The following is a 229411-nucleotide window of genomic DNA, read 5'->3' as shown; positions in this document are numbered from 1 at the left end:
AAGCTGCAGAACGTCGACCTGGTCCTGACCGACCAGAACATGCCGAAGATGGACGGCCTCACGCTGATCAAGTCGCTGCGCGGCCTGCCCGGCTACCAGAAGACCCCGATCCTGATGCTGACCACGGAGTCGTCCGACGAGATGAAGCAGAAGGGCCGCGCGGCCGGCGCCAACGGCTGGCTGGTCAAGCCGTTCGACCCGCAGCGCCTGATCGAGGTGGTCAAGAAAGTCATCGGTTGATGCCGGCCGCGCGCCCGCACTGAACGGATATTCATCATGACCATCGACATCAGCCAGTTTTACCAAGTCTTTTTCGACGAAGCCGAAGAGCTGCTCGCCGAAATGGAACGTTTGCTGCTGGCCGTCGACATCGCCGCGCCGGACCCGGAGGACTTGAATGCCGTCTTCCGCACCGCGCACTCGGTCAAGGGCGGCGCATCGACCTTCGGCCTGAACGACATGAGCGAGGTGACGCACGTCCTCGAGTCGCTGCTGGACCGCATCCGCAAGGGAGAGATGCGCCTGACGGCGCAGCACCTGGACGCCTTCCTGGCGGCCAAGGACATCCTCAAGATGCAGCTCGACGGCCACCGCAACGGGGCCGACGTCGACCAGGAAGCCGTCGCCAACGTGCGCATGATGCTGCACGACCTGTCCGAAGGCGTCATCGTCGCCGCCCACCAGCCCACCGTGCCGTCCTTCCTGCATGCGGAGCAGAAGCAGGAAGTCAGCGAAGGCGCGCACCGCTACAAGATCGAATTGCCGGACCTGGCCAAGCGCGACATCGACGCGCTGGTCGACGAACTGGGCCTGCTGGGCCGCGTGTCCGTGGTGCCGCTCGAAGGCGGACGCACGGCGCTGATCATCATGACGCACGAGAGCCTGGACGACATCGTCGCCATCTGCTCCTTCGTGCTGGACCCGGAAGACCTGAAGATCTTCGAGGCGCCGCCGCTCACGCCCGAGCAGCGCGCCAAGGAAACGGCCGAACGCGCCCGCATCGAGGAACAGCAGGGCTACGGCTTCTTCGACCCGGCCGACGACGCGCCGGCCGGCGCCGCCCCGTCCGAGGACGAACTGGGCTACGGCTTCTTCCAGCCGATCGAGCAGATCCGGCGCGAAGCGGGCATCGTCGCCGAGCAGCCGGAGGCGCACGAGCCGGCGGCCCGCGCCGAACCGCAGGAAGCGCAGGAGCCCGCCGCGGCCGAGAAGAAGGCGGCCAAGAAGGCCGCCGACGCCGCCCATGCGCACGCCGAATCGAGCTCGATCCGCGTGTCGATCGAGAAGGTCGACCAGCTGATCAACCTGGTCGGCGAACTGGTGATCACGCAGGCCATGATCGAGCAGCGCAGCACCGACCTCGATCCGATGCTGCACCAGCGCCTGCTGCAATCGGTGTCCCAGCTCACGCGCAACACGCGCGACCTGCAGGAAGCCGTGATGTCGATCCGCATGATGCCGATGGACTTCGTGTTCTCGCGCTTCCCGCGCATGGTGCGCGACCTGGCCGGCAAGCTCGGCAAGAAGGTCGACTTCATCACCAACGGCGCCGCCACCGAACTGGATAAAGGCCTGATCGAACGCATCGTCGATCCGCTCACCCACCTGGTGCGCAATTCGATCGACCACGGCATCGAGCTGCCGGCCGCGCGCGTCGCCGCCGGCAAGACCGAGGCGGGGCGCCTGTTCCTGTCCGCGGCCCACCAGGGCGGCAATATCGTGATCGAGGTGGCCGACGACGGCGGCGGCCTGAATCGCGAGCGCATCCTGGCCAAGGCGAAGGAAAACGGCCTGGCCGTGTCCGACGACATGGCGGACGCCGACGTCTGGCAGCTGATCTTCGCGCCGGGTTTCTCGACGGCGGACATCGTCACCGACGTGTCCGGCCGCGGCGTGGGCATGGACGTGGTCAAGCGCAACATCACGGCGCTGGGCGGCAGCATCGACATCCGGTCGGCGCGCGGCTTCGGCACCACGATCCTGATCTCGCTGCCGCTGACGCTGGCGATCCTGGACGGCATGTCGATCCGCTGCGGCGAGGAGGTCTACATCCTGCCGCTGGGCTTCGTCGTCGAGTCGCTGCAGCCGGCACGGGCCGACGTCAAGGAAGTCGCGGGCCAGGGCCGCGTGGTCAAGGTGCGCGGCGAATACCTGCCCCTGATCCCGCTGTACCAGATGTTCAACATCGAACCGCGCATCACCGACCCGTGCGAAGGCATCCTGGTGATCCTCGAGACCGAAGGTCGCAAGGCCGCGCTGTTCGTCGACGAACTGGTCGGCCAGCAGCAGGTCGTCGTCAAGAACCTGGAAGCGAACTACCGCAAGGTCGCCGGGATCTCGGGCGCCACCATCCTCGGCGACGGCGGCGTGTCGCTGATCCTCGACGTCGCCGCGCTGCTGCGCTCCTCGCGCCAGCTGGCGGACGACGCCGTCATTTCCTGAAACGCCAACAACCATACCGACTAGGAACAACGACATGTCCAACGATACCAACAACACCCACGACGGCAGCGGCAGCGAATACCTGGCCTTCACCCTCGGCTCCGAGGAATACGGCATCGACATCCTGAAAGTGCAGGAAATTCGCGGCTACGAAGCGGTGACCCGCATCGCCAACGCGCCCGAGTTCATCAAGGGCGTGATCAACCTGCGCGGCATCATCATCCCGGTGGTCGACATGCGCATCAAGTTCCAGCTCGGCACGCCGACCTACGACCAGTTCACCGTCGTGATCATCCTGAACATCGGCGGGCGTATCATGGGCATGGTGGTGGACAGCGTGTCCGACGTGACCACCTTGACGCCGGACCAGATCAAGCCGGCGCCGGAAATGGGCACCGCCTTCAACGCCGAATACCTGATGGGCCTCGGCACCGTCGACGAGCGCATGCTGATCCTGATCGACATCGATCGCCTGATGTCGTCCAGCGAAATGGGCCTCATCGACCGCATGGCGGCATAAGGCAGGCGGCAGCGCCAGGGACGCAAGCGCGCCCGCGCAGCGGGCCGCAGACCCAGACAACCTTAGGAAACAGACGTGGCGCTCACGAGCAAACAGCAGAACAAGCAGGAAACGGGCAAGGAATTCGAGTTCCACCGCAGCGACTTCGAACGCGTGCGGGGCCTGATCTACAAGCGCGCCGGCATCTCGCTGGCCGACAGCAAGCAGGAAATGGTCTACAGCCGCCTGGCGCGCCGCCTGCGCGCCACCGGCATCGCCTCGTTCGCGACCTATCTCGACGACCTCGAGGCGAACCGCATGCCGGACGAATGGGAATCCTTCGTCAACGCGCTGACCACGAACCTGACGTCGTTCTTCCGCGAAGCCCATCACTTCCCGCTGCTGGCGGAGCACGCGCTGAAGGTCAAGCGCCAGACCGGCCAGCCGCTCACCGTGTGGTGTTCGGCCGCGTCCACCGGCGAGGAGCCGTATTCGATCGCGATCACGCTGTGCGAGGCGTTCAACAGCCTCACGCCGCCCGTGAACATCGTCGCCACCGACATCGACACCAACGTGCTGGCCACGGCCAGCGCCGGCGTGTACCCGAAGGAGCGCGTCGACAAGCTCGAGGCCGACCGCCTGCGCCGCTTCTTCCTGAAAGGGCGGGGTGCCCAGGAGGGCCTGGTGCGCGTGCGCCCGGAGCTGCGCCAGCTGATCACGTTCCGCCAGTTGAACCTGCTGTCCGACGACTGGCCGGTGCGCGGCCCGTTCGATGCGATCTTCTGCCGCAACGTGATGATTTATTTCGACAAGGCCACGCAGCGCAAGATCCTGTCCCGCTTCGTGCCCCTGATGAAGCCCGATGCCCTGCTGTTCGCGGGACACTCGGAAAACTTCCTGTACGTCTCCGACTCGCTGCGCCTGCGCGGCAAGACGGTCTATGAACTGGGCTGAGCGGAGCCTGACCATGCAAAGCAACAGTCAGTTCGCCACCAATATCTACTACGACCGCACCTTCGACACCGAGGCGGCCAAGATCCTGCCGGGGGAGTACTACTACACCTCGAAGGAGATGCTGATCGTGACCGTGCTCGGTTCCTGCGTCTCGGCCTGCATCCGCGACCGCGTCAAGGGCCTGGGCGGCATGAACCACTTCATGCTGCCGGACGGCGGCGACCCGGGCAACCCGGTCTCGGCCTCGATGCGCTACGGGACGTACGCGATGGAAGTCCTGATCAACGACTTGCTCAAGGCCGGCGCTCGCCGCGAGCACCTGGAAGCGAAGGTGTTCGGCGGCGGCGCCGTGCTGCGCGGCTTCTCGGCCATGAACGTGGGCGAGCGCAATGCCGCCTTCGTGCAGCAATTCCTCAAGACGGAACGGATCCCGATCCTGGCCGAGGACCTGAACGACATCTATCCGCGCAAGGTGTATTTCTTCCCGCGCACGGGCAAGGTGCTCGTCAAGAAGCTGATGCAGACCCATAACGAGACGCTGGCCAAGCGCGAACTCGACTATGCCAGCCGCCTCAAGGTCGCGCCCGTCGGCGGCGCCGTCGACCTGTTCTGACAAGAAAGACAAAGACCATGACAGCCAACAAGATCAAAGTCGTCATCGTCGACGACTCCGCGCTGATCCGCAGCGTGATGTCCGAGATCGTCAATTCCCAGCCCGACATGGAAGTGGCCGGCGTCGCGCCCGACCCGCTGGTGGCGCGCGACCTGATCAAGAAGGTCAACCCCGACGTCCTCACGCTGGACGTCGAGATGCCGAAGATGGACGGCCTGGACTTCCTGGAAAAACTGATGCGCCTGCGCCCGATGCCGGTGCTGATGGTGTCCTCGCTGACCGAACGCGGTTCCGAGATCACCATGCGCGCCCTCGAACTGGGCGCCGTCGATTTCGTCACCAAGCCGAAGATCTCGATCCAGGCCGGCATGCGCGAGTACACCGAATTGATCACCGATAAAATCCGCGCCGCCGCGCGCGCCCGCGTCAAGGCGCGCACGCTGCATGCGCCCACCCCCGGCACCCAGCTGCCGCAGCTGCGCAGCCCCCTGACCTCGTCGGAAAAGCTGATCATCATCGGCGCCTCCACCGGCGGCACCGAGGCGATCCGCGAATTCCTGATGCAGATGCCGTCCGACTGCCCGGGCATCCTGATCGCCCAGCACATGCCGGAAGGCTTCACGACCTCGTTCGCGCGCCGCCTCGACTCGCTGTGCAAGATCAGCGTGAGCGAAGCCCAGGGCAACGAACGCGTGCTGCCCGGCCACGCCTATATCGCGCCCGGCCACTCGCACCTGCTGCTCAAGCGCTCGGGCGCCAACTACATGACGCACATCGAGCAGACCGATCCCGTCAACCGCCACCGTCCGTCGGTCGACGTGTTGTTCCGTTCCGCCGCACAAGCCGCCGGCAAGAATGCGGTCGGTGTTATCCTGACCGGGATGGGCAAGGACGGCGCGCAAGGCATGCTGGAAATGAAAAATGCGGGCGCCTACAATTTCGCCCAGGACGAAGCGTCGAGTGTCGTGTTCGGCATGCCGCGCGAAGCGATCGCCATCGGCGCCGCCCACGAAGTGGCCGGCTTGACGGCGTTGCCGGGCCTGGTGCTGGGGCACCTGGCGGCGCATGGAGGACGGGCGTTGCGCGTTTGATCCGGGTAATAGGCTTTTACGGTGGTTTTATCGCCGTAGAGCAACAAAAATGCTATGCTTAGGCCTGTTTGCGCAGTGCCGAATTCAACCAACATAAATAGATTTAGAGAATCAACGGAGTATTTCATGGCTGATCCAAAGATGCGTTTTTTAGTTGTTGACGATTTCTCGACGATGCGACGCATCGTGCGGAATCTGTTGAAGGAACTGGGTTATGCCAACGTCGACGAAGCCGAAGACGGCGTCATGGCACTGGCCAAGCTGCGCAGCGAACAATTCGACTTCGTCGTGTCGGACTGGAACATGCCGAACATGGACGGCCTGACCATGCTGCAGAACATCCGTGCCGATCCCGCGCTGGCCAAGCTGCCGGTGCTGATGGTCACCGCGGAAGCCAAGAAGGAAAACATCATCGCGGCCGCGCAGGCCGGCGCCAACGGCTACGTGGTCAAGCCGTTCACCGCCGCCACCCTGGACGAAAAGCTGAACAAGATTTTCGAAAAGATGGAAAAGGCCTGAGATGACGGAGCACATCGCCGATCCGGCCTCGCATGACGAGGTGCTGAGCCGGATCGGGCACATGACCCGCGCACTGCACGAGAACCTGCGCGGACTGGGCCTGGACAAGCTGATCGAAAAGGCCGCCAGCGACATCCCCGACGCGCGCGACCGCCTCGACTACGTGGCGCGGCTGTCGGAAGACGCGGCCAAGAAGGTGCTGGATGCGACCGATGCCGCCGGCCCCCTGCAGGACCGCATCGACGGCGACGCCGCCGAGCTGTCGAGCGCGTGGAAGGCCATGCTGGCGACGACCGGCGATGCCGCCCAGGGCGACGGCGCCTGGCGCGCGCTGGCCGAGCGCACCATCGCCAGCCTGGAAGCGTCGCGCGTGTCCGCCGGCGCCACCAAGGGCCACCTGATGGACATCATGATGGCACAGGATTTCCAGGACTTGACGGGGCAGGTGATCAAGCGCATCACGGGCATCGCCCAGAACCTGGAAAAGCAGCTCGTGCAGGTGCTCGTCGATTTCGCGCCGGAAGAAATCAAGCGCGAGCTCGACAACGGCTTGTTGAATGGCCCGCAGATCAATCCTGAGGGCAAGAGCGACGTCGTCGCCGACCAGGGACAGGTCGATGACCTGCTCGACAGCCTCGGCTTCTGACCTCGGCTTCATGCGGCGGCTACGGCCGCCCGTTGGTTTCATCCGGTGCCCAGCTCATGCATCAGTCTAATTTCATCGTCCGCGAACCGCTGCTCGACCCGAAGCAGCGCGTGATCGGTTACGAGCTCTGCTGGCAGCAGCAGGACGGCAAGGTCGTCGGCGATGCCGACCTCGAGTCCCTGCTGGGCTTCGTCGCCCGCCACCTGGTCGACGATGCGCAGGGTTGGCTGCTGCGCGACAAGCTGCTGTTCCTCGACGCCGTCCCGGCAATGTTTTCCCTCGATGCCTTGCACGCGTTGCCGCCGGAGCGCACCGTGCTGTCGATCCGCCTGCGCGACCTGGTCGACACCGACCACCGCAGCGCCGCCCAGGCCCTGCGCGCCGGCGGCGTCGGCATCTCGCTGCGCGACGCCGACCTGAACATCCTCGGCCGCAACCTGTCGGCCATCGCTTCCTTCGCCGAAGTGCGTTTCACGGGGGCCGACGTCGCCACCCAGGCGCGCAGCTACGCGGCCGTCAAGAGCGCATCGCTGCGCATGGTGGGCCGCCCCGTCGCCACCTGGGCCGATTTCGACGCCTGCGCCGCCCTCGGGCTGGACGCCTTCGTCGGCAAGCTGCACCTGACCCCGCGCGACGGCAATCCCGTCAAGGGCATGAGTCCGGGCCAGGCCATCGTCCTGCAGCTGATGCAGATGGTGCAGACCAACGAGGACGTGCCCAAGATCGAGGCCGTGCTCAAGCGCGACCCCGCGCTCATCTACAAGCTGCTGCGCTTCATCAATTCGGCCGGCTTCGGCGCGGGCCGCGAAGTGCAGTCGCTGCGCCAGGCCATCGCCATGCTCGGCTACGCGCCCCTGTACCGCTGGCTGGTGCTGCTGCTGGCTACCGCCGGCAGCGGCTACTCCCCGGTGCTGATGGAAACGGCCGTCGTGCGCGCGCGCCTGTGCGAGCTGCTGGGCCAGAAATTCCTGCCGAAGGGAGAGGGCGAATACCTGTTCGTGGCGGGCATGTTCTCGCTGCTGGACCGCCTGCTGGGCCTGCCCATGCAGCAGGTGCTGGACACGATCCAGCTGCCCGACACCGTGGTCCAGGCGCTGACGCAGCGGGAAGGGCCCTACGGCCCCTACCTGGCGCTGTCCGAGGCGTGCGAACTCAGCTCGACCCTGTGCGCCTCGATGGCGTCGGCGCTCGACATCAGCCCGCTGGACGTGAACAAGGCGCACTTGTCGGCGCTGGCGTGGGCGCAGAATGTGACGGCGTAAGTCAGCACGTCGTCCCTGCGCAGGCAGGGACCCAATTTCTCCGGCGCAGCAGCAACGCATGCAAGATTAGGCCCCTGCCTGCGCAGGGGCGACGTGGTTCAATGCAGCGTCGACGCATAAAAAAATGGCCCCAGCGGGCCATTTTTCGTTACCGCTTCCAGACGCTCAGCGCCGCTGCGCCCGGTCCACCGCGCGGTCCAGGTGCTGGCGCATCTGCATCGAGATGTTCGAGATGCGGCATCCCACCTGCACCTGCTGGCCCAGCAGGAAGGTGCGGAAGGGCCGCAGCAGGCGCACTTCCAGGTCGGCATGGACGACGAGCGACGGTCCCAGTTCCAGTTCCACGCCCTGCAGGCGCTTGCCGACGTACAGTTCGTGCGCCTGGTCGGGCGTCGCGCGCAGGCCCACGCCGCCGCGCGAGAAATCGTACAGCGGCATTTCGAACACCCGGTTCAGCAGGACGAAGCGGGCACTGTGCGTGCCGCCGACGGGGGAGTCCAGGCGCGTCTCGGCACGCCGGTTCAGCACCCGGCAGGACGCCGGCAGGGGCAGCGAGGCCAGCCTCGCTTCGCCCGGCACGATGGCCTGGTCCAGATCGATGTCGAACTGGATCTTGGCATTGCCGCCCATGGCAGCCACGAGCGTGGTCCGTCCCGCCGGCAGGGTAGCGTGTTCGGCCAGTTCGAGCGTGAAACCGCGTCCATCGGCGTCGACGGCGTCGATGCGCGCCATCGCGAGCACGTCGTCCGGCAGGTAGACGGTGACCGCGTCGCCGCTGGTCGCCAGCGTGGACAGGGCATCGCCGATATCGAACGGATCGCGCATCTCGTGGGCGACCGTGCTCAGGGTGATGCGTTCGACCGCATCCGACGGTTTGGGCGGACCTTTGCGCATGTGGGCGACGGCAAAATCAGTCAAGGCGCTGCTCCTTTTTACGGGGTTGGGTAAAAAGCGAAAGCTCGAAGCAATATACTTGATAAATTTTACAGCATAATTGCATGCGCGCAATTCTCTTAGATCTCAAGATTATCGATCAGTCGCGTCGCGCCCAGCTTGGCGGCCGCCAGCACGACCAACGGTGCGCCGGCCGCGCGTTCCTCGGCGTTCGGCGCCTGCAGGTTCATGCGCTTGCGGATCGAGACATAGTCCGGCTTCCAGCCATGGCCGGCCAGACGCGCCATCGCGTCGCGCTCCAGCGCCGCCAGGTCCGGGTGGCCGGCGCGGGTCTGCTCGGCCACGTACTGCAGCGTCTGGACCAGGAACGGCGCCTCGGCGCGCTCTTCCGCGGACAGGTAGCCGTTGCGCGAGGACAGGGCGAGGCCATCGTCGGCGCGGAAGGTCTCGGCGCCGATGATCTCGGTCGGCATGGCGAACTGGCGCGCCATGTTACGGATGATCATCAGCTGCTGGTAATCCTTCTTGCCGAACACGGCCACGCGCGGCTGTACGCAGGAAAACAGCTTGGTGACGACGGTGCATACGCCATTGAAGAAGCCGGGGCGGAATTCGCCTTCCAGGATATTGCCCAGGTCGTCAGGCGGCTGCACGCGGTATTCCTGCGGTTCCGGATACAAATCCTTTTCGGTCGGCGCGAACAGCACGTAGACGCCTTCCTTTTCCAGCTTCTCGACGTCGGCCTGGAAGGTGCGCGGGTATTTGTCGAAGTCTTCGTTCGGGCCGAATTGCAGGCGGTTGACGAAGATCGAGGCGACCACCGGGTCGCCGTGCTTGCGCGCCAGGCGCATCAGCGACAGGTGGCCTTCGTGCAGGTTGCCCATGGTCGGCACGAAGGCGGTGCGCAATTGTCCGCGCAGCTGGTCGCGCAGTTCGTCGATGGTGGAGATGATTTTCATGATGTGTCTGTGTAGAGGCGTGCGGCCGGCGCGAATCCCTGCGTCCGTCAGGCGGGGGAATAGGCGAGCCGTACATAGATCGGCGCGAACGGTTCGGCCTGGGTAATTTCGATCAGGGTTTCCTTGGCCAGCTCGAGCATGGCCACGAAGTGCACGACGACGACGGGGACGGTCGCCTGGCCGTCGAACAGTTCCGAGAATTCGACGAAGCGCGCCCCCTGCAGCGTGCGCAGGATCGCCGACATGTGCTCGCGCACCGACAGTTCCTCGCGCCCGATCTTGTGGTGCTGGGTCAGCTTGGCGCGGCGCAGCACGTCCATCCAGGCGCGCTGCAGGTCGTGCGCGTCGACGTCCGGCCAGACCGGGGCCAGGCCCTGTTCGACGGGCAGCGACGGGCGCTGGAAATCGCGGCCTTCCTGGGGCAGGGCGCCCAGCTGCTGGGCCGCCAGCTTGATCTGTTCGTAGTCGAGCAGGCGCCGCACCAGTTCCGCGCGCGGATCGTCCGCTTCCTCGATCAGCGCATCCTGGCGTTTCGGCAGCAGCATGCGCGATTTGATTTCGATCAGCATCGCCGCCATCAACAGGTATTCCGCCGCCAGCTCGAGGTTGTGCTTGCGGATCTGTTCGACGTATTCCAGGTATTGCAGCGTCACCTGGGCCATCGGGATGTCGAGGATGTTGAAGTTCTGCTTGCGGATCAGGTACAGCAGCAGGTCGAGCGGGCCTTCGAACGCATCGAGGAAGACCTCGAGGGCGTCGGGTGGGATGTACAGGTCGGTGGGCAGGCGCAGCAGGGGCTCGCCGTACAGGCGGGCGATGGCGTCGACGGGGTCCGGCGCGTCCGCGCCGGCGCCGGCTTGCACAGGCAGGCCGGCGTCTTGCGGGTCCAGTCCCCCGGGGGACTCGGCGCGCCCGTCGGGCGTCGCCTGCGAAGGCACCATCGTCGCCGGCCTATGGGGTCAGGTGGTCAGACCTTGGTCTGGTACGGGTAAGCCTGCTGGCGCAGGCGCGATTCGGCGATGCGACGCTGCTCGTCGAGCGAGGTCGGTGCCTTGTCCCACAGCAGGGCGCGGCCGGCTTGCTGGCGCTCTTCCATGCCCGGGGTCTTTTCCTTCAATTCCTTGATGAACTTGGTGTGCTCGGATTCGTACATCGATTGTTTCTTGAACATGGCTCTCTCAGGCGGGTTCGAACAACGGCGGTGATGGAACACCGCCGCTTCATGCAAAGACGAAATAATACTGCTGCTTAGGCGTTTTTGTGCAGCTCGATGAGCTGGCGCGCGATGATGTCGTGGTTGAGCCACAGCACCGGGGCGATTTTCTCGGCGGCGCCGTGGAACATCAGCGGACCGGCGCTTTCCAGTACCAGGGCCGACAGGTGGTCGGTGATCAGGTCTTTCTTGTCCTTGTGCAGCGAGGTGATCTCTTCCGACGTGCCGATCATCAGGTCGGCCAGTTCCGGCGTATTGTCCATCGGCCAGGCTTCGTAGTTGCGGAAGCCGGCGCTGGTCGGGGTCTGCAGATAGGTTTCCAGCTTGTCCAGGATCGACTGCAGCGACACGCCGTCGTTCAGCAGCGCCTGGCAGGCGTCCCACTGCTGCTGGGCCCACGCATTGCCGTTGCCGCCTTCCTTCTTGAGGGCGGCCAGCAGCGGGAACAGCGACAGTTCCACGCCGACGAAGATGTCGGACGAATTGGTGCGGATTTCCGGGCAGTTGAACACGGTCGCGGCGACGCCCCCGTTCCAGGCGGCGGTGGCGATCGATTCCAGGCGCATCTTGGCGTAGCCCTGGGTGTAGTTGGTGTAGGTCTGCCACTGGTAGTCGCCGCCGATCAGCACCTCGGTGCCGTGGTAGCCGTAGGCCGTGTAGCGCACCTGGCCGCCCTTGGACTCGACGCGCGAGCGGATGCCGGCCGACGCATCGATCAGGTACTTGAGCGTGTTGGCCGTGACTTCGTCGAAGTTCATCAGGATCAGCTTGCCCAGGTCGCTGTCGAGCAGCGCGCGCGAGGACATGAAGCGCTCGCCGCGGCCCTTGTAGATGCGGTTGGCGATGGCCAGGAAGGCCTTGATCTTCGGAATGCCGCCGGCCATCGTGTGGGCGAAGAAGACGTTGGCGCCGTCCGGCACCAGCTTGTCGATCTCGGCCATCGCCTGGCGCGCCGACGCGGTGAAGCGGGCCACGCCGGCCTGGCGGCAGGCCTCGATCTTGGTCCAGTCCAGCTTGTCTTCCTGCCAGCTCTTGAGGGTGATCCCGGACAGCATCTCGGTCGGGTTCTGTTCGCCTTCCGGCGCATCCATGTCGAAGCCGGCCATCAGCGGGATGTTGACGATGCGGCCGCCCAGCTTGGCTTCGGCTTCCGCATGCTCTTCCGCGGTGAGGGCACGGAGGGTGCCGTCGTCGTTGCGGCGGCCGACCGTGATGCCGACGATCGTCATGCCGGCCGCGCGGGCCTCGTCGATCAGGCCGTTCACGTAGCCGCGGCCGAACAGTTCGCCGAACAGGACGAACACGTCGCCTTGGCGGAACAGGTTCGCGTGGGGGATGTGTCGAAGGGCTTGGTATTCGGTCATATTATTATCTACCACTCAAAAGTAAAAGGACCGGACGCCGGGCGTCCTGATAGTGAAAAACAGCGCATTATACTGCCACCGGCGGGAGGAAATTGGTAGTATTCTGGCAAGGACCGGCAATTCGACCGGTCTTTCAGCTTTCCTCAACCCTTACCTCCAGGTGATCCATGAAAGCCGTTCTTCCTTGCTCCGTTCTTGCCGCTGCGATCGTTCTTGCCGGTTGCGCCACCGCGCCCGCGCCGACTTCCGAGCCGGCCCCGGCCGCGGCGCAGGGCGTCCAGCCGCTGGCCCGGGACGACACCATCACCGGCAGCCGGATCCCCGCGCGCAAGACGGAGAAGATGGTCAGCGCCGTCGGCGCCAAGGACTACAAGGAAAACAGCCAGGCCATCATGGCGCCGCTGCGCGCGCAGTGACGCGCGCAGCGGGCGCCGGCGATCCCGCTCAGCGGATGCGCATGCCCGGCTGGGCGCCCGATACCGGCTCCAGCAGGTACAGGCCCGGATGCGTCTTCTCGTCCTTGGCCGACGCGCACAGCACCATGCCTTCGGACACGCCGAACTTCATCTTGCGCGGTGCCAAATTGGCGACCATGACGGTCAGCTTGCCGATCAATTGTTCAGGCTGGTAAGCCGACTTGATGCCCGAGAACACGTTGCGGGTTCGGCCTTCGCCCGCGTCCAGCGTCAGGCGCAGCAGCTTGCTGGAGCCTTCGACGTGTTCGCAGTTGACGATCTTCGCCACGCGCAGGTCGATCCTGGTGAAGTCGTCGATCGAGATTTCCGGCGCGAGTTCCTCGATGTCGGACGCGTCGCCGGACGGGGCCGCCGGCGCCGGCGCCGCTGCGGCTGCCGCGATCTGGGCCGGCTTGTCGAACAGATCGTCGATCATCCTGGCGTCGACGCGCTGCATCAGGTGGCTGTAGGCGCCGATGGTACGGCCCAGCATGCCGGCGTGGACGCGCTCGCCCTTCGTGTCTTCCCACGAGTAGGCGGCGTCGCCGAGGAATTCGCGCACGCGCGCGGCCACGTGCGGCAGCACCGGCGACAGCATCACGGTCAGCTGGCGGAACAGGATCAGCGCCGTGGTGCAGACCTCGTGCAGCTCGGCCGTCTTCGTCTCGTCCTTGGCCAGCAGCCAGGGCTTGTTCTCGTCGACGTAGCGGTTGGCGACGTCGGCGACTTCCATGATCTCGCGCAGCGCGCGGCCGAACTCGCGCGCCTCGTAGCTGGCGGCGATCGCGGCCTGGCGCTCGCCCTGTTCGCCGTTCAGGGCGCGGGCGATCCATTCCCGGGCCGTCGCCGACAGCGCTGGCGCCAGCTTGCCGTCGAATTTCTTGGCGATGAAGCCGGCGCAGCGGCTGGCGATGTTCACGTACTTGCCGATCAGGTCGCTGTTCACGCGGGCGACGAAATCCTCGCCTGTGAAGTCCAGGTCCTCGACCTTGCTGTTGAGCTTGAAGGCCAGGTAGTAGCGCAGCCATTCCGGGTTCATGCCCAGTTCCAGGTAGCGCAGCGGCGAGATGCCGGTGCCGCGCGACTTCGACATCTTTTCGTTATTCACGGTCAGGTGGCCATGGACATTGACCTTCAGCTTGTCGATGACGGGGTGGCCGGAGAATTCCAGCATCGCCGGCCAGAACAGCAGGTGGAAGGACACGATGTCCTTGCCGATGAAGTGCACCTGTTCCGTCGACGGATCGTTCAGGAAGGCGTCGTAGTCGAGGCCTTTCTTTTCGAAGTAATTCTTGAGGCTGGCCAGGTAGCCGACCGGCGCGTCCAGCCAGACATAGAAGAACTTGCCCGGGGCATCCGGGATCGGGATGCCGAAGTAGGGCGCGTCGCGCGAGATGTCCCAGTCGGCCAGCTTTTCGCCGTTCTCGCCCAGCCATTCCGAGACCTTGTTCACCATTTCCGGCTGCAGGCGGCCCGGGGTGTTCAGCCACTCCTTCAGGAACTGGAAGCAGCGCGGGTCGGACAGCTTGAAGAAATACTGTTCCGACGGCTTCAGGATCGGGGTCGAACCGGTGAAGACCGAGTACGGGTTGATCAGTTCGGTCGGCTGGTAGGCGGCGCCGCAGACTTCGCAATTGTCGCCATACTGGTCCTTCGAATGGCACACCGGGCACTCGCCCTTGATGTTGCGGTCGGCCAGGAACATGCCCTTGGCCGTGTCGTAGAAGCGGTCGACGGTCTTGGTATAGATGAGGCCGGCGTCGCGCAGGCGGCGGTAGATGCCCTGCGACAGGTCGACGTTTTCCGGCGAGTCGGTCGAGTACCAGTTGTCGAAGGCAATGTGGAAGCCGTCCAGGTACTGGGCGCGGCCGGCGGCGATCTTGGCCACGAATTCCTGCGGCGTGACGCCTTCCTTCTCGGCGGCGATCATGATCGGCGTGCCGTGGGTGTCGTCGGCGCCGACGAAGTGCACGACGCGCGGCTGGCCGTTTTCTTCCTGCATTCGCTGGTAGCGGACCCAGATGTCGGCCTGGATGTATTCCATCATGTGGCCGATGTGGAAGGCAGCGTTGGCGTAGGGCAGGGCGGTGGTGACGAACAGCTGGCGTGTCATGGTCGGAAAAGGACATTCATGGATGAAAAAAAGCATTTTACCAGCGGATGACCCTGAACGCGCAGGGGCTAATCGGGCGATTCGGCAGTTCCGCCCGAGTCAATACGCCATTTTGCGCTAAACTTGCGCATTACCTTCGGAGAACCCCATGAGCATCACGCAAGAAGGCGTCAAGGCCGCGCTGGCCGCTGTCGTCGATCCCAATACCAATAAAGATTTCGTTTCTTCCAAAGCGGTCAAGAACATCCAGATCGACGGCGACAACGTCGCCCTCGACATCGAGCTCGGCTACCCGGCCAAGAGCCAGGCCGGCGCGATCCGCAACGCCGTCGTGGACGCCCTGCGCGGTGCCGGCGCGGGCAACGTCAGCGTCAACGTCGTCACGAAAGTGCTGTCGCACGCCGTGCAGCGTGGCCTGAAGGTCATGCCGAACGTGAAGAACATCATCGCCGTCGCTTCCGGCAAGGGTGGCGTCGGCAAGTCGACGACGGCCGTCAACCTGGCCCTGGCGCTGGCCGCCGAGGGCGCTTCCGTCGGCCTGCTGGACGCCGACATCTACGGTCCGTCGCAGCCGATGATGCTGGGCGTCTCCGGCCGCCCCGTCAGCCTGGACAACAAGAGCATGGAGCCGCTGCAGGGCCACGGCGTGCAGGTGTCGTCGATCGGCTTCCTGATCGATCCGGACGAGCCGATGGTCTGGCGCGGCCCGATGGTCGTCCAGGCGCTGCACCAGCTGCTGGAACAGACCAACTGGAAGAACCTCGACTACCTCGTCGTCGACATGCCGCCGGGCACCGGCGACATCCAGCTGACGCTGGCCCAGAAAGTGCCGGTCACGGGCGCCGTGATCGTCACCACCCCGCAGGACATCGCCCTGCTGGACGCGCGCAAGGGCGTCAAGATGTTCGAGAAGGTCGGCATCCCGATCCTGGGCGTGGTGGAAAACATGAGCACCCACGTCTGCTCGAACTGCGGCCATGTCGAGGAAATCTTCGGCGCCGGCGGCGGCGAGAAGATGAGCGCCGACTTCAAGCTGGAATTCCTGGGCAAGCTGCCGCTGCAGCTGTCGATCCGCGAACAGACCGATTCCGGCATGCCGACCGTGGTCGCCGAGCCGGACGGCAAGGTCGCCGGCATCTACAAGGAGATCGCGCGCAAGGTCGCGATCAAGGTGGCGGAGCAGGCCAAGGACATGACGGCCAAGTTCCCGACCATCGTCGTGAAGAACGACTAAATCCGCGTTGCCACACCGTCGTCCCTGCGCAGGCAGGGACCCAAGTTCTGCTTGCATTCCGAATACGCTTGCAATATTGGGTCCCTGCCTGCGCAGGGACGACGTTTTGCGTAGACATCATGCGTATCGCCGACATCCGCGCCCGCCTGCATGCCCTCGGCGCCCAGCCCCTGCACGCCGACCGCGTGCTGCGCGACTGGGTGCGCGTCATGGACCACGACCGCGGCCGGCGCCGCCCGGACGACTTTTTGCCGAAGCCCGTGCGCCAGGCGCTGCCCGGGCTCGACGCGGAACTCGACGCCCTCGCGCGCGTCGTCAGCGAGCATCCGGCCGAAGACGGCTCGGCGCGCCTGCTGGTCGGGCTGGCCGACGGCCAGGCGGTGGAATCGGTGCTGCTGCCGCGCGACGGCGTATGCGTGTCGAGCCAGGTCGGCTGCGCGGTCGGCTGCACCTTCTGCATGACGGGGCGCGATGGCCTGCTGCGCCAGGTCACGAGCGGCGAAATCGTCGCCCAGGTGGTGCTGGCGCGCCGGCGCCGGCCCGTCCGCAAGGTCGTCTTCATGGGCATGGGCGAGCCGGCCCACAATCTCGACAACGTGCTGGAAGCGATCGAGCTGCTGGGCACCGAGGGCGACATCCCCCACAAGAACCTCGTGTTGTCGACGGTGGGCGATGCGCGCGTGTTCGCGCGCCTGCCGCAGGGCCGCGTGAAGCCGGCGCTGGCGCTGTCGCTGCATACGACGAAACCGGCGCTGCGCGCGCAGCTGCTGCCGCGCGCCCCGCGCCTGGACCCGGCCGCGCTGGTCGGGGAGGGCGAGCGCTATGCGCGCCTGACCGGCTACCCGATCCAGTACCAGTGGACCTTGCTGGACGGCGTCAACGACGGCCAGGACGAACTTGACGCCATCGTCGACCTCCTGCGCGGCAAGTACGCCGTGCTGAACATGATTCCCTATAACTTCAATCCCGGGCTGCCGTTCCGCCGTCCGGACTGGGAACGGGCACGCGCGATCGCCGCGCACCTGTCGGGGCGGCGCATCCTCACCAAGCTGCGCGATTCGGCCGGCCAGGATGTCGACGGCGGCTGCGGCCAGCTGCGGGCGAGGGCGCAGCCGGTCGTCCTGCATCCGCGATCGACGTAAGGCGCGGCGCCCCGCGCTACGATAGCGGCAGCGTGTCGACGCGTTCGAGCGACGCGCTCGACATCGTCCAGTCGTTGACCACCAGCTCCAGGCGGTCCACGCGCATCGTCCCGAGCGGGGCATCGCGCAGCAGCGCCAGTTCCTCCGAGAAGCGGGCCGGGTCGCGCAGCGGCCGCACGAAGCGCAGCAGCGTCGCGTGCGCGGTCACCAGGCGGTAGCGCTCGTCCAGCAAGGCGTCCAGTCCCCGTTTCCGCAGTTGCGCGCGCAGCCGCGCGCGCAGCAGTTCCGGCTGCGGTCCCTGCGGGAATCCGCGCGCCAGCACGGCGCCGCGCGACAGCGCGATGCCGGCGAACGCCACCTCGAAGGCCTCGACGCCGGCCACCGCGGCGCGTACGGCGGCGCGGTAATCCGCCAGGCGCGCCAGCGCGGGCGTCGCGTCGCCGGCGACCGTGAACAGCGACAGGACGGTCATGTGCATGTCCGGCGGCGGCTGGCGGTACTGGCCCGGCTCGAGCGCGGACAGGCGATCGAGCAGGGTATCGAAGCGTGCGCACGCCTCGGGCCCGGGACGCGCGATGACGGTCAGGCCGCGGCGCGGGTCGGGACCGGCGGCCAGGCGCGTGTCGCAGTCGATGTCGCCGGCGGCGACCGCGGCGAAGGCGCGGTCCCACATGGTGTCGTAGTGAAGGGCCAGCTCAGGCGGCGGGGGCGGTGTCGTCATGCGCATATTGTCGCGCAAACGGACGCGCCATGACGCGGTCGCGGCCGCCGCGCTTGGCCTCGTACATCAACTCGTCCGCGACGGCGATCAGGGCGTGCGGCGCGAGTGCCTGGCCGCCGGCGAAATCGATGCCCGTCACGCCGAAGCTGGCGGTGGTCGAGAGCGGGGTGCCGCCGGCATCCACGCGCAGGACGGCGAAGGCGGCGCGCACCCGTTCGGCGAGCAGGGCGGCGCCGTCCAGGCGCGTCTCGGGCAGGATGACGAGGAATTCCTCGCCGCCGTAGCGCACCACCGTGTCCACCGATTCGCGCGTCATCGATTGCAGCAGCGCGGCGAAGGCGCGCAGCAATTCGTCGCCGGCCTGGTGGCCGTGGTGTCGTTGATGGCCTTGAAGCCGTCCAGGTCGCACATGATCAAGGACAGGCTGAGGCGGTAGCGGCGCGCCCGCGCGATCTCGCCGTCGAGCAGGGCGGCGTTCAGGTGGCGCCGGTTGTAGCAGCCGGTCAGCGGGTCGCGGATCGACAGGTTCGTCAGCACCTGCTGGGCACGGTACTGCTTGCGCCACAGGCGCGAATAGCGGTTGCCGGCCAGCGCGCCGAACACGTTCGCAAACAGGATCAGCATCGTCATCGACGCCAGGTGGCGCGTGGTCTCGGCGTGCTGGACCCAGGACAGCAGCGTGAACGCGAGGCTGCCCCCGGCGGCGATCGCCAGCGCGTACAGCGAGCGGTTGGGAATGAAGATATGGATGACGAGGACGATGAGCACGATCGACATCGCATGCATCAGCACGTCCGCGGGCCGGTGCCAGGTGACCACCAAAAAGCTGGCCAGCCAGTAGGTCGTGAAGATGCCGGCGGCGCGGTAGGCGGCGCGCACCGGGTCGGCGGCGCGGCGCACGTGGCGCCACAGCGTGAATGCCAGCGCCGGCGTGAACAGGCGCGCCAGCATCGGCCCGACGGCGGCCGGCAAGCCCAGCACGACGATGTCGTTGATGCCGAACATCAGGTAGAACAGTGAGCACAGCAGCAGGGCGCGGCGCAGGTAGCGCAGGATCGTGCCGGATTGGTCGTGGAGGAAACCTGCCTCCATCGATGGGCTGGAAAATTCCCCGCGCAGGCGCGTGATGGCAGCAGTGCTCGGGTCGGTGGGCATGGCGGAAAAGGTGGAAAAATGCCGAAACAAGCGCAAGACTCTAGCGAGATTTGTGGTTTCTGTAAAGAAATAACTCAAATTCGGCGATCTGCCCCGGATACCGCAGTCCGGCACGAGCCTGTAAAATAGGCATGGTCCAGACACCGGGATGTCCGGCCAGGCGCAGCGCGCGCCGCGCTGCCTGCCGGCCGCCGTGTCCCCCAACTACAACAACAGGCGCGCCTGCGCTCCGACCAATCCAGCCCTGTGCAGCAGGGCTTTTATCGTTTCTTTTCCGACCATGACCGTCCGTACCCGTTTCGCCCCCAGCCCCACCGGCTATCTCCACCTCGGCGGCGCCCGCACCGCGCTGTATTCGTGGGCCTATGCCCGCCACTTCGGCGGCACCTTCGTGCTGCGCATCGAAGACACCGACCTGGAGCGCTCGACCCCGGAAGCCGTGCAGGCGATCCTGGACGGCATGCAGTGGCTGGGCCTGGCCCACGACGAAGGCCCGTTCTACCAGATGCAGCGCATGGACCGCTACCGCGAAGTCATCAAGGGCATGCTCGAGGCCGGCACGGCCTACCTGTGCTACTGCTCGCCGGAAGAAGTGGAAGCGATGCGCGAGCGCATGCGCGCCGCCGGCGAAAAGCCGCGCTACGACGGCACCTGGCGTCCGGAGCCGGGCAAGACGCTGCCCGAGGTGCCGGCCGGCGTGAAGCCGGTGGTGCGCTTCAAGAATCCGCTCGACGGCGAAGTCACCTGGCACGACGTCGTCAAGGGCCCGATCACCATCGCCAACAAGGAGCTGGACGACCTCGTGATCGCGCGTCCGGACGGCACGCCGACCTATAACTTCTGCGTGGCCGTGGACGACTGGGACATGAAGATCACCCACGTGCTGCGCGGCGACGACCACGTCAATAACACCCCGCGCCAGATCAATATCCTGCGCGCGCTGGGCGCCGAGCTGCCGCAGTACGGCCACCTGCCGATGATCCTGGGCCCGGACGGCCAGAAGCTGTCGAAGCGCCACGGCGCCGTCAGCGTGATGCAGTATCCGGAGCAGGGCTACCTGCCGGAAGCGATGCTGAACTACCTGGCGCGCCTGGGCTGGAGCCACGGCGACGACGAGATCTTCTCGATGGAGCAGTTCACCGAATGGTTCAACTTGGAGCACCTGACCGCGTCGGCCGCGCAATTCAATCCGGAAAAGCTGGCGTGGCTGAACAACCACTACATCAAGCTGGCCGACAACGAGCGCCTGGCCGGCCTGGCCCGCCCGATCCTGGAGCGCGAAGGCGCCGACTTCGACGGCGCGCCGCCGCTGGCCGCCGTGCTGGGCCTCATGAAGGAGCGCACCAATACCATCAACGAGCTGGCCGATGCCGCCATGCTGTTCTTCCGCGCGCCGCAACCCGATGCGGCCCTGCTCGAACAGCACCTGACGGACGCCGTGCGCCCGGCGCTGGCCCAGTTCGCCGAGCGCCTGGCGACGGTCGAGTGGAGCAAGCCGGCGCTGTCGGCCATGATGAAGGAAGTGCTGGCGGCCAACGGCCTCAAGATGCCGCAGCTGGCCATGCCGCTGCGCCTGCTGCTCACGGGCCAGCTGCAGACGCCGGCCATCGACGCCGTGCTGGAATTGTTCGGCCGCGACGTCGTGCTGGCGCGCGTGCAGAAGGGCTTGTAATTCCCGCTGGGCAGGGGATGCGGACGATGCCTTTTGGGTATTTGCGAAATGCAAGGTCGTCCGCTATAATGCTCGCACTTCAGCACTGCNATTGTTCGGCCGCGACGTCGTGCTGGCGCGCGTGCAGAAGGGCTTGTAATTCCCGCTGGGCAGGGGATGCGGACGATGCCTTTTGGGTATTTGCGAAATGCAAGGTCGTCCGCTATAATGCTCGCACTTCAGCACTGCGGGGGTATAGCTCAGCTGGGAGAGCGCTTGCATGGCATGCAAGAGGTCAGCGGTTCGATCCCGCTTACCTCCACCAAGTCCTGAAGAGTAGTGGCAGTGAGCAGTAAATGAGCAGCAAATAGTACGGTCCGAGTCCCCATCGTCTAGAGGCCTAGGACATCACCCTTTCACGGTGAGTACCGGGGTTCGAATCCCCGTGGGGACGCCAGGTTGTACGGCAGCGTTGAAAAACGGCGCTGTGAGAAGTAAAGGCAGTATGTTATAGTGTTGTTTTCCCGTAGGGGGTATAGCTCAGCTGGGAGAGCGCTTGCATGGCATGCAAGAGGTCAGCGGTTCGATCCCGCTTACCTCCACCAGTTTGTAAGTCGGGGCTCGGCGCCAGCGGTATGGCGGCGCGTGCTCCCGATGACAGTAGTCCTCGGTCCCCATCGTCTAGAGGCCTAGGACATCACCCTTTCACGGTGAGTACCGGGGTTCGAATCCCCGTGGGGACGCCAGGTTGTACGGCAGCGTTGAAAAACGGCGCTGTGAGAAGTAAAGGCAGTATGTTATAGTGTTGTTTTCCCGTAGGGGGTATAGCTCAGCTGGGAGAGCGCTTGCATGGCATGCAAGAGGTCAGCGGTTCGATCCCGCTTACCTCCACCACGTAGGAAAAACAACAGTAACATGATGCAGTCCAGGGTCCCCATCGTCTAGAGGCCTAGGACATCACCCTTTCACGGTGAGTACCGGGGTTCGAATCCCCGTGGGGACGCCAAGAATTCGTAGTAAGGTTGTGCAAGGAGCCGCCTTGAGCGGCTTTTTTATTGAGTGCGGGCGGTTGTTTCCAGTAGCCCGCGCCAACAGCAGTAGCAATGGGGGTATAGCTCAGCTGGGAGAGCGCTTGCATGGCATGCAAGAGGTCAGCGGTTCGATCCCGCTTACCTCCACCAGTTTGTAAGTCGGGGCTCGGCGCCAGCGGTATGGCGGCGCGTGCTCCCGATGACAGTAGTCCGCGGTCCCCATCGTCTAGAGGCCTAGGACATCACCCTTTCACGGTGAGTACCGGGGTTCGAATCCCCGTGGGGACGCCAAAACACCACGGCGAGGCATCGGCGCCGTGTTTTTTGATGTAAGCTGCCGCTTAGTTTTAGGTCCCCATCGTCTAGAGGCCTAGGACATCACCCTTTCACGGTGAGTACCGGGGTTCGAATCCCCGTGGGGACGCCAAAACAACACGGCGAGGCATCGGCGCCGTGTTTTTTGATGTAAGATGCCGCTTAGTTTTAGGTCCCCATCGTCTAGAGGCCTAGGACATCACCCTTTCCCGGTGAGTACCGGGGTTCGTATCCCCGTGGGGACGCCAAAACACCACGGCGAGGCATCGGCGCCGTGTTTTTTGATGTAAGATGCCGCTTAGTTTTCGGTCCCCAGCGTCTAGAGGCCTAGGACATCACCCTTTCACGGAGAGTACCGGGGTTCGAATCCCCGTGGGGACGCCAGGATTTTTCGGCACGCAGCAGCAGGCGTGCCGCAGCAGCGACAGGTAGTAAAGCAGCAGCACAGTTTTAGGTCCCCATCGTCTAGAGGCCTAGGACATCACCCTTTCACGGTGAGTACCGGGGTTCGAATCCCCGTGGGGACGCCAGTATAAAGCCGGAGCAGACCAACGCGCATGCGCGGAAAGGTGCTCCGGCTTTTCTTTTGTCGCTGGTGCGGCGGCATCCGCTACAATGCGCTCCGCCTTCCGCTCCTCCTGGTTTCTCGTTTTCGTTTCGATTATGTCCCAGCACGATTCATTCCCCGCCACGCTCGCCATTTTCTGCAAGGTGGTCGACAACTATGGCGACATCGGCATCTGCTGGCGCCTGGCGCGCCAGCTGCGCGGCGAACATCGTATCGCCGTGACGCTGTGGGTCGACGACCTCGCCAGTTTCCGGCGCATCTGGCCGGCGGTCGCCGTCGACGCCGACGCGCAGACGGTGGAGGGCGTGCTGGTGCGCCACTGGCGCGGCCAGGACGGCGAAGTCGGCCCGGGCGAGGTGGCCGACATCGTGATCGAATTCTTCGGCGTCGACCTGCCGCCCGGTTATATCGCCGCGATGGCGCAGTGCACGCCGCGGCCCATCTGGATCAACTACGAGGGCTTGAGCGCCGAGGAATGGGTCGAAGGCTGCCATGCGCTGCCCTCCATGCATCCGCGCCTGCCCCTGACCAAGCATTTCTTCTTCCCCGGATTTACGGAAAAGACGGGCGGCCTGCTGCGCGAGCGGGACCTGCTGGCCGAGCGCGACGCCTTCCAGGCCGACCCGGGAGCGCAGGCCGCCTTCCTGGCGGGACTGGGCGTGACGGGGGAAGAGGTGGCCGCCTTCAAGACCAGCCTGTTCTGCTATCCGGACGCGCCGGTCGCGCCCCTGTTCGCGGCGTGGCGCACGGGCGGGCGCGATGTCACGTGCCTGGTGCCGGAAGGCGTGGCGCGCGAGCAGGTGCAGGATTTTCTCGGCGCGGAAGCGGTGGCCGGCGCCCATGCCACGCGCGGGCGCTTGACCGTGCGCGTGATCCCGTTCATGTCCCAGCGCGACTACGACCGCCTGCTGTGGGCCTGCGACTTCAACTTCGTGCGCGGCGAGGATTCCTGGGTGCGTGCGCAATGGGCCGGCCGGCCGTTCGTCTGGCACATCTACCGGCAGGACGGAAACTTGCATCATGTTAAACTTCGCGCGTTCCTGCAGAAGTACGCGCCGGGCCTGACGGGCTTGAACGAATTCTCCCTGCGCTGGAACGGCGCACGGGACCCCCACATGGACGAACACGCCGATTGGGCGCAATCCTGGTCGTCCCTGCAAGCCGATTTGCCAGGCATTTCACAGCGCAACGCCGCATGGCAGGCGCAGATGTTGGCAAACGGCGACTTGGTGAGCAACCTGTTGAATTTCGCCCGGTCGCTGCGATAGGCGGCGGCCAGGGAACATGGTATAGTGCTCGATTACTGCAACTCTCATTTGATCCAGACATTCCTATGAAACCCGCAAAAGAAATCCGTGTCGGCAATATCATCATGGTCGATGCCAAGCCGTTCATCGTGCTGCGCTCCGACGTCAACGGCTCGAGCCGCACGGGCTTCACCTACAAGTGGAAGATGAAGAATCTTCTGACCAACGCACCGCTGGAGAACGTGTTCCGCGGCGACGACAAGTTCGACGTCGTCGTCCTGGACAAGAAGCCGGTGACCTACTCGTACTTCGCCGATCCGCTGTACGTCTTCATGGATGAAGAATACAACCAGTACGAGATCGAAGAAGAAAACATGGGCGATGCCATCAACTACCTGAAAGACGGTATGGAATGCGAAGCCGTGTTCTACGACGGCAAGGCCATCTCGGTCGAACTGCCGATCACCATCGCACGCCAGGTCATCTATACCGAGCCGGCCGTCAAGGGCAACACCTCGGGCAACGTGATGAAGGAAGCCCGTCTGGAAAACGCCATCGAGGCGAAGCAGTTCACCATCCAGGTGCCGCTGTTCGTCAACCAGGACGACGTCATCGAGATCGACACCCGTACCGCCGAGTACAAGAAAGTCGTCCGCAACTAAGCTGACGCACTTCGAGAAAAACGCCGTCTCCGGACGGCGTTTTTTTTCGTCCGTCGGTTCGACACGTCGGCATGTCACATGGACAAGATCGATGCTATGCTAGCCCCATTATTTTTCTGGAGCAATGCATGGACCGCAGGGATTTCGTTCGACTCGGATTGGCAGCCGGCGCCGTGGCCGGTACGGCAGGCGCGGCGCGGGCGGCACAGGCTGCGGCGGGCAACGACGCCATCCTCGAAGCGGGCGCGCAGGAGCAGGGCGCGCAGATGCAGGCCGGCAAGCTGACGGCCGTGTCCCTGGCCGAGCGCTATCTCGCCCGCATCGCCGCCATCGACAAGGCCGGCCCGCGCATCAATGCCGTCATCGAACTGAATCCCGACGCGCTGCGCATCGCCGCCGAGCTGGACGCCGAGCGCAAGGCCGGGAAGGTGCGCGGCCCGCTGCACGGCATTCCCGTGCTGTTGAAGGACAATATCGCGACCGGCGACAAGATGAGCACCAGCGCCGGCTCGCTGGCGCTGGACGGCGTGCGCGCCAGCCGCGACGCCTTCGTCGCCGCGCGCCTGCGCGACGCGGGCGCCGTCATCCTCGGCAAGACCAATCTGTCGGAATGGGCGAACATGCGCTCGACGCATTCGGTCAGCGGCTGGAGCGGCCGCGGCGGCCTGACCCGCAATCCCCATGCGCTGGACCGCAATACCAGCGGTTCCAGCTCGGGCTCCGGCGCGGCGATGGCCGCCAGCCTGGCGACGCTGGCGGTGGGCACGGAGACCGACGGCTCCATCGTCTCGCCCGCGTCCACCTGCGGCATCGTCGGCATCAAGCCGACGCTGGGGCTGGTCAGCCGCAGCGGCATCATCCCGATCGCCCACTCGCAGGACACGGCCGGCCCCATGACGCGCAGCGTCGCCGATGCCGCGCTGCTGCTGGCCGCGCTCGCCGGCACCGACCCCCAGGACCCGGCCACCAAGGGCATCCAGGGCCGGCCGGACGACTACGTCGCCGCGCTGCGCCCGGACGGCCTGAAGGGCAAGCGCCTGGGCGTGGCGCGCAACTTCTTCGGCAGCAGCACGGCCGTCGACGCCGTCATCGAGAAAGAGCTGGCCGTGCTGAAGGCCCAGGGCGCCATCCTGGTCGACGTCGAGGTGCCGAACGTCGACAAGTACAACGACAGCGAGCTGGAAGTCCTGCTGGCCGAGTTTCGTCCCGACCTGGAGGCCTACCTGGCCGCCTACGCGCCGCATGCGTCCATCAAGACGATGGCCGACCTGATCGCGTTCAACGACAGGAACGCGGCGCGCGAGCTGCAGTTCTTCGGCCAGGAACACCTGGTCGCGGCCCAGGCCAAGCGGGGCCTGAACGACAAGGCCTACCGCGCCGCGCTGGCCAACAACCACCGCTACGCCCGCGACGAAGGCATCGACACGGTCATGGCCGAACGCCAGCTGGATGCCCTGGTCGCGCCGACCGGCGGCCTGGCCTGGCTGACCGATTTCATCAACGGCGACCACTACGGCGGCAGCTTCTCGTCGCCGGCGGCCGTGGCCGGCTATCCGCACGTGACGGTGCCGGCCGGGCAGGCGCACGGCCTGCCGGTCGGCATCTCCTTCGTGGGGACGGCGTGGTCGGACGCGGCGCTGATCGGCATGGCGTATGCGTACGAACAGGCCAGCAAGAGGAGGAAGGCGCCGGCGTTCGCGGCGTCGGTGAACCTCAAGGCATGACGCCTGCGCAGGGGTGACATGCCGACAGGGTTATCGTTGCGGCTTCGTCTTCGTCCCCACCCACGCGAACGCGCACGCGGCCGCCGCCGCCGCGCTCGCCGCGCATACGGCAAGCGCCACGTGGAACGGTCCTAGCAGCGCCTTGCCCTGCGCCGTCAGCACCAGCCCCAGCAAGGCCGTGGCGATCAGCCCGCCCGCGCGCGCGACGGCGCTGTTGAAGCCCGACGCCACGCCCGTATGGCTGCCGTCGACCGAGGACAGCACGGCCGTCGTCAGCGGCGAGGCCACGCAGGCCATCCCCACCGCGATCACGAGGATCGCCGGCAGCACCGTGGATGCATAGGAGCCGGCGCCGATGCGCATTGCCAGCAGGAAGCCGCCGGCCACGATCAGGGAGCCCGTCGCGAGCGGCAGGCGCGAGCCGATATTGCCGGCCACCCGGCCCATCAGCGGCGAGCCGATCGCCATCACGACGGGGAAGGGCAGCAGCGCGGCGCCGGCCTGCTTGGCCGAATAGCCGAGCGCCTCGATCAGGATGTAGGGCACCAGCAGCAGCAGCGCGCCGAGGGCGCCGTACAGCAGGAAGGTCATCAGGTTCAGGCCCGGGAAGCCGCGCGAGGCGAACAGCGCGACGGGCAGCATGGCGCGTTCGCCGGCGCGCCGCTCGACGGCCAGGAACGCCAGCAGGATCGCGGCGCCGGCCAGCATCGCCAGCCCGGACGCCAGGTCGACCCGCTTGTCGGCGGACGCCGCGGCCAGGCCCCAGGTCAGGGCGCCCAGGCCGAGGCTGGCCAGCAGCGCCCCGGGCGCGTCGAGCGCGGCGCGCTTGCCGCCCGCCGGCGCGGCCACGTAGCGCCAGCCCATGAACAGGGCGAGCGCCGCGATCGGCAGGTTGAGATAGAAGATGGCGCGCCAGCCCACGGCGTCGATCAGCCAGCCGCCCAGCAAGGGACCGATGGCGCCGGCGGCGGCGCCGGCCGCGGCCCAGATGCCGATCGCCCGTCCGCGCGCCTTGCCCGTGAAGGTGGCGCCGAGGATGGCCAGGCTGTTGGGCAGCACCAGCGCGGCGCCGAGGCCCTGCAGCACCCGTCCCGCCACGAGCAGCCCGAGCCCGGGCGCCAGCGCGCACAGCAGCGAGGCGAGGGCGAACACGGCGATGCCCGCCAGCAGGATGCGGCGCCGTCCGAAGCGGTCGCCGGCGGCCCCGCCCAGCAGCAGCAGGGCGGACAGCGGCAGCAGGTAGCCGTTGATCACCCAGGACAGGCCGGCGCCGCCCCCGCTCCCGATCAATTCGCGGCCGATGGCGGGCAGGCCCACATTGACGACGGAACCGTCGATGAAGGCAAGGCTGGTCGCGAGGATCGAGGTGGCGAGCACCAGCCGCGGATGGGCGCTGCGTTCGCCGGGCGGGGCGCCGGCTTCGCGCTCGGCCAGCGGGCGGTCGCAGTCGGTGGGGACGCTGCTCATCGCATGCCCGCGCCGTCAGCGCCTGGCGGCCTGCTTGGCCCGGGTGAACACGGGGCCCCACAGGGGGTGGCCATGTTCGCCCGGCGCCAGGTCGAAGGACGGGTCGAGGCGCAGCGCCTTGTCGAAGGCCTGGCGGCACTGGGCCGGGCGCGAGGTCACGCAGTAGCTGAACGCCGTGTACTTCAGTGCCGTCAGCCTGGTCGCGAGCGGACCGTTGTTGAGGTCGCGCGCGCCGAGCCGCTTGATCGCGCCGTCGTAGTCGCCGTCGTTGTAGAGGCGGATGCCTTCCTGCAGGCCGGCCGATTCCTTCGGCGGCGCATCGTCGCGGTCGCGCTGGCGCTCCCTCGGCCGCGCCGGCGCATCCCGTCCCGAGATGTCGCGCTCCACCACGGACGCTTTCGGATGGGCGCCGTTGCGGGCAGGCTTCTTGTCGAAGGCGGAAAATTCGGCGCAGCCGCCCAGCAGCAGCGTGGCGCCGAGGGCGAATGCGGTCAGGTGGGCGCGCCGGATGGTCATCGGTCTCCTTGGGGTGGGGGCGTCCTCGTGTCCTCGGCGAAGTCGACGGCGATCGTGCCGTCGCCCTCGGCCGTGTCGACGGTCAGTTCGCGGTCGTGGAAGTTGGGGTTGCTCACGCGTACGCTGTGCTTGCCGGGCGCCAGGTCGAGGCGCTTGATGGGCGGGCTGACGCCGCGGTCGACGCCGTCCACGTAGACCACGCCCCAGGGCTGGATCAGCAGCTTGTAGGCGGCGCCGCCGGCCGCGCCGGTGCCGCCCTGGCGGTGACCCGGATTGGCGGTGAAGCCCGGCGCGGGCGCGGCGCCCGGCGCGATGCCGGCCGCGGGTGTCTGTTGCACGGGCGCCGCGGGAGACGATGCCGGGAGGGCTGCCGGGGTGTCGGCCGGCGCGGGCGGCGCGGCCGGCGGGGCTGCGGCGGCGCCGGCGGGGGCATCGCCCGTCTGCGGCAGCGTCAGCACGATGTGGTCGAACGAGCCGGAATCGCGCAGCTCCGCCACCAGCGCCAGGACCAGCGCGACGAGCACGGCGGCGACGCCGGCCGCGAGGGCCCAGCGCTGCCAGCGGGAGAGGCCCGCGCCGCGGCGCGGCCGGCCGGGCGCGATCATCGCGGCGAGCGCGGCATCGGGCAAGGACGAGGAAATGCCGGGCAAGGGCGTGGATGCGACGGCGGCCGTTGCCGATGGATGGACGAGGCCCGCCGGTGGCAGGTCTGGCGCGGGGACGGATGCTTGCGGCATCGGCGCGTCGGGACCGTCGGTGGCGGCGGGTCTATCGGGCACGAGCGGAACATCGGGCACGAGCGGAACATCGGGCACGACCGGCACATCGGGCGCGGCGGGAATGGAGTCGGCGGGCATGGCCGCGACCCTGGCCTTCACGGGCGGCCCCAGCGGCACGATGCCCAGCAGCGCGCGCAATGCCTCGATCGTCCGGGGGCGGGCGGCGGGGTCGGGCGCCATGCAGCGGTCGACGGCCGTCTTCAGCGAGGCGCTGTAGCCGTCCAGGTCCGCACGTCCGTCCAGCGGGCCCAGCGGCGCGAGCTCGCGCGTGACGGCGTAGTGCACCACGCCCGCCAGCGCCGCCAGGTCGTCCGCCAGATTGCCTTCGGCGGCCGCGTCCGCGGTGGGGACCAGCAGGGGCTCGCCGTTGTCGTGGAAGACGATGGTGTCGGGCGTGATGGGGCGGTGGGGCATGCGCATCGCGTACTGCAGCTCGAGGGACTGCAGTACCTGGCGGAAGATCTTGCGGCACCAGACCTCGTTGACCTGGTCGGGACTGTACTCGACGATGTCCCGGACCGTACGGCCTTCGATGTGCTGGTGTTCGGCTCCGATGGTGGATAGGCTGGTCATTTTGTTAATCCTTGCCAAAATGATGCCAGATTTGCGGCTTCGGCGTGTGCCGTCCGCTCAACCGTGCGCGGCTGTTACAAACACCGCACAAGGTATACCTATCATGTCTCGCGCATTCACGTCTCAATAAAGCGCATCTTGAAGTTGCGTCCCTTGATCGTGCCGAAGTCCACGCCCAGCGGATTGCCGTTGTTCAGGCGGTCGAAGGCGTCCTGGGCCACGCGGCGGTCCAGCGCCACGTAGCTGACGAATTCGAAGATATTGATCTTGCCGACTTGTTCCTTCACGAGGCCGGCGTCGCCCGTCAGCGCGCCCAGCAGGTCGCCGGGACGCAGCTTGTCCTTCTTGCCGCCGGCGATGCACAGCGTCATCATCGGCGCCGGATCGGCGGCGCCGTCGCCGTCGTCCAGGTCCGCCAGCGTGCACCAGTCCGCCTCGATGCCCTGCATCTCCTCGATCAGGCGCACGAAGCGCTTCTCGTTGGGCGCGGCCAGCGTCACCGCCAGGCCCGTCTCGCCGGCGCGTCCCGTGCGGCCCACGCGGTGCACGTGCACTTCCGGATCCTTGGACACGTCGACGTTGATCACCAGCTCCAGGCCGGCCACGTCGATGCCGCGCGCGGCCACGTCGGTCGCGACCAGCACGGTGCAGCTGCGGTTGGCGAACAGCACCAGGGTCTCGTCGCGGTCGCGCTGTTCCATTTCGCCGTACAGCGCGCGCGCCGTGAAGCCCTGGGCGCGCAGCGCCTCGGCCAGTTCGCGGCAGCGCGCCTTGGTATTGCAGAAGGCGATCGCCGATTGCGGCTCGTAGTGGCGCAGCACGCGCGCGACGGCGTCTTCGCGCCCGTCGAAGCCGATCTCGACGAAGCTCTGGTCGATCTGGTTCGGCGCGTGCTGGGTCTCGACGGCCACTTCTTCCGGATCGGCCAGGAACTGTTCGGTGGCCTGGCGGATGTCGTCCGGATAGGTCGCGGAGAACAGCAGCGTCTGGCGGTGCTTCGGGCATTCACGCACGATGGCGGCGATCTCGTCGTAGAAGCCCATGTCGGTCATGCGGTCCGCCTCGTCCAGCACCAGCGTGCGCAGGCGCGCCAGGTCGAGCGTCTTGCGCTGCAGGTGGTCGCGGATGCGGCCCGGCGTGCCGACGACGATATGGGCGCCGAATTCCAGGCTGGCGATTTGCGGGCGCATCGAGATGCCGCCCGTTAGCGTGACGATCTTGACGTTGCCGATGCCGCGCGCCAGGCGGCGCAGCTCGCCCGCGACCTGGTCGGCCAGTTCGCGCGTGGGGCACAGGACCATGCCCTGGACGTCGAACAGCGCCGGGTTCAGGCGCAGCAGCATGCCGATGCCGAAGGCGGCGGTCTTGCCGCTGCCGGTCTTGGCCTGGGCGATCAGGTCGCGGCCCTGCAGGGCCAGCGGCAGGGTGGCCGCCTGCACGGGCGTCATCTGCTTGTAGCCCAGCTGGTCGAGGTTGGCGAGGAAGGGAGCGGCCAGCTGCAGGCTGGCGAAGGAGGTATCGGACATGGTCGGGGACGGCAAAGCCGCGCGGGCGCGGCACGAAAAAAACGCCGTCTTCGAGACAGCGCGACGAGTGATGCGAGGTAGTGTACGGCAGGCGCAGCCGGCTCGCTCAATCCGGCTGCCAGACCGGCAAGCCGGTCAGGTCGAGATTGGGATCGCGCTTCCAGACGGGCAGGCCGGTCGCATCCGTTTCTTCCAGCAGGGCCAGCTGTTCCTGCTTCAGGGCCACGCGGCGCGGGCGCGGACCGCGCTTCGCTTCCTGCGCAGGAGCGGGGACAACGGCATCGGTCGGCGCGGCAGGCTCGAAGCCCGGCAAGTCGAATGTCGCGTTGTCTTTCTTGTCTCTCATGCGCGGTAACACTGGATGCTGAAGCCACCTGAAGCCACGAAAGCCGGGCCCAGAAAACAAAAGCCCGGCTGCGAGAGTCGGGCTTCTGTAAGTATTTGGTTGCGGGGACAGGATTTGAACCTGTGACCTTCGGGTTATGAGCCCGACGAGCTGCCAGACTGCTCCACCCCGCGTCTGAGAACGTCATTGTATCCTAGACGCCGCCAAAGCGCAAACCGGAATTGCCGATGAGCTATTTCGCTTTCAAACGCCACAGCGATGTCACTTCGCGCATGCGCGCCTGGGCGAGCGGGTCGTCCGGGTCGCTGGCCTTCGGATGCGTGGGGCGGATGTCGTGGCGGCCGGCGACGGCCAGGCCCGCATCGTTGATCCAGCTCAGCAATTGCTCGCGCGAGCGCAGGCCCAGGTGCTCGGCCAGGTCGGAGACGATCAGCCAGCCTTCGCCGCCGTCCAGCAGGTGGTCCTTCAATCCCGCCAGGAAACCCTTGAGCATGCGGCTGTCCGGATCGTAGACGGCATATTCGATCGCCGAGCTGGGCTTGCCCGGCAGCCAGGGCGGATTGCAGACGACGAGGTTGGCGCGCCCTTGCGGGAACAGGTCCGCCTTCACCGGCTCGACTTGGGAGGACAAGCCCAGGCGGTCGATGTTGGCGCGGGCGCAGCCGAGCGCGCGCTCGTCCATGTCGGTGGCCAGCACGCCCTGCAGGCCGCGCCGCGCCAGCACGGCCGACAGCACGCCGGTGCCGGTGCCGATGTCGAACGCCATGGCGGCGCCCGGGGGCAGCGGCACCTGGGCCACGAGCTCGACGTATTCGCCGCGCACGGGCGAGAACACGCCGTACCAGGGGTGGATGCGCTCGTCCAATGCGGGGATGAACACGCCCTTTCGGCGCCACTCGTGGGCGCCGATCACGCCCAGCAGTTCGCGCAGCGACGCGACATACGGTTCATCGGCCGGGCCGTACGCTTCCATGCAGGCTTCGCGCACGTCCGGCGCGCGCCGCAGCGGGATGCCGTGGTCGGCCTCGAAGGGGATCAGGAGCATGGCCAGCGTGCGGGCGCGCTGCAGTTGCGCGAGGCGGTGGCGGTGGAACAGTTCGGTGGGCGTCGGCGCCGCCTTGGCGGCCTTCGCCTTCGCGGCCCGTTTGTTGCGCTCGCTCTTGCCGTCGACGCGGCGCACCAGCGCCTGCAGCAGCTGGCGCGCGTTCTGGAAGTCGCCGCGCCACAGCAGGGCGGTGCCGTCCAGCGCAAGGCGCCAGGCGGTGTCGGCGTTCATGGTGTCGTCGGCCAGCACGACCTTCTTCGGCGCCGGCCAGCCGCTTTCCGAGCGCCAGCGCGCCGAGCGTTCCTCGCCGTGTTCGATCCAGTGGATGCGCGCCGCGCCGTCAGGGGTGTTCATCGGGGCGATCAATGGTGGTGGTGCCAGTGCAGCTCGTTCGACTCGACGAAGGATTTCACCGCCTCGGCATTGCCGACGGCGTGGCGCTTGATCTCGCCGCAGTCGCAGATGCCCTGGTAGGGCGTGATGTGCGAGCAGGCCGAGGTTTGCTGGAGGAAGACCTTGACCGGCTTGGTGCACTTTGCGCACTTGAAGGTCAGGATACGGGCGGGTTTGGACATGGTAATCAACGCTGAAAATGAGTCACGTCGTCCCTGAGCAGGCAGGGACCCAATGCTGTGTGCGTTACGGCTGCGCTCGAGAAATTGGGTCCCTGCCTGCGCAGGGACGACGGCGGGAGGCGCATTTTAGCACCGCTTACTGCACGCCTCATTGCACCGTGATTGCGCTGCTGCCCCCGCCCGACGGCCGCACCAGCACCTTGGTCGCGATCCGCTCCGTCATCTCCTGCACGTGCGAGATCACGCCGACCTTGCGGCCCAGCGACTGCAACGCGTCCAGCGCGTCCATCGCCACGCCCAGCGTGTCGCTGTCGAGGCTGCCGAAGCCCTCGTCGATGAACAGCGATTCGACCTTGACCCGGTTCGAGGACAGCGAGGCCAGGCCCAGCGCCAGCGCCAGCGACACGAGGAAGCTCTCGCCGCCGGACAGCGAATTCACCGAGCGCACTTCGCCGCCCATGTCCTGGTCGCGCACCATCAGCGCCAGCGAGGGGCCGGACTGGCTGACGACCCGCTCCAGGCGGTAGCGCCGCGCCAGCTGGGCCAGGTGGGCGTTGGCGTAGCCGAGCAGGACGTCCAGCGTGAACTGCTGGGCGTAATTGCGGAACTTCTTGCCGTCGGCCGAACCGATCAGCTCCGCCAGCTTGGCCCAGCGGTCCTCGACGGCACGCTGTTGCTCGATCCCCGCCATCATCGCGCTGGCCCGCTCGCGCCGGCCGTCGTCCTCGCGGATGCGCACGGCCAGCGCCGCCGCCGTCTCGTGCACGCTATTCCGCGCGGCCTGCACGGTGCGCAGCAGCGCGGCGACGGCTTCCGCGTCTTGCGTATTCGCTTCTTGCGCCTTCGCTTCCTGCGCCGCCGCTTCCTGGCCGGGCGCCTCCGGCGGCAAGCCTTCCTGGTGCTGCATGCGCTGGGCGCGCCGTTCGGCCAGCACGGCGCCGGCCTGGCGCGCGCCCGCTTCCAGTTCCTGCAGGGCGGCGCGTTCCTGGGCGATCCAGCCCGCGCCCACCTGCAGCAGGGCGGCCAGCTGGGTCTCGTTCTCGACGGGTTCGAGGTGCGGTCCACCGCCGTCGAAGTCCTGTATCCAGGCCGCCAGGCGTTCCCCGGCATCGGCCAGTTCGCCCTGCAGGTCGGCGATGCGGCTCGTCGCCTGTGCCTGGGCGGCGCGCACGCGCGCTTCCTGTTGGGCCGCGTTCAGGCTCGCCGCCTGGCAGGCGTTCACGCCTTCGCGCGCGGCCTGCACGGCGGCGGCCAGCGCTTCCTCCACGGCGCCCACGGGCCGGCCCTCGAACAGCTGCGTGCGCTGGGCGCGGCGCGCCGCGAGGTCGCCATCGACCCGTTCGAATTCCGCGCCCGCCTCCTGCAGGCGGCGCGCGCCCGCATCGCAGCGGCTCGCCAGCGCCGCATGTTCGGCTTCCAGCGCGCCGATGGCGCCGGCCAGGCGCGCCTGGCGCTCGGCCCGTTCGCCGAAGGCGCGCGCTTCCTCGGCGCGGGCGGCGCGCCAGCCGGCCGGGTCGCGTTGCCACTGCGCCTGCCAGCCGTCGCCGATGGCGTCGGACAGCACCGGGTCCAGTTCCGCCAGCACGTCGGCCAGCGCGGCCGCGGCGGCGTCGCGGCGCGCGGCCAGCGCGGCGATGTCGGCGTCCATTTTCGCCAGCTGTCCCTGCGCGGCCTGGGCGGCATCGAGCAGGCGCGCATGTTCGCAGTTGGCGGCATCCCAGGCTTGCTGGGCGGCGTCGCGCGCCAGCACGGCGCGGCGCAAGTCGCCGTCGCGGCCGTCGAGCGCTTCGAGGTCGGCGCGCAGCGCGTCCATCTGCGCGGCGAACCAGCCGGCGCGCGCATCGCCCTCGGGCGCCTGGGCCGTGAGCGGGCTCTCGGCCCATTCGGCATCCAGCTCGGCCAGCAGCGTCGCCAGGCCGGCGCGTTCGCGCGCCAGCGCGGCCAGGCGTTCGCCGGCCGCGTCGAACGCGGCGCGCTGGTCGGCCTGCAGGTTCAGGTTGTCGCGCTGGGCGCGGCGCTGCCCGGCCAGTTCCCCGGCCAGGTTTTCCAGCACCGCATGCAGGCGGTCGTCCTGGTGGCGGTACGGGTGCTCCTCGCCGCCGCACACGGGGCAGGGCTCGCCGTCGACGAGCCGCGCGCGCAGCTTCTCGACGCCGTCCGCGCACGCCAGTTCCGCGTTCTTGAGCATGCGCTCGGCCTGGGCCACGGTGGCGTCGAGGGCGATGCCGGCGGCGCGCGCCGCTTCCAGGCCCCGCGCCGCATCGCCGCGCAGCCTGTCGTGCTGCGCGGCCTGCGTGTCCAGTTCGTCCAGGCGCGCGCGGCTCGTGGCCAGCGCCTGCCAGGTCTTGTCGAGCGAGGACAGTTGTGCTCGCCGCGCTTCCAGCGCGCGCCGTTCGGCCAGCAGCGCGTCGCCGTCGACGCCTTCCAGCACCCGGGCCGTCTCGCGCCGCGCCTCGTCGCGCATCTCCAGCAGTTCGATCGACGCGGACAAGGCGGTGGCCGTGCGCTGGGCCGCCGTGGCGGCTTGCCCGGCGCCGGCCTGCGCCTCGGCCAGCGCGGCGGCCGCCTGCGCATCCTGGCGCGCGGCCTGGGCGGCGTGCTGCAGGCGCTGGTCCCAGCGCGCCCACTGCGCCGCCAACGCCTGCAGGCGGCCCTGCGCGGCGAGCCAGTCGCCGGTCTCCCGCAGCGCGCGGCGGCAGCCATTCAGCTCGGCCGTCTTGGCGTGCAGGGCGGTGCGCGCCTGCGCGTCGTCGGCCTGGGCGGCGGCCAGCGACTGGCGCGCCGTGGCATGGGCCGGGGCCAGCGCCGTCAACGCGGCGTCGAGGGCCTTGGCTTCGTCCAGCAGGGGCTTGGCGGCGATCTGCGCGTCCTCGGCCGCCTCCAGCTTGCGCTCGGCGTCCATCAGGCCGCGCGCGGCCGCCTGCTGGGCGTCCAGGGCGCGGGCCAGCTCGTGTTCGGAGGAACCCAGCACGGCCTGGGCCTGGCGCTGCTCGTTGGCCAGGCGCGTGAGGTCGCCCACCAGCGCGCGCGCCGGCTGCACGGCGTCCAGCGTCGCCAGGCGCCGGCGGCGGTCCGCGGCCTCGTCGATCCGGGCGCCGGCGGCGGCCAGCGCCCCCTCGGCCTGCGCTTCGGCCGCGCGCAGGCGTTCCAGCTCCTGGTGCCAGCGCAGCCGGCGCTCCAGCGCGTCGCGGCGCGCGTCGGCGTCGCGCAGCTGCGCCTGGGCCGCCGCGTGGTCTTCGTCCAGCTGGCTGCGCTCGGCGGGGGCGAGCGGCGCCTGGTCGTGCAGGCGCGCCGTCAGGCGGCGCAGCGCCTCCTGCTCCTGGCGCCAGCGCTCGAAGGCGCGGCGCGAGATGTCGCTGTAGACGGCGCTGCCCGTCAGCGTTTCCAGTAGCTCGCCGCGCTCGTTCTCGTCGGTGCGCAGGAAGGCCGAGAATTCGTTCTGCGCCAGCAGCACGGAACGGGTGAACTGCTCGAACGACAGGCCGATGCGGCGCTCGATCTCGCCCAGCACCTCGGTCTTCGTACCGCCAAGCGCCAGCAGGCCGGGCAGCGTGTGCAGGCTCATGGTCGACGGCTGCAGCGCGCCCGAGGCGCGGTTGCGCGAGCGGCGCACGCTCCAGCGCGCGCGGTAGCGCTGGCCGTCGTTGCCGATGAAGTCGACTTCCGCGAACGCGTCCGCGCTGCCGCGCCGCAGCAGCGTGCGGCGGTCGGCCACGGACAGCGTTTCCTCGCCGACGTCGGGCAGGTAGTTGCCCACGCGCGGCCCCTTGATCAGGCGCGGCGTGGCGTCGTACAGCGCCAGGCACAAGGCGTCGAGCAGAGTGCTCTTACCCGCGCCGGTCGGTCCGCTGATGGCGAACAGGCCGCTCGAGGCCAGCGGTTCCGCCTCGAAGTCGACCTCGAAGTCGCCCGCCAGCGAGGCCAGGTTCTTGCCGCCGATGCGGAGGATCTTCATGCAGCCTCCTTGCCGTCCGCCTTGCCGTCTTCAGGCAGGAGCAGCTCCGCGAACGCTGCCAGCTGGTCGTCCGGCGCATCCTCGCCGAAGCGCTGCTGCCACAGGCGGCGGAAGATGTCGTCCGGCTGCAGCTGCGCCAGCTGGTCCAGGCTCAGCGCCGGCTCGATGCCGGCGCTGGTGACGACGCGGCGGGTCGGCTCGATCTTCGCCAGGCGCACGGGCTTGCCTTCCAGCGCCGCCTCGACCTGGGCGCGCAGGCCCGGTTCCGGACCGTCCAGCAGCACCCGTACTTCGAGGTAGGGCCAGGCATGCGGCGGCGCGTCGGGCAGGTCCAGGCCCACCAGCTCGGCGATCACTTCCTTCAACGGCGCCGGCTTGGCCGGCACGCGCAGCAGCTCGACGGCGCGCGGCACGAACAGCGGCTCGATGGCGCCGGCCCGGGCGCCGTCCAGGTCGATGCGCAGCACCTGGTGCCGGTAGCCGACCTCGGAAAACGACAGCGGCAGCGGGCTGCCGGAATAGCGCAGGTGTTCCTGCTTGCCGACGCGCTGCGCCAGGTGCAGGTGGCCCAGCGCGGCATAGGCGGTATCGGCATCGAACATCGACGCCGGCAGCGCCTCGGTGCCGCCGATGACGATGCGGCGCTCGGAATCCGGCGACGCGTCGCCGCCGACCATGTGGCAATGACCCATCGCGACGATCGCCTCGCCGTTCGTCGCGCGTTCCTTCGCCAGCGCGTGGGCCTGGCGGTAGAGCAGGGCGATGCCGGCCAGGTAGGCGTCGAAGGCGTCGGCCTGCCCGTCCTCCTCACCGTCGACGGCTTCGCGCACGATGCGCGGCACGTCGCCCGGGCGCAGGAAGGGCACGGCCACGCACCAGGCCCGCACCGTGCCGTCCTTGCCAGTCAGCGGCACCAGCAGGCGTTCCAGGTCGATCTCGCCGTCCGGCCCGCGCACGACGTTGCCGACCACGCGCGTGCCGTGCGCTTCCAGCAGCGGCCCCGGGGCTTCCAGGCGGCCGGCGGAATCGTGGTTGCCGGCGATGACGACGATGTCGAGTTGCGGCGCGCGCGCGCGGGCCTGCTGCAGGAAACGGTAGAGCTGGCGCTGCGAGGCCGCCGACGGATTCGCATTGTCGAACACGTCGCCCGCGATCAGGAGGGCGTCGATCTGCTGTTCCACGAGGGTGTCGAGCAGCCAGTCGAGGAAGCGCTGGTGTTCGTAGGTCCGGTCGAAATTGTGCAGGGTCTGGCCGAGGTGCCAGTCGGAGGTGTGCAGCAGCCGCATGGGTTTGATTGGATACAACGGAAGGGGTGGCTAAGTAGTCGTCCAGAAATAAATGTGAGTTTTGGCGAACAGAACCGGATGCGATGCAAGGCGGGGACCGCGCCGCAGTGCGAGCACTGCAAGTGGGAGCCAACGCAGCAGCGCGCCGGTTCTGGAGGCCAAAAACACATTTATTTCTGGATGAGTACTTAGTATAGGCGAGAGCGCGCCGGCCTGTAAAAGTTCTTGGACGTGGCGGGCAATCATGTCGTTCCGTCATTAGAATGATGGCATGACCGATCTCATCCTATCCCCGGCGGGCGCCCGCGCCCTGCACCTCGCCGCGCAAGGCATGCTGCAAGCGCGCCGCGCCCGCGCGACGAAAGACGACGTGCTGGCCGCGATCCGGCGCATGGGCGTCCTGCAGATCGACACCATCAGCGTCGTCGCGCGCAGCCCCTACCTGGTGCTGTGGAGCCGCCTGGGCGATTATGACCCGTGCTGGCTGGATGATCTGCTGGCCGAGGGTCGGCTGTTCGAGTACTGGGCCCACGAAGCCTGCTTCATTCCCATCGAGGACTATGGCCTGTACCGCCACCGCATGATCGATCCCGGCTCGCTCGGCTGGAAGTACGCGGGCGCCTGGATGCTCGAGCACCCGGACGAGGTCGAGCGGGTGCTGGAACACATCCGCGAGCACGGCCCGGCGCGCTCGGCCGACTTCGAGCGCAGCGACGGCCAGGCCGGCGGCTGGTGGCAATGGAAGCCGGAAAAGCGCGCCCTGGAGGTGCTGTTCACGGCCGGCGTGCTGATGATCGCGCGGCGCCACAACTTCCACCGCGTCTACGACCTGGCCGAACGCGTGCTGCCCGGCTGGGACGACGCGGCCATGCCCTCGCTGGCGGACACGCGGCGCAGCTTCGTCCTGCGCGCCGCCAGGGCGCTGGGCGTGGCGAAGGCGGCCTGGATTCCCGACTACCACCGCACGCGGCCGCCGCATGTCCGCCTGGACGCGCTGGCCGACGAAGGCTTGCTGCTGCGCGCCCGCGTCGACGGCTGGAAGGAACCCGTGTTCGTCCATCCCGACCATGCCGCGCTGCTCGAGCAGGCCGCCGCCGGCAAGCTCGCGCCGACCGCGACCAGCGTGCTGTCGCCGTTCGACCCCATCGTCTGGGACCGGCGCCGCGCGCAGGAACTGTTCGGCTTCGACTACCGCCTGGAATGCTATACGCCGGCAGACAAGCGCCGCTACGGCTACTTCTGCCTGCCGCTGCTGCGCAAGGGCCGGCTGGTCGGGAGGATCGACGCCAAGGCGCACCGCAAGGCCGGTGTGTTCGAAGTGAAGTCGCTGGCGCTGGAGCCGGGCGTGCGCATCGGGGAAGGCCTGCTGCGCGACCTGGCCACGGCCATCCTGCGCTGCGCGCGCTGGCACGGCTGCGCGCAGGTGACGCTGGCGCACGCGGCACCGGACGGGGTGGCGGCGCCGCTGCGGGCAAGCTTCGACGCGGCGGGCGGGCCGCCATGAAATTCGATATCTACGGCCGCTTCCAGGTCGAGGTGGAGCGCGAGCACGACGTCTGGCGTGTCTATCGCCGGGACGCCGGCAAGCGGGTGCGCCTGGAGGAGCTGGTAATTCCCGCGCACCTGGCCGACGATGAGATCATCGTCTACCTGGACGATATCTTTCACGAGCTGGCGCGTCCGGGACGGGAGATCGTGCACATGCGGGCCCAGGCCGGGGACGAGCCTTCGCCGTGAGGCTTCTCCAGCTCAGCCGCCGGCCAGCCTGACGGTCAGCGGCTGGCCGGCCCGCAATCCCGACGATGCCGCGTCCGGCTGCGCCTCGACGAGGAACACGGGGCCGGGGCGGTCCGGTTCCGGCCGGTGGGCGACGAAGCTGACCCGGGCCGGCAGGCCGTCGCCGCAGCCGTCGCAGGCCAGCACGACGGCACGGCCCGGCGCCAGCGCGTCCAGGCGCTCGCGCGGCACGTAGAAACGGGCGCGCAGCTGGCGCTGGGCGAGCAGGCTCAGCACGGGCTGGGCGGCGGCCACCGTGTCGCCGGCGCGCACCATCACCTCGGCCACCTCGACGTCGTCCGGCGCCGTGCGCACTTCCTGGCCGGCGAGGGCGAACAGGGGCGCCCCGGCGGCCACGCGCTCCCCGCGCTGGACGTAGACGCGCTCGACGCGGCCGGCCTCGACGCTGGCGAAGGGCACCGCCTCCGCCTCCGCATAGGCGGCATACCCGTCGGCCGGTCCGGGGCGCGGGCTGCAGGCGGCCAGCAGCAGGGTAGGCAGAAGCAGGAGGGCGGTGGCAGACGTGCGTTTCATCGAGACGGCGGAGGCGGGCAGGGACCGGAACGCGCCACATTAGCACGGGGGATCCCTCTGCTGGCCATCCGTTACGGTTTGTTATAGATCAAACGACGCCCGCCCTGCCTCCTTACACTAAAACCTTTCGGGCCGACGACAACGACATATTCCCGCAGGCCTGGCCATCAACCTTCCCGTCCAGGTTTCCGTGCCGCATTATTCGCGGCCGGGATCCGATATGGCGAAAAGACTCGTGGAGACCGAATGCTGACGTCGACTTACACCCTCGTTGCCTTGTCCGTCGAGCAAACGACGGCACGTAGCGCACTGCAATCGCTGCTGGACGACCTGTATGCGTTGCCCGGCGATTTCGCCACCCTGGCCGCCGGCCGGGCTGCCCAGCTGTGCGGCGCGTTACGCCGCATCTACGACGATTGCCACTGGCGCAAGCTGGACAAATTCCTCGTACCGGCGCTGCGGCGCTGCACCGAAGCGGCCGACGGCCTGCTGCGCGAACTCGAGCAATTGAGCATGCACGCGGCCGAGGCGATGGCCGCGGCCGAGGCCTGCATCGGCGCCGGCGGGCGGGCGGTCCAGCGCGCCCCGTTCCAGGCCGCCGTGGAGCGCTGCGTGGCGGCCCTGCGCCACCGCCTGGAACGCGAAGAGCATGAATTGTTCCCGCTGGCGCGCAGCCGGGTCGGGCGCGATGCCTGGTTCGCCATCGCCAACCAGATGCTGGCCCACGACGCCTATGCCCAGGAACGGCGCACGGCGCCGCGCCAGCGGCGTTCCGCCATCGATCCGCCCGGCGCGGCGATGATCGGGCGCATGGCGGAGGAGCGGCGGCTCGAGCACCGGGAGGAGCGCCGCCAGTCGGTCCTGCTCATGCATTGATGATCGCGCCGGCGTCCCGGGCAAGCGGGCCGGTCGCACGCGCCAGTCCGGCGGCGCGAAGCCATCAGGGTTCTTTGTTATGATGGCGATTTTGGAAGTGCGATTTCATCATGTTCGAGTTCCTATTCAAGCGGCCGAATGGTGGCAAACCCGGCGGCAAACCCGGAGACAAGTCCGGCGACAAGCCGGCCGGGCAGGAGCGCGGAGCGCCGGCCGCGGGCGCACCGGCCGCCGGGAAATCGGCCGCGCCTGCCAAAACGCCTGCCGCGGGGCCGGACGGGGCGCACGCGTCCCAGCGCGCCCTGCAAGCCGAGCGATTGAGCCGGATCGGCGGCGACGAGGCCGCCGCGGTGGAATTCATCCTGCAATGCGAATTTTCCGAACTGCGGCTCGCCGCCGCCGAATTCGTCCATAGTCCGGCCCTGGTCGAGCGCGTCCATACGGCGATGCGCAATACCGACCGCCGCGTCGCCAAGCTGATGCAGGGGCGCCTCGATGCCCACCGCCACCGCCAGGCCGAGCACCGCCGCGGCGAAGCCGCGCTCGAGCATGCCCGCGCGCTGCAGGCCGATGCACTGCTGACCCCGAACCACGTGGCCGAACTGGACCGCGAATGGTCCGTCATTTCCGCGCCCGAGCTGCAGGACGATTTCCAGGCCGTGCGCGCCGCGCTGGCCGCGCGCCTGGAAGCGCAGGTGCAGCTGCAGCGCGCCATGATCGACCGCCTGGCCGCATTGCGCCGCCTGGGCGCGGAGAACCTGCCCGCCGCCGAGCTGGCCGGCCGCATCGAGGTGCTGGCCCAGGAGCAGGCGCTGGCGCTGCAGGCGCCCGAGCATGCCTCGCTGCCGCGTGGCCTGGTGACGGAATTCGGCGTGGAGCAGCAGAAGCTGCTGGCCAGCCTGCAGGCGCTGGAAGCGGGACAGGCCGCCGCCGCGGCGCGCGCCGCCTTCCTCGACGCCCAGGGCGCCAGGCCCGTGGCCGAGTTGAACGCGGATGCCCTGCGGCGCGAATGGAAGGCGTTGCCGGCGTTGGCGCAGGACGAGCAGGGCGCCGAATTGCAGCGCCGTTTCGATGCGCTGCTGGCGTCGCTGCCGCAGCCGGAAGGCCGCAAGCCGAAGGAGCCGCGCGAGCACAAGCCGGCGAAGGATGCGGCCCAAGCGGCGGCGGCCGGCCAGGAACGCATCAAGCCGCGCGGCGCCGACCAGCACTTCATCGACACGATGGAGGCGATGGAAGCCGCGTTGCAACAGGGATCGCTGGGCACGGCCGCCGAGCTGGACAAGACCCTGAAGGAAGCGAAGGACAAGGGCATGCGCCTGACGCCCGCGCAATCGGACCGCCTGGCCCACGTGCGCGCCGAACTGAAGCGCCTGTCCGACTGGGCGCGCTGGGGCGGCAACGTCTCGCGCGAGGAACTCATCAAGAGCGTCGAGGCGCTGCCCACGCAGAACCTGGCGATGGCCGAGCTGGCCAAGAAGGTCGGCAGCATGCGCGACCGCTGGAAGGCCCTCGACAGCCTGTCCGGCGCCGCGCCGAAAAGCCTGTGGGAGCGCTTCGACGCCGCCTGCACGGCCGCCTATGCGCCGGCCGCCGCCCACTTCCGCCACCTGGCCGACGAGCGCCACGCGAACGCGGCGCGCGGCCGGGCGCTGGTCGATGAAGCGAATGCCGAGGTCGCCCGCCTGCAGGAAGGCGGCACCGACTGGAAGCACCTGGCGAGCGCGGTTCAGCGCCTGCGCCTGGCGTGGAGCCACCTGGGCGCCATCGACCGCAAGGAAAAGAAGCGCCTGGACGGCCTGTTCTCCGAGGCCCTGAACGTGCTGCAGGCGCCGCTGGAAGCGCAGCGCAAGGACGAGATGGGGGAACGCGAGCGCATCATCGAGGAAGCGGCCGCGATCGACCCGCACGATCGCCACGCGCTGGACGCCATGCGCGCGCTGCAGGCGCGCTGGCAGGAGCATGCGCGTGCGCTGCCGCTGGAGCGCAAGGCCGAGCAGGCGCTGTGGCAGCGCTTCCGTGCCGTCTGCGACGACGTGTTCCAGCGCCGCAAGGAAAGCATGCACGAAGCCGACATCGAGCGCCGCGCCCACGAAGCCGCCAAGGAAGCGATCAGCGCGCGCCTGGAAGCGGCCGCCGCCGACGTCACCCCGGCCACGGCCGGCAAGCTGCTGCGCGATGCCCAGGCCGAATGGCAGGCGATCGGCCCGGTGCCGCGCGCCCACGAAGCGCGCGTCGAGAAGCGCTACCACGCGGCCGTGGCCGCCGTGCAGCACGGGCTGGACCAGGCGCGCCGCGCCGCCGGCGTGGCCCAGGCGGGCAAGCTGCGTGACAAGCTGCGCCTCGTGCAGGAGCTCGAGCAGGCCGTCGCGTCCGGCAGCGCCCCTGCGGAAGGCCAGGACTGGGAAGGGCGCTGGCGCGCCTTGCCGGCCCTGGACGCGGCGCTGGATGCCGCGCTGCGCACCCGTTTCGACGCCGCGCTGCGCGCGCTGGACGGCGATGCGGCGGCGCGCGGCGCCCACGCGGACCTGCTGGCCCGCAACCGCGAGACGCTGCTGCACGACCTGCTGCGCCTGGAGATCGGCGCCGGCATCGACAGCGGCCCGGAATTCGCGCGCGAGCGCCTCAAGCTGCAGGTCGAGGTGCTGCAATCCTCGCTGGGCGGGGGCAATGGCGCCGCCAACGGACAGCGTGGCGGCAAGGGGGCGGGCAAGGACGGCGATGCCGCCGCCCGCCTGCGCGCGCTGTATGCGTTGCCGGCCCTGATGGACGCGCGCACGGCATCGCGCATCGACCAGTTGTCGGTGCGCCTGGCAAAGGAGATGGCATGATCGAAGTAAGGGTGCAGGCCGAGGATTTCGACCTGGGCGCCGAAATCGCGCGCCTGCGCGCGGGCGACCCGCGCATCGGCGCGGTGGTGAGTTTCGTCGGCACGGTGCGCGACATGAACGACGGCGACCAGGTCGCCGAGCTGGAGCTGGAACACTATCCCGGCATGACCGAGCGCTCGCTCGAGGACATCGTCGAGCAGGCGCGCGCGCGCTGGCCGCTGTACGGCGCGCTCGTCATCCACCGCATCGGGCCGATGGCGCCGCTGGACCAGATCGTGCTGGTGGCCTGCAGCGCGGCGCACCGCGGCGAAGCCTTCGCCGCCTGCGAGTTCATCATGGACTACCTCAAGACCGACGCCCCGTTCTGGAAGAAGGAACAGACCCCGAACGGCGCGCGCTGGGTCGACGCCCGCGTCACCGACGACGCGGCCAAGGCCAAGTGGGCGCGTTGAATTGGGTAGCGCGCTGAATTCGCCCCTCGCCTGGCTCGTGGTAGGCGTGGGTGCCGCCCTGGGCGCCTGGCTGCGCTGGGCGCTGTCCGTGCTGTTCGCCCAGTTGCACCCTTTTATCCAGCTCGGCACGCTGACCGTCAATCTCGCCGGCGGCTACCTGATCGGTCTCGCGCTCGGCTTCTTCGGCGACCACGCGGCGCTGAATCCGGCCTGGCGCCTGTTCGCCATCACCGGTTTCCTGGGCGGGCTGACCACGTTTTCCAGCTTTTCCGGCGAGGCGATGGTGCTGCTCCAGCGTGGCGAGTACGGCTGGGCGCTGGCGCACTCCGGCCTGCACCTGGTCGGCTCGATCGCGTTCTGCATCGCGGGTTTCGCTACCTGGCGTGCCATGGCCTGATACTGGCGTGCCCTTCGCTTGCGCGCAAGGCGCGGCTATTGCAATCTGGCAAAGTCTAATTTTCTTTGACCGGAGAACCGCATGAACCAGCACACTGTCACCCGCCCCAGCGCCGCTTTCGTCGGCGCGTCCTGGGCATCCATGATCGCCGGCGTGGCCGCCTTCCTGATCGGCTTGTGGAACGCCCAGATGCAGCTCAACGAAAAGGGTTACTACCTGACGATTCTGCTGTATGGCTGCTTTGCCGCGGTGTCGCTGCAGAAGACCCTGCGCGACCGCGCCGAGGGCCAGGCGGTCACGGGCATGTACCTGAACCTGTGCTGGGTATCGCTGGCGGCGTCCGTGCTCCTGCTGGCCGTGGGACTCTGGAATGCGGCGTTGCTGCCGAGCGAAAAAGGCTTCTACGGCATGTCCTTCGTATTGACGCTGTTCGCCATCGTCGCCGTCCAGAAGAACGTGCGCGACCTGGCCGCCATTGCTGGCCGGGCGCCGCTTGCGCCCCAGGCTTGATCCGCAGGGCGCGGCAACGCGCCAGGGCCTGACCGTCCGGATCAGGCCGTTTCCGGCGTGTGGTTTGTCTTTGTGACCTGTCCAAACGGCGCGTTCGCGCGCCGCCATCGGCGCGTATGATGGTCTGCGTTCATGGGGATGCCACCTGTATGCGAGCCGGCAGCGACACTTTGCTCATGGCAATTTCGTATCTTGAAAAGCCGATACGTCATCCTTAGATTGGTTCCATCCTGAATACCAACCTAACAAGCTAGGGGCAAACATATGCGGCAAGACAAATTGACGACCAAGCTCCAGGAAGCGCTCTCGGATGCCCAGAGCCTGGCCGTCGGCAATGAAAACCAGTACATCGAACCTGTCCACCTGCTCGGCGCGCTGCTGAACCAGGACGACGGGGGCGCCCGCTCGCTGCTGCAGCGGGCCGGCGTGAACGTCGGCGGCCTGCAGAATGCGCTGAAAAGCGCGTTCGAGCGCCTGCCGAAAGTCTCCGGCAACGGCGGCGACGTGCAGGTCGGACGCGAACTCGTCTCCCTGCTGAACCTGGCCGACCGCGAGTCGCAGAAGCGCGGCGACCAGTTCCTGTCCAGCGAGATGGTGCTGCTGGCGCTGACCGAGGACAAGTCGGACGCGGGCCGCCTGGCGCGCGAACACGGCCTCGCCCGCAAATCGCTGGAATCGGCCATCTCGGCCGTGCGCGGCGGCGAGTCCGTGAATTCCCAGGATGCCGAAGGCCAGCGCGAGGCGCTGAAGAAATACACGCTCGACCTGACGGAGCGTGCCCGCCAGGGCAAGCTCGACCCCGTGATCGGCCGCGACGACGAGATCCGCCGCGCGATCCAGGTGCTGCAGCGCCGCAGCAAGAACAATCCCGTGCTGATCGGCGAACCGGGCGTGGGCAAGACGGCCATCGTCGAAGGCCTGGCCCAGCGCATCGTCAACAACGAGGTGCCGGACTCCCTGAAGGGCAAGCGCGTGCTGTCGCTCGACATGGCGGCCCTGCTGGCCGGCGCCAAGTTCCGCGGCGAGTTCGAGGAACGCCTGAAATCCGTGCTGAAGGAACTGGCGCAGGACGAAGGCCAGACCATCGTCTTCATCGACGAGATCCACACGATGGTCGGCGCCGGCAAGGCCGAAGGCGCGATGGACGCGGGCAATATGCTGAAACCGGCGCTGGCGCGCGGCGAGCTGCACTGCGTCGGCGCGACCACGCTGGACGAGTACCGCAAGTACGTGGAGAAGGATGCCGCGCTGGAGCGCCGCTTCCAGAAGATCCTCGTCGACGAGCCGAGCGTGGAGGCGACCATCGCCATCCTGCGCGGCCTGCAGGAAAAGTACGAGCTGCACCACAAGGTCGAGATCACCGACCCCGCGATCATCGCCGCGGCCGAGCTCTCGCACCGCTACATCACGGACCGCTTCCTGCCGGACAAGGCGATCGACCTGATCGACGAGGCCGCGGCCAAGATCAAGATCGAGATCGACTCCAAGCCGGAAGTGATGGACCGCCTGGACCGCCGCCTGATCCAGCTGAAGATCGAGCGCGAAGCCGTCAAGAAGGAAACCGACGAAGCCTCGCAGCGTCGACTGGAGCTGATCAACGAGGAGATCGCGCGCCTGGAACGCGAGTACAACGACTACGAGGAAATCCTCAAGGCCGAGAAGGCGGGCGTGCAGGGCACGACCCACATCAAGGAAGAGATCGAGCGCATCCGCCTGCAGATGGACGAGGCCAAGCGCCAGAGCAACTGGCAGCGTGTCTCGGAGCTGCAGTACGGCCGCCTGCCGGAGCTGGAAAAGCAGTTGAAGGACGCCGAGGAAGCGACCACGGCCGAGCAGACGGGCGGCAAGCCGCGCCTGCTGCGCACCCAGGTCGGCGCCGAGGAGATCGCGGAAGTGGTGTCGCGGGCGACCGGCATTCCGGTGGCGCGCATGATGCAGGGCGAGCGCGACAAGCTGCTGCACATCGAGGAGAAGCTGCATGAGCGCGTGGTGGGCCAGGACGAGGCGATCGTCGCCGTGTCCGACGCGATTCGCCGTTCGCGCGCCGGCCTGTCCGACCCGAACCGTCCGTACGGCTCCTTCATGTTCCTGGGCCCGACGGGCGTGGGCAAGACCGAGCTGTGCAAGGCGCTGGCGAACTTCCTGTTCGATACGGAGGAATCCCTGATCCGCATCGACATGAGCGAGTTCATGGAAAAGCATTCCGTGGCCCGCCTGATCGGTGCGCCGCCGGGCTATGTCGGCTACGAGGAGGGCGGCTACCTGACGGAAGCCGTGCGCCGCAAGCCGTACAGCGTGATCCTGCTCGACGAGATCGAGAAGGCGCACCCGGACGTGTTCAACGTGCTGCTGCAGGTGCTGGACGACGGCCGCATGACGGATGGCCAGGGCCGCACGGTCGACTTCAAGAACACCGTGATCGTCATGACCTCGAACCTGGGTTCGCACAAGATCCAGTCGATGGACAGCGACGAGCCGGAAGTCGTCAAGCTGGCCGTGATGGCCGAGGTGCGCGGCCACTTCCGCCCCGAGTTCATCAACCGGATCGACGAGATCGTCGTGTTCCACGCGCTCGACGAGAAGAACATCGGCTCGATCGCCAAGATCCAGCTGCGCGGCCTGGAGCAGCGCCTGGAGAAGATGGAGATGCACCTGGAGCTGTCCGACGCCGCGCTGCAGAAGATCGCGGAAGCGGGCTTCGACCCGGTGTACGGCGCCCGTCCGCTCAAGCGCGCGATCCAGCAGCAGATCGAGAATCCGCTGTCGAAGGAAATCCTGGCGGGCCGCTTCGGACCCAAGGACACGATCCGCGTCGATACGCGGGGCGGGCAGCTGGTGTTCGAAGGGGAGACGGCTGCGGTCGACCTGGCGAAGTGATGTAGTAGACGTCGTCCCCGCGCAGGCGTGATAGTGCCGGGGGCACTATCACGCCTGCGCGGGGACGACGGTTTTTCTTGCATTGGCAAGATTACGTGTTTAATATCTATCCCGCTGTCTCCCGACAGCCGTAAGCGTTTACGTCAACCAACGCCCATTGGACCATGCCGCGCGTGCGGGCGAGTCCGGGGGCGCTTGCGTTTCCGAACCGCTTGCATCGTGTGACATGGCTCCAGTTTCAACTTCTTGGAGCTTCAGTAAATGTCTTCCGTCAATCACACGATGAAACTCAATCACATCAGCTTTCCTTCGCTCGACGTCGCGGCCACGGCCGGCTTCTTCGAACGCCATCTCGGCTGCACTGTCACGCCCTTCGATACCAGCGCCGTCGTCAAGCGCCACGACTTCGATATCGTGATCGAGGATGCGACGGGCCGTGCCGTCGACTGGCCGCACAATTTCCACATCGGCTTCGAATTGCCGACGGCTGGTGACGTCGCGCGCCTGTACGCGGAGTTCAAGGAAGCAGGGGTGAGGATGCGTACGGGACTGATCAAGGCGGTGCGCGGTTCGCGCTTCTTTTGCGAGATTCCCGGCGGCGTGCTCGTCGAGATCAATACGCGCGAGGACGCGGCCGAGCAGTACCGCGCGTCATTTGGACTGGCGCCGGCGGCGTGACGTCCTGGCGCCGATGCCGAGCAAGCCCAGGCCGCCGCACAGCATCGCATAGGTCTGTGGTTCCGGCACGGAGCCGATGCCGGCCGGCTTGCCGCCGACGCCGGCACGGACCGGCGCGGCGGCCGGGGAGGGCGTCGCCGCGGCGCGCGTATCGGCGGCGGCGACCATGCCGGACGTGCCGGCCTGGTCCTGTTCGACGCACGGCCCGTCCGGGCAGGCATCGTGGGTGTCGCCGGCCTGTGCGAGCAGGGGCTCGCCGGATGCCGGTACCAGCGCATCGCTAAATGCGGTGCCGCGGGCGGGGGCCAGCTCGACGGCGCCCTCCTGCGGCGTCGCGGCAAACGCGCCGGTGCCGGCCGCCATCAGGATGGCCAGCAGTACTGCCTTCGGTCCCGCGTTCCGTATGACATGGGGCGGATGGCTCATGGGAATCTCCTGAACGGATGGGTCCGGCCCCTCGCGTCCTGCGAGCGGGCCGGCTTTGAAACGGATGAGTCATGCACGCTCAGCCTAAGGCGCTTTGCTGCACTGCTTCTGTTAAATGGCTAACACAGCATCCGTAACAGTCGTGTTACACCCGCTTGCCACTCGTTCGGCCATCGCCGCAGCGCAGCATGCATTCCCACCAAGTTTTTTCGTATCGTGAAAAGCGGTTCACAGATGTGGAAAGCACTGTGGCGGACATCGGCGGCGTTTTCCCATTTGAAGAAACCCGATGCCGCATCATGAAATTGTAATCACAAGTGATTGATTATTCAGGGAATAAAAATACTCCTGTGTCTTATATAAGAGTGTGGTGCACGCTTGCGAAAGGCCTAAGATGTTCTCAACAGCCGCTTTCTATTCACCACCTTTCAACCATTATCGGGAGAACACCATGGCAACTCGTGAACAGCAAATCGCCGCCCTGCAGCAAGCCTGGAACAATGAACCGCGCTGGCAGGGCGTGGTCCGCAACTACACGGCCGAGGACGTCGTGCGCCTGCGCGGTTCGGTCCAGATCGAACACACGCTGGCGCGCCGCGGCGCCGAGAAACTGTGGGACCTCGTCAATAGCGAACCCTATGTGAATGCGCTGGGTGCGCTGACGGGCAACCAGGCGATGCAGCAGGTGAAAGCCGGCCTGAAGGCCATCTACCTGTCCGGCTGGCAGGTGGCGGGCGACGCCAACCTGGCCGGCGAGATGTATCCGGACCAGTCGCTGTATCCGGCCAATTCGGTGCCCATGGTCGTCAAGCGCATCAACAATACCTTCCAGCGTGCCGACCAGATCCAGTGGTCCGAAGGCAAGGACGACATCGATTACTTCGCTCCGATCGTGGCCGATGCCGAAGCGGGCTTCGGCGGCGTGCTGAACGCCTACGAGCTGATGAAGTCGATGATCGAGGCGGGCGCGGCCGGCGTCCACTTCGAGGACCAGCTGGCATCCGTCAAGAAATGCGGCCACATGGGTGGCAAGGTGCTGGTGCCGACGCGCGAGGCGGTCGAGAAGCTGACGGCGGCGCGCCTGGCGGCCGACGTGATGGGCACGCCCACGCTCGTCATCGCCCGCACGGATGCCGAGGCGGCGGATTTGCTGACCTCGGACGTCGACGCCAACGACAAGCCGTTCTGCACGGGCGAGCGTACGGTGGAAGGCTTCTTCCGCGTCAAGCCGGGCATCGAGCAGGCGATTTCCCGCGGACTGGCGTATGCGCCATATGCCGACCTCGTGTGGTGCGAGACGGGCAAGCCGGACCTGGCCTTCGCCAAGCGCTTCGCCGAGGCGATCCACGACAAGTTCCCGGGCAAGATGCTGGCGTATAACTGCTCGCCCTCGTTCAACTGGAAGAAGAACCTGGACGATGCCACCATCGCCAAGTTCCAGCGGGAGCTGGGCGCGATGGGCTACAAATTCCAGTTCATCACGCTGGCCGGCTTCCATGCGCTGAACTACAGCATGTTCAACCTGGCCCACGGTTATGCGCGCACCGGCATGTCGGCCTTCGTCGAGATGCAGGAAGCGGAATTCGCCGCCGCCGACAAGGGCTTCACGGCCGTCAAGCACCAGCGCGAAGTGGGTACGGGCTACTTCGATGCCGTCACCCAGGCGATCCAGCAGGGCCAGAGCTCGACCACGGCGCTGCACGGCTCGACCGAGGACGAGCAGTTCTTCGACGAGAAGAAGGTCGCCTGAAGAAGGTCGAATCGGCTTCCTCCGGGCCGTCGCGAGACGGCCGGCCGCGGCGCCCGCGAGTGCGCCGCGGCTTTTTTATTGCCGGGGAATTCGTCGAAGGGCCTGTCTTGATGGGATAATTGCGGTTTCGCCGCCCCATGTTCTACCCCGGGACGGCATGCGATCACGATTGGAATCCCTATGTTCAGCTACCGCCACGCCTTCCACGCGGGTAACCACGCCGATGTCCTGAAGCACTTTATTCAGGTTCAGTTGCATCAATACATGAACCAGAAGGATGCGGCCTACACCTATATCGACACCCATTCCGGCGTCGGCGTGTATGCGCTGGACAGCGCCCAGGCCGTCAAGAGCGGGGAGTCCGAAGGCGGCATCGCGCGCCTGTGGGAGCGCGACGACCTGCCGCCGGCGCTGGCCGAATACGTCGAGCTGGTGCGCAAGATGAACCCCGCTGGCCGCCTGCGCTTTTATCCGGGCTCGCCCTACGTGGCCGAGCAGGTGGCGCGCGCCCAGGACCGCCTGCGCCTGTTCGAACTGCACCCCGCCGACATCCGCCTGCTGGCCGAGAATTTCCGCAAGCTGGAAGCGCACAAGGCCGAGCAGGGCGAGCGGCCGCGCGGCAAGCGCGTCATCGTCGAGTACGCGGACGGCTTCCAGAGCCTGAAGGCGCTGCTGCCGCCGCCGTCGCGCCGCGCGCTGGTGCTGGTCGACCCGCCGTACGAGGTCAAGCTGGACTACAAGCACGTGCGCGATGCGCTGGAAGACGCGCTGGGCCGCTTCCCGTCGGGCATGTACGCGGTCTGGTATCCGGTGCTGCAGCGCATGGAATCGCGCCAGTTCCCCGACCGCCTGAAGCGGCTGCCGGCCAAGGAGTGGCTGCACGTGACGCTGACCGTGTCCACGCCGGGCCCGGACGGCACCGGCATGCACAGCAGCGGCATGTTCATCCTGAACCCGCCCTACACGCTGGAAGCGGCGCTGCGCGAGACGCTGCCCTACCTGGTGAAGGTGCTGGGCACGGACAAGGGCGCGACCTTCCGCATCGAGACGGGCACCCAGGTGACGGGCGCCATGCCGGGCCTGGCCGGCGCCGAACGCAGCGGCGGCCGCCAGCCGGTCGGCAATGCGCGCCGCGCCAGTCCGCTGTCGGGCAAGGGCAGCCTGCGCCTGCCGGGCCAGGCCTTCGGCGACGGCCCGCGCGGCCGCGCGGCGGAAGGGCAGGAGGGGCAGGATCGGAAGGCCGAGGCGCCGCGCCGGGCCGGCCAGCGTCCGGCGGCGGATGCGCGGCCGGGCCAGGGAAGCACGGGAAAGGCTGGCGCGGGGCAGGGACGTCCGGGCCAGGCACGCCCGGGTCAGGCACGCAGCGGCGAAGCACGCTCCGGTCAGGCGCGCGAGAGCGAAGGCCGCCCGGCGTCGGCGCCGTCTGGAGCACGCCCGGGAGTGCGCCTGGCGGCAACGGGTGAGGCGCCGCGCCGTCCGGCCAAGCGCAATGGCCCGGGCCGTCCTTGAGCGGGACGGCGCCGCCCGATATCGTTGTTCACGTAGCCGGAACGGGTGCGCTGAAACGATTTGATACGATGTCGAAATGTAAAGACTGCCCGTCTGTAGTATAGTCAGCCCCGAGTTCCGGCGAGTCCGGACCGGGCGCGCATGGTGCGTGCCACGTCATTCCAGGAGTTTTGCATGCATGCGGTAGCAACGGCAGTCTCGTCCATGCCGTCCGATGAATTTTTTCTGGCGCGTCAGCCGATACTCGGGCGCGACCAGAAGCTGGTGGCGTTCGAGCTATTGTTCCGCGCCGCCCCGGAGCACGAGGACGCGCAACTGACCGATTATGCCGCTGCCACCGCCGCCGTGATTTCCCACGCCTCGCAGCTGGGCATGAAACAGGTGGTCGGAGAGCAGGTTGCCTTCGTCAATGTCGACGAAGTGGTGTTGATGAGCGACTTCGTTCGATTCTTGCCTCCCAATAAGGTCATCCTCGAAATCCTCGAAACCGTGCGTCCCACCGAAGGTGTGCTGGCGCGCGTCAAGGAATTGAAAGAGCTCGGTTTCAAATTCGCACTCGACGATGTTATAGGCCATTCCGAGCTGGTTAGCAAGCTGATCGATTTCGTCGACGTGATCAAGGTGGACCTGCAGGGCGTCAGCCAGGACGAGCTGGCCGCGCTGGCGCGCTCGCTGCGCAGTCCCGGCCGCAAGCTGCTGGCCGAGAAGGTCGAGACGGTCGAGGAATTCCAGCTGTGCCTGGAACTCGGCTTCGAATATTTCCAGGGATACTATTTCGCCCGCCCCGCCATCCTGTCGGGCAAGAAGATCACCCCCTCCGAGATGGTGCTGCTGCGCATGATCGAGCTGATCAATGCGAATGCCGGCAACGACGCGATCGAGGAAGCCGTCAAGCGCGACCCGCTGCTGAGCCTGAACCTGCTGCGCCTCGTCAACAGCCATCTCGGCGGCAGCGGCGGCCGCATCGAATCGATCTCGCAGGCGCTCGAGCAGCTCGGCCGCAGCCAGCTGCAGCGCTGGATCCAGATCCTGCTGTACAGCGGTCCGGACGGCAACGTCGAGCTGAATTCGCCGCTGCTGCAGCTGGCGACGACGCGCGGCCGCCTGCTCGAACTGATGACGCTGACGCTGCGCCCGGGCGACACGGCCGGCGCCAATGCCGCGTTCACGGTCGGCATCATGTCGCTGATGGATGCGCTGTTCTCGCTGCCGATGGAAGAGATTTTGGCGCGCGTCGACGTCTCCCCCGAAGTGCGCGCCGCCCTCCTGCACCGCGAGGGCGACTACGGCGCGATGCTGGGCGTGGCCGAGGAACTCGAAGGCGCCCAATGCAACCGCGCCCTCGCGGCGGCGCTGGACCGCCTGGGCCTGTCGGCCAAGCAGATCCGCGAAATCGAACTGGCCGCCTTCGGCTGGGTGCGCGAGCTAGGCGAAGAAATCCGCTGATTCCCACCCCGAAAATTCGGGGTCAGAGCACATTAAGCTGCAAATTCGGGGTCAGAGCACATTTTGTGGCAATTGACCCCTGTCTCTTTCCAAAAACCGGGCTCTGACCCCGGCTCTGACCCCGGTTTTATTTTTCTCTAAGCGACGAGCTCGGCCGCGCTGGGAGTGGGTTGGATCAATTGATCAAAAAAGTGCTCTGACCCCGAATTTGGTGAAAAATGTGCTCTGACCCCGAATTTATTGGGCCAGGAACAGGAAGACGGTCGGTTTCTTGTGGAAGTCCGGGGCCTTGCCGGCTGCGAGCTGTGCTTTCCACTTGGCAGCCGTCAGCGTGCGTACGGATTCGGTCGGCAGCGACAGGTCCGTCGCGACGCAGACCAGGGTGCCGGGCTGGCAGGCGGCGACGATGGCTTCCAGCATCGCGCCGTTGCGGTAGGGCGTTTCGATCAGCAATTGCGTCTGCTTTTCGCTGCGCGAGCGCTGCTCCAGCTGGACGATGCGCTTGCTGCGCTGGGCCGCATCGGTCGGCAGGTAGCCGTTGAAGGCGAAGCTCTGGCCGTTCAGGCCGCTTGCCATGACGGCCAGCAGCAGCGACGACGGTCCCACGAGGGGGCGTACGGCGATGCCGTGCTGGTGGGCCAGGCGTACCAGGTCGGCGCCCGGATCGGCCACGGCCGGCACGCCCGCCTCCGAGACCAGGCCGGCGTCGCGGCCTTCGAGCAGCGGCGCCAGCAGGGCAGTCAATGCCTGCGCCGGGGTGTTCACGTTCAGTTCGGCGATCTGGATTTCCTGCAGCGGCTTGGCGAGCGGATGGCCGATGCCGACCAGTTTCAGGAAGGCGCGCGCCGTCTTGGCGTTTTCGGCGACGAAGTAATCGAGCTTGCTGGCGATGTCCTGCACCTGTTCGGGCAGGATGTGCGACAGCGCGTGCGGGGTCGCTTCGGTCGGGCCGAGCGTGTTCGGGATCAGGTAGAGGGTACCGGGCATGTAAGTAAACAATCAATCGGCGAAAAAGGCCACGCCGGCGCGGCGCAGCATGCCCGTCAGGGCGATCAGGGGCAGGCCGGTGAGGGCCGTCGGGTCGCTGCTGTCGATGCGTTCGAGCAAGGCGATGCCGAGGCCTTCGTTCTTGGCGCTGCCGGCGCAGTCGTAGGGTTGTTCGATGCGCAGATAGGCATCCAGTTCGGCGTCCGGCAAGTCGCGGAAGTCGACGAAGACCTGGACGTTGTCGAGCTCGAAGGTATCGGTGCGGCCGTCCCACAGGCACAGGGCGGTATGGAACACGACGCGGCGGCCGCGCATTGTTTGCAGTTGCGCCAGGGCGCGCGCATGGTCGCCGGGCTTGCCGATCTGCGCGCCGTCCAGCGTGGCGACCTGGTCCGAACCGATCACGAGCGCGCCCGGGTGCAGGCGGGCGATGGCGTGCGCCTTGTCGCGCGCCAGGCGCAGGGCCGTCGCCTCGGGCGCTTCGCCGGGCAGCGGCGTCTCGTCGACGTGCGGGGCGATCGCTTCGAAGGGCAGGCGCAGGCGGCCCAGCAATTCGCGCCGGTAAGCCGAGCTGGAAGCAAGAATCAGGCGCAAAGATGTGCCAGGCTGCGCGGAACTTGGTATGATGTCGGCCTGTCCAATATTCATAAGCAAAACAGATAGATAGCTGCAAAATGAGCAGCACGTTGGGCAGCTCGATGGGCGTCAGCCACGTTCGTGGATGGGAAGCCCGAAAAAAGCACGGATTCTTTGACTGCCCGGGGATAAGCCTGTTATTATCGCAGGTTTTCCGGGGAAGTTTTTCCAAATGAGCGCTTTTGTCATCGACGCCTTCGAGTTTTGCCGGAACAATGGCCGTCGTGAAGGTGTCACGCCGGTCGCGGAAATGCCCCGCCTGGCAGCCGATTGCGCGGATGCGTCCGGCACGATTTCCTGGTCCATCCAGGGCGGCCAGACCCGCCAGGGATATCCGATGATGACGCTGTCCGTCTCCGGGACCGTGCAGCTGGTATGCCAGCGCTGCCTGCAGCCGTTCGGCCACGAGCTCGATTCGTCGACCGTGCTGGTGCTGGGCAAGGACGACGAGGAAGCGGACGAGATCGAGGAAATCCTCGACGACGAGAGCATCGACGTGATCGTCGGCACCCATGCCATGGACATCCGCGAATTGCTGGAAGATGAAGCCCTGCTGGCGCTGCCGCAGGCACCGAAACACGAGGTGTGCCCCGATACCACGCTGGTGGACTCCGTGAAGTCCGAGAAGGTATCGCCGTTCGCGGCACTGAAGAGCCTCAAGTCAGAATAAGCAGTAGATAGGATTTGCAAGGTGGGCGCCGTAACGCCTGTCTTGCATCAACGACGTGTCAAACGCGTGCAACTCGAGTATGAAGGCTGCGTTCAACATGTCGGCAATAACGGCAATAGGTTATTGCCGCTGGGATACTCGATGCGCATGTCATTGCAAGTCGAATGTGTTAGAATTTTAGAACTTATGTTTAGGAGTCATCATGGCAGTTCAACAGAATAAGAAGTCCCCGTCGAAGCGCGGCATGCACCGTTCGCACGATTTCCTGACCGCCCCGAACCTGGCAGTCGAGCCGACCACCGGCGAAACCCACCTGCGTCACCACATCAGCCCGAACGGCTTCTACCGTGGTCGCAAAGTGCTCAAGACCAAGAACGACGAGTAATCGACGTCTTGCGTTTTGTTCCATGAAAGCGGTGCAACGTATGTCAATGCGTGGCGCCGCTTTTTATTTGGCATTTCCCGTGCCGCAGGCGTGCATGACGCCGCGCGCACCGTCATTTTCCATTCCGCCTACCCGGCCCGGCTCCTTGCCGCGCGCCGCGGATACGCTACCGCCGGCCGACCGTGAGCCCGCGGTTCATTCCGACAAATGACAATTAAAATTTCCATCGACTGCATGGGCGGCGACCATGGTCCCTCTGTGACCATTCCGGCAGCCCTGGCATTCCTCAAGCACGAACCCGAGGCCGAACTGATCCTCGTGGGCCTGGAAGACCAGGTCCGTGCTGAACTCAAGAAACATCACGCGGCCGACAATCCGCGCCTGTCCGTCAAGCACGCATCCGACGTGGTGGCCATGGACGATCCCGTCGAAGTGGCGCTGCGCCGCAAGAAGGATTCGTCGATGCGCGTGGCGATCGAACTCGTCAAGGAAGGCGGCGCCGACGTCTGCGTCTCGGCCGGCAATACCGGCGCCCTGATGGCGATCTCGCGCTACGTGCTCAAGACCATGGCCGACGTCGACCGTCCCGCCATCTGCTCGATCCTGCCGAACCAGAAGGGCGGTCCGACCTATATGCTCGACCTGGGCGCGAACGTCGACTGCGAGCCGCACCACCTGCACCAGTTCGCCATCATGGGCGCCGTGCTGTTCGAGGCGATGGAACATCGCCGTCCCAGCATCGGCCTGCTCAACGTCGGCACCGAGGAAATCAAGGGTACCGAAGTCATCAAGGCGACGGCCAACCTGCTGCGCGAAGACCATGCGCGCGGCGTGCTGAATTTCCACGGCAACGTCGAAGGCAACGATATCTTCAAGGGCACCGTCGACGTGGTCGTGTGCGACGGCTTCGTGGGCAACGTCACGCTCAAGGCCATCGAGGGCCTGTCGCGCTTCTTCAAGGCGACGCTGCTGGAAACGACGATGTCCAAGCTGGGCGCGCTGCTGGCCCGTAAATCGCTCAAGAAATTGAATCCGGAAAGCTATAACGGCGCCGGCCTGTTGGGCCTGAAGGGCCTGGTCTTCAAGAGCCATGGCGGCGCCAATGCGTATGCGTACGAATGGGCGATCCGCCGCGCTTTCGATGCGGCGAAATATAATGTGCAAGAGCAACTGTCGCACTTGATTGCGGAAATGCTCCCCAGTACACCTGACACGGAAGCGCCAGGCTCAACCATCAAGCAGGGTTAAGCAATGACTTTGTACAGCAAAATTATCGGCACCGGCAGCTACCTGCCCGCCAAGCGCGTCACCAACCACGACCTGGCGGCCGAGCTCGCCGCCAAGGGCATCGAGACCTCGGACGAGTGGATCGTGACCCGCAGCGGCATCTCCGCGCGCCATTACGCGGCGGCGGACGAGAACGCCTCCGACCTGGCCGTCAACGCGGCCCGCAAGGCGCTCGAGGCGGCGAACCTGGCGCCGGAACAGATCGACATGGTGATCGTCGCCACGGCGAGCCCGGACTTCTTCGGCAGCTTCCCCAGCACCGCCTGCATCGTGCAGAACAAGCTGGGCATGCGCAACGGCAGCGCCGCCTTCGACATCGGCGCCGTCTGCAGCGGCTTCGTCTACGCCATGTCGACCGCCGATGCCTTCATCAAGGCCGGCAACGCGAAAAACGTGCTGGTGATCGGCACCGAGGTGTTCTCGCGCATCCTCGACTTCAACGACCGCAGCACCTGCGTGCTGTTCGGCGACGGCGCCGGCGCCATCGTCCTGACCGCCTCGCAGGAACCGGGCGTGCTGGCCACCAAGCTGCACGCGGACGGCAGCCATGGAGACATCCTGTGCGGCCCGGCGAATCCTTCGCACGCCGCGCTGTCGAGCCAGAAATTCCTGTACATGGACGGCCCCGCCGTGTTCAAGCTGGCCGTGTCCGTGCTGGAAAAAGTGGCCAATGAGGCGCTCGACGCGGCCGGCATGCCGGCGTCCGAGATCGACTGGCTGATCCCGCACCAGGCCAACCTGCGCATCATGAGCGGCACGGCGAAAAAGCTCGGCTTGCCGCTCGAGAAGATGGTCGTGACCGTCGACGAGCACGGCAATACCTCGGCCGCCTCGATCCCGTTGGCGCTGGACGTCGCGGTGCGCGACGGCCGCATCCAGCCGGGCCAGAATGTCATGATGGAAGGCGTGGGCGGCGGTTTCACCTGGGGCGCCGTCCTCGTGCGTATGTAATAAAAGAAAGATCCTGATATGAGCAAATTCGCATTCCTCTTCACTGGCCAGGGCGCGCAATCCGTCGGCATGCTGAACGGCTTCGCCGGCAACTCCGTCGTCGAGCAGACCGTCGCCGAGGCATCGGACGCCCTGGGCCTGGACATCGGCAAGATGATCGCCGAAGGCCCGAAGGAAGCGCTGGACCTGACCACGAACACCCAGCCCGTGATGCTGACCGCTGCCGTGGCCGTGTACCGCGCCTGGATCGCCGCCGGCGGTCCCAAGCCGGCCGTCGTCGCCGGCCACAGCCTCGGCGAGTACTCGGCCCTGGTGGCCGCGGGCGTGATCGACTTCAAGGACGCCGTGCCGCTGGTGCGCTTCCGCGCGCAATCGATGCAGGATGCCGTGCCCGTGGGGCAGGGCGGCATGGCCGTGATCCTGGGCCTGCCGGCCGAGGACGTGAAGGCCGTGTGCGCCGAGGCAGCCCAGGGTGACGTTGTCGAAGCCGTCAACTTCAACGAACCGACCCAGATCGTCATCGCCGGCCATACCGCCGCCGTCGAGCGCGCCTGCGAGATCGCCAAGGCCAAGGGCGCCAAGCGCGCCATGAAGCTGGCCGTGTCGGCCCCGTTCCATTCGTCGCTGCTCAAGCCCGCGTCGGACCGCCTGCGCGACTATATGGCCGACCTGACCTTCCGTGCGCCGCAGATCGACTTGATCAACAACGTCGACGTGGCTATCCTGAACGATCCGGCCGCGATCAAGGACGCGCTGGTGCGCCAGGCTGCCGGTCCGGTCCGCTGGGTCGAGACCATGCAGAAAATGGCGGCGGACGGCGTGACCTCGGTCATCGAATGCGCGCCGAGCAAGACGCTGATCGGCATGGCCAAGCGTATCGATCCGGTGCTGGTCGGCGAGGCGCTGGTCGACCAGGCCGCGCTGGAGCGCTTGCTGGCCACGGTCCAGGCTTGAGCGTAGGGTGGGCACCACGTGCCCACCATCTGTATGCGGCACGTCGGTGCCTGGTGGGCACGGGGTGCCCACCCTACCAAGAATAGAAGAAGGAACAGCATGAACCTGCAAAACCAAGTTGCCCTCGTCACCGGCGCCTCGCGCGGCATCGGCAAGGCCATCGCCCTTGAACTGGCCCGCCAGGGCGCCAAGGTGGTCGGCACCGCCACCACCGAAAGCGGCGCCGCCGCCATCGGTGAATACCTCGCCGAGTTCGGCGGCAAGGGCATGGTGCTGAATGTCACCGACGCGGCCCAGTGCGCGTCGGTCATCGACGCCATCACCAAGGACGTCGGCACCATCGGCATCCTCGTCAACAATGCCGGCATCACCCAGGACCAGCTGGCGATGCGCATGAAGGACGAGGAGTGGGACAACGTGATCGCCACCAACCTGACCGCCGTCGGCCGCCTGTCGCGCGCCGTGCTGCGCGGCATGATGAAGGCCAAGGCCGGCCGCATCATCAACATCACCTCGGTGGTCGGCGCGGCCGGCAACCCGGGCCAGATGAACTATGCCGCCGCCAAGGCCGGCGTGGCCGGCATGACCCGCGCGCTGGCGCGCGAGATCGGCAGCCGCAACATCACCGTCAACTGCGTGGCGCCGGGCTTCATCGACACCGACATGACCAAGGCGCTGGGCGAAGGCCAGCACGAGGCGCTGCTGACGCAGATCCCGCTGGGCCGCCTGGGCCAGCCGGAAGACATCGCCCACGCCGTCGCCTTCCTGGCGGGCCCGCAAGCCGCCTATATCACGGGCAGCGAGCTGCACGTCAACGGCGGCATGTACATGAACTAAAAAGAGGCTGGAAGGAGCGACTTTGCCGGTGGCGGTTGGCTCCTTTCAAGTACAATTCTCAGCAGTTGGCAGTAGTTTCAAACGATTTAGCGTCAGACGCTGAAAATAGTTTTTCAACGCGCAAACCCTGATAAAATGCGCGCACTTTCCGCAACACATACCTAATGGAGCCATAACATGTCGGATATCGAACAACGCGTTAAAAAAATCGTCGCTGAGCAACTGGGTGTTGCCGAAGCTGACATCAAAATCGATTCCTCGTTCGTTGACGACCTCGGCGCAGACTCCCTGGACACCGTTGAACTGGTGATGGCACTGGAAGACGAATTCGAAATGGAGATCCCGGACGAGCAAGCCGAGAAGATCACCACCGTTCGTCAGGCCATCGAGTACGCCCAGGCGCACGTCAAGGCCTAAGCATTCAGGACTTCAGGAGAAACGCTTGAGTTCACGCAACCGTCGTGTCGTCGTTACCGGCCTGGGTTGCATCTCCCCGATCGGCAATACCATTGCCGACGCGTGGGAAGCAGCACTGGCGGGCAAGTCGGGCATTGCCAACATTACCAAGTTCGACGCATCGTCGTTTTCGACCCGTTTCGCGGGCGAAGTGAAGAACTTCAACGTCGAGGAATACCTGCCCGGCAAGGAAGGCCGCCACATGGATACGTTCATCCATTTCGGCATGGCCGCGGGTATCCAGGCGTTGCAGGATTCCGGCCTCGTCGTCACCGAGGAAAATGCCGACCGCATCGGCGTGATGGTGGGCTCGGGCATCGGCGGACTGCCGATGATCGAAGACACCAAGGCGGAGTACGACAGCCGCGGCCCGCGCCGCATCTCGCCGTTCTTCGTCCCGGCCTCGATCATCAACATGATCTCGGGTGACCTGTCGATCAAGTTCGGCCTGCGCGGCCCGAACCTGGCGATCGTCACCGCCTGCACCACCGGCCTGCATTGCATCGGTTCGGCTGCGCGCCTGATCGAATACGGCGACGCCGACGTGATGATCGCCGGCGGCGCGGAATCGACCGTGTCGCCGCTGGGCCTGGGCGGCTTCGCCTCGGCGCGCGCGCTGTCGGCCCGCAACGACGATCCGTCGACCGCTTCGCGTCCGTGGGACCGCGACCGCGACGGCTTCGTGCTGGGCGAGGGTGCCGGCGTCATGGTGCTCGAGGAATACGAACACGCCAAGGCGCGCGGCGCCAAGATCTATGCGGAAGTCGTCGGCTTCGGCATGAGCGCGGACGCCAACCACATCACCGCACCGCTCGAAGACGGCAGCGGCGCCTCGCGCTGCATGGTCTCGGCCATGCAATACGCCGGCATCAACCCCGACCAGGTACAGTACGTGAACGCGCACGGCACCTCGACCCCGGTGGGCGACGTGGCGGAAGTGAAAGGCATCAAGCGCACCTTCGGCGACCACGCGAAGCACATCGTCGTCAACTCGACCAAGTCGATGACCGGCCACCTGCTGGGCGGCGCGGGCGGCCTGGAATCGGTGTTCACCGTGCTGGCGATCCACAACCAGGTCTCGCCGCCGACGATCAACATCTTCAACCAGGATCCCGAGTGCGACCTGGACTTCTGCGCCAACACGGCGCGTGACATGAAGATCGATTACGCGGTGAAGAACTCGTTCGGCTTCGGCGGTACCAACGGTACCCTGGTGTTCGCGAAAATCTAAGTTTCGACCCTCAGAGTCGAACTTATTGGCGCCCATTCCTGTCAAAGGGAATGGGCGTTTGTCTTTTCAAGCCTCTTTCGGGGTTCCGCTACGTGCCCCCCGCTTCCACCAACCCGGTACACCCATGTCGATCGCCGTTTCCGCGCTCGTCAGGCCTTCGCGCGCCTTCCGCCTCGTGCTCGCGGGCGCCGGCCTGGCCCAGCTGGCCGCCGCCTGCACGGTGGCGCACGCGAGCGCGCAGGTGCGCGCCGCGCCCGTCCTCGCGGCTGCGCTGCTGCTCGCCGCGGCGGTCCTGCTGGCGGCCGCCGCCCGCCGTCCTAAGACGCACCGGATTGATATTTCTGGAACCGGCGAACTACGCGTGACGGTACAACAGGTGCTGCATGCGCCGTCATGTAACGACACCCCGGCAGCCCGTCTGCTGCCCGGCTCGGTCGTGTGGCCGCTGCTGATGCTGCTGCGCTGGCGCGTGCCGGCGCCGGGTGCCCGGCCGCGCACGCATGTGCTGCACATCTGGCGCGATGCCGTCGATGGCGAGACCTGGCGCGCGCTCGCGGTGGCGCTGGCGGCCGCCGGACGGTGCGCGGAGACGGAATACGAAACACCACGATGAACTTATTGCAGCGGACTATCTTTCTTAACAAGAGCGCTTGACCAACGCCCCGGGGCAAGGCCCATCGTCGAGGACGGCACGCCGGTCCGGAACGACGATGTAATGCCGCCGTGGGGAGGCCGTCAAGCGCGCCAGGACGCCGCAGCCAACGGGGCAATGTTCAGTGACGACCGAACGCGAGTGTGATCAACTGCTGGTTGAGCGCGTCCAGGCTGGCGATCGCCGGGCGTTCGACCTGCTGGTGGCGAAATACCAGCGCCGCCTGATGCGGCTGGTATCGCGCCTCGTGCACGATCCTGCCGAGGCGGAAGACGTGGTGCAGGAGACCTTCATCAAGGCCTTCCGCGCACTGCGGCACTTCCGTGGCGACTCGGCGTTCTACACCTGGTTGTATCGTATCGGTATCAACACGGCAAAAAACTTTCTCGTCACCCAAGGCAGGCGGGCTCCGACCTCGACCGAAGCCGACGCCGAACGTGCCGAAGGATTTGACGACGCGGACAGTCTGCGCGACATTAATACGCCAGAGTCCGTTTTAGCCAGCAAGCAGATCGCCTACACCGTGAATGCCGCGATGGAGGCGCTACCGCTGGAGTTGAGGACAGCAATTGTCTTGCGTGAAATTGAAGGCTTAAGCTACGAGGAAATCTCCGAAGTGATGGCGTGTCCAATCGGTACGGTGCGAAGCAGGATATTCCGGGCGCGCGAAGTCATTGCCGACAAGTTGAGGCCCTTGCTCGACATCTCGGCTGACAAACGTCGGTAGGAGCCTCGAGAGAGGCTCCAAGTAGCGATGATCGATACTGCAGACAAAGGGGAGCGCCCGACACGGACCTGCATCGTGCAGCCGCCAGCCGGCAGCGGCTTTCCGAAGGATCACCACCGACGAGCATACCGATGGACACGAACAAGAAAAACCGCGAACTCATCTCCGCCCTGATGGACGGGGCGCTGCCCGAGGCCGACATCGAACTGGCGATGGCCGCGCTGGGCACGCCGGCCGGCGACGCGGCCTGGCGGCGCAACCACCTGATCGGCGACGCCTTGCGCGAATACGGCGGCCCCGAGTTGTCGCCCGGCTTTGCCGCCCGGCTGGCCGCGCGCCTGGCCGAGGAAGCGCTGCCGGGCAAGCGCAACGGCGCCGTGGACGAAACGGCTGCCAGCGCCGCCGTCGCGGCCGGACCGCGCTAGGCACTGTCCGCCACCCGGCCGCGGTCGCGCCGCCCCCGTTGCGCCTCCTCCGCTGCGTCCTCGTCCGTGCCCGTTCCGGACCGGCGCGTGCGCTGCCGGGCGCCAGGCGCGCGCCCGATCGTTCACCATGCGCTGTCGTTCCCCCTTCGTCTCTTGCCGTGCCGGGCCGCAATCCGGTCTGTTTTCCTCCGCGCCGTGCCAACGCGACAATATTGGCTTTTTGTCTTACCATTGGGGCACCAAGCCCTTCACCTGATGAGATTATGACAAGCAAAATTCGTAGCGCGATCCTGTCGGCACTCATGGTTGCCGGCGCAACGTCGATGGTTTTCCCGGCCCAGGCGGCCGCACCCGTGGCCACGGCGACGGTGGCCGGCCTGCCGGACTTCGCGGACATGGTCGACAAGGTCGGCCCCGCCGTCGTGAACATCCGCACCACCGAGGTCGTGCGCCTGGGCGAGGACGGCGCCGGCGGCATGGGCGGCGACGAGGAGATGCAGGAATTCCTGCGCCGCTTCTTCGGCGGCCAGATGGCCCCGCGCGGACGGCGCGGCGCGCCGCAGCAGCAACCGGAAGAGCGCGAAGTGCAGCGCGGCGTCGGCTCCGGCTTCATCATTTCCGACGACGGCTACGTGCTGACCAATGCCCACGTGGTCGAGGGCGCCGACGAAGTCATCGTCACGCTGACCGACCGCCGCGAATTCAAGGCCAAGGTGCTGGGCGCCGACCGCCGCACGGACGTCGCACTGCTGAAGGTCGACGCCCGCAACCTGCCCAGCGTGCGCATCGGCGACTCCGACCGCATCCGCGCCGGCGAATGGGTGATCGCGATCGGCTCGCCGTTCAACCTGGAGAACACGGTCACGGCCGGCATCATCTCGGCCAAGTCGCGCGATACCGGCGAGTACCTGCCGCTGATCCAGAGCGACGTGGCGGTGAACCCGGGTAACTCGGGCGGTCCGCTGATCAATATGCGCGGCGAAGTCATCGGCATCAACTCCCAGATCGCCACGCTGTCCGGCGCCTACAACGGCATCTCGTTCGCCGTGCCGATCGACGAAGTGATGCGCGTGTCGGACCAGATCAAGAAGACCGGCAAGGTCACGCGCGGCCGCATGGGCGTGCAGATCAGCGAAGTCACGCGCGACGTCGCCGAGGCGCTGGGCCTGGGCAAGGCGCGCGGCGCCGAGGTCGCGATGGTCGAGCCGGGCGGCCCGGCCGAGAAGGCCGGCGTCAAGGTCGGCGACGTGATCCTGAAGTTCAACGGCAAGGACATCGAGAAGAGCACCGACCTGCCGCGCCAGGTGGGCGGCACCCCGGTCGGCACCCGCGCCACCATCACCGTGTGGCGCCGCGGCGCCCAGGTCGAGCTGCCCGTGACCATCGAGGAATTGAAGGAAGAGCAGCCCGAAAAAGGCAATGCCGCCAAGCAGAAGAAGCAGGCGCCGGAACAGGCGCCGAACGCGCTGGGCCTGCAGGTCTCCGACTTGTCGGCCGTGCAGAAGCGCGAGCTCAAGGTCGAGGGCGGCGTGCTGGTCGAGGTCGTCGGCGGAAGGGCGGCAACGGCCGGCATCCGCTCGGGTGACCTGATCCTGCAGATCAACAATGCCCCGGTCACGTCCGCGGCGCAGTTCAACGGCCTGGTCGGCAAGCTCGATCCGAAGAAATCCGTGGCATTGCTGGTGCGCCGCGGTCCGGCGTCGCAATATATTGTGATCAAGCCGCGTCCGTGACCATTCGCTTGACCTTGTTCTCGCGCAGCTACTGCCACCTGTGCGAGGACATGGCCGCCGCCGTGCGCGCCTTCATGGCGCGCGCCGGCGTCGGCTACCAGCTGGACATCGTCGACGTGGACGCCGACCCGGCCCTCGTCGCCCGCTACGACGAACTGGTGCCGGTGCTGGCGGCGGGCGCCGACCAGGTCGAACTGTGCCACTACTTCCTCGACGAGACGGCGCTGGCCGCCCACCTGTCGCATGCGATGGCCGGCGCGTCGAACGGCCCACGACCGGCTTCCTGACCGGCAGCCTTGCGCGCGCCGGATGATTCCATCACGCGGCCGCGCGCGCCAGAGCCTCGTTGGCCGCCATCACGGCCGGCGTGTCCAGGCCCAGCATGCGCTCCATGAAAGCGCGCTTGGCGTTGCTCCGCGGACTGGCCCAGAAGCTGTCCAGCCAGGCCCGCGGCTCGCCGTCCAGGTCGATGCGCAGGACGTGCGGGCGACCCAGCATTTCGACGTGGACGTAGGTGGCGAAGCATTCGGCGAAGTCGTCGTAGGGATTCGTGGCGCCGTACAGGCTGGCGAAATCGGCCAGCTCCAGGCCGGCATAGGCGGTGACGATGGCGTCGCCGTGCAGCTGCCGCTTGCCGTAGAAGTCGACGGCGTCGCGCAGCGCGAAATCGGAACGTTGCTGCGGCACGAAACGGCCGAAGGCATCCGTCGTCCAGCTCAGCGCCAGGTAGGAGAACTCCCAGCAGAAATGCGTGTCCGGCATGGCCTCCCACCAGCGCGGCAGGAAGTTGCCGTCGGCCGTCAGCACGTGGCCGAACTCGTGCAGCAGGAGGAATTGCAGGGCATTCGCGCGGGTGTCGTCCCGCGGCGCGGCGATCGTCGTGTCGAGCGCGAACCCGCGGCCGCGCGCGAAGGGCAGGTTGTCCTTCCAGGTGGCCCAGGAATTGGCCGTGTGGCCCGCCATCAGCTCGACGTCCAGCAGCACGACGCAGCCGAGGATGCGGCCGTCGGCGGCATCGACGACGATGTCGGTGGCGCCCGACGAGCCCAGGCCCCGGCCCAGGCAGACGCCCAGCAGCAGCGGCGACACCAGGCCCAGCACGCCGGCGGGCAGGCCGCGCAGCGCCTGCGCGATGTCCGCATGCAGGCCGGCATCGGCGTGGACGGCTTCCGGCACCGCGTCCAGGCCCGTGGCCTCGTTCACCTGCAGCACGAAGTCGCGCACCTCGGCCGGCAGCGGCAGGATGCGGGCGTGGAGCGGGTGCTGGTACAGGTCGGTCCAGGCTTGCGGGTCGCGGGTCAGGATCATGGCGGAGTCGGAGCGTCAAAGGCGGCGATACCTTCTTAACGGCTGAGCTCGAAAATACTTGACGGTAGGCAATTGCGAGAATGGACGGCGCGGTGGCCCCCGGCGCGGCTGTTGACGATGTTGCATGCCGTCTCTCGCGGAAACCGGGCTTTCTAACCCGAAATCCGGTAAAATGCGCGATTGGGAGCGATTTCGACTGCCGCCGGCGCGGGACCGGCCAATCCGATTCGCTCGACAAGGCGCTCGCCTGGGCCCGCATGGTCCCGCCGGAGCGCTTTTTTCGTATTCCGCCGGCGCGCCGACTTCGGCGCCGCCGGCCAGGGCCGCGTGCCGCTCTTTTTGGTTTTGAGTTTTGAATGAAAAACATACGTAACTTTTCCATCATCGCCCACATCGACCACGGCAAATCGACGCTGGCCGACCGCATCATCCAGCTGTGCGGCGGCCTGTCGGAACGTGAGATGGACGCGCAGGTGCTCGACTCGATGGACCTGGAGCGCGAGCGCGGCATCACCATCAAGGCCCAGACCGCGGCGCTGCAGTACAAGGCGCGCGACGGCCAGACCTATAACCTGAACCTGATCGATACCCCGGGCCACGTCGACTTCAGCTATGAAGTGTCGCGCTCGCTGTCCGCCTGCGAAGGCGCGCTGCTGGTCGTCGACGCGTCGCAGGGCGTGGAAGCGCAGACGGTCGCCAACTGCTACACGGCGCTGGACCTCGGCGTGGAAGTGGTGCCGATCCTGAACAAGATCGACCTGCCGCACGCCGACCCGGACAACGCCAAGAAGGAAATCGAGGACGTGATCGGCATCGACGCGTCCGACGCCACCGTGTGCTCGGCCAAGACGGGCCTGGGCGTGGAAGACGTGCTCGAGACGCTGATCGCCAAGGTCCCGCCGCCGCAGGGCGACCCGGACGCGCCGCTGCAGGCGCTGATCGTCGACTCCTGGTACGACCCCTACGTCGGCGTCGTGATGCTGGTGCGCGTGGTCAACGGCACGCTGCGTCCGAAGGACAAGATCCTCCTGATGGCGACCGAATCGGTGAACCTGGTCGAGCAGATCGGCATCTTCACGCCGCGCTCCGTCTCGCTGCCGGAGCTGTCGGCCGGCCAGGTGGGCTTCATCATCGCCGGCATCAAGGAACTGACCGCCGCCAAGGTGGGCGATACCGTCACGCTGGCCAGCCGTCCGGCGCCGGCGCCGCTGCCGGGCTTCAAGGAAGTCCAGCCGCAGGTGTTCGCCGGCCTGTTCCCGGTGGAAGCGAACCAGTACGACGCGCTGCGCGACTCGCTGGAAAAGCTGAAGCTGAACGACGCGGCCCTGATGTACGAGCCGGAAGTGTCGCAGGCGCTGGGCTTCGGCTTCCGCTGCGGCTTCCTGGGCCTGCTGCACATGGAAATCGTGCAGGAGCGCCTGGAGCGCGAATTCGACATGGACCTGATCACGACGGCGCCGACCGTGGTGTACGAGGTCGAGATGCGCGACGGCTCGATGGTGCGCGTCGACAATCCGTCGAAGATGCCGGAACCGTCCAAGATCAACGAAGTGCGCGAGCCGATCGTCAACGTCAACTTGTACATGCCGCAGGAATACGTGGGCGCCGTGATGACGCTGTGTAACAGCAAGCGCGGCGTGCAGCTCGACATGAGCTACCACGGCCGCCAGGTCAAGCTGCAATACGAGATCCCGATGGCCGAGATCGTGCTGGACTTCTTCGACCGCCTGAAGTCGACCTCGCGCGGCTACGCGTCGATGGATTACGAGTTCAAGGAAAACCGCGCCGCCGACGTCGTCAAGGTCGACATGCTGATCAACAGCGAGAAGGTCGACGCGCTGGCGATCATCGTGCACCGCGCCAACGCCGCCTACCGCGGGCGCCAGGTGGCGGCCAAGATGCGCGAACTGATCCCGCGCCAGATGTTCGACGTGGCGATCCAGGCCGCCATCGGCGCCACCATCATCTCGCGCGAGAACGTCAAGGCGATGCGCAAGAACGTGCTGGCCAAGTGCTACGGCGGCGACATCACCCGTAAGAAGAAACTGCTCGAGAAACAGAAGGCGGGCAAGAAGCGCATGAAGCAAGTGGGCTCGGTGGAGATTCCGCAAGAAGCCTTCCTGGCCATCCTCCAAGTGGAAGAGAAATGAATTTGCAACTGATCCTCGGGAACTTTGCCCTGATTCTGTTTGTCGCGATGGTGGTCACGGGCGTCATCTGGTGCCTGGACGTGTTCGTGCTGTCCAAGCAGCGCCGCGTGCGCGCCGACAAGGCCCTGGCCGAGTACGACGCCCGCTATGCCAAGCTGACGGCCGACGGCATCAAGGCCGACAGCAACACGGGCAGCCGCGCGGCATTGGAAGCGTCGATCCTGCGCCAGCCGACCTGGGTCGAGTACTCGGGCAGCTTCTTCCCCGTGATCGCCCTGGTGTTCTTCCTGCGCTCCTTCCTGTTCGAGCCGTTCAAGATCCCATCCTCGTCGATGGTGCCGACCCTGCTGGTGGGCGACCTGATCCTCGTGAACAAGTTCGACTACGGGATCCGCCTGCCGGTGATCAATAAAAAGATCATCGAGGTCGGCAATCCGCAGCGCGGCGACGTCATGGTGTTCAAGTACCCGAAGGACATGAGCCAGGACTACATCAAGCGCGTGATCGGCGTGCCGGGTGATAAAATCACCTACGAGAACAAGCGCCTGACCGTCAACGGCCAGCCGGTCGAGTACACGCCGCTCGACGACTACCTCGACGACGAGCGTCCGGTGTATCACAAGCAATACTTGGAAAAGCTGCAGAACGCGCCGCACCGCATCCTGAACATGGACGGTGCCCGCCCGATCAACCTGGCTGCCGTGGAGGAATTCCCCCATCACGAGAATTGCACCTACTCCTACGATAAATTTACTTGTGTCGTGCCGGAGGGTAATTACTTCATGATGGGCGACAACCGCGACAATAGCGCAGACAGCCGTTACTGGGGCTTCGTCCCGGACCAGAACATCGTCGGCAAGGCCGTGTTCGTCTGGATGAACTTCGGCGACCTGAAGCGCATCGGCGGTATCCACTAAAAGGACCGGGGCGATGGGCGCGGCGGGAAAACATGGCGGTATGCATGGCGGTATCGTGCGCCGGCCAGGCAGGGAGGGCGGGGTATCGCTGTCCGGCCTGGTCGTCGTGCTGGCGGTGCTGGGGGCGATCGCGCTGGTGGTCATCAAGACCGTGCCGGCCTTCATCGAATACCGCGCCGTGAAGAACGCGATCGTGGCGGCCAAGGCGGCCGGCGGCACCGTCCGCGAGATACAGCAGGCGTTCGACCGCAACGCCGGCGTCAACGACATTAGTGCGGTCCAGGGACGCGACCTGGTGATCACCCGCGACGGCAACGACGTGCAGGTCAGCTTCGCCTACGAGAAGCGGGTGCCGCTGACGGGCAACGTCAGCCTGCTGTTCGATTTTTCCGGCACCACCGACCCGAGCGGCGTGGTGGCGGCGGAAGAGGCTGGCCGCGCCCAGTAATTCAGCCGGACGAGAGGCGGACCATTGCGTAGTCCGGCTCGGCGCCGGCCCAACAGATTGGTACGACAATGAATCTTCAGTTATTGCAAACTCGCCTAGGTTACACGTTCCGGGATCCCGGCCTGCTGCAGCAGGCGCTGACCCACCGTAGCCACAGCAGCGTGCATAACGAGCGCCTGGAATTCCTCGGCGATTCGATCCTGAACTGCGTCGTCGCCTCGATCCTGTACGAACGCTTCGACCACCTGGCCGAGGGCGACCTGTCGCGCCTGCGCGCCAACCTGGTCAAGCAGCAGACGCTGTACGAGATCGCCCAGAAGCTGGAACTGTCGCACTTCCTGCGCCTGGGCGAGGGCGAGCTGAAATCGGGCGGCTTCCGCCGCCCGTCGATCCTGGCGGACACGCTGGAAGCCCTGCTGGGCGCGATCTTCCTCGACAGCGGCTTCGAGGCGGCGCGCGCCACCATCCGCGCCTTCTACATCCCGCTGCTCGATTCGGTCGACCCGCGCACGCTGGGCAAGGATGCCAAGACCCTGTTGCAGGAATTCCTGCAAAGCAAAAAAATCTCGCTGCCGACGTATAACGTCGTCGCCACGCACGGCGCCGCCCACAGCCAGGAATTCGAGATCGAGTGCCTGGTGCCCAAGCTGGGCATCCAGGTGTTCGGCCGCGGCGGCAGCCGCCGCGCCGGCGAGCAGGCGGCGGCGCGCCTGGCGCTGGAAGTGGCCGAGCAGGCCATGCAGAAAAGCCCGTCGGCGGCGCGCAAGTCGCGTCCGCGCGCGGCCCAGCTGAAACTGGCCGGCATCGCCACCGACCAGAGCGACGAGCCCGTCGCCGGCGAATTGACCTTGCAGTCGGCACCCGCGCCGGCCAAGCAGCGCCCGCACCGCGAATAAGCGCGGCGGGCACCACCGTATCCGGGCCGCGCGAGCGGCCGCACCATTTTCCGGGCCAGCCGGAGCAGGAACCACTATGAACATGGACAGCAACCCCGTCGACGCCCCCGCAGCAGGCATGACTCCGGATAATTTTCGCTGCGGCTATATCGCAATCGTGGGCCGTCCCAACGTCGGCAAGTCGACGCTGATGAACGTGCTGATCGGGGCCAAGGTCTCGATCACCTCGCGCAAGGCGCAGACGACGCGCCACCGCATCACGGGCATCCAGACGCGCGACGACGCCCAGTTCATCTACGTCGACACGCCAGGCTTCCAGACCCGCCACGCGAACGCGCTGAACAAGACGCTGAACAAGACCGTGTCGAACACGCTGACGGCGTCCGACGTGATCCTGTTCCTCGTCGAGGCGGGCACGTTCGGCCCGGCGGACCAGCAAGTGCTGGACCTGCTGCCGACCAATGTTCCGGTGATCCTGGTCATCAATAAATCGGACCGCATGAAGGACAAGGCCGAGCTGATGCCGTTCGCCGCCAGGATCGCAGCGCTGCGCGACTTCACGGCCGTGGTGCCGGTGTCGGCCAAGCACCGCTTCCAGGTCGATGCGCTGGAAGGCGAGATCCGGCGCCACCTGCCGGAAAACCCGCCGATCTTCGGGCCGGACGACATCACCGACCGTAGCGAGAAATTCCTTGCCGCCGAGATCGTGCGCGAAAAAGTGTTCCGCCTGCTGGGCGACGAGCTGCCGTACACGAGCACGGTGCTGATCGAGCAATTCCAGCAGGAAGGCAATCTGCGCCGCATCTTCGCCGCCATCCTGGTCGAGCGCGACACGCACAAGGCCATGATCATCGGTAACAAGGGCGCCCGCCTGAAAGAGATTTCGACGCAATCGCGCATCGACATGGAAAAGCTGTTCGACGGGCCCGTGTACCTGGAAATCTGGGTCAAGGTGAAGTCGGGCTGGGCGGATAACGAGGCGGGGCTGCGGGCGTACGGCTACGAATAAAAGTACCAGCTTGCACGTCGTCCCCGCGCAGGCGGGGACCCAATTTCTTCAAACGAATCCGGTAAGCACGCGTTACGACTGCGGATGGGAAATTGGGTCCCTGCCTGCGCAGGGACGACGGCTACACAGCATCCTCCCCACCCGGGTTATCATTGCGCATGCCCAGCCGCGACGACGACATCATCGACCACGACCAGGAAGGCCCCGCCGCCTCCACGACCGCCGCCAAGCGGCGCGCGCCCGTGCGCGATACCCGCGTCAACGGCCAGCCGGCGTTCGTGCTGCACAGCTACCCGTACAAGGAAACCAGCCTCATCGTCGACATGTTCACGCGCGACTTCGGGCGGATCGGCGTGGTGGCCAAGGGGGCCAAGCGGCCGCTGTCGAAGCTGCGCGGCGTGCTGCAGACCTTCCAGCCGCTGTCGATCTCGTTCTCTGGCAAGTCCGAGCTGCGCACGCTGATCGATGCCGAATGGGTCGGCGGCATGCTGCCGATCGAAAAGACCGCGCTGCTGTGCGGCTTCTACCTGAACGAGCTGCTGGTGAAACTGCTGGCGCGCGACGACCCGCACCCGGCCCTGTTCCAGCACTACATCTCGACGCTGAACGAACTCGCGCACGGGGAACCGGCGCAGATCGCCTTGCGAAAATTCGAACGGGCCCTACTTAAGGAGACCGGGGTCGCGGCGGACCTGACGCGCTGCAGCACGACCCGCGCACCGGTCGAGGCGGGCAGCCTGTACGTCGTCGACCCGGAGCGCGGCGCGCGCACGGCCGGCGCCGTCGAGTCCTGGCCCATCGTCGCGGGACAGACGCTGATCGACATGGAGCGCGAGGCCTACGACGATCCGCTGACGCAGGCCCAGAGCAAGCAGCTGATGCGCTTCCTGCTGGCCTACCACCTCGGCGGCGCGCCGCTGAACACGCGCCAGATCCTGATCGACCTGATGCAGCTTTGACAGCAACTGCCAGTTTTTTACGAAAGCCTAGCCACCATGAGCTTCCTGCAACCCGCCGGCCCCGTCATCGACCTGGGCGTGAACATCGACCACATCGCCACCGTGCGCAACGCGCGCGGCACCACCTACCCGGACCCGCTGCGCGCCGCGCTGCTGGCCGAGCAGGCCGGCGCCGACCTGATCACGCTGCACCTGCGCGAGGACCGCCGCCACATCAAGGACGCCGACGTCATCGCGCTGCGCCCGCAACTGGTCACCCGCATGAACCTGGAAGCGGCCGTGACGCAGGAGATGATCGACTTCGCCTGCACCGTGAAGCCGCAGGACGTGTGCCTGGTGCCGGAACGGCGCGAGGAAGTCACGACCGAGGGCGGCCTGGACGTGATCCGCTACCAGAAGGAAGTGGAGGCCGCGATCCGCCAGCTGCAGGGCGAGGGCATCCGCGTCTCGCTGTTCATCGACGCCGACGAGGCGCAGATCGCCTGCGCCGCCGCCGTCGGCGCGCCCGTGATCGAGCTGCACACGGGCCGCTACGCCGAGGCCGAGCACAAGGACGAGGTGGCGCGCGAACTGGAGCGCATCCAGCTGGGCGTGCGCGCCGGCGTCAAGCACGGACTGCGCGTGAACGCGGGCCACGGCCTGCACTACACGAACGTGCAGCCGATCGCCGCCATCCCCGAGATCCACGAGCTGAACATCGGCCACGCGATCGTGGCGCACGCGCTGTTCGTGGGCTGGGAACACGCGATCCGCGAGATGAAGGCGATCATGGTCGATGCGCGCCTGGGTATTTCGCTGGGCAATCCGCAGGCGGAAACCTGATGATGATCTACGGGATCGGTACCGACATCGTCCAGATCTCGCGCGTGAAGGCGGCGCTGGAGCGCAACGGCGAGCGCTTCGCCGAACGGATCCTCGGCCCCGAGGAGCTCGTCAAATACCATGCCCGCCGCGCCAAGCACGAGGTGCGCGGGCTGCGTTTCCTGGCCACGCGGTTCTCGGCCAAGGAAGCGTTCTCGAAAGCCATCGGCCTGGGCATGCGCATGCCCATGACGTGGCGCTCGGCCCAGATGCTCAACGCCCCGAGCGGCAAGCCGATCATCCAATGCAGTGGGGCGCTCGACGAATTCATGCGGACGCACCGCCTGAGCGCGCAGGTGACGATCAGCGACGAAGCCGACTACGGCGTCGCCTTCGTCATCGTGACCCAAGCGCCGGAGGGCACGTCCGCGCCTTGATTGGTAAGCGGAAGTGACAAAATTAGTAATCGCCGTTGCGGTAGCAGTAGCGAAGCAGCAGAAATGCAAGACCCCTGCCGCCAGGCCGCCGGTGCTTCGGGCCCGGCCCGACGCCTGGCAGGCATTGAAAGAGGAATTGATTGCCACGATGACGAAGGATGCGGAATCTCCCGTGCGACCCAGCGAGGAAGCGCGCGAACAGGTGCTGGCGACGGTCGCCAGGCTGCCCGACCTGCCTGGCGTGTACCGCTATTTCGACGGCGAGGACAAGGTCCTGTACGTCGGCAAGGCGCGCAACCTCAAGAAGCGCGTGTCGAGCTATTTCCAGAAGACGCTGTCGAGCCCGCGCATCGCCATGATGGTGAGCCAGATCGCGCGCCTGGAAACGACGGTCACGCACAGCGAGGCCGAGGCGCTGATCCTGGAAAACAACCTGATCAAGACGCTCAAGCCGCGCTACAACATCCTGTTCCGCGACGATAAGTCGTACCCGTACCTGAAGCTGTCCAGCGGCGACTATCCGCGCATGGCCTACTACCGCGGCGCGCTGGACAAGAAGAGCCAGTACTTCGGGCCGTTCCCGAGCGCCTGGGCCGTCAAGGAATCGATCCAGCTGCTGCAGAAGGTGTTCATGCTGCGCACCTGCGAGGACAGCGTCTTCGCCAACCGCACGCGCCCCTGCCTGTTGCACCAGATCGGCCGCTGCAGCGGCCCCTGCGTGGACCTCGTGGCCAAGGAAGACTACAAGCGCGACGTCGACAATGCCGCGAAATTCCTGCGCGGCCGCCAGAGCGAGGTGCTGGAAGAGCTGCAGGCCAAGATGGTGGGCTATGCCGAGAACCTGATGTTCGAGCAGGCCGCCGCCGTGCGCAACCAGATCCAGGCGCTGTCGCGCGTGCTGCACCAGCAGAGCATGGAGACGACGTCCGATGCCGACGTCGACGTCATCGCCGTGGTGGTGCAGGGCGGCCGCGCCTGCGTCAACCTGGCGATGGTGCGCGGCGGGCGCCACCTGGGCGACCGCGCCTACTTCCCCAGCCATGTGGCCGAGGCGATCGGCGAGACGCTGGAAGACACGCCGATCGAAGTCGACGTGCTGGCCGCTTTCCTGGCCCAGCACTACGCCGATAAATTCGTGCCGGGCACGCTGATCCTGAATATCGAATTCGACCAGCCCGAGCTGATGGTGGCGCTGACCGAGCAATGCGGCCACCGCATCAACCTCGTGTTCCAGCCCCAGGGCCAGCGCCGCCAGTGGCTGGAGCTGGCGCAGAAGGGCGCCGAGATCTCGCTGGCGCGCCTGCTGTCCGAACAGGGCTCGCAGCAATCGCGCACGCGCGCGCTGGCCGAGGTGCTGGGCCTGGACAGCGAGGACCTGGAGACGCTGCGCATCGAATGCTTCGACATCAGCCACACGGCCGGCGAAGCGACGCAGGCGTCGTGCGTCGTGTTCCACCACCACCAGATGCAGAACGGCGAATACCGCCGCTACAACATCAACGACATCACGCCGGGCGACGACTACGCCGCCATGCGCCAGGTGCTGATGCGCCGCTACGAGAAGGTGGCGAACGGCGAAGGCGTGATGCCCGACATCGCCCTGATCGACGGCGGCAAGGGCCAGGTGGAGATGGCGCGCCAGGTGTTCACGGAACTGGGCCTGGACGTCTCCAACATCGTCGGCGTGGCGAAGGGGGAGGGCCGCCGCGTGGGCCTGGAGACCCTGATCTTCGCCGACGGCCGCGAGCCCCAGGAACTGGGCAAGGAATCGGCCGCGCTGATGCTGGTGGCGATGATCCGCGACGAGGCCCACCGCTTCGCCATCACGGGCATGCGCGCCAAGCGCGCCAAGGCCCGCCAGGCCTCGCGCCTGGAAGAGATCGAAGGCATCGGCGCCAAGCGCCGCCAGAAGCTGCTGGCGCGCTTCGGCGGCCTGCGCGGCGTGATCGATGCCAGCGTCGAGGACCTGATGTCGGTGGAGGGCATCTCGAGCACGCTGGCGGAAGAGATCTATCGCCAGCTGCACTGAGCGTTGCTTCCGCGTCGCCCCTGCGGGGCGACGGCGTTTTACCTTCATATGTACGAGGCGCATGCACACACCCGCACCGCTGAGCTCAACTGGTTTAAAAGGCAAGAGCCATGTAGACTAGCGGCGCGCGGTAGGCGCGCACGCAAGCTTCACGGGCCACTTGTCAGGCCCGCCGTTCTCGAGTTGCTCATGCCCTTCAATATTCCGATTTTCCTCACTTGGCTGCGGGTCGCGCTGATTCCGCTGGTCGTCGGTGTGTATTACCTTCCCGACCACTGGCTGCACACGGCCGACCGCAACCTGGCCGCCACGCTGGTCTTCATCGTCGCCGCCGTCACCGACTGGTTCGACGGCTACCTGGCGCGGCGCTGGAATCAGACCTCGGCCTTCGGCGCCTTCCTCGACCCCGTCGCGGACAAGCTGATGGTCGCCGGTGCGCTGCTGGTGCTGGTCCAGCTCGGCAGGGTGAACGCGGTCATTGCCTTCATCATCATCGGCCGCGAGATCACCATCTCGGCGCTGCGTGAATGGATGGCCGAGATCGGCGCGCGCAAGTCGGTGGCGGTGAGCTCGCTCGGCAAGATCAAGACGGCCGCCCAGATGATCGCGATCCCGCTGCTGCTGTTCCACGACCCCCTGTTCGCCGGCTTCGACACCCACCTGGCGGGCGAACTGCTGCTGTGGATCGCGGGCGTGCTGACGGTCTGGTCGATGCTGTATTACCTGCGCAAGGCCTGGCCGCTCATCAAGGAGAAGTCGGGCGTCATGGATTGATGACAAGTCATCCTTGACACATAGCTCAGCATCTCTATAATGCCTGCCTGTTGCGAGACATTGCAGCAAACGAACCGAAGCGGGAGTAGCTCAGTTGGTAGAGCGCAACCTTGCCAAGGTTGAGGTCGAGAGTTCGAGACTCTTCTCCCGCTCCAGCGTTTGCAGGCGGTACGGAACAAAAAGGTTGTCTTGGAAAGTAGTAAAAAATCTGAGATAATCGATAGTCCTAGCGACGCGGGAGTAGCTCAGTTGGTAGAGCGCAACCTTGCCAAGGTTGAGCTCGAGAGTTCGAGACTCTTCTCCCGCTCCAGCGTTTGCAGGCGGTACGGAACAAAAAGGTTGTCTTGGAAAGTAGTAAATAATCTGAGATAATCGATAGTCCTAGCGACGCGGGAGTAGCTCAGTTGGTAGAGCGCAACCTAGCCAAGGTTGAGGTCGAGAGTTCGAGACTCTTCTCCCGCTCCAAGCATCGCAAGATGTGCTAGGCGACATAGTAAGACTCCAATGCGGGAGTAGCTCAGTTGGTAGAGCGCAACCTTGCCAAGGTTGAGGTCGAGATTTCGAGACTCTTCTCCCGCTCCAGTGTATTGCGATGTGAATGGTAGTGCTCCTAAGCGGGAGTAGCTCAGTGGGTAGAGCGCAACCTTGCCAAGGTTGAGGTCGAGAGTTCGAGACTCGTCTCCCGCTCCAAGCATCGCAAGATGTGCTAGGCGACATAGTAAGACTCCAATGCGGGAGTAGCTCAGTTGGTAGAGCGCAACCTTGCGAAGGTTGAGGTCGAGAGTTCGAGACTCTTCTCCCGCTCCAGTGTTTTGCGATGTGAATGGTAGTGCTCCTAAGCGGGAGTAGCTCAGTTGGTAGAGCGCAACCTTGCCAAGGGTGAGGTCGAGAGTTCGAGACTCTTCTCCCGCTCCAGTGTATTGCGATGTGAATGGTAGTGCTCCTAAGCGGGAGTAGCTCAGTGGGTAGAGCGCAACCTTGCCAAGGGTGAGGTCGAGAGTTCGAGACTCTTCTCCCGCTCCAGTGTATTGCGATGTGAATGGTAGTGCTCCTAAGCGGGAGTAGCTCAGTGGGTAGAGCGCAACCTTGCGAAGGTTGAGGTCGAGAGTTCGAGACTCTTCTCCCGCTCCAGAAGGCAGTATCGTTTTAGCAGTAATGTAGTTGGCAGTCACTCCACGCGGGAGTAGCTCAGTTGGTAGAGCGCAACCTTGCCAAGGTTGAGGTCGAGAGTTCGAGACTCTTCTCCCGCTCCAGATTTCAGGGAAGCACCTTCCCGTGCCGATGTGGTCCGATAACCCGCCACGTCAGCATCGTCAGACACCTCGGGCGAGGTAGCAAAGCGGTTATGCAGCGGCCTGCAAAGCCGTCTAGACGGGTTCGACTCCCGTCCTCGCCTCCAGATTCTCCCAGTAGGACAGCGTTTCACTCCCGGTTCAGCCCGATTGGGCACCACATCGAATTTGTGGTGCACCACATGCATTAGCGGCCTACAGGTCGTCAACGTCTATCCGTCCGATGTCATTAGGTCGACCCGGATCAAATGGCCCCGCATTCATCAGGCATACGATGCGCGGACCATGGCTACCATCATAAAGCGCCCGTACGGGTATCAGCTTCGCGTCACGCACAAGCTCCTTCCCAAAGCCCTCTGGGCAACCTTCGACACCCGCGAGGCTGCCGAGCAATACGGTCGGCAACTCGAAGGGTTGCTGGCACAAGGCATCGTGCCGGCGGCATTGCTCGAACGCGACCAGCCCCGCAACGAGATCTGGACAGTGCAGCGCTGCATCGCCGAATACCTACGCCATAATCCGGTGCCGCTGTCGGAGCAAAAACTCCTTAACGCTGTCATGCCGAGCGTGGAGAAGCTCAGCACGGGCTCCCTGAATTACGCGTGGGCCGAAGAGTGGATCCGCGACATGAAGCAAAAAAGCCATCTGGCCCCTGGGACCATCCGTCACCGGCATGGCGCCCTGGCGCGCTGCTTCGACTGGATGCTGCGCAAGCACCCCGAGATCATGGCGCAGAACCCGTTGCGCCTGCTGAAGCGTGGCTTCGCAACCTATACCGAAACTGATGCCGGCATGCTTGCGAAGCGAGGTCTCAAGCCGCGTATCGACGAGGAGCGGGATCGCCGACTTCTGCCCGACGAGGAGCGCCGTATCCGCAAGCAATTGCAGGGAAGGGCGGATGAGCTGCTCCTGTTCGAGTTGGCTTTGCAGACGGCCATGCGCTTGCGCGAGTGCTATACGCTGTCCATCACGCAGGTCGACCTGGACAAGCGGACCATATTCCTGGAGCGTACGAAGAATGGATCGTCTCGGCAGGTGCCGCTACCTACGCCCATCACATATCTGCTTTCGGTGTATATGAAGAATCACAAGACGGCGATCAGCGCGCGGCATGGCCGACTCCTACCTTTCTGGTCGGGAGATGATTCAGGCGAGGCGCTTAACAACACTACCGCGAGCCTATCAGCGAGGTTCGCGCGTATCTTTATGTTGGCGGGGTCTGAAGACTTGCACTTCCACGACCTTCGCCACGAGGCGACCTGTCGACTTTATGAAAAGACTAAGCTGTCCGACGTTCTGATTGCGAAGATCACAGGGCATAAGGATATCCGTGTGGCCTGCTGCCGATTCCACAGACACCAAGTTAAGGTGGAAAATGGGAGTCAGGAGGAATCAATGGCAGCAAGAAGGCAGTTCAGCCGCGAGGTTAAGCTTGAGGCGGTGAAGTTGGTTGATGAGCGCGGCGTCTCACTACGCCAAGCGGCCCAGGATCTGGATGTGCACGAGAATGTGTTGCGCAAGTGGGTACGCGAGCATCGCGAGCAGCCTGAGGAAGCATTTCCGGGCAACGGCAAGATGACGTTGTAGGAGGCCGAGATAGCACGGCTGCGTAAGGAAGTCGCCAAGCTCAAGATGGAGCGCGACATCTTGAAAAAAGCCGCGGCCTACTTCGCGAAGGAGTCGATTTGAAGTTCGGCTTCGTTGCGAAGCACCGAGGAGTCTGGCCGGTCAATTTGATGTGCGAGGCGCTCGGTGTCTCGAGGGGCGGTTTCTATGCTTGGCTGACTCGTCCGCCAAGCGATCGTAGCAGAAAAGACGAGATGCTCACTGCGCAGGTAAGGCAAAGCTTCCTGCGCAGTGACCGTACCTATGGAGCCCGGCGGGTGTGGCACGACGTTCTTGAGCAAGGACTGTCATGTGGCCTGCACCGTATCGAACGTCTGATGCGTGAGCAGGCCTTGCGCGCTCGTCCTCGACGCCGAGGTTTGCCCAGTGATCTCGGAGCACGTAGCACTGCGGCAGAGAACGTGCTCGATCGGCAGTTCCGGGCCGAGGCGCCCAATCAGAAATGGGTGGCCGACTTCACTTATATCTGGACTGCCGAAGGGTGGCTGTACGTCGCGGCTGTGCTGGACCTGTATTCGCGCCGTATCGTTGGCTGGTCAATGCAGGACAGCATGACTTCGCAGTTGGTTGTCGACGCGTTGATGATGGGTGTCTGGCGTCGAGGTAAGCCGACAGCCTTGCTACATCATTCGGACCAGGGCAGCCAATACACCAGCGAGCATTTCCAGCAACTGCTCAAGGAACAGGGCATTACCTGCAGCATGAGCCGGGCCGGCGAAGTCTGGGACAACTCGGCAATGGAAAGCTTCTTCAGCTCTCTCAAGACTGAACGCATGGCACGCAAGGTGTACCGAACACGCGCCTAGGCCCGCTCAGACGTGTTCGATTACATTGAGCGCTTCTATGATCCTACGCGACGTCATTCGAGGCTGGGATATGTCAGCCCGGTGCAGTTTGAAGAAGCTAGAAAAGCTTTAAAGCGGTGTCATCCGAATCGGCAGCAGGCCAGTCTCGTAAAAGCCGAGTATCCTGATCGCGATGGAATCACAGCGAATATTGCGCTTAGCTCGGACAAAAATTGGCTGGTCTATGAACTCGATATTTGGAACGTCGACCTCTCTCCATTCCAAAAATACTTAAATTTTGAACGTGTGACGATCAAAACGCTGCGTGGAGATTCCTATATGAGCACAAGGACCGTTGCCTCCGCAAGACGTGTCGAGCGCTGCTCAAGTATGCATAAGAGAACTCGGCATAGAGGGCTGTATTCTGAGACCAAGGAATTTATGCTACGATACGGTGTTGAGTCACAAGTTTGAATTTAGTTGAAACTATCACTGAGACTTAAGTCAATATGCTTACTCCGAAAATATTAATGGTGAAGTTGGCTCTGCTTATGTTGTCATACCTATCTCGTTACTCGCAGCAACGGTTTCTTTTGTGTCGAAGTTTGTAGTGCATGCAACATAATTTAAATGTCACGCAAGGAATGGATTTATAACTATGCGTTCATCAATAATTATTGATCGTCGCTTGAGCAATATTGGATTAAATTTTCTTATTTCCGCTTCTTCTACAAATGAAAAAGACTACGTTGGCAAAATTAGTGTTGTCGGGTTGCATTGCACTTCTGGTCGTCGGTTTTCTTTCTTTTCCAGATTCACCGATTAAACCATGTGGGAATTTAAACGGAACGCAGTTTTGTGGCCGTTACGGCGCTCCACACTCAATTGATGATTACGAGAATTTCAAGCTCTGGGAAAGATTGTTATTTATAACTTGGCCGTTCGGCCTTTTTTCAGCATATTATCTTAAAAAGAACAGCTAATTTTCAAAAAGCTTGATACTTAATAAAATTCAGACCGATCTTCTATATACCTGTAAATCAGACGTCTGGAAGGAAATCTGTCTCCAAATTTGGTTTTGACGCAACATCCCTTATGGCTGGTCGAAGATCCTCAAAGGAAATACTAAATAACTGGTAGATGTGTCGATGCTGGTAGGCCGGAATGCCGGTAGCAAAGTTCCTTTTTTTTTGCGAACTCGAACATGTTCGCCCCTCTTCTTTCAATGCACGAAAAGCTTGAAGCGCGAAAATCATTATATCGTCATTGCTTCTAGTTCAGCGTTCGCGGTATCGAAATTTCGGTGCATACTTAATGAACGGCCACGTCAGGTAGATAAGATTTTTAACTAGATACTTTTGTGATCGATATTTTGACTGATCAATCAGCCTCGGCAGTCGCACGAGGAAACGCACTTTGCATTTACTTTTTTTGGAACTTGCCGGTGAGTTCTATAACATGTGTGTTGTCTTTTTGAATCTGACGTGTCAATGCTCTTTCAGATCGGATAATGTAAGGGCTGCAGCCGCTTCCAGGATAGTTTGATTGAATTTTTCTTTCAACATATAGGGTATTGCCTCTCATGAGATAGATGCTACTAAATTTAGTAAACTCAGATTTGTAGATATGATTGTTAGGGGCCGACTTAACATTTACGCCGGCAGGTAGTTTCAATGTGAAACGTTCGCGATAATTTTGTGAGATGCATCTTGCGCCTGTTTTATCATCTAGGAAATTGTCGATAAATTCAATTGGAGATGAAGGAAGTTTGAGTAAGGGAGAAAATCTTAATGAGAGTGAAGTCTTCTCGTTCCATATGATGTTGGCGCTTAGTTTTAGCTCAGCAGTAGAGTTCTTGTCGTTAAACTGGAATTCGGATTTAGGACTGATAAAGCCGTGCCTTTTCAAGTTATTGTTTAGTATAGAATTTGGCAATGACGAACTGAGTGCTTGCGAAAACGCCTTTGGAAAATAACGATCGTTTGCTCTACCTATATACTCGATTGTGCCATCTATATTTTCATTCCTAAGTTGTATCTGGCATCAACCGTTGTTGGACTCTGCTCTTGCGAAGGTAATGTGACCATGACGGCTCGAGGTGATGCGAGCAAAGCTATTGAACCTTGAATATTTTGAACTAGGCAATCTTTATCTATTGAATTTGTCATATCGTAAAACTTATGGAATTTCGGTATGTATAGAATAACATGGTCAAAAGCTTGCCAAACCGGAGTTATAGGCGGATTCTGTTGTGATCTATTCAAGAGTACCGGATATGCCTCGATGCGAAAAAATCTCAACAAAGCAATCGCCAAATTTACGTGATCCTTGCAATCGCCGTTTTTTCTAAGCAATGTTTCACTTGGTGATTGGGGATGGATATTGTTGAACAGCGGTGACGCGGTAGCGTAACCTATGTTTTTACCAATCCATTGCAGAACAGCGAAAGCTTTAGCTTCTGGTGACTTGTCCTTTAAATCAAGTGCAGTGCCGATTTTAGCGGCCTGATCCCCGACTCGAGCATTTTCAAAATACATGCCGTAATATTTTGAACCAAGTTGCTCGTAACTCTTCAGCGCCGTTATATACAGGTAACCTTGCTCTGCATTTATATTTTCCGCTCCAGTTCGCTTAAGCGCCTGAAAATGCTCAATAATTCTATCGCTTATTTTTTTCTCGGAGTGCTAATCAGTAAGTTTGTCTCAAATTTTAGTTCAAGCGAAGCGGGATAGACCACGTTAACTTCTATGGGATTATCCTTCATGTCGCTATCGAACTTATAAACCAGTGAGGGTGATTTGGGTACTATTGCTTGGTAGTAAATTCGCAATTTATATTTGATTTCATCTCCAACCGCTATGTCGCGGAAAACTATGGATAATCCTTGATCAGTGTCATGCAAGATTTCCGCCTTTTTGTTCGCCTCTAATTTATTTTTGTAGGAGGCTTGCACAACTTCGAAATGTAAAATATTGTTTGTCTTTTTTAGATTTATAGACCTACGCATTGCAATTGCTGACTGGGACAAGATTTTAGCCTCTACATCAATGGTCTCGCTGTAATTTCCATTTCTGTCAAATTCGACTAATATTTCATTTTTCTTAATTGAGATATCCTTACCATGACTTTCTGGAAAAATACATAGTAAGGTTATGAAGATTGCGAAATATTTGTAAATTTTCATACAATTAGAACAGGCCCTCGCGGGCCTGTGTTTATATACTCCAGGTCAACGTTAGACTTGTTCGATAGACTCGGATATCATTCGGTGTTCGATCGGATAGGGCGTCATTCCGGTCTGTTTGTCGAACCAGTCGCGTGCGCCTATCATCAAATCTAAGAACTGCTCGTCGCTGTGACCAGCGACTGGTTCAGTAATGTTCACGGTATAACCTACACCGGCTCCGGAGAGACCAATATAAGGAGCATTGGTTCCACCAAGTGCAGCTGAATCACCAATGCCAAGTTGTACGCCCGTTCCTACTGGTACTGCGACAGTGGCTCCAAGCCCAGCAAGATATGTAGTGGTTGGAACTCCTTCAGGCGTAAGGCCTGCGCCTAGCGACAGACCTGCAGGACCCGCTGTAATTCCCACGTACAAGTTGCCTTGAAAATCAGCCGTCAACGAAAAACCTACCCAGTTTTGAGCTCCGATAGTGACATACCCGCGATCGCTCATCGTGGCGAGCGCTGAGTCAATTGCGTGGCCAACTTCGCTAATTACATCGTCGGCGTACGAAGAGATCTTTTCCCAAAGCGTCATCCTGGTTGCGGTAATTTCTACGACCTGCGGATTCCCGTTTTCGTTATAAGTGATATTGCTGCTGACTGAATAGTCTGTCCAAGAAGACCAACCAGAGCTTGACGTACCCCAATCATCATACCCCCAGCCGAAGTCAGGATCGCCCCAGTTACCACCTTGGTCATCTGGATATTCCTCCCCCCATCCCATCGTAGTCATTACCGGGTCATTAACATTTACATTCGTGTCAATCATTGGTGTATGTTCGTAAAACAAGATCTTTCTCCCTTTATTTGGCCAAATTAACGGTCGGCCATTCTCCGCTTTCCACTGCATTCCATCTACACATCCAATTTCCTGAGGAATATATCTGCAGCAATTATTTGTATATTTCTCCCTCATTTCCTTCTAGTTCGAAAATTGCATCATTTTAATTATTCAATATGCATAAGCGCGCTTAAAAAAAGAGATACTCTTTCGTCGCCCGAAAACCTGATTTTTTATTAATGCATCATTGTATTGATGGTGAGATGGCCCTCACTCTCAACATTGTGAATAACAAGAGTCATCTGTTAAGCATAACGGAAAATATGTCATGAAATATATCATAATGTCACAGTTTCTAGTTATTTTGATTACTCTAGGTACTTTTGAGCATGACTATTAGTAGTCCGGGTGCGTTTTTTACGTCTATGACCGACTGAATGCCAACATCATTACAATGGAAATTTCAAGGTGTTTTGGGAATTGGTATCAAAAGTTTTTCAACTTATGGGCAGTGATGCAACGGACTGATACAACCTTTTTGTCTGCACATCGAACTGGACGAAGAACCAACTTAGTTAGGATCGCGCGCTGTATGGATACTACATATTACTGAGACCCGGTATGCCTGCGATCTGAAGCTGCAGACAATGCCGGTCGAATGGCAGTATGCTAAGGCAAAGGCTGGCATGAGGTTGCCAAAAAGCTGCCCAAATTTGCAGCTTGGAAGTTTGAGGACTATCAGCCGTACTGTAATAAACTATACTGAAGCAATGTCTGCTTAGGGTCGCTTGCTGCCCGTCGTGACAGTCCGCGACTTTTCCTCAACAGCAACCTGCTATGCTGTTCCGACGGGCTGGGTTCGGCCAAAAGGGAGGTCCAGAAGCCATACTGCCTATGAAAAACATCAGCGACTCAGACTTCGACCAAACGATAACCTTGAGAGAGGCATACCAACTCCTGGAAGCGTTTATTCTTCAGTACAACGCGCGAGGCGAGCGTTCTACTGCTGATCTTGCTGTCGACGTAGCTGTCTGTCCTGATGGACACACATCCGATCCCGCGCAGTTGGACGTTTCCTAAGTACAGCTGCGGCTCTGCAAAAACGGCAGTAGACGCCAACAGTGGTGTTAAAGGGCGAGGTTAAAAACGAGCGCCCGCTTTGGGTCGCTAGCAGTCTCAGAGTTAGGGTAGGGTGCATTCAGCCAAGGAGGGGCGGGGTGCGTTCATGCGAACTGATGTGGTGTTAAAGTGTGGTTTTAAGCTAACTCATTGATTCTTGGAAGCTAAAACGGCCTGCAAAGCCGTCTAGACGGGTTCGACTCCCGTCCTCGCCTCCACTCTTATCTGCATCTCACTTCTGTCTCTTGGGCTAACCCAGGGGAATACGTCTTTTTCCTTGCGGGTCCCGGCAGCTTCATTCCGAGGCGTCGTCATGCTCTTATGCTTTGGGGATTGTGCGACGCTACGCGACGTCAGATGTGCGATTCCATTCAGTACCCTCAGTGTCCCGTGCAGCACCAGCGTGGACGGCACGATGGTGACATCCAGGCGAAATGTGGAGATTGACTTTGCCTGCATCCTTGATTTATATCATGTTGTAAAGAACTTCAAACAAGGAGACATGCGGATGACCTTCACCTATCGAGCGCGCACAGCCGGCCTGTTGGCCATGCTGCTGTGTTCCATCGGTGCTCGAGCACAAACCACACCAGAGGAGACCGAAGTCTGGACTCCGGAACCGAGGCGTGTGACCCCGGCCACGGCCATGCACGCGCCGTCGGATGCGGTGGTCCTGTTCGACGGCGCCAACCTGAACGAGTGGGTGTCGACCGCCGCGCCCGACAAGCCCGCCCCCTGGACCGTCGCCAACGGCGTCTTCACCGTTCGCCCTGGCAGCGGCAACATCCAGACCCGCCGGCAGTTCGGCGATTACCAGCTGCACCTGGAATGGCGCATCCCGGCCGACATCAAGGGCGCGGGCCAGGACCGCGGCAACAGCGGTTTGTTCCTTGCCTCCACGGGAGCGGGCGACCGCGGCTACGAACTCCAGATCCTGGACTGCGTGAACAACAAGACCTACGTGAACGGACAGGCGGCCAGCATCTACAAGCAGTCGATCCCGCTGGCGAACGCGTGCGCGGGCGCCGGGGAATGGCAGACGTATGACGTGATCTGGACGGCGCCGCGCTTTGCCAACGACGGCTCGCTGGCGTCACCTGCGTACGTGACGGCGCTGCATAACGGCGTGCTGGTACAGAATCACGTGGCACTGCGCGGGGAGACCGCGTACATCGGCAAGCCGTCGTACACGAAGCACGGGCGTGCGCCCATCAAGCTGCAGGACCACCGGCATCTGGTCAGCTTCAGGAATGCGTGGGTGCGGGAGCTGGAAACGGCCAACCAGTAGCGCATCCGGGCAGGGTAGCGCGGCCATCGGACGTCGTGCGCGTGCAGGCGTCGACGCGGCGGTTCCGACGCCGCGGTTCCGACGCTGTAGTGTCGTCAACCCGCCAGCTTCATGTTCACCGGATCCCATAACACGATCTTCTGCTCGAACAGGCTCTTGTTCGATGCCAGCCCCGCGGCGGCCGCGCGGAAACCGAAAGCCGCATCCTCCTTCACCTTGCCGCCGGTGCGGATCGCATTGTAGAAATTGGCGTGGTGGTCGAAATGGTCGCTGTAGCCGGCAGGCGCCTTCCATTCCGAACGGCTGGTCTCGTTCTTCGATGTCTGGCCGGCGTAGTGCTGCTCGTACCAGGCCTTGAAGTCGTCCTGGTTCTGCTTGTCGAAGGTGTTGTAGCTGTCCCAGCTGCCAAAGCCCGGCGCCTGCGCCATCTTGCTGCGCAGGACCTCCACTGAATTGCCGCGCACGATCATCTTTCCCTCGGTGCCGACGAGCGCGATCTGTTCGCCGCCACCGCCGCCATCGATGAAATTCACGCGCACCTGCAGGTTGAACGGGCCGGATTTATCGGTCGCCGGATAGTCGTAAACGCCGGCCATCACGTCGGGCACGTCGCGTTCATCCTTCCAGTAGCGCGTGCCGCCGGACGTGTAGATGCGCGTCGGGCCGAGCGAGCCGGTAATCAGGTGCAGGCCCGAGAACAGGTGCACGAAGAGGTCACCGGCGATGCCGGTGCCGTAATCCTGGTAGTTCCGCCAGTGGAAAAAGCGCTCGGCGTCGAATGCGCGGCGCGGCGCGTCGCCGAGGAAGCGATTCCAATCGATCGTCTGCGGTGACGCGTCGCGCGGAATCGAGTATTGCCAGGCGCCGTTTGCCGATTGGCGGTCCCAGAATGCTTCCGCCATCACCAGCTGGCCGATGGCACCCGCCTCGTACAATTCCTTCGCTTTCAGATAGGTGGCCGAGCTGACGCGCTGGCTGCCGACCTGGCAGACGGCGCCCGTCTGTTGTTGGGCCGCGACCATCGGCAAGCCTTCTTCCAGCCGGTGCACCATCGGCTTCTCGCAATACACGGCCTTGCCCTTCTTCATGGCTGCGATGGCGATTTTGTCGTGCCAATGGTCGGTCGTCGAAATGATGACGGCATCGATCGATTTGTCGTCGAGGATGTCTTCGAAGTGCGGGGTCGTCACCAGGTCGTTGCCGTAGACTTCCTTCGCGCGTTTCAGGCGCCCCGTGTAGAGGTCGCAGGCCGCGACCAGTTTCACGCCGGGCACCTTGACCGTCGTGCCGCAATTATTGAAACCCATGATGCCCATGCCGATTGCGGCGACCTGGATCCGGTCGTTCGCGGAGCGATGTTGCGCGAGCGTGGCATAAGGCAGGGCGGACGCCAGCAGGGCGCCGCCCGCCTGTCCGAGGAATCGTCTGCGGGAATAGGTCCTGGTCTCGCTGCTCATGTGTCTCCTCGCGTTATCGTCGTGGCAGGCTGGGGACATTCTAGCGCCGGGCGACGCGCCAACATGTCAGGAAATCGGATGAGTTTGTAATGAAATCGGCAAGCGGCATTCACATTGCCGAATTCCTTCTACGAATGCCTCTTGACCCCGGACGCGACATGCCGGACGATTTTCTGGCTTTTCATAACAACTGAACATCACCACGGAGACGCAATGCCAACACCCCTTTCCGCGCTCGTCGCGACCGGCGCACTGCTGGTCGCCGGATTGGCCTCGGCCGAATCCATCGGCCAGTTCGCCGCCCACCAGGACATCGGCGCCGTCAAGCGCACCGGCGCCGTCAGCTACGACGACAAGCTCCAGCAATACCGCATCAGCGCGTCCGGCAAGAACACCTGGTTCGCCGACGACCAAATGCATTACGCGTACAACCAGATGCAGGGCGACTTCATCGTGACCGCGCGCGTCGCGTTCGAGGGCAAGGGCGCAGACCCGCACCGCAAGATCGGCTGGGACGTGCGCGCCAACCTGTCGAATAGCGCGGCGCACGTGGTGGCGGCCGTCCACGGCGACGGCCTCACGTCGCTGCAGTTCCGGGAAAAGGACGGCGCCGACACGGAGGAATACCGCATGGGCATCGTCGCGCCGGACGTCATCCAGCTGGAGCGCCGCGGCGACGTTTTCATCATGAGTGCTGCGCGTTTCGGCGAACCGTTCCAGGTGACCAGCGTGTCGCACCTGAAGTTCGGCGACAAGGTCTACGTGGGCCTGGCCGTCACCGCGCACAATCCCGACGCCTACGAGACCGTCACCGCTTCGAACGTGCGCATCGTCGTGCCGGCCTGGAAGGGCCTCGTGCCATACCGCGACTATCTCGGCAGCGATATCGAGATCATGGACATGGACACGCACAATCGCCGCATCGTGCTCCGCTCGCCGGATTCGCTGCAGGCGCCGAACTGGACGCGCGACGGCCGTGCCCTCATCTACAATGCGAAGGGACTCATGCACCGCTTCGATATCGCGAGCGGCAAGACGTCCGCCATCAAGACCGGCAGCGCCACCAACAACAACAACGACCACGTGCTGTCCTGGAGCGGCAGGCTGCTCGGCCTGTCCAGCCACGTGAAGCGCCCGGACGGCAGCAATTATTCGACGATCTACACGGTGCCGATCGAAGGCAGTGACGGGGCGACGCTGATCACCGATACCGACCAGGGCCACTCCTACCTGCACGGCTTCACGCCCGACGACACCCGCATGATCTTCACCGGCCAACGCGACCCGGCCATGCGCGCGAACCAGCCGAAGGTGCTGAACCTGTACACGATCGACATCGCGACGAAAAAGGAAACCCAGCTCACGAAGACGCAGGCACTGGACGACGGCGCCGAATACAGCCCGGACGGCAAGAGCATCTATTTCAATTCGAATCGCACCGGGCTGATGCAGCTATGGCGCATGTCCGCGGATGGCAAGAACCCCGTCCAGCTGACCTTCGACCGGTACAACAACTGGTTCCCGCACGTGTCGCCGGACGGGAAGAAGATCGTGTTCATCACCTTCATGGACGATGTCGACCCCTACGACCACCCGTTCTACCGCCATGTCTACCTGCGCGAGATGCCGGTCGAAGGTGGCGAGCCGAGGGTAATCGCCTACCTGTACGGGGGACAGGGCAGTTTCAACGTGCCGAGCTGGTCGCCGGATGGGAAGCGGATTGCGTTTGTGAGCAATACGAAGCAGTGAGCAGGTGACAGAAGTGCGTGCCCCGAGTCGATATTCCACCGGACTCGGGCCGCCGGGCTTCGATTTGATGCGGTGCCATGGCCGCGTGGTTGAAGCAATGTCGCTTTCGCGACATGCTTTGCTGCGGGGATGCGGGACCTGAGATCGGGTTCGAGGCCAGCGCCAGTTCCGATGACCGTTTCGGTCGCTTAAGAGGCCTAACAAAACCTCCATGGCTGCGTTGCATCGTCTCGCCGTACTCGCCTCCACCATATCTGCAGATCGGTGCGCCAAGCGCTGATCTGCGCCTGCAGCGACTCGCTTCCCTTTGTATTCAGCTTGTTATTCACGTAACACCTTTGTACGCTTGGTGGATATGTGGTATCAGCCAGGATCGCCGTTGCGCGATGGCCGGCGAATATAGCCATCGAAGAAGTACTCTTCCGAACGAGGTGAGGGTGTCCAGCATATCAATCGAGGTGAACGGCGTTGGCATCGCCACGATCAGCCTTGCGGGAATGGATGTTGTGGATGTGTCCGTATTCGGCGGACTCGATCGCGAACAAAAGGCGATGTTGAGCGCAATGGGCGGGAACTATTCCGAGGGCGGTTGCGGACATCTGATCTGGATTGCCGAACGTGGTTTGCTGCCGGGCGAACTGTTAAGCGTGCGCTTGAACGAAACATGCGGCATCGCTACCCCAGGTAAAACGATTGCCGAGCTTTACCCTGAAGCAGAAGCATCGACCAGGTCCGACTTCTCGGTCAGCGCTGACATGGCGGCGGAGATACGTGCTCGCCCGCGATTGCACGAAGGATTTAAGGTTCAGGTCGAAACGTCACGAGCCCAACAAGCATGCGCAAGGAGCGACGAGCTGAACACATGTTTTACCTTTGGCATATTGTGGGACCGGTTTCGACCGGATCAGCTATGCGTACGGTTGGCAAGCTACTGTCTCGACGATGTCGTCGCCAGAACGGGTGGTAACCCACATCTGGAAACCACACTGTCCATGGGAGACAGCGTTTCGTTCTCGGTTTTGGAATAAGCTTCGTTGGGGAGTCCGTCGAAGGCGGCATCCATCGAATGACTGAAAGCGGCCGGAGGGGCTACTCCCCCCAGGCGCCAGCGTACTCGAGGTGGATAATGGGGTAAGGCCGACCTTGCCCGTCAAGCGGAGAACGATCTGTGCGCTTGAAGCCCATCTTTTCGTAGAAGCCCAGTGCTTGCGCGTTTTGCTCGTTGACGTCGGTTGTCATGTGCGAGTGCAGCGCAAGGCCGTGACGTACGAGTGCGGCGCCAACGCCCATGGCGCGATAAGCGGGGTCAACGAACAAGGCTTCCATATGCCCGTTGTCGATGAACATGAACGCCAATGGGTAATCATTGGCATCCACAGCGAACCAGAGTGGAACGTCGGGCAGAAAGTCGCGCACCATCTCATCGATCGCTTGACGATCCTCGGGGGCGAGAAAGTGATGAGTAGCGTCCACCGCACGGCGCCAGATGTCGACGGCACGTTTGCCCTCGCCTGGATAAGAAGCTCGGATAGCGATCATGTTGATTGTAATGGACAGGGACAGCGCGTCAGGCGGCATCGACGTTCGGGAACGCCGGCACCGCCGCGTTCATACTAACCCATCATCAACCCGCCGATCATCATAATCTCCCTGCGCCCGTTCCATGGCCCCGCCATGCTGCCTGGCCCAGCCCACCAGCGCCACGAACGGATCCTGCAAGGTCCGCCCCAGCGGCGTGATCGCATACTCGACCGCCACGGGCGACGAGGCGATCACGCGGCGGCTGACGAGGCCGTTGCGCTCGAGCCGGCGCAACGCCTCAGTCAGCGCCTTGTGCGTGATCGGATCGAGCCTGCGCTTGATGGCGTTGAAGCGAGAGGGTTCCGTGCACAGCACGGTCAGGATCAAGACCGACCATTTGTTCGCCACCTGTTCCAGGATGGGGCGCGTGCTGTTGATCTCCGCGAGCAGGGCTGCGATATCGGTCGCCATGTGGTTTCCTTTCGTATATCTAATCTAGATCTGGTGCGTAATTGACACCAAATATACAAAATGTATCATCTGGCGTCCATCCTTTATTCTGGAGCAGCCATGTTGAAACTTGAAGGAAAGACCGCCCTGGTGACTGGCGGCGGCAGCGGTATCGGGCTCGCGGTCGCACGTCGCTTCGCGCAGGAAGGCGCCCATGTGTTCATCACCGGCCGGCGCGAAGCGCAGCTGGCCGAGGCGGTTGCGCATATCGGCGGCCGGGTCGAGGCGATCGCCGGCGACCTCACCGACGCCAGCGACCGCACCCGCCTGTTCGAGACCATTCGAGCCAGGGCAAGCCGCCTCGACATCCTCGTGAACTCCTCGGGCGTGGCCGAGCACGCGAGCCTGGAAGAGACCACGGAGGAGCATGTCGACCGCGCCTTCGGCCTGAACGTGCGCGCGATGGTGTTCACGGTGCAGCACGCGGTCCGGCACATGGGCGAGGGCGGCGCCATCGTCCTGATCGGCTCGATCGCGGGCGGCATGGCCAATCCCGGCTACGGCAGCTATTCCGCCAGCAAGGCCGCGGTACGCGCATATGCACGCACATGGAACGCCGAGCTGGCGCCGCGCGGCATCCGGGTCAACACGCTGAGTCCCGGACCCACCGATACGCCGATGTTCGACCAGGCCAGCGACGAGGTCAGGCAGGCGCTGAGCGCGCGGATACCGGCCAGGCGCCTGGGCAATCCCGACGAAGTGGCGGCGGCGGCCTTGTTCCTTGCCTCGGACGAAAGCAGGTACGTCAGTGGCGCCGAACTGGTCATCGATGGCGGCATGTCGGCATGAGACGTGAGATGCATCCGTTGCTGCGGGGAGCCGCGCACCTCTGCATGGATCGATAGCGTCAGGAATCTTCCTGGCCGTCCATGCCCATGATCTGGTTGCCCATGCGCCGCCCCCAATCCGTCATGGTGCGGCCGCCGCGTAATTGCAGCACTTCCCATGTACGCAGCCGCTGTTCGATCGGCAGGTCGATACGCTGGAGGGACTGCGCCAGCGCGAGTGCGTTGGCGGCGGCCTTGGCGGCCCCGCCGGCGGTGTGCGGGCGCGGCACGAACGCGGCGTCGCCCAGCAGCACGATGCGGCCGAACGCCATGCGCGGGACCGCGAGGTCGAGGATCGCCTGGATGAACGGCTCGGCCGTGCGGTGGACGAGGGCGCGGAACGGCGGCGCCAGCATGGCGTCGGCATCGGCGCGCAACAGCGCCGCCGGGGCGTCCGGCAGCGCGCCTGGCGGCAGGGAGAATGCATGCGGCTTGCCGTCGCGGTCCGTCAGCAAGGCGGGCAGCCGGCCCTCGTCGACCTTGCGGAACCAGACCCAGTTCCAGCGCCGCCGGCCAGGCGCGGTGTCGCCATCCTGGCCGGGCACGCTGTATTCCAGCAGCATATGGCCGGCGCCATGCTGGAACGCGAAGACGCCGTCCAGCAGCGCGCGGTCGCGCGGATCGAGCGCTTCCTCGGGCACCAGGCCGCGCCACGCCACGTAGCCGGCGTAGGAAGGATGGAAGTCGGGCAGCAGTTGGGCCCGCACCGTCGAACGGGCACCGTCGGCGCCGACGAGGAGGTCGCCGGTTTCGACGCGGCCGCTGGCGAAGTGGGCGCGCACCTGGCCTCCCGCCTGTTCCATCCGTACCAGCGTTTCGCCGGCATGGACACATTCGTCCGGCACGGCGTCGCGCATGACGCCGTACAGCATGTTCCACGAGGTCTGCGTCTGCGGCTGCCAGCCGCGTTGCACGACGTTGCCCATGGGGTCCAGGAAGATGCGGTCGCCCGATTCCACGCCAAGCGTGTCCGGAAGCCGCAGGCCGGCGAAGTGGAACGCGTGCAGCACGTCGGGTTGCAGCACCAGGCCGCCGCCACGGCTGTCCAGCGCATGCGGGGAGCGTTCGAACACGTCGACGCGCCAGCCGATGGCCCGCAGCGTCGTGGCGGCCAGCAGTCCACCGAGGGAACCGCCGATGATCAGGGCGCGCGGCGCCAGGTTGTCGTTCATGCTGTGCTCCCGAGGAAGAAGCGGCGCGTGGCGGCTGCCCGCGCCGTCGTGCCGGCTCAAGCCGCCTTGCCTGCCGTTTGCGGACGGCCGAACAGTTCGCCCAGCCAGACCAGCAGGGCCGCGGCGGGGAAGGCCATGCCGGTGAACAGCGCGGCGGTCCAGCCGTAGTGGGCATAGACCCAGGCGCCCGCTGCCGAGCCCAGTGCGCCGCCGGCGAAGAACAGCGCGAAGTAGATGCCGTTCAGGCGGCTGCGCACTTCCGCGCCCAGGCTGAAGATGGCGCGCTGGCCCAGCACCAGGTTCGCGGCGACGGCCATGTCCAGGATGATCGAGGCGACGGCGAGCACGCCGATGGCGAGCGGGCGCGAATCCGGCTGGTACAGCGGCAGCGCGAATCCGACGATGCCGAGGATGAGGCTTGCGGCGGTCGCCGGCAGCGTATGGCCGGCGTCGGCCAGGCGTCCCGCCACCGGCGAAGCGACGGCGCCGGCCATGCCGACCAGGGCGAAGATGGCGACGCCCGTCTGCGACAGGTGGAATTGCGGGCCTTCGAGGGCCATCGGCGCGACGGTCCAGAACAGGCTGAAGCAGCCGAACAGGCCGGCATGGTAGGCGGCGCGGCGGCGCAGCACGGGCGTCGTCGCCAGCAGATGCCACAGGGAGCCGATCAGCTGGCCGTACGACAGCTTGTGCGTCGGCACGCGCTGCGGCAGTTTGCTGCGCAGGACGAATGCCAGCACCAGGACGGCCACGGCTGCGGCGCCGAACACGGCGTGCCAACTGGCGTGGTCGGCGATCAGGCTGGCGGCGGGGCGGGCCAGCATGATCCCCAGCAGCAGGCCGCTGACGACCTTGCCCACGGCCTGGCCGCGCGTTTCCTCGCGCGAGAGGTGGGCCGCGAACGGCACCAGGATTTGCGCAGCCACCGAACCCAGGCCGATCCCCAGCGACGCGGCCAGGAACAGCCAGGCGTTGGTACTGACGGCCGCGGCGGCCAGGGCCGCGGCGGTGGCGAGAAGGGCCGTGAAGACGAGCTTGCGGTTTTCCAGCAGGTCGCCGAGCGGCACGATGAACAGCAGACCGAGTGCATACCCGATCTGGGTCAGCGTGACGATCAGGCCGGCCGCTTGCGTGGACAGGCCGGTGGCGGCGCTGATCGGGCCGACCAGCGTCTGGGCATAGTAGAGGTTGGCGACGATCAGGCCGGCCGAGACGGCAAGCAGGCGGACCATGCCCGGCGAAATGTCCGGGGCGTGTGTGGCAGGGGTGTGCATATGGTGTTCCTCGATGAATGGGGTGTTCCGTGCAAATCGGATCCACGCTCGCGGCCACTGTCGAATCATTCTTGCGGCCGGTAGCGATTCGATGGGCAAATTGTAGTCCTGTTGATCGCGTGAATTCATTGCACTCAGCGCAAAGCTGTTCCCCAAGCGAAAAAGATTATCGATCGATAATTAAGGCCTATAGTGAGACGTAGTCATCCGCGCGTTGAGCGCTGCATCTTGCTTGCCACACCGCTGTTCGCTGCACCCGTTGTTTCCACTGCGCCGATCGATACGACGGCGGATCCTTGCGTCACGCTGGCCCCACGGGCCGTCTGACGCGCAATGACGAGAGGTATTGATGAGGCGCGAAACAAACGACGAATCCAGGATCGGTCGACAGGACGTCGGAGAATGGCTGGGCTGGACGGTCCTCGTTGCAGCCGTCGGGCTGCTGTGCGCAGGCCTGATCTGGTCGCAGCGCAAGGACGCGATGCGCGAGGAAGAGCAGCGCATGACCGGGCAGACGAACGTCATCGGCCACAATCTGGTGCGCCAGCTGGGCGCCGTACGCAGCGTGCTCGGCGACGTGCGCGCCACCATCCTGCAGCGCGACGACGGCTGCGCGACCGCCTGCCAGCATGCGGCGATGCATGCACTGCGCGGCGCGATGCCCGGCGTACGCGTCCTGATGCTGGTGGAGCGTGGCGGGCAGGTCGTGTTCGCCGATGCGGAGCCCGGCGAACCCGCGCAGGCGAGCCGCGGCTTTCTCGCGGACCTTCATCGCGCCGTCTCGCCCGACATCATGTACCTGTCGGCGTCGATCGAGCCTGGCCATCCGGGCATCGAGGTGCGTGCCGCCTTGCCGCTGGCTGCCCATGGCGCTGGGCGCGGCCAGGTGCTGGTCGCCATCCTCGACCCGCAGTACTTCGACGTTGCCATGCGCTCGGCCTTGTATGCTTCCGACATGACGAGCGCGGTCACCAGCGACGACGGCACGCGGCTGCTGTTCGTGCCGTACGACCGCCAATTGCCCGTATACGATGCGCCCGGGCACACGGCGTTCTATGTCCGTCATCTGCGCAGCGGCGCATCCAGCACGGTCATGCAGGGTCCGCTCGGCAAGGGAGGCGAGCTGCGGCTGGTGGCCCAGCGCACCGTCGACGCCGGCGGGCTCCGGCTCGACCGGACGCTGGTCGTCAGCGTCAGCCGCAGCATGGCCGCCGTACGCGCACCATGGCGGCGTTCCTTGTGGATGTGCGGCGCGGCCTGGATCGTACTGGTATCGGCAGGAAGCATCGCGCTATACCTGCGCCAGCGGCGCCGTCGCTGGCTCCGCGCCATCAGCCAGCAGCAGGAAGCCGAACGGATCGCGGGAGCCGAACGGATCGAGCTCGCCCTGGATGGGGCCAAGCTGGGCGTGTGGGAACTGTGCCTGCAGACCGACCGGGTGCAACTCGACGTGCACGGCCTTGCCATGCTCGGCTACACCGCTTCCGACCAGGCGCCGATGGATGGCCGCTGGCTCGACCAGGTTCATCCGGAAGACCGGCCCGGCGTCGAGCGGGCGCGTCGCAGGGCCGCTTGCCAGGGGGGCGTCTACGACGTGGAATACCGCATGCGGCACCACGGCGGCCACTGGATCTGGCTGCTCAGCCGCGGCAAGGTCGTCGCGCGCGACGGCGCCGGCGCCGCCAGCCGGCTGGCGGGCACGCATATGGATATCGGCGCACGCAAGCAGGCGGAAGCCGAGATCGTGCGGCTCGCGTTCTATGACGGCCTCACCGGCCTGCCCAACCGCCGCCTGCTATTGGACCGGATCGCGCAGGCCCTGGCCAAGAGCGATCGCGCCCGGACCTTCGGCGCCGTGCTGTTCCTCGACCTCGACAACTTCAAGAGCTTGAACGATACGCTTGGCCATCAAGCGGGCGACAGTCTGCTCAAGCGGGTGGCCATGCGCCTGCAGGACGCAACGCGCGATACCGACACCGTGGCGCGCCTGGGCGGCGACGAATTCGTCGTGCTGCTCGAGGGACTGGGGAGCTCCGCCGGAGAAGCGGCGCGGCATGCGCAGCGGGTCGCGGACAAGATCCTGCATGCGCTGGGACTGCCGCACACGATCGGCGGACACGACATCCGCAGCACGCCGAGCGTGGGCATCGCCATGTTCGGTGCCGGCACGCATTCGGTCGACGACTTGATCAAGCAGGCCGACATGGCCATGTACGAAGCCAAGGCAGCGGGCCGCAACGCGGCGCGCCTGTTCGACCCCGCCATGCAGGTCGCGGCCGACCAGGGCGTCGTCCTCGAGGCCGGCCTGCGCCATGCCCTTGCCGCGCGCCAGTTCGTCCTGTACTACCAGCCCGTGTTCGACCAGGATGGCGGGATGGTCGGCGCGGAAGCGCTGGTACGCTGGCAGCGGCCGGGCAAGGGCATCGTCGGACCCGCCGAATTCATCTGCCAGGCCGAGAAATCCGACCTGATCGTCGAGATCGGCGACTGGGTTCTGGAGGCGGCGTGCCGCCAGCTGGCGGCCTGGCAAAGCGACGCGGCAACGCGCACGTTGACGGTGGCCGTCAACATCAGCGCGCGCCAGGCGCGCCGGCCCGACTTCGTGGAGCGGGTGCTGGCGGTCCTGTCCGCCGCGGGCGCCGATCCGCGCCTGCTGAAACTGGAGCTGACCGAAAGCATGCTGCTCGCGGACGTCGACGACATCGCCGCGAAGATGCGCCGGTTGAAGGCCCAGGGCATCGGCCTGGCGCTGGACGATTTCGGAACAGGATATTCGTCGCTGAGCTACCTGGCGCGCCTGCCGCTCACCCAGCTCAAGATCGACCGCTCGTTCGTGCGCGACATGCTCGTGACGCCGAACGCGGCAACGATCGTGCAGACCATCGTCACGCTTGCGCGCCAGCTGCAGCTCGACGTCGTGGCCGAAGGCGTGGAGAACGAACAGCAGCGCGCCGCGCTGATCGAGCGCGGATGCACCAGTTTCCAGGGCTTCCTGTTCGCGGCACCCGGTCCGGTCGAGGCGCTGCGCCGCTGGCATCCGCAAGCCGTCGCGCTCGCGGAACATTAAATGCCGCGCGGCAGCTCCGGATCAGGTGGATTCCGCCGCGGCGGGTGAAATCATCCCGTGACTGATGCCCAGTGCCACGGCATGTGCGCGGTTGCTTGCGCCAAGCTTGTCGAGCACGGCGCCGAGGTGGGACTTGACGGTGGTCTCGCCGATGCAGAGCAGGTCGCCGATGGCGCGATTCGACCGGCCGCGGGCGACTTCGCGCAGCACGTCGAGTTCGCGCATCGACAAGGTGCGCGGATCGCCGGTCGGGGTTGCGTCGCGCAGGGCATCCCCCAACGGATCGACGCCCGCATGGACGTCGCGAATCGCGGCGGCCAGCTTCGGGCCGTCGGCGGTCTTCAGCAGGTAGGCGGCGGCACCGGCGCCATGGGCGACGCGCATGCGCACCGTGCCGCCGCTGTCGGCCAGCACCACGACGCGGGCATCGGCCTGGACGCGCCGTATGGCATGGAGTTCGCCGAAGCCGTCGGCGCCCGCTACCCGGGGCGCCAGTATGGATACGTCGGGCCGGTGCGCGTCGAAGCAAGCGACGGCGCCGGCGCCGCCGTCCGAGACGGCGACGATGTCGAAGCCGCCTTGCGCGGCCAGGCAGTGCGCGACGCCGACCCGCATCAGCGGGTGGTCGTCCGCGATCGCGACGCGGATCCGGCAGGCGCCGGCATCCACGCGTTCAAGCATCCTGCTGCAGCAGCGGCAGGTCGTGGCGGCGCTGTCCCGTCACCTGCGCCAGGGCGTTGGCCAGGGCCGCCGCCATCGGGCCCTGCGCCGCTTCCGCGACGCCGAGGAAGGGCGCGCCGGGCTGGTCGAGCAGCGCTACCTCGATCCGCTCCGGCACGCCGGAAAAGCGCAGGATCGGATAGCTGCTCCAGTCGAAGCTGGCGATGCCGCCGGGACCGTAGCGCAACTGCTCCTGCAGGGTCCAGCTGGCCGACTGGATGATCGCGCCTTCCAGCTGGTTGCGCGCGCCGTCCGGATTGACGACCTGGCCGCAGTCGGCGGCGCAGGCCACGCGCAGGATACGCACGCGGTTCAGGTCCGGCTCGAACGCCAGTTCCACCGCGATGGCGACATGGGCCATGAGGTTCTTGTACTGCGCGAACCCGAAGCCCTGGCCGCGGCCGCGCGGCAGCCGCACGCCCGCCTTCCAGCCGAACATGGCGGCCGCGCGTGCCACCACGGCCTGGGCACGCGGCTGGCTGCGCAGGTGGTCGAGACGGAAGCGTACCGGATCGGCGCCGGCGACCGACGCCAGCTGGTCCATCGTGCTTTCGATTGCGGTGACGTTCAGGTGGGCGCCGAGCGAACGCATGGCCGAGGTGCGCAGCGGCGTCACCGGCAGGAAATGGTTGACGACGCGGGCGTTCGGGATATCGTAGAGCGGAAGCGCATTGCGGTCGCCACCGCCTTCCGGCTGCGGCATCGGCAGGGAAGGGCTCGGTTGGAACGGCTTGGCCAGCAGCTGCGCCGGCACCAGCTTGCCGGCGTTGCCGGGACGTTCGTTGTGCGAGCCGCTCCACAGTTCGTAGTGCCAGCGCTCGATGCGCCCGTCCGCGCCGAGTCCCGCGCTGACCGTCGATACCATGGCCGGCGCATACGGTTCCCACAGGTTTTCCTGGTCGCGCATCAGCTGTACCCGCACCGGCGTCCCCGGCACGGCGCGTGCCAGCAGCGCCGCATCGGCGGCGACGTCGTCGGCGCCGTTCTGCCCATAGCAGCCGGAACCCTCGGTATGGATGCAGCGTACGTGCTCCAGCGGCATGCCGACCAGTTCGGCGAGCGCGGCGCGCAGCGGATACACGCCTTGCGTATGCGTCCAGACGGTCAGCACGCCGTCCCGCAGCAGGCCAACCGCGCACGACGGACCGATCGAACCGTGCAGCACATACTGCTTGGTGTAGCGGGCGGTGACTTCGGAGCGGGCGGCGTTGGGGGCATCGGGGCCACGGCCCCGGTCGAGGACGACGATATCCTGGGACGGCAGGGACTGCAGCGTGGCATGGATGGCGCCCGGGTGCGGCAAGGCATGGCCGCCCTCCCAGCGGGCGCCCGCGGCCAGGGCGTTCATGGCGCTCACGGCCGGCCATTCGTCGTCCGCCAGGACCGCGAGATAGCTGCCGTCGCGGACCACCTGGCGCACGCCGGCCATGCGGCGCACCGCGGCCAGGTCGGCCTGGACGAGGCGCGCGCCGGGGCGCGGCGGACGCACGACGCGTGCGTGCAGCATGCCGGGCAGGCGCATGTCCTGCACGTAGGCGGCGCCTCCGGTCACCTTGGCCGGGATGTCGACCCGCGGCACGGGCTTGCCGATCAGCCGATAGGCGGCGGGGTCGCGCAAGGGCGAATGCTCGGTGGCCTGGCGGTGCAGGCCGGCGCCATCCAGGCCGGCCAGCGCCTGGCCGTAGTGCATCGTGCGCCCGTCCGGGGCGACGAGGCGGCCGCGCCGCAGGGTCACGCGCTCGGCCTGTTCACGCCATTGGGCGGCGGCGCCCTGGCGCAGCAGGGCCGCGACCTGGGCCGACGCGTGCAGCAGCGCCGCGCCGCTGTCGGCGATCGTATGGCTGCCCGCCGTGAAGCCTTCGTTGGGCGTCAGCGCCGTGTCGCCGCCGATGTAGCGGATGTCGGCCGGATCGAGCTCGAGCTGTTCGAGCGCGATCTGGATCAGTGCGGTCCGCACGCCCGTGCCGAGTTCGACCTTGCCGCTGCAGACGGTCACCTTGCCGTCGCGGTCCACGCGGATCCACGCATCGAGCAGCGGCGTGCGTTTCAGGCTGCCGGCCAGGCGCGGATTGGCGACCCCGGGCACGCCCATCGCGTTGAACTCGGCGCGGGCGGCGGCGGGCAGCAGGGAGAAGCTCAGGACCAGGGCGCCGCGCCTGAGCAGCGCGCGGCGCTGCGGATCCGGGGCGCTCATGCCGCGCCTCCAGCGACGTCCTGGATGGCGGCAAGGATGCGGTGGTGGGTCCCGCAACGGCAAAGATTGGGTTCCATGTGCGCGCGAATCTGCTGTTCGGTGGGGTGCGGATGCCGGTCCAGCAGCGCCTGGGCGCGCGTGATCATGCCCGCGATGCAGTAGCCGCACTGGGCCGCCTGGTGGCGGATGAACGCGGCTTGGAGCTTGCCGGGCCGGTCCGCGGTGCCCAGGCCCTCGACGGTGCGCACGCCGCGGCCTTCGAGGGCGGCCAACGGCGTCAGGCAGGAAAACGCGGGTTCGCCGTCGAGGATGACGGTGCAGGCGCCGCACTGGCCCATGCCGCAGCCGTATTTGGCGCCGTTCAGGTGCAGTTCGTTGCGCAGCACGTACAGCAGCGGCGTGGCGGGATCGGCGCGCAGCGCGTGCGTCTTGCCGTTGATGGTGACCTTGGTCGTCATGGTTGGGACTCCTTGCGCAGCTTGGCGCTGGTTGCGGCGACATCGCGCCAGGCGGGTTCGGCGGCGAGGCCGGTACGGACGTAGGCGGCCAGCTGGGCGACCTGCTCGTCGGTCAGCGTGGACGCGAACGGCGGCATGTAGACGGCGGACTGCGGCGCCCACGGTATGCCGTGCAGCACCGTCTGCACGAAATTGTCCGGCCGGTCGCCCAGGACGGCGCTGCTGCGCGCCAGGCCGGCACGGCCGTCGATGCGCATCATCGGTGCGGGTGCGGCGTGGCAGCCGGCGCAGGCGGCGGCGAACAGGTGTGCGGCCTGCGGATCGGGCGCGATGGCGGCGACGTCGCGGACCGGTGCCGCCGCCGGGCCGGCTGCAGAGGGCGCCTGGATCGACATCAGGTAGGCCACGATGGCCTCGACGTCCTCGCGCGGGACGGCGGCCAGGCGCTCGGCCACCGGGCGCATCGGACCCTTGGCGGCGCCGTGCGCGCGCGATAGTCCGCCGCGCAGGTAGTCGATTAGTTCGTCGTGGCGCCACGGCGCGGCGCCCTGCGCCAGCGTCGTCAGCGCGGGCGCATCCCAGCCGTCGATGCTCCCGCCCTGGAACGCCGGACGCCGTTCGCCACCCATGACGTTCAAGCCGCTGTGGCAGGACGCGCAATGGCCGAGCGTATCGACCAGGTAGCGTCCGCGTGCCACCGGCGCGGCTTGCGCGGACGGGACGTCGGCGGGGTCGGGGCCGGGGCGCAGGTACAGCAGGTTCCAGAACGCCAGCAGCGGGCGGAAGTTGAGCGGGAACACGAGTTCGTTGGGCGGCTGCGCCGTATGGACCGGCGCTCGCGACATCAGGTAGCCGTAGGCCAGATCGATGTCCTCGTCCGACATGCGGGTGTAATGGATGTACGGGAAGGCGGGATAGAGCAGGTGGCCGTCGCGCGCCACGCCTTCGCGCAGCGCGCGCCGGAACGCTTCGGCGGACCAGCGGCCAATGCCGGTGTCCGGGTCCGGCGTGATATTGGTGCTGTAGATGGTGCCGAACGGGGTCTTGAGGCCGAGCCCGCCGGCGTAGGCCGCGCCGTCCTTCGCGGTATGGCAGACCATGCAGTCGCCGAGCGCGACGATGCGCGCACCGGCCGCGAGGCGGGCCGGCGCAGGCATCGTCGCGCTCGCGGAGACGTCGGCGAGCGGTGCGATGGGCGCACGATGCGCCAGGGCATACAGCCCGCCCAGCGCGAGGACCAGCGCAGCGGCGGCTGCGCCGGCAAGGGGGCGAATCTTCATCTTGTTCCTATGCGAGTAAAAATACGTCGAGCGTGTACGGCGGCGTCAGGCAAGCGCCGTCAGCGCCGGGGTGTTCCTGGCCGTCCGTGCGGCCTGCTGCGCCGGGCTGCCCGCGGCGCCATCGCGCCGCCCGAGGCGGAAGCTGCCGACGAGCGCCGTCATGGCCGTCGCCTGGTCGTGCAGGCTGCCCGCGGCGGCGGCGGCTTCCTCGACCAGGGCGGCGTTCTGCTGCGTCACCGCGTCCATCTCCGTGATGGCGATGTTGACGTGGCCAATGCCGGTGCGCTGTTCGGCCGACGCCTCGGTAATCGCGGCCATCATGGTCGTCATGCGCGCCACGCTGTCGACAACCTCGCCCATCGTGATGCCCGCGCGCTCGACCATCTCGCTGCCCGTGCCGATGTTGCGCACGCTGTCGTCGATCAGCACCTTGATTTCCTTCGCCGCCGCCGCGCTGCGTTGCGCCAGGTTGCGCACCTCGGACGCGACCACCGCGAAGCCGCGGCCCTGGTCGCCGGCGCGCGCGGCTTCGACGGCGGCGTTCAGCGCCAGGATGTTGGTCTGGAAGGCGATGCCCTCGATGACGCCGATGATCGCTTCGATCCGGCCGGCGCTGCCGTTGATGGCCGCCATGGTGTCCACCACTTGCGCCACGGCGGCGCCGCCGCGCTGTGCGATGCCGGAAGCGGAAGCGGCCAGGGTGTTGGCGTGCCGGGCATGCTCGGCGTTGTTGGCGACGGCCTCGGTCAGCTGTTCCATCGAGGCGGCGGTCTCTTCCAGCGAGCTGGCCTGCGACTCGGTGCGGTTGGACAGGTCGATGTTGCCGGAGGCGATCTGCGACGATGCGGCCGCGATGGCCTCGGCGCTGGTCCGGATCGCGCCGATCATGCCGGCCAGGTTCTCCTGCATGGTCTTCATCGCATACAGCAGGCTGGAACGGTCGGCCGCGTCGGTGGACACGGTCATGCCGAGGTCCTTGGACGCGATCTTCATCGCCACCTCGACGGCATATTCGGGACTGCCGCCGAGGGTGCGGTGCAGGCTGCGGTTGATGCCGACGACGATGGCCGCGAGCAGCACGCAGACGGCGCCGGCCACCAGCGCGGCGGTGCCCAGCGAATCGTAGAACGCGGCATTGATGTCGTCGACGTAGACGCCGGTCACCAGCACCCAGCCCCACGGCTTGTAGCTGACGATGCGCGCCAGCTTGGCCGAGGTGCCGGAATGGCCGGGGCGTTGCCACAGGTAGGACAGGAAGCCTTCGCCGGCCGGCGAGGAGGCCAGGGCGGCGATCTCGCGGAACACGTACACGCCGTCGGGGTTGCGGAACCCGCTCATGTCCTTGCCGTCGTTGGCGGGGTTGCCGGGATTCTGGATGGCGTGCCCCTGCAGGTCCATCAGCGCCACGTAGCCGTCCTCGCCGTAGCGCAGGTTCTTCAGCACGGCCTTGGCCTGCGCCTGCGCTTGCGCGTCGGTGAGCCGGCCCGCGGCCGCGTCGGCGGCAAAGCCCTGGACGGCCGACAGGGCGACCTTGCTCACGTCCGCCAGGTCGGCGCGACGCTCGCTGAAGCGCAGGTCGCGTGCCTCCAATACCTGGAAGACCGATACCGCGCACAGGCAGGCCAGGCTGGCGACCAGCGGCAGCCACAGTTTTTGTCGAAACGTGAAGCGTCCCATTGTGGGTCCCTTATTGATCGTTTGATAGAATATATGACATGCATCAATAAAGAAAATAGTGATTCACGCCAACAAAAAGCAAGAATAAATGATCGATCGATTACTAACAAGAGGCGGATGCGCGAATTCGCATCCTCGCCACAGTCAGGCGGCGGACGCCAGTTCGTCGTAGTCCAGGTAGCCGCGCGCGCCGCCGCCGTAGAACGTGAACGGGTCCGGCTCGTTGTACGGGCCACCCTGGCGGATGCGTTCCACCAGGTCGGGATTCGCGATGAAGCGGCGGCCGAACGACACCATGTCGGCCATGCCGGACGCCACCAGGGCATTGGCGCTGTCCGGATCGAGGCCGCCGTTGGCGATGATGGCGCCCCGGAAGTTGGGCCGCAGGATCGCGAGGATGCGTTCCATGTCGGGCGCGCCGCCCCAGGCATTGGTGTCGGCGGCATGGATGTAGGCGATGCCCGCCGCGCTCAGGAGGCGCGCCACGTAGGTGTAGGTTTCCTCGGTCGCCGGGTCGATGGCGTTGTTGTAGGCGGCGAACGGGGAGATGCGCACCCCGACCCGGTCGGCCGGGACCTCTTCCAGCACCGCGCGCAGCAGCAGGTCGAGGAAGCGCACGCGGTTCAGCAGGCTGCCGCCGAACAGGTCGGTGCGGCGGTTCGTATGCGGGGACAGGAATTGCTGCGGCAGGTAGCCGTTGCCCGCGTGGATCTCGACGCCGTCGGCACCGGCGCGGATGGCGTTGCGCGCGGCCGCGCGGAATTCTTCGATGGCGAAATGGATCTCGTTGATGTTCATTTCACGCGCGGGCGATGCCGCGATGCGCGTGTAGAAACCGTTCTCCAGCGCACCGTACGCCTGCAGCAGGTGCAGGTCGTCGTTGACGGCGGACGGCGCCAGCGGCTCGCGGCCGTCCAGCAGCGCATACGAGCTGGCGCGGCCGCTATGCCACAGCTGGATGAACAGGTTGCCGCCTTTTGCATGCACGGATTCGGCCACGCGGGTCCAACCCAGCACCTGCGCCTGGTTGTAGATGCCCGGAGCCAGTTCGAACGCGGCCGAGTTGCGCGACACGTTGGTGGCTTCGCTGACGATCAGGCCCGCGGACGCGCGTTGCGCGTAATAGGCCGCGTTGGCGCTGGTAGGGACGCCGTCGTGGCCGGAACGCGCGCGCGTCACCGGCGCCATTGCGATGCGGTTCGGCAGGACCAGGGGGCCGAGGTGTAAGGGAGCGAGAAGGTTGTTCATGAGAGACTCCAGTGGAAGAGGCGTTCACTGTAACTGCCGGCCGCGCCGCCGATAAGCGGGCCGCAGCCGACAACACTATTGCGCCTGGAGCAAAGATGAGCCGGGTCAGACGGCGCAATAACGCGCCTGGATGTCCGCGTCCGCCAGCATGGCGTCGGCGCGGCCGCTATGGACGATGGCGCCTTGGTCGAGGATGTAGGCGCGGTCGGAGATGCCCAGCGCCGTCTCCACGCTCTGCTCCACCAGCAGGATCGTCTTGCCGTCGCGCTTGAGCTGCGCGAACAGCGCGAACATCTCGTCGACCAGCACCGGCATGATCCCTTCCGACGGCTCGTCGAGGAGGATCATGGCGGGATCGGAGGCGAGCGCGCGGGCGATCGCCAGCATCTGCTGTTCGCCGCCGGACATGGTCACGGCTTCCTGTCGCAGCCTTTCCTTCAGGCGCGGGAAGGTGGCGGCGATGCGTTCGACGATGTCGCGTTCCTGTTTCATCTTCCCGGACGCGACGATCCCCAGGCGCAGGTTCTCCAGCACGGTCAAGCCGGGCACGATGCGCCGCTCCTCCGGCACGTAGGCCAGGCCCAGGCCGGAACGCGCGTGGGCCGGCAGGGACAGCAGGTCGTGCGCCTCGAACGCGACCGTGCCGCGGGTCTTCTTCAGCAGGCCCATGACGCTCTTGAGCAGCGTGGTCTTGCCGGCGCCGTTGCGGCCGAGCAGCGCGACGACTTCGCCGCGGGCGACGTGGAGGGAGACATCCTGCAGGATGTGGCTGTTGCCGTACCAGGCATTCAATTTGTCGATCTCGAGCATGACGTCCTCAATGTTTGCCAAGGTAGACGCGCCTGACGTCGTCGTTGGCGCGGATGTCGGCGGGCGTGCCAGTGGCCAGCAGCTCCCCGTGGTGCAGGACGACGATGTGGTCGCTGATCCCCATCACCATCTTCATCTTGTGCTCGACCAGCACGACGGTGCGCTGTGCCGCCAGGCGCTGGATCAGGTCCATCATCTTGACGGTTTCCTCCGGACTCATGCCGGCGGTCGGCTCGTCCATCAGCAGCAGCTTCGGGTCGGCCGCCAGGGCGATGGCGATCTCCAACGCGCGCTGCTGGCCGTGCGCCAGCTCGCGGGCAGGGCGGGCGGCATGCTGGCCGATGCCGACCGCCTGCAACAGCGCGTGCGCGCGCGGCGCCAGGTCGAGCGTGTCGCGGCGGCGCCAGAAGTTCATGCGCGCCACGCCGGCCTGCAGCGCGATGCGCACGTTGTCGAGCGTGCTGAAGGCCGGGAACACGTTCGTGGTCTGGAACGACTTGGCCACCCCGAGGCCGGCGAAGCGGTGCTGGCGCAGGCCCGACACGTCGACGCCGTCGAACACCACGCGGCCCGACGAGGGCGCGAAGCTGCCCGACAGGACGTTGAAGAAGGTGCTCTTGCCGGCGCCATTGGGCCCGATGATGGACGTCAGCTTGCCGCGCTCGAACGCGACCGATATCTCGTTCAAGGCGGTGAACTTGCCGAAGCGGCGCGTCAGGCGCTCGGTGCGCAGGATGATGTCAGCGGCCATGGGTCTTCTCCAGGATCGTGCCCCATACTCCCTTGGGGAAGAACAGCACGAAGAACATGAATACGGCGCCAACGTACAGCTGCCAGTGCTCGGTCCATAGCGAGAACGTGTCCTGGATCAGCAGGAACAGCGCGGCCCCGACGAACGGCCCGAAGAACGTCCCCATGCCGCCCAGCAGGCAGATCATGACGACGAGGCCGGACGTTTCGTAATGCAGGCTTTCGATCGCGACGCTGGACAGGTGGATCGCGTCGAGCGCGCCCGCCAGTCCGCACACGGCGCCGGACAGCACGAAGGCCAGCAGCTTGGTATGCTCGACGTTGAAGCCGCAGGCGCGGGCGCGGGCCTCGTTTTCCCGGATCGCTTCGACGGCGCCGCCGAATGGCGACTCGAGCACCCGCGACAAGGCCAGCAGCGCCGCGGCGACCACGGCCAGGAAGGCCAGGTATTTGGCGGTGGGGTCGAGCAGGTCGATGCGCAGGCCGGCCAGGCGGACCTGCGCGACGTTGACGCCGCGCAGGCCGTTCTCCCCGCCGGAGCGGGGAAACTGGTAGACGAGGAAATACACGCATTGCGACAGCGCCAGCGTCACCATGGCGAAATAGATGCCGCGCGTGCGGATCGCCAGCAGCCCCATCGCCAGCGCCAGGATGGCGGCGGCCAGCACCGCCGCCGGCAGCGCGATCCACCACGGCAAGGCTGCCTGGGCGATCAGGATCCCGGCGCAGTAGGCGCCGATGCCGAACAATGCCGCATGGCCGAACGACAGCATCCCCATGTAGCCGAACACGAGGTTGAAGCCGACGCCGAACAGGCCGTAGATCAGGATGTTGACGGCGACCGATCCGTTCGGGACCAGCCAGGGCAGGGCCAGCAGCACCAGCACGCTGGCAAGTACACGGTGGGCGCGGATGCGATCGAAAAAAGGGCGCGTCGTGCCGACGCGTTGCAGGATATCGGTATGCACGTTCATGGCATTCCTCTCAATGCGCCAGGCCGGGACGGCCGAACAGGCCTTGCGGACGCACCAGCAAAACCACGGCCATGATGACGAACATCGACACCTTGGCCGCCTCCGGCACGAACAGCACGGCCAGGCTTTCCACGATACCGATCAGGATGCCGGCCACGACGGCGCCGACCAGCGAGCCCATGCCGCCGACGACGGTCACCACGAAGGCAACGGTCAGGACCGAGCCGCCCATCTCGGGACTGATCCCCTGGATCGGCGCGGCCAGGAAGCCCGCCAGTCCGGCGACGCCGGTGCCGAGGCCGAACACGATCAGCCAGACGCGGGCCACGTCGATGCCGAGGATCCTGACGATCTGCGGGTCGCGCGCGCCGGCCCGCACGATCAGTCCGAACGAGGTCTTTTCGATGAACAGCCACAGGCCGGTCAGCACCAGCGCCGTGGCGCCGATGACGAACAGCCGGTACAGCGGAAACTGGCCGACCAGGATGTTGGCCGAACCCTCCAGCAGTTCCGGGCCGTCGACCGGCATTCCCTGTTTTCCGAACCCGATGCGCACGGCTTCGATCATCACGTAGGCAAGACCGAAGGTCAGCAGCAGGGGGTAGTCGATGCCGCGCCCGTACAGGGGCCGCACGAGCGTGCGTTCGACCAGCATGCCGAAGGCGCCGACGACGAGGGGGGCCAGCACGAGGCACAGCCAGAAGTTCGGCATTACCCGGTACAAGGCGTAGCCGGCATAGGCGCCGACCATGAAGAAGGCGCCGTGCGCGAAGTTCACGACGGTGAGCATGCCGAAGATCAGCGACAGGCCGACCGCGAGCAGTACGTAGACCGCGCCCAGCGCGAGTCCGGTAAACAGCTGGAGTCCGACCAGCTGGGGAGTAATGCCATCCATGATGCCTCCTGCGGTAAAGGTGGAAGGCCGGACGGGCCATGGCCGGCCGGTCCGGTTGCGTTCAGGGTGCCGGCTTGTGGCCCAGTTCGGCGCAGCTGCGCAGCGCCCAGGTGGATGCGGGCGCGACATGCAGCACGGAGAACAGGTCGGGCGAGCCGGAAGGCGCCGCCTTCGACTGCAGCACCAGTACCGACTGGACCGACTGGTGGTCGCAGGCACGGTAGGACTGGATGCCTTTGTAGGTGTCGTAGCGCAGCGCGACCAGCGCGTCGACGACTTTTTCCGCATCGCTGCTGCCCGCCGCCTTGACCGCCAGCAGCAGCGACTTGACGGCGGAATAGGCCATCGTGCCGTAGTCGGAGGGAACGGCGCCGCCGTAGGCCTTGCGGTAGCGGTCGTTGAGTGCCCGCGCTGCCGGCGTGGTCGCCTCGATTCCCCAGTAATACGAGCTGCCGCCGATGACGCCGTCATAGACGCGCGCGCCGGCTGCGACGCGGGACGTGTAGGTCAGCACCGGCGTCACGAATTTCATATTGCTCTTCATGCCGAATTCGGCCGCCTGCTTGATCGAAATCTGGTTGTCGCGGCCGAAGTTGTTGAAGACGAGGACATCGGGGTGCATCGCCATCAGGCGCGGCAGGAACGGCGAATAATCGGTGGCTCCAAGCGGATGGCGGATTTCGCCCACGACCTGCGCGCCGACTTCCTTGGCCACCCGCGTGAAACCGCGCGTCATTTCCTGGCCGTAGGCATAGTCGGCCGTGAGGAAGGCGATGCGCATGCCCTTCCTGAATGCGTAGTGTCCGACGGCCTGCGTCGTCATGTGCGGATTCAGCGATTCGTGGAACGTGTAGCGCGAGAAGTCGGCCGCCTCGTTGATCGCATCCGACTGGCTGATCGAGATGTACGGCACGCGGCGCTGCCGGATCACGTTGTTGACGGCCAGCTGGGTGGCCGCCGACAGGCTGCCGACGATGAAGTCGGCATGGTCCTTGTCGATCAGCTCGAGCGCGCGCGTCGCCGCTTCCGCCGGGTTGAGCCGGTCGTCCCTTACCAGGAGCTCGGCCTTGCGGCCGGCCAGTCCGCCGGCGTCGTTGAATTCCTGGATCGCGAGTGTCGCGTTGCGGACCTGGTCCTGGGCTTCCGCGCCGTAGGGGCCGGTAAGCGGCACCGGCAGGCCAATGCGGATCGGGGTGGGCGGCGCGCCGGCCGCGCGGGATGGAATCGTCGCGCAGGCCAGGCAGGCTGCGCCGGCAAGCAGGGCAAACTTGATCATGTCGTCTCCGTTGTCGAAACCTGCCGGCGGCTGCCGGGGCTTCCTTTTTAATGAGCGTTCGATAAATAATCGAACGACACGGTTGGAATGTCAAGCGAGATTTGTGGCGATCGCGCTTGCTATTGATCGATCGATCACCTATATTCATTCGTACCTGACACGATGGAGGAGATCATGGGAATACGAAAACTGGGCCATTATTCGATCCGCACCGGTGACCTGGAAGCGTCGCGGCGCTTCTATACCGAGATCCTGGGACTGAAGGAGGGCTTCCGCCCGCCATTCAAGTTTCCGGGCATCTGGCTGTACGCGGGTGACGACGAGGCCGATTTCGGCGTCGTGCACATCATCGGGATCGACCCGCACGATGCGCAAGGCCTGAAGGATTATCTCGGCGACAAGGACGAGGCCGCGTTGAACGGTACCGGCGCCGTCGACCACATCGCCTTCCTCGCCACCGGGCTGGAGGCGATGCGTGCGCGGCTGGCCGCGGCCGGCCTCGCGTTCACGGAGCGCACCGTGCCCTCGCTCGGCCTGTTCCAGCTGTTCCTCACCGACCCCAGCGGGGTGACGATCGAAATGAACTATCCCAACGACGAGGCGCGCAGCCTCGGGTTGGCATGAAGGAGAACGCCATGTCGAAGGGACACGTGGCCATCATCGGCGGCTCGCTGGGCGGCCTGTTCGCGGCCAACCTGTTGCACCGCGCGGGCTGGAAAGTGGATGTATACGAGAGGGTGAGCGAGGAACTGGCCGAACGCGGCGCCGGCGTCGTCACCCATCCGGAACTGTTTGACATACTGGCGCTGATCGGGATCGACGACCGCGACCTCGGCGTACGCGTCGATGCGCGCCTGACACTGGCGCGCGACGGCAGCGTGATCGGCGAGCACGCGCATCCGCAAGTCCTTACCGCCTGGGGACGGCTGTACGCGCTGCTGCGCGCGGCCCTGCCGGACGCCTGCTACCACAACGGCAAGCACCTGGTCGGCCTGGCGCAGGACGAGCGCGGCGTCAGCGCTCGGTTCGCGGACGGCAGCGGCGCCACCGCCGACCTGCTGCTGGCGGCGGACGGCATTCGTTCGACGGTGCGCGCGCTGCTGGCGCCGGAGGTACAGCCGGCCTATGCCGGCTACGTTGCCTGGCGCGGCCTCGTCGATGAAAGCGCGCTCAGTCCGGAGACGCACGCCCGGCTGTTCGGCCACTTCGGCTTCTGCCTGCCGCAACGCGAACAGATGCTGGGCTATCCGGTCGCGGGGGCCGGCAATGCGATGGAAGCGGGAGCGCGGCGCTACAATTTCGTCTGGTACCGCCCGGCGGACGCGGCCGAGGTGACGCGCCTGTCGACCGACGCCGCCGGCCGCGTCTACGAGAAGGGCATTCCGCCGCCGCTGATCACGGATGCGGTCCTGCGCGAAATCCGTGCGGTGGCGCGCGACACCCTGGCGCCGCAGTTCGCGGAGGTGGTCGAGCGCACCGCGCAGCCGTTCTTCCAGCCGATCTACGACCTGGAGTCGCCGAACCTGGCGTTCGGGCGGGTCGCGCTGCTGGGCGACGCGGCGTTCGTGGCGCGCCCCCATTGCGGGATGGGCGTGACCAAGGCCGCGCGCGATGCCTTGTCGCTGCTGGACTGGCTGGAGCGCTGCCCGGTCGCGGATGCGTTGGCCGGGTATTCGCGCGAACGGGTCGCCTACGGCAAGCGCATCGTCGCCCATGCGCGCCACCTGGGCGCCTACATGCAGGCGCAGCTGGCGACGGCGCATGAGGTGCGCATGGCCGAACTGTACCGCACCCCAGCCGCCGTCATGCGCGAGACCGCGGTGCCTCCGCGTTTCGAGACGGACGGCGAACGCGCCGCGGCGGGCTGATTTGTCAAACGATAATCGGATCACTATACTCGGCGCATACAGCAAAAGGCCATCATGAGTTCGATTATCGTAAACAAGACCGGTACGGCGAAAGCGGCGAAGGCGGCGAAGGCGGCGAAGGCGGCGAAGGCGGAGGAGGGCGCCTCGGCGGTGCGCGTGGCGACGCGCCGCCTCGCTCCCGAGGAGCGCGAGCAGTTGATCGTCCAAAAGGCCATCAAGTATTTCGCCACGTACGGGTTTTCCGCCAGCACCCGCGATCTGGCGAAGGAGATCGGCGTCTCCCAGCCGCTCCTGTACCGCTATTTCCCGAACAAGGATGCGCTCGCCGACCGCGTGTTCCACGAGGTCTACCTGTCGCGCTGGAATCCGGAGTGGGAAGACATCCTCAGGGACCAGGCCCGTCCCCTGCACGAACGCCTGCTCGAGTTCTACCAGCAGTACGGCCGCGTGATCCTCAAGAGCGACTGGATCCGCATCTTCATCTTCGCCGGGCTGACGCGCGAAGGCATCAACAACCGCTACCTCGCGCGCCTGCGCGAACGGGTGTTCGACGTCGTGCTGGCCGAGATGAGGCGCCAGTTCAAGGTGGCCGACCCGACCCCGCAGCAGTACGAGGACGAGATCGAATTCATCTGGGGCATGCACGCCGCCATCTTCTACGTGGGCGTGCGCAAGTGGATCTACGGGATGCCCGTGCCCAAGGACCTCGACCGCCTGATCGCGCAAAAGGTCGAGGCATTCCTGGACAGCGCTCCCTCCGTACTGAAGCGCATCCGCAAGGCCTGAACGCTCAGGCCAATCCAAGCATCCGGCGGGCATTCCCGCCGAGGATGGCTTCCTTGTCCGCGTCGGACAAGCCCGGCGTGCCGAGCACATGGTCGGCCGGCCGGCCGGACCACGGGAAAGGGTGGTCGGACCCCAGCACGACCTGCGACACGCCGACCTGGCGCACCAGGTGCTGCAGCGCCTCCGGCGTGAAGACCAGGCTGTCGAAGAACAGCTGGCTCACGTAGTCGCTGGGTTTTCTCTTCAATGCGGGCCCATGCGCGCAGGCGCCGGGATTGACGAAGCACCCGTGGTCCATGCGCGCCGCGGACGCGGGGAGGTAGCCGCCGCCGTGCGCGGCGCAGATCTTCAGCGCCGGGAAGCGGTCGAGGACGCCCTCGAAAATGAAGTGCTGCAGCGCGGTCGCCGTCTCGAGCGGATAGCCGATCACGTTCGCCATCCAGCCGTTGCCGGCGAAGCGCCGTCCCATCTCGGGGATGCCGGTCGGGTGCACGAACAGCGTGGCGCCCAGCTCCTGCGCACGCGCCCAGATGGGATCGAAGCGCGGGTCGGCGAACATGATGCCGTCCACGCTGCCGCCGATCGCCGCGCCGCGCAAGCCGAGGCGGCGTACGGCGTCGTCGAGTTCGCGCACCGCCAAGTCTGGATGCTGCAGCGACAGCGAGGCGAAGGCGGCGAAGCGGTCCGGCTGCGCCGCGCACAATTCCGCCAGTTTCTCGTTCTGCAGGCGCACGATCTTGGCCGACGTGGCGCGCTCCTGCGTGTACCAGAACGGATTAATGCTCAGCACTTCCATGTCGACGCCCTGGGCATCCATCGCAGCCAGCCGCTCCGCGATCACGATCACGTTTTCCTGCCCGCCTTTCATGGTCTTCGGATACAGCGCGAAGACATCCAAGCCCGCCAGCGCCAGCGCCTCGGGAATCACGCAATGCGCATGCACGTCGATGGTCCTGGCGGTGCGGCGTCGGACGGGGGCCGGCGCAGCGGACGGCGCGGCCGGGACGGGGCCCGCCACGCCCGCCGCGCAACAACCGGTGAGCACGATACCGCCGACCGCCAGGACGCCGTGTCCAAGGAATTGTCTTCTGTCCGTTATCATCGCCTCCTTTTAAATGATAGTTCGATCATTAAACTTGTTCTGATGCGCCGCTTGAATTTTGTTTTGAAGCAACAAAAGCCAAGTATTCAGCGTTTTACGGCATCGGCAGTGTACAAGGCTAAGTGATCGAACGATAATCGAAATATCGATCACGAACAAGGGGAAGAAATGAAGGCAGCTCGTGCTTTTGCCGTCATGGCGGCGACGCTGGTCATCGGGGGCAGCGCATGCGCGCAGACGGCGCCGCAGTTGTACGGCGTGCTCGACTTATGGGGCGGACGCTCCGAGACGAGCGGGGGCGACCGGGCGTCGACCATGGTCAACAACGGCGGCATGCAGACCTCGTTCTGGGGATGGAGCGGCAGCGAGCCGCTGGGCGGCGGCACGCGGGCGATCTACACGATCGAAGGCTATCTGCAGCTCGACACGGGCGCGAGCGGCCGGACGCCGACCGACGCGATGTTCGCGCGCAATGCCTTCGTCGGGCTGCAAGGTCCGTTGGGCGAGCTGAAGATGGGGCGGATCCTGAATTCCCTGTTCGTCGCGACGGCGCAGTCCAATCCGTTCGGCGGCTCGATCCGGCTGGCGCCCTTGCTGGCCCAGATATGGTCGCCCCAACAAGGACGCGCCGTATCCGGCGATACGAGCTGGGACAACGTCGTGTCGTACACGACCCCGGCCATGGCGGGCGCCAGGCTGGCCGTCCTGGTGGGACTGGGCGAAACCGCGTTCGGCACGTCGGCGCACAACCTGAATGCGACGCTGAGCTGGGTCGCCGGCCCCGCCGCGCTGTACGCGACCGCGCAGCGCGTGCGCGTCGGTCCCGGCCTGGCGGCGGTCGGCACGTCGGAGCAAACGACGTATTTCATCGGCGGCAGCTACGACCTGGGCCGCATCAAATTGTTCGGATCGTACGACCTTGCCGACAGCGACGCTCCCGACCTGGAAGCGCGCACCGGACAGGCCGGCCTCGCCGTCCCTGCCGGCGCCGGCAGCATCATGGCTTCCTGGGCCAGGACGACCATCGATGCGGCGGGAGCCGCGCCCGCCCGGCGCGATACGGGCGCCTTCGGCTACGACTATGCCTTGTCGCGGCGTACCGACGTGTATGCGGTCGCGCAGGTCGACAGGCTCACCGGCGCCAACCGTGCGAAGACCTATGCGCTCGGCATCCGCCACCGGTTCTGAAGTGCCTCCCGCGGCGGGCAGCGACCGCAAGCACGTTCTTTTTGCCCGGCCTGCTGTGAGGTAACATGCGGCTCAGAACAGGAATCCAAGCGAGATCATGGATCGATTTGCCGAACTGAAGACTTTCTGCATCGTTGCCTCCACCGGCGGGTTCTCGACCGCTGCGCGCCAGCTCGGCAGCGCCACGTCGTCGGTGACACGGCTGGTCGACGCGCTCGAGCAGCGCCTCGGCGCGGTGTTGCTGAACCGGTCCACGCGCAGCGTCACATTGACGGCCGCGGGGCGCGCCTATTATGAGGATGCGCAGCGTATCCTCGAACAGCTCGACGCCGCCGACGATGCCGTCTCCGATCGCGCCACCGGCATCAGCGGCGTGATCTGCGTCGCCGCGCCGGTGACGTTCGCGACGATGTACTTTTCGCCGATCCTGCTCGAGTTGCGACGGCGCCACCCGCGTCTGGCCGTCGATCTTCGGCTGAGCGACAACGCCAGCAATCTCATCGACGAATCGATCGACGTCGCCATCCGCATCGGCAACGTCGATGCGCAGGCCAACCTCGTGGCGCGCCGCCTGGGGGCGCACCGGCGGCTGCTGTGCGCCAGCCCGGCCTACCTGGCCGAACGGGGCACGCCGCGTCATCCGGCCGACCTGCTCGAACACGATTGCCTGCAGTTCTCGTTCGCCGACAACCGCAGGACCTGGCGCCTGCGCCGCAACGATGCCGTGGGTGACGTGAAGGCGGAACACATGCCGATCGAGGACATCGCCGTCAACAGCGTGGTGCAGGTGAATAACGGCGAACTGCTGCGCCAGGCCAGCATCGCCGGCCTGGGCATCGCGATGCTGGCGCAGTGGCTGGTGCGGGACGACCTGCGGGCAGGGCGGCTCGTACAGGTCCTGGACGGATACGACGTGAATCCCGGTTCGATGGATGTGGCGATGTACGCCCTGTACCAGGCCAACCGGCGTGGCTCGCGAAAAATCCACGCGTTTGTCGAATTGTTGTCCGAGCATCTGGCCAAGGTAGATGCTGCATCGCATATCCCATAACGCCGGTGGCGAACTTGCTGCCTCACATGCGAGTGCCGATCGGTTCGTGCGCGGAATCTCCATGCACGTGAACGCCGACCAGGTAGGTGGTCGGCAACCTCGGCCTGCTGACGGCGACCGTGTTCCTGGCGGGCACGCTGATGAATACCGCGCAATCCTCGCTGCCCGCGCTGGCGGCCATGTACTACCCGACCCGGGGCCGCGCCACCGGGGCCGCCTGGATGCTGGGCGTGGGCCGCTTCGGGGGCATCGCGGGCTCCTTCCTCGTCGCCGAACTGACGCGCCGCCAGCTGCCGTTCGGCGACGTGTTCACGGTCGTCGCGGCCGCCGCCGTGGTCTCCACGTCCGCCCTCGTCGTCAAGTTCCTGATCGACCAGCGCAAGCCGCGCGGCGGCGATCCGGCTTTGCGCGCGCAGGTGGGCCTGCACTGAGGCTTAGGCACGCCGCGTGCGCTATCGCGACGCTCCTTGCGCCGTGTCAAATCGACTGATGCATTTCGCTGTTTTGTAGGCGGCTTCTCGTGATAGCGTCTTCGCGAGCTGTCAAGAGGAGCGTTCTATATGTCATGCGAGCAATGCCGCAGTAATCCGGACGGACCATACACCGGCAGGATTTGTGATTGGTGCCAACAGCCGATCGGCCGGCCTGAACCTCTGCCAGGCGAGACGCCGCCCTACACGCCAGATTCGACAGGTCGTTGGCTCCCGAGCAGACCGTCACCTGGGGCCGAGGCTTTGGGCGCACAAACCAGCGCGCCGCGCGAACCACCACGCGTCAATGCGTCCTCTAGCGTAAGAGCATGGTGCTGGATTGTCTTGATTCTGAGCCTGGTACTAGTGCTCGTCTGCTTGTGAATTGGAATGCGGGCTTTCGGCCGGTCCGGTTCAGAAACTAGACAAGCGATGCCGGGGCGTGTGGTGTACTGACCTGCTCAATGACTTGCGGGCAGATACGCTACTTGAAACCGTTCGGCCAGCTTGCGCAAGCGTTCGTCCAGCGTCCACAACCGGGCGCCGGTAGTCAGCATTGTCGATGTCAGCAGCGTCAGATCCACCAAGCGGCATCCGAGTCCATACAGGTGTTCGCGTTCGATGAGTTCCCGGACTTCCGCAAGACTGGCCTGCCGCGACTGCGTCAGCGCCGCAAGGTCGGATAGCGTGCGTCGGCGTGGCGCCGGCGGGGTTCCGCATGCCAGTTCAGTGACAACCATGGGATGGGTAATGGCCAGGTCCAGCGACAAGAGATCGACCAGATTCTCGTTAGTACGGCGAAAATGATCTACCCAGATCGATGTGTCGACCAGCACTTCGTTCACGTCGCCACGTCCGCGCCGCGTCGCGGAATGTCCGCCATTCCGGGCGATGCCCCGCCGAGTGCGGCAAGCCGTTTGGCAGCTTGTACCCGCACGGAGGTCTTGATCGCCTCCCTGAACAGGTCCGCTTTGTCCATGTCGGGATCGGCCATGTCGAGTGCCTTGGCGTACAGCTCGTCGTCGATGGTCACGGTAGTACGCATGTCAGCTTCTGCATCACATTTGAGACGATTCTGCATCAGATCTGGCATCGCGGCAAGCAGCCTGCAGTGATGCGTCGTCCCAAGTGCTCGTCAGGCTTATCACGGTGGCGCCGGCTGGCCCGGACCTGCCCCGGCCAGCGCCTCCGGGCGCGGCGCGGGGGCAGGCCGGCCCGCCCGCGCGGCGCCGCCGATCGCCATCTCGCGCCAGTCGAGGTCCTGTTCGATCTGCAGGAAGGCGTCGTCGCCGATCTCGTCTTCGTCGCGCATCGCCTGGATCGCTTCGCGGGCCGCGCCCAGGGCCTGGCGGTAGAGCGCGCGCTGGCGCGCGGCGCCGTCGGCCGCATCCTCCGCCGCGTCGTCGTCCGCTTCGGGCGATACCAGCAGCGTGCGCAGTTTTTCCCTGACCTTGTCCGCATCCGGCGATTGCACGTCCGTCAGGCTGGCCAGGCCGGCCTGGTAAGCGCGTTCGCGCGCCGCCCCCGTCTCGCGGCCGACCGGGTCGTCGTCGCGCAGGCGCAGCATGCGCAGCAGGGCCTTGAGCGTCAGGCCCTGCACCACCAGCGTGCCGAGCACGACGCCGAACGCGGCGAACAGGATCAGGTCGCGCTGGGGAAAGGCGGCGGGCAGGGCCAGCGCCGCCGCCAGCGTCACGATGCCGCGCATGCCGGCCCACGAGAGCACCAGGCCGGTGCCCACGGTCGGCCGCATCAGGGGACGCGGCGGGTGGTATCCCCAGCGGCGGTGGCGCCAGCGCAGGACGGCGTTGAACGACATGTGCCAGGCCAGGCGCACGCCGATGGCGGTGGCCAGCACGGCGCCCGTCACGCCCAGGTAGAGATGCAGCTCGGCCCGGTCCAGGCCGCCGAGGATGGGGCGGACCTGCAGGCCGATGAAGATGAAGGCCAGGATATTCAGGGCGAACACGACGGCCGACCAGACGGCATTGGTGGCGATGCGCATGCGCGCCGCCATGGGGCGGCGGCGGGTGCGCTTGAGCGTCACGGCGAAGCACACCATGGTCAGGACGGCGGACAGGCCCAGGCGTTCGGCCGCGATCCACACGCCGAAGCTGAGCACGAATTGCAGGATGATCGCGGTGGAAGGGAATCCTCCGCATGCATCCTGGGTTGGGCGCCGCGCGCGCCGCCGCCACCGATATCTGTTCCGATATCGCAACAATTAAAAAAGTTATTGGCTGGGTGTTTACATCCAGGCATAAAATACTTATTACGGAGTTAGCGCTAACAGCGCATCACCATCACCGAGGAGACCGCCACACACATCAATCGTTTCAGCTTCATGGAAAGTCATCGAACGACGAGTACGGGTGCCCATACCCGACCGGTACGCCAACTATAAGAACGGAGACACGATGCAAACGCCATTCCAGAAGACGCTGGTTCACCTTGCCGTGGCCAGCGCCTGCGGCATGCTCGCCATGCCTGCCCAATCGCAGGAAGCCCGGCAAGTCCAGCAAACCCCGCCGGACGCGGCGGCCGCCACCGATGCCGCGCCGCCCGCTTCCGCGCCGACCGCCGCGCCTGCCGCACCTGCTGCCGCGACGGCGGCCAACGGTGTCAGCACCGTCGTCGTGTCCGGCTCGCGCATCGCCACGCGCGGCTTCAACCAGCCCACGCCGACCACCACGCTGTCCACGGCCGACATCGAAAAGGCGGCCAAGCCGAACCTGTTCGACACCCTTACCGAACTGCCCGCGCTGCAGGGCAGCACGGGGCGCACCACGAATACCTTCAGCACCTCGAGCGGCATCCAGGGCCTGTCCTCGCTGTCGCTGCGTGGCCTCGGCACGCTGCGCACGCTGACGCTGCTGGACGGCCAGCGCGTGGTGGGCGCCAACGTCACCGGCGTGACGGACGTCAGCCAGTTCCCGCAACTGCTCGTCAAGCGCGTCGACGTCGTCACCGGCGGCGCTTCGGCCTCCTACGGGTCGGACGCCATCGGCGGCGTCGTCAACTTCATCACGGACAAGAAGTTCACCGGCTTCAAGGCCAACGTCGAAGGGGGCATGACCAAGTACAGCGACGACAAGAACGGCACGCTGCAGGCGGCGTGGGGCAAGGCGTTCCTGAACGACCGCCTGCACGTGACGGCCAGCGGCGAGTTCACCAAGCACGAAGGCATCGACGCGCCGCGCTTCGGCCAGGTCAACGCGGGCGGCCGCTCGTGGTACGACAACCCGGCGCTGCAGGAATCGACGCCGGCGATGCAGGCGGCCGGCGCGCCGCGCTACAAGTACATCCACAATGCCCAGCACATCCAGTACGCGAAATACGGGTTGATCACGGGCGGTCCGCTGCGCGGCACGGCGTTCGGTCCGGGCGGCACGCCGTACCCGTTCGAGTACGGCACCGATTGCGTCGGCAACTTCTGCGTCGGCGGCGACCGCTCGGGCAGCGTCGGCAACGGCACCAACCTGGCGATGAACTTCAAGCGCCAGGTGGCCTATACCCGCATCTCCTGGGACCTCGACGCGGACAACGAGATCTATTTCACGGGTAACTGGGCGCAGGTGAAGTCCGTGTTCCAGCCGAATCCGGGCGCCGCCAAGCAGGGCAACCTGTCGATCCGCTGCGACAACGCCTACCTGCCGGCTTCGCTCGTCGCGCCCTGCCTGGCGGGCTATCCGAGCGGCGCGATGCCGGTCGGTACGGCCAACGCCCAGTTCCCGGCCGACATCAACGTGCACCCGACCCGCACCCAGCGCCGCTTCGTGATCGGCGCCGACGGCCAGTTCGGCCTGTTCGGCAGGAACTGGCGCTACGACGCCTACATCGAGCACGGCGAGAACACCACCGTCATCCACGTGAAGGACATCACGCTCAACCCTCGCTACAACTTCGCCATCGACGCCGTGCGCGACCCGGCCAGCGGCCAGGTCGTCTGCCGCAGCGCCGCGGCGCGCGCCGCCGGCTGCCAGCCGATCAACATCCTGGGCGACGTCCCCATCAACCTGGCGGGCTGGAACTACATCGCGCCGGAAAACGGTCCCATGCAGCACACGGATTCCAGCCAGGACGTCGCCAGCGTCAATATCAACGGCGAAGTCTGGAAGGGCTGGGCCGGTCCCGTCTCCATGGCCTTCGGCGCCGAATACCGGCGCGAGAAATACGCGGTGTATGGCGACCCCTACGGCGCGGGCGAGGCCTACGAGTCGCCGTACTCGGCCAGCTATCCGGCCGACCCGACGCTGTCCCGGACGGGCGACAACTGGTTCGCGGGCAACTACCACAACGGCAAGGGCAGCTTCAACGTGCGCGAGGCCTACGTCGAGTTCAACGTGCCGTTCCTGAAGTCGGATACCTGGGGCGAGGCCAACCTGAACCTCGCCGACCGCGAGGAAAAATACAGCACGGCCGGCAAGGCCAGCGCCTGGAAGATCGGCGCGACGTGGAAGACGCCGCTGGACGGCATCCGCCTGCGCGCGGTGAGCTCGAAGGACGTGCGCGCGCCCAACCTGTCCGAGCTGTACGCGGCCATGACCGTCACCAACCAGGCCGTCAACAACAACCAGGGCCAGTCGATCTAGATCCAGCAGCGCAACGTCGGCAATCCGAACCTGAAGCCGGAAGTCGCCCGCAACAACTCGTTCGGCATCATCCTGAGCCAGCCGAGCTGGGCGCGCAACTTCAACTTCTCCGTCGACTACTTCGACATCAAGGTCAAGAACGTGATCAGCTCCCTGAACCCGCAGCAGGAAGTCGACCTGTGCTACGCGGGCAACCAGGAGGTCTGCAATTCCGTGTCGATCAACGGGCCGGCGGGGACGAACTACGTGCTGGCGCAGAGCTTCAATTTCGCCTCGCTGCACACCCGCGGCGTCGACTTCGAGACGGCCTACCGGCTGAACATGGGCGACTTCGGCCTGCCCGGCGCCGTGACGCTGCGCGGCCTGGCCACGCGCACCATCCACTCGATCTCCGATCCGGGCGTGCCGGGCACCACGCCGAGCGAAGGCGCCGGCAACATGACGGGCGCGACGCCGAAGTGGAAGGCGCTGGTGTCGCAGTCCTGGGATGGCCTGCTGCAGGGCAAGCTGGGCGTGACGCTGAGCGAGCGCTGGATCGGCGCCGGCGTATTCAATAACGAATACATCGAGTGCCGGACCAACTGCCCGCTGCCGACGGCGGCGCACCCGACGATCTACGACAACCACATGCCGGGCGCCGTGTATATCGACTTCGGGGCCACGTACAACGTCTCGAAGCAGGTCACGGCCTACTTCAAGGTCGACAACCTGGCCGACCGCGATCCGGTGCTGGTGCCGCAGACGAACCTGAGCCTGGCGCTGAACCCGGCCGTGTACGATGCCATCGGCCGTACCTACCGCGCCGGCGTGCGCATGACGTTCTGAGGGCCCACCGGCGTGTGGAGCCTGTGTGCCGTACTGCTGGTGGTGGTCATGCTGACCGTCATGATCGCCTGGGGGAAGGTACAGCCCCTGCTGGCGTTCGTGGTGGCCGCCATGGCCGCCGCCCTGATGCTCGGGGTGCCGTCCGAGAAGATACCCGGCGCCATCGAGAAAGGGATCGGCGACCTGCTCGGGTCGCTGGTCGTCGTCATCTGCGTGGGCGCCGTGTTCGGCAAGCTGATCGCCGACAGCGGCGCCGCGCGGCGCATCGCCATCGGCCTGGTCGAGACGCTGGGCCCGGCGCGCATGCCCGTCGCCATGACGGTCACCGGCTTCGTCGTCGGGCTGCCGCTGTACTACAACGTCGGCTTCGTGCTGATGATCCCGCTGATCTTCTCGCTGGTGGCGCAATCGGGCCGACCGGCGGTGGCGCTCGGCATGCCCCTGCTGGCCGGCCTGTCGATCGCGCACGGCTTCCTGCCGCCGCACCCGTCGCCGACGGCGCTGGTCGCGGCCGTGCAGGCGGACCTGGGCACGACGCTGCTGTACGGCCTGATCGTCGCGCTGCCGACGCTGTGCATCGCCGGCCCACTGTTCGCGCTCACGCTCAAGCGCATCCGCGCCCAGCCGGCACCCGTGTTCCAGGGCGCACCGATCCCCGAGCACGAACTGCCCGGTGCCTTCGCCAGCTTCGCCACCGCGCTGCTGCCCGTGCTGCTGCTGGGCGCCTTCACGCTGGCCACGCTGCTGGACCCGGCGCTCTCACGGCCGCTGGCGTTCTTCGCCAACCCGCTCGTCGTGATGCTGGCGTCCTACCTGGTGGCCGTGTACACGCTGGGCCTGGGGCGGGGCCGCACGCTGGCGCAGGTGATGGCCTCGGCGCAGGAGGCGCTGCGCGAGATCGCGCCGATCCTCCTGATCATCGCCGGCGCCGGCGCGCTGAAGCAGGTGCTGACGGAAGCGGGCGTGAGCGCGCAACTGGGCGCGCAGCTGGCCAGCCTGCCGGTGCCGCCGCTGCTGCTGGGATGGGCCGTGGCGACGCTGATCCGCGTATGCCTCGGATCCGCCACCGTCGCCGGCCTCACGGCGGCCGGCGTGGTCGGGCCGCTGGTCGAATCGACGGGTGTGAACCCGAACCTGATGGTGCTGGCCGTCGGCGCCGGCAGCCTGATGTTCAGCCACGTGAACGACTCGGCGTTCTGGATGTTCAAGGAATACTTCGGCCTGTCGCTGAAGGACACCTTCCGCTCGTGGACGGCGATGGAGACGCTGGCCGGCACCTTCGGCATCGTGTTCGTGCTGATCCTGTCGCTGTTAGTCGGGTGAAGCGCCGTACCGGCACGTTGCCTGGCACGTCGCCCCGGCGCAGGCCGGGGCCCAATGCTTCGTGCGCACCCGTTGCACGACCAGATTGGGCCCGGCCTGCGCCGGGGCGACGGTACTGAGGCCGACAATATTGAAGAAGATAACAAGGAGACCACATTGAAAGACCGATCGACCCATCTGCTCCCCGTGGCGCTCGCCGCCATCCTGACCTTGCACGGCGCCGCCTTCGCCGCCAGCGCGCCGCCGCCGTCCGTGTCCGCCTACCAGGCCATGCCCGAGGATGCGCGCGCCATCGTCGTGCGCGGCAAGGGCGACGGCAAGGCCGACGACACGGACGCCATCCAGCAGGCCATCGACCGCGCCGCGAACAATGGCGCCGGCGGCGTCGTGTTCCTGCCGTCGGGCCGCTACCGCATCAGCCGCAGCATCCTGATCCCGATCGCCGTGCGCCTGTACGGCGTCGGCAAGACGCGTCCCGTGCTGGTGCTGGGCCCGAACACGCCGGGCTTCCAGAAGGGCCTGGCGAACATGGTGATCTTCACCGGCACCGACACCTACAATATCGGCGGCGTGGCCATGCCCGTGCCGGGCGCGGTGCCGTTCGACCCCGCCAACAAGCCGGTGCGCGACGCGAATTCCTCGACCTTCTATTCGGCCCTGTCGAACGTCGACTTCGAGGTCGGCGACGGCAACCCGGCCGCCAGCGGCGTGCGCATGCACACGGCGCAGCACTCGAACCTGTCGCACATCGACTTTCGCATGGGCTCGGGCCTGGCCGGCGTCTACCAGGTGGGCAACATCGCCTACAACCTGCGCTTCTACGGCGGCCGCTACGGCATCCTGGCCGAGAAGACCTCGCCGGCCTGGCAGTTCACGCTGCTCGATTCCCACTTCGACGGCCAGCGCGACGCCGCCATCCGCGAGCACGAGGCGGCGCTGACGCTGGCGAACACGGAGATCCGCAACACCCCGGTCGGCATCGAGATCGACCGCGGCTACGGCGACTGGCTGTGGGGGCAGGACGTGCGCTTCGAGAACGTGTCGAAGGCGGGCGTCATCGTCAGCAACGAGAACAACGTCTACACGCAGGTCGGCTTCGAGCGCGCCAGCGCGCGCAACGTGCCGACCTTTGCCCGCTTCCGCGACAGCGGCAAGACGCTGGCGGGCACCGGCCGCGATTACCAGGTGGCCGAATTCAACCACGGGCTGAAGGTCGCGAACGCGGGTGCGCCGGGTGCGTTCGACACCTATTTCAAGACAGCGGCGCTGCCGGCCAGGGCGAAGGAGGGGGGCGGGCGCGTGCTGCGCGCGCTGCCGCCCAGCGCCGAGTGGGCCAGCGCGAAGAGCTTCGGCGCCAAGGGCGACGGCGTGACCGACGACACGGCCGCCATCCAGAAGGCGATCGACAGCCGCCGCGCCGTCTACCTGCCGCTCGGGATCTACGTCGTCAACGACACGATCCGCCTGAAGCCCGACACGGTGCTGATCGGCCTGCACCCGGGCCTGACGCAGCTGCGCCTGCCGAACGGCTCGCCGCTGTACCAGGGCGCCGGCGTGCCGAAGGCCGTGATCGAGAGCGCGCGCGGCGGCGACGCCGTCGTGACGGGCATCGGCATCAATACGGGCGAAGTCAACAACCGCGCCGTGGGCCTGCTGTGGCGCGCCGGCGCGAAGTCGCTGGTGGACGACATCCGTTTCCAGTGGAGCATGGGCGCGGACACCGACCCGTACAAGAAGGGCCCGCGCTTCGACACCAGCGCGTGGTGGGACCGCCAGTACCCGAACGTCTGGGTCACGGACGGGGGCGGCGGCACGTTCACCGGCGTGTGGGTCCCGGCCGGCCACGCGCAGGCGGGCTTCTACGTCACCAACACGAAGACCCCGGGCCGCGTCTACGAGCTCTCGGCCGAGCACCACATCCGCAACGAGATCGTGCTGGACGGCGTCGAGAACTGGGAATTCCACGCGCCGCAGACGGAAGAGGAGGTGCGCGACGGCGCCGACTCGGTGGCGGTCGACATCCGCAACTCGAAGAACATCCTGCTCGCGAACCTGCACGCCTACCGCGTCACGCGCTCGATGAAGCCGGCGCCGACCGCCGTGCGCCTGGCCAATTCGAGCGGCATCCGCTTCCGCAACGTGGCCGTGAACGCCGAAAGCGGCTTCCCCACCTGCGACGAGAACGGCTGCACCGCCTACCTGCGCGCGTCGAAATACCCGTACGAGAACGCGATCACCGACGTCACCAACGGCCTCGAGATCCGCGAGCGCATGTTCTCCGTGTACGACTACACGGGCGCGAAGCCGACCGCGGCGCCGACCCCGTCGATGGCCACCGTGGACAAGCTGCAGGACGGCTTCTATTCCATCGCCGGCGGCGCCGTCGACGCGAGCGGGCGGCTGTACTTCATCGACCGCCACTTCCAGCGCATCTTCAGCTGGGCGGCGGGCGAGGGCCTGAAGGTCGCCAGCGACTATCCGCTCGACCCCGTCAACCTGGCCGTCGAGGACAGCGGCAAGCTGCTGGTGCTGTCCTCCAGCGGCAAGGACGCCACCGTGTACGCGCTCGACCCGCGCGTGCCGGGGGCGCAGCCCGCCTTCATCGCGCCCACGCCGGCGGCGCAGCACGCGAAGGCGCGCCTGGCGCTGCCCGTGAACTTCTGGAACAACGGCGAGTTCAAGGACCAGCTGGACCTGCAGACCTACGAGTTCACGACGCTGGACGAGATGTTCGCGCGCGACGTCGGCCAGGCCAAGGCGCGCGAATACGTGTCGCCCGACGGCAGCCTGGTGCTGCCGGCCTTCCGCGTCACGCGCCACGGCTCGCCCGACCACCTGGGCCACCGCTGGTCGGACACGCTGGACGCGCACGGCTTCGTCACCGCCAAGTCGGGCGAACGCGCGCTCGTCACCAACGCGTCGCGCAACATCACCTACAGCGCGCTCGTTGGCGCGGGAGGCGCGCTGACGGACCTGAAGCGCGTGGCCGACCGCGGCGGCGAGAGCGCGGCGCTGGGCCCGGACGGCCGCGTCTACGTGGCCAACGGCCAGGTATTCGTCTACGACGGCAATGGCAAGGAAGTGGGCCGCATCGACGTGCCGGCGCGGCCGCTGCAGCTGCTGTTCGGCGGTGCCGACAAGCGCACGCTGTTCATCCTGACGCACCATGCGCTGTATTCGGCGAGGATCTGAGCCATGCGCACGACATTCACACGACTGGGCCGCACGGCCCTCTGCCATGCGGTGCTGCTGGCGCTGCCCGTGCTGGCCCATGGCGCCGAAATGCGCGTGGATGTGCGCGCGGACGTGCGTGCCGACGCCGATGCCCGGGCCGGCGCGCTGGTGGCGCGGATGACGCTGGACGAGAAGATCGCCCAGCTGCTGAACGTGGCGCCGGCGCTGCCGCGCCTGGGCATCCCGGCGTACAACTGGTGGACCGAATCGCTGCACGGGGCGCTGGGACCCGTGCCGACGACGAACTTCCCCGAGCCGATCGGCCTGGCCGCGACGTTCGACGAGAAGCTGCTGCGCGACGTGGCGTCCGCCATCGGCACCGAGGTGCAGGCGCTGCACACGCTGGGCCGCGAGACGGGCCGCCTGGGCCGCATCGGCACGGGCCTGGACACGTGGTCGCCGAACATCAACATCTTCCGCGATCCGCGCTGGGGCCGCGGCCAGGAGACGTACGGCGAAGACCCGTACCTGACGGCGGTGCTGGGCGTGGCCTTCGTGCAGGGCGTGCAGGGCCCGGATCCGGAGCTGCCGAAGGTGATCGCCACGCCCAAGCATTTCGCCGTGCACAGCGGTCCGGAGCCGACGCGCCACGTGGCCAATGTGTTCGTGTCCGACCACGACCTGGAAGACACCTACCTGCCCGCGTTCCGAGCCGCCATCGTCGACGGCAAGGCCGGCTCCGTCATGTGCGCCTACAACCGCATCAACGGCCAGCCGGCGTGCGGCAGCAACCTGCTGCTGGAGCGCACGCTGCGCGGCGCCTGGGGCTTCAAGGGCTACGTCGTGTCCGACTGCGACGCCGTCACCGACATCTCGATCCACAGCAAGTACGCGACCGACCCGGCCGCCGCCGTCGCCGTCGCGCTCAAGGCCGGCACGGACAACGAGTGCAATACCCAGACCCTCAGCGACACGCCGGGCCTGGACCAGCGCTACCGCGAGGCGTACCAGCGCGGCCTGATCGGCATGGCCGACATCGACCGCGCGCTGGTGCGGCTGTTCTCGGCGCGCCTGCGCAATGGCGACCTCGCCGGCCTGCCGGCGCGCGCGCACGAGCCCGTGCCGGTCACGGCGATCGATACGCCGGAACACCGCGCGCTCGCGCTGAAGGCTGCCGTCGAGAGCCTGGTGCTGCTGAAGAACGACGGCGTGCTGCCGTTGAGAAGCGATGTCCGCATCGCCGTCGCCGGGCCGCTCGCGGACGCGACGCGCGTGCTGCGCGGGAATTATTCGTCGACGCAGAGCGCGCCGCCCGTCTCGGTCCTGGACGGCCTGCGCGCGGCGCTACCCGGCGCGCGCATCCAGGCGGTGCCGTTCGGCGCCTCGATCACGGACGGCGACCCCGTGCCGCCGTCGGCATTCCGCACGCCGGACGGCAAGCCAGGCCTGCGCGCGGAGTATTTCAACCGCAACGGCGGCGCGGCCGGCGCCGCGGTGCCGGGCAAGACGCCGTTCGAGGCCAAGCCAGCCGCCGTGCGGGTCGAGCCCGGACTGGAATCGCACGCGCTCGAACTGAAGGAGGTGGCGGACCACCACAAGGTCGTCTGGACGGGTTCTCTCGTCGCGCCCGAGACGGGCACCTACCGCATCGGCGTGACGGGCGTGCAGGGGCAGATGACGGTGGCGGGCAAGCCGGCCGCCGCCGCGAAAAGCTATTCGCGCTGGGCCGAGCCGCTGCAGCTGGCGGAAGTTTCCCTGGAAAAGGGGAAGTCGTATCCGATCCGCTACCAGACCGAGACGGGCGTCACCGCCGTGCCGGGCCTGTTCTGGAAACGCATCTCCAGGAACCCGCAGGCGGAGCTGAAGAAAGCCGCCGCCGACGCGGACGTCGTCGTCGCCGTCGTCGGGCTGACGTCGGACCTGGAGGGCGAGGAACTGGCCCTGAAGATCGAGGGCTTCGCGGGCGGCGACCGGACCTCGCTCGACCTGCCGCGCGACCAGCGCCGCCTGCTGGAACAGGCCAAGGCGACGGGCAAGCCACTGGTCGTCGTCGTCATGGGCGGCAGCGCCATCGACCTGTCGTGGGCGAAGGACAATGCGTCGGCCATCGTCGCCGCGTGGTATCCGGGCCAGTCCGGCGGGCAGGCCGTGGCCGACGTCGTCAGCGGCAAGTCGGATGCCGGCGGCCGCCTGCCGCTGACGTTCTACCGCAGCGTGGCCGACCTGCCGCCGTTCGACGACTACGGCATGAAGGGCCGCACCTACCGCTACTTCACGGGCACGCCCGTCTATCCGTTCGGCTTCGGCCTCAGCTACACGACCTTCGCCTACGGGCCGCTGCAAGTGGAGCCCGTCGACGGCGCGCCGGAAAACGGCGTGCTCGTCACCACCACGGTGTCGAATACCGGCAAGCGCGACGGCGACGAGGTCGCCCAGCTCTACCTGACGCCGCCGGCCTTCGAGGGCGCGCCGCGCGTGGCGCTGCGCGGCTTCCAGCGCCTGTCGCTGAAGGCGGGCGAGCGCCGCACCGTCAGCTTCCGCCTGTCGCCGCGCGACCTGAGCTTCGTCACGCGCGACGGCGTGCGCCAGCTGATGCCGGGCACGCTGGGCGTGACCGTGGGGAGCGGGCAGCCGGGCACCGGCGTCGCCGGGCAGGCGGCCACGGTGGTGCTGAAGCGTTCCGACGTTCTGCCGCGCTGACCATTCGATGACAAAGGAGACACCATGACCATGCAAGGAATCCGCCGCGCCCTCGGTGCGGCCGTCGTGACCGCCGTCCTGTGCGCCGGCCCCGCGCTGGCGCAGAACGACAAGATGACGCCCATCGCGACGCCCGCGCAGCCGGGCGCCATCGTGCTGAATACGGGGCCGTTGCCGGGCGCCACCGTGCAGGAAAGCTGGCACACGCAGTACGGCAGCCAGTTCGCGCGCAACGTCACCGTCGCCACGCTGACGCCGTTCCTGCCCGATCCGGCCAGGGCCACGGGCGCCGCCGTGATCGTGGCGCCGGGCGGGGGCTTCCGCACGCTCTCGATGAGCAACGAGGGCTGGGACGTCGCCAAGGCGCTGAACGCGCGCGGCGTCGCCGCCTTCGTGCTGAAGTACCGCCTGAACCAGACGCCGGCCGACATGGCGGCGTTCGAACGCTCGATGGCCGAGATGTTTTCCGGCGCCGCGCGCGCGGCCCGCCCGCCGGGCCAGGACGATCCGGCCAGGACGCTGGCGCCGCAGATCGCCGACGCCCGCGCCGCCTTCGCCCTGGTGCGCGCCCGCGCCGGCGAGTGGCACGTGGCGCCGGACCGCATCGGCATGGCCGGCTTCTCGGCCGGCGCGATGCTGACGATGGCCACCGCGCTGCACGGCCAGGACGCGAAACCGGCGTTCATCGCCAACATCTACGGCCCGCTGTCCGCGATGAAGGTGCCGGCCGATGCGCCGCCGATGTTCGTCGCGCTGGCGGCCGACGATCCGCTGTTCGCCAAGGGCGGCTTCGGCCTCGTGGAGGGCTGGCGCGCGGCCGGCCGCCCCGTCGAGTTCCACCTGTACGAGCAGGGCGGCCACGGCTTCGGCATGTACCCGAAGACGACCACCAGCACCGGATGGTTCGACGCGTTCGCGCGCTGGCTGGAGATGCACGGCTACCTGAAGCAGGGCGGCTGACGTCGCCCGGGAGGCGCTAGGGGCGTCCCAGCTCCCTGCCCAGTGCGTCCCGGTCCAGGCTCCCGTCGCGCGCGGCCAGCACCACGCAGGCGAGGCTGTGCCCGATGACGTTGGTCAGCAGGCGGCACTTCATCGTGCGGTCGATCGCGACCAGCAGCGCGACCGTGTCGGCCGACGCGACGTGCAGCAGCGCCGCCGTCGCCACCAGCGTCGCCAGCGCGGAGCCGGCGACGCCGGCCGCGCCCTTGCTGGACAGGAGGCCGACGCCGAACATCAGCGCCAGTTCGTGCCAGCCGAGATGGACGTCCGACGCCTCGGCGAGGAAGACGAGCGCCATGGCGATGTACAAATAGGTCCCGGACAGGTTCAGCGAATACGAGAACGGCAGCACGACGTCGACGAGGCGGCGCGGGCAGCCCAGGCGCGCGAGCCGCTCGCTCAGCGGCGCCAGCGCCGCCAGCGTGGCGCCGGTGGAGGCGACGAGGACCAGCTCGTTGCGCAGGAAGAAGAGGAAGCGCCCCAGCGGCAGGCGCACGAGGCGCGCGACGCCGCCGTACACGAGGAACACGAACAGGATGCTGGCCAGGTTGATGGCGACGACGAAGCGCAGCAGCGGCAGCAGCGAGCCCAGGCCCGAGCGGCCGACGGCCGACGCCATGGCGCCGAACGCCGCGGCCGGCGCCAGCCACAACACGATCCGGGTCGCCGCCAGCAGGCCGCCGCGCACGGCGCCGATCCAGCCGAGCAGGCGCATGCCGGGGCGTAGCCCGGCCACCAGGCCGAAGGGCAGGGCCAGCGCCAGCACGGCGAGGTTGTTCGGCTGCAGCGCCGGCAGCCAGGCCATCCAGTGCGGCAGCGCATGCGGCGCGAGGGATCCGTGCCGGGCCAGCGCCGCACTGCCGTCCGCGCTGGCGGCCATGCCGATGCCCGGCTCCAGCACCACACCGGCCACGAGGCCGCCCAGCATCGACAGCAGCGACATCGCGCCGAAGTACAGCAGCATGGACAGGCCGGTGCGGCCGGCGTCGCGGTGGCGGCCCAGCGCGGCGGCGCCGTCGGCCAGCATGCAGAACACGAGCGGCGCCATGATCCAGCCGAGCAGGCGGATGAAGACCTCGCTCAGCACGTGCGTCGTCACGGCCGCCGCGGGAGCGGCGATCCCGAGCGCGAGGCCCGCCGCGATGGCGGCGGCCAGCGGCAGGATCGATGGCGGGCGCGCCACCCGGGTCCCGCTACAGGCGCCCGATGCGCATGTTCAGCGGCCAGCGCACCGTGCGCGTGGCGTCCGGATCGCCCCAGGCCGCCGACACGTCCTGGGCGAAGGCGGTCAAGAGCGCCTCGCGCCCCGCTTCGCGGGCGCTGCGCACGGCCGACCACGTCGTGAGGTAGCCGAGGAACTGCGGCAGCGTCCAGTCGCGGCGGATCTCCATCGGCGGCGCCGCGAACTCGGCGAACGGAAAGTCGATGGTGGCGTAGCCCGTGTCGACGAGATGCCGCTGCGGCGGCCAGTAGGGGCCGATCTCGTCGCGGTAGAAGGACTGGAAGCGGGCGTCGAGCGCCGCGTCCATGCGCAGCACCCCGTAGCTGACCAGCGCCAGCACGGCGCCGGGGCGGCCGATGCGTCGCACTTCGGCGTAGAACGCGGGCAGGTCGAACCAGTGCGCGGCCTGCGCCGCCGTCACCAGGTCGGCGCTGCCGTCCGCGACGGGCAGGTGTTCCGCCGGCGCGCAGCGGTAGTCGATGCGGGGGTCAAGCGCCGCGTTCGCGATCTGGTCGGCGCTGGGGTCGACGCCCACCACGTGCGCGAAGCAGGGCGCCAGCAGCTGGGTGAGCTGGCCGTTGCCGCAGCCGGCATCGACCGCCAGGCCCCGGGCCGGGGCCGCTTGCGCGAGGAAGGCCGCGAGTTCCGGCGGATACTCGGGGCGGAAGCGCGCATAGGCGCTGCCGCCCTGGTCGAACCAGTTGCGGGCTGGGTTGGGGGCAACGGCGGGGGAAGAGGAAGGGGGCGTCGGCATGGTCGTCATCCTGGATTCGTCGCCGCCATGATACCCGCCCCGGCCCGCCGCGTCAGGTGCGCGCCTTGACGATGCCGCGGTAGATCAGGAACGTGGCCACCAGGCTGATCGCGCCGGCGCCCGCCATCCAGTAACCGGGCGCCGCCTTGTCGCCGGTGGTCTCGATCAGCCAGGTCGACAGCAGCGGGGTCATGCCGCCGAACAGCGCGGTCGCCAGGCTGTAGGCCAGCGAGAAGCCGGTGGTGCGGATCTGCACGGGGATGATCTCGGTGAGCGCCACGATGGTCGCGCCGTTATAGCTGCCGTACAGGAAGGACAGCCACAGCTCGATCATGACCATGTGGCCGAAGCTCGGGTTGGCGATCAGCCACGAGAGCGCCGGGTAGGCGGTGATGGCCGTCAGCGCGGCGCAGGTGGCCATCACGGGCCAGCGGCCGATGCGGTCCGACACGGCGCCCATCACGGGCAGCCAGAAGAAGTTCGACACGCCCACGCACAGCGTCACCAGCAGGCTTTCCTCGGTGGTCAGCTTCAGCACGCTCTTGCCGAAGGTCGGGGTGTAGACGGTGATCAGGTAGAACGCGACGGTGGTGAGCACGATCAGCATGGTGCCGACGGTGACCAGCAGCCAGTTGGCGCCGATCGTGCGCATCATCTGGCCGAAGGTGGGGCGCGTCTTCTGCGCGAGGTAGGCTTCCGTTTCCTGCAGCGACTTGCGGATGTAGAACACGACCGGGATGATCGAGCAGCCGATGAAGAACGGGATGCGCCAGCCCCAGTCGGCGATGAGGTCCTTCGGCATCAGCTGGTTCAGTCCATAGCCCAGCGCGGCCGAGCAGATCACGGCCAGCTGCTGGCTGGCCGACTGCCAGCTGACGTAGAAGCCCTTGTTGCCGGGCGTGGCCATCTCGGACAGGTAGACGGACACGCCGCCCAGTTCCACGCCCGCGGAAAAGCCCTGCAGCAGGCGGCCGATGAGCACGAGCAGCGGCGCCAGCATGCCGATGGTGGCGTAGCCGGGCACGAAGGCGATCAGCGCCGTGCCCGAGGCCATGATGGCGAGCGTCAGCACGAGGCCCTTGCGCCGTCCGATGCGGTCGATGTAGCTGCCCAGGAAGATCGCGCCCAGCGGACGCATGAAGAAGCCGGCGCCGAAGGTCGCGAAGGTCATCATCAGCGCCGCGTACTCGCTCGTGGCCGGAAAGAACGCGGCCGCGATATGGCTGGCGTAGAACCCGAACAGGAAGAAGTCGTACATCTCGATGAAGTTACCGCTCGTCACGCGGATGACGGTCGCCAGCTTCGATTGCGCGCGCGCCGGCTGGGCGTGCGCATGCGCCGCCGGAGCGGATGGGGCGGCGTGTTCCGCCTTGGCTGTGGATTGGATGGACATGGTGGCCTCTCGAAAAATGGTGGGTCGTTCAGCGCGCCGCGCCGGCCGGCGCCGCCGGCTCGAGGCCGGTCGCCGCGATGGCTTGCGCGTTGGCCGGGGCGGCGAGGAAGCGCAGCAGCGCGCGCGCCTCGTCCGGATGGCGGCTGCCGCGCACGATGGCGGCGGAGAATTCGGTCTCGAGCTGCACTTCCCGTGGCAGCAGGCCGACGATGTCGATGCCCTTCACGGGCTGCAGTTCGCTGCGCTGCTGGCAGCCGAAGTCGGCGTCGCCGTGGGCGACGATCTCGCCGACCGGCGTGGCCGGGATCTGGGCGGCCTTGCCTTCCATCTGCTTGCGGATGCCCAGCTTGTCCATCAGCTCGCGCTTGATGTACTCGCCGCTGGCGCTGTCCGAATAGGCCACGTGCTGCGCCTGCAGGAAGGCCTTGCGCAGGCCGTCGACGGTGTGGATGTCCGGCTTGGCGGCGCCGTGGCGCACGGCGCAGGCGATCGGCGACATCGCCAGAACCACCTTGCTGCCCGGCTCCAGCTTGCCCTCGGCCATCAGCTTGTCGAGGGCGTCGCCGACCATGATGACGACGTCGATCGGTTCGCCGCGCGCCAGGCGCGCGGGAATCGCGTTCCTGGTCGCGCCCATCGACGGGCCCCATTCGGAAACGAGGTGGTCGCCGCTGGTCTTTTCGTAGGGACCGGACAAGTCCTTGTAGGCCTGGGCGAAGCCGCCCGAGCTGACGACGCGCAGGTCGGCGGCGTGGGCCGCGCCTGCAGCGAAAGCGATGGCCGCGAACGCCGCGGCGCGAAGCAGGGTGTGGTGTGGTCGCATGGTGTGGTCTCCTTAGAATACCTGCTTGAGGCCCAGCGTCAGGCCGGCGCCGTGGCGGTCGTTGGGATGGGGGCCGGTCATGCCGGCGGCGTCTCCGCGCCAGGTCGTGTAGTCGGCTTCGACGTAGGCGGTGGTGCGCGGCGCCAGCGACTTCTCGATGAACAGGAATTCGCGGTCGAAGCCGTCGTCCACGTGGCCGGTGGCGTCGCGGCGCACGCCGTACCAGGCGGCCGTCAGCAGCAGGCCGGGACCGATGGCGCGGTTCACGCCGGCCGACAGGATGCGCTGGTGGACGGTCTGGCCCGGTCCGGTGTCGGCCGTGTTGCGGGCCGCGTTGGCCTTGAACTGCCAGGCGTCCACGCGCACGGCCGCGCCCAGCGACCACGCATCGAGCGGCAAGCCTTCGCGGCTGCGGAAGCGCATGGTGGCGCCGGACACCGTCCAGTCGCGCCGCTGGTAGGCCAGCGCCACGCCCTGGGCGGAGGACGCGTCGGCGTCGCCCGCCACCTCGCCGGCCGAGTAGGCGGCGCGTGCCTGCCACGGGCCGACGGTGGCCGTGTACTTGATCGTGTTGTCGAGGCGGTAGAAATTGTCGGCATAGCCGCTGGGGCCGTACTGGGTGCCGAATGCATGGGTGCCGAACTTCGTGTTGCTCAGGCCCGCGACGTTGATGTTCGGGTTGAACGAGGCGAAGCGCTTGCCGAGCGGGTCGACGGGGATCAGCGCATCCGAGATCAGGTTCGGCTGGCGGCCCAGCGCCACCGTGCCGTAGGGCGTCTCGAGCCCGGCCCAGGCCTGGCGGTCGAACAGGCGGTCGGTCTTGGCCTGGGTGCCGTTGTCCGCGTTCATGCCGCCCTCGAGGCGGAACACGGCGTTCCAGCCGCCGCCGAGCGCTTCCTGGCCGCGGATGCCCCAGCGGCTGGTGTTGTTGACCCCGCTGGCGACCGAGTTCACGGTGCCCGAGGGCAGGGGGGTGTTGTTGGCGCCCAGCCCGTTCAACGAGCGCAGGCCGACATCGACGATGCCGTAGAGGTTGACGCTCGTCTGTGCGAAGCAGGGAATGCTTGTAGCGAGCAGTGCCGCGAAGATGCTTGGATGGCGCATGGTGTCTCCATGAAAGGCCTTCTTGTCGAGGCTGCGTGTTGTTATATGGGATATCATCCGCCAGAATGACTGATTTGATAATTGCAATTTTCTGGCTTATTCTTGTGCCATGCGCATCAATTACGACATCCTCGACCTGCAGGCCTTCGTCGCCGTCGCCGAACGGGCCAGCTTCCGCCAGGCGGCGGCCGACCTGTTCCTGTCGCAGTCGGCCCTCAGCCGGCGCATCGACAAGCTGGAGGACAGCCTGGGCGTGAAGCTGTTCGAACGGACGACGCGGCGCGTGCAGCTGACCAACGTGGGGGAGACCTTCCTCGTCAACGTCCGCACGGCGCTCGACGGCCTGGAGGATGCCGTGCTGGGCATCGCCGACCTGGCCGCGCACCGCACCGGCACCGTCACGCTGGCGTGCGTGCCGTCGGCGGTCTGGCATTTCCTGCCCGAGGTGCTGGCACGCTTTTCCGCGCGCTATCCGCGCATCCGGGTGCGCATCCACGACGAGAGCGCCCAGGACGTGCTGAACCTGGTGCTGAGCGGGGAGGCCGATTTCGGCATCAACTTCGCCGGCGCGGAGAATCCGGAGATCGTGTTCGAGCCGATCCACGTCGAAAGCTATGTGCTGGCGATGCGCAGCGACCATCCGCTGGCGACGCGCAAGGTGCTGAACTGGAAGGAGACGGTGGACGAGCGCTACATCTCGGTCGCCAAGTCGAGCGGCAACCGCACCGTGATCGACGCGGCGCTGGCCGGCATCGAGAAGCACCCGGTGATCCTGTGCGAGGTGAACCACGTGTCCGGCGTGCTGGCCCTCGTCGAGGCGGGCCTGGGCGTCGCCGCGGTGCCGGGCCTGTCCGTGCTGCCGGGGCGGCAGGACGGCATCGTCGGCGTGCCGCTGGCGAACCCGGAGATCAAGCGCACGCTCGGCCTGATCACGCGCCGCGGCCACAGCATCGCGCCGGCGGCGCGCACGCTGTTCGACATGCTGGTGGAATCGCTCGTTCCGCCGGCGCCGGCATCCCCGTAGGCGAGGCCGGCGCCGGGCGGGAAAAGCGCATCAATCGGGCTGCTTCTCCAGCCGCTCGGCGACCAGCGCCGTGACCACGGCCTGCAGCACGTGCACGGCCCAGCGTTCGCCGGCCTTGCGCGGTCCGGCCTGCACTTCGCCCTCCGTGATGCCCAGTACCGGCGCGATGCCGGCGATGTTGACGGCATACAGCGCGGTGCCGTACAGCGTGCCCAGCGCCACCGGCGACAGGTTCGGCGCCCATTCGCGCAGCGTCGGCAGGGCGGCGCCGAAGGCCGCCGAAGCGCCCAGGTGGTTGGCGAATTCGACGACGCTGGTGCCGGTGTCGCCGATGACGGCGCGCGAGCCCGTCGTGCGGTCGATCCAGTCGACCGCGTCGCGGTCCAGGGTCTTGGTCAGCAGGCCGGTCTTGCGGCCCGCGACCATGAAGGCGGTCGTGACGACGCCGGCGACCAGTCCTCCCAAAATGGCGGCTTTGTGCTTTTGCATGCGATTCCCGTGAAAATGTCGGTGTGGGGACGCGCCTGTCCGGGGGCGGCGTGCGCTCGTGTCGCCACCATACGCCGGCGGCCCGACGGGATCGGTGCGGTGCTGCACCCATGCCGCGGTGCAGCACCACACCGGGGCAGGCAAGGGCGGTCTTTCCTCCCCTCAAGTCCGGTGTACCATTGGCGCCCGTACCGGATTTCGCTCCCAGCGCCCGCATCATCCCGTGAATCGACGACCGACCAGCATGACGGCGCAGGCGCCGTCCAGCCTCCTCGCCATCCTCCTCATCTTCCTGCGTCTGGGCCTGACCTCCTTCGGCGGCCCGGTCGCCCACCTCGCTTACTTTCGCGCGGAATTCGTCGAACGGCGGCGCTGGCTCGACGAACACGCGTATGCCGACCTGGTCGCGCTGTGCCAGTTCCTGCCGGGGCCCGCCAGCAGCCAGGTCGGCATGGCACTGGGCTTGTCGCGGGCCGGCATTCCCGGTGCAGTCGCCGCCTTTCTCGGTTTTACGCTGCCGTCGGCCATCCTGCTCGCGTTGTTCGCACTGGGCGTGGCCAGGTTCGGCAGCCAGGTCGACGGCGGCTGGCTGCACGGGCTCAAGGTCGTCGCGGTGGCCGTCGTGGCGCAGGCATTGTGGGGCATGGGCAGGAGCCTGGCGGCGGACAGGCAGCGCGCGACGCTGGCCGTCGCGTCGGCCGCGCTGGTGACCGCGGTACCGTCCGCGCTCGGGCAGATCGGCGCCATCGCAGGCTGCGGCATCGTCGGCTGGTACTTCTTGCGCACCGACGCGGCATTGCCGCATTCCGCGGTGCCCGTTCCGGTCAAGCGTTCGACGGGCGCGCTCCTGTTGGCGGGATTTTTCGTGATCCTGTTCGCGCTGCCGCTCCTTGCGCAAGGCACGGGCGCGTATGCGCTGAAGCTGTTCGACGGCTTCTACCGTTCGGGGGCGCTGGTGTTCGGCGGCGGCCACGTCGTGTTGCCCCTGCTGCAGTCCGTGGTCGTGCCTGCGGGATGGGTGTCCAACGATGCCTTCCTCGCCGGCTACGGCGCCGCGCAGGCCGTGCCCGGCCCGCTGTTTACGTTCGCGGCCTACCTCGGCGCCATCTCGACAGGGTCGCCGTCCGGCTGGACGGGGGCCGCCATCGCCAGCGTCGCCATCTTCCTGCCGGCCTTCCTCCTCGTCGCCGGCGCCATGCCGTTCTGGGACGGCCTGCGCCGTCATGCCGGCATCAAGCGCGCCATGCTGGGCGTGAATGCCGGCGTCGTCGGCCTGCTGCTGGCGGCTTTTTATCACCCCGTCTGGACGGGCGCGATCCAAGGCGCCACGGATTTGGCGCTGGCGGCGACAGCGTATCTTCTGCTGGTGTTCTGGCGCTGGCCGCCATGGCTCGTCGTCATCCTTGCCGCGCTCGTGACCGGTGTCGGTTTCCCGGCGGCGGCATGAGGACGCGGATGGTCAGATCGGCGTGATCAGGATCGCGCGCCGCCGGCCGTCCTTGACGCCGTATCCGATGATCTGGCGCGCGTTGTTGATCCGGACGATCTCGTCCAGTTGCCAGCCCCCGTTCTTCACGGCGGGAAGATCGTTCAGCGTGATCAGCGCCTTGCCGTCGTTTTCGTACAGGAAGAAGATCCTGTTTTCCCGTGCGCCGATATAGCCGATCAAGTCGCCGTTGTCGTTCATGCCGCCCACGAAGCCGATGTCTCCCGGGATCGCCGTGCGGAGATCGTAGGCGGAGCCGCCGCGATACAGGAAGCTGGTCGGCGGGCCGGCGAGAGGAGGGACGGCGCCGTACGTACCCACGATCTCCCTGTTATTGTTCCAGCCGCGGGGGATCATGTTGGCGACGCCTCCGTAGGCGCCGGAGACACTGTTGATTTGTGCGCGGGTACCGTCGTCGATATTGTAGAGCGTGATCGGGGCGAACGAATTACCGCTGTTGGCGATGATCGTGCCGGCATTGTCGATGCCGACTCCCGGAGGAATCGTCGATTTCAGGTCGATGATGCGATGGTCGCTCCGTGCGACGAGGACGCAGATGCCGCAGATTCCCGCCTGATAGTTGATCAGCATGTCGCCGTTGTCGTTGATGTCCCTGGGGACGTACCATCCGGCGAACGGTATCGCCACTTCGCCCATGCTGCCGTTGCCGGAAACGAACACGCGCGCATTCGTGTAAGCATCCTCGGTCGCGGTGGCACTGACGCCGAGCACCGTTCCCAGGTTGTTGATCGCCACGGCTTGGCTGGTATCGTCGCCGGCGAGCGTTCCCAGGTCGCCGATCTGTCCGTTACGGTAAAGGAAAGCGTGCCGCCTGCCATTGGCGAGCCGGCTCCAGCCGACGATGCTGCCGCTGTCGTTGATATCGGCGACCATCGTCTCGCCGCCGCCGAGCGTGCCGATGTCGGCCACCGTCCAGGCCTCGCCGGGAGCCGGCGCGGTATTGGCCAGGGAGCTGCACGACTTGTCGACCTTGGGAATCGGATCGCCGAACACCGTATTGCTGCATTCGAACGGGCCGGTCACGGTTGTATAGACAAAGGTGGCGGCGCCGCCGTAGCGGACCTGGCCCGTACCCGAGGCATTGCATTGCCGGTCTTCCGCCGCGCATTCGGTCCATGCGCTGCGCGCTGTCGCCAGGTCGTCGCTGGCATAGCTGCAGGTCTTGTCGACACCGATGGCGGGATCGCCATCGAACGAGGGGTTGGCGCAGCGGATGGCGTTGGACGCCGTTCGATAGACGTAGCTGCCGTCGGCGCCGTAGCGTACCAGCCGGGTGCCGAAGAACGCGCAGATGTCGGCCGTCGCCTCGGCGCCGCAATACGTCCAGGTCTCGGGGACGGGCGGGTCGTTCCTGAAGCCGCACGACTTGGCGACGCCAGGCAGCGGGTCGCCGAAGACGGCATTGCTGCACGCGACCGGTCCGGTCAGGCTGCGCTCGACGTACGTGTCTCCGGCGCCGTAGCGTACGGATCGCGTGCCGGGAAAGCTGCAGGTCTGGTTTTCGGTGGCGCAGTCTTTCCAGGGAGCGTCGCCAGGCTGCAGCTGCGGGGTATTGCCGAGGGAGGGGGTGCCGGAAGCCGCTTGGGCCACGTACGCCGTCAATGACATGCACAACAGCGTGGAAACAGCCAACTGCCTTATCCTGACCATGATTTTCCTTTGCGGGTTGGTGGGTGGCGAATGTCGAACCGTGGAGGCCGTCGGCATTGTTTCACTGCTCCAGACCCGCTGCATTGCGCTGTATTGACGGCCTCCGTGTTGCGCTCGATACACATCCGTTCGCCTTGCCGCGGCACCGAAACGGGTATGATGCTGCCTGTAACATCCGGTTGCCGAAGTCCGAAAGTGTCAATGAAGCTCACCCAACAACTCGGCGTCGCGCTCGCGCTTTGCGCAGCCGTGGCGCTCGTCCCCGGTCCCACCCTTGCACAAACCGCTCCTGCACCATCCAGTCGTGCCGACATCCGCGCCCTGGCCATCCAGGCGTCGCACGCGCGCGTGGCGCCGTCCGGCCCGTACGACGAACGCGGCTGGCTCGAGCGCTTCTACGCGCCGCGCAAGTACGCGCCCGCCTGGAATGCGTCGACCGCCGCGGCCGCGCTATGGGTGCTGCGCCAGGCCACGGTGCAGGGGCTCGATCCGGCCGACTACGATGCCGACGCGCTGCAGCGCCAGTTGCGCGCCGGCGCCGCCGGCACGGCCCGTTTCGACGTCGCGCTGACGTCGGCGATGCTGCATTACCTGGCCGACCTGCGCGTCGGCCGCGTGCGTTCCGAATACCACACGAAGCTGCCCGATGCGCGCCTGAAGCAGTACGATCCCGTCGAACGCCTGCGTACGGGGCTCGCGGCCGGCAAGCTGCGCGCCGCCGTGCAGGCGGCCGAGCCGCCATTGCGGCATTACGGCCAGGCGAAGGCGGCGCTGGCGCACTACCGCGAGCTGGCCGGGCAGCCGTATCCGGCGCTGCCGGCACCGTCCGCGAAGGTGGTGCCCGGCGGCGCCTATCCGGCCGCAAAGGAACTGTTCGAGCGCCTCGTGCTGCTGGGCGACCTGCCCGCCGATGCGGCGGCGCCGGCCGACGGCGTCTACGACGAGCGGATGGAGGAGGGCCTGCGCCACTTCCAGGCCCGCCACGGGATCGACGACGACGGCGTGCTGGGACGCGGCACGGTCGACGCGCTCAACGTGCCGCCCGCGCGGCGGGTCAAGCAGCTCGAACTGACCCTCGAGCGCCTGCGCTGGCTGCCGGACGTCGGTCCCGGCCCGCTGATCATGGTCGACTTGCCGGCCTACCGCCTGTGGGCGCTGGAGAATAGCGGCGACGAGGCGCCGCTCGAGATGCGCGTGGTGGTGGGCAGCGCCGTCAAGACGGAGACGCCGCTGTTCGTCGGCCAGATGCGCTACCTGGAGTTCAATCCGTACTGGAACGTCCCGCGCAGCATCCTGGAAAAGGAAATCCTGCCCAAGATCGCGCGCAAGCCCGGCTATCTCGCGCAGAACGAGATGGAGACGGTGCCGCCCAATGCGAGCACGGCCGACCTCAAGGCTGGCCGCGCGCGCGTGCGCCAGCGTCCGGGGGCGAAGAACGCGCTGGGGGCGATCAAGTTCGCGATGCCCAATCCGATGGACATCTACCTGCACTCGACCCCGGCGCGCGGCGCCTTCGAGCGCACCCGGCGCGACCTGTCGCACGGCTGCATCCGCGTCGAGCATCCGGCCGCGCTGGCGCAGTTCGTGCTCGGCCGCCAGCGCCAGTGGAACGCCGACGCCATCCAGGACGCGCTGCAGCCGGGCCCCACCCGCCACGTGGACCTGGCCCGCGCGATTCCGGTCGTGATCTTCTATGCCACGGCCATCGTGGACAGCGACGGCAGTCCCCGTTTCGTCGCCGACATCTACGGCCGCGACGCGTCCCTGCAGCAGGAACTGGCGGCGCGGCGGGGCCGGCTTGCCGCCGCGGCGGACAAGCCGCAGGCCGCTCGGCTCCCGCTTGCCGTGGCAGCCCGCTGAATCGGCGGCCGGCATGGCGGAGCAGGGACCGGTACCGGGGCCCGTGCCGGAGGCCCATGCCGGCATCGCCGTGGAACTGATGAAGCACCGGAAGGCGTCGGCCTGAGCCGGCGCTCGACCGCGCATCGAGCGGCATCTACGCCGATGCCGCCACGGACATCGCCGACGCGCTGCCTGCGCGCCTGGACGCCCCATCCTCGCCGGACTCCGGCTCGTCGAAACGGAATACCTTCGCGTCGACCAATTCCCACGCCCCGTCGCCCATCAGCTTCAGCACATGCGTATGGTGGCGCAGCACGGCGGGGCGGTGGGCGATGCTGACCAGCGTCGTGCGGCTGGCGCGCAGGCGGCCGTACAGCGAGGCTTCGTTGCCGCTGTCCAGGGCGCTGGTAGCCTCGTCGAGGATGACGATGGCTGGCGCATGCACCAGCACGCGGCCGAACGCCAGGCGCTGCTGCTCGCCGACGGACAGCAGCTTTTCCCAGTCGCGCACGGCGTCCAGGCCGCCCACGCGCTGGGCCAGGTGCGGCAGGTGGACTTGCTCCAGGATGGCCAGCAGCTGTTCGTCGTCCAGCTCGCAGCGCGCGCTCGGGTAGATCAGCTGGCTGCGCAGCGTGCCGGATTGCAGGTAGGGCTGCTGCGGCAGGAAGAAGATGTCGTCCGCGCGCGGATGCTGGATCGTGCCGGCACCCGTGCCCCACAGGCCGGCGATGGCGCGCAGCAGGGAGCTCTTGCCGCAGCCGCTGTCGCCGGTGATGAGCAGGGCGTCGCCCGGCTTCACCTCGAGGCTCAGCTCCTTGATCAGCACCCGCTCCGATTCCGGCGGATGCAGCGTCAGCGATTCCAGCGCCAGGTGCTCGCCCGGCCGCATCGTGATGCGCGGCCGCTTGTCGTTCGCGGCCGGCCCGGACTGGCCCTTGGCGTCGGCCAGCACCAGGTTCGACAGCGCCTGCAGGCGGTCGATGCCGGCCACGAAGCGGGACAGGCTTTCGAAGTTGTCCACGATGACGCCCACGGCGCCGAGGACGGCCGTGAACGCGCCCGTCGCCTGGATCGCGCGGCCCACTTCCAGCTCGCCGGACAGCACGCCGTTGGCGAGGATCACGCCGGGCAGCACGAGGGTCAGCTGGCTGAAGGTGCGCTGGAAGAAGTTGAGCGAACGCTGCTTCTTGATCAGCTTGCCGAAGTTGTCGATGACGAGGCCGAACTTGGCGTCGATGTGTTCGCGTTCCTGCGCTTCGCCGCGGTAGAAGGCGATCGATTCCGCGTTCTCGCGCAGGCGGATCAGGCTGAAGCGGAAGTCCGCCTCGCGCCGCAGCTGCCAGAAATTCAGGCGGATCAGCGGGGTGCCGAACACGTACAGGGCGATGACCGTGCCGGCAATCGCGTAGACGGCCAGCACGCCGACCAGCAAGTGGGAGATCGACCACAGCACGGCGCTGAACGCCACCAGCTGCATGAGCGAGCCGAGGAAGATCAGCAGGAAGTTGATCGACCTGCCGGTGAAGGTGTTGATGTCTTCGGCGATCCGCTGGTCAGGATTGTCGAGGTCGCCGACGGCGCCCAGCGCATAGTATTTGCGACCGTTCAGGTAGCCGTCCAGGAAGCGCCGCGTGAGCCAGTCGCGCCACTGGTTGGCGAACACGTCCCGCATGTAGTAATAGAAGGCGTAGATCGGGATTGCGAACGCCAGCGTGAACAGGCAAGCGCGCACGGCCGCCCAGAAGCGGTCGCCATCCTTGCCGGCCAGCGCCGACGTCATCTCGCCGGCCTGGTTGTTCAACATCACGGCCAGCCGGGTATCGACCAGCATCAGCACGATCAGCAGCAATAGCAGCGTCCAGGCCTTGCCCTTGGCCTCCTGCTGCCAGTAGGGCTTGGCCACGTTGAGGAACTGCTTCCATGCCGCGAGCGACAGGGGAGGAATGCGGCGTTTCCGCGCCGGCTGGGCCGGAGCGTCGTCGCGCTGGGTGCCGGTGTCGGCGGAGGTAAGCGTCGTCATGTGATGCTTTCAGGTTTACGCCTGCAGCATACGACCGGTCGATAAAGCGTTCAGTGCGGAAACATACACAAGACGCAACTTTTCTCTGCCGCTTACCTCTGATTCGGCCTTACTTCGATACCGGCCTGAACCCGTCCCTGTTCGGCATCCTGACGGCCGCCAGCGATGCCGCGTCGAGCACCGCGTCCGCCCCGACGATACCGTTCAGGTGCAGCGTATGGGCCGTCACCGCATACACCTCGTCCGGCGTCAGCGATTGCGGGCCGTCCAGCGGCATGGCGCGGTGGATGTAGTCGAACAAGGTCGTCGCATATGGCCAGTAGCTGCCCACGGTGAGCACGGGCGCCCGCGTCGCCAGCGTGTCCTGGCCGCCGGCCAGGCGCGGCGCCGTGCTCTCTGTTCCGTTCGCGCCGTGGCAGGCCTGGCAGCGCGCCGCGTAGAGCGCGCGGCCCTGGGCCACGGAGCCCCGCCCCGGGGGCAGGCCGGCGCCGTCGGCGCGCACGATGCGTCCATGGCCGCTCCAGGCCAGGCCGGCGATCTCGCGAAAGCCCCGGCCGTCCAGCACCTGGCGCGCCGAGGGCGTCGTGATCACGGACTTCACGCCCATCACGAAGGTGAACTGGCGCGCCGTCCCGTCGGGCATCAGGTCGGTGTACTTGGACGTCTCTCGCGCGTCTGGAACGGCGCATCGCCCACCTTCAGGCGGCGCAGCCACTTGATGTTCATATTGCCTTCGTAGCCTGGCAGCAGCAGGCGCAGCGGATAGCCTTGTTCGGGACGCAGCATCTCGCCGTTCCGGTCATGCAAAACCTGTCGTCAATCGATGGGCTAGAACGATTCCGGATAAGCTCATGCGCTTCGTAACGGCACCGGGCACATCTGGCGTTGTCGAAATATGAATTCATCCATGACAAGTGGAACAGGCACCCGGCCATACACCCGAATGATGACAGGCATGTGAACATATGATTGGAAAACATGACTGGATTTTCCTAACATATGCGATTGCTCAATATGTTGTGGAAAATCAAGCCATGTCGAACCAACACACTGCAGTCATGTCCGAAGAAGTGGCAGCGCCGGCACGCAAGGCCTCCGCTCCCAAGCGCTCGATCTTGCGCCGCCTGTTCGATGCCTGGGTTCGCTCGTACGAGAGCCGCATCGACAAGGACGGCAATATCATCTGCGAACACTGAGGCGAGCACCATGTCGCGGCAGCCTGCGACCGGCAGGCGCGTGCCGCGAAAAGGCAAATGAAACAAGCGGCGGAACGATTTCCGCCGCTTTTGTTTTGCACGGCCGGTTGACGCCCGCATGCGCGCCGCCTTACGTAAATGTAATCTGCCGGGCTGCCTGCCGTCAGCCTGCTTCCATCAGAATGGCGCCTGTTGCTATTCGATGGAGCCAGCATGCCCGAAACCCTGCTCGTCGACGACCGGCCCGTCGTCGTTCCTGTCCGGCGAACCCTGTCGCGCCAATCCTGGCTGGTCGGGCTGCTGGCCCTGGCCTTCGTCGCCGTGTCGCTGTACGTGCTGCGCGTGCGCGCGCTGGTACCACCGGACGAAGGGCGCTATGCCGAGATGGCGCGCGAGATGTTCGCCTCCGGCGACTGGATCACGACCCGCCTGAACGGCATCAAGTATTTCGAAAAGCCTCCGCTGCAGACCTGGATGACGGCGCTGGCCTTCTCCGCGTTCGGCCTCGGCGAGTGGCAGGCCAGGCTCTGGACCGGCTTGTGCGGCCTGCTGGGCGTCGGCCTGGCCGGCTTCACCGGCGCGCGCCTGTTCGGCCGGCGTGCCGGCGCCTACGCCGCGCTGGTGCTGGGCTCCTGTTTCTACTGGGCGGCGTGCAGCCAGATCGACTCGCTGGACATGGGCTTGTCCGCGATGATGACGGTGGCGCTGTGCGGCCTGCTGCTGGCGCAGCGCGACGGCCTTCCGGCAGCGGCGCGGCGCCGCTGGATGCTGGCCTGCTGGGCGGGCATGGCGCTGGCCGTGCTGTCCAAGGGCCTGATCGGCATCGTGCTGCCGGCCGGCGTGCTGCTGGTCTACGCCGCCGCGGCGGGAGACCGGGCCATCCTGGCGCGTTTGTATGCCTGCCGCGGCCTGGCGCTGTTCCTGCTGGTCGCGGCGCCGTGGTTCGTGCTGGTCGGCCTGCGCAACCCGGAACAGCCGCACTTCTTCTTCATCCACGAACATGTCGAACGCTTCCTGCTGAAGGAACACCACCGCGAGGCGGCATGGTGGACCTTCCCCGCGCTGCTGGCGATCGGCAGCCTGCCGTGGCCATGGATCCTCGTGCGCAGCCTGGCGGCGGCGCTGCGGCGCCGGGCCGGCGCGTTCCAGCCGCGCATGCTGCTGCTGGCCTGGGTGGCGTTCATCCTCCTTTTCTTCACGCTGTCCAGCTCCAAGCTGCCCGGCTACATCCTGCCCGTGTTCCCGGCGGTGGCGCTGCTGGCCGGCGACTGGCTGGCCGCGGCGCCGCGGCGCCATCTCGCCGCCAACGCCGCCGTGCTGCCCGTGCTGGGCCTGGCCCTGCTTGGCGTCGCGCCGTTCGCCGCGCAGTTCGGCCGGCGCGCCGGCGAAGCGGCGCAGTTCGGGGCATGTACGCCGTGGATCGCCGGCGCCGGGCTGGCGGCGCTGGCCGGCGGCGCGCTGGCGCTGCACCAGGCATTGCAGATGCCACCACGCCAGCCGCACGACGGCTTGCGCGACCGGTCGGTGTTCGCGCTGGCGCTGGCCGGCTTCGCCTGCACCCAGTTGCTGCTGGCGGGCTTCGCGCCGATCGCGCAGCTGCGGGCGGGCACCGAGCTGCTGCCGGCGACGCGCGCGGCGCTGACGCCGGCGACCCGACTGTATTCCGTCGGGATCTACGAGCAGTCGCTCGCGTTCTACCTGCGCCACACCGCCGTGCTGGCCGGCTACCGCGACGAATTCGATTTCGGGCTGCGCCAGGAGCCGGCGCTGGGATTGGATACGGTGGACGATTTCGTGGCCCGCTGGCGCGCGGACATGGCCGCGGGCCGGCCGGCGCTGGCGATCGTGCGCAACGACCTGGTGCCGGCGCTGCGGCGCGCGGGCGTTCCGCTGCGGATCGTCGCCGCGGACGCGCGCCGCACCGTGATCAGGAACTGCGCGGCGTCCGCCCCGGCGCCTTGCGCGCATCCGGGAACGTCAGCGTGAACGTGCTGCCCCGGCCCAGGATGCTGGCGACCTCCGCGCGTCCGCCGTGCAGCTCGGCGATCGAGCTGACGACGGCCAGGCCCAGCCCCGTGCTGTCGGTCGCGCTGCGCGACGCGTCGACGCGGTAGAAGCGTTCGAACAGGTGGGGCAGGTGTTCGCCGGCGATGCCGCTGCCGTTGTCCTCGACGGCGATCCGGACCGCGTCGCGGGTACGCTCGGCATGCAGGCGCACGGTGCCGCCGCGCGGCGTGTGGCGCAGCGCGTTCGAGAGCAGGTTCGACAGCGCGCGCTGCAGCAGCAGCGGATCGGCCATGACCTCGCAATCGCCCTCGGCGACGAGCGCCACGCCCTGTTCGTCGGCGCTGATGCCGTGGAATTCGACCAGGCGGCGGAACTCGTCGGCGAGCTTGACGGGCTCCGGATGGATGTGCTGCTCGGCGTTGTCGGCGCGCGCCAGGAACAGCATGCTGGCGACCATGCGCGACAGCCGGCTCCCTTCCTCGACGACGACTTCGAGCGTGTTCTGGTATTCGGCCGGCGTGCGGGCGCGGGCCAGCGTCACGCTGGCCGCGGCGACCAGGTTGTTGACGGGCGAGCGGAATTCGTGGGCGATGTCGGACGAAAACCGCGTCAGCTGCTCGAACGAGCGCTCCAGGCGGGCCAGCATCTCGTCGAAGCTGCCGGCCAGCGCGCGCAATTCGGCCGGCCAGTCCTCGCGCGCGATCCGCGCATGCAGCTTTTCCGCGTTGATGCGGCCGATCTCGCGCGACATCGCATGCACGGGCGCCAGGCCGCGCCGCGCGAGCAGCCAGCTGATGCCGCCGGACAGCGCGATCGCGATGCCGATCACGGCGGCCAGCTTGTTGCGGTAGGCCTCGAGCAGCTTGCGGTTTTCCGTCACGTCGAGCACGCCGCGCAGGATGGCCCCTTGCGGACCGATCGCGGGCCCCTCGATCTCGATGGCCTCGGGGCCGCGCGTGTGCACCGGCAGGTCGAACACGAGGTAGGAGCGGCGGCGCGCGGCGTCGTCGACGCGCGTGTGCCGGCCCGGCGTCACGGGCGCGGCCAGCGCCGCCGCGAACACGCCCGCATTCGGCGACGCGTCGCGCACCGAGCGGTCCGGCGAGAGCAGCTGCCATGCGAAGGCCTGGTTGGCTTCCTGGTATTCCTCCCACTCGTACTTCCACTGGGAGTGCGGGACGCGCCGTCCCACCAGGTATTCGAGCGTGTCGCGCTGGATCTGCAGGTCGTCCCTGAGTTCCGCCTCCTCCTTGTCGTGCAGCCGGCCCAGCAGCTCGGCATACATCATGGCCGACACGCCCAGCACGATGACCGTGATCGCCACGCCGACGAACACCGTCATGCGCAGCGTGAGCGACCAGGCGGCGCTTCCGCGCGGGGCGGCCGCGGCGTCAGGCCCGGACTTCAAGGACATAGCCGACGCCGCGCACGGTGTGCAGCAGCTTGACGGGGAAGGGGTCGTCCAGCTTGGTGCGCAGGCGCCGCACCGCCACCTCGACCACATTGGTGTCGGAGTCGAAATGCATGTCCCACACCTGTTCGGCCAGCACGGTGCGCGACTGCACCTCGCCGGCGCGGCGCATCAGCAGCGACAGCAGGGCGAATTCCTTCGGCGTCAGGTCGAGCCGCTCGCCGCCGCGGGTGGCGCGGTGCTTGAGCAGGTCCAGCGTGAGGTCGTCCATGTGGAAGATGGTCTGCTCGCCATGGGTGGACGAGCGGTCGTTGCGGCGCAGGATGACGCGCACGCGCGCGAGCAGCTCGCTGAAGGCGAACGGCTTCACGAGGTAGTCCTCGGCGCCCAGGTCGAGGCCGCGCACGCGGTCGTCGATCGCGTCGCGCGCGGTCAGGAACAGCACCGGCGTCTGGCGCCGGGCGCGGCGCGCCGTCTCGAGGATGGTCCAGCCGTCCAGGCCGGGCAGCATGACGTCGAGGATGGCGACGTCGTAATCGGCCGTCAACAGCAGGTGCAGCCCGTCCGGGCCGTTCGACGCGACGTCGACCACCATGCCTTCTTCCTTCAGGCCCTGCGACAGGTAGGCCGCGGCGGTAGCCTGGTCTTCTACCAGGAGAATCTTTGCCATGCGAATCGTGTGCGATCCAGAGTGAATGAACAGGCCGCCATTGTGCGGAGCAACGCATGACGGCAGCCGTGCAGGGACATTACATTTTCGTAAGGTGGCAACTGCGTCGGCCAGCATGTGCGCGCTGCATGATATCCCGGGGCGCGGATGCATGGAAGACGGCCGATCCGCTGCCGGTAGCGAGCCCGGCTTACCGAATTGTAATGTTTTAGTTGGTGCCAAGTCAGGCACGGGCCCCCACAATGGCGCCTGCAACTTCGGACACCAGCGAACCATGAAGATTACCATTATCGGCACCGGCTACGTCGGCCTGGTCACAGGCGCCTGCCTCGCGGAACTCGGCAACGACGTGTTCTGCCTCGACGTCGACCAGCGCAAGATCGACCTCCTCAACAGCGGCGGCATTCCCATCCACGAGCCCGGCCTGGACGACGTCGTCGCCCGCAACCGCGCCGCCGGGCGCCTGCGCTTTTCCACCGACGTGGCGGCCTCCGTGGCGCACGGCGAGCTGCAGTTCATCGCCGTGGGCACGCCGCCGGACGAAGACGGCTCGGCCGACCTGCAGTACGTGCTGGCCGCGGCGCGCAATATCGGGCGCCACATGGACGGCTACAAGGTCATCGTCGACAAGTCGACCGTGCCGGTGGGCACCGCCGACCGCGTCGCCGCCGCGGTGCGCGAGGAGCTCGCCGTGCGGGGCGACGCGCGCGACATCGATTTCGCCGTCGTCTCGAACCCGGAATTCCTGAAGGAGGGCGCGGCCGTCGAGGACTTCATGCGGCCCGACCGCATCGTCATCGGCCATGACGACACGCCCGCCGGCCGGCGCGCGCGCGAGTTGATGAAGTTGCTGTACGCGCCGTTCAACCGCAACCACGAACGCACCTACTGGATGGACGTGCGCTCGGCCGAATTCACCAAGTACGCTGCGAATGCCATGCTCGCGACGCGCATCTCGTTCATGAACGAACTGGCCAACCTGGCCGACCGCGTCGGCGCCGACATCGAGGCGGTGCGCCAGGGGATCGGGTCCGATCCGCGCATCGGCTACAGCTTCCTGTACGCGGGCGCCGGCTATGGCGGCTCGTGCTTCCCGAAGGACGTGCAGGCGCTGGAACGCACCGCGCGCCAGCACGGCCAGGACCTGCTGATCCTGCGCGCCGTGGAAGCCGTCAACGACGGCCAGAAGGGGGTACTCGGCCGCAAGGTCGTGGCGCGCTTCGGCGCGGACTTGTCCGGCAAGCGCTTCGCCGTGTGGGGCCTGGCGTTCAAGCCGCAGACCGACGACATGCGCGAGGCGCCGTCGCGGGTGCTGCTGCGCGAACTGCTGGCGCGCGGCGCCAGCGTCGCCGTGCACGATCCGGTGGCGATGGCCGAGGCGCGCCGCGTGCTGGCGCTGGACCTGGGCAGCGGGGCGCTGGCGCGCATCGTCTTCCACGACGCGCCGATGGACGCGCTGGACGGCGCCGAGGCGCTCGTCATCGTCACCGAATGGAAAGCCTTCCGCAGTCCCGACTTCGAGCAGGTGAAGGCGCGCCTGAAGCAGCCGGTCGTCATCGACGGCCGCAACCTGTTCGACCCCTGCGGCATGACGGCCCTCGGCATCGAATACCACGGCATCGGCCGCTCCGTGCTCGCGCGGAAGAACGCGCCCGGCGCCATCGCGCGTGCCGCGGCGCCGGTCGTGGACGAGGCGCTGGGCTAGGGATTCGCCAGGATCTGCCAGATCGCGTCGAAGCCGCTCGCCTTGTACTTTTCCACGCCGGCTGGATCGGACGTGGAAAAGCGGATGGCGATCTGCGCAAGCGACAGGAACAGGGCCTCGAAGTAAGCGAACGGCCGATCGCGCAGGCCCGCGCAGCCGCGGATGTCGTGCAGGATGCCGGCATCGCGGAACATCGGGTCGTCGTGCGCCGCCGCGGTGCCGGACAGGCCGTCGTCCTCGGCGAGGCGCTTCAAGGCCTGGTACTCCAGCGGATGCGCGAGCGCCCAGTCGATGTAGCCGTTCCAGCAGGCGCGCAGCCGCTCGCGCAGGCATGCCTGGGCGGCATGCGCGGGCGCCATCGACGCGAGGATCCTGGCGCGCAGGCAGGCCTGCAGTTCGCCCAGCAGCGCTTCCTTGTTGGCGAAGTACAGGAACACCGTCCCGTGCGCGACCTCGGCCTGCTCGGCGATCTGGCGGACCGACACGGCGGCGCCGTGCGCGGCCACCAGCACGGTGGCGGCCGCGAGGATGCATTCTTTCTTGTTTCCGGTCTTGGTGCGGGCCATGCGCGGTATGCTCGACGGTCGGGTGGCGGGGGCCGTCATTGTCACCAACCCCGCCTGACGAAACACCGTCCGGAAGATTACGTTTTTGTAAGCTGCGCGCGGGACCCGGCCCGGGCGCGGCCGGCAGGACCGTCGTGCGCACCGGTACGCGCGCGTCCTGGCCGCTCAACGGCTGTGTTGTTGGCCCGAGACAACGTAAATTTCCGGTGAAAAAGTACGTTACAATTGCGTCCGGAGCCGGAGAACGCCACGTTCCGCCATCTCCCGCCCACTCTTTCCCGGCCCAGACTCCGCCGATATTCCCGGAAGCGCTTCCTGTGCTTTCTTGCGTTTATCGAATGCCATGCCATCCAATTTCCCTATCCGCATTCTGATCGTCGACGACAACCAGGACGGCGCCGAGCTGCTGAGCGAACTCGTCAGCGAACAGGGCTACGCCACCTGCACCGCCTACGACGGTTTCATGGCCCTCGAGGCCGCGCTGGCGTTCCATCCCCATATCGTCATCCTCGACCTGGGGATGCCCAGGTTTTCCGGCGACGAGGTCGCGCCGATGCTGCGCCAGCTCCGCAAGTTCGAGGACGTCTATATCATCGCCCTGACCGGGCGGCACGACAGCGAAGCGCGCGCGCTGACCCGCCGCGCGGGATTCGACCTGCACCTGGCCAAGCCGGTCCAATTGCCGGAACTGTTCGCGGCGCTGGAACTGGGCAGCCAGCGGCGGCCGGCGCCGACGGCTGGCGGCGCGGACGCGCCCTTGCTGTCGACCGTGTCGTAACGACGCGCTACTGCGTTTCCGCAGGCGGCACGCCCGGGATGCCGGTGCGGATCGCCTTCGAGAAGCCGCGGCTGTCTTCCCCGTCCGCCCGGCGCGCGCGCGCGTCGATGTAGCCGCGGCGGCGCAGCTCGGCGAACGGCACGCCCGGCGTCAACGCGCGCTGGTCGTACGCATATTCGTCCACGTGTCCGGAGGCCAGCAGGCGAATGTCCAGCGGCAGGCCGGGATCGATCTGGCGCGCGAGATCGAACACGATCGTGGTGCAGTTGCTGGTGAGGGTGTTGTAGAACTCGGGCTGGCGGCGCAGGCGCTCGGCGCTCTCCAGGTAAGCCTTGAACAGCGTGCGCAGTTGCGCGGGCGTCGCGCGCAGCCGGTACAGATACACGTCTTCCTTGCGCACGTTGCTGCGGGTGCGGACGATATCGCGTTCGTCCGCCGCGATGATCACCTGTTCGAACTCCCTGAAGAAACCGCCTACGGCGGAAAACGACTCCTGCCGTTCCTTGCGGATCTCCAGCGAGAACACGAGCTTGCGGCCGTCGTCGAAGCCGAACGAGACGAGCGTGTGGGCGATGTGCGGTCCCATCCAGTACGACAGGATCAGGTCTCCCGACACGAGATGCGACAGGTCGTAGGCGCGGGTTTCCCAGCGCGCCGCGTAGCGCGTCTCGGTGATCCAGTCGAAGTTGCGCACGTTGCGCAGCACGACGCGCTCGCCGTCGACGTCCGACTCCAGCAGGCGGGCGACGTCGTCCGCCCAGACCCGGTCGTGCGACGGCGCCAGCGATTGCCACCATGCAAGCAGGATCAGGGTGGCGGCGGCGAATGCGGCGAGCAGCCTGTGCGTGCCGCGCCGGCCCGGCCAGGCCCAGGGCGCCAGCGCGGCGGCCAGGGCGAACAGGCCCCAGGCAGGCACCGCGACGAGCGCGGCCGGCCGCGGCAGCTGGAACCACAGCGCGCCCGCACCCCATGCGCCGAGCACGACCAGGACCAGCGTCGACACGATCCGCCCGGCGAACCGCAGCAGGCGCAAGAGGAGGGATGCAGGCTGGCTTTTTGTCATGCAAAAATTATAACGGCAAATGGATGAGTGGCACGGCGCGTTACCCGCCCGGTTGCCGAAAGCGGAACATTACAGGCCGCTAAGGTGTGCCGTGCGCGAAAGTACGCGTGCTATAACGATTCCGAATGTGATTTGTTCATTAACAAACGTCGCGTCGATACCGTTCCGGTCCGCCGCGGCACGTCATTCGGAATCCACCATGCCCGATCCATCCACACCCCCCGCCGCGCGCACGCCGCGCATCACAGGCGGACTGTTCGTGCTCGCCGGCCTGTTCCTGTTCTGCGGCGGCGTCTATCTCGCCATGCTCGGCGGTTCCTGGTACTACCTGCTCGCCGGGGCCGGCGTGATCCTCACGGGCGCCGGCCTGTTTGCCGGCCGGCGCTGGGCGCTGCACCTGTATGCCCTGGTTCTCGCCGCCACCGTCGCGTGGGCGCTGTGGGAAGTCGGCCTGCGCGGCTGGGAACTCGAACCGCGCCTGCTGGTGCCCACGCTGCTGGGCATCTACCTGCTGCTGCCGTGGGTCGCGCCGCGGCTGCGCGCCGGGGCAGGGCACCGTGACGGCGGATACGGCCGTGCGCAACTGCCGCTGCTGGCCTCCGTCGTGCTGGCTGTCGCCGCCGGCGCCGCCTCCTTGTCCCACGCGCCCGGCGTCGCCGGCGAATTGCCGCCGGATGCGCACCTGGCCGACGCCCACGACCGCTCGGTACCGGACGCCGACTGGCAGTTCTACGGCCGCAGCGCGAAGGGCGACCGCTATTCGCCGCTGGACCAGATCAACGCCGGCAACGTCGGCCGCCTGAAGGTGGCATGGCAGGCCCGCACGGGCGACACCATGCGTCCGGGCGAGGACGTCGGCGGCACCGATGCCGGCCACGAATTCAATTTCGAGGACACGCCCAGCAAGATCGGCGACACCGTCTACGTCTGCACGGGCCACAGCTGGGTCGTGGCGCTCGACGCGAAAACCGGCAGGAAGAAATGGAGCTTCGATCCGCACGCCGACACGGACGCGGACGTGTACCTGGCCTGCCGCGGCGTGGCCTATTACGCGGCGCCGGCCGGCACCCGGACCGATTGCCCGACCCGGATCATCGCCCCCGTGCTCGATGCGCGCGTGATGGCGCTGAACGCCGAGACGGGCAAGCCGTGCGAGGACTTTGGCACGCACGGCTTCATCTCGCTGACGAAGTACCTGGGCCATGTGCAGAAGGGCTTCCACTTCGTCACCTCGCCGCCGTTGGTGCTGAAGGATCGCCTGATCCTTGGCGGCTGGGTCTGGGACAACCAGGCCGAGCACGAGCCGTCCGGCGCCGTGCGCAGCTTCGATCCGCTGACGGGCGAACTGGTGTGGGCCTGGGACGTGGGCCACACGCCGCATACCTGGAAGCCGGGACCGAACGACGAGCTCACGCGCGGCACGCCGAATGCGTGGGGCGTGTACACGGCCGACCCCGACCTGAACCTCGTCTACCTGCCGATGGGGAATGCGACGCCGGACTACTTCGGCGGCCACCGGCGCCCGTTCGACGAGCAGTATTCGAGCGCCATCGTCGCCCTCGACATCACGAGCGGCGAGGAACGCTGGCATTTCCAGACCACCCACCACGACCTGTGGGACATGGACCTGCCGATCGGCCCGTCGCTGGTGGACGTGCCCGATCCCGCGCACCCCGGCAAGCTGGTCCCGGCGCTGGTACAGACCAACAAACGCGGCGAATTCTTCATGCTGGACCGCCGCACCGGCGCGCCGCTGGCGCGGGTCGAGGAAAAGCCGGTGCCGCAGGGCGCCGCGCCTGGCGACTACGTCAGCAGGACGCAGCCGTTCTCCACGGGACTGCCGTCGCTGACGCCGGCCGACCTGAAGGAAAGCCGCCTGTGGGGCGCGACGCCGTTCGACCAGCTCGTGTGCCGCATCCAGTTCGAATCCTTCAACTACCGCGGCCAGTTCACGCCGCCCGGCTTGCGGAAGACCATCGTGTATCCGGCCTTCGACGGCGTCATCGACTGGATGGGCGCCTCGGTGGACCCGGACCGCAAGGTGGTGTTCGCGAACGCCAACTACATTCCCTTCGTCGTCCAGCTGATCCCGCGCGAGGGACTGGAGCGCAAGGGCACGATCCAGGCCTGGAACGGCAAGGGCGACCAGCCGGTGACGAAGGAAGCGTACTCGCCGCAGTACGGCACACCCTACATCGGCAGCGTGCACCCCTGGCTCAATCCGCTGGGCGTCCCGTGCAACGCGCCGCCCTGGGGCACGCTGACGGCGATCGACCTCAAGACGCGCCGTATCGCCTGGCAGCATCCGGTCGGCACCACGCGCGACACGGGACCGTTCGGCACCCACGTCAACCTGCCGCTCGCGACGGGCATCTTCAATATCGGAGGCAATATCGTGACCCGGGGCGGCCTCGTGTTCATGGGCGCGACGGCCGACGACTACCTGCGCGCCTTCGACGAGCGCAGCGGCAAGCTGCTGTGGCAGGCCCGCCTGCCGGCCGGCGGCCAGGCCACGCCGATGTCGTACGCGGTCGACGGCAAGCAGTACGTCGTCATCGCCGCCGGCGGCCACGGCGGCCTGGGAACGAGGAGCGGCGACTACGTGGTGGCCTATGCGCTGGACGGCGGCGCGGCGCAGTAGAGCACGGCGCGCAAAAAAAATCCGCCGGTCTTGCGGCCGGCGGAACAACGTAGATTCGCGTGGAACTACGGAAGAGACGGCGCAACGATACGCCGTCTTCATGTCAGGAGCATGACGTCAGCGCAGCACCGGCAATTCGATATAGCTCTGCGCCTCGCCCGCGTGGTGGATCGCATTGTCGGCGACGATGCCGTCCTTTTCGCTCTCGTTCGGCCCGCCCGTGTTCAGGTTGCGCACGAATTTCGGGAAGTTCGACGAGGTCACCTCCACGCGGATGCGGTGGCCGGCGCCGAAGCGGGTCGCCGTCGTGATCGGGGTCGGGCGGATCGTGTAGACCTGGCCGGGCTGCATCGGGGCCGGCTTGTCGTAGCCGTCGCGGTAGCGGGCGCGGAAGATCGTGTCGCCGATGATCCAGGCGGTGCCGTCCGGTGCGACGTCGACCAGTTTCACGGCGAAGTCCGTGTCCCTGGCGCTGGACGAGACCTTCAGCACGGCGTCGACGAAGCCGGCCACGTCGACCGGCTTGTCGAGCGGGTCGGTGGTGTAGACGAGGACGTCGCTGCGCGCCTCGATGGGGCGCTGGTCGAAGGCGCCCGGGACGACGACGCCGCCGTTGCAGCAGTCGCCGCCGCCGATCGTCTGCACCGGGTTCATCGGGTCGTAGCGGTAGCGGTCCACGGCCTCGCCGGCGGGCGCCGCCTCGGGCAGCAGGCGGCCGTCGCCGTACAGCGAGTTCGCCTTGCCGCCCGAGCGCAGGTACAGGCGCATCGGCTTGGCATTCTGCGGCGGCCACTGGGCCGCGCTCTTCCAGCGGTTCTCGCCCATCATGTAGTACTGGACGCGCGGCGTCTTGGCGGGGAAGGCCTTGGCGTCGCCCTTGAGCCAGCGGTCGAACCAGCCGTAGATGGCGCCGTCGACGTCGAAGCTGGTGTCGCCCATGTCGCGTTCGCCGACCACGGTATCGGGACCGAGGCGCGCGAAGGCGCAGTGCGGCACCGGGGCCACCACGGCGTACTGGTTGGCGCTCGCTTCCTTGTCCGTGTTGGCGGCGCGCGCCACGTTGAACAGTTCCAGGTTCGGGCCGATCGACACGTCGTACCAGGTGTTGAACCACAGGGCGGGCACGCCCCAGCCCATGTCCTCGTGGTACAGGCCGCCCTTGCGCCAGGCCGGATCGGCCGGCGTGCGGTGGATGAAGTCCTCGAAGGTGGCCGGCGGCTCGCCCATCGATGTCAGCATCTGGTCGACGGGCAGGTGCTTGATCTGCTTGTTCCAGTCGACCTTGGGCTTGCTCGGATCGAGGTCGTTGTAGGCTTCGATGCGGGCGCGCAGCTTTTCGTCCGTGAGCGACGCGGGCAATTCCGCGCGCAGCGGATTGTCGACGCCGTACAGCCACACGAAGAACAGGTTGCGCGGCACGCCGCCCGTGTACCAGTTGCCCTGTTCCTGGAAGCGGCCGACCTTGCCGATGCCGGCGCCGGCCGACATCGGCACCATCGCCGCGTGCGCCGGGTGGTTCATGCCGGCCAGCGCCAGCTGCCATTCGGCCGAGGACGAGCAGCCCAGCGTGCCGACCTTGCCGTTCGACCAGGGCTGCCCGGCGATCCAGGTCAGCGTGTCGTAGCCGTCCGTCTGCGGGTTGCCCAGGATTTCCCACTTGCCCTGCGAGAAATAGCGGCCCCGTTCGTTCTGGACGATGAAGGCATAGCCGCGCTTGACGGATTCGAGCACGTAGCGGTAGGTGCCGCCCTTGAGCTTGTGCTCGTTGTACGGCGTCTTCCACAGGATGGTGGGCAGCGGGCCCTTGGCGCCCTTGGGCATGTAGATGTCGGTCGACAGGCCGACGTTGTCGCGCATGGGCACCAGGACGCCGAGTCGGGACGTGGCGATCTTCGCCAGCTCCTTGTCCATCGCCTCGGGGCTGTATTTGGCGTAATCCTGCGCGACGGCGCTCGGCGCGAGGCAGGACAGGGTGAGTGTGGCCGCGACGAGGCTGGCGATGATCTTCTTCAAGGACGCTCCTGCTGGCAAATGGGGGAAACAAACGGGATCGCGAGGCAGGACCCGGCTGGATCATGCCTCGCGAAAATTGTAACAAATATGCAAACAGTATTGCGGATTATGCGGGCGGCTGCGCTTCCTGGAACAGCGCCGGCAGTTCCACCAGCGTCAGGCCGTCCAGGTCCTGGGCCGCGTTCGCGACGAAGGCCGCGCGCGTGCCCGGTTGGCCGCGCAGCCAGCGCTGCACGGCTTCCTGCGCGTGCGCGGCCGTGCAGCCCAGCACGCCGGCACGGAAGCGTGCCCGGTCGGCGGGGCCGATGCCGCGCCGGTACAGGTCCAGCGCCGTCATCGCCGCATCGAACGGGGAGCCGGGGCGGTCCAGGTTCTTGATGACGGAGATGATCGCTTCTTCCAGTTGCTCGGTCGTGAAGTCGGCCTCCACGAAGGCGTCCAGCGCCGCCGCGAAGTCCGCATAGGTGGCTTTCAAGCGCGGGTCGCGGTAGGACTTCATCGTGAACAGGCCGGCGCCGGACGCGTACGACGCGCCGCCGCCGTAGGCGCCGCCCTGTTCGCGGATCGCGCGGTGCAGGAAGCGGTGCGTCAGCAGCTCGGCGGCCACGGCCAGCGCGGGCGCATCCTCGTGGCGCACGTTCGGCGCGGGCCAGGCAATGTGGCAGTGGTTGGCCTGGCCGGGCGCGTGCAAGGCCAGGTTGCCGGGTTGCGCGAGCACGGCGGGGCCCTTGCCGAGGTCGGGCGCCGCGGCCGCCGCCGCGTCCGGCGCGGCGGCCGCGGGTACCTGGATCAGGCCGGCCAGGGCCGCCGCATCGCCGTCGCTGCCGGCGCACACGACGGCGGCCGGGCAGGCCAGCACCAGCGCATGGATGCGCGCCAGCTGGGCGCCGACCTGCGCCGCGCCTGCCGTCGTGGCCGCGAGGCGCTGCAGGCCCGCGCGGAACGGCAGGCTCCGGATGCCGGCGGTGGCGTGCTCGAACGCGCGCAGCGGCGAATGCGGCGCCCCGGCCGCGACGGCCGCGTACTGGTCGCCGGCCTGCGCCAGGTTGTTCAAACGCTGCTGCGCGGACTGGGCGGCCAGGAAGGCGATGCGGTCGACCTCGTCGAAGCGGGGCTTGCCGATGAAGGCGGCCAGCACCTCGGCGATGCGCGCGTGTTCCTCGCGCAGGCCATCGGCATGGAAGCGCAGCGTCAGGCGCAGCCTGCCGTCGACCAGCGCCGGCAGCAGCTGCAGCGAGAACACGGGCACGGCGCGCTGGCGCCAGGCGTCCGCTTCGGCATAGTCCATGCCGTCCAGGCCCAGGCCGCGGCGCATGTCGGCGTACAGCTGCAGCCACGGCCAGTCGCTTTCCGGCAGCGCGGACACGTCGTATTCGATGCGCGCATACGAGATGCCGTTGGAGGCGATCGGGAACGTGAAGCGGTTGGCGGCGCCCGGTTCCACGGCGGGCAGCGGCAGCGGCTGCGCGTCGACGTCGCCCGGCAAGATGCGCGGCAGCACCGCCGTGTCGGTCGGCTGGCCCTGCAGGGCCAGCAGGGCGGCATTGTCGGCGTCGATGCGGGCGCGGTCGGCATCGGTCAGGCGTGCCGTGTCGCCGGCCAGGCGCGCCGTCTCGGCCGCGCCGCGCTTGCCGAAATAGTCGGGATCGGGGGCGATCGTCGCTTCCAGGCGCGCCGGCGCATCCAGCAGCGCGCGCACCATGCCGGTGAAGAAGGCGGGATCGGCGACCTGGCGTTCCAGGCCGTCCAGCACGCGTTCGCTGTCGAAGGTATCGTGCACGTCGCCGCCGCGCATGGCCACCGGCACGGCGCGCAGCATGCGCGCCAGGACGTTCGGCATCCTGCCGCTCGAGGTGTCGCGCTGCTCGTACTTGATATCGCGCAGCGTCGCGTCCAGCACGTCCTGCGGCACGCCCGTCGCGGCAGCCTGTTCGAGCGCGTCCCAGATGCGCGTGCGGGCCGGCGCCACCTGGTCCGGCGTCAATCCCTCCATCCCCAGGTGGAACAGCAGCTGGCGCGGGTTCGGGTCCATGCCGTTGATGCGCGAGGGGCGGCCGTAGCCGGCCGTCTCCATCGCCTTGCGCAGGGGCGCCGAGGCATTGCCCAGCAGGCCGGCCTGCAGCAGGTTGGCGCGGTGCAGCGCGGCGCTGTCGGCCGATTCGCCCAGGATCCAGGCGAGCTGGATGCCGTGGCCGTCCTCGCGGCCGGCCTGGCCGGGCACCGTGACGACCGTCGTGCGCGGCGCGTCGACGGCGGCCAGCTGCGGCGTCATCAGCGGCGCCGTGCCGGGCAGGCGCACCAGCACGCGCTCGGCGATGCGCTGCTGGATCTCGCGCGCGGGGATCGGGCCGGCCGTCATGAACAGCGCCTGCGACGGGTGGTAGTGGGTGGCGTGGAATTCCTTCAGCGCCGCGTGCGTCAGGTCGGGGATCGCGAGCGGGTCGCCGCCGGATACGGAAGCGTACGTGGTGCCGGCCAGCAGGTTGGCGACGACGCCGTGGTACAGCGCGCGCGACGGATCGGCGAACGCGCCCTTCATTTCGTTGAACACGACGCCCTGGTAGGCCAGCTTGCCGTCGTCCAGCACGTGGCGCCAGCCTTCCTGCAGGAAGTTCAGGTAGTCCAGGCGCGGGAAGAAGGTGGCGTCCAGGTACACGTCGAGCAGGTTGTCGAAGTCCTTGCGGTCGGTGCTGGCGAACGGGTAGACGGTGCGGTCGGCATAGGTCATGGCGTTCATGAACGTCGCCGTGGAGCGGCGCAGCATCGAGAAGAACGGGTCGCGCACCGGGTAGCGCTCGGAGCCGCTCAGCGCCAGGTGTTCGAGGATGTGGGCGCGGCCGTCGGACGTGGGCGGAATCGTCGGGAAGGCGACCAGGAAGGCCAGGTCGGGCTGCGCGGTCGCCAGGTGCACGTGGCGCGCGCCGGTGGCGGGGGCGATGTATTCTTCCAGCGTCGCCTGCAGCGAGGGGATGGAATGGGTGCGGAGAAGGTCGAATGTGCTCATGGTCGCTCGTCGTGGAATTCAAAAGCCATGCCACATCATAGACGAGGGCGCCCCGGGCTGCGCGCCACCGAGCGGATTCGCCCCGGGCAAGCGTCCTCGCGGGCGCAACGCGCCACCTAGCGCATCCGGCCCAGCCACGCGCGCAGGCGCCGCCCGGGACCGGCGCGGCGCGGGGAGGCATAGACGCGCTGCGCCGGCAGCTGCAGGGCGAGCTCGGTACCCAGCCGCGCGCGGCTCCAGATCTCGAGCGAGCCGCCCAGCGCGAGCGCGCGTTCGCGCATGCCGGCCACGCCCCAGTGGCCGTCCTTGCTGCCGTCGGGACCGACGTCGTCCGGCATGCCGGCGCCGTCGTCCCTGACGAACAGGCCGAAGCGCTCGTCGCCGTAGACGATCTCCGCCTCCACGTGGCCGGCGCGCGCATGCTGGTAGGCGTTGAACAGCGCTTCGCGGCCGATCCAGTAGATCTCGTCGCGCGCGCCGGCCTCGATGGCGCGCGCGGTGCCGGTCGCGACCAGCGTGAACGGCGGACCGAATTGCTCCTGCAGCGACTGGCCGAAGCGGGCGAGGGCGCGGCCGATGTCGTTGTCGTCGCCGCGGCGGCTGCGCAGGTTCATGAGCTCGTTGCGGCCCTCGGCCATGACCGCGTCGGCCTGGTCCAGGATCTCCTCGATGCCGTGCTGCGCCTCGCTGCCCGCGGGCAGGCGCTTGGCCACGCCGTGGAAGCGCAGGATCAGGGCCTGCATGCTCTGCAACAGCGTGTCGTGCAGCGTCCGCGCGATCCGCTCGCGCTCGGCCAGCCGTTCGCGCAGCCGCTCGCCGTAGCGCCGCGCGAGCCGGCGCGTGCGCCAGGCATACAGGCCCGCCAGCAGGCCGGCAACGGCGGCGGCGCAGGCGGCGCGGAACCAGACCGTCTGCGTGGTCCGCGGCGCGATATCGAAGGTCATCGAGGCGCCGTCCGTGTTCCAGACGCCGTCGTTGTTCGAGGCGATCACCCGGAAGCGGTAGCGGCCCGGCGCCAGGTTCGTGTACGACGCCGTGCGGCGGCCCTCGCTGTCGCGCCAGTCGGCGTCGACCCCGTCCAGCCGGTAGCGGAATTCCATCCGTTCCGGCTCCTGGTAGGACAGGGCGGTGAAGTCGATCTCCAGCGTCTCGGTGCCGGCCGGCAGGCGGGCGCTGTCTGCCGGCGCATGGACGGTGTTGCCGGACTTCAGGCCCAGGATGGCGACGGGAGGCACCAGGACGTTGCGCGGCAGGCGGGCCGGGTCGAAGGCATACACGCCGCGGGTGGTCGAAAACCACAGCGTGCCGTCGTCGCTGCGCGCCGCCGACGGCACCGGGATGATGGGACTGGTGGTGCCGGCCACGCCGTCGCGGTAGTCGAGGCGGCGGAAGCGGACCGGGTAGCCCGGCGTGGCGCGCGCGCGCTGCAGCTCCGCCGGCGCGATGCCGGAGATGCCGTTGCCGCCGTTGAGCCACAGCGTGCCGTGCGCATCGAATACCATGCCCGTGATGCCGGCGAACGGCTCGCCGCGCGCGCCGGCGACGGCGACGAAACGCTTGCCGTCGAAGTGCGCGAGTCCGTTCTCGCCGCCGACCCAGGCGCCGGCGCCGCCGGGCACGATCTGCACCACGGTGCCGATGGCCAGCCCGTCGGCGTGGCCGTAGCGGCGCACGCGTCCGCCCTCGAGCACGGCAAGCTGGTCGTTCACGGAGCCGAGCCAGACCCGGCCGCGCGCGTCGGCCGCCAGCGTCGTCGCCGCGAACGAGGCCAGTTCGGGCACGCCCCCGCCGGCCGACCACTGGCCGGCGCGCCATGCGTACAAGCCCCTGCGTCCCATGCTGACCCACATCGCGCCGTCGCGGTCCTGGGCGAAGGCATAGACGAAGCGGGGGACGGGAGGACTCGACGGCACCGGTGCGGGGATCGTTTCCAGGCTGCCGTTCTTCAGCACGCCGATCCGGCCGTCGCTGCGGCCGACCCAGACCGTGTCGTCCCGCGCCCGATGCAGGGCGGTGACCACGCCGAGCGTGCCGGGGGCCGGCAGGAAGGGCTGGAATGGCCCGCCGGATGCGGCCAGCGACACCCGGTCGGTCCACGCGCTGCCGCCGGGCCCGCCGGCGACGGGCCTGGCGTTGCCGGCGGCATATACCGGCAGCGGTACCGCATTGACGCGCGCCGGCTTGTAGCGGTCCAGTCCATCCTCCGTGCCGACCCAGACATTGCCTTCGCGGTCTTCGAGGAAGACATTGGCGGCATGGTCGCCCAGCCGTTCGACGACGGGTTTGCCATCCGCCGCATGGCGGACCCGCACGACGCCCTGCAAGGTGTCCATCCACGCGTCGCCCTTGCGGTCGAACATGAACACGCCGACCTTGGTGGCGATGTCGAAGGCCGGGGCCGGCCGTTTCGCGGGCGGCGCCAGCATGCGCAGGCCGCGCGTCTCGAGGTTCGTGGTCCAGACGCTGCCGTCCGGATGCTGGGCGAGCACGCCTTGGGCGTTCAGCGCGCTCTCCTGTACGAACCTGGCACCGCCCTTGGGCAGCATGAATATGGCCGTATCGCCGCGGGCCCAGAGCACGCCGCGGCGGTCGAACAACAGCGAGTAGATGCGTTCCGTCGGTGCGCCGAGCGCTGGATCCGGACGCCGCCAGCGGCCGTCGAAGTACACCAGCCCCTGGGCGGTCGCCAGCCACAGGCGGCCCGACCCGTCGCGGGTGGCGCAGAAGATGGTGCCGGCCGGCGTGTCGGGATCGTCGAGGCGGAAATGGCGCATCCGTCCGTCCTGCATCAGGCTGACCCCGCCGTACTTGTAGCCGACCCACATGGTGCCGCCCTCGAGCATGCCGATGGCGGAGATATTCGACGACAGCGGCGCCTGGTCCCCGGTCGCGCGCAGGAAGCGCACGCCGTCGAAGCGGTACAGCCCCGACGCGCTGCCGATCCAGATCCAGCCGTCGGGTGTCTGGGCGATGCCCGTGATGCCGGTCGGCGCCCCTTCTCTGGCGGTCCAGCTGCCGTGCACCAGGTCGATATCGGGTGCGTAACGCGGCGGGACGCTCATGGCGCCGGCGGTGGAAAATGCCGTGGACGCACCCAGGATACAGAGCGCGAGCACGACGATGAACAGCGAAGAGCGGGTCGGACTGCGCATTCCGTGAGGGTAATCGTGGTTTTATGCCATGATAGACAATTATCCTATGTCAATGACTCCTCAGATATGAGTAGTTGCGCGGTCATGGCGATCGGTGCTAGCCGATGCTCAAGGCGCCTGGAGGACTGCGCGGCATCGACGCCGGGCGGCGTCAGGGACAGACCGGGTCGCCCGGGCGGTAGCCGAGCGATTCGGCATTCGCGATGGTCGTCGAGACGGGCAAGGCCACGTTCAGCGGCATCAGCTTGGGCAGCGGGATCATCGTCTGGTAGTTCGCGTGGTCGCAGTCGGCGCTGCCGGGCGCGCAGATGCGCGCCCGCACCAGGCGCACGCATGTATCGGCGGCGGACGCCGACCCGCCGTAGGGATTGCGCAGGCAGTTGTGGCGGTTGCGGCCGGGGCAGGTGGGCATCTGCCCGGCCGGAATGGCTTCCAGCACGAGCGTGCTGCCCTGCTGGCGCAGGGCCATGTAGTCGATGCGGACGTACTGCTCGGTGATGGGCGCGCCGAACGGCAGCATGCCCGGCGTGTCGCGCAGCACGGCCCTTTGCTTGGCGCGTTCCAGCTCGGCGGTATTGCGCCAGTCGATGTTCGCCGCGGCGTGCGCGGCGCTTCGGGTGACGTCGGCGAGCGTGTTGTACATGTACATGATGCGGGCCAGTTCGACGATGCCGAACACCACGGTGAAGAAGATTCCGGCGACCAGCGCGAATTCGACGGCCGCGATGCCCTTGCGCGCTGCCCGGCGGGGCGGGAAAGGGGCGTTGTCCATGTCAGCCTCCTGCATATTCCATGACCGCGGCGGTGCGCAGGTCGACCGGCGTGCTGTTCGTGAACTTCACGATCATCATGTCGAAAAAAGGATCGCGCATGTAGACGGTGACCCGCACCATCACCTTCTTCGGCCGGTCGAAGCCGAAGCAGCCGTTCCAGTAGCCGCCGCTGTCGCCGACGTAGCAGAAGATGCCGGTCGAGACGCCGCCGCCGGGGCTCAGCTCGCCCACCTCCAGCGCCGCGATGCGCCGCGCCACCGCCACGATCGGGACTTCGGCGCCGCCGGCGGACCCCTGGATTTCCCTGGGTGTGGCGGCCGCCAGGAAGCGGGCGGCGTCGTGCGCCGCCTTGGTCGCGACCGTGTAGTGCCAGAAGATCCAGCCGAAGAACAGCAGCGCGTACAGCATCGTCGCGAACATGAGCAGGAGGAGCGCCAGCTCGACGGCGACGCTGCCGCGCGCGCGCGGGGCCCGCTTGCGCCAGGCCGGGCTCATTGGAAGATCTCCACCCGGCCGCCCAGCGCGTCTTCTGTCGCCACGCCGCCGAATTCCGCGTAAATCGACGTCGCGTCGGCCGGCACGGTCATGAAGAACTTGCCGACGGCCAGCACCGTCGCGGCGGAACCTGTGACGGGGCAGGCCAGCAGGGGTACGTTCAGCACGCGCCGGAACTTGCTGCCCGGGGAGCGGCTGGTGCCAGGCGTCTGCACGAACGTGCTGCCGCTGGTCGCCAGGTAGGGCGTCGCGGACGGATAGGATCCGGTGCCGGTGGTGGCTCCCGCGTCCGTTCCGTACAAGGCGCGCCAGACCGTCGTGTTGGCGGAGAAGGTCGTGTATCCGCCGGCGGGCTCCGGCGATCCCTGCTGTTCGTATGACGACCACGGGACGGCGCGCGCGAAGCTCCACAAGGGCCCGTAGTTGGCGATGGCCGGATGGTTCGGCGGACCCGCGTCGGCGATCGTCTGCAGCCGCGTGTCTCCCGCCGTGTCCGACGTGGCGCTCTGGCTGGCCGGCTTCGGCGACATCCAGCTGATGCTTGCGTACGGATATTGCTTGACGTTCGTGTCGGGCGGCGCGGCATTCAGGTCGCAGGACCCCGTGTAAGGATCGAAGCGGGAATTCAGGTGGGTGTAATAGGTCCCGATCGGAAACGGGCTTTGCACGCCGACGGAAGCGCCCGTCACGCGCGGCACCGTCATCGTGCCGCTGCAGATATACGGTTCGTAGAGCCAGGCGTTGAAGTGCGTCGACGAACTCCCGTTGCCCGCCAGCGCGACGGGGTCGACCTGGAAATTGAGCGGCGACGTGCCATTGGGATTGAGGCGCATCAGGTTGTAGCTGATGCCCCGCCGAAAGCCGTATTCGACCAGTTCGTCGTACGTCGACCCGCCCGTATTCGTCCGTTTCGCGTGCGGGTCGGTCGACATCGCGCAGACGGCGAACGGGGTGACGTTCACCCGGCTGCGCCCGGCGACGGCGACGTGGCCGACCTGGATCGCCCCGGCGGAAAGCAGCGGCGCGAAGAAAGCCTGTACCAGTCCGTAACTGTCGTCGAGCGCGCTCGTGTCGACCTTGGCAACCATCAGGCCGGCCGGCGCCGCCGACGCCTGGGTGCTCGTGCGCCATCCGGCGGCGCCGTCGCGCGAGGTGCTGAAGGCGATGGCGGCATCGTCCCAGCGCATCTTGTTGACATACATATACCTAGGGCCGTTGTCGCCATCCTCGATCAGTCCGCGCGCCGCGGCCAGGGCGGCGGCGACGCCGGCCGCCGTCCCGTTCAGCTTGTCGGCCGCGGCGATCGCGGCGGCATCGGCGGCCGTGTGCAGTTCCGCGCGGCGGTTGTAGACGCGCGACAGGTCGATGGCAAGGGCAAAAAAGCCGAGGATGAGCAATACCAGCGCGGCCGACATGATGGCGATGGCGCCACGCTGCCGGCCGCGCTGCCCAAGACGGACGAACCGCGGCGCGCTTTCCTTCACTGGCATCCTCCGTTGATCAGCAACACATGAGCGAGGACAGTTGAACAATCTCAACAGAAATTGTAGTGAAGGGGCATGGCGCGTCGTTGACGGCTCACAAGCGCGGACGCAGGAGGGGGATGGCGGAACGAAAGGAGCGCCGGGGCGGCGCGCCAGGCCGCCCCGGGACCCCGGCCGGCCTGGCCCGGCCGGACTGGCCGTGCTTCAGCGGGTGGACTGGGTGGCGGCCTCGTAGCGGCGTGCCACTTCGTCCCAGTTGATGATGTTGAAGAATGCGGCGATGTAGTCGGGACGGCGGTTCTGGTAATTCAGGTAGTACGCGTGTTCCCACACGTCCAGCCCGAGGATCGGGGTGCCGCCCGACAGGCCGGCGAATCCGCCCATCAGCGGATTGTCCTGGTTGGCGCTGCTCTCGACGAGCAGCTTGCCGTCCTTGCCCACGGTGAGCCAGGCCCAGCCGCTGCCGAAGCGGGTTTGTGCTGCCTTGGTGAAACTTTCCTTGAACTTGTCAAAGCCGCCCAGCTCGCTGTCGATGGCCGCGGCCAGCTTGCCCGACGGCGCGCCGCCGGACGGCGACAGCACGGTCCAGAACAGCGCGTGGTTGGCATGGCCGCCGCCGTTGTTGCGCACGGCGGTCTGGATCTGCTGGGGCAGGGTATCGATCCGGGTGATCAGCTGTTCCACCGGTTCTTCCTGGACACCGGCCTCGCCCACGGCATTATTGAGGTTGGTGACATAGGTCTGGTGGTGCTTGGTGTGGTGGATTTCCATCGTGCGCGCATCGAAGTGCGGTTCGAGCGCATCGTAGGCATACGGCAAGGGTGGCAATTCATAAGGCATCTTCGTTCTCCCTTCAATGGATGGGTTCGGAAAAGGGACCTTGCCGGTAACGCAAGGTCCTGTAGTGCGCATATGTTGCTGGCGTCGAAAACATCAAGTGTCAGCGTTCCACTATACCGAATGGCCGCCGGGCCCATCGTTCGCTTGCGCCCCCCCCCCGGCGCTTCCTTGTATCGCATTGTTTCCCGGCGGATCAGGCAAGCGCATCCGTGTAAAATGTGCATTCCTCTGCGTTACATTTCACATTTCATGCCCGACAACGCCTTGACCTTTCTCGACCGCGGCGGGAAGACCGCAGAGCTCATCCGTGCATTTCCTTGGGACGGCACCGCGCTCGGCCCCATCGAACGCTGGCCCGGCGGCCTGAAGACGCTGGTCTCCTTCGTCCTGCGCTCGCCCGTGCCGATCGTGACGCTGTGGGGCGAGGACGGCTACATGATCTACAACGACGCCTATTCGGTCTTTGCCGGCGGACGCCATCCGCGCCTGCTGGGCTCGAAGGTGCGCGAGGGCTGGCCCGAGGTGGCGGACTTCAACGACAACGTGATGAAGGTCGTGCTGCGCGGCGGGATCCTCAGCTACACGGACCAGGAACTGACGCTGCACCGCAACGGCAAGCCGGAGCAGGTGTGGATGAATCTCGACTACTCGCCGGCCGCGTTCGAGGAAGGCGGCATCGCCGGCGTGATCGCGGTGGTCGTGGAGACGACGGCCAAGGTGCGCGCCGAGACGGCGCTGCGCGAGAGCGAGGCCAGGTACCGCGCGCTCAGCGCCACGCTGGAGCAGCAGGTGTCGGCCCGCACGGCGGAGCGCGACCGCATCTGGCGCCTGTCCAAGGACATCATGCTGGTCGCCGGCTTCGATGCCCGCCTGGCCGCGGTGAACCCGGCGTTCACCTCGACGCTGGGCTGGCGCGAGCAGGACGTGGTCGGCACCTCCTTCCTCGACCTCGTGCACCCGGACGACCTGCAGGCGACGCTGCAGCAGGTGGGTACGCTGAGCGGCGGCGGCCACGTCTACCGCTTCGAGAACCGCTACCGCCGCAAGGATGGCAGCTACTGCACGCTGGCCTGGACGGCGGTGCCGGACGCGGACTTCATCCATGCCGTCGGCCGCGACATCACCGCGGACCTGGCGCAGGCCGAGACCATGCGCCGCACCGAGGCCGCGCTGCAGCAGGCGCAGAAGATGGAGACCATCGGCAAGCTGACGGGCGGCGTCGCCCACGACTTCAACAACCTGCTGCAGGTCATCTCCGGCAACCTGCAGCTGCTGGCGCCGGAACTGGCGGGCATGCCGGAAAGCCACCGCCGCGTCGAGAACGCGCTGGCCAGCGTGCAGCGCGGCGCCAAGCTCGCCAGTTCGCTGCTGGCGTTCGCGCGCAAGCAGCCGCTGGAGCCGAAGGTGATCCGCGTCAGCCGCCTCGTCATGGGCATGGAGGACATGCTGCGCCGCAGCCTGGGCGAGGAAATCGAGATCGAGACCGTGATGTCGGGCGGCCTGTGGTGGCACGTCGATCGACGTCGTCCAGTTCGAGAACGCCCTGCTCAACCTGGCCATCAATGCGCGCGACGCGATGGACGGCGCCGGCAAGCTGACCATCGAAGTGGGCAATGCGCTGCTCGATGCCGCCTATTGCGCCGGCCATCCGGACGTGGCGCCCGGCCAGTACGTGATGATCGCCGTCAGCGACACCGGCAGCGGCATGCCGCCGGAGGTGGTGAACCGCGCCTTCGAGCCGTTCTTCTCCACCAAGGCCGAGGGCAAGGGCACGGGCCTGGGCCTGTCGATGGTGTACGGCCTGGTCAAGCAGTCGGGCGGCCACATCAAGATCTACAGCGAACCGGGCGAGGGCAGCACGATCAAGCTCTACCTGCCCCGTTCGGACGCGTCGGAGGACGCCTACGTGGCGCTGGACACGCAGCCCGTGGTCGGCGGCAGCGAGACGATCCTGGTGGCCGAGGATGACGAAGCGGTGCGCGCGACGGTGGTCGAGATGCTCACCGAGCTCGGTTACCGCGTGCTCAAGGCGGGCGACGCGAGCGCCGCGCTGACCGTCATCGACAGCGGCGTGCACGTCGACCTGCTGTTCACCGACGTCGTCATGCCGGGACCGCTGCGCAGCCCCGAACTGGCGCGCAAGGCCAGGGAGCGCCTGCCCGAGCTGGCCGTGCTGTTCACCTCGGGCTACACGGAAAACGCGATCGTGCACGGCGGCCGCCTGGACCGCGGCGTGGAGCTGATCGGCAAGCCGTACACGAAGGAGCACCTGGCGCGCAAGATCCGCCACGTGCTGGCCAACGAACAGCAGAAGCGCATCGCGCAGGCGGCACCCGCACCGGCGTCGGCAGCGGCAGCGGCACCGTCCGCCCCGTCCATGCCGCGCCTGAAGGTGGTGCTGGTCGAGGACGAGGACGACATCCGCGAAAACACCCGCGACATGCTCGCCTTCCTGGGCCACGAGGTCGCCATGGCGGCCAGCGCGGAAGACGCGTTGCCCCTGCTGGCATCCGACGTCGACCTGCTGCTGACCGACCTGCAATTGCCGGGCATGGGTGGCGAGGACCTGGCGCGGGCCGCGCTGGCGCGTCTCCCGGGCATCAAGGTGATGCTGGCGAGCGGCTACGGCGGGGCCCCGCAGGTGGCCGGCGCGGCCATGCTGCCCAAGCCCTATACGCTGGACAGCCTGCGGGTGGCCCTGGCCGGGCTGGCGCCGGCGCCGGGCACGGCGGCCTGAGGCCTCACGCCTGTTCCTGGGCCAGGCTGCTGGTGTTCTGGTGCGCCCGCGCGTCGAGCGGGATATCGACGACGAAGGTGGTGCCGCGCTCGACGCTGCTGTCGAGGCCGATGCTGCCGCCATGGCTCTCGGCCACGGCGCGCACATAGGGAAGGCCGATGCCCCAGCCCCCCTTGGCCTCGCGCCTGGCCGATTCCGCGCGCCGGTACATCTGGAAGATGCATTCCTGCTCCTGGGCGGGGATGGGTTCGCCCTCGTTGTGGACGGTCAGCACCAGGCGCCCGTAGATCTCGCCCGTGCGGATCGTGATCGGCGTGCCCATGCTGCCGTACTTGACGGCGTTCGTCACCAGGTTTTCCGTCACCCGCTTCATGGCGGCGCGGTCCCACCATCCCTGCAAGGTGCCGCCTTCGACCGCGAAGCGGTTGCCGTGGGCGGCGATGGCATCGGCCAGCACCTCCTCGACCACCGCGTGGATGTCGACCCGCTCGATGGCCAGCTGGATCTTGCGGCCGCCGTGGAACGCCATCGTGTCGAGCAGCTCGTCGATCATGCCGCTCATGCGCCGGGTGTTCGCCAGCGCCTTGGCGGCCACCGCCTTGATGCGGGTGGGGTCGCTGGTCAGCAGGATCACTTCGAGCGCCGTCACGGTCGCCGCCAGCGGATTGCGCAGGTCGTGCGTGAGGGCCGCCGCGAAGCGCTCGCGAAAACCGCTGTGCACGAGCGAGAACGCTTCCACGGCCTGCTGGATGCCGGAATCGATGGACGCGTGGACGGCATGCGTCTCGACGTGGTCGAGGGCCACCCCCTCGCGGTGCAGCACCTCGAAGATGGCCCAGCGCAGCAGCTGGTATTCCTCGATCAGCGCGGCATGGTCGTAGGTGGTGATGCGGGCCCGTTCGCCCCCGTGCTCGGCCGCCACCGTGGTGCCATCGACGGCCGAGGTGCGCGGGTAGTCGGGGCTGATGCTCTGCGCGATGTTGTCGTAGAAGACGGGCAGGGTGTCGATCAGGATCGGCTGCTGCAGGGCGCGTGCCTGCAGGACCTGGTCGCGCACGCGGCGGGACCAGGTGTCGAAGACCTGTTCGCGCAGGGCGAGCATGCGCCTTGCGTTCTCGGACAGGCGCTGCTCGCCGGCGTCCTGGTCGCTGGCTAGGCTCATGAAGTCCCCCGGGTCGAATGGTGTGGACACCATGCTACGCCAGTTTGCCGCCGGAGCGCGGCAACTGTAACGGCAGAGCAGCCCCGCCGTTACATTTTCATTGCGCTTGCGTTCAATAGGTCCAGTTCAGGCTGACGCTGGCGTTGCGCGGCGCCGCGTAGTAGCTCTGGTTCCAGTACAGGCTCTGGAGGTGGCGCTTGTCGGTCAGGTTGTAGACGTTGGCCGAGAGCTTCAGGTGCGGCGTGATGTCGTACTGGGCCATCAGGCCCACGGTGGCGTAGGAACCCTGGCGGATCACGGCGGCGACGTCGTCCAGGTAGATCCGCGACTGCCAGTTGACGCTCGCGCCCACCTTCAGCTCCGGCAGCGCCGGGAAGCGGTAGGTGGTGGCGGCGCGCACCGTCTTGCGCGGGATATAGGTCTTGACGTCCTCGCCCTCGTTGCCTTCCATCGACAGCTGGGCGAAGCCGATGTTGGCGTTCCAGTTGCGCGTCAGCTGGCCGCTCGCCTCCAGCTCGAAGCCCTTCGACTTGGCGCTGATGCCTTCGTAGTAGGCGTCGACGCCGTTCAGGTAGCCGAGCAGCTGGGCGGCATTGTCCTGCTTGGTCTTGAAGACGGCGCCGGACAGGTTCAGGCGGCCGCCCATCAATTCGCTCTTCACGCCCAGTTCGTAGGTCTTGCCCTCGACCGGCGCCAGCGGCTGGCGGCTGGCGTCGATCTCGCTCTGCGGATTGAAGATGGCCGTGTAGCTGGCGTAGGCCGACACGTTGCGGTTGATATCGTAGACCAGGCCCGCGTACGGCGAGGTCTTGCTGGCCGAGCGGTAGCTGTCGACGCCGTAGCTGTTGCCGCTGGTGTCGACCTTGGCGTGGTTCGCGCCCGTCAGCAGCTTCCAGTCGTCGGCCAGGTTCCAGCGCACGGCCACGAAGGCGTTCTTGCGCTTGTCGGTGAAGCCGCTGTTGGCGATGCTGGCGTCGAACGCCGGTTCCGGATAGCTGCCGTCGACGGCGGTATTGCCCGGCAGGTCGGTGCCGATGCCCTGGCCGTAGCCCGAGAACTGGTCGACCCGGGACTCCGCCCACGAGGCGCCGAAGCTCAGGTCGTGGCTGCGGCCGCCCAGGTCGAACTTGCCCGTCACCGAGGCGTCGGCCAGCTTCTGCTTGAACTTCGAGCGGTACAGCGACGGGTAGCTGGTCAGGCCCAGGCCGGTCGCGCGGTCCTGGATGCCGGACACGAAGAACAGCTTCGAATCGGTGGGCGACAGGTTGTAGGTGGCCGTCGCCTTGCCCGTCCAGCCGTTGCCGAAGCGGTGCGTCCATTCGGCGAAGGTGCTGTTGACGGCGGCATCCTGGTAGGTCCAGCCCGGCGCCGTGTTGGCGGCGGTCGGGTAGTTGGTCGGGGTGCCGTCCGTGTAGTACAGCGGCAGCGCGCCCCACATCGCGCCGTCGGCCGCGCTCTTCTGGTAGGTGTAGCCGGCGGCGACCTTGTCGTTCGCGCCCAGCTTGCCTTCGACGATGACGGAGGCCACGGTCTTGGTGAGGTTGTAGCGGTCGAGCCAGGAGCCGCCCTGGTCGCGCGCCACCACGACGCGCGCCGCCCACTGTTCGTTCAGGGGAATCGTGACGTCGCCGTCGAAGCGCTTGTGGCCCCAGGTCCCGTAGGTCAGGCCGGCGGAGGCGGCCAGCTTGTCGCCCGGGCGCTTGCGCGTGAAGTTGACGGTGGCGGACGGGTTGCCGGTCGAGGACAGCAGGCCGTTGGCGCCGCGCACGATGTCGACCTGGTCGTACAGCGCCGTGTCGAAGTTGCCGGTGACATTGCCGAACACGAAGGGAATGCCGACGCCGTCGTACTGGAAGTTGGTGATCTCGAAGCTGCGCGCCGTGTAGTAGACGCGATCGGTCTCGATCGATTCCACCGTCACGCCGGGCGTGCTGGCCAGCATGTCGTTGACGGAGTTCAGCTTGAAGTCGTCCATTTTCTCGCGCGTGACCACGGAGATCGATTGCGGGGTCTCGCGCAGCGACAGGTCCAGGCGGGTCGCGGTGGCGCTGTCGCGCACCGTGTAGCCCTGTTTCGCGTTGGCGCCCGTGATGGTGACGGTGGCCACGTTCGTGTCCGCCTGCACTTCCGGGACGGCCGGCGTCTCCGGCTCGGCGGCCAGCGCCGGGCTGCCCGCGGCGAGCAGGGCGCAAGCCAGGGCCAGCGGATGCAGGCGCAGCAGGCGTGCGGAATCGGATTGCGGGAAGCGGGACGAACGTGGGCGGGACATCGGAACTCCTGGCTGGTGGCCGGCGTCGTGCCGGCTAAAGTTAATAAGAATCATTCGCAATTATAGCGAGGCGTGGGCGAATGATCTACTTTTCTAGAGAGAAATAATTGCGGATGAGGACAGGATGGGACGCATGCGGCCGAGCCGCGTCGCTCGCCGGTCGGCGATGCCCATGTCTCCGCACATGCCGGTGACATGCACCGTCAAGGGGAGTCCCTTGATCCAGCGCACGCCCGCCAAATGCGAAAAACATATGATCATCCACGGCGAGGTAGCAAAGAGGTCATGCAACGGCTTGCAACGCCGTGGAGGCAGGTTCAATTCCTGCCCTCGCCTCATCCCCGGCTTTTCCGCTTGGTTTTCTTTTTTCACGGTCGGGTCATGCCTGCGTGCTACGCTTGCAGGATGATCGTTATTCAGGACCCATCGTGACGCATTCCTGTCCCAGCCTTGTCGTTCCTGCTTGCTCGATGGTGCGCGCGTGATGCCCGCGCAACCCCGGCGCCGCGCGCTGCTGCGCGCCATGCTCGCCCTGGCCGCGTCGCCCGCCATCGCATCCGCCGCCGACGAAGCCTTGCCCGATCGCGCCGGCAGCCCGCTCGCGCCCTGGCAGCCGGGCTGGCTCGACATCCACCACATCGCCACGGGCCGCGGCAACGCCACGTTCGTGATGCTGCCCGACGGGACCAGCATGCTGATCGACGCGGGGGCATCGAACAACGGCCTCGATACCTCGGTGGCGCCACGGCCGGATGCCAGCCGGCGTGCGGGCGAGTGGATCGGCCGCTATGCGCGCCGCCACCTGCGCCGCGCCGGACTCGTTGCCCTGGACTACCTGCTCGTGACCCACGTGCACCCGGACCACACGGGCGACGTCGGCGCGGCGTCGCCGCTCGCGGCCAACGGCAAGTACCGCCTGAGCGGCGTCACCGACGTGGCCGAGCTGCTGGAGATCGGCACCGTCGTCGACCGCGGCTATCCGGACTACGCGTATCCGGCGCCCATCCAGGGCGCGTTCGCCGACAACTACCGCGCCTTCGTGCAGGAGCGCCGGCGCGCCGGCCGGGCCGTCGAGCGCGTCAAGGTCGGCAGCGCGACCCAGTTGCGCGCCATGGGCCACCGTCCGGGCGCGCCGGCCTTCGAGATCCGCAACGTGGCCGCCAACGGCGAGGTGTGGAGCGGGCAGGGCGAGTCGGCGGTCGCGCACTTTCCGCCGCTGTCGACGCTGGCGCGGGCCGACTGGCCGAACGAGAACGTGTGCTCGATCGCGGTCCGCCTCGGCTACGGCCGCTTTTCCTATTTCACGGCGGGGGACCTGACCAGCTACACGGAAGACGGCGCGCTACCCTGGCGCGATATCCTCGGCCCGGCCGCAAAGGCCGCCGGGCCGGCCAGCGTGGCGACGGCGGACCACCACGGCATGTTCGACGGCCTCGACGCCGAGGTCGTGCGTGCGCTGCGGCCGCAGGTATGGGTGGTACCGAGCTGGCACATCGCGCATCCGGACATGCTGCAGCTCGAGCGCATGTTCAGCCAGCGCCTGTACCCGGGGCCGCGCGACGTGTTCGCGACTTCCGTGATGCGCGAGAACATGCTCGCCAACGGCCGCCTGACCAGCCGCATGCGCAGCCACGACGGCCATGTCGTCGTGCGCGTGGCGCCGGGCGGCGCGCGCTTTCACGTGGCCGTGACGGACAACCGCGACGAGGACGACCGCGTGGCGCTCGTCACGGGACCCTACCTGGCCTGACACGCGCGGTCATGGCCCTGTCATGGGGGCCGGGTAGAGTCGGGCCACCCCGAACTCCACCCTGACAAGGCACACCATGAGGAATACCGACCACCCCGACCTGGTCCGGCGCGTCCGTCTCGACATCGCCGACAGCTACGACGAAGAGCTCGAACTGGAGCTGGACGACCGCGACCTCGACCCGGACACGCTGCTGCCGGCGCAATCCCAGACCGAGGCCGAGCGCAGCGCGCGGCGCGATTACTTCCGCGAGCTGTTCCGCCTGCAGGCCGAGCTGGTCAAGCTGCAGGACTGGGTCGCGCACACGGGCCACAAGGTCGTGATCCTGTTCGAAGGCCGCGACGCGGCCGGCAAGGGCGGGGCCATCAAGCGCATCGTGCAGCGCCTGAACCCGCGCGTGTGCCGCGTGGTGGCGCTGCCGGCGCCGAACGACCGCGAACGCACCCAGTGGTATTTCCAGCGCTACGTCCCGCACCTGCCGGCGGCCGGCGAGATCGTCCTATTCGACCGCAGCTGGTACAACCGCGCCGGCGTCGAGCGCGTGATGGGCTTCTGCACGGACGACCAGTACGAGGAATTCTTCCAGACCGTGCCCGAGTTCGAACGCATGCTGGTGCGCTCGGGCATCCAGCTGATCAAGTACTGGTTCTCGATCTCGGACGAGGAGCAGAACGCGCGCTTCCTGTCCCGCATCCACGACCCGCTCAAGCAGTGGAAGCTCAGCCCGATGGACCTGGAGTCGCGCCGGCGCTGGGAGGAGTACACGAAGGCCAAGGAAGTCATGCTGGAACGCACGCACATTCCGGAAGCGCGCTGGTGGGTCGTGCAGGGCGTGGACAAGAAGCGCGCGCGCCTGAACTGCATCCACCACCTGCTGCAGCAGATCCCGTACGAGGAAGTCGACCGGCCGACGATCCAGCTGCCGGAGCGCGAGTACCACGACGACTATGTGCGCCGGCCGGTGCCGCCGGAGATCATCGTGCCGGATATCTACTGACGGCGGGCGACGGCCCGTTCCGCTTCACGTCCGCCCTGTCCTTGCTCCGGGACCACCCATCGACTGCAACCTTTCAGGGCCCCACCGTCCAATCCTGCTTCGCAGCGGGAGGCCGGTGCGCGCCTCCCTCTCGCGTTACCACGAACGGGCAAAAAAAAGGCGCTGTTCGCGTTAGTTATGTTAGATGCCGGCAGACCGGCGGCAACGCAGTGCCGCGCGCAGTAGCAAGACCGGTGTCGTCAGGCGCCGGTCGTCCAGAATGCGCTGCCATCCGGAGTAATGGATGAGATAGCGGCTGGCCACGCCGCGAAAGCGCAGCAACCAGGTCTTGAAACGGCTGTGCCAACCGTTCACATTCTGGATGTGAAGCGCACCGCGTGCGCGGATTCCCGCTTTCACGTTCACTACTTCATGACTGAACCCCGCCTTCGCCGCAAAGGTTCGATAAGCGGGCGCCGCATCGCTGATCAGCAGCGCGTCACCGGCGAGGACCGGTCCCAGGCACCGCGCCAGCTGGCTTGCCGTGACGGCGCCGCGGCCCGTATGAAAATCCAACGTGTGACCGCCACGGTCGCGCGCCACCAGCAGGCAGTCGTGCTCGCGGTTGATGCCGCGGCGCCGTGCCACGCCGCCCCGTCTCCTCGGCGCCCGATTCAAGTGGCGCGAGCCCTTCTGCGATTCGAGCAAATAAGTTTCATCGGCCTCGACGATGGCCGACAATGCCGCCGGACGCTCGTGCATGGCCCCCGGCAGGAAACGATGGCGCCAGCGAAAGCTGGTCGTGCGGTGTACCCCGGTAACCGTGGCGGCATCGCGTACCGTGCGCGACTCGAGCAGGCACTGCAGATAAGGCAGCCATTTTTCCTTCTTGCGCAGCCGCGCGAGCGGCGTTCCCGTCAAGGCGTTATAGCTGCGCCGGCAGCGGCAACAACGAAAGCGTTGCAAGCCGCTGGCCTGGCCGCAGCGGTGCACGCGGAGACATGCGCAGTGGGGACAAGCAGGCGTGCCGGCCGCGCCTTCGATCAGGGCCAGGCATTCGCCCGGATGCGCGATGGAGGCCAGCCAGTGACGTAGCCGCGCCAGATCGTCGAAGCGTAGCGGCAAGTTCTTCAGGACGGCCAACAAGTCGTCGAACACCATGCTGCGCATTGCGGTCCCCATGAGTTACCTCGACCTTGGCTAAGACCGCAGCGATGGCGTTCGGTTCACATAACTAACGCGAACAGCGCCAAAAAAAATCCGCCGACCCGGAGGAAGGCGGATGAACGAAGTATCCGATAAGGAAACTCACGAAGAGAGTGACGCCATCTTAGTGCGTCGCGATGTCAGGAAGATGACAAGGCTGAGCCCGGAAAATTTTTCCTTTATTTATATTGCGCTTTCATCAATCTACTTGCCTTCTTTGACACGGTCGTTTTATCGCTGTCAACAGTTGAGCGAAGTTCCCGGCTATTTGTCTTCAAATTGTCCGAAATTGTCGGGTGGCATTACCAAAGATAGTTCCGCACGGCAACAAAAATCCAGTGTCATTATGTTAGAGTTTCCGCCGTTCAATATTCCACGTTTGACACCACCCCGCGCTGCCGGTGCGCGTTTTTCTTCCATGAGGACCTCCATGACCCATCGAACCAAACCGGTACTTCTGCGCTCGCTGCGTACGAACCGTCCTGCGCTGCGCCTGGCGGGAATCGCGCTGGCGCTGCAGCTTGCCTGGCCCGCCGCCCAGGCGCAGGACCAGCTCATTTCCGTGGACCGCCCCGTGTACGCCTCGTCGGTGCGCGACAACAACATGCCCGACCTTGCCGTCGACGGCTCGCTGCAGTCGCGCTGGGAAAGCGCATGGGGCAAGGACCCGCAGTGGCTCTACGTCGACCTGGGCGCCAACGCCCACGTCTCGCGCGTCGAGATCAACTGGGAAGGCGCGTTCGCCAAGACCTTCGAGATCCAGTGGTCGAACGACGAGGTGCACTGGGAGCGCGCGTACGTCACGCCGGAACCGAACCAGTCGCTGGTGAACCGGATCCCGCTGGACCTGAACGCCCGCTACCTGCGCGTGCTGGGCACGGAGCGCAACAACCCGGCCTACGGCTACTCCATCCTCGAATTCAACGTCTACGGCAGCGGCGTGGGCGCGGTCCAGGCCCCGGCGCCGAATATCGCGGCGGGCCGCTCGGTGGTCGCATCCTCGCAGGAGATCGACGATCCGGCCCACCCGAAGGAGCTGACTCCGCGCGACTACCTGGCCACCAACGTCACGGACGGCGACACCGGCTCGCGCTGGTCCTCGACCTACGGCGACGACCAGTGGATCTACGTCGACCTCGGCCAGAGCACCGTCATCGGCGCCGTCGAATTCGACTGGCAGAACGCCTTCGGGCGCGCCTACGAGATCCAGGTCTCGGACGATGCCTCGACCTGGACCACCGTCTACCGCACGCTGGCCAGCCCCGGCGGCAACGACCGCGTGCCCCTGTACGCGACGGGCCGCTACGTGCGCATGCACGGCATCGCGCGCGCCACCTCGTTCGGCTACTCGATGCTGGAGTTCAAGGTGTTCCCGTGGCGCGACGGCGACGCCAAGCCCGTCTACACCCTGCCGGACCTGCCGCCCGCGCCGAAGCGCGTCGCCGTCGGCAAGGGCAGCTACGAAGTGAACGACATCGCCCAGCTCGAACCGCCGCCGCCGACCTACAAGACGGACGCCATCAAGGGCCCGATCCCGTCGAACGACTGGTGGCAGCACCTCCTGATCGCCAATTTCGGCAACGGCAACAGCCTCGTCACGCATCCGCTGCGCTCGAACTACAGCCGCAATGGCCTGGGCATCACCACCCTCGACGCCGGCTACCTGAACGCCAGCGGCAGTTCGGTCGACACGGGCCGCGACACCGACCTGTACATCCGCCCCGTGAACATGCTGCCGTCGAAGGCCACGACCAAGGTGGCCGGCTACGGCGACTACCACGTCGACGTCGTGATGAGCGACGACGCCACGCCGAAGATGACCAGCACCCTGGTGCAGGGTTCGCCCTACGTCTTCAACACCTTCTCCAATCCGGACAAGGTGCAGCTCACCGCCTACAACCTGGTGCGCCTGTTCGACCGCGACGGCAACACGATCCTGGCCAACGACTTCGAGACGGTGCAGGGCGACGTGATCGGCATGGAGGTGCTGAGCACCGACAAGGGCCAGCCGGCCAAGACCTCGAGCCATTACTACGGCGTGTTCGCGCCGGCCGGCTCGACCTTCATGCGCGTGGGGAACGCGATCAAGGTGACGCTGCCGACGGGCCAGGAATACCTGTCCGTGGCGACGATGCCGCAGGCCGCGGACCTGAATGACTTCCAGCAGCATGCGTATGCCTTCGTCACCGGCACCAAGTCCAGCTACAAGGTCGACCTGGCGACGTCGCAGGTGAGCACCGACTTCACGACGACGACCACCGTCAAGCGCGCCGGCTTCTCGAACGAGACCATGATGGGCCTGTTCCCGCACCAGTGGAAGCTGTCCGGCGCGCGCCTGGACGGCCGCATGTTCCCGACCGTGCGCGGCGACCTCAAGCTCATGACGGGCAACAGCTTCCAGACCGTCGACCGCTTCCACGGCGTGATCCCGCAGTTCGTGGAGCCGAGCAATCCGGAGTACTCGCGCGCCAAGCTGGCCGGCTATCTCGACCAGCTGGACCAGAGCACCAACACGGGCCTGATGAACGTCGATCCGTACTGGCAGGGCAAGGCGCTGCACCCGCTGGCGATGGGCATCATCGTGGCCGACCAGATCGGCGACGTGAACCGGCGCGACCGCTACGTCGCGCGCCTGCGCGCGATCTTCGCCGACTGGCTCGACTACAACGAGAACGAAACGAAGCTCGGCACCTACTTCCACTACGTGAAATCGTGGGGTTCGCTGGTCAGCTACCACACGGGCTTCGGCATCAACACGGGCTTGACCGACCACCACTTCACCTACGGCTACTTCACCTTCGCCGCGGGCGTGCTGGCCAACTACGACAAGAGCTTCGTGACGGACTACGGCCCGATGATCGACATGCTGATCCGCGATTATGCCAATCCCTCGCGGACCGACACGATGTTCCCCTACCTGCGCAACTTCAATCCGTATTCGGGCCACTCCTGGGCCGGCGGTTACGGCGACAACATGAGCGGCAACAACCAGGAAGCGGCGGGCGAAGCGCTGGTCAGCTGGGTGGGCCAGTACCTGTGGGGCCTGGCGACCGGCAACGACGCCTACCGCGACGCCGGCATCTATGGCTTCACCACCGAGGAAAAGGCGATCGAGCAGTACTGGTTCAACTACGACCAGGACAACTGGCTGCCGAACTACACCCATGCGACGGTGGGGCAGGTCTACGACGCGGCCAACGCCTTCATCACCTACTTCGGCGACTACCCGGCCTATGTCTACGGCATCCACTGGGTGCCGACCGCCGAATGGCTGACCTACTACGCCCGCGACGCGGCCAAGGTCGCGCGCCTGTACCAGGGCTTCGTGAGCGACAGCGGCGGCGACGAGCGCGACTGGCAGCACATCGTGTGGCCGATGCAGGCGCTGAGCGACGCCAAGGGCGCGCTGGCCAAGTGGGACGGCAAGGCCGTCAAGGCATCCGAAGCGTTCAACGCCTACTGGTTCATCAATTCGATGGCCAGCCTGGGCGAGCGCAGCAACGACATCGTCGCCGTCGGCTGGCCCGCCGCCACCGTGTACAAGGGCCCGAACGGCTACAAGGCGCAGGTGTGGAACCCGACCGACGTCGAGCGCACCGTCAAGTTCAGCGACGGCAGCGGCATCACCGGTTCGGCCGTGGTGCCGGCCCACTCGACCGTGGCCGTCGACCCGATGAAGACGGTCACCGTCGCGCCCGTGCTGCCGGCGCCGAGCGACCCCTACCTGGCCACGAGCGGCTGGACGGTGGAGTCGTCCTTCCCGAACGGCGAGCCGACCAAGAACATGCTGGACGGCGACCCGGACACGCGCTGGAGCTCGGGCCAGACCCAGGTGCCGGGCCAGTCCGTGGTGCTGGACCTGAAGGAAACGCAGACCTTCGACACGCTGTTCGTCAGCGCCGGCAATACGGGCGACTACATGCGCGGCTACGAGATCTACGTGTCCGCCGACGGCAAGACCTGGGGCGACAAGGTCGCATCGGGCGAAGGCGAGAGCAGCCTGGTGCTGAGCCTGGGCAAGCAGAGCGCCCGCTTCATCAAGATCGTCAATACGGCCACGTCGGACCGCTGGTGGTCGATCACCGAGATCAAGGTGGCCAGCTTCGGCAGCCCGGCCGCGCCCACGCAGCCGGCCGAACCGGCGTTGCCGCCGGCGACCGGCGCCTTCGACCGCAGCGCCTGGACGGTATACGCCTCGTCGAGCTTCGACCGCGACCCGGCCGCGCACGCCATCGACGGCAAACGCGATACGATCTGGAGCAGCGGCGCGCCGCAGCAGCCGGGCCAGTACTTCCGCATCGACCTGGGCAGCAGCCGCATCCTCGACAGCGTCGTGGTGGACGCCGCCGGCCGCACCGGCGACTATCCGCACGGCCTGAAGATCTACGTCTCCGAGACGGGCGAGCAGGGTGCCTGGGGCGAGCCCGTGTACACGGCCGATGGCCTGAAGACCCAGCGCGTGGCCGCCACCTTCGCGCCGGCCAAGGGCCGCTACCTGCACATCGAGCAGACCGGCAGCGCCGATAACTGGTGGTCGCTGGCCGAGGTGAACGTGGCCTGGAACGGCATCGGCGCCGTCAGCGAGATCGCGCACGACGGCTGGATCGTCAGCGCCTCCGCCAGCGGCGAAGCGCCGGCCAACGCGGTCGACGGCCAGGCCGGCACCCGCTGGACCTCCGGCGCCGTGCAGCAGCCGGGCCAGTGGTTCCAGATCGACCTGGGCGCAAGCCGCACCGTGAAGCAGCTCGACCTGGACGCCAATTCGAACGACTGGCCGCGCGCCTGGGAAGTACGCCTGTCCGACGACGGCACGACCTGGAGCGATCCGGTCGCCAGCGGCACCGGCAAGGATGCCTACCTGTCGATCCCGCTGGGCAAGCGCACGGCGCGCTTCATCCGCGTGGTGCAGACGGGCAGCGCCGATGCGTGGTGGTCGGTGGCGGAAGCGAAGGTGTTCGAGTAAGCGGGCACCCGTAACCTAAGTGAGACGTCGTCCCCGCGCAGGCGGGGACCCAAGTCCGGCAAGCGTTTTCGATGCGCCAGCAATATTGGGTCCCCGCCTGCGCGGGAGCGACGCTTGCGCGATCCTACGAAAGTCGGAGGCGTGCCAAGACGCGGCGGTGTAGATTGCGCTCATGAAACCATCTCAATCCACACCGCTGCAAACCTCTCCCATCGACCGTACCGTCCGCACGGTCGGCCGCATCCTGGTCGGCCTGCTGTTCGTCTGGGCCGGCATCGACAAGGTCCAGGGCTGGCAGGGCGCGCTGGCCGAGGTGGCCGGCGGCGGCCTGCCGTTCCCGCCCTTCCTGCTTGCCGCCACCATCGTCCTCCAGATCGCCGCCGGCGCCGCCATCATGCTCGGGCGCTGGCTGCGTCCGAGCTGCTGGGCGCTGGCCGCCTTCACGGCGCTGGCCACGGTGCTGTACCACGGCTTCTGGCAAGCCGCCGGAGAGGCGCGTCACAACGAATTGATCACCTTCATGGAACACGTGTGCATGGTGGGCGGGCTGCTGGTGCTCTCGACGCTGCACGGCGGCGACTGAGCGCCGTGGGCACGTGGTGCCCACCCTGGCTTTACGGCGCGGTGCGCCACACCACGCGGTTGCGGCCTTCCTGCTTGGCGCGGTACAGGTGGGCGTCGGCCGCCTCGAACAGTTCGGCCGCGCTTTCCGGGCCGATGTCGCGGTGGCTGCCCAGCGTGGCGCCGCCGATGCTGACGGTGACGACCGGCGCCACGTGCGACGCCGCGTGCGCCACCTGCAGCGCGGCGACGGCGTCGCGCAGTTCTTCCATCAGGGTCCGCGCCTGGGCGGCGTCCGTGTCCGGCAGCAGCAGCACCAGTTCCTCGCCGCCGTAGCGCGCGGCCAGGTCGGCGGGACGGCGCATCCAGGCCGCCGCCGTGCGCGCCACGGCGCGCAGCGCGCGGTCGCCGGCCGGGTGGCCGTAATGGTCGTTGTACTGCTTGAAGGCGTCGATGTCGAGCAGGGCCACCGACAGCGGCCAGCCATTGCGCTGGGCGCGCTGCCATTCCATCGCATACAGCTCGTCGAAGCGGCGCCGGTTGGCCAGCTCGGTCAGCCCGTCGACGTTCGCCAGCCTTTCCAGCATGCGCCGCTGGCGCACCAGCTGCAGGTGCAGCGCCACCCGCGCCATCACGACGGTGGCGTTGAAAGGCTTGGCGATATAGTCGGCTGCGCCCATCTTGAGGCCGTTGGCCTCGTCCTCGGGCCGGTCCAGGCCGGAAATGAAGATCACGGCGATCTGCTCCGTGTGCGGGTCGGCGCGCAGGCGGCGCAGCACTTCGTAGCCGTCCAGGTCCGGCATCATGACGTCCAGCAGCACGAGGTCGGGCGCATGGCGAGCGGCGCGCTCCAGCGCCTGTTCGCCATTTTTGGCCAGCAGGACCGTGTATTCGGGCTTGAGCAGCTCGGCCAGCACCTGGCGGTTGATCGGGTCGTCGTCCGCGACCAGCACCTTCTGCGGTTCCACGCGGTTCATGGCGCCCCTTCCATCTGCGCGCGCGCGGCCGCCTCGTCCGCCAGCGCTCCTTCCAGGTCGCCCAGCAGGCGCAGCGCGGCTTCGTACTCGATCTCGTCGACCGCGGCGCGCACGGCGGCCAGCACGCCGGCGTGGCGGGTCGTGGCCAGGGCCGCCTGCAGGTCGGCCAGCGCGTCCTCGGCGCGCGCGTCGTCGGCGCGAAGGAAGTCGCGCAGGCGTTCGACCAGCAGCGGCAGGTCGGCGCCGGCGGGCGCCGGCTGGGCCGCGGCGGCCAGCGCGCGGGTGCGCGCGAGGCCGGCCAGCACGCCGTCCAGCTCCACGATGAGGTCCGGTGCCAGCACCGGCACGCGGTCCTGGCGGCCGGCGCGCAGCTCGTGTTCCAGCGTGCCCGCGAGCGCCGCCAGCGGGGCCGCGCCGATGTAGGACGCGCCCGACTTCAGGTTGTGCGCCAGCGCCTGCAGCGGCGCGTAGTCGCCGCCGGCCAGCGCGTCGCGCATCAGCAGCGGCGCCGATTCGTACTCCTGCTGGAAGCTGGCGATGCGCCGGTACAGGCGCGCATGCCGGCCGCCGGCATTGGCCAGCGCCCGCTCCCAATCGACGCCGCGCACCGGCGGCAGGCCGTCGGTGTCGACGACGTCGGCCGACGGCGACGGGGGCGGGGCCGGCGGCGTGCCGGGCAGCGCGCGGCCCCGCAGGCGCGCCGGGTCGATCCACTTGAGCAGGGCGCGGAACAGCAGGTCCGGATCGATCGGCTTGACCACGTGGTCGTTCATGCCGGCCTCCAGGCTCTTCTCGCGGTCGCCGGCCATCGCGTGCGCCGTCATCGCCACGACCGGCAGCGCGGCGCGGCCGGGCAGGGCGCGGATCTGGCGCGTGGCCGACAGGCCGTCCAGGCCGTGCATCTGGATGTCCATCAGCACCAGGTCGTAGTCGTGGTCGCGCACCATGCGCACGGCGTCCAGGCCGCCGGTGGCGACGTCGACCTGGACGCGCGCGGCCGCCAGGAAGTCGAGCGCGACCTCGCGGTTGTTGGCATTGTCGTCGACCAGCAGGATGCGGGCGCCGTCCAGGCGATCCAGCTCGGCGGCCGACACCGTCGCGTCGGGGCCGGACGCGCCCTGGCCGGCGCCGGAGGCGTCCGGGCGCAGCACCTGCACCAGGCTGTGGTACAGCAGGGCGGGCCCGATCGGCTTGGTCAGGAAGCCCGTCAGCGGCAGGTCGCCCTCGCGCTGCAGCACGCCTTCGCGGGTATAGGCGCTGATCATGAGGATCGCCGGCGGCGCCGGGAAGCGGCGGTCGGCGCGGATGCGGCGGATCGTCTCGACCCCGTCCCAGCCCGGCATCAGGTAGTCCATCAGCACCACCTGGTAGGGCGCGCCGCTGTCCACGGCGGCGGCCAGGCGCGCCAGCGATTCCTCGCCGGAGGCCACGGCGTCGGCCTGGATGCCGAAGCCGGCCAGCATCTCGACCAGCGCGCCGCGCGTGCTGGCGCTGTCATCGACCACCATCACGCGCATGCGCTGCAGCGCGGCCGCCGACAGCGGCGCCGGCGCGCTGGCGGCGTCGGCGATGCCCAGCGACACGGTGAAGCTGAAGCGGCTGCCCTCGCCGGGCGTGCTGCTGACCTGGATGGTGCCGCCCATCAGCTCGACCAGCTGCTTCGAGATCGACAGGCCCAGGCCGGTGCCGCCGTACTTGCGCGAGACCGAGCTGTCGGCCTGCGTGAACGACTGGAACAGGCGCGCCAGCTGCGTGGAATCCATGCCGATGCCGGTGTCGCTGACCGAGAAGCGCAGCAGCACCTCGCCGCCGTTCCTCTGGACCACCTCGACGGCGACGACGATCTCGCCCTGTTCGGTGAACTTGACGGCGTTGTTGGTCAGGTTGATCAGGACCTGGCCCAGGCGCAGCGGGTCGCCCACGAGACGCGGCGGCACGCCGCGCGGCACGCTGAAGATCAGCTCGACGCGCTTGGAGTCGGTCTTGATCGCCGTGATGCTGGCCAGGTGCTCGAGCATCTCGTCGAGCTCGAAGGCGACCCGGTCGACCGTCATGCGGCCGGCCTCGATCTTGGAGAAGTCGAGGATGTCGTTGATGATGCCCAGCAGGTGCTCGCCGGCGCCCAGGATCTTGCCCAGGTAGTTGCGCTGCTTCGGGTTGGGGTCGGCCATCAGCGCCAGGCGGCTCATGCCGATGATGGCGTTCATCGGGGTGCGGATCTCGTGGCTCATGTTGGCGAGGAATTCCGACTTCATGCGCGTGGCCGCCTCGGCGCGCTGCATCTGCGTCTGGATGTCCTTGGTGCGCAGGCCCAGGATGCGCATGAACACGACCATGTCGAAGGCGCTGCCCAACTGCAGCGCGTGCATGGTCCAGAAGTTCGCCGGCGCCTGGCCCTTGATGACCTCGGCCAGGATCACCGAGGTCACGAAGCTGACGCCCCAGCCGAGCAGGAAATAGATGCCGACCGCGTCGCCGCGGCGCGCGCGCGAGATCGAGCCGGGCAGGCCGAGCAGCTTGGGCAGGATGCCGAGCGAGGCGACGATGGCGACCAGCGCCGCGTCCGCGATCAGGCCCAGGGCGAAGGCGGCGGCGCTGACGATGCACAGCGCGGCCAGCACGTGCATGGCGATGCCGAACTTGCGGTCGCGGCCCGGACGCTTGAGCACGCTACGCACGAACAGGTAGGCGCCGCAGGCCGCGAACAGCGAGGCCATGCCCGTGACGTGGATCGTCGCCCATTCGTTGCCGCCCCAGAGGTAGTGGGCGCCCAGGCCGAACCAGGCCGTGTTGTACAAGGCCATGCCGCCCACCAGCAGCGCGTAGGCGCCGAACAGGCCGTCGCGCAGGTTGGCCCACTGGGCCAGGCTGTACAGCAGCAGGCAGATGGTCAGGCCGATCAGGGCGCCCTGCAGCAGCTGTTCGGCCAGCGCGCTGCGGAAGAAGGCGTCGGGCTTCTCGAACTCGACGGGCATGATCTTCGGCCCGTTGGTATCGACGCGCACCAGCATCTCGTAGTGCGCTCCAGGCGCCAGGGACAGCGAGAACGCGGGGATCGGGCCGTCCAGCGACCCTTCCGGCGCGGCGCCGCGCCGCGCCACCAGGTGGCGCTCGACGTGGCCGTCGCGCACGACGTGCAGGTCGATCCGGTTCAGCAGGCCGAAGTCGAATTTCATGACCCAGTGGCCGTCGTCGCCGGCGCCCACCTGGACGGGCAGGCGCAGCCAGACCGGACCCTTGACCATGCCCAGTGTCGCATACGCGCCCTGCGGTGCCGAGAAACGCTCGGGCGCAGCCAGCACGGCATCCGCCTGCAGCCGTCCGTCGGGATCGTGCAGCACCGTCACGGCCGGCCAGGCTTCGATGCGCGAAGCATGACCGTCAAGCACCAGCGGCGCGCCGGATGCCACGGGTACGCCGGCGGCGGCCGCCCCGGGCGGCGCCACGAGGCACAGCATGGCGATCAGGCACGGCAGGGCACGGAGGGCCGCGTGCAGGTATCCGCAAAGGAGCGGAGGGAGGAAGAAACGGAAGGCTGCGGACATCGCGATCATCCTTTTGCTGCCGCTTCACTGGCGCTCGCCGTGGCGCCGGCGTCGCTGCGGCCGGCGGTGAAGCGCTGTTCGAGCGTGCGGATCCAGCGCGGCGCGCGCGGGTCCGTACGCCAGCTGTGCATCGTCTCCTGGACGCTGTTGAGCAGCGCATCGGGCAATTTGAGGGGGCGCGTCTGGTCCATCAGCAGGCGTGTCGTCAGGTGGTAGCCGAGCACGCGGGTAGCCAGGCGCGACAGCGAAAAATCCGGGATGGCCAGGCGCGCCACGGTGTCGATGGTCCTGACCAGGCCGGCGGCCAGGGCGAACGCCAGGCGCGCCGGCAGCGACACCTGCTGCGTCAGGCCGAGGGCGCGCGAGGCGGCCGGACCGCACAGCCGGCGCGTGAGCAGCACGGGGAAGGGTTTCAGCAGGCGCAGCGGGATATAGTGCTGCAGCGCCGCCACCAGGTCGGCGGCGAGCGCGGGACGCGGGTCGGGCTGCTCGCCGTCGTGGTCGCCGAAGCGGCCGGCGTTGCTTGCCTGGATCGCGTCGAACAGGGCGCGCGCCTCGTCCATCGTGTCCGCCATCAGGCCCCGTTCGATGCCGAGCAGGTGGCCCAGTACGTTCCAGGCATGCAGGTAGGCCTGCTCGTCGGCGCCGGATGCGGGAATGCCGAGGTCGCGCATGCCCTTGAGGAATACGTAGTTGAAGGTCAGCAGCGTGTACGCCAGCTCCTGCTGGTTGCAGGGCAGGCCGCGGCGGTCGATATCCCAGCCGCGCGCGTACAGGGTGTGGTGCACGCCCTGGCCGCGCGGGGCGATGCGCGGCAGGCGCCGCGGGGCGACCAGGGCGTCGGCGGCGTCGCCGCGCAGGATCAGGTGGCGGATCGTCGCATGGATCAGGCGCACCTTGAGCGCCTGCGCGACGCCGCCGCCGTCGGGATCCGTCAGGCCGCCGCGCAGCATGACGGGGAAGATCATCGCGGCGGTGGAGCGCACGCGGTAGTCGGTATGGCGTTCGAGCTGGCCGGCCGCGTGCAGCACGGCGGCCAGGTCGGGCATCACGTAGCACTGCGGCAGGCTGGCGCAGAACAGCAGCGTGCACGACGCCATGCTCATGTCCATGAACAGGTCTTCGGCGCGCGCGATGGCGCCGGCGTCGGCCCAGGGCGGCAGCACGCGCGCGGCGGCCACGTAGTCTTCCAGCGCCTGCGCCATGTGCGGCGGCAGGCCGGGGCTGGCGCGCCAGCCGTCCAGGTCGCGGTTGTGTCGCCAGCGCGCGATCTCGCCGTTGAGCAGGGCGATCGCGGCCATGTCCGGGCCCGCGTCGCCGACGGGGCCGAGGGCGCGCGCGATGGCGGCGTCGGCCAGCGGGTCGGCGCGCAGCGCGGGATTGTCCGATGCCGGCGGCAGGTCGTCGCGCATCATGCGGCCTCCTTCAGGGCGGCGGACGGCGTTGCCGCCACGCGCTCATCCGCCGCCGGCGCCGCCTGGCGCTGCGCCGCGCGCCAGCGCAGCAGGCCGCAGGCGGCCGTCAGCAGCGGGAACCCCATCGCGAACAGGGCGATCGTGCGCGCCTCGTGGGGATCGCCCAGGCAGACCTGGAACACCATCAGGCCGGCGTACACGGACAGGGGCACCAGCAGGTGGCGCGTCGTGGGCGGACGCGAGGGGGCCGCCGGGCGCCTGCGCAGCAGCAGGCGGAACGGCAGGCCGATCGCGAACGCCACGATCATCCAGCCGGCGAAGCCCTGGATGGTCTCGCCGAACCACCAGCCGTCCGTGCGGGCCATGATCCAGGCCTTGAGCACGTAGACCATATAGGGGTCGACGCCCAGGTCGTAGCAGGTCACGACCATCGCGCCGACCACGGACATCAGGACCGTCATGCCGGTCGAGGCGTTGGGCGCGACGGGGGCCTGCCAGACGATCAGGTTCGCGATCACGTAGCCGCAGTAGGACAGCGCGAACCACATCATCGGGATCACCACCGGCACGGCCAAGAGGCGCGGGCCCAGCACGGCCGTGTAATGGTAGTCGCCGAAGAACCAGCCGAGCGTGGCGCCGAGCTGCTCGGCGATCCAGCCGACGGACATCGCGATCAGCACCAGGGCCAGCGCCGCGCGGCTGCCGAGCAGGTGGATCGCGCTGGTCCAGCAGCAGCCGAACATCAGCAGCGAGCTCGCCACCAGCAGCGGCGTGGTCTCGGCATAGCCGCGCGCGCTCAGGACGACGAGGAAGCCGGCCAGCAGGAAGAAGGCGGCGAGGGACGGGATGCGCGAGGATCGGTGCAGCAGCGAGGTCATGGCGATGGCTCCTTGGTGCAGGGTGGGGCGTGACGCAAACATTGGAAGGCGCCGCGTCGTGGCGCCGCGCCTTCCGGTGGGGTTAGAAGAAGCGGTAGTCGAAACGCAGGTCGGCGGTGCGCGGGTTGCTCGGCACCGTCAGGCCGGCGCCGCTGATCGTCAGCGGACGGACCTTGTCCTCGAGGTTGCGCACGCGCGCCTGCAGGCTCCAGCGCGCGCCGTCCGGCTCCCAGCCCAGGCGCAGGTCGGATTCCGCATGGCCCGGGACGCGGAACTTGAGCTGCTGCGACGGCACCGAGATCAGGTAGCCGGAGCTGGCGCGGGTGCCGACGGCGCCCACCAGGCTGCCGCCCGCCAGGCGCAGGCGATGCTCGTAGCCCAGCGAGGCGGTGCGGGTCGGGGTGCGGTCGAGCTTCGTGCCGGCCCAGGAGTGCACGCCGTCGGGCGCGTAGCGGGTGTAGTGGGCATCGAGCAGCGTCAGCGCATACGTGAAGCGGTCCGCCGCCGTCGCCAATACCTGGCCGTCCGCTTCCAGGCCGCGCACGCTCGCTTCGCCGGCATTGACCGTCTCGTAGCGCGGCTTGCCGTTCACGACCGCCTCGGCCGACAGCTGCAGGTTCTTGTAGTCGTAGTGGAAGGCGGCCAGGTTCAGGCTGGCGCGATTGTTCCAGAAGCGGGTCTTCAGGCCGGCTTCGAAGGCGCGCACCGTTTCCGGCTGGTAGACCAGGCTCTCGGCCGGCACGGCGCTGCCGGCCGGGCAGCCGATGCCGTTCGCCGCGCTGCCCGCCACGCAGCCGTCGTTGAAGCCGCCCGACTTGTAGCCGGTGGCGACGGAGCCGTACACCATCGTGGCGGGCGCCAGGTCGTAGTCCAGGCCCAGGCGCCAGGTAGTCTTGTTGCTGGAGATGCTGCCGACGTTCAGCTCGCGCAGGTCGGTGGCGGCGTTGTAGGTCGCCGTGCGCTGGTAGCCGATGGTGCCCGTGCGCGACTTGTCGTCGTCGGTGAAGCGCACGCCCGCAGTGGCGCGCAGGCCGTCGGCGATGCGGTAGCTGGCCTGGCCGAACAGCGCCTTGCTGCGCGATGCGACCGGGTCGTTCTGGAACACGTAATACGGCGGCAGGCCCGCCCGTTCGAGGTCGCGGAAGTTGTACAGGTCGCTCGACTCCTCGCGGAACCAGTACACGCCGGCCTGGGCCTGCAGCGGACCGTCGCCGCGCGTGGCGACGCGCAGCTCGTGCGAATCCTGCTTGTAGTCGCCGTCGAAGTGCTGGCGCACGCCGAGCGCCACCGTCGGAGCGACGCGGTAGTAGAAGTTGTACAGGTACTGGTGCTCGTAGTCGCGGTGCGATCCCAGCCAGGACAGGGTCACCGGGCCCAGGTTCCAGTTCAGCTCCGTCGAGATGCTGGACGTCTTCTTGTGCGAATACCCCTGTTCCGTCGGCGCATTGAACGGCACGAAGCGGTTCGTGAGCACGCGGTCGGTGCTGTCGCCGTTCCACACCGGCTGGCCTTTCGGGATGCCGCTGTAGAAATTGGTGTCGGGGACGGCGGCGTCGTTGTTGGTGTCGTCGCGGCTCGTCTCGTAGCGCACCAGCAGGTCGGCGTCCTGGCCCAGCTTGAACTTGGCCGACAGGCGCGCGGCGCGGTCGTCGCGGTCCAGGCCTAGCTTGCGGGAAGTACCGGTGCCGTTGCGCAGGTAGGAATCGTGCTCGTTCCAGGTGAGCGCGGCGCGCAGCGCCAGCACGTCGTTGACGGGCAGGTTGAGCATCGCGTCGACCTTGTGCGTGGCGTAGTTGCCGACCGTGATGCCGATCGATCCTTCGCGCTGCCACACGGGCGCCTTGCTGATCACGTTGACGACGCCGGCGGTCGTGTTGCGGCCGTACAGCGTGCCCTGCGGGCCGCGCAGCACTTCGACGCGGTCGATGTCGTGGAACGAGACGTTCTGGCTCTGCGGACGGGCGATGTAGATGCCGTCGACCATGAAGGCGGCCGACGGGTCTCCCTTTTCCGTATTGTCCGAGCTCGAGATGCCGCGGATCGTGATGCGCAGGCCGTCGTAGGAATTCTGCAGGTAGGTGTTCGGCAGGCGGTCGGCGATGTCGCCCGGCGTGTCGAGGCCGGCCTTCTCGAGTTGCGCGCCGTCCAGCACGCTCATGGCCACCGGGGTCTTGGAGGCCGGCGTGGCCGTGCGTTGCGCGGTGACGATGACTTCCTGGATCGCTGCCTGGTCGTTGCCGGCCGCCGGCGGCATCGCCTGGGCGTGGGCGGCACCCCAGGCGATGCCCGAGATGGCGAGCGCCAGCGCGCGCGGAGCCGTGCGACCTTGTTGCTTATTCATGAACATTCCCATTGTTATTATGTTTCTGCTACCGGCACGGCGTATCCGCCGACACCTCTGCTACATCCCGCGTGAATTTTGGTGAGATTTTATTGCGTGCGGATGAAACCCAGCAGTCTATCAGGTAGTACCGATACGAAATAGTGCTCAATAACCACAGATCGGTCACAGAGGAACTGTAACTTGTACAAAAACCAGTATAACTTTATTTCTTCTTAGAAATAAGTCGTGACGGGCGTGCGGCGCCTGCCGGCGTGTCGCCGGCAGTGGGGCGAATCCGTCAATCAGGATTGATGAGGGACGTGAGCACCATGTCTTCCCAGCGGCCGGCGATGCACAGGTAGGCGCGGGCCAGGCCTTCGCGCTCGAAGCCCAGGCGCCGCAGCAGGGCGCCGGAGCGCACGTTGGCGGGCATGTGGCTGGCCATGATGCGGTGCAGGCGTTCGCGGCCGAACATGTGGGCGATGCCGGCGGCCGCCACCTCGTGCATGAGGCCGGTACCCTCGTGCGCCGCGGAGACCGACAGGCCCAGGTGGCAGGCCTGGAACACGCCGCGCACGATATTGGTGAACGCGCAGGTGGCGACGATCTCCCCGCCGGCGCGGTCGAAGGCGATGAAGTGCAGGGCGCTGCCGGCATGCGCCTCGGCCAGCGATTGCGCGAGACGCTGGCGCGCCGCCGCCTCGCTGAAATAGGCGGGCGTGCGCAGGGGCTCCCAAGGCGCCAGGTGGTCGCGGTTGGCGATACGGTAGGCCTGCAGCAGCGGCGCGCAGTCCTCCGACGGCACGGTGATGACCGTGCGCGGCGTATCGATGATGGGGAGTGCGCTCATCGGCAAATTGTACAACGGCCTCCTCGCGCCGCGGCCATGCGGCGGTCCCCGCGCGCCTGCGCACGACTGATGCCGCGCAAAGAACCACCGGGGCCGGCCTCTATGCTGGATGCATGGTCGACGGCATGGAGGCGAACGGACATGGAGGTGGTCGCAGGTGCGCAACCGTTCGCGGATTCGGCCGCGGATTCAATCCCGGATCCGATCGCGGATCCAGCCAATGCGGCGCCGCGCGTCAGCGTGCTGGTGCCCACCTTCGAGCAGGCGGCCTTCATAGCCCGCGCGCTGGCCAGCCTGCAGGCACAGACCCTGGCCGATTGGGAAGCCGTGGTCGTCGACGATGGGTCCCAGGACGACACGCAGGCGGTGCTGGCGCCGTTCCTGCGCGATGCGCGCATCCGCTGCCTGCGTCTCGGCGAGAACGGCGGCCTCGGCCGGGCGTTGAACGTGGCGATCGACGCGAGCCGCGCCCCCTTGCTGGCCTACCTGCCGAGCGACGACCTGTATTACCCGTCGCACCTGCAGGAACTCGTCGCCGCGCTGGAGGCGGCGCCCGGCGCCGTGCTCGCGTTCAGCGGCCTGCGCCACCACTACAAGTACCGGGATGCCGGCGAAGCGCCGGGCGCCGGCCTGCAACTGGTGCAGGTGATGCACCGGCGCGTGGCCCCGCGCTGGACGGAGCGCGCCGAACTCGAATCGGACGACCTGGAGCGCTTGTACTGGTCGCGCCTGCGCACGCTGGGCGCCTGGATCGGCACCGGCGCCGCCACGTGCGAATGGGTCGCGCATCCGCGGCAGCGCCATCGGCTGATGCGGGAGCCGCAAGGCGGGCTGAATCCTTTCCGCCGCCACTACCGCGTCCGCACGCCGCTGCGTTTCCACACGACGACGGGCGACCCGGTCGACGAAGCGGCACTGTACGGGCGCCTGCGCGCGCGGCCGCCGACCCCGCGCGCCGCGGATGGTCTGAAGATCCTGCTGGTCGGCGAGCTGGCCTACAACCCGGAGCGCGTGCTGGCGCTGGAAGAACGCGGCCATGCGCTGTACGGCTTGTGGACGGATGCGCCGTACGGCTTCAACAGCGTCGGGCCGCTGGCCTGCGGCCATGTCGGGGAGTTGCCGCGCCAGGACTGGCAGGCCGCCGTGCGGCAGCTGCAGCCGGACCTCATCTATGCGCTGCTGAACTGGCAGGCGGTACCGTTCGCCCACGCCGTGCTGCGCGCGACGCCCGGCATTCCCTTCGTCTGGCATTTCAAGGAGGGGCCGTTCATCTGCCTGGAAAAGGGCAGCTGGCCGCAACTGGTCGAGCTGTACCGCATGGCCGACGGCCGCATCTTCGGCAGTCCCGAGGCGCGCGACTGGTTCGAGCTCGTGGCGCCCGGCCTGGCGACGTCGCGGCCCTGCCACGTGCTCGACGGCGACCTCCCCAAGCGCGACTGGTTCGACGCGCCCGCGTCGGCCCTGCTGTCGGCCAGCGACGGGGAGCTGCACACGGTGGTGCCGGGACGTCCCATCGGCCTGCACCCGCCCGACGTCGGCGCGCTGGCCGCCCGCAGCATCCACCTGCATTTCTACGGCGACTTCACCCATGGCCAGTGGCGCGAATGGATCGCCCGCGCCCGCGCGCTGGCGCCGCGGCACCTGCACCTGCACGGCCACGTCGCCCAGGACCGCTGGGTACAGGAATTCTCGCGCTACGACGCCGGCTGGCTGCATTGTTTTTCCAGCCGCAACGAGGGCGACCTGCGGCGCGCCGACTGGGACGACCTGAACATCCCCGCGCGCACGGCGACGCTGGCCGCCGCCGGGCTGCCCATGATCCAGCGCGAGAACGAGGGCGCCGCGGTGGCCGCCCAGGCGCTCGTACGCGGCATGGACATCGGCATCTTCCACCGCGATCTCGACGACCTGGAGGCGCAGCTGCGCGACGGCGCGCGCATGCGGGACCTGCGCGAGCGCGTGTGGGCGCAGCGCATGCAGTTCTCTTTCGATACCCACGTGCCCGCCTTGCTGGACTTCTTCCGCCAGGTGATCGCGACGGCGGGCAAGGCGGCTCGGACGGCGGCATGAGGCCGTCGGGGCCAGGCAGTGTCAGCGCTGGCCCAGCAGGTCCGCGCGCGGCATGCCCCAGCCGGGCACGGGGTGGGGGCAGGGCGTGTGGGCCATGGCGGCCACGTCCATCGTCGAGAAGTTGCGGCTGCCGGGCGGGCCCCAGCGCACGTCGGTCGCCAGGTCGCCGTCCAGCGACGGGGCGCGGGCAAAGCGCAGCCAGGCGCCGACATGACAGTCCTGGCGCGCGAGGGTGCGCAGCGTGGCCAGGCTGTGGCGTTCGTCCGATTGCCAGGCCAGGGCGGACGCGACGGTGTCGGTGCCCGCGGCTCCGTCCGCTGCCTGGCTCGCCGCCTTGCCCGCAATCCGCGCCGGGCACGCGGACACGGGCGTCACGCCCGGCGCGATGCTGAGCAGGCCGCGGCGCAGCCGGTAGCTGCCGCCCGCGGCATCCTCGCCGACGGTGACGAAGGACCAGCACAGCGGATTCGCCGGATAGGCCGACAGGGCGATGTCGCGCAATTGCTCGCTGGCGTTGCCGCGCTGAACCTGGGCCGCGATGACGCCGCGCGCCTCGTGCATGGCGGCGGCCTGGATGGCGACGAAGGCCAGCGACGCCGCCAGTCCGGCGGCCAGGCCGGCGCGCCGGCGCGGCGGGCGGTGGACGGTGGCCCGCTCGGCATCGGCTGCGCCGCCGGGCAGGTGATCGACGGTCGGCGCCGCGACGTGGCGCTGGATCCAGGCCAGCGCCAGGCCCAGCGCCAGCAGGCCCAGCAGCGAACCCCATTGCAGGAAGCCGCCCAGCGTGAAGCCCAGCGGCACCAGGGCCATGGCGGCCAGCAGCAGGCGCCGCGGCCAGGCGTTCTTCACCATGGCGGCCAGCGGCATGCCGAAGGCGATCCAGAACACGGGCTCGACGATGAAGACGAGGTCGCCGTAGTACCAGTTCGGGTCGAAGGGCCAGAACGGATGCACGCCGTACACGTTCAAGCCATCCATGCACAGGTGCAGCAGCAGGCCGGCGCCGGCGGCGAGGAGGGCGCCGCGGCGGGCGTGGCGGCTGTCGCGCAGGACCCGGCGCGCGGCCGGCCACAGCAGCCACACGAGGCCCAGCAGCAGTGCCGCCTCGCCGATCGCGGCCAGCACCGTGTGCGTATGGCCGCGGTGGTGCAGCAGGTAGCCGAGCGGCGCGTCCAGCAGGGGCGTGAGCACCAGGTCCAGGTCGGGGAAATTGCTGGCCAGGCAGCACACGGCCAGCAGCATGCGGGTGCGGCGGCGTTCGCCGGCGAGGTCGGGTTCGGGCGGCAGGCTGCGGTCGATCAGCGCACCGACGCCAAGACCGACGACGGAATGGGTCAGATTGTCCATTCTGCAATCTTACCCGCATTGCAAGCGCGGCGGTGTCCTGGTGAAGCTGCCGGACAAAGGCGACCATCTGCGCATTTGCAACTAACCGACATGCGCCGCAGCTATCTTCAACACCGGCCGCCAAGCCTGGCGCGGCCAGCGCCGGGCGATCGATCAGGGCAATGCCAGCGTGGCGACGTAGCCGGCGGGCACGGCCAGGGGCAGGCAGGTGCAGGCCTGCAGCGCCGCGTCGTCGCCGGCGTCCCATTCGCGCAGCGGCCAGCCCAGGCATTTGAGGCGCGCCTCGCGTTCGCTCCAGGCGCGCGCGAAGGCGGCGTCGCGGTCGCCCTCGGGCACGGCGGCCAGCACCGCGGCCGTGGCAGGGCCCAGATAGTCGCGCGCCACCGCCTGCCAGTCCGGCACGGGCACCACTTGCATGACGTCGATGCCCACCGGACCGTCGAAGCGGAATGCCGCCAGCGACAGTTCTCCATCGTGGCTGATGGCCGCCGCGGCACGGCGCGTGCCGCCGACGATGGCGTACGGCGCTTCGCCACTGCCCGGCGGGGCGTGCAGCACGATGGCATCCGGCGCCACGCCGCAGGCCTGGGCCAGCGCCGCCTGCAGCGCCGCGCGGATGGCTGCCCTGGCGGCGACGCGCCCGGCCTGGCCGGCCACGCCGACGACGGCGGCCCCGTCCATGGGCCAGCCGGCGTCGCCGTCGAATCCGCCAGCCGCCGTCCACCAGCGCACGGGCGCCGCCATCGTCACACCCGCTGTGGCGCGGCCGGCAGGCCGTTCCAGGCGGTGGCGGCCGGGATGTGCTCGCCCTTCATGACGAGGGTCAGCGGGCCGATGCGGGCGTTGTCTCCCACGCGGGCGCTGTACAGCACGGCGCTGCGCGGCCCGACGTAGACCTTGCTGCCGATGTCGACCTGGTCGATCTTCATCACGCGGTCCTCGAACAAGTGCGTCTGCGGGCAGGACAGGGCATTGAGCTCGCTGTGGTCGCCGATGGTCACGCAATCGAATTCCGTGATGTCGGTCGTGTCCATGTAGACGCCGCGGCCGATGCGGCAGCCCAGCAGGTTGAACGCGAGCGGCAGCCACGGCGTGCCGCGCAGGTAGCGCATGAAGTTCGGCACGGCGATGCCTTCGTACATATTGGTCACGCCTTCGGACAGCCACACGAACGGCGTCCACATCGGGTCCGCGCGTTTCTTGTAGCGGCCCAGCAGCAGCCATTTGAAGGCCATCACGAACAGGAAGTTGCCGATGCCGAAGGCCAGGCCGATCAGCGCCAGGTCCCACAGCACTTCGCCCCAGCGGCCGGCGCCCGCCAGCGGCATCAGGTCCAGCACGACCGTGTAGCCGACGGCGATGACGAGCGCATGCGGGGCCACGATGCGGAAGCCCTCGACCAGCGTGCGGCCCAGGCGGCGCAGGGCGGACGGGCGGTAGGTCAGGTGTTCCGGGTAGCCGGCGACCTGTTCGCGCGCCGGCAGGTGGATCGGCGGCGAGCCGAGCCAGGTGTCGCCGCCCGTCATGCGCTCGTTGCGCGGCGCGTGGGTATGCACGCCGACCAGCACGCCTTCGGGCAGCACGGTGCCGTCCGGGATGTAGCTGCCGTTGCCCACGAAGGAGCGGTTCGACACGACGGTGGGTTCCATCGTCATCCAGCCGCCGTCGATCTGTTCGTCGCCCAGCATGACGGCGTCGGCGATGAAGGTCTCGTCGCCCAGCGTCAGCATGTCCGGCACCACGCCCAGCGCCGTCGAGATCTCGGCGTCTCGCCCGACCTTGGCGCCCAGCAGGCGGTACCAGAACGGCGCGAACACGGTCGCGTAGATGCCGTGCAGGACGTTCAGGCTCGATTCCTGGATGTGGCTGACCAGCCATTTTTTACAATAGGTATTGCTGTGCACGGCCGAGCGGCCCGGCGTCAGGCGCGGCAAGAAGCCCCAGCGGATCGCCGCCGACACCAGCATCGTCAGCGCGATCAGCACGGCGCTGGCCGGCAGCGCCAGCACGAAGTAGCGCGCCAGCTGGCCCCACACCGAGTTCTGGTGGAAGCCGGGCAGGGCGCCGCGCTCGTCGAACCAGTCGATCAGCACGAAGCTGGGGAAGACGGGCATGAAGAACACGGTCGCCACCAGCAGGATGCCGAACGTGAAGAACAGCGCTTCGCCCGCCAGGCGCGCGCGGCTGACCCGGGGCCGCGGCGGCAGCGACGACGGGTCGAAGGCGCCCGCGTCGCGCGCCGGCGAGCCGCACCACACGCGCCCGTCCGGCACGCAGGCGCCGTCGTGCAGCGCCGACTGGCCCTCCAGGTGGCCGCGCCGGCCCACGCGGGTATTCCCTTCCAAAATGGCGTAGGACGAGACGCAGGCATCGTCGTCCAGGTCGATCCTGCCCAGGACGAGGCGGCCCCGTTCGACGCGGGCGTTCTCGAAATTGACGCCGTTGCCGATGCTGACGTTGTCGCCGATCGTCAGGAGTTCCGGCGCGCGCAGCGTCATCGAGCCGATCACGACGTCGCGTCCCACCCTGGCGCCCAGCAGGCGCAGCCACCAGGCGTACAGCGAGGAGCCGGCCAGCAGGTAGGTGGGCGCAGCCTCGACCAGGCGGTCGGCCAGCCACCAGCGGAAATAGGTCACGCCCCACAGCGGATACGAGCCCGGCTCCAGCTTCGGCGCGACCAGGCGCTTGCCGAGGATGCCGAACACGAACTCGGCCAGCGTCGCGAGCAGGAACACGCCCAGCGAGGCGGCGACCGCGCGCGCCACCGAGTCGCCCGGGTCGCCCGTATAGAAATGGTAGGTGAAGAAGGGCGCCAGCCACTGGGCCATGCGCAGCGTGACGAGCACGGGGAGCGTCGCCAGCTGCGCCAGGCCGCACAGCCAGCGCCGCGCGGCCGGCGGCGGGGTCCAGTCGGCCTCGATGGCGGCCGTGCCCGCGGCCTGGTCCAGGCTGGAGGCGATCGCGCCGATCTGCCGGTGCTGGTAGATGTCGCGCACCGTCACGTGGGCGAAGCGCGGGTCGGCGCGCAAGGCGGTGGCCAGCCGCGCGGCGAAGAAGGAATGGCCGCCCAGGTCGGAGAAGAAATCCAGCTCGCGCCGCACGGGCTGGCCCGGGAACAAGCTGGCCAGGGCGGCGAACAGCGCTTCCTCGCCCGGCGTCTCGGCGAAATCCGATTCGGCGGGATCGCTCGGCAGCGGCGCGGACAGGGTCATGGCCTTCAAGGCCTTGCGGTCGATCTTGCCCGAGGTCAGGCGCGGCATCACGGGCAGGGTTTCGAAGCGGCTCGGCACCATGTACGGCGGCAGCCGCTCGGCCAGCGCGCGGCGCAGGGTGGTGGGGCCCAGTTGTTCGTCGAGGGCGCCGGCGGCCGGCATCAGGTAGGCGACGAGGCGGTCGATGCCGTCGTCCTTGCGCAGCAATACGGCCGTCGTGCCCACGCCGTCCTGCTGCGCCAGCACGGCTTCGATTTCTCCCAGCTCGACGCGGAAACCGCGGATCTTGAGCTGGTCGTCGGTGCGGCCCAGGCACACGACCTGGCCGTCCCCTTCGATGCGCGCGAGGTCGCCCGTGCGGTACAGGCGGGTATCGTCCGGCCCGGCGCTCCACGGGTTGGCCAGGAATTTCTCGGCCGTGAGGTCGGGCCGTCCCAGGTAGCCGGCCGACAGGCCGGGACCGACGATGCACAATTCCCCGGTATCGCCGCGCGGCAGGATCCGCAGCCCCTTGTCCGTCTCCGTCGAGATCACCAGCAGGCCGTAGTTGGGCAACGGCGTGCCGATCGTGATCGATTTGCCGGGTTCCAGCCGCGCCAGGCTGGCCGACACGGTCGCCTCGGTCGGGCCGTAGGTATTGAACATCTGGCGGCCGGGGCGCGCGAAGCGCTCGACGACCGTTTCCGGACACATTTCCCCGCCCAGGTTGATGATGCGCAGGCTCGGCACGTCCTCGGCGAACAGGGCCAGCAGCGTCGGCACCGCGTGCAGCACGGTCACGCCGTTCTCGAGGAGCAGGCGCGGCAGCGCTTCCGGGTCGCCGGCCGCTTCCTTGGGCCCCAGCCACAGCGTGGCGCCGACCAGGTAGGAAATCCAGATTTCCTCGAACGACATGTCGAACGCGACCGAGAAACCCTGGTAGACGCGGTCGGAGGCACGCACGCCCAGCACCTCGTTCTCGCTGCGCAGGAAGTGGCAGATGCTGCGCTGGTCGATCAGGATGCCCTTCGGCTTGCCCGTCGAGCCGGACGTGTAGATGACGTAGGCCGGGGCGTCGCCCGGCACGTCGCCGCGCCGCCGCAGCGCGGCGCCCTCGGGCGCGGGCGCCAGCAGGCTTTCCGCCATGTGCACCGGCTGGGGCATGTCTCCGAGGCGTTCGCGCATGCGTTCGCTGGAGACCAGGGCTGGCGACTGCGCATCCTCCATGCACACGAGCAGGCGCTCGACGGGCGTGTCCTCGTCGACGGGCAGCCAGGCGGCGCCGGCCTTGGCGATGGCGGACTGCATGACGAGCAGGTCGATCCCGCGCGGCATCCACAGCCCGACGATGTGGCCAGGCCGGATGCCGGCCTCGATCAGGCGCGAGGCGGCGAGGTCGGCCAGCGCATCGAGCTCGCCGTAGGTCAGGCTGCGCCCGCTCGTGACGAGCGCGGGCTGGTCGGGCGCGCGGCGCGCACTGGCTTCGAGCAGGTCGGCCAGGATTTCGTGGCGCAGCAGCTCGGGCTGGTGCGGACCGTAGAGGACATCGGGATGCCGTGTCAGGGAAGAAATATCGTTCATCGACGGCTGCAGGTGAGGGCGGCAGAGGGGGAAAACAAGCACATGCGCGCATCGTACGCGATTTTGGAACACCCGGGATGACCGTCGCGATCACGCACACTTTTGGGGCATTTTTGATCCAAGTCAAACATTAACTCGAAGGTACATCGCTACAATTCGAGACAAATTAATTGCCATGCGGAAAAATCAGAGGAGTCCCCCTTGCGCACCAACCTGCCAGTCACCGGTATCGAATACCACCTCAAAGAAGGCCAATCCATCGTGTCGAAGACGGACACCAAGGGACGCATCACCTACGTCAACCCGAACTTCATCGAGGCCAGCGGTTTCACGGAAGACGAATTGGTCGGCAAGGCCCACAACATCGTGCGCCACCCGGACATGCCGGCGCAGGCGTTCGCCGACCTGTGGCAGACGCTGCAGGCCGGCGAGCCGTGGACGGGGCTGGTGAAGAACCGCCGCAAGAACGGCGACTTCTACTGGGTCGTCGCGAACGTCGTGCCGATCAAGGAAGGCGGCCGCACGGTCGGCTACATGTCGGTGCGCACGCGTCCGGACCGGGACCAGGTCGCGGCCGCCGAGGAACTGTACCGGCGCTTCCGCGAAGACCGCGCCGGCGGCCTGGCGATCCGCCGCGGCAAGGCCGTCGGCACCAGCCTGCTGGCGCGCCTGCTGGCCCTGCGCGCGCTGCCGCTGGGCCGGCGCCTGGGCCTGATGCTGGGCAGCCAGGCGGCGCTGCTGGTCGCGCTGGCCTGCGTCACCGAGGGGGCCGCCTGGCGGGTGCTGGCCGCGCTGGGCGCCGGCTTCACGCTGCTGGCCTGGCATGAATTGCAATCGTCCATCGTGGGGCCCATGGGCCAGGCGCAGGCCGCCGTATTCGCGCTGGCCGGCGGCGACTTGTCGCACCTGCCGCCGCGGGGACGGGACGACGAGATGGGCCGCCTGCTGCTGGCGCTGCGCCAGCTGAACATCAACCTGACAGCCGTGGTGGGCGACGTCAACGACAGCGTGACCTCGATCGAATCGGCCACGCGCGACATCGCCAGCGGCAACGAAGACCTGGCGCGGCGCACGGAGGCGCAGGCCGCCAGCCTGGAGCAGACGGCGTCCAGCCTGGCCCAGGTGGCGGCGGCCGCCGGCCAGAACACGGAGAGCGCCGTGCGCGCGGACGGACTGGTGGGCGCCGCGTCCAGCGTGGCGGGCCGCGGCGGCGATGCCGTCGAGGCGGTCGGCACGACGATGGGCCAGATCAGCAGCTCGGCCACGCGCATCGTCGACATCATCGGCCTGATCGACGGCATCGCGTTCCAGACGAATATCCTGGCGCTGAACGCCGCCGTGGAAGCGGCGCGGGCGGGCGAGCAGGGCCGGGGCTTCGCCGTCGTCGCGGGAGAAGTGCGCTCGCTGGCCCAGCGCTCGGCCACGGCCGCGAAGGAGATCAAGGCCTTGATCGACGATTCGGTCGAGAAGGTGGGCCAGGGCAGCGAACTGGTGGGATCGGCCGGCCAGACCATGCGCCAGGTCGTGGGCGCGGTGAAGGATGCCGCCGCCATCATGCACGCCATCACGGCCGCCTCGCGCGAGCAGAGCCACGGCATCGCCCAGGTGAATGCCGCGATGGTCGAACTGGACGGCATCACCCGGCGCAACGCCGCGCTGGTGGAGGAATCGGCGACCGCGTCGAGCAGCGTCGCCGAACAGGCCGCGCGGCTGGCGCAGGCCGTGTCGGTGTTCAAGGTCGAGCGGCGTTCGCGGGTAGGGTGACGACGCCCGGCCCGCGCCGATCAGCCGCCGGCGCGCTTCGGCTTGTGGCCCAGTTTCTCCAGCGTCTGCATGACGAGCTCGCAGTGGTCGCCCTGCACCTCGATCACGCCATCCTTCACCGTGCCGCCCGTGCCGCAGGCCGTGCGCAATTGCTTGCCCAGCGCCGCCAAAGCGACGGCATCGAGCGCCACGCCCTTCACGAGCGTGACGGTCTTGCCGCCGCGGCCCTTGCTCTGGCGCGACACGCGCACGACGCCGTCGCCGACGGGAGCGGCCTTGGCCGTGGCCTTGCACGTGCAATCGGAGCGGGGATGGCGGCAATCGGGGCACATGCGGCCGCCGTCGGTGGAATAGACGAGACCGCCGGTCGAACTACGTTTCATGCTGGATCGGGAAGTAATGTGACAACGCGCTAGTGTAGCAGGCGGCATGCCGTTCCCGCTCCCGCGGCCGCCGGCACCTGAACGGGCGCGGGCTTGCAGGACCGGCATGGGTGCCCGTCGTCGTGGGAGCTAGCCGCTTCAAGGTTTCTTCTTGCGCAAACGTTTCATCCGTTCCCGCGCGGCCGCGATGTCGCGCGGGTCGCGTTGCCGGAAGAGCCAATGCGCGCCCAGGCCGACCAGGATGGCGACGACAATGCCGGACAGTATCAAGGTCATGTCGGTCTCCTCGTGGAAAAGAAGGCCTTGGACTTGTCCAGGTCCTTCACCGGCACGTTGAGGATGATCTGCTTGTTCATGGCGGTTCCTCCGTCGAGGTTGAAGGGCAATCGGTGTTTCTGGTCATACGACGGATGGCGGCCGCCCATGTCGACACGCCCGCGAAAAAATACATTCCTCCGGCGCGGGATTACCACAGCGAGAACGCCACTCCCGCGAACCAGAGCAGCGGCGCCAGCAGCACGACGGCCACGCACCAGCGAATGACCCTGGCGCTCCGGGCCCGGATGCCGCCATGGCGTTTCGCGAGCACGGCCGACCACAACGCACTTGCGCCGCTCACCACGACGGCGAAAACGTAAGTGACGAAGAGCACACCCATCATCAGGAATGCGTCCGATGCGCCCATTTGTCCCTTGTGCTGCTGCGCGTAGGCAATCACCGCGCCTATCCAGGCCAGGCCCAGCGCCAGCGGCACGATGCCGGCCAACATGAGGACGTTTGCAATGCAGAGTTTGACGTTCGTTGACATGACGCTGCAGTGTACAGTTTGGCAATCGAGGAAAATGCACACATTCTCACGAGTTGCGTATTGAAAATAGGTCAACCTCGACCGATTCACCTAACCGTATGGAATACCCGCGCCATAGTCGTTTTTGATGCACGTCAAGGATTTTGCTGAGTCCGCTCAATAAACTTGCCGCATAGATCGCCACGTTGCCCCTGCCGCGTGGCCCGGCAAGGAGCGTTTTGATGAAGCTGTTCGATGTAATTCCTGTAACTTCCGCTAGTCCCGCCAGCACGGCCGCCCCAGCGCTGCCCGCCGTCGACTTCGACGCGGAACTGATCGCGCGCCTGTCCCGGTCGGGCCCCCGCTACACCTCCTATCCGACCGCCGACCGCTTCACCGAGTCGTTCGCCTACCACGACTTCCTGCGCGCCGTGGCCGACCTGCGCACGCGCGCCAGCGCCAAGCCGCTGTCGCTGTACCTGCACATTCCGTTCTGCGACACCGTCTGCTACTACTGTGCCTGCAACAAGATCGTCACGAAGAACCGCGAGAAGGCCGCGACCTACCTCGGCTACCTGAAACGCGAGGTCGAGATGCAGGGCCGCCTGTTCGCCGGCATGAACGAGGTCGAGCAGCTGCACTTCGGCGGCGGCACGCCCACTTACCTGTCCGATGCCCAGATGGGCGAGCTGATGGACCACCTGCGCCGCTGCTTCCGCTTCGCGCCGGACGACGCCGGCGAATACTCGATCGAGATCGACCCGCGCACTGTGTCGGAGATGCGCGTGCACAGCCTGCGGCGCCAGGGCTTCAACCGCCTGAGCCTCGGCGTGCAGGACTTCGACGCCGACGTGCAGAAGGCCGTCAACCGCATCCAGCCGGAGGCGGAGACGGTCGCGATCATCGACGCGGCTCGCGCGGCCGGCTTCCGTTCCGTCAGCATCGACCTGATCTACGGCCTGCCCAAGCAGACGCCGGAGACGATGCGCGCCACGCTGGACAAGGTGGTCCGTGCCGATCCGGACCGCATCGCCGTCTACCATTACGCGCACATGCCGCACCTGTTCAAGCCGCAGCGCCGCATCCTCGACGGCGACATGCCGGACAGCGACACCAAGCTGGCCATGCTGCAGCTGTGCATCGAGACGCTGACGGCCGCCGGCTACGTCTATATCGGCATGGACCATTTCGCCAAGCCGGACGACGACCTCGCCGTCGCCCAGCTGCAGGGCCGCCTGCACCGCAACTTCCAGGGCTACTCGACGCATGCGGACACGGACCTGGTGTCCTGCGGCGTCTCGGCCATCAGCGCCGTCGGCGCGACCTACAGCCAGAACCTCAAGACGCTCGACGCCTACTACGATGCGCTCGACCGCAACGAGCTGCCGGTGGCGCGCGGCGTGCGCCTGTCGATGGACGATGCGCTGCGCCGCACGCTGATCCAGAAGCTGATGTGCCAGTTCGAGCTGTCCATCGCCGCCATCGAGCAGGCGTTTCCCGTCGTGTTCGCGAAATACTTCGAGCCCGAGATGGCCCGGCTGGCGCAGCTGGAACGTGACGGCCTCGTGACCGTGACGCCCGACTGGATCACCGTCACGATGAAGGGACGCCTCCTGATCCGCAACGTGTGCATGGTGTTCGACCGCTACCTGGCCCGGCACGGCGAGCAGCCGCGCCACTCGCGCACCGTTTGAGCGCATGGCCGTCGTTCCGCTGCATGCGAGGCACGGGGCGGCGCGCACGCTCGACGACGTCGGGCGTGCAGTGCCGCTCGCGGCGCAGCGCCTGCCGGAGCCGGCCGCCCAAGCCAGGCCGGCGCTGGCGCTGCGGGCCGGCCGCGCCGGCGCCTGGTTCGTGCCGGCGCTGCTGGTGCTGGCCGCCGTCGTGTTCTGCGTCTGGCGTGTCGCCGATCCCGGGCGCGCCTGGCCGGCAACGGTCGCCGTGCTGGTCGTGTCCTGTCCATGGGCGCTGTCGCTGGCCGCGCCGACGGCGCTGGCGGCCGCGCAGGAACGGCTGCTGCGGCGCGGCGCGCTGGCCCTCGCGCCGCATGTGCTGGAGACGCTGGAACGTGCAACCCACGTCGTGTTCGACAAGACGGGAACGCTGACGCACGGGCGGCCGCGGCTGCGCAACACGCTCGTCTTCGCCGATGCCGGCGCCGGCGCGAACGGCACGCGCGCCTGCCTGGACATCGCGGCCGCGCTCGAGGCGGACAGTCCGCATCCGCTGGCGCAGGCGCTGCGCGCGGCGGCCGAGGCATCCCTTGCGCCGGCCAAGCGCTCGCGCAGCGTGGCCGGCCAGGGCATCGAGGGCGAGATCGGCGGCAGGCGCTACCGCATCGGCAGCCTGTCGTTCGTGGCGGCGCTGGCGGGCAGCCACCCCGGGGCGGGCGTGCCGGGCGGCGTCACCCCCGTGTGGCTGGGCAGCGCGGCCGGCTGGATGGCGCGTTTCGACTTCGTCGACGAGGTGCGGCGCGAGGCCGGAGACATCGTGCTGGGCATGCGCGAACGCGGCAAGACGGTGATGCTGCTGTCCGGCGACGACGACGAGGCCACCCAGGATGTCGCCATGCAAGTCGGCATCGCCCATGCGCTGGGCGGTCTTCTGCCGCGGGACAAGCTGGACGTCGTGCGCGCGCTGCGGCGCGAAGGCGCGGTGGTGGCCTTGGTCGGAAACGGCATCGACGATGCCGCCGTGATGAAAGGCGCCGACGTCTCGTTCGCGATGGGGCCGGGCGTCCAGCCGGCCCGGCCGCATGCCGATTGCGTGCTGCTGGGCGAGACCCTGGCGCCGCTGGGCGACGCGGTCGACACGGCGGCCGCGGCGCTGCGCGCGATCCGCCAGAACCTCGGCTTTGCCGTGTGCTACAACCTGGCGGCGGTTCCCGCGGCGGCGCTCGGCTGGATCGATCCCTGGATGGCGGGCGCCGGCATGGCGGCCAGTTCGGCGCTCGTCGTGTTGAACGGCTGGCGCTTGCGGGGAGGGCGCTGAAGCGCGCGCCGGCGGCAAGGCGTCGGCACGCAACGGCCATCGATACCGGAAAAGCGTCGGCCAGCATCCTGGTACGTCCACATTCCATGCGGAAAGTGTAGCAATGGCAATGTTTTGCATGGTAGATTGCGACGGCCAAGGTCCGCCTGGCAATGACAATCCAACATGGAAGAGAGCGATGCCGACTACCCGTTTCCACAAGCGCCGCGCGACGATCGCGGCGTTGTTCGTTCCCGTCGTACTGCAAGCCTTGCCCGCGATCGCGGGCGCCGCCCCTGCCGCCGCCGCACCGAATGGGGCGTTCGCCGCCTGGGCCGACCGCTTCGCCGAAGACTGGGTCCGCCTGAATCCGCAATCGGCCACCTCCACCCAGTATTTTTCGGGCAGCGAGCAGGAAGCGCTGGACCGCCAGCTGACGCCGCAGACGCCGGCGCAGCGCAAGAAGGTGGTGGCGCTCGCGAAGACGGGCGTCGCGCAACTCGACAAATTCCTGGCCGGACCGCTGAGCGAGGAGCAGCGCACCTCGGCGTCGGTGATGCGCTGGTCGCTGGCGAATACCGTGGCCAGCGAACCGTATGAAGACTACAGCTTCGTGTTCAACCAGTTCGGCGGCGTGCAGGTGGGCCTGGTGAACTTCATGACGACGACGCATCCGCTGCGCCGCGCGGCCGACGTGTCCAGCTACCTGGCGCGCCTGGACCAGGTGGGCACGCGCATGGACGAGGCGCTGGCGCGGTCGAAGGCCGCGACGGCGAAGGGTTTGATCCCGCCGCGCTTCATCCTCGAGCGTGCCCAGTTCCAGGTCGACAAATTCCTGGAGCCGGCGGCCGACAAGAACGTGCTGGTGACCACGTTCGCCCAGCGCAGCGAAAAACTGTCCGACCTGGCGCCGGACGCGCGCGACAAGGCCATCGCCGACGCCACCCGCATCGTCGAGACGAAGATCCGTCCCGCCTACCGGCGCGTGCAGGCCTACCTGGCCGAGCTGCATCCGAAGACGGGCGACACGGCCGGCATCTCGCGCCTGCCGAACGGCGCCGCGGCCTACCAGCAGGCACTGCGCACCTATACCAGCACCAACCTGACGGCCGCCGAGATCCACGCCATCGGCCTGCGCGAAGTGGCGCGCATCGAAGGGGAGATGGACCGCCACCTGCGCGCGCTCGGCTACACGGAAGGAAGCGTCGAGGAGCGCATGGCCAAGCTGGACGCGACGTTCCAGCCGAAAGCGGACCCGGATCCGCGTCCGGAACTGCTGCAGAAATATGCCGGCATGGTGGCCGACGCCGAGCGGCGCAGCGCCGCCATCTTCAACCTGATGCCGCGCGCCCCGGTCGAGGTGCGCCGCGAGCCGCCGCTGACGGAGCCGTCGGCGGCCGCCCACTACACGCTGCCCGCGCCGGACGGCAGCCGTCCCGGCATCTTCTGGGTGCCCATGCGCGGGCCGTCCTTCGACGTGATCCGCATGCGCAGCCTGTCCTACCACGAGGCGGTGCCGGGCCACCACTTCCAGCTGGCGATCCAGCAGGAACAGAAGGATTTGCCGAAGTTCCGCGCCCAGCGCATCTTCGGCGGCGGCAGCGCGCACAGCGAAGGCTGGGCGCTGTACGCGGAGCGGCTGGCGGTGGAGCAGGGCTGGTACGAGGGCGACATCCCGGGCCTCCTGGGCGCCCTCGGCTCGGAACTGTTCCGCGCGCGCCGCCTCGTCGTCGACACGGGCCTGCACACCAAGGGCTGGACGCGCCAGCAAGCCATCGACTACGGCATCGGCGCGCAGGAAGTGGAGCGCTACGTCGCCTGGCCGGGCCAGGCCTGCGCCTACATGATCGGCATGCTGCGCATCATCGACCTGCGCGAGAAGGCGAAGCGGGAACTGGGCGACAAGTTCGCGCTGCCCGCCTTCCACGACGTGGTGCTCAAGAACGGGTCGGTGCCGCTGGACGTACTGGGGGAGGTGATCGACCTGTGGATCGTGGTGCAGAAGCAAGCATAAAGCCGGAGTAAAGCAACGTCGTCCCTGCGCAGGCAGGGACCCATACTGAGCCCCCGAATTCCGTGTACCGGAGGCACCGTAGTCCGTATGAAAAACTGACTTTGGCGCGTCAGCATGGGTCCCTGCCTGCGCAGGGACGACGGGCATCACTCAGAAATTGTGCCGCATCCCCAGCACCGCGCCGCGCAGGGTCGCGCCCGCCTCCGCTCCGATCCCGTTGATGGGGAAGTCGTAGGTGGCATTGCGCTCGTTGTCCAGCAGCGTGTAGTAGGCATACAGGCTCGTGCGCTTGGACAGCATGTAGTCGTAGCCCAGCGTCGCGTGGGTGGCGCCCGTGTCGGGCCCGCTGTGCAGGAAGCCGATGGTCGCCGTCGATGCGCCGCTCGCGTCGCCGGCGCGGCCCACCGTCAGGCGCAGGCCGTGCAGGCCCATCTGGTGGGAGACGGAGACGAAGGCCGCGTTGCGCGCCAGCTTGCCGGTGGCGGTTTCGTACTCGAGGCGCTCGCCGATGATGGCCACGCGCGTCTGGCCCCACAAGGTCTTGTCGAACTGGTAGGCCAGGGCCGCCTTGCTGCCCGTGTCGTCCAGCCCCGGGCCCTGGTATTCGTGGTGGCGCTCGTGCGCCAGCGTCGCGTACCACGGACCTTGCGTGTACACCGCGGCGGCGGACCACAGCGACGGCTTGGCGCCGTTGGCCGGCGATTCCTCGTTCATGCCGCGCGTGAGGCGCAGCGACAGGCCGTGCCATTCGGGCGTCCAGTAGTGCAGGGAATTGGCCTGGCGGCGGTCGAAGGAATATGTGTTGTTGACGTTGTCGACCGAGGAGCCGGAACCGTTGGCGAGGATGCTGATATAGCCCGCCGTGGTCGGGTAGAACGGGTCCAGGCCGGACGTGGCGCCGTTGTAGGCGGTGACCCAGTGGCCGGCGAACAGCGTGCCCCAGGGGCCGTCGAGGCCCACGCGGGTGTCGCGCCGGAACGGCTCGCCCGCGCCCGTATCGGGAGACAGCGTCCCTTCGAGCTGGAAGATCGCCTTCAGGCCGCCGCCCAGGTCTTCGCTGCCCTTGAAGCCGAGCACGGAGCGGTTGTTGACCATGCGGGTCTGGGTGAAGCCGCTGCCGTTGTCGACGTGTTCCATCGACACGTTCAGGCGGCCATAGATCTGCACGCCGTCCTGGGCGTGTGCATTCTGGACGGCGGCGCACAGCAGGCAGGCCGCGGCGCCGAGGTAAAGCGGTTGTAACATGGGCAATCTCCTTCGCCCCGATTGTGCAGGGCGACAGCGAGCTTGCCAGCTATCCGAACGTATACCGTGGGCTGCCCCGTGGGTTGCCTCAGTCCATCGGGCTGCACTGCTCGGTGCCCGCCGCCATGGCCTTCAGGCGCGCCGGTTCGAGCAGGATCACTTCGCGCTTGTCCACCTGCACCAGGCCCATCTTCTTGAAGCGCGACAGCAGGCGGCTGATGCTTTCGATGGTGAGGCCCAGGTAGTTGCCGATGTCCTCGCGCGACATGCGCAGCTGGAAGCTGGTCGAGGAATAGCCGCGCGCGGCGTAGCGGGTCGACAGGTTCACGAGGAACACGGCGAAGCGCTGTTCGGCGCGCATATTACCCAGGAGGAGCATGACGTTCTGCTCGCGCGTGATTTCCTTGCTCATGATGCGGTGGAAGTGGCGCAGCAGGTTGGGCACCTCGCCGAACAGCTCTTCCAGGTTGTCGAACGGGATCTCGCACACCTCGCTGTCTTCCAGCGCGACGGCGTCGCAATGGTGGCGGTCGCCGCTGATCGCGTCCATGCCCAGCAGTTCGCCGGCCATCTGGAAGCCCGTGATCTGGGCTTCGCCGGCCGCGTTCACCTGGTAGGTCTTGAAGTGGCCGAAGCGCACCGCGTACAGGCTGCGGAACGGCTCGCCCATCTGGTACAGGCGCTCGTCGCGTGCGATGCGGCGGCGGCGGCCGATGATCTGGTCGAGGCGGTCGATCTCGGCATCCGCCAGGCCCATCGGCAGGCACAGCTGGCCCATGCTGCATTGCTGGCAGCTGACCTTGAGGGCCTGGACGTTCAAGGGCTGGTCGGCGGTAAGGATGGCGGCTTGGGTCATGGCGGGAAGGGGAGCATCGACAGTGGGATTATAGTCGCCATCGCCGGGAATCTCGACCATCGCGGCGCTTTTTCGCCCTTTCGGCCGCCAAATGTGTCGTATTCAGGTGCGATGGTCCTGCATGTGCTGGTTTAACTCGGGCATGTCGTCGACTTCCCGGTCGAGCGGCATCTTGAGCAGCCGGTTCTCCTTGACGACGAGGGCGGCGGCCCAGATCACCATGACCAGGCCCGCCACGGTGGTGAGGGCGCCCGCGTACTTGAGGAAGGCCGTGCCCTTGAAGATGGCGTCGGCCACGACGATGATCAGGGTGCCGATCAGCAGCATGGCGGCGTACAGGCCGAAGTCGGTGGCGCGGCGCATGCAGTCGATGCGGCGGCGGTACAGTGCCACCTCGTCGCGGATCGTGTCCTTGCGCTGGCCGTCGGCGCCCTGGCGGTAGTTGTCGATCAGGCCGCGGTAGCGCTCGTAGGCGCTGCTGTAGCGTCCCTGCAGCAGGTGCATGAACATCCACGATGCGAATACCAGGCCGGCATTGGGCCCGACCGCTTGCAGCACTTCCTTGAATTCAAAGTCCATGGGTTTCCTTTGCGATGCGCCGGACGGCAAGGCCTGCGCGTCCCGTCTGCATCAAACATCGATGCAGTGTGCATCGCCGTGGTGGGCGCGGCAAGCGTGTGCGCCCCGTGCGCATGTAAGATTGGCCATACGACCTCGGGAGGACTTTCATGTTCGGATTGGCGGCACTGGACCTGGCACGCTTGCAATTCGCGTTCACCATGTCCTTCCACATCCTGTTCCCGGCCATTACCATCGGCCTGGCCAGTTACCTGATGGTACTGGAAGCGTGCTGGCTCAAGACGAAGCGCCAGGTGTTCGTCGACCTGTACCACTTCTGGCTGCGCATTTTCGCCGTCAACTTCGGCATGGGCGTCGTCTCCGGCATCGTGATGGCCTACCAGTTCGGCAGCAACTGGAGCGCCTTTTCCGAATACGCGGGCGGCATCGTCGGGCCGCTGATGACCTACGAGGTATTGACGGCGTTCTTCCTGGAGGCGGGCTTCCTCGGCGTGATGCTGTTCGGCTGGACCCGCGTGGGTCCCGGCCTGCATTTCCTCGCCACCTGCATGGTGGCGCTGGGCACCCTGATCTCGGCCACCTGGATCCTGGGCGCCAACAGCTGGATGCAGACCCCGCAGGGCTATGCGATCGAAGGAGGGCGCATGGTCCCCGTCGACTGGCTCGCCATCGTGTTCAATCCTTCCTTCCCTTACCGCCTCGCGCACATGGCGATCGCGGCGTTCCTCTCGACCGCGCTGTTCGTCGGCGCGTCCGCCGCCTGGCACCTGTTGAAAGGAAACGATCGCCCGGCCGTGCGCACCATGTTCTCGATGGCGATGTGGATGGCCCTCGTGGTGGCGCCCATCCAGGCGTTCGTGGGCGACATGCACGGCCTGAACACGCTGCGGCACCAGCCGGCCAAGATCGCCGCGCTGGAAGGCCACTGGCAGAACGAGGGCGACGCGCCGCTGCCGCTGCTGCTGTTCGGCGTGCCGGACATGGAGGCGGAAAAGACCCGCTTCGCCGTCGGCGTGCCGCGCCTGGGCAGCATCATCCTGACGCACTCCTGGGATGGCCAGATCAAGGGCCTCAAGGAATTCCCGCGCGACGAGCGGCCGAATTCCCTGATCGTGTTCTGGAGCTTTCGCGTCATGGTCGGCCTGGGCCTCCTGATGATCCTGCTGGGCGCCTGCAGCCTGTGGCTGCGCCGCGGCGGGCGGCTGTACACGCAGCGCACGTTCCTGCGCTTCGCCGCCTGCATGGGGCCGGCGGGGCTGGTGGCCGTGCTGGCCGGCTGGATCACGACCGAGGTCGGGCGCCAGCCCTGGGTCGTGTACGGCGTGCTGCGCACGGCCGACGCAGCCTCGAAGCACGGCGTGGCGCCGCTCGCGCTGTCGCTGGCGCTGTTCGTCGTCTCCTACTTTTTCGTGTTCGGCGTCGGCATCGCCTACGTGCTGCGCCTCGTGCGCAAGGGGCCGCAGGCCTTCGACGTGCACGGCGCGCCGCGGGGCGGCCCGGGCGGCAAGCGCACGCCGGCGCGGCCCCTGTCGGTGCCCGAGAAGGATGCCGCCGACACCCCGCCCTGAGGAACCCGCATGGACTTCGACCCCACGGCCGTCTGGGCCGCGATCATCTTCTTTTCCGTCTTCATGTACGTGGTGCTGGACGGCTTCGACCTCGGCATCGGCCTCCTGTACCCGTTCGTGCGCGGACGGCGCGAGCGCGACACGATGATGAACACGGTGGCCCCCATCTGGGACGGCAACGAGACCTGGCTGGTGCTGGGAGGCGAGGGGCTGCTGGCCGCGTTCCCGCTGGCGTATTCCGTGATCCTGTCCGGCATCTACCTGCCGCTGATCTTCATGCTGGTCGGCCTGATCTTCCGGGGCGTGGCGTTCGAGTTCCGCTTCAAGGCCAACGACCGCGAACGGCCCATCTGGGACCTGGCCTTCATCGGCGGTTCGGTGACGGCCGCGTTCTTCCAGGGCGTGTCGCTGGGCACGCTGCTGCAAGGCATTCCCGTGTCGGGCCGCAGCTACGCCGGCGGCCCGCTCGACTGGCTGGCGCCGTTCCCGCTGGCGGCCGGCTGCGGCGTCGTGGTCGCCTACGCGCTGCTGGGCGCGACCTGGCTCGTGATGAAGACGGAAGGCGAGTTGCAGCAGCGCATGATCCGCCTGGCGAAGCCGCTTGCCTGGCTGCTGCTGGGCGCGATCGGCGGCGTCAGCATCTGGACGCCGCTGGCCTACCACCAGGTGGCCGAGCGCTGGTTCGGTTTCCCCAACCTGCTGCTGCTCTCGCCCGTGCCGCTGCTGGTGGCCGCGTGCGCCTTCATCCTGCTGCGCGCGCTGGGGCGCGATCCCTTCCGCATCCCCTTCGTGGCGGCGCTGGGGCTGGTGCTGCTGAGCTACGTGGGCATGGCGATCAGCATCTGGCCGCACATCATCCCGCCCACCATCACGATCTGGGAAGCGGCGGCGCCGCCGGCGTCGCAGCGCTTCACGCTGGTCGGCGCCCTGGTCGTGCTGCCGCTGATCCTGGCGTACACGAGCTGGTCCTACTACGTGTTCCGCGGCAAGGTCGGCGCGGACCAGGGCTACCACTGATGCGGCGCTTGTGGCTGCGTCGGCTTGCGTGGATGCTCGCCTTATGGCTGGGCGGGGTGGCCGCCCTCGGCGTCGTGGCCTGGCTGTTGCGCGTCGCGATGCGCGCCGCGGGCCTGCGTTGAGCACTTTCATTCCAGGTGGATACAGCCCCTGCCAAAAGTCGTATCGTGTGCATTTCTTTTGTCACGGCTGCTAGACTCGCATCAAACTTCGCCAATGGGAGCAGCATGTCCGAGCAGCAGCAAGACCGGCAGCAGGATCTTCACCTGCACGAGGAAGACCAGGCCCGTGCCGACTTCTACGCATTGTTCGCGCGCCTGCTGCTGGCGCCGCCCGATGCCGCGTTGCTGGCGGCCCTCGCGCATGCCGATCCGATCGCGGCCAGCGGCGAATTCGCGCTGGAAGATGCATGGCTCGCGCTGACCCAGGCCGCCGGCGTCGTCGATGCGCGCGCGGCGGCCGACGAATTCGACCTGCTGTTCGTCAGCACCGGTACCCCGCTGCTCAATCCCTACGGCTCCTTCTACCTGACCGGCCACCTGAACGACGTGCCGCTGGCCGAGCTGCGCCGCGATATGGCCGTGCTGGGCCTGGCACGCGCGCCGGGCAGCGGCGAGTTCGAGGACCACCTGGGCGCCGTGTGCGAGACGATGCGGGTGCTGATCCAGGGTGGCCCGGGCGCCATGCCCCGCCCGCTGCCGGCGCAGAAGGCCTTCTTCGAGACGCATGTGCGGCCCTGGTACGCGGCCTGCCTGGCCGACATCGCGGGCGCGGAAGCGTCGAACTTCCACCGCGTCGTCGCGCGCGTGGTCGACGCCTTCCTGTCGATCGAGGCCCAGGCCTTCGCCGTCCTGGATCCGCTCGATCCCGCACTCGACCCACTGACCGGCCAGCCGCGCCTGCCGCGCGCCGACCTGCGCCACGCCTTGCCCGCGTCCAGCCCGGACGTGCCGGCCGACACCACCTTGACCGCATGAGGCCAACGATGAACGAGAACCCGCGACCGCCGGCCCAGGACCGGCCCGATCCGACCCGCCGCAGCCTGCTGAAGGCGGCGCCGCTGGGCGCGCTCGCCGTGGTGGCGGGCAAGGCCGATGCCGCGGCGCCCGCGCCAGTGGCCGCGCCGGCGCCCGCGCCGCGGCCCAAGGGCTACCACGAGACGGAACACATCCGCACCTACTACCGTACCGCCGCCTACTGGTGACCCCATGCCCGTGAACACATACGAACGCTCTCGAAGGAGTTCGCAATGACCCTGGTGAAGACATCGCGCGACAGCGGCCTGAAACGCCGCCGCTTCCTGGCTGGCGCCGGCATCACGGCCGGCGCCGGTGCGCTCGCGCGCCACCTGCCGCTGAACGTGATCGGGCCGGCCAATGCGGCCGACCCGGCCGCGCAGGCCCAGCCCAAGACCGAGATCAAGCACACGGTCTGCAGCCACTGCTCGGTGGGCTGCTCGGTCGAGGCGGTGGTCAGCAACGGGGTCTGGATCCGCCAGGAAGCGGCGTTCGATTCGCCCATCAATATGGGCGCCCACTGCGCCAAGGGCGCGTCCGTGCGCGAGCACGGCTTCGGCGAAAAGCGCCTGCGCTACCCGATGAAGCTCGTCAACGGCAAGTACGAGCGCATCTCCTGGGACCAGGCCATCAACGAGATCGGCGACCGCCTGCTGCACCTGCGCAAGGAAGCGGGGCCGGACGCGCTGATGGTGATCGGCAGCTCCAAGCACAACAACGAACAGGCCTACCTGCTGCGCAAATGGGTGTCGATGTGGGGCACCAACAACTGCGACCACCAGGCCCGCATCTGCCACTCGACCACCGTGGCCGGCGTCGCCCAGACCTTCGGCTACGGGGCGATGACGAATTCCTTCAACGACCTGCACTACAGCAAGGCCGTGCTGTTCATCGGCTCGAACCCGGCCGAGGCCCACCCGATCTCGATGCTGCACTTCCTGCACGCGAAGGAGCTGGGCGCGAAGATGATCGTGATCGACCCGCGCTTCACGCGCACGGCGCGGTTCGCCCACCACTACGTGCGCGTGCGTCCCGGCACGGACATTGCGCTGGTCTGGGGACTGATCTGGCACATCTTCCAGAACGGCTGGGAAGACAAGGATTTCATCGCCGCGCGCACCTACGGCATGGACGACGTGCGCAAGGAAGTCGCCAAGTGGACCCCGGACAAGGTCACCGAGGTGACCGGCGTGCCGGAATCGGCCGTGCGCAAGGCGGCCGAGATGCTGGCGACGAACCGTCCGTCGTCCGTGGTCTGGTGCATGGGCATCACGCAGCACCACGTGGGCACGGCCAACGTGCGGGCGCTGTCGATCCTGCAGCTGGTGCTCGGGAATATCGGCGTGCAGGGCGGCGGCGCCAACATCTACCGCGGCCACGACAACGTGCAGGGCGCCACCGACGTGGGCCCGAACGCCGATTCGCTGCCCGGCTACTTCGGTCTGGCCGAGGGCGCGTGGAAGCACTTCGCCAACGTCTGGGGCGTCGACTACGAATGGCTCAAGTCGCGCTACGGCTCCAAGGAGCTGATGGAAAAGTCCGGCATCACCGTGTCGCGCTGGTACGACGGCGTGCTGGAACAGAACCAGTACGTCGACCAGCCCAGCAACCTGCGCGCCGTGATCTACTGGGGCCACGCGCCCAACAGCCAGACCCGCCTGCCGGACATGAAGGCGGCCATGCAGAAGCTCGACATGCTCGTGGTGATCGACCCGTATCCGAGCATGACGGCCGCCATGCACGGGCGCGAGAACGGCGTCTACCTGCTGCCGGCCGCCTCGCAGTTCGAATGCCAGGGTTCCGTCACCGCGTCGAACCGCTCGATCCAGTGGCGCGAAAGGGTGATCCAGCCGCTGTTCGAATGCAAGACCGACCACGAGATCATGTACCTGTTCGCGAAAAAATTCGGATTCGCCGAGCAGCTGGTCAAGAACATCAAGGTCGTGCACAACGAGCCCGTGGTCGAGGACATCCTCCGCGAGATCAACCGCTCCTGCTGGACCATCGGCTACACGGGCTGCTCGCCGGAGCGCCTGAAGCTGCACATGCAGAACAAGCACACGTTCAACCCGACCACGATGCGCGCCGAGTCCGGCCCCTGCAAGGGCGACTACTACGGCCTGCCGTGGCCGTGCTGGGGCACGCCGGAAATGAAGCACCCGGGCACGCCGATCCTGTACGACCTGCACAAGCCGGTGGCCGAGGGCGGCCTGCCGTTCCGCGCCAACTGGGGCGTGGAGCACAACGGCGAGAGCCTGCTGGCGGCCGACGGCTCGTTCACGAAGGACAGCGAACTCGATACGGGCTACCCGGAATTCGACCACGTGTTCCTGAAAAAGCTGGGCTGGTGGGCCGACCTGACGCCGGAAGAGCAGGTCCAGGCCGAGGGCAAGAACTGGAAGACCGATCTTTCCGGCGGCATCCAGCGCGTGGTGATCGCGCACGGCTGCGCCCCGTTCGGCAATGCGCGGGCCCGCTGCAATGTGTGGAACTTCCCCGACCCGATTCCCGTGCACCGCGAGCCGCTGCTGTCGCCGCGGCGCGACCTGGTGGCGCAGTACCCGACCTACGACGACAAGGCCGCGTTCTGGCGCCTGCCGACGCTGTACAAATCCGTGCAGCAGGTCGACTTCTCGAAGGACTATCCGCTCATCATGACCTCGGGCCGCCTGGTCGAGTTCGAGGGCGGCGGCGACGAGACGCGCTCCAACCCCTGGCTGGCCGAGCTGCAGCAGAACATGTTCTGCGAGGTGAACCCGCACGATGCGGCCCAGGTGGGCGTCAAGCTGGGCGACTTCATGTGGGTCGAGACCCCGACGGGGGCGCGCCTGAAGCTGATGGCGATGGTCACGCCGCGCGTGCCGGAAGGCCTCGTGTGGATGCCTTTCCACTTCGGCGGCTGGTGGATGGGCGAGGACTTGAAGGACCATTATCCGGAGGGCGGCGCGCCGCAGGTGCGCGGCGAGGCCGTCAATACGGGCTGGACGTATGGCTACGACGCCGTGACGATGATGCAGGAAACCAAGGTATCGCTGTGCCGCCTGGTGCGCGCGTGACGGCGGGAAGGAGAAACGCATGGCCAGGATGAAGTTCATTTGCGACACCGAGCGCTGCATCGACTGCAACGGTTGCGTGACCGCCTGCAAGAACGAGCACGAGACGCCATGGGGCGTGAACCGCCGCCGCGTGGTGACGATCAACGACGGCATGCCGGGCGAGCGCTCGATCTCGATGGCCTGCATGCATTGCACGGACGCGCCATGCCTGGCGGTCTGCCCCGTCAACTGCATCTACCACACCGAGGACGGCATCGTGCTGCACTCGAAGGACCAGTGCATCGGCTGCGGCTACTGCTACTACGCCTGCCCGTTCGGCGCACCGCAGTTTCCCGAGACGGGCCTGTTCAACCACCGCGGCAAGATGGACAAGTGCACGTTCTGCGCCGGCGGCCCGGAACCGGACACGTCGGAAGCGGAATTCAAGAAGTACGGCCGCAACCGCATCGCCGAGGGCAAGCTGCCCGCCTGCGCCGAGATGTGCGGCACCAAGGCGCTGATCGGCGGCGACGCCAACATCCTGGCCGACATCTACCGCCAGCGCGTGGAGACGCGCGGCTACGGTCCCGAACTGTGGGGCTGGAAGATCGCCTACGGCAAGCCCAAGCGCGGCGGCAGCATCGGCGCCAAGGGCGACGCGCCGCGCATCAACCAGGTGCCGGGCCAATCGCAGAACGATCCGGGGGAGCAGCCGACATGAAGACCATCGCGAGACTCTGCCTGATCGCCGTGCCGCTGGCGCTGCTGGTCGGCTGCCTCGAAGTCGACCAGCACCCGGCCTGGATCAAGGGCCAGTACGCCGGCAAGACCGACAACCGCCAGCAGCAGGTCATGTTCCACAACGACAAGCTCGCCTGGTGGGGCACGATCAACAACCGCAACCAGCTGCAGAACGAATACAACCGGGCCAACCCCTAGGAGAAACCCATGATGCGCGCATTCCAGTATCTGCCGCGGGCGCTCGTTCCCTGCATCCTCGCCGTGCTGGCGCTGCTCGTGCTGGCCGGCGGGCCGGCCCGCGCGGGCGTGCCCAACGAGCGGGCCGAGCCTGCGTACGCGGAAGAGCAGACGATCCTGCAGGCCGAAGCCGACTCGCGCAGCCCGGAACCGGGACTGGCCTCGGCCTCGTCCGGCCGCGTGCACGTCGACCGCCACTACCTGGGCCAGTACGGCCACACGGAGGGAACCGTGATCGTCCAGCGCGGCGGCAATACCTGGCGCGAATGGCGCAACGGCCCGATCGCGACCATGACGGGCACGCTGCTGGTCGTCGTGATCGTGGCGATCTTCTTCTTCTACCGCCTGGTCGGCCCCGCGCGCACCGATGCGCCGGAAACGGGGCGGCGCATCCAGCGCTTCAACGGCTGGGAGCGCTGGGTGCACTGGGCGACGGCGATCAGCTTCATCGTGCTGGCCGTGACGGGGCTGGTAATCATGTTCGGCAAGAAGCTCCTGATCCCGCTCGTCGGGCACGACGTGTTCGCCTTCATCGCCTACGTCTTCAAGTACCTGCACAACTTCATCGGCCCGCTGTTCATCGTGTGCTCGGTGCTGATGTTCTTTACCTTCCTGCACCGTAACTTCCTCAGGAAGATCGATTGGGAATGGGTGAAGCAGGGCGGGGGGCTCGTCAGCCACAAGCACGTGCGGGCCGGCTTCTTCAATGCCGGGGAGAAGGCCTGGTTCTGGCTGGGCGTGACGCTGCTGGGCATCGTGATGTCGGTGACGGGCCTGATCCTGGACTTCATCGGCTTCGGCCAGACCCGCTACGTGCTGCAGGTGGCGAACACACTGCACATCGTCGGCGCCATGTTCTACATCGCCGCCGCCATGGGCCACAGCTATATCGGCACCTGGGGCACGCCGGGCGCCTATCACGCGATGCGCCACGGCACCGTCGACGAATCCTGGGCCAAGGCCCACCACGCCGTGTGGTACGAGGAAGTCAAGGCGGGCGTTCCGCCCGGCACCTTCGACGACCGCACGCCGCCCGACCAGCCGCCCGGCAGCCCGCCCAATCATCCGCCGGGCCAGGCGCCGAACGCGGGCATGCCGCCGCGTCCGGCCCATTGAGGAGCGCACCATGAAGACGGCACCGAATATCGCGCTTGCGGCCGTTGCTGCCATGCTGCTGCTGGCCGCGGCCGGCTGCGCGAAGCACGGCGACACGGCCCAGCGCCAGACCAAATTCCCCGGCATGGTCTCGGCCGGCGGCGGCACCAGCGGCCAGGTGATGGCCGCCAACGGCGGTCCCAAGACCGACGCGACCTACGCGGGCGGCACGCCGGGCATCGCCGGCGGCAGCGGCGGCAATACCTCGGGCGCCGCCACCGGCGGCACCGTCACGGAAAGCGGCAAGGGCCCCACGTCCGGCGTCAGCAACCCGGGTGCGGCCAGCATGCCTGGCGGCGGACCCGCGCAGCAACCGAGCGGCGAGAACACGCCGCCGCCGGGCGCCCCGCGCGACGCGCCGGCCACGGGCGCCGTGCACCGCGATCCCGCCGCCGGCGCGGCTCCGGGTCGTTGAACTGACGGAGGAGAACGCGATGAACGAACGAACGACCGCACGCCGCTGGATCCGCGCCGCCGCGCTGGCGCTGGCGGGGATGTCCGGCGCCGCCCTGGCCGCGTTGCCGCCGCCGCCGCCGCCGACCCCGGCCCAGCAGCAGGCGGCGGCCGACAAGAAGGCCAAGGCCGACGCCCAGGCCGCCAAGGACAAGGAAAACCTGGCCGCGTCGATGGACGCCGTCAGCGCGCGCTGGCGCGCCCGCGCCGCCGCCCAGGGCTGGAAGACCCATGCGCCGGTGGCCATTGCCGCCGCGCCGGCTTCGGCCGCGCCGGCCGTCGGCGGCGGCCCGGCCGGCCAGCCGCAGGGCAAGCTCACGCCGGCGGGGGCCGCTGCGCCCATCCAGAGCGAAAAGCACGGCACGGCGCCGCCCAGCGAGGACGTCAAGGCCGGGCCGACGAAATCCGTCCCGGCAGGCACGCCGCCGACGGTGCAGAAGGGTTCGCCCGACGCCAGCAAGAAATGACGACATCAAGGACGAGGACGCGATGAAAATGGGCAGCATGCCGATTGCGGTGCTGATGCAGCGCCGCGTGGTCAGGACCCGCTGGACCGAGGACGAAGCCTGGTCCGCCGTGGGCATCGTGCCGGACCGCGGCAACCTGGCGTCCGTCCAGGAGCTCAGCCGTTCGCCGGAACGCGACTATTACCTGGTCTCGGGCCTGGAGCTGGAACTGTACCCGGACGAGAACGAAGGCTATTACGAGAACTGCATGGCCCCGGAATCGAAGGTGTTCGTGCTGTGGCGCATGCAGGACGGCCGCGCGATGCCCGTGCGCGCCTCGGTCAGCTACGTCGAGGGCACGCGCATGTTCGACTCGGGCGAGAGCGCCGACGGCGTCGACATGCCGGCCGAGGTGTACACCTGGCTCGCCGCCTACCTGCGCGAACACTACCAGCCGCAGCCGCGCAAGAAGGGACGCCAGCACGGATGACGGATCGAGCCATGCCGGACGAAGGCTTCCTGCGACGCTGGTCGCGCCGCAAGACGGAGACGAAGCTCGGTGTCGCGCCCGCCGAGGAAGCGTCGACGCCGCTTCGGCCCGTGACGGCCGTCCCGGCGGAGCCGGCGCCGGAGCTGGAGCCGCCGGCGCCGGTGCGTTTGCCGACCCTGGACGACGTCGCGGCCTTGACCGGCGAATCCGACTTTTCCGCCTTCGTCGCGCGCGGCGTCGACGGGGCGGTGCGGCGCACGGCCCTCAAGAAGCTGTTCGCCGACCCGCACTTCAACACGATGGACGGGCTGGACGTGTACATCGACGACTACACGAAGCCCAGCCCCGTCTCCGACGCCATGCTTGCCTCGCTGGACCATGCGAAGAGCGTGTTCCGCCACCTGATCGACGACGAGCCCGATGAAGCAGCGCCGCGGCCGGACGTGCCGCCGCCATCGCCAGAGCCGGCAGAACAACTACAACCAGCACCCCCACCGGAACCAGAGACACGATGAATATCCGCTTGATCGAAGGCCAGGACGCCGACCCGCAGCAGGAGGCGCGCAACCTGCTGGCGCGCGCGGCGGCGCTTGCGGCGCTGGACACCCTGAGCCCGCCGGACGCGCTCGACACGGTCGCCTACCGCTCGGCCGGCAATACGCTGGTCGTCGGCAGCCGCGCCGACGCGCTGCCGCTGGCCGACCGCCTGGCGGCCGCCTTGCCGGTGACGGTCCTGCTGCTGGACGAAGGAGAGGACATGCCGGCGCCCTCGCTGCGCATCTATCCCGTGTTCCAGGCCCGCGCCCTCGTGCTGTCCGGCTGGCTGGGCGCCTTCGAGGCGACCTGGCAGGTGGCGGGCAGGGCGCCGGAACATGCCCGCTTCGACCTCGTCGCCGACCTCGGCGCCGCGCCGCGGATCGGCGCGCACCAGCGTCCGCATGGTTACTACGCGCCGGGGCCGGGATTGGCGACGGACGCGGAGGAACTCGACGCGCTGGCCGACGAATTGCTGGAGATGGTCGGCGACTTCGAGAAGCCCAAATACTTCCAGTACAAGGAGCGCCTGTGCGCGCACAGCCGCAACGAGCGCACGGGCTGCAACGCCTGCATCGCCATTTGCTCGGCCGAGGCCATTTCGGGCGCGGGCGACCTGGTCAAGGTCAATCCCTACCTGTGCGCCGGCTGCGGCGCCTGCACGACGGTCTGCCCGACGGGCGCGCTGGCCTATGCCTACCCGTCCGCCGAGCACACGGGGCGGCGCGTCCAGGCGATGCTGAACGCCTACTTCGACGCGGGCGGCAGCGATCCCGTGCTGCTGTTCCACGGCGTGCCGGGCGCCGCGATGCTGGTCGGGCTGGAACGCGACGGCCAGGCGCTGCCGGCGCGGGTGCTGCCCGTCGGACTGCACCATGCGGCGTCGACGGGCATCGACGTCTGGCTGGCGGCGCTGGCCTGGGGCGCGGCCGGCGTCGCCGTGCTGACGACGGACGAGGAAGCGCCGCAGTACGTGGGCGCGCTGGAGCGCCAGATGGCCGTCGTGCAGGATGCGATGGCGGGGCTGGGCTATGCGGGACCGCACGTGCAGCTGCTGCGCGCCGGCAGCGTGCAGGAACTTGGGCTGGCAATGGGCCATGCCCCGCGCGGCGCGGTGCCGGCCCGGCGCGCGGGCTTCCACCTGGCGCGCGACAAGCGCGACACGCTCGAGTACGCGCTCGACCACCTGTACCGCCATGCGCCCGTGCAGCCGGACGAGGTGGCGCTGGCGCCGGGCAGCCCGTTCGGCGCGCTGGCCGTGGACCAAACGGCCTGCAGCCTGTGCATGTCCTGCGTCGGCGCCTGTCCGGCGCATGCGCTGCAGGACGGCCAGGGCCTGCCGCAGCTGCGCTTCATCGAGAAGAACTGCGTCCAGTGCGGGCTGTGCGCGGATACCTGCCCGGAAGACGCGATCGCGCTGGTGCCGCGCCTGTCCTTCCTGCCCGCGCGCAAGCAGCCCGTGGTTCTGGCCGATACGCAGCCGTTCCACTGCATCCGCTGCAGCAAGCCGTTCGGCACCGTGCGCATGATCGAGGCGATGCTGGCGCGCCTGTCCGGCCACCCGGCCTTCGCCGGCAACCTGGACCGCATGCGCATGTGCGGCGATTGCCGCGTCGTCGACATGATGGCGCCGCAGGGCGAGATGACGATCGGCCAGGCGAGCGAACTCAAGCGCCGCTAGGCCGGCGCGCGGGCACGGTCGCGCGCGGGCGCGCGGCCGTGGCAGAATGGGGGAAACACGACAGGGAACGCAGATGTCCCGTCGCCCGCATTCATGCACAGGAGACCACCATGACCGCTTCCCCGACCGCGCGCTTCATCGCCGCGCGCGACTTCCTGCAGCGCCACCGCCTCGACTACGACACCGCGTACCGCGACTACCGGGCCCCGCGGCTGGACACCTTCAACTGGGCCCTGGACTTCTTCGACGTCCAGGCCGCCGGCAACGACACGCCCGCCCTGTGGGTCGTCGAGGAAGACGGCAGCGAGCGCACCCTGAGCTTCGCCGAGATGGCGGTCCGTTCGAACCAGGTCGCCAACTGGCTGCGCGCGGCCGGCGTGCGGCGCGGCGACCGGGTGCTCCTGATGCTGCCGAACCGCGTCGAGTTGTGGGAAATCATGCTGGCCGCGATCAAGCTGGGCGCCGTGCTGATGCCGACGACGATGCTCGTCTCCGGCGCCGACCTGGAAGACCGCATGCGCCGCGGCGGCGTCGCCCACGTGGTGGCGCAGGCGTCCGAGGCGCACAAGTTCGCCGCGCTGGGCGACGGCTTCACCCGTATCAGCGTGGGCGGCGCGCCGGCCGGCTGGCGCGACGTCGCCGCGAGCCACGCCGCGGCGCGCGACTTCGTGCCGGACGGGCCGACCATGGCCACCGACCCGCTGCTGCTGTACTTCACGTCCGGCACGACGGCCAAGCCCAAGCTGGTGCTGCACAGCCAGCAAAGCTATCCGGTGGGCCACCTGTCGACGATGTACTGGATCGGCCTGCAGCGCGGCGACGTGCACTGGAACATCAGCTCCCCCGGCTGGGCGAAACACGCGTGGAGCTGCTTCTTCGCGCCCTGGAACGCGGGCGCCACGGTATTCGTCTACAACTACGAGCGCTTCTCCGCGCGCGCCTGCCTGGACACCATCGTGCGCTGCGGCGTCACCTCGCTGTGCGCGCCGCCGACCGTGTGGCGCATGATGATCAAGGAAGATCTCGCCGCCTGGCGCCCGCCGCTGCGCGAGCTGGTGGGGGCGGGCGAGCCGCTCAACCCGGAAGTCATCGAGCAGGTCGAAAGGGCCTGGGGCATCCGCATCCGCGACGGCTTCGGCCAGTCCGAGACGTCCTGCCAGATCGGCAATCCGCCCGGCCAGCGCGTCAAGCCGGGATCCATGGGTCGGCCGCTGCCGGGCTTCGCGATCGCCTTGCTCGACCCCGACGACCGCCCGGCCGAGGAGGGCGAGATCGCCCTCGCCCTCGATGCGGGCCCGGTCGGCCTGATGCTGGGCTACGAAGGGGACGCGGACAAGACGGCCGACGTGATGCGGGCCGGCCACTACCACACGGGCGACACGGCCCGCGTCGACGCCGACGGCTACTACTTCTATGTCGGCCGCAACGACGACGTGTTCAAGTCCTCGGACTACCGCATCAGCCCCTTCGAGCTGGAGAGCGTGCTGATCGAGCACCCGGACGTCGTGGAGGCGGCCATCGTGCCCAGCCCCGACCCGCTGCGCCTGTCCGTGCCGAAGGCCTTCGTCGCGCTGCGTCCCGGCGTGGAACCGACGCGCGCGCTGGCCGGCGCCATCTTCGCGTTCGCGCGCGAGCGGCTTTCTCCCTACAAGCGCATCCGCCGCCTGGAGTTCACGGAGCTGCCCAAGACGATCTCCGGCAAGATCCGGCGCGTCGAACTGCGCCACGCGGAGGCGGCGGGGCAGCGGGTGGGCGTCGAATTCCGCGAGGAGGAGTTCGAAGGCTGACGGAAGGTGGCGCGCCGCCGAGACGTGCGGCACAATGCTATAAAAAGAGCAATAATGCGTGCTGTCCGCCGGCGGCGCCTTCCACCATCCACCACCCCACAACGTCATCGCAATGAGCACCAAGTCTTCCATCTACGAAGTCCGGAAATCGCCCATCCACGGCAACGGGGTCTTCGCCCTGCGCGACATCGCGGCCGGCGAGCGCATCATCGAATACCGTGGCGAGCGCATCAGCTGGGACGAGGCGACCCGGCGCGCGGCCGAGCGCGGCGGCCCCGTCAACCACACCTTCTATTTCAGCCTGGCCGACGGCAATGTCATCGACGGCGGCCGGCGCGGCAACGACGCGCGCTGGATCAACCACGCCTGCGGCCCGAACTGCGAAGCCTACGAGGAGGATGGCCGCGTGTACATCCACGCGCTGCACGACATCGAGGCCGGCGAGGAGTTGAACTACAACTATGCGCTGATCTACGACGAGCGCCACACGCCCGCGCTGAAGCGCCTGTTCGCCTGCCGCTGCGGCACGCCGGAGTGCAACGGCACGATGCTGGCGCCGAAGAAGCGCGCAAAAAAGGGCGCAAACGCGGCTGCGTGAAGCGCGAATCCGCCAGGCCCGGTAAGATGGCGGGACCGATAACAACAAGACGCTCGCACCATGAAACCCGTCGTCCGCAGCCTGCTCGAAACCGATCTGTACAAATTCACGATGTGGCAGGCGCTGCTGCACATGCACCCGAACGCCGTCGGCGAATACGAGTTCAAGTGCCGCAACACGCCCGCCTACCCGCTGGCCGACCTGAAGGAAGAGGTCGAGCGCGAACTGGATCACTTGTGCACGATGCGCTTCACCGAGGACGAGGTGGGCTACCTGCGCACGCTGCGCTATATTAAAAGCGACTTCGCCGAC

At 67.2% G+C, this 229411-nt stretch carries 186 protein-coding genes, 26 tRNA genes and 5 pseudogenes (2 of these 217 running past the window's edge); 132 read left to right on the top strand and 85 right to left on the bottom strand.

The features are described 5' to 3' along the window. From QPK32_RS03500 to QPK32_RS03460, 9 genes are all read left to right on the top strand, one after another. Positions 1–240: the 3' portion of a response regulator gene (locus QPK32_RS03500; RefSeq protein WP_290411360.1), read on the top strand. Its footprint begins 126 nt before the window's first position; the window shows 240 of its 366 coding nt (coding positions 127–366); its start codon lies beyond the left edge, outside the window; its stop codon occupies positions 238–240. A 36-nt stretch (positions 241–276) separates the two neighbouring features. Beyond that, the gene (cheA, locus tag QPK32_RS03495; RefSeq protein ID WP_290411359.1) at positions 277–2442 is read left to right on the top strand and encodes a chemotaxis protein CheA; all 2166 of its coding nucleotides are present in this window, start codon (positions 277–279) and stop codon (positions 2440–2442) included. Positions 2443–2476: 34 nt separating this feature from the next. Continuing rightward, positions 2477–2962 (top strand): chemotaxis protein CheW, encoded by a 486-nt coding sequence (locus tag QPK32_RS03490; RefSeq protein ID WP_290411358.1) that lies wholly within the window; start codon positions 2477–2479, stop codon positions 2960–2962. Between the two features lie 75 nt (positions 2963–3037). Then, the gene (locus QPK32_RS03485) at positions 3038–3895 is read left to right on the top strand and encodes a CheR family methyltransferase (RefSeq protein ID WP_290411357.1); all 858 of its coding nucleotides are present in this window, start codon (positions 3038–3040) and stop codon (positions 3893–3895) included. A 13-nt stretch (positions 3896–3908) separates the two neighbouring features. After that, positions 3909–4508, top strand: coding sequence for a chemoreceptor glutamine deamidase CheD (gene cheD, locus QPK32_RS03480; protein WP_290411356.1), 600 nt, complete (start codon positions 3909–3911; stop codon positions 4506–4508). Positions 4509–4525: 17 nt separating this feature from the next. After that, positions 4526–5599: a chemotaxis response regulator protein-glutamate methylesterase gene (locus QPK32_RS03475; RefSeq protein WP_290411355.1), complete on the top strand. Its 1074-nt coding sequence runs from the start codon at positions 4526–4528 to the stop codon at positions 5597–5599. Between the two features lie 126 nt (positions 5600–5725). Further along, positions 5726–6118 (top strand): chemotaxis response regulator CheY, encoded by a 393-nt coding sequence (gene cheY, locus QPK32_RS03470; protein WP_290411354.1) that lies wholly within the window; start codon positions 5726–5728, stop codon positions 6116–6118. A gap of 1 nt (position 6119) precedes the next feature. Beyond that, on the top strand, positions 6120–6764 hold the full coding sequence (cheZ, locus tag QPK32_RS03465) for a protein phosphatase CheZ (protein ID WP_290411353.1): 645 nt from the start codon (positions 6120–6122) through the stop codon (positions 6762–6764). Between the two features lie 56 nt (positions 6765–6820). Next, positions 6821–8026, top strand: a complete 1206-nt coding sequence (locus QPK32_RS03460) for an EAL and HDOD domain-containing protein (RefSeq protein ID WP_290411352.1) — start codon at positions 6821–6823, stop codon at positions 8024–8026. Positions 8027–8191: 165 nt separating this feature from the next. Here QPK32_RS03460 and QPK32_RS03455 read toward each other — a convergent pair whose 3' ends face one another. The 5 genes from QPK32_RS03455 to QPK32_RS03435 form a co-directional block, all read right to left on the bottom strand. Next, positions 8192–8944, bottom strand: a complete 753-nt coding sequence (locus tag QPK32_RS03455) for a PilZ domain-containing protein (protein ID WP_290411351.1) — start codon at positions 8942–8944, stop codon at positions 8192–8194. 95 nt (positions 8945–9039) lie between these two features. Then, positions 9040–9879 carry a pantoate--beta-alanine ligase gene (gene panC / locus QPK32_RS03450; RefSeq protein WP_290411350.1) on the bottom strand — a complete coding sequence of 280 codons (840 nt, stop codon included), beginning with the start codon at positions 9877–9879 and terminating at the stop codon, positions 9040–9042. Between the two features lie 47 nt (positions 9880–9926). After that, positions 9927–10820: a ScpA family protein gene (locus QPK32_RS03445; protein WP_290411349.1), complete on the bottom strand. Its 894-nt coding sequence runs from the start codon at positions 10818–10820 to the stop codon at positions 9927–9929. 26 nt (positions 10821–10846) lie between these two features. Continuing rightward, on the bottom strand, positions 10847–11050 hold the full coding sequence (locus QPK32_RS03440) for a DUF3460 family protein (protein ID WP_290411348.1): 204 nt from the start codon (positions 11048–11050) through the stop codon (positions 10847–10849). Positions 11051–11127: 77 nt separating this feature from the next. After that, positions 11128–12456, bottom strand: a complete 1329-nt coding sequence (locus QPK32_RS03435; protein ID WP_290411347.1) for a hypothetical protein — start codon at positions 12454–12456, stop codon at positions 11128–11130. Positions 12457–12623: 167 nt separating this feature from the next. On the opposite strand from QPK32_RS03435, the gene QPK32_RS03430 reads away from it, so the two are divergent. Beyond that, positions 12624–12872 (top strand): hypothetical protein, encoded by a 249-nt coding sequence (locus tag QPK32_RS03430; protein ID WP_290411346.1) that lies wholly within the window; start codon positions 12624–12626, stop codon positions 12870–12872. A 28-nt stretch (positions 12873–12900) separates the two neighbouring features. Here the strand turns inward: QPK32_RS03430 and metG are convergent, their stop codons facing one another. After that, positions 12901–15024, bottom strand: coding sequence for a methionine--tRNA ligase (gene metG / locus QPK32_RS03425; protein ID WP_290411345.1), 2124 nt, complete (start codon positions 15022–15024; stop codon positions 12901–12903). A 148-nt stretch (positions 15025–15172) separates the two neighbouring features. Between metG and apbC the strand changes: the two genes are divergently transcribed. Beyond that, positions 15173–16258, top strand: a complete 1086-nt coding sequence (apbC, locus tag QPK32_RS03420) for an iron-sulfur cluster carrier protein ApbC (protein ID WP_290411344.1) — start codon at positions 15173–15175, stop codon at positions 16256–16258. 119 nt (positions 16259–16377) lie between these two features. Further along, positions 16378–17400 (top strand): RNA methyltransferase, encoded by a 1023-nt coding sequence (locus QPK32_RS03415; RefSeq protein WP_290411343.1) that lies wholly within the window; start codon positions 16378–16380, stop codon positions 17398–17400. A gap of 16 nt (positions 17401–17416) precedes the next feature. Here the strand turns inward: QPK32_RS03415 and QPK32_RS03410 are convergent, their stop codons facing one another. Both QPK32_RS03410 and QPK32_RS03405 read right to left on the bottom strand, forming a co-directional pair. Further along, complete coding sequence (locus QPK32_RS03410) at positions 17417–18121, bottom strand: 2'-5' RNA ligase family protein (RefSeq protein ID WP_290411342.1); 705 nt, start codon at positions 18119–18121, stop codon at positions 17417–17419. Next, positions 18096–18745 (bottom strand): annotated as a pseudogene (locus tag QPK32_RS03405) (GGDEF domain-containing protein). Before QPK32_RS03405 ends, QPK32_RS03410 begins: the two are co-directional and overlap by 26 nt. An 811-nt stretch (positions 18746–19556) precedes the next feature. On the opposite strand from QPK32_RS03405, the gene gltX reads away from it, so the two are divergent. The 16 genes from gltX to QPK32_RS03325 all read left to right on the top strand — a co-directional run bounded on the left by gltX (position 19557) and on the right by QPK32_RS03325 (position 26474). Next, positions 19557–20948: a glutamate--tRNA ligase gene (gene gltX, locus QPK32_RS03400; RefSeq protein ID WP_290411341.1), complete on the top strand. Its 1392-nt coding sequence runs from the start codon at positions 19557–19559 to the stop codon at positions 20946–20948. Between the two features lie 228 nt (positions 20949–21176). Then, positions 21177–21252 (top strand) — tRNA-Ala (locus QPK32_RS03395). 56 nt (positions 21253–21308) lie between these two features. Continuing rightward, positions 21309–21384 (top strand) — tRNA-Glu (locus tag QPK32_RS03390). Between the two features lie 72 nt (positions 21385–21456). Continuing rightward, positions 21457–21532: transfer RNA gene (locus QPK32_RS03385), tRNA-Ala, on the top strand. Positions 21533–21597: 65 nt separating this feature from the next. Further along, positions 21598–21673: transfer RNA gene (locus tag QPK32_RS03380), tRNA-Glu, on the top strand. A gap of 72 nt (positions 21674–21745) precedes the next feature. Next, positions 21746–21821 (top strand) — tRNA-Ala (locus QPK32_RS03375). A 36-nt stretch (positions 21822–21857) separates the two neighbouring features. Further along, positions 21858–21933, top strand: a tRNA-Glu gene (locus QPK32_RS03370). Between the two features lie 99 nt (positions 21934–22032). Beyond that, positions 22033–22108, top strand: a tRNA-Ala gene (locus QPK32_RS03365). Positions 22109–22173: 65 nt separating this feature from the next. Further along, positions 22174–22249, top strand: a tRNA-Glu gene (locus QPK32_RS03360). Positions 22250–22309: 60 nt separating this feature from the next. Beyond that, a tRNA-Glu gene (locus tag QPK32_RS03355) sits at positions 22310–22385 on the top strand. A 60-nt stretch (positions 22386–22445) separates the two neighbouring features. Further along, a tRNA-Glu gene (locus tag QPK32_RS03350) sits at positions 22446–22521 on the top strand. Positions 22522–22581: 60 nt separating this feature from the next. Then, positions 22582–22657, top strand: a tRNA-Glu gene (locus QPK32_RS03345). Positions 22658–22727: 70 nt separating this feature from the next. Further along, positions 22728–22803 (top strand) — tRNA-Glu (locus QPK32_RS03340). A gap of 133 nt (positions 22804–22936) precedes the next feature. After that, positions 22937–24109 (top strand): elongation factor P maturation arginine rhamnosyltransferase EarP, encoded by a 1173-nt coding sequence (gene earP / locus QPK32_RS03335; RefSeq protein WP_290411340.1) that lies wholly within the window; start codon positions 22937–22939, stop codon positions 24107–24109. Positions 24110–24174: 65 nt separating this feature from the next. Next, entirely contained in the window at positions 24175–24750 is a 576-nt protein-coding gene (locus QPK32_RS03330; protein ID WP_290411339.1) for an elongation factor P, read from the top strand. Positions 24751–24878: 128 nt separating this feature from the next. Then, on the top strand, positions 24879–26474 hold the full coding sequence (locus QPK32_RS03325; RefSeq protein ID WP_290411338.1) for an amidase: 1596 nt from the start codon (positions 24879–24881) through the stop codon (positions 26472–26474). 30 nt (positions 26475–26504) lie between these two features. On the opposite strand, the gene QPK32_RS03320 is transcribed toward QPK32_RS03325, so the two are convergent. The 10 genes from QPK32_RS03320 to QPK32_RS03275 form a co-directional block, all read right to left on the bottom strand. Beyond that, positions 26505–27941, bottom strand: coding sequence for an MFS transporter (locus QPK32_RS03320; protein ID WP_290411337.1), 1437 nt, complete (start codon positions 27939–27941; stop codon positions 26505–26507). A gap of 15 nt (positions 27942–27956) precedes the next feature. After that, positions 27957–28457 (bottom strand): TssQ family T6SS-associated lipoprotein, encoded by a 501-nt coding sequence (locus QPK32_RS03315; RefSeq protein ID WP_290411336.1) that lies wholly within the window; start codon positions 28455–28457, stop codon positions 27957–27959. Then, the gene (locus QPK32_RS03310; RefSeq protein ID WP_290411335.1) at positions 28454–29809 is read right to left on the bottom strand and encodes a PEGA domain-containing protein; all 1356 of its coding nucleotides are present in this window, start codon (positions 29807–29809) and stop codon (positions 28454–28456) included. Before QPK32_RS03310 ends, QPK32_RS03315 begins: the two co-directional genes overlap by 4 nt. Positions 29810–29925: 116 nt before the next feature. Next, positions 29926–31335, bottom strand: a complete 1410-nt coding sequence (gene dbpA / locus QPK32_RS03305) for an ATP-dependent RNA helicase DbpA (protein WP_290411334.1) — start codon at positions 31333–31335, stop codon at positions 29926–29928. A 106-nt stretch (positions 31336–31441) separates the two neighbouring features. Continuing rightward, complete coding sequence (locus QPK32_RS03300) at positions 31442–31681, bottom strand: hypothetical protein (protein WP_290411333.1); 240 nt, start codon at positions 31679–31681, stop codon at positions 31442–31444. Between the two features lie 96 nt (positions 31682–31777). Beyond that, positions 31778–31854, bottom strand: a tRNA-Met gene (locus QPK32_RS03295). 59 nt (positions 31855–31913) lie between these two features. Further along, positions 31914–33080: a class I SAM-dependent methyltransferase gene (locus tag QPK32_RS03290; protein WP_290411332.1), complete on the bottom strand. Its 1167-nt coding sequence runs from the start codon at positions 33078–33080 to the stop codon at positions 31914–31916. Between the two features lie 8 nt (positions 33081–33088). Further along, the gene (locus QPK32_RS03285) at positions 33089–33301 is read right to left on the bottom strand and encodes a hypothetical protein (protein WP_290411331.1); all 213 of its coding nucleotides are present in this window, start codon (positions 33299–33301) and stop codon (positions 33089–33091) included. Positions 33302–33449: 148 nt separating this feature from the next. After that, positions 33450–37256: an AAA family ATPase gene (locus QPK32_RS03280; RefSeq protein WP_290411330.1), complete on the bottom strand. Its 3807-nt coding sequence runs from the start codon at positions 37254–37256 to the stop codon at positions 33450–33452. Next, the gene (locus tag QPK32_RS03275) at positions 37253–38542 is read right to left on the bottom strand and encodes an exonuclease SbcCD subunit D C-terminal domain-containing protein (RefSeq protein WP_290411329.1); all 1290 of its coding nucleotides are present in this window, start codon (positions 38540–38542) and stop codon (positions 37253–37255) included. Before QPK32_RS03275 ends, QPK32_RS03280 begins: the two co-directional genes overlap by 4 nt. A 271-nt stretch (positions 38543–38813) precedes the next feature. Here QPK32_RS03275 and QPK32_RS03270 point away from each other — a divergent pair, with 271 nt between their 5' ends. Next, entirely contained in the window at positions 38814–40046 is a 1233-nt protein-coding gene (locus QPK32_RS03270; RefSeq protein ID WP_290411328.1) for a winged helix-turn-helix domain-containing protein, read from the top strand. Further along, complete coding sequence (locus QPK32_RS03265; protein WP_290411327.1) at positions 40043–40279, top strand: hypothetical protein; 237 nt, start codon at positions 40043–40045, stop codon at positions 40277–40279. Before QPK32_RS03270 ends, QPK32_RS03265 begins: the two co-directional genes overlap by 4 nt. A 12-nt stretch (positions 40280–40291) precedes the next feature. On the opposite strand, the gene QPK32_RS03260 is transcribed toward QPK32_RS03265, so the two are convergent. Next, positions 40292–40852 carry an HlyD family efflux transporter periplasmic adaptor subunit gene (locus QPK32_RS03260; protein ID WP_290411326.1) on the bottom strand — a complete coding sequence of 187 codons (561 nt, stop codon included), beginning with the start codon at positions 40850–40852 and terminating at the stop codon, positions 40292–40294. 246 nt (positions 40853–41098) lie between these two features. On the opposite strand from QPK32_RS03260, the gene QPK32_RS03255 reads away from it, so the two are divergent. The 7 genes from QPK32_RS03255 (at position 41099) to QPK32_RS03225 (ending at position 49470) form a co-directional block, all read left to right on the top strand. Continuing rightward, positions 41099–41728, top strand: a complete 630-nt coding sequence (locus QPK32_RS03255; RefSeq protein WP_290411325.1) for a hemerythrin domain-containing protein — start codon at positions 41099–41101, stop codon at positions 41726–41728. A 110-nt stretch (positions 41729–41838) separates the two neighbouring features. Beyond that, positions 41839–44556 carry a DUF349 domain-containing protein gene (locus QPK32_RS03250; RefSeq protein ID WP_290411324.1) on the top strand — a complete coding sequence of 906 codons (2718 nt, stop codon included), beginning with the start codon at positions 41839–41841 and terminating at the stop codon, positions 44554–44556. Continuing rightward, the gene (gene moaE, locus QPK32_RS03245) at positions 44553–45008 is read left to right on the top strand and encodes a molybdopterin synthase catalytic subunit MoaE (RefSeq protein ID WP_290411323.1); all 456 of its coding nucleotides are present in this window, start codon (positions 44553–44555) and stop codon (positions 45006–45008) included. Before QPK32_RS03250 ends, moaE begins: the two co-directional genes overlap by 4 nt. A 1-nt stretch (position 45009) precedes the next feature. Further along, positions 45010–45405, top strand: coding sequence for a fluoride efflux transporter CrcB (crcB, locus tag QPK32_RS03240; protein WP_290411322.1), 396 nt, complete (start codon positions 45010–45012; stop codon positions 45403–45405). An 81-nt stretch (positions 45406–45486) separates the two neighbouring features. Further along, a complete protein-coding gene (gene yiaA, locus QPK32_RS03235) occupies positions 45487–45915 on the top strand; it encodes an inner membrane protein YiaA (RefSeq protein ID WP_290411321.1) in 429 nt (142 codons plus the stop codon). Between the two features lie 264 nt (positions 45916–46179). After that, the gene (gene clpB / locus QPK32_RS03230) at positions 46180–48792 is read left to right on the top strand and encodes an ATP-dependent chaperone ClpB (protein WP_290411320.1); all 2613 of its coding nucleotides are present in this window, start codon (positions 46180–46182) and stop codon (positions 48790–48792) included. Between the two features lie 282 nt (positions 48793–49074). Further along, positions 49075–49470 (top strand): VOC family protein, encoded by a 396-nt coding sequence (locus QPK32_RS03225; RefSeq protein ID WP_290411319.1) that lies wholly within the window; start codon positions 49075–49077, stop codon positions 49468–49470. On the opposite strand, the gene QPK32_RS03220 is transcribed toward QPK32_RS03225, so the two are convergent. Then, positions 49444–49896 carry a PEP-CTERM sorting domain-containing protein gene (locus tag QPK32_RS03220; protein ID WP_290411318.1) on the bottom strand — a complete coding sequence of 151 codons (453 nt, stop codon included), beginning with the start codon at positions 49894–49896 and terminating at the stop codon, positions 49444–49446. The genes QPK32_RS03225 and QPK32_RS03220 overlap by 27 nt on opposite strands. A gap of 451 nt (positions 49897–50347) precedes the next feature. Here QPK32_RS03220 and aceA point away from each other — a divergent pair, with 451 nt between their 5' ends. The 3 genes from aceA (at position 50348) to QPK32_RS03205 (ending at position 54601) form a co-directional block, all read left to right on the top strand. Continuing rightward, the gene (gene aceA, locus QPK32_RS03215; RefSeq protein ID WP_290411317.1) at positions 50348–51646 is read left to right on the top strand and encodes an isocitrate lyase; all 1299 of its coding nucleotides are present in this window, start codon (positions 50348–50350) and stop codon (positions 51644–51646) included. Positions 51647–51910: 264 nt separating this feature from the next. After that, positions 51911–53155, top strand: a complete 1245-nt coding sequence (rlmJ, locus tag QPK32_RS03210) for a 23S rRNA (adenine(2030)-N(6))-methyltransferase RlmJ (protein ID WP_290411316.1) — start codon at positions 51911–51913, stop codon at positions 53153–53155. Between the two features lie 174 nt (positions 53156–53329). After that, positions 53330–54601, top strand: coding sequence for an EAL and HDOD domain-containing protein (locus QPK32_RS03205; protein ID WP_290411315.1), 1272 nt, complete (start codon positions 53330–53332; stop codon positions 54599–54601). Positions 54602–54838: 237 nt separating this feature from the next. On the opposite strand, the gene QPK32_RS03200 is transcribed toward QPK32_RS03205, so the two are convergent. Further along, positions 54839–55588, bottom strand: coding sequence for an SAM-dependent methyltransferase (locus QPK32_RS03200; RefSeq protein ID WP_290411314.1), 750 nt, complete (start codon positions 55586–55588; stop codon positions 54839–54841). A gap of 12 nt (positions 55589–55600) precedes the next feature. Further along, positions 55601–56236: a Maf family nucleotide pyrophosphatase gene (locus QPK32_RS03195; RefSeq protein WP_290411313.1), complete on the bottom strand. Its 636-nt coding sequence runs from the start codon at positions 56234–56236 to the stop codon at positions 55601–55603. Positions 56237–56396: 160 nt separating this feature from the next. Here QPK32_RS03195 and QPK32_RS03190 point away from each other — a divergent pair, with 160 nt between their 5' ends. The 13 genes from QPK32_RS03190 to QPK32_RS03130 all read left to right on the top strand — a co-directional run bounded on the left by QPK32_RS03190 (position 56397) and on the right by QPK32_RS03130 (position 66819). Further along, positions 56397–56894 carry a DUF177 domain-containing protein gene (locus QPK32_RS03190; protein ID WP_290411312.1) on the top strand — a complete coding sequence of 166 codons (498 nt, stop codon included), beginning with the start codon at positions 56397–56399 and terminating at the stop codon, positions 56892–56894. A gap of 202 nt (positions 56895–57096) precedes the next feature. Next, complete coding sequence (gene rpmF / locus QPK32_RS03185; RefSeq protein WP_005666806.1) at positions 57097–57279, top strand: 50S ribosomal protein L32; 183 nt, start codon at positions 57097–57099, stop codon at positions 57277–57279. A 207-nt stretch (positions 57280–57486) separates the two neighbouring features. Then, complete coding sequence (gene plsX, locus QPK32_RS03180; protein ID WP_290411311.1) at positions 57487–58527, top strand: phosphate acyltransferase PlsX; 1041 nt, start codon at positions 57487–57489, stop codon at positions 58525–58527. Positions 58528–58530: 3 nt separating this feature from the next. Next, a complete protein-coding gene (locus tag QPK32_RS03175; RefSeq protein WP_290411310.1) occupies positions 58531–59517 on the top strand; it encodes a beta-ketoacyl-ACP synthase III in 987 nt (328 codons plus the stop codon). A gap of 18 nt (positions 59518–59535) precedes the next feature. Next, entirely contained in the window at positions 59536–60471 is a 936-nt protein-coding gene (gene fabD, locus QPK32_RS03170; protein WP_290411309.1) for an ACP S-malonyltransferase, read from the top strand. 99 nt (positions 60472–60570) lie between these two features. Next, positions 60571–61308 (top strand): 3-oxoacyl-ACP reductase FabG, encoded by a 738-nt coding sequence (gene fabG, locus QPK32_RS03165; protein WP_290411308.1) that lies wholly within the window; start codon positions 60571–60573, stop codon positions 61306–61308. A 177-nt stretch (positions 61309–61485) separates the two neighbouring features. Beyond that, positions 61486–61725, top strand: a complete 240-nt coding sequence (gene acpP / locus QPK32_RS03160) for an acyl carrier protein (protein ID WP_036168404.1) — start codon at positions 61486–61488, stop codon at positions 61723–61725. 25 nt (positions 61726–61750) lie between these two features. Further along, complete coding sequence (gene fabF, locus QPK32_RS03155) at positions 61751–62995, top strand: beta-ketoacyl-ACP synthase II (protein WP_290411307.1); 1245 nt, start codon at positions 61751–61753, stop codon at positions 62993–62995. A 124-nt stretch (positions 62996–63119) separates the two neighbouring features. Further along, complete coding sequence (locus tag QPK32_RS03150; protein ID WP_290411306.1) at positions 63120–63608, top strand: protein YgfX; 489 nt, start codon at positions 63120–63122, stop codon at positions 63606–63608. A gap of 163 nt (positions 63609–63771) precedes the next feature. After that, positions 63772–64374, top strand: coding sequence for an RNA polymerase sigma factor RpoE (rpoE, locus tag QPK32_RS03145; RefSeq protein ID WP_290411305.1), 603 nt, complete (start codon positions 63772–63774; stop codon positions 64372–64374). A 131-nt stretch (positions 64375–64505) separates the two neighbouring features. Then, on the top strand, positions 64506–64799 hold the full coding sequence (locus tag QPK32_RS03140; protein ID WP_290411304.1) for a sigma-E factor negative regulatory protein: 294 nt from the start codon (positions 64506–64508) through the stop codon (positions 64797–64799). A 263-nt stretch (positions 64800–65062) separates the two neighbouring features. Continuing rightward, a complete protein-coding gene (locus tag QPK32_RS03135; RefSeq protein WP_290411303.1) occupies positions 65063–66532 on the top strand; it encodes a DegQ family serine endoprotease in 1470 nt (489 codons plus the stop codon). Then, positions 66529–66819 carry a glutaredoxin family protein gene (locus tag QPK32_RS03130; RefSeq protein WP_290411302.1) on the top strand — a complete coding sequence of 97 codons (291 nt, stop codon included), beginning with the start codon at positions 66529–66531 and terminating at the stop codon, positions 66817–66819. Before QPK32_RS03135 ends, QPK32_RS03130 begins: the two co-directional genes overlap by 4 nt. Positions 66820–66850: 31 nt before the next feature. On the opposite strand, the gene QPK32_RS03125 is transcribed toward QPK32_RS03130, so the two are convergent. Then, entirely contained in the window at positions 66851–67840 is a 990-nt protein-coding gene (locus QPK32_RS03125) for a hypothetical protein (protein WP_290411301.1), read from the bottom strand. A gap of 356 nt (positions 67841–68196) precedes the next feature. Here QPK32_RS03125 and lepA point away from each other — a divergent pair, with 356 nt between their 5' ends. From lepA to QPK32_RS26630, 24 genes and pseudogenes are all read left to right on the top strand, one after another. After that, a complete protein-coding gene (gene lepA, locus QPK32_RS03120; protein ID WP_290411300.1) occupies positions 68197–69990 on the top strand; it encodes a translation elongation factor 4 in 1794 nt (597 codons plus the stop codon). Further along, positions 69987–70907, top strand: coding sequence for a signal peptidase I (gene lepB, locus QPK32_RS03115; protein ID WP_290411299.1), 921 nt, complete (start codon positions 69987–69989; stop codon positions 70905–70907). The genes lepA and lepB overlap by 4 nt, the downstream gene beginning before the upstream one ends. 40 nt (positions 70908–70947) lie before the next feature. Then, positions 70948–71355, top strand: a complete 408-nt coding sequence (locus QPK32_RS03110; protein ID WP_290411298.1) for a DUF4845 domain-containing protein — start codon at positions 70948–70950, stop codon at positions 71353–71355. 68 nt (positions 71356–71423) lie between these two features. Then, a complete protein-coding gene (gene rnc, locus QPK32_RS03105; RefSeq protein WP_290411297.1) occupies positions 71424–72251 on the top strand; it encodes a ribonuclease III in 828 nt (275 codons plus the stop codon). A gap of 76 nt (positions 72252–72327) precedes the next feature. Next, positions 72328–73260: a GTPase Era gene (gene era / locus QPK32_RS03100; RefSeq protein ID WP_374046688.1), complete on the top strand. Its 933-nt coding sequence runs from the start codon at positions 72328–72330 to the stop codon at positions 73258–73260. A 158-nt stretch (positions 73261–73418) separates the two neighbouring features. Then, positions 73419–74219 (top strand): DNA repair protein RecO, encoded by an 801-nt coding sequence (gene recO, locus QPK32_RS03095; protein WP_290411296.1) that lies wholly within the window; start codon positions 73419–73421, stop codon positions 74217–74219. Positions 74220–74255: 36 nt separating this feature from the next. Next, positions 74256–75041, top strand: a complete 786-nt coding sequence (gene pdxJ / locus QPK32_RS03090) for a pyridoxine 5'-phosphate synthase (RefSeq protein ID WP_290411295.1) — start codon at positions 74256–74258, stop codon at positions 75039–75041. 2 nt (positions 75042–75043) lie between these two features. Beyond that, positions 75044–75457, top strand: a complete 414-nt coding sequence (gene acpS, locus QPK32_RS03085; protein ID WP_290411395.1) for a holo-ACP synthase — start codon at positions 75044–75046, stop codon at positions 75455–75457. Positions 75458–75605: 148 nt separating this feature from the next. Next, positions 75606–77486 carry an excinuclease ABC subunit UvrC gene (gene uvrC, locus QPK32_RS03080; RefSeq protein WP_290411294.1) on the top strand — a complete coding sequence of 627 codons (1881 nt, stop codon included), beginning with the start codon at positions 75606–75608 and terminating at the stop codon, positions 77484–77486. A gap of 189 nt (positions 77487–77675) precedes the next feature. Next, positions 77676–78260: a CDP-diacylglycerol--glycerol-3-phosphate 3-phosphatidyltransferase gene (pgsA, locus tag QPK32_RS03075; protein ID WP_290411293.1), complete on the top strand. Its 585-nt coding sequence runs from the start codon at positions 77676–77678 to the stop codon at positions 78258–78260. 79 nt (positions 78261–78339) lie between these two features. Continuing rightward, positions 78340–78415: transfer RNA gene (locus QPK32_RS03070), tRNA-Gly, on the top strand. Positions 78416–78494: 79 nt separating this feature from the next. Beyond that, a tRNA-Gly gene (locus tag QPK32_RS03065) sits at positions 78495–78570 on the top strand. 79 nt (positions 78571–78649) lie between these two features. After that, positions 78650–78725 (top strand) — tRNA-Gly (locus QPK32_RS03060). Positions 78726–78766: 41 nt separating this feature from the next. Continuing rightward, positions 78767–78842 (top strand) — tRNA-Gly (locus tag QPK32_RS03055). Positions 78843–78874: 32 nt separating this feature from the next. Further along, positions 78875–78950: transfer RNA gene (locus QPK32_RS03050), tRNA-Gly, on the top strand. Between the two features lie 41 nt (positions 78951–78991). Continuing rightward, positions 78992–79067, top strand: a tRNA-Arg gene (locus QPK32_RS03045). Positions 79068–79099: 32 nt separating this feature from the next. Beyond that, positions 79100–79175, top strand: a tRNA-Gly gene (locus tag QPK32_RS03040). A gap of 32 nt (positions 79176–79207) precedes the next feature. Beyond that, a tRNA-Gly gene (locus tag QPK32_RS03035) sits at positions 79208–79283 on the top strand. A 32-nt stretch (positions 79284–79315) separates the two neighbouring features. After that, positions 79316–79391: transfer RNA gene (locus tag QPK32_RS03030), tRNA-Arg, on the top strand. Between the two features lie 46 nt (positions 79392–79437). Then, a tRNA-Gly gene (locus QPK32_RS03025) sits at positions 79438–79513 on the top strand. Positions 79514–79585: 72 nt separating this feature from the next. After that, a tRNA-Cys gene (locus tag QPK32_RS03020) sits at positions 79586–79659 on the top strand. A 178-nt stretch (positions 79660–79837) separates the two neighbouring features. Further along, positions 79838–80878, top strand: a pseudogene (locus QPK32_RS26510) (site-specific integrase); the annotation flags it as partial. 69 nt (positions 80879–80947) lie between these two features. After that, a pseudogene (locus tag QPK32_RS03010) lies at positions 80948–82077 on the top strand (IS3 family transposase); the annotation flags it as partial. Further along, positions 82066–82437 (top strand): hypothetical protein, encoded by a 372-nt coding sequence (locus QPK32_RS26630; RefSeq protein ID WP_374046691.1) that lies wholly within the window; start codon positions 82066–82068, stop codon positions 82435–82437. The pseudogene QPK32_RS03010 and the gene QPK32_RS26630, both read left to right, overlap by 12 nt. Before the next feature lie 1538 nt (positions 82438–83975). Here the strand turns inward: QPK32_RS26630 and QPK32_RS03005 are convergent. From QPK32_RS03005 to QPK32_RS02995, 3 genes are all read right to left on the bottom strand, one after another. Next, positions 83976–84500, bottom strand: coding sequence for a transglutaminase family protein (locus tag QPK32_RS03005; protein ID WP_290411292.1), 525 nt, complete (start codon positions 84498–84500; stop codon positions 83976–83978). A 128-nt stretch (positions 84501–84628) separates the two neighbouring features. After that, entirely contained in the window at positions 84629–85147 is a 519-nt protein-coding gene (locus tag QPK32_RS03000) for a hypothetical protein (RefSeq protein WP_290411291.1), read from the bottom strand. Between the two features lie 51 nt (positions 85148–85198). Then, a complete protein-coding gene (locus QPK32_RS02995; protein ID WP_290411290.1) occupies positions 85199–86107 on the bottom strand; it encodes a hypothetical protein in 909 nt (302 codons plus the stop codon). Between the two features lie 1076 nt (positions 86108–87183). On the opposite strand from QPK32_RS02995, the gene QPK32_RS02990 reads away from it, so the two are divergent. Both QPK32_RS02990 and QPK32_RS02985 read left to right on the top strand, forming a co-directional pair. Continuing rightward, positions 87184–87309 (top strand) — tRNA-OTHER (locus QPK32_RS02990). A gap of 410 nt (positions 87310–87719) precedes the next feature. After that, positions 87720–88379, top strand: coding sequence for a DUF1080 domain-containing protein (locus tag QPK32_RS02985; protein WP_290411289.1), 660 nt, complete (start codon positions 87720–87722; stop codon positions 88377–88379). Positions 88380–88474: 95 nt separating this feature from the next. On the opposite strand, the gene QPK32_RS02980 is transcribed toward QPK32_RS02985, so the two are convergent. Next, entirely contained in the window at positions 88475–89836 is a 1362-nt protein-coding gene (locus QPK32_RS02980) for a Gfo/Idh/MocA family protein (protein ID WP_290411288.1), read from the bottom strand. A 213-nt stretch (positions 89837–90049) separates the two neighbouring features. Between QPK32_RS02980 and QPK32_RS02975 the strand changes: the two genes are divergently transcribed. Both QPK32_RS02975 and QPK32_RS02970 read left to right on the top strand, forming a co-directional pair. Further along, on the top strand, positions 90050–91585 hold the full coding sequence (locus QPK32_RS02975) for a hypothetical protein (protein ID WP_290411287.1): 1536 nt from the start codon (positions 90050–90052) through the stop codon (positions 91583–91585). Positions 91586–92022: 437 nt separating this feature from the next. Continuing rightward, positions 92023–92613, top strand: a complete 591-nt coding sequence (locus QPK32_RS02970; RefSeq protein WP_290411286.1) for a hypothetical protein — start codon at positions 92023–92025, stop codon at positions 92611–92613. A gap of 61 nt (positions 92614–92674) precedes the next feature. On the opposite strand, the gene QPK32_RS02965 is transcribed toward QPK32_RS02970, so the two are convergent. Beyond that, entirely contained in the window at positions 92675–93124 is a 450-nt protein-coding gene (locus tag QPK32_RS02965) for an acetyltransferase (protein WP_290411394.1), read from the bottom strand. 69 nt (positions 93125–93193) lie between these two features. Continuing rightward, on the bottom strand, positions 93194–93577 hold the full coding sequence (locus QPK32_RS02960) for a helix-turn-helix domain-containing protein (protein WP_290411285.1): 384 nt from the start codon (positions 93575–93577) through the stop codon (positions 93194–93196). A 99-nt stretch (positions 93578–93676) separates the two neighbouring features. Between QPK32_RS02960 and QPK32_RS02955 the strand changes: the two genes are divergently transcribed. After that, positions 93677–94405 (top strand): SDR family NAD(P)-dependent oxidoreductase, encoded by a 729-nt coding sequence (locus QPK32_RS02955; RefSeq protein ID WP_290411284.1) that lies wholly within the window; start codon positions 93677–93679, stop codon positions 94403–94405. 58 nt (positions 94406–94463) lie between these two features. On the opposite strand, the gene QPK32_RS02950 is transcribed toward QPK32_RS02955, so the two are convergent. Both QPK32_RS02950 and QPK32_RS02945 read right to left on the bottom strand, forming a co-directional pair. Continuing rightward, on the bottom strand, positions 94464–95615 hold the full coding sequence (locus QPK32_RS02950) for an FAD binding domain-containing protein (RefSeq protein ID WP_290411283.1): 1152 nt from the start codon (positions 95613–95615) through the stop codon (positions 94464–94466). A 56-nt stretch (positions 95616–95671) separates the two neighbouring features. After that, positions 95672–96889 carry an MFS transporter gene (locus tag QPK32_RS02945; protein ID WP_290411282.1) on the bottom strand — a complete coding sequence of 406 codons (1218 nt, stop codon included), beginning with the start codon at positions 96887–96889 and terminating at the stop codon, positions 95672–95674. Between the two features lie 349 nt (positions 96890–97238). On the opposite strand from QPK32_RS02945, the gene QPK32_RS02940 reads away from it, so the two are divergent. After that, positions 97239–99956: a bifunctional diguanylate cyclase/phosphodiesterase gene (locus tag QPK32_RS02940; RefSeq protein ID WP_290411281.1), complete on the top strand. Its 2718-nt coding sequence runs from the start codon at positions 97239–97241 to the stop codon at positions 99954–99956. Positions 99957–99977: 21 nt separating this feature from the next. On the opposite strand, the gene QPK32_RS02935 is transcribed toward QPK32_RS02940, so the two are convergent. The 11 genes from QPK32_RS02935 to QPK32_RS02885 all read right to left on the bottom strand — a co-directional run bounded on the left by QPK32_RS02935 (position 99978) and on the right by QPK32_RS02885 (position 112238). Continuing rightward, the gene (locus QPK32_RS02935) at positions 99978–100637 is read right to left on the bottom strand and encodes a response regulator transcription factor (RefSeq protein ID WP_290411280.1); all 660 of its coding nucleotides are present in this window, start codon (positions 100635–100637) and stop codon (positions 99978–99980) included. Further along, positions 100630–102870, bottom strand: a complete 2241-nt coding sequence (locus QPK32_RS02930; protein ID WP_290411279.1) for a molybdopterin cofactor-binding domain-containing protein — start codon at positions 102868–102870, stop codon at positions 100630–100632. The genes QPK32_RS02935 and QPK32_RS02930 overlap by 8 nt, the downstream gene beginning before the upstream one ends. Next, entirely contained in the window at positions 102867–103328 is a 462-nt protein-coding gene (locus QPK32_RS02925) for a (2Fe-2S)-binding protein (protein ID WP_290411278.1), read from the bottom strand. Before QPK32_RS02925 ends, QPK32_RS02930 begins: the two co-directional genes overlap by 4 nt. Beyond that, positions 103325–104608, bottom strand: a complete 1284-nt coding sequence (locus QPK32_RS02920) for a c-type cytochrome (protein ID WP_290411277.1) — start codon at positions 104606–104608, stop codon at positions 103325–103327. Before QPK32_RS02920 ends, QPK32_RS02925 begins: the two co-directional genes overlap by 4 nt. 45 nt (positions 104609–104653) lie before the next feature. After that, complete coding sequence (locus tag QPK32_RS02915) at positions 104654–106285, bottom strand: methyl-accepting chemotaxis protein (protein ID WP_290411276.1); 1632 nt, start codon at positions 106283–106285, stop codon at positions 104654–104656. A 144-nt stretch (positions 106286–106429) separates the two neighbouring features. Further along, positions 106430–107533 carry an alkene reductase gene (locus QPK32_RS02910; protein WP_290411275.1) on the bottom strand — a complete coding sequence of 368 codons (1104 nt, stop codon included), beginning with the start codon at positions 107531–107533 and terminating at the stop codon, positions 106430–106432. Between the two features lie 105 nt (positions 107534–107638). Then, positions 107639–108364 (bottom strand): ABC transporter ATP-binding protein, encoded by a 726-nt coding sequence (locus tag QPK32_RS02905; RefSeq protein ID WP_290411274.1) that lies wholly within the window; start codon positions 108362–108364, stop codon positions 107639–107641. After that, entirely contained in the window at positions 108351–109094 is a 744-nt protein-coding gene (locus QPK32_RS02900) for an ABC transporter ATP-binding protein (RefSeq protein WP_290411273.1), read from the bottom strand. The genes QPK32_RS02905 and QPK32_RS02900 overlap by 14 nt, the downstream gene beginning before the upstream one ends. Then, complete coding sequence (locus QPK32_RS02895) at positions 109084–110067, bottom strand: branched-chain amino acid ABC transporter permease (RefSeq protein WP_290411272.1); 984 nt, start codon at positions 110065–110067, stop codon at positions 109084–109086. Before QPK32_RS02895 ends, QPK32_RS02900 begins: the two co-directional genes overlap by 11 nt. Before the next feature lie 10 nt (positions 110068–110077). Then, positions 110078–110962 (bottom strand): branched-chain amino acid ABC transporter permease, encoded by an 885-nt coding sequence (locus QPK32_RS02890; protein ID WP_290411271.1) that lies wholly within the window; start codon positions 110960–110962, stop codon positions 110078–110080. Between the two features lie 61 nt (positions 110963–111023). Beyond that, the gene (locus tag QPK32_RS02885) at positions 111024–112238 is read right to left on the bottom strand and encodes an ABC transporter substrate-binding protein (RefSeq protein ID WP_290411270.1); all 1215 of its coding nucleotides are present in this window, start codon (positions 112236–112238) and stop codon (positions 111024–111026) included. A 174-nt stretch (positions 112239–112412) separates the two neighbouring features. On the opposite strand from QPK32_RS02885, the gene QPK32_RS02880 reads away from it, so the two are divergent. From QPK32_RS02880 to QPK32_RS02870, 3 genes are read left to right on the top strand one after another with little or no spacing between them, the layout of a single operon-like run. Continuing rightward, on the top strand, positions 112413–112862 hold the full coding sequence (locus QPK32_RS02880) for a VOC family protein (protein WP_290411269.1): 450 nt from the start codon (positions 112413–112415) through the stop codon (positions 112860–112862). 11 nt (positions 112863–112873) lie between these two features. Continuing rightward, on the top strand, positions 112874–114106 hold the full coding sequence (locus QPK32_RS02875; RefSeq protein ID WP_290411268.1) for an FAD binding domain-containing protein: 1233 nt from the start codon (positions 112874–112876) through the stop codon (positions 114104–114106). Between the two features lie 54 nt (positions 114107–114160). Beyond that, positions 114161–114892 (top strand): TetR/AcrR family transcriptional regulator, encoded by a 732-nt coding sequence (locus QPK32_RS02870; RefSeq protein WP_290411267.1) that lies wholly within the window; start codon positions 114161–114163, stop codon positions 114890–114892. Positions 114893–114896: 4 nt separating this feature from the next. Here the strand turns inward: QPK32_RS02870 and QPK32_RS02865 are convergent, their stop codons facing one another. Continuing rightward, the gene (locus QPK32_RS02865) at positions 114897–115937 is read right to left on the bottom strand and encodes an amidohydrolase family protein (protein WP_290411266.1); all 1041 of its coding nucleotides are present in this window, start codon (positions 115935–115937) and stop codon (positions 114897–114899) included. Between the two features lie 225 nt (positions 115938–116162). Here QPK32_RS02865 and QPK32_RS02860 point away from each other — a divergent pair, with 225 nt between their 5' ends. The 3 genes and pseudogenes from QPK32_RS02860 to QPK32_RS02850 form a co-directional block, all read left to right on the top strand. After that, positions 116163–117182, top strand: coding sequence for a porin (locus QPK32_RS02860; protein ID WP_290411265.1), 1020 nt, complete (start codon positions 116163–116165; stop codon positions 117180–117182). Between the two features lie 97 nt (positions 117183–117279). Then, complete coding sequence (locus tag QPK32_RS02855; protein WP_290411264.1) at positions 117280–118233, top strand: LysR family transcriptional regulator; 954 nt, start codon at positions 117280–117282, stop codon at positions 118231–118233. A gap of 92 nt (positions 118234–118325) precedes the next feature. Then, positions 118326–118664, top strand: a pseudogene (locus QPK32_RS02850) (aromatic acid/H+ symport family MFS transporter); the annotation flags it as partial. 500 nt (positions 118665–119164) lie between these two features. Here QPK32_RS02850 and QPK32_RS02845 read toward each other — a convergent pair. From QPK32_RS02845 to QPK32_RS02835, 3 genes are all read right to left on the bottom strand, one after another. Next, positions 119165–119548 (bottom strand): PIN domain-containing protein, encoded by a 384-nt coding sequence (locus tag QPK32_RS02845; protein ID WP_290411263.1) that lies wholly within the window; start codon positions 119546–119548, stop codon positions 119165–119167. Further along, positions 119545–119748 carry a type II toxin-antitoxin system VapB family antitoxin gene (locus QPK32_RS02840; RefSeq protein ID WP_290411262.1) on the bottom strand — a complete coding sequence of 68 codons (204 nt, stop codon included), beginning with the start codon at positions 119746–119748 and terminating at the stop codon, positions 119545–119547. Before QPK32_RS02840 ends, QPK32_RS02845 begins: the two co-directional genes overlap by 4 nt. Positions 119749–119847: 99 nt before the next feature. Further along, positions 119848–120924 carry a cation:proton antiporter gene (locus tag QPK32_RS02835; RefSeq protein WP_290411261.1) on the bottom strand — a complete coding sequence of 359 codons (1077 nt, stop codon included), beginning with the start codon at positions 120922–120924 and terminating at the stop codon, positions 119848–119850. Between the two features lie 196 nt (positions 120925–121120). Here QPK32_RS02835 and QPK32_RS02830 point away from each other — a divergent pair, with 196 nt between their 5' ends. From QPK32_RS02830 to QPK32_RS02805, 6 genes are all read left to right on the top strand, one after another. Next, positions 121121–123295, top strand: a complete 2175-nt coding sequence (locus QPK32_RS02830) for a TonB-dependent siderophore receptor (protein ID WP_290411260.1) — start codon at positions 121121–121123, stop codon at positions 123293–123295. After that, positions 123296–124120 (top strand): TonB-dependent receptor domain-containing protein, encoded by an 825-nt coding sequence (locus QPK32_RS02825; RefSeq protein ID WP_290411393.1) that lies wholly within the window; start codon positions 123296–123298, stop codon positions 124118–124120. A gap of 12 nt (positions 124121–124132) precedes the next feature. After that, positions 124133–125443 (top strand): gluconate:H+ symporter, encoded by a 1311-nt coding sequence (locus QPK32_RS02820; protein WP_290411259.1) that lies wholly within the window; start codon positions 124133–124135, stop codon positions 125441–125443. Between the two features lie 156 nt (positions 125444–125599). Then, positions 125600–128635 carry a glycosyl hydrolase family 28-related protein gene (locus QPK32_RS02815; RefSeq protein WP_290411258.1) on the top strand — a complete coding sequence of 1012 codons (3036 nt, stop codon included), beginning with the start codon at positions 125600–125602 and terminating at the stop codon, positions 128633–128635. 3 nt (positions 128636–128638) lie between these two features. Beyond that, positions 128639–131317: a glycoside hydrolase family 3 C-terminal domain-containing protein gene (locus tag QPK32_RS02810; protein WP_290411257.1), complete on the top strand. Its 2679-nt coding sequence runs from the start codon at positions 128639–128641 to the stop codon at positions 131315–131317. A 24-nt stretch (positions 131318–131341) separates the two neighbouring features. After that, positions 131342–132277: an alpha/beta hydrolase gene (locus QPK32_RS02805; protein ID WP_290411256.1), complete on the top strand. Its 936-nt coding sequence runs from the start codon at positions 131342–131344 to the stop codon at positions 132275–132277. 16 nt (positions 132278–132293) lie between these two features. Here QPK32_RS02805 and QPK32_RS02800 read toward each other — a convergent pair whose 3' ends face one another. From QPK32_RS02800 to QPK32_RS02780, 5 genes are read right to left on the bottom strand one after another with little or no spacing between them, the layout of a single operon-like run. Beyond that, on the bottom strand, positions 132294–133499 hold the full coding sequence (locus QPK32_RS02800) for a cation:dicarboxylate symporter family transporter (protein WP_290411255.1): 1206 nt from the start codon (positions 133497–133499) through the stop codon (positions 132294–132296). A 10-nt stretch (positions 133500–133509) separates the two neighbouring features. Beyond that, positions 133510–134292, bottom strand: coding sequence for a class I SAM-dependent methyltransferase (locus tag QPK32_RS02795; RefSeq protein WP_290411254.1), 783 nt, complete (start codon positions 134290–134292; stop codon positions 133510–133512). Between the two features lie 52 nt (positions 134293–134344). Beyond that, a complete protein-coding gene (locus QPK32_RS02790) occupies positions 134345–135685 on the bottom strand; it encodes an MFS transporter (RefSeq protein ID WP_290411253.1) in 1341 nt (446 codons plus the stop codon). A 28-nt stretch (positions 135686–135713) separates the two neighbouring features. Further along, entirely contained in the window at positions 135714–136508 is a 795-nt protein-coding gene (locus tag QPK32_RS02785; protein WP_290411252.1) for a substrate-binding domain-containing protein, read from the bottom strand. A gap of 12 nt (positions 136509–136520) precedes the next feature. Then, entirely contained in the window at positions 136521–137612 is a 1092-nt protein-coding gene (locus QPK32_RS02780) for a porin (RefSeq protein ID WP_290411251.1), read from the bottom strand. A gap of 109 nt (positions 137613–137721) precedes the next feature. Here QPK32_RS02780 and QPK32_RS02775 point away from each other — a divergent pair, with 109 nt between their 5' ends. After that, the gene (locus QPK32_RS02775; RefSeq protein ID WP_290411250.1) at positions 137722–138636 is read left to right on the top strand and encodes a LysR family transcriptional regulator; all 915 of its coding nucleotides are present in this window, start codon (positions 137722–137724) and stop codon (positions 138634–138636) included. Positions 138637–138666: 30 nt separating this feature from the next. Here QPK32_RS02775 and QPK32_RS02770 read toward each other — a convergent pair whose 3' ends face one another. Next, entirely contained in the window at positions 138667–139125 is a 459-nt protein-coding gene (locus tag QPK32_RS02770; protein ID WP_290411249.1) for a hypothetical protein, read from the bottom strand. A gap of 244 nt (positions 139126–139369) precedes the next feature. On the opposite strand from QPK32_RS02770, the gene chrA reads away from it, so the two are divergent. Further along, positions 139370–140572, top strand: coding sequence for a chromate efflux transporter (gene chrA / locus QPK32_RS02765; RefSeq protein WP_290411392.1), 1203 nt, complete (start codon positions 139370–139372; stop codon positions 140570–140572). 12 nt (positions 140573–140584) lie between these two features. On the opposite strand, the gene QPK32_RS02760 is transcribed toward chrA, so the two are convergent. Continuing rightward, a complete protein-coding gene (locus QPK32_RS02760; RefSeq protein WP_290411248.1) occupies positions 140585–142264 on the bottom strand; it encodes a hypothetical protein in 1680 nt (559 codons plus the stop codon). A gap of 219 nt (positions 142265–142483) precedes the next feature. Here QPK32_RS02760 and QPK32_RS02755 point away from each other — a divergent pair, with 219 nt between their 5' ends. Beyond that, on the top strand, positions 142484–144142 hold the full coding sequence (locus QPK32_RS02755) for a murein L,D-transpeptidase (protein WP_290411247.1): 1659 nt from the start codon (positions 142484–142486) through the stop codon (positions 144140–144142). A 136-nt stretch (positions 144143–144278) separates the two neighbouring features. Here QPK32_RS02755 and QPK32_RS02750 read toward each other — a convergent pair whose 3' ends face one another. The 3 genes from QPK32_RS02750 to QPK32_RS02740 all read right to left on the bottom strand — a co-directional run bounded on the left by QPK32_RS02750 (position 144279) and on the right by QPK32_RS02740 (position 146951). Then, the gene (locus QPK32_RS02750; protein WP_290411246.1) at positions 144279–146144 is read right to left on the bottom strand and encodes an ABC transporter ATP-binding protein/permease; all 1866 of its coding nucleotides are present in this window, start codon (positions 146142–146144) and stop codon (positions 144279–144281) included. Positions 146145–146253: 109 nt separating this feature from the next. Further along, positions 146254–146787: a c-type cytochrome gene (locus QPK32_RS02745; RefSeq protein WP_290411245.1), complete on the bottom strand. Its 534-nt coding sequence runs from the start codon at positions 146785–146787 to the stop codon at positions 146254–146256. Then, entirely contained in the window at positions 146787–146951 is a 165-nt protein-coding gene (locus QPK32_RS02740; protein ID WP_290411244.1) for a molybdopterin-dependent oxidoreductase, read from the bottom strand. Before QPK32_RS02740 ends, QPK32_RS02745 begins: the two co-directional genes overlap by 1 nt. A gap of 227 nt (positions 146952–147178) precedes the next feature. On the opposite strand from QPK32_RS02740, the gene QPK32_RS02735 reads away from it, so the two are divergent. After that, positions 147179–147340, top strand: coding sequence for a hypothetical protein (locus tag QPK32_RS02735; protein WP_290411243.1), 162 nt, complete (start codon positions 147179–147181; stop codon positions 147338–147340). A 213-nt stretch (positions 147341–147553) separates the two neighbouring features. Continuing rightward, positions 147554–149326, top strand: a complete 1773-nt coding sequence (locus QPK32_RS02730; protein WP_290411242.1) for a glycosyltransferase family 39 protein — start codon at positions 147554–147556, stop codon at positions 149324–149326. Here the strand turns inward: QPK32_RS02730 and QPK32_RS02725 are convergent. Then, complete coding sequence (locus tag QPK32_RS02725; RefSeq protein WP_290411241.1) at positions 149268–150755, bottom strand: heavy metal sensor histidine kinase; 1488 nt, start codon at positions 150753–150755, stop codon at positions 149268–149270. The genes QPK32_RS02730 and QPK32_RS02725 overlap by 59 nt on opposite strands. Further along, positions 150739–151428, bottom strand: a complete 690-nt coding sequence (locus tag QPK32_RS02720; RefSeq protein ID WP_290411240.1) for a heavy metal response regulator transcription factor — start codon at positions 151426–151428, stop codon at positions 150739–150741. Before QPK32_RS02720 ends, QPK32_RS02725 begins: the two co-directional genes overlap by 17 nt. 274 nt (positions 151429–151702) lie before the next feature. On the opposite strand from QPK32_RS02720, the gene QPK32_RS02715 reads away from it, so the two are divergent. After that, positions 151703–153133: a UDP-glucose/GDP-mannose dehydrogenase family protein gene (locus QPK32_RS02715; RefSeq protein WP_290411239.1), complete on the top strand. Its 1431-nt coding sequence runs from the start codon at positions 151703–151705 to the stop codon at positions 153131–153133. Here QPK32_RS02715 and QPK32_RS02710 read toward each other — a convergent pair. Beyond that, complete coding sequence (locus QPK32_RS02710) at positions 153130–153699, bottom strand: TetR/AcrR family transcriptional regulator (protein WP_290411238.1); 570 nt, start codon at positions 153697–153699, stop codon at positions 153130–153132. The genes QPK32_RS02715 and QPK32_RS02710 overlap by 4 nt on opposite strands. Before the next feature lie 343 nt (positions 153700–154042). Between QPK32_RS02710 and QPK32_RS02705 the strand changes: the two genes are divergently transcribed. Then, positions 154043–154477, top strand: coding sequence for a response regulator (locus tag QPK32_RS02705; RefSeq protein ID WP_290411237.1), 435 nt, complete (start codon positions 154043–154045; stop codon positions 154475–154477). 7 nt (positions 154478–154484) lie between these two features. On the opposite strand, the gene QPK32_RS02700 is transcribed toward QPK32_RS02705, so the two are convergent. Beyond that, positions 154485–155540 (bottom strand): DUF4105 domain-containing protein, encoded by a 1056-nt coding sequence (locus QPK32_RS02700; protein ID WP_290411236.1) that lies wholly within the window; start codon positions 155538–155540, stop codon positions 154485–154487. 199 nt (positions 155541–155739) lie between these two features. On the opposite strand from QPK32_RS02700, the gene QPK32_RS02695 reads away from it, so the two are divergent. After that, positions 155740–158181: a membrane-bound PQQ-dependent dehydrogenase, glucose/quinate/shikimate family gene (locus QPK32_RS02695; protein ID WP_290411235.1), complete on the top strand. Its 2442-nt coding sequence runs from the start codon at positions 155740–155742 to the stop codon at positions 158179–158181. Positions 158182–158298: 117 nt separating this feature from the next. On the opposite strand, the gene QPK32_RS02690 is transcribed toward QPK32_RS02695, so the two are convergent. From QPK32_RS02690 to QPK32_RS02660, 7 genes are all read right to left on the bottom strand, one after another. Then, on the bottom strand, positions 158299–160194 hold the full coding sequence (locus QPK32_RS02690; protein ID WP_290411234.1) for a CocE/NonD family hydrolase: 1896 nt from the start codon (positions 160192–160194) through the stop codon (positions 158299–158301). Positions 160195–160300: 106 nt separating this feature from the next. Further along, positions 160301–163198, bottom strand: a complete 2898-nt coding sequence (locus QPK32_RS02685; RefSeq protein WP_290411233.1) for an insulinase family protein — start codon at positions 163196–163198, stop codon at positions 160301–160303. A gap of 116 nt (positions 163199–163314) precedes the next feature. Next, complete coding sequence (locus QPK32_RS02680; protein WP_290411232.1) at positions 163315–166350, bottom strand: sensor histidine kinase; 3036 nt, start codon at positions 166348–166350, stop codon at positions 163315–163317. Between the two features lie 151 nt (positions 166351–166501). Continuing rightward, positions 166502–167122, bottom strand: a complete 621-nt coding sequence (locus tag QPK32_RS02675) for a TadE family protein (protein ID WP_290411231.1) — start codon at positions 167120–167122, stop codon at positions 166502–166504. A gap of 1 nt (position 167123) precedes the next feature. Continuing rightward, positions 167124–167618: a TadE/TadG family type IV pilus assembly protein gene (locus QPK32_RS02670; protein ID WP_290411230.1), complete on the bottom strand. Its 495-nt coding sequence runs from the start codon at positions 167616–167618 to the stop codon at positions 167124–167126. Beyond that, positions 167615–169102, bottom strand: a complete 1488-nt coding sequence (locus tag QPK32_RS02665; protein WP_290411229.1) for a pilus assembly protein TadG-related protein — start codon at positions 169100–169102, stop codon at positions 167615–167617. The genes QPK32_RS02670 and QPK32_RS02665 overlap by 4 nt, the downstream gene beginning before the upstream one ends. Before the next feature lie 204 nt (positions 169103–169306). Further along, positions 169307–169942: a superoxide dismutase gene (locus QPK32_RS02660; RefSeq protein WP_290411228.1), complete on the bottom strand. Its 636-nt coding sequence runs from the start codon at positions 169940–169942 to the stop codon at positions 169307–169309. A gap of 72 nt (positions 169943–170014) precedes the next feature. Here QPK32_RS02660 and QPK32_RS26505 point away from each other — a divergent pair. Both QPK32_RS26505 and QPK32_RS02650 read left to right on the top strand, forming a co-directional pair. Continuing rightward, positions 170015–171271, top strand: a pseudogene (locus QPK32_RS26505) (PAS domain S-box protein); the annotation flags it as partial. 247 nt (positions 171272–171518) lie between these two features. Beyond that, the gene (locus tag QPK32_RS02650) at positions 171519–172679 is read left to right on the top strand and encodes a response regulator (RefSeq protein WP_290411227.1); all 1161 of its coding nucleotides are present in this window, start codon (positions 171519–171521) and stop codon (positions 172677–172679) included. A gap of 4 nt (positions 172680–172683) precedes the next feature. Here QPK32_RS02650 and QPK32_RS02645 read toward each other — a convergent pair whose 3' ends face one another. Both QPK32_RS02645 and QPK32_RS02640 read right to left on the bottom strand, forming a co-directional pair. Then, a complete protein-coding gene (locus tag QPK32_RS02645) occupies positions 172684–173841 on the bottom strand; it encodes a sensor histidine kinase KdpD (RefSeq protein ID WP_290411226.1) in 1158 nt (385 codons plus the stop codon). A 112-nt stretch (positions 173842–173953) separates the two neighbouring features. Continuing rightward, positions 173954–176110, bottom strand: a complete 2157-nt coding sequence (locus tag QPK32_RS02640; RefSeq protein ID WP_290411225.1) for a TonB-dependent siderophore receptor — start codon at positions 176108–176110, stop codon at positions 173954–173956. Between the two features lie 265 nt (positions 176111–176375). Between QPK32_RS02640 and QPK32_RS02635 the strand changes: the two genes are divergently transcribed. From QPK32_RS02635 to ppk2, 3 genes are all read left to right on the top strand, one after another. Beyond that, positions 176376–176446 (top strand) — tRNA-Cys (locus QPK32_RS02635). Positions 176447–176594: 148 nt separating this feature from the next. After that, positions 176595–177860, top strand: a complete 1266-nt coding sequence (locus QPK32_RS02630) for an MBL fold metallo-hydrolase (RefSeq protein WP_290411224.1) — start codon at positions 176595–176597, stop codon at positions 177858–177860. 76 nt (positions 177861–177936) lie between these two features. Beyond that, the gene (gene ppk2, locus QPK32_RS02625) at positions 177937–178857 is read left to right on the top strand and encodes a polyphosphate kinase 2 (RefSeq protein WP_290411223.1); all 921 of its coding nucleotides are present in this window, start codon (positions 177937–177939) and stop codon (positions 178855–178857) included. A 180-nt stretch (positions 178858–179037) separates the two neighbouring features. Here the strand turns inward: ppk2 and QPK32_RS02620 are convergent, their stop codons facing one another. Next, positions 179038–180006: an IS1595 family transposase gene (locus tag QPK32_RS02620; protein WP_290411222.1), complete on the bottom strand. Its 969-nt coding sequence runs from the start codon at positions 180004–180006 to the stop codon at positions 179038–179040. A gap of 466 nt (positions 180007–180472) precedes the next feature. Here QPK32_RS02620 and QPK32_RS02615 point away from each other — a divergent pair, with 466 nt between their 5' ends. Then, on the top strand, positions 180473–185005 hold the full coding sequence (locus tag QPK32_RS02615; protein WP_290411221.1) for a discoidin domain-containing protein: 4533 nt from the start codon (positions 180473–180475) through the stop codon (positions 185003–185005). Between the two features lie 172 nt (positions 185006–185177). Further along, positions 185178–185588: a DoxX family protein gene (locus QPK32_RS02610; RefSeq protein ID WP_290411220.1), complete on the top strand. Its 411-nt coding sequence runs from the start codon at positions 185178–185180 to the stop codon at positions 185586–185588. A 31-nt stretch (positions 185589–185619) separates the two neighbouring features. Here QPK32_RS02610 and QPK32_RS02605 read toward each other — a convergent pair whose 3' ends face one another. From QPK32_RS02605 to QPK32_RS02580, 6 genes are all read right to left on the bottom strand, one after another. Continuing rightward, positions 185620–186543: a diguanylate cyclase gene (locus QPK32_RS02605; protein ID WP_290411219.1), complete on the bottom strand. Its 924-nt coding sequence runs from the start codon at positions 186541–186543 to the stop codon at positions 185620–185622. Then, complete coding sequence (locus QPK32_RS02600) at positions 186540–190088, bottom strand: hybrid sensor histidine kinase/response regulator (RefSeq protein WP_290411218.1); 3549 nt, start codon at positions 190086–190088, stop codon at positions 186540–186542. The genes QPK32_RS02605 and QPK32_RS02600 overlap by 4 nt, the downstream gene beginning before the upstream one ends. Positions 190089–190093: 5 nt before the next feature. Continuing rightward, entirely contained in the window at positions 190094–191503 is a 1410-nt protein-coding gene (locus QPK32_RS02595; protein ID WP_290411217.1) for an oxygenase MpaB family protein, read from the bottom strand. Then, positions 191500–192381, bottom strand: a complete 882-nt coding sequence (locus QPK32_RS02590; protein ID WP_290411216.1) for a carotenoid biosynthesis protein — start codon at positions 192379–192381, stop codon at positions 191500–191502. Before QPK32_RS02590 ends, QPK32_RS02595 begins: the two co-directional genes overlap by 4 nt. An 82-nt stretch (positions 192382–192463) precedes the next feature. Continuing rightward, positions 192464–194722 (bottom strand): TonB-dependent receptor, encoded by a 2259-nt coding sequence (locus tag QPK32_RS02585; RefSeq protein WP_290411215.1) that lies wholly within the window; start codon positions 194720–194722, stop codon positions 192464–192466. Positions 194723–195002: 280 nt separating this feature from the next. Beyond that, positions 195003–195554 (bottom strand): GNAT family N-acetyltransferase, encoded by a 552-nt coding sequence (locus QPK32_RS02580; RefSeq protein ID WP_290411214.1) that lies wholly within the window; start codon positions 195552–195554, stop codon positions 195003–195005. A gap of 141 nt (positions 195555–195695) precedes the next feature. Here QPK32_RS02580 and QPK32_RS02575 point away from each other — a divergent pair, with 141 nt between their 5' ends. Next, positions 195696–197624, top strand: coding sequence for a glycosyltransferase family 2 protein (locus tag QPK32_RS02575; protein WP_290411213.1), 1929 nt, complete (start codon positions 195696–195698; stop codon positions 197622–197624). Positions 197625–197645: 21 nt separating this feature from the next. Here the strand turns inward: QPK32_RS02575 and QPK32_RS02570 are convergent, their stop codons facing one another. From QPK32_RS02570 to QPK32_RS02560, 3 genes are all read right to left on the bottom strand, one after another. Further along, positions 197646–198971: a metal-dependent hydrolase gene (locus QPK32_RS02570; protein WP_290411212.1), complete on the bottom strand. Its 1326-nt coding sequence runs from the start codon at positions 198969–198971 to the stop codon at positions 197646–197648. Positions 198972–199124: 153 nt separating this feature from the next. Then, a complete protein-coding gene (locus QPK32_RS02565) occupies positions 199125–199715 on the bottom strand; it encodes a 4'-phosphopantetheinyl transferase superfamily protein (RefSeq protein ID WP_290411211.1) in 591 nt (196 codons plus the stop codon). 2 nt (positions 199716–199717) lie between these two features. Next, positions 199718–203743 carry a Pls/PosA family non-ribosomal peptide synthetase gene (locus QPK32_RS02560; protein WP_290411210.1) on the bottom strand — a complete coding sequence of 1342 codons (4026 nt, stop codon included), beginning with the start codon at positions 203741–203743 and terminating at the stop codon, positions 199718–199720. Between the two features lie 201 nt (positions 203744–203944). On the opposite strand from QPK32_RS02560, the gene QPK32_RS02555 reads away from it, so the two are divergent. Beyond that, complete coding sequence (locus tag QPK32_RS02555) at positions 203945–205507, top strand: PAS domain-containing methyl-accepting chemotaxis protein (RefSeq protein WP_290411209.1); 1563 nt, start codon at positions 203945–203947, stop codon at positions 205505–205507. Positions 205508–205527: 20 nt separating this feature from the next. Here QPK32_RS02555 and QPK32_RS02550 read toward each other — a convergent pair whose 3' ends face one another. From QPK32_RS02550 to QPK32_RS02540, 3 genes are all read right to left on the bottom strand, one after another. Further along, positions 205528–205890 carry a translation initiation factor Sui1 gene (locus tag QPK32_RS02550; RefSeq protein WP_290411208.1) on the bottom strand — a complete coding sequence of 121 codons (363 nt, stop codon included), beginning with the start codon at positions 205888–205890 and terminating at the stop codon, positions 205528–205530. A gap of 138 nt (positions 205891–206028) precedes the next feature. After that, on the bottom strand, positions 206029–206166 hold the full coding sequence (locus QPK32_RS02545) for a hypothetical protein (RefSeq protein WP_290411207.1): 138 nt from the start codon (positions 206164–206166) through the stop codon (positions 206029–206031). 190 nt (positions 206167–206356) lie between these two features. Further along, on the bottom strand, positions 206357–206698 hold the full coding sequence (locus QPK32_RS02540) for a hypothetical protein (protein WP_290411206.1): 342 nt from the start codon (positions 206696–206698) through the stop codon (positions 206357–206359). Positions 206699–206919: 221 nt separating this feature from the next. Between QPK32_RS02540 and hemN the strand changes: the two genes are divergently transcribed. From hemN to QPK32_RS02525, 3 genes are all read left to right on the top strand, one after another. After that, positions 206920–208371, top strand: coding sequence for an oxygen-independent coproporphyrinogen III oxidase (hemN, locus tag QPK32_RS02535; protein WP_290411205.1), 1452 nt, complete (start codon positions 206920–206922; stop codon positions 208369–208371). A 4-nt stretch (positions 208372–208375) separates the two neighbouring features. After that, the gene (locus tag QPK32_RS02530) at positions 208376–209668 is read left to right on the top strand and encodes an HAD-IC family P-type ATPase (protein ID WP_290411204.1); all 1293 of its coding nucleotides are present in this window, start codon (positions 208376–208378) and stop codon (positions 209666–209668) included. 178 nt (positions 209669–209846) lie between these two features. Beyond that, positions 209847–211661, top strand: a complete 1815-nt coding sequence (locus QPK32_RS02525; protein WP_290411203.1) for a DUF885 family protein — start codon at positions 209847–209849, stop codon at positions 211659–211661. 150 nt (positions 211662–211811) lie between these two features. On the opposite strand, the gene QPK32_RS02520 is transcribed toward QPK32_RS02525, so the two are convergent. The 3 genes from QPK32_RS02520 to QPK32_RS02510 form a co-directional block, all read right to left on the bottom strand. Then, positions 211812–212906: a porin gene (locus QPK32_RS02520; protein ID WP_290411202.1), complete on the bottom strand. Its 1095-nt coding sequence runs from the start codon at positions 212904–212906 to the stop codon at positions 211812–211814. Positions 212907–212994: 88 nt separating this feature from the next. Beyond that, positions 212995–213762 carry a fumarate/nitrate reduction transcriptional regulator Fnr gene (fnr, locus tag QPK32_RS02515; protein WP_290411201.1) on the bottom strand — a complete coding sequence of 256 codons (768 nt, stop codon included), beginning with the start codon at positions 213760–213762 and terminating at the stop codon, positions 212995–212997. A 102-nt stretch (positions 213763–213864) separates the two neighbouring features. Beyond that, positions 213865–214341 carry a DUF2721 domain-containing protein gene (locus QPK32_RS02510; RefSeq protein WP_290411200.1) on the bottom strand — a complete coding sequence of 159 codons (477 nt, stop codon included), beginning with the start codon at positions 214339–214341 and terminating at the stop codon, positions 213865–213867. A 149-nt stretch (positions 214342–214490) separates the two neighbouring features. On the opposite strand from QPK32_RS02510, the gene QPK32_RS02505 reads away from it, so the two are divergent. From QPK32_RS02505 to pncB, 17 genes are all read left to right on the top strand, one after another. Then, positions 214491–215909 carry a cytochrome ubiquinol oxidase subunit I gene (locus tag QPK32_RS02505; protein ID WP_290411199.1) on the top strand — a complete coding sequence of 473 codons (1419 nt, stop codon included), beginning with the start codon at positions 214491–214493 and terminating at the stop codon, positions 215907–215909. A gap of 9 nt (positions 215910–215918) precedes the next feature. Further along, positions 215919–216926, top strand: a complete 1008-nt coding sequence (cydB, locus tag QPK32_RS02500; protein WP_290411198.1) for a cytochrome d ubiquinol oxidase subunit II — start codon at positions 215919–215921, stop codon at positions 216924–216926. After that, positions 216926–217048 carry a DUF2474 domain-containing protein gene (locus QPK32_RS02495; protein ID WP_290411197.1) on the top strand — a complete coding sequence of 41 codons (123 nt, stop codon included), beginning with the start codon at positions 216926–216928 and terminating at the stop codon, positions 217046–217048. The genes cydB and QPK32_RS02495 overlap by 1 nt, the downstream gene beginning before the upstream one ends. A gap of 105 nt (positions 217049–217153) precedes the next feature. Further along, positions 217154–217903 (top strand): molecular chaperone, encoded by a 750-nt coding sequence (locus QPK32_RS02490; RefSeq protein ID WP_290411196.1) that lies wholly within the window; start codon positions 217154–217156, stop codon positions 217901–217903. 8 nt (positions 217904–217911) lie between these two features. Next, positions 217912–218130 carry a formate dehydrogenase gene (locus QPK32_RS02485; protein WP_290411195.1) on the top strand — a complete coding sequence of 73 codons (219 nt, stop codon included), beginning with the start codon at positions 217912–217914 and terminating at the stop codon, positions 218128–218130. A 45-nt stretch (positions 218131–218175) separates the two neighbouring features. Further along, the gene (locus tag QPK32_RS02480) at positions 218176–220998 is read left to right on the top strand and encodes a formate dehydrogenase subunit alpha (RefSeq protein ID WP_290411194.1); all 2823 of its coding nucleotides are present in this window, start codon (positions 218176–218178) and stop codon (positions 220996–220998) included. Between the two features lie 19 nt (positions 220999–221017). Then, positions 221018–221698, top strand: coding sequence for a formate dehydrogenase FDH3 subunit beta (gene fdh3B / locus QPK32_RS02475; protein ID WP_290411193.1), 681 nt, complete (start codon positions 221018–221020; stop codon positions 221696–221698). Next, positions 221695–221916, top strand: coding sequence for a hypothetical protein (locus QPK32_RS02470; protein WP_290411192.1), 222 nt, complete (start codon positions 221695–221697; stop codon positions 221914–221916). Before fdh3B ends, QPK32_RS02470 begins: the two co-directional genes overlap by 4 nt. 9 nt (positions 221917–221925) lie before the next feature. Further along, positions 221926–223071, top strand: coding sequence for a formate dehydrogenase subunit gamma (locus tag QPK32_RS02465; RefSeq protein WP_290411191.1), 1146 nt, complete (start codon positions 221926–221928; stop codon positions 223069–223071). A gap of 10 nt (positions 223072–223081) precedes the next feature. Then, a complete protein-coding gene (locus QPK32_RS02460; RefSeq protein ID WP_290411190.1) occupies positions 223082–223525 on the top strand; it encodes a hypothetical protein in 444 nt (147 codons plus the stop codon). 19 nt (positions 223526–223544) lie between these two features. Beyond that, complete coding sequence (locus QPK32_RS02455) at positions 223545–224030, top strand: hypothetical protein (RefSeq protein ID WP_290411189.1); 486 nt, start codon at positions 223545–223547, stop codon at positions 224028–224030. A gap of 22 nt (positions 224031–224052) precedes the next feature. Beyond that, complete coding sequence (locus tag QPK32_RS02450) at positions 224053–224499, top strand: DUF3305 domain-containing protein (RefSeq protein ID WP_290411188.1); 447 nt, start codon at positions 224053–224055, stop codon at positions 224497–224499. Next, positions 224496–225014, top strand: coding sequence for a DUF3306 domain-containing protein (locus tag QPK32_RS02445; protein ID WP_290411187.1), 519 nt, complete (start codon positions 224496–224498; stop codon positions 225012–225014). The genes QPK32_RS02450 and QPK32_RS02445 overlap by 4 nt, the downstream gene beginning before the upstream one ends. After that, entirely contained in the window at positions 225011–226714 is a 1704-nt protein-coding gene (locus QPK32_RS02440; protein WP_290411186.1) for a 4Fe-4S binding protein, read from the top strand. Before QPK32_RS02445 ends, QPK32_RS02440 begins: the two co-directional genes overlap by 4 nt. A gap of 110 nt (positions 226715–226824) precedes the next feature. Continuing rightward, on the top strand, positions 226825–228501 hold the full coding sequence (locus tag QPK32_RS02435; protein WP_290411185.1) for an AMP-binding protein: 1677 nt from the start codon (positions 226825–226827) through the stop codon (positions 228499–228501). 112 nt (positions 228502–228613) lie between these two features. Continuing rightward, complete coding sequence (locus QPK32_RS02430; protein WP_290411184.1) at positions 228614–229099, top strand: SET domain-containing protein; 486 nt, start codon at positions 228614–228616, stop codon at positions 229097–229099. A gap of 60 nt (positions 229100–229159) precedes the next feature. Then, a protein-coding gene (pncB, locus tag QPK32_RS02425; protein WP_290411183.1) for a nicotinate phosphoribosyltransferase crosses the window boundary here: on the top strand, positions 229160–229411 show its 5' end (the start). It continues 936 nt past the right edge of the window; only the first 252 of its 1188 coding nucleotides appear in the window; its start codon is at positions 229160–229162; the stop codon falls past the right edge of the window.

Source organism: Massilia sp. YIM B02763, from assembly GCF_030412015.1.
Taxonomy (GTDB): domain Bacteria; phylum Pseudomonadota; class Gammaproteobacteria; order Burkholderiales; family Burkholderiaceae_D; genus Telluria.
Note: the sequence above shows the minus strand (reverse complement) of the source record. Positions and strands in the feature narration are given on the sequence as shown.

Coding starts and splice junctions, on each gene's coding strand:
- plsX (WP_290411311.1), top strand. CDS start 57,487: ATGACAATTAAAATTTCCATCGACTGCATGGGCGGCGACCATGGTCCC.
- QPK32_RS02955 (WP_290411284.1), top strand. CDS start 93,677: ATGTTGAAACTTGAAGGAAAGACCGCCCTGGTGACTGGCGGCGGCAGC.
- cheA (WP_290411359.1), top strand. CDS start 277: ATGACCATCGACATCAGCCAGTTTTACCAAGTCTTTTTCGACGAAGCC.
- QPK32_RS02450 (WP_290411188.1), top strand. CDS start 224,053: ATGAAAATGGGCAGCATGCCGATTGCGGTGCTGATGCAGCGCCGCGTG.
- QPK32_RS02695 (WP_290411235.1), top strand. CDS start 155,740: ATGCCCGATCCATCCACACCCCCCGCCGCGCGCACGCCGCGCATCACA.
- QPK32_RS02980 (WP_290411288.1), bottom strand. CDS start 89,836: ATGAGCAGCGAGACCAGGACCTATTCCCGCAGACGATTCCTCGGACAG.
- QPK32_RS02525 (WP_290411203.1), top strand. CDS start 209,847: ATGCCGACTACCCGTTTCCACAAGCGCCGCGCGACGATCGCGGCGTTG.
- QPK32_RS02560 (WP_290411210.1), bottom strand. CDS start 203,743: ATGAACGATATTTCTTCCCTGACACGGCATCCCGATGTCCTCTACGGT.
- yiaA (WP_290411321.1), top strand. CDS start 45,487: ATGAACCAGCACACTGTCACCCGCCCCAGCGCCGCTTTCGTCGGCGCG.
- QPK32_RS02860 (WP_290411265.1), top strand. CDS start 116,163: ATGAAGGCAGCTCGTGCTTTTGCCGTCATGGCGGCGACGCTGGTCATC.
- QPK32_RS02620 (WP_290411222.1), bottom strand. CDS start 180,006: ATGCGCAGCATGGTGTTCGACGACTTGTTGGCCGTCCTGAAGAACTTG.
- QPK32_RS03275 (WP_290411329.1), bottom strand. CDS start 38,542: ATGCGGCTGCTGCACACCTCCGACTGGCACCTCGGCCAGACCCTGCAC.
- QPK32_RS03220 (WP_290411318.1), bottom strand. CDS start 49,896: ATGAGCCATCCGCCCCATGTCATACGGAACGCGGGACCGAAGGCAGTA.
- QPK32_RS03000 (WP_290411291.1), bottom strand. CDS start 85,147: ATGAAAATTTACAAATATTTCGCAATCTTCATAACCTTACTATGTATT.
- QPK32_RS02995 (WP_290411290.1), bottom strand. CDS start 86,107: ATGAGGGAGAAATATACAAATAATTGCTGCAGATATATTCCTCAGGAA.
- QPK32_RS03280 (WP_290411330.1), bottom strand. CDS start 37,256: ATGAAGATCCTCCGCATCGGCGGCAAGAACCTGGCCTCGCTGGCGGGC.
- QPK32_RS02945 (WP_290411282.1), bottom strand. CDS start 96,889: ATGCACACCCCTGCCACACACGCCCCGGACATTTCGCCGGGCATGGTC.
- QPK32_RS03320 (WP_290411337.1), bottom strand. CDS start 27,941: ATGAGCAGCGTCCCCACCGACTGCGACCGCCCGCTGGCCGAGCGCGAA.
- QPK32_RS02775 (WP_290411250.1), top strand. CDS start 137,722: ATGCGCATCAATTACGACATCCTCGACCTGCAGGCCTTCGTCGCCGTC.
- QPK32_RS03250 (WP_290411324.1), top strand. CDS start 41,839: ATGTTCGAGTTCCTATTCAAGCGGCCGAATGGTGGCAAACCCGGCGGC.
- pgsA (WP_290411293.1), top strand. CDS start 77,676: ATGCCCTTCAATATTCCGATTTTCCTCACTTGGCTGCGGGTCGCGCTG.
- QPK32_RS02540 (WP_290411206.1), bottom strand. CDS start 206,698: ATGTCAACGAACGTCAAACTCTGCATTGCAAACGTCCTCATGTTGGCC.
- era (WP_374046688.1), top strand. CDS start 72,328: ATGAACATGGACAGCAACCCCGTCGACGCCCCCGCAGCAGGCATGACT.
- QPK32_RS03255 (WP_290411325.1), top strand. CDS start 41,099: ATGCTGACGTCGACTTACACCCTCGTTGCCTTGTCCGTCGAGCAAACG.
- rpmF (WP_005666806.1), top strand. CDS start 57,097: ATGGCAGTTCAACAGAATAAGAAGTCCCCGTCGAAGCGCGGCATGCAC.
- QPK32_RS02900 (WP_290411273.1), bottom strand. CDS start 109,094: ATGGCCGCTGACATCATCCTGCGCACCGAGCGCCTGACGCGCCGCTTC.
- rlmJ (WP_290411316.1), top strand. CDS start 51,911: ATGAACCAGAAGGATGCGGCCTACACCTATATCGACACCCATTCCGGC.
- aceA (WP_290411317.1), top strand. CDS start 50,348: ATGGCAACTCGTGAACAGCAAATCGCCGCCCTGCAGCAAGCCTGGAAC.
- QPK32_RS02590 (WP_290411216.1), bottom strand. CDS start 192,381: ATGACCTCGCTGCTGCACCGATCCTCGCGCATCCCGTCCCTCGCCGCC.
- QPK32_RS02465 (WP_290411191.1), top strand. CDS start 221,926: ATGATGCGCGCATTCCAGTATCTGCCGCGGGCGCTCGTTCCCTGCATC.
- QPK32_RS02600 (WP_290411218.1), bottom strand. CDS start 190,088: ATGTCCGCAGCCTTCCGTTTCTTCCTCCCTCCGCTCCTTTGCGGATAC.
- cheD (WP_290411356.1), top strand. CDS start 3,909: ATGCAAAGCAACAGTCAGTTCGCCACCAATATCTACTACGACCGCACC.
- hemN (WP_290411205.1), top strand. CDS start 206,920: ATGAAGCTGTTCGATGTAATTCCTGTAACTTCCGCTAGTCCCGCCAGC.
- QPK32_RS02615 (WP_290411221.1), top strand. CDS start 180,473: ATGACCCATCGAACCAAACCGGTACTTCTGCGCTCGCTGCGTACGAAC.
- QPK32_RS02530 (WP_290411204.1), top strand. CDS start 208,376: ATGGCCGTCGTTCCGCTGCATGCGAGGCACGGGGCGGCGCGCACGCTC.
- QPK32_RS02670 (WP_290411230.1), bottom strand. CDS start 167,618: ATGAGCCCGGCCTGGCGCAAGCGGGCCCCGCGCGCGCGCGGCAGCGTC.
- pdxJ (WP_290411295.1), top strand. CDS start 74,256: ATGAGCTTCCTGCAACCCGCCGGCCCCGTCATCGACCTGGGCGTGAAC.
- QPK32_RS03205 (WP_290411315.1), top strand. CDS start 53,330: ATGCATGCGGTAGCAACGGCAGTCTCGTCCATGCCGTCCGATGAATTT.
- fdh3B (WP_290411193.1), top strand. CDS start 221,018: ATGGCCAGGATGAAGTTCATTTGCGACACCGAGCGCTGCATCGACTGC.
- QPK32_RS02550 (WP_290411208.1), bottom strand. CDS start 205,890: ATGAAACGTAGTTCGACCGGCGGTCTCGTCTATTCCACCGACGGCGGC.
- QPK32_RS02645 (WP_290411226.1), bottom strand. CDS start 173,841: ATGAGCCTAGCCAGCGACCAGGACGCCGGCGAGCAGCGCCTGTCCGAG.
- QPK32_RS02685 (WP_290411233.1), bottom strand. CDS start 163,198: ATGAGCACATTCGACCTTCTCCGCACCCATTCCATCCCCTCGCTGCAG.
- QPK32_RS03300 (WP_290411333.1), bottom strand. CDS start 31,681: ATGAGAGACAAGAAAGACAACGCGACATTCGACTTGCCGGGCTTCGAG.
- dbpA (WP_290411334.1), bottom strand. CDS start 31,335: ATGTCCGATACCTCCTTCGCCAGCCTGCAGCTGGCCGCTCCCTTCCTC.
- QPK32_RS03435 (WP_290411347.1), bottom strand. CDS start 12,456: ATGACCGAATACCAAGCCCTTCGACACATCCCCCACGCGAACCTGTTC.
- QPK32_RS02640 (WP_290411225.1), bottom strand. CDS start 176,110: ATGTCCCGCCCACGTTCGTCCCGCTTCCCGCAATCCGATTCCGCACGC.
- QPK32_RS03225 (WP_290411319.1), top strand. CDS start 49,075: ATGAAACTCAATCACATCAGCTTTCCTTCGCTCGACGTCGCGGCCACG.
- QPK32_RS02780 (WP_290411251.1), bottom strand. CDS start 137,612: ATGCGCCATCCAAGCATCTTCGCGGCACTGCTCGCTACAAGCATTCCC.
- QPK32_RS02610 (WP_290411220.1), top strand. CDS start 185,178: ATGAAACCATCTCAATCCACACCGCTGCAAACCTCTCCCATCGACCGT.
- QPK32_RS02925 (WP_290411278.1), bottom strand. CDS start 103,328: ATGACGACCAAGGTCACCATCAACGGCAAGACGCACGCGCTGCGCGCC.
- QPK32_RS02430 (WP_290411184.1), top strand. CDS start 228,614: ATGAGCACCAAGTCTTCCATCTACGAAGTCCGGAAATCGCCCATCCAC.
- QPK32_RS03330 (WP_290411339.1), top strand. CDS start 24,175: ATGAAACCCGCAAAAGAAATCCGTGTCGGCAATATCATCATGGTCGAT.
- QPK32_RS02445 (WP_290411187.1), top strand. CDS start 224,496: ATGACGGATCGAGCCATGCCGGACGAAGGCTTCCTGCGACGCTGGTCG.
- QPK32_RS03490 (WP_290411358.1), top strand. CDS start 2,477: ATGTCCAACGATACCAACAACACCCACGACGGCAGCGGCAGCGAATAC.
- recO (WP_290411296.1), top strand. CDS start 73,419: ATGCCCAGCCGCGACGACGACATCATCGACCACGACCAGGAAGGCCCC.
- QPK32_RS02805 (WP_290411256.1), top strand. CDS start 131,342: ATGACCATGCAAGGAATCCGCCGCGCCCTCGGTGCGGCCGTCGTGACC.
- QPK32_RS03410 (WP_290411342.1), bottom strand. CDS start 18,121: ATGACGACACCGCCCCCGCCGCCTGAGCTGGCCCTTCACTACGACACC.
- apbC (WP_290411344.1), top strand. CDS start 15,173: ATGAGCATCACGCAAGAAGGCGTCAAGGCCGCGCTGGCCGCTGTCGTC.
- QPK32_RS03200 (WP_290411314.1), bottom strand. CDS start 55,588: ATGCCCGGTACCCTCTACCTGATCCCGAACACGCTCGGCCCGACCGAA.
- QPK32_RS03110 (WP_290411298.1), top strand. CDS start 70,948: ATGCATGGCGGTATCGTGCGCCGGCCAGGCAGGGAGGGCGGGGTATCG.
- QPK32_RS03285 (WP_290411331.1), bottom strand. CDS start 33,301: ATGTCCAAACCCGCCCGTATCCTGACCTTCAAGTGCGCAAAGTGCACC.
- QPK32_RS02565 (WP_290411211.1), bottom strand. CDS start 199,715: ATGGCGGCGCCCGTGCGCTGGTGGACGGCGGCTGGCGGATTCGACGGC.
- QPK32_RS02585 (WP_290411215.1), bottom strand. CDS start 194,722: ATGAATAAGCAACAAGGTCGCACGGCTCCGCGCGCGCTGGCGCTCGCC.
- QPK32_RS03005 (WP_290411292.1), bottom strand. CDS start 84,500: ATGTATTTTGAAAATGCTCGAGTCGGGGATCAGGCCGCTAAAATCGGC.
- panC (WP_290411350.1), bottom strand. CDS start 9,879: ATGAAAATCATCTCCACCATCGACGAACTGCGCGACCAGCTGCGCGGA.
- QPK32_RS02810 (WP_290411257.1), top strand. CDS start 128,639: ATGCGCACGACATTCACACGACTGGGCCGCACGGCCCTCTGCCATGCG.
- QPK32_RS02735 (WP_290411243.1), top strand. CDS start 147,179: ATGTCGAACCAACACACTGCAGTCATGTCCGAAGAAGTGGCAGCGCCG.
- QPK32_RS02730 (WP_290411242.1), top strand. CDS start 147,554: ATGCCCGAAACCCTGCTCGTCGACGACCGGCCCGTCGTCGTTCCTGTC.
- QPK32_RS03260 (WP_290411326.1), bottom strand. CDS start 40,852: ATGAAACGCACGTCTGCCACCGCCCTCCTGCTTCTGCCTACCCTGCTG.
- cheY (WP_290411354.1), top strand. CDS start 5,726: ATGGCTGATCCAAAGATGCGTTTTTTAGTTGTTGACGATTTCTCGACG.
- QPK32_RS02875 (WP_290411268.1), top strand. CDS start 112,874: ATGTCGAAGGGACACGTGGCCATCATCGGCGGCTCGCTGGGCGGCCTG.
- QPK32_RS02930 (WP_290411279.1), bottom strand. CDS start 102,870: ATGAGCGCCCCGGATCCGCAGCGCCGCGCGCTGCTCAGGCGCGGCGCC.
- QPK32_RS03265 (WP_290411327.1), top strand. CDS start 40,043: ATGAAATTCGATATCTACGGCCGCTTCCAGGTCGAGGTGGAGCGCGAG.
- QPK32_RS02570 (WP_290411212.1), bottom strand. CDS start 198,971: ATGGACAATCTGACCCATTCCGTCGTCGGTCTTGGCGTCGGTGCGCTG.
- QPK32_RS02485 (WP_290411195.1), top strand. CDS start 217,912: ATGAACGAGAACCCGCGACCGCCGGCCCAGGACCGGCCCGATCCGACC.
- ppk2 (WP_290411223.1), top strand. CDS start 177,937: ATGAGGAATACCGACCACCCCGACCTGGTCCGGCGCGTCCGTCTCGAC.
- QPK32_RS03135 (WP_290411303.1), top strand. CDS start 65,063: ATGACAAGCAAAATTCGTAGCGCGATCCTGTCGGCACTCATGGTTGCC.
- QPK32_RS02840 (WP_290411262.1), bottom strand. CDS start 119,748: ATGCGTACTACCGTGACCATCGACGACGAGCTGTACGCCAAGGCACTC.
- QPK32_RS02520 (WP_290411202.1), bottom strand. CDS start 212,906: ATGTTACAACCGCTTTACCTCGGCGCCGCGGCCTGCCTGCTGTGCGCC.
- QPK32_RS03445 (WP_290411349.1), bottom strand. CDS start 10,820: ATGGTGCCTTCGCAGGCGACGCCCGACGGGCGCGCCGAGTCCCCCGGG.
- moaE (WP_290411323.1), top strand. CDS start 44,553: ATGATCGAAGTAAGGGTGCAGGCCGAGGATTTCGACCTGGGCGCCGAA.
- QPK32_RS03125 (WP_290411301.1), bottom strand. CDS start 67,840: ATGATCCTGACCCGCGACCCGCAAGCCTGGACCGACCTGTACCAGCAC.
- QPK32_RS02920 (WP_290411277.1), bottom strand. CDS start 104,608: ATGAAGATTCGCCCCCTTGCCGGCGCAGCCGCCGCTGCGCTGGTCCTC.
- QPK32_RS03140 (WP_290411304.1), top strand. CDS start 64,506: ATGGACACGAACAAGAAAAACCGCGAACTCATCTCCGCCCTGATGGAC.
- QPK32_RS03430 (WP_290411346.1), top strand. CDS start 12,624: ATGAAAGCCGTTCTTCCTTGCTCCGTTCTTGCCGCTGCGATCGTTCTT.
- QPK32_RS02880 (WP_290411269.1), top strand. CDS start 112,413: ATGGGAATACGAAAACTGGGCCATTATTCGATCCGCACCGGTGACCTG.
- clpB (WP_290411320.1), top strand. CDS start 46,180: ATGCGGCAAGACAAATTGACGACCAAGCTCCAGGAAGCGCTCTCGGAT.
- QPK32_RS03190 (WP_290411312.1), top strand. CDS start 56,397: ATGAGCGCTTTTGTCATCGACGCCTTCGAGTTTTGCCGGAACAATGGC.
- QPK32_RS02790 (WP_290411253.1), bottom strand. CDS start 135,685: ATGTCCATCCAATCCACAGCCAAGGCGGAACACGCCGCCCCATCCGCT.
- QPK32_RS03325 (WP_290411338.1), top strand. CDS start 24,879: ATGGACCGCAGGGATTTCGTTCGACTCGGATTGGCAGCCGGCGCCGTG.
- uvrC (WP_290411294.1), top strand. CDS start 75,606: ATGACGAAGGATGCGGAATCTCCCGTGCGACCCAGCGAGGAAGCGCGC.
- fabD (WP_290411309.1), top strand. CDS start 59,536: ATGAGCAAATTCGCATTCCTCTTCACTGGCCAGGGCGCGCAATCCGTC.
- QPK32_RS03310 (WP_290411335.1), bottom strand. CDS start 29,809: ATGACCAGCCTATCCACCATCGGAGCCGAACACCAGCACATCGAAGGC.
- QPK32_RS02890 (WP_290411271.1), bottom strand. CDS start 110,962: ATGGATGGCATTACTCCCCAGCTGGTCGGACTCCAGCTGTTTACCGGA.
- QPK32_RS02435 (WP_290411185.1), top strand. CDS start 226,825: ATGACCGCTTCCCCGACCGCGCGCTTCATCGCCGCGCGCGACTTCCTG.
- QPK32_RS02580 (WP_290411214.1), bottom strand. CDS start 195,554: ATGAGCGCACTCCCCATCATCGATACGCCGCGCACGGTCATCACCGTG.
- QPK32_RS03270 (WP_290411328.1), top strand. CDS start 38,814: ATGACCGATCTCATCCTATCCCCGGCGGGCGCCCGCGCCCTGCACCTC.
- QPK32_RS02855 (WP_290411264.1), top strand. CDS start 117,280: ATGGATCGATTTGCCGAACTGAAGACTTTCTGCATCGTTGCCTCCACC.
- QPK32_RS02745 (WP_290411245.1), bottom strand. CDS start 146,787: ATGCCCGACGGGACGGCGCGCCAGTTCACCTTCGTGATGGGCGTGAAG.
- QPK32_RS02750 (WP_290411246.1), bottom strand. CDS start 146,144: ATGACGACGCTTACCTCCGCCGACACCGGCACCCAGCGCGACGACGCT.
- QPK32_RS02705 (WP_290411237.1), top strand. CDS start 154,043: ATGCCATCCAATTTCCCTATCCGCATTCTGATCGTCGACGACAACCAG.
- QPK32_RS02895 (WP_290411272.1), bottom strand. CDS start 110,067: ATGAACGTGCATACCGATATCCTGCAACGCGTCGGCACGACGCGCCCT.
- acpP (WP_036168404.1), top strand. CDS start 61,486: ATGTCGGATATCGAACAACGCGTTAAAAAAATCGTCGCTGAGCAACTG.
- QPK32_RS03175 (WP_290411310.1), top strand. CDS start 58,531: ATGACTTTGTACAGCAAAATTATCGGCACCGGCAGCTACCTGCCCGCC.
- QPK32_RS02680 (WP_290411232.1), bottom strand. CDS start 166,350: ATGCGCAGTCCGACCCGCTCTTCGCTGTTCATCGTCGTGCTCGCGCTC.
- QPK32_RS02830 (WP_290411260.1), top strand. CDS start 121,121: ATGCAAACGCCATTCCAGAAGACGCTGGTTCACCTTGCCGTGGCCAGC.
- QPK32_RS02490 (WP_290411196.1), top strand. CDS start 217,154: ATGTCCGAGCAGCAGCAAGACCGGCAGCAGGATCTTCACCTGCACGAG.
- chrA (WP_290411392.1), top strand. CDS start 139,370: ATGACGGCGCAGGCGCCGTCCAGCCTCCTCGCCATCCTCCTCATCTTC.
- QPK32_RS02460 (WP_290411190.1), top strand. CDS start 223,082: ATGAAGACGGCACCGAATATCGCGCTTGCGGCCGTTGCTGCCATGCTG.
- QPK32_RS02715 (WP_290411239.1), top strand. CDS start 151,703: ATGAAGATTACCATTATCGGCACCGGCTACGTCGGCCTGGTCACAGGC.
- QPK32_RS02660 (WP_290411228.1), bottom strand. CDS start 169,942: ATGCCTTATGAATTGCCACCCTTGCCGTATGCCTACGATGCGCTCGAA.
- gltX (WP_290411341.1), top strand. CDS start 19,557: ATGACCGTCCGTACCCGTTTCGCCCCCAGCCCCACCGGCTATCTCCAC.
- rnc (WP_290411297.1), top strand. CDS start 71,424: ATGAATCTTCAGTTATTGCAAACTCGCCTAGGTTACACGTTCCGGGAT.
- QPK32_RS02960 (WP_290411285.1), bottom strand. CDS start 93,577: ATGGCGACCGATATCGCAGCCCTGCTCGCGGAGATCAACAGCACGCGC.
- QPK32_RS02545 (WP_290411207.1), bottom strand. CDS start 206,166: ATGACCTTGATACTGTCCGGCATTGTCGTCGCCATCCTGGTCGGCCTG.
- QPK32_RS02885 (WP_290411270.1), bottom strand. CDS start 112,238: ATGATCAAGTTTGCCCTGCTTGCCGGCGCAGCCTGCCTGGCCTGCGCG.
- QPK32_RS02700 (WP_290411236.1), bottom strand. CDS start 155,540: ATGACAAAAAGCCAGCCTGCATCCCTCCTCTTGCGCCTGCTGCGGTTC.
- QPK32_RS02575 (WP_290411213.1), top strand. CDS start 195,696: ATGGAGGTGGTCGCAGGTGCGCAACCGTTCGCGGATTCGGCCGCGGAT.
- QPK32_RS02480 (WP_290411194.1), top strand. CDS start 218,176: ATGACCCTGGTGAAGACATCGCGCGACAGCGGCCTGAAACGCCGCCGC.
- QPK32_RS02975 (WP_290411287.1), top strand. CDS start 90,050: ATGCCAACACCCCTTTCCGCGCTCGTCGCGACCGGCGCACTGCTGGTC.
- QPK32_RS02470 (WP_290411192.1), top strand. CDS start 221,695: ATGAAGACCATCGCGAGACTCTGCCTGATCGCCGTGCCGCTGGCGCTG.
- QPK32_RS02605 (WP_290411219.1), bottom strand. CDS start 186,543: ATGAACCGCGTGGAACCGCAGAAGGTGCTGGTCGCGGACGACGACCCG.
- QPK32_RS02455 (WP_290411189.1), top strand. CDS start 223,545: ATGAACGAACGAACGACCGCACGCCGCTGGATCCGCGCCGCCGCGCTG.
- QPK32_RS02935 (WP_290411280.1), bottom strand. CDS start 100,637: ATGCTTGAACGCGTGGATGCCGGCGCCTGCCGGATCCGCGTCGCGATC.
- acpS (WP_290411395.1), top strand. CDS start 75,044: ATGATCTACGGGATCGGTACCGACATCGTCCAGATCTCGCGCGTGAAG.
- QPK32_RS03150 (WP_290411306.1), top strand. CDS start 63,120: ATGTCGATCGCCGTTTCCGCGCTCGTCAGGCCTTCGCGCGCCTTCCGC.
- QPK32_RS02910 (WP_290411275.1), bottom strand. CDS start 107,533: ATGAACAACCTTCTCGCTCCCTTACACCTCGGCCCCCTGGTCCTGCCG.
- QPK32_RS02440 (WP_290411186.1), top strand. CDS start 225,011: ATGAATATCCGCTTGATCGAAGGCCAGGACGCCGACCCGCAGCAGGAG.
- QPK32_RS02720 (WP_290411240.1), bottom strand. CDS start 151,428: ATGGCAAAGATTCTCCTGGTAGAAGACCAGGCTACCGCCGCGGCCTAC.
- QPK32_RS03415 (WP_290411343.1), top strand. CDS start 16,378: ATGCGTATCGCCGACATCCGCGCCCGCCTGCATGCCCTCGGCGCCCAG.
- QPK32_RS02505 (WP_290411199.1), top strand. CDS start 214,491: ATGTTCGGATTGGCGGCACTGGACCTGGCACGCTTGCAATTCGCGTTC.
- metG (WP_290411345.1), bottom strand. CDS start 15,024: ATGACACGCCAGCTGTTCGTCACCACCGCCCTGCCCTACGCCAACGCT.
- QPK32_RS03475 (WP_290411355.1), top strand. CDS start 4,526: ATGACAGCCAACAAGATCAAAGTCGTCATCGTCGACGACTCCGCGCTG.
- QPK32_RS02950 (WP_290411283.1), bottom strand. CDS start 95,615: ATGAACGACAACCTGGCGCCGCGCGCCCTGATCATCGGCGGTTCCCTC.
- fnr (WP_290411201.1), bottom strand. CDS start 213,762: ATGACCCAAGCCGCCATCCTTACCGCCGACCAGCCCTTGAACGTCCAG.
- QPK32_RS02675 (WP_290411231.1), bottom strand. CDS start 167,122: ATGGACAACGCCCCTTTCCCGCCCCGCCGGGCAGCGCGCAAGGGCATC.
- QPK32_RS03195 (WP_290411313.1), bottom strand. CDS start 56,236: ATGAATATTGGACAGGCCGACATCATACCAAGTTCCGCGCAGCCTGGC.
- QPK32_RS02940 (WP_290411281.1), top strand. CDS start 97,239: ATGAGGCGCGAAACAAACGACGAATCCAGGATCGGTCGACAGGACGTC.
- earP (WP_290411340.1), top strand. CDS start 22,937: ATGTCCCAGCACGATTCATTCCCCGCCACGCTCGCCATTTTCTGCAAG.
- QPK32_RS02870 (WP_290411267.1), top strand. CDS start 114,161: ATGAGTTCGATTATCGTAAACAAGACCGGTACGGCGAAAGCGGCGAAG.
- QPK32_RS02650 (WP_290411227.1), top strand. CDS start 171,519: ATGGACGGCGCCGGCAAGCTGACCATCGAAGTGGGCAATGCGCTGCTC.
- fabG (WP_290411308.1), top strand. CDS start 60,571: ATGAACCTGCAAAACCAAGTTGCCCTCGTCACCGGCGCCTCGCGCGGC.
- QPK32_RS02795 (WP_290411254.1), bottom strand. CDS start 134,292: ATGCCGACGCCCCCTTCCTCTTCCCCCGCCGTTGCCCCCAACCCAGCC.
- QPK32_RS02915 (WP_290411276.1), bottom strand. CDS start 106,285: ATGGGACGCTTCACGTTTCGACAAAAACTGTGGCTGCCGCTGGTCGCC.
- QPK32_RS03440 (WP_290411348.1), bottom strand. CDS start 11,050: ATGTTCAAGAAACAATCGATGTACGAATCCGAGCACACCAAGTTCATC.
- QPK32_RS03290 (WP_290411332.1), bottom strand. CDS start 33,080: ATGAACACCCCTGACGGCGCGGCGCGCATCCACTGGATCGAACACGGC.
- cheZ (WP_290411353.1), top strand. CDS start 6,120: ATGACGGAGCACATCGCCGATCCGGCCTCGCATGACGAGGTGCTGAGC.
- QPK32_RS02965 (WP_290411394.1), bottom strand. CDS start 93,124: ATGATCGCTATCCGAGCTTCTTATCCAGGCGAGGGCAAACGTGCCGTC.
- cydB (WP_290411198.1), top strand. CDS start 215,919: ATGGACTTCGACCCCACGGCCGTCTGGGCCGCGATCATCTTCTTTTCC.
- QPK32_RS02785 (WP_290411252.1), bottom strand. CDS start 136,508: ATGCGACCACACCACACCCTGCTTCGCGCCGCGGCGTTCGCGGCCATC.
- QPK32_RS03460 (WP_290411352.1), top strand. CDS start 6,821: ATGCATCAGTCTAATTTCATCGTCCGCGAACCGCTGCTCGACCCGAAG.
- QPK32_RS02770 (WP_290411249.1), bottom strand. CDS start 139,125: ATGCAAAAGCACAAAGCCGCCATTTTGGGAGGACTGGTCGCCGGCGTC.
- lepB (WP_290411299.1), top strand. CDS start 69,987: ATGAATTTGCAACTGATCCTCGGGAACTTTGCCCTGATTCTGTTTGTC.
- QPK32_RS02630 (WP_290411224.1), top strand. CDS start 176,595: ATGCCCGCGCAACCCCGGCGCCGCGCGCTGCTGCGCGCCATGCTCGCC.
- QPK32_RS03315 (WP_290411336.1), bottom strand. CDS start 28,457: ATGACCATCCGGCGCGCCCACCTGACCGCATTCGCCCTCGGCGCCACG.
- QPK32_RS02510 (WP_290411200.1), bottom strand. CDS start 214,341: ATGGACTTTGAATTCAAGGAAGTGCTGCAAGCGGTCGGGCCCAATGCC.
- QPK32_RS02495 (WP_290411197.1), top strand. CDS start 216,926: ATGCGGCGCTTGTGGCTGCGTCGGCTTGCGTGGATGCTCGCCTTATGG.
- QPK32_RS02595 (WP_290411217.1), bottom strand. CDS start 191,503: ATGATGCGCGACGACCTGCCGCCGGCATCGGACAATCCCGCGCTGCGC.
- QPK32_RS02755 (WP_290411247.1), top strand. CDS start 142,484: ATGAAGCTCACCCAACAACTCGGCGTCGCGCTCGCGCTTTGCGCAGCC.
- lepA (WP_290411300.1), top strand. CDS start 68,197: ATGAAAAACATACGTAACTTTTCCATCATCGCCCACATCGACCACGGC.
- QPK32_RS02710 (WP_290411238.1), bottom strand. CDS start 153,699: ATGGCCCGCACCAAGACCGGAAACAAGAAAGAATGCATCCTCGCGGCC.